Below are 221,054 nucleotides of genomic sequence, written 5' to 3'. Positions count from 1 at the left end.
TGCAAGAACTCGACAAGATGGAGTTCTACGTTTACGAGATCGACGAGACCATCAAGGCCAAGAAGCGCCCGATCATCATCATTACCTCCAACAACGAGAAAGAGCTGCCGGACGCATTCCTGCGCCGCTGCTTCTTCCACTACATCGCGTTCCCGGATCGCACCACGATGCAGCGGATCGTCGACGTGCACTACCCGAACATCAAGAAAGACCTGGTCAGCGAAGCGCTGGACGTGTTCTTCGACGTGCGCAAGGTACCGGGCCTGAAGAAAAAGCCTTCGACCTCCGAGCTGGTGGACTGGCTGAAATTGCTGATGGCCGACAACATCGGCGAAGCGGTGCTGCGCGAACGCGATCCGACCAAGGCCATCCCGCCGCTGGCCGGTGCGCTGGTGAAAAACGAACAGGACGTGCAACTGCTGGAGCGTCTGGCGTTCATGAGCCGTCGCGGCACCCGCTAAGAGGCTGATGCCATGCTGCTCAACCTGTTCAATGAAATGCGCGCAGCCAAGGTACCGGTCTCGGTGCGAGAGCTGCTGGACCTGATCAACGCGCTGAAACAGCGCGTGACCTTCGCCGACATGGACGAGTTCTATTACCTGTCCCGGACGATCCTGGTGAAGGACGAAAAGCATTTCGACAAGTTCGACCGGGCGTTCGGAGCCTACTTCAATGGCCTGGAAAAACTCGACGACCACCTGCAGGCGCTGATTCCCGAAGACTGGTTGCGCAAAGAGTTCGAACGCTCGCTGACCGATGAAGAGCGGGCAGCGATCCAGTCCCTCGGCGGCCTGGACAAGCTGATCGAAGAGTTCAAGAAACGCCTCGAAGAACAGAAGGAGCGCCATGCCGGTGGCAACAAGTGGATCGGCACCGGTGGTACCAGCCCGTTCGGTTCCGGGGGGTTCAACCCGGAAGGCATTCGGGTCGGCGACGCCGGCAAGCGCCAGGGCAAGGCGGCCAAGGTCTGGGACCAGCGCGAATACAAGAACCTCGACGATTCGGTCGAGCTCGGCACCCGCAACATCAAGGTCGCCCTGCGCCGCCTGCGCAAGTTCGCCCGTCAGGGTGCGGCGGAAGAGCTGGACATCGATGGCACCATCGATCACACCGCCAAGGATGCGGGGTTGCTGAACATCCAGATGCGGCCGGAACGGCGTAACACCGTCAAGCTATTGCTGCTGTTCGACATCGGCGGCTCGATGGACGCCCACGTGAAGATTTGCGAGGAGTTGTTCTCGGCCTGCAAGACCGAGTTCAAGCATCTGGAGTACTTCTACTTCCACAACTTCATTTATGAATCGGTGTGGAAGAACAACATGCGCCGCACCTCCGAGCGCACCTCGACCATGGACCTGCTGCACAAGTACGGCGCCGACTACAAAGTGATCTTCATCGGCGACGCCGCCATGGCGCCCTACGAAATCACCCAGCCGGGCGGCAGCGTCGAGCACTGGAACGAAGAAGCCGGTTACGTGTGGATGCAGCGGTTCAAGGAGAAATACAAGAAACTCATCTGGATCAACCCGTATCCGAAAGATACCTGGGGCTATACGTCGTCGACCAATATCGTTCGGGATTTGATCGAGGATCAGATGTATCCGCTGACGTTGCGGGGGCTTGAGGAAGGGATGCGGTTTCTTTCCAAGTAAAGATTTTTGTTGTCTGTAATGCCGCCTTCGCGAGCAGGCTCGCTCCCACAGGGTCTTATGTACGACAAAGAACCTATGTGGGAGCGAGCCTGCTCGCGAAGCTTTTAGCGGTCTGAAAATCGGCGCAAATACTCGATTTGCTCTCGATGAGCGACCTCTTGCACAACTGGTTTTAGTCGAACCTGCGCCCCCGGCAAACATTGCGCCAGCCGCGCCAGCGCCAGCGGCGTCAACGCTCCCAGACGCGGATAACCGCCAATGGTCTGCCGATCATTGAGCAGTACGATCGGCTGCCCGTCCGGCGGCACCTGCACGGCCCCCAACGGGATGCCTTCGGAAATCATCGGCTTGCCCTGGTACTGCAACGCCGGACCCAACAGGCGAATACCCATTCGGTCGGCACGGCTGTCGAGGCTCCACGCGCTGTTGAACGCATCGAACAGGCTCTGCCCGCTGAATTCACCGATCTGTGCACCGAGGACCAGGTCCAACGGAGTATCGAGGTTCAGGTCCGGCCGCTGGTCTGCGGTCATTTCCCGCAGCAACATCACCGAATTGCCCGAATAGCTCAATGACGCACCTTTACCCAGCGCATGACCCATTCCGTCCAGGCCGCCGAGTTCCTCACGAATCACCGTCGCACTGCTGCCCAGCACTTTCGGTGCATCAAACCCACCCGGTGCCGCCAGATAGGCCCGGGCACCGAGCAATGGTTGAGTGAATTGCAAACGCTGTCCTTTATGCAGCCTGAAACTGCGCCACGGTGCCAGCGCCTCGCCGTCCACCTGCGCGCCAAGATCCGCTCCAGCCAAGGCCAGCACACATTCTTCCTCGGCAACGACGGTGAACCCGCCGAGGGTGATTTCGATCACCGGCGCATCCAGTCCGTTGCCCAACAGCCAGTTGGCCCAGGACATCGATCGCCAATCGGCCGCTCCACCCTGGGTCACACCCAGATGCCGCACGCCGAATCGACCGGCATCCTGCAACAGGCACAGCGCTGTGCTCGCTTCAATCGTCAGACGGCTCATGCCAGGGCCTCCAGTGGCGTATCGTCACCGCCCAGGTTAATGAACTCGGCATGGCCGACTGCTTCGAACCGGACGGTATCGCCGGGTTGCATCAGGCTATAGCCGTCGCGGTTGCGATCGAACAACCTGGCCGGCGTGCGGCCAATCAGGTTCCAGCCGCCCGGCGAAACGACCGGATAAGCCGCCGTCTGCCGTTCGGCGATGCCGACACTGCCGGCGGCGACTTTCTTGCGCGGCGTGCTCAGACGCGGCGCGGCGAGCACCTCTTCCACCAGCCCCATGAAGGCGAAACCCGGCGCAAAACCCAGGGCGAACACCTGGTACTCACGCTGGCTGTGACGACGGATCACCTCCTCCACCGCCAATCCGCTGCGCTGCGACAACAGGTTCAGCTCCGGCCCGACGCTCGAGTCGTACCACACCGGCAACACATGACAGGTACCGCGAGTACGCGCATTGGGCGACAGATCGATCAACGCCAGGGCAATCAATTCCCGGGCCTGGGCGGGACTCAGTGCGGTCAAGTCGTAATGCACCATCAATGTGGTGTAGGACGGCACCAGGTCGATCAGATGCGCCCCGAATGCCGCGCGCAGACTTTCACTGGCCGCCAGCATCCATGGCATGTTGGCTTCGGCAATTTCATCGAACAGGCGCACCATCAGGCAATCCAGCGCCACCACTTCCACCCGCAGCTTCATGATGCGCTCTGCCGGTTCAAGGCTTCACGGATGCGTTGCACGGCTGCGACGGAACTGGCGTTGTCGCCGTGCACGCAAAGGGTATTGGCTTGCAAATGCAGGGCGCTGCCATCGCTGGCGGTGAGCTGACCGCCACGGGCAATGGTCAGTGCCTGCTCGATGATCCTTTCCGGATCGTGATGCACCGCTCCCGGCAATTGGCGCGAGACCAGCCTGCCGGCGTTGTCGTAAGCCCGATCGGCGAAGGCCTCGAACCACAGCGTCACGCCGTATTCATCGCCCATTTGTTGGGCGGCGCTGTTGTCTTTGGTCGCCATCAGCATTAATGGCAAATTGCGGTCGTAGGCCGCCACTGCTTGCAAGACGGCGCGCAATTGCACCGGGTTGGCCATCATGTCGTTGTACATCGCGCCATGGGGCTTGACGTAACTGACCCGGCCGCCCTGAGCCCGGCAGATGCCGTCGAGGGCGCCGATCTGGTAATGCAGAATGTCTTGCAGTTCCTGGGTGGCATACGCCATGGAACGGCGGCCAAACCCCACCAGATCCTGATAGGCCGGATGTGCACCAACTTGCACACCGTGGCTGAGGGCCAGGCTGACGGTCTTGCGCATGACGCTCGGGTCGCCGGCGTGAAAACCGCAGGCGATGTTGGCGCAATCGATGAAGGGCATGATTTCTGCGTCCAGACCCATGGTCCAGCTGCCGAAACTCTCGCCGATGTCGCAGTTCAATAGCAGGCGGCTCACGCGGAACACTCCTGTAGGCTTTATTCTTTTTTGCTGCGGGACATATCTGTAAGACACGCCCGCAGGTTATCAGTTACTGGGCGTCGAGTTGCTTGCCGCGGGTTTCCGGCAGGCTCAGGGCCGCGAGGATCACCACGCCATAGGAAACTGCCGCAAAGGCACCGATGCCTACGCTCAGCGGCACGGTCTGGCTGAGCAAGCCGATCAACAGCGGGAACAACGCCGCCAGTGCCCGGCCGATGTTGTAGCAAAAGCCCTGGCCCGAACCGCGAATGCGCGTGGGGAACAACTCAGTCAGGAACGCGCCCATGCCACTGAAGATCCCCGAGGCAAAGAAGCCCAGCGGAAAGCCCAGCCACAGCATCACGCCGTTGCTGACCGGCATTTGCGTGTACAGCAACACAATGGTGAACGAGCCGACGGCGAACAGGATGAAGTTCTTTTTGCGTCCGAGGATGTCGGTCAGATAGGCGCTGATGACATAACCGACGTAGGAACCGACGATCACCATCGCCAGATAACCACTGGTATTGAGGACGCTCAAGCCCCGCTCGTTTTTCAGAAAGGTCGGTAGCCAGGACGTGATCGCGTAGTAACCGCCCAGCGCGCCGGTGGTCAGCAACGAAGCGCGAATCGTGGTGAAGAGCATGCCGGGGGCGAAGATCTCGTAGAACTTCGACGGGTTGCTCGGCTCCTGCCTGGCTTTGGCTTGTCGATAGATTTCCGGATCCTTGACCAGGCGGCGGACGAAGATCACGAAGATTGCCGGCACGATGCCGAGGATGAACAGCGCACGCCAGGCGTCTTCCGGAGGCAATACCGAGAACAGCAACGCATACAGAATCGCGGTCAGCCCCCAACCTAGCGCCCAACCGGACTGCACCATGCCAACCGCCTTGCCGCGATCCTGGGCCCGAATGACTTCACCGATCAGTACCGCGCCGGCCGTCCACTCGCCGCCGAAACCGAAGCCCATCAGGGTCCGTGCGATCAGCAGTTGCTCGTAGCTCTGGGCAAAGCCGCAGAGAAAGGTGAAGAAGGCAAACCACAACACCGTCAGTTGCAAGGTGCGTACACGACCAATGCGGTCGGACAGAATCCCTGCCACCCAACCACCGATGGCCGAAGCGATCAGCGTACTGGTATGAATCAGCCCGGCTTGACCGGTGGTGATGCCCCACATGGCGATCAGGGTCGGCACCACGAAGCTGAGCATCTGGGTGTCCATGCCGTCCAGGCCATAGCCGATCTTGCAGCTCCAGAAGGTGCGGCGCTCCTGCTGATTGATGTTGCGATACCAGTCGAAAGGTCCCGGGCGGGCCGAGGCTTTCGGAATGGCAGTGGTGTCGGGCGCACTCATGGCAAATCTCCGCGCTGATTTTATTGGTATTGTTCTGAGCCCCGACGACGCCTATCGTGGGAACCGGATGCGTCGATTCTTGGATGCGCGCCCCTGTTGCGTCCAACTAATAAAAACCCGCCTTAGACATAAGAAATCTTTATCCCATGAACCTGAAGTTTCTCGAGACCTTTGTCTGGGTTGCCCGACTCAAGAGTTTCCGCCTGACCGCCGACAAGCTCTTCACCACTCAGGCCTCGATCTCCAGCCGCATCGCCGTGCTTGAAGGCGAGCTCGGGGTCAAGCTGTTCCTGCGTGATTCGCGCGGCGTGAGCCTGACGCCCGAAGGCCTCAAAGTGCTCGATTACGCCGAGCAGATGATGGACACCATGCAGGCACTCAAGCAGTCGATCGAGACCCGTTCGAGCAAGGCCGGACGGGTGCGCATCGGCGTGATGGACACGGTGATCCATACCTGGCTCAGCCCGTTGGTGGCGCAGATGACCGATCACTACCCGCTGGTGGAAATCGAACTGGTGGCCGACACCTCGCTCAACCTCTGCGATCAGCTGCAAAAAGGCTTTCTCGATGTAATCCTGCAGACCGACCTGCTGCGTCAGGAAAGCGTGCGCAGCCTGGAACTGGCCAGCCACCCCATGGGCTGGATCGTCGCCAGCAATTCCCTGTACAACCGCGAGTATTCCGGCGTCGCCGATCTGGCGAATGAGCGGATCATCACCTACTCGAAAAACTCCCATCCGCATCAGGAAGTGCTCGCCCTGATGCAGGCCAATGGCGTTTTGGCGCCGCGGCTCAATTGCGTGAATTCGGTGTCGGCGATTACCCGCTTGTTGCGCGATGGCTTCGGTATCGGCGCCTTGCCACCGGTGCTGGTGGCCGAGGAATTGGCGCGCGGCGAACTGACCTTGCTGGACATCGATCAGCGACCACCCGACTTGCAGGTAGTGGTGTCATGGCGGGTGGGCGTTGAGTGGGGCGAGGAGATCGTGACGTTGTGCCAGCGCGTAGTGGAGCACTATGCGCAGAAGGTGGGCGAGCACTACATGATTTTGAGCAACCCCCTGACCAGCCTCTGAAGGGAGATTCCTACAGCACTAATAATAATCACTATCATTTGCATTATTGTTTTTAAAAGGTATTCTCTGCGCGCATTCAGCTAAACCACTGTCCTGAAGGAGTCGGACTTGATGCGCGCTTACACGCAAAAACAGCAGCTATTGCTTTCGCACTGGAGTGAAGCCCTCGGCACTCCTGCCTTCCAGTCCCACCGCATCACCCTCGACCATTTGAGCAATGCCCTGGAACCCGCCGCCCAGCGCTGCTTCCAACGCCTGATCCAGGCGCTGTTTCGCGAAGGTCTGATCAACTCCGACGCCTGCGAATACGACGACAACAGTCGTTGCTGGCTGCCGCTTGGCGACGGTGCGCAGCTTTGCTTCGATCACCTGTCGGGCGGCAGAATGAACAGCTGGGATGTGCGCGGCAGCATCGTCCTGCACACCCCCGACAGCCTGCCCCACAAAATCCAGTTGCCCAGCGAACTGCTCGCGCACCTCAGCACTCGGCTCAATCCGCCCGCCTCCCCGCAGGTACTGGAACGTCTGGCCCGCGAGCTGGACGACAGCTACAGCAACGACACCCTGTGCCTGGCGTTCCACCATGGATGGACCGAGCGCCTGAGAGAGCAGATCGACACCGAGCACGACGACAATCTGCTTGCCTGGCTCAAAGCCAGCCCCGACCACCAGAACCCGACGTCATTGCTCGAACAGTGGGGCACGCTCGGCCACCCCTGGCATCCGAACTACAAGACCAAACTGGGCTTGAGCGCTGCGCAGGTCATCGCTTTCTCGCCGGAATTCGAAGCGAGTTTTCCGATTGTGCTGTGCGCCCTGCACCGTCAGTACGCACATGTCGAATCACTGGCCGGCACCGCCGATTACTGGGACTGGTGGCAGGGCCATTTCCCGCAGGCCGCCGAACAATTGCAGCACCATCTGCGGCAACGGGACCTGGAGGTAACGGACTACCTCCCGCTGCCGTCGCACCCATGGCAAGCCAATGAAGAATTGCCCGATTCGTTCGCCAACGAGATCGCCGACAACCTGCTGATCGTCACCGACATCGTTGCCTTCACTGGCCACCCGACCATGTCCTTCCGCACAGTCGTACCAGAGGCCAGCCGCGTTGCGCCGATGGTCAAGCTGCCAGTGGCCTTGCGCCTGACCAGCGTGCAGCGCACCGTGTCGCCGCGCTCGGCCCGGATGGGACCGCGCATCAGCCAATTGATACTGCAGATTCTCGATCATGAACCGCAGATTCAGCGCCTGCTGAACATCGTGCCGGAGCGCATCGGCGTGCATTACGCGCCACAACCGGCCAATGACGAACGGTCCCGGCATGCCGCCGTGCTGTACCGCGACAACCCGCTGACACTGCTGCAAAAAGGCGAACTGGCCGTGCCGGTCGGCAGCCTGTTCGCCGTCAACGAATTCGAACAGCCGTTGCTGCGTGACTGGGTGCAACTGGCTCAGGGCCGTGACGACAGCGAGGCCATGCTGGCGTTCTTCGATGATTACCTGGCGATTGCCGTCCCGAGCCTGCTGGGCATCTACCTGATGTATGGCGTGGCGTTCGAAGCGCACCAGCAAAACAGCTTCATGGTGATGGGTGCTGACGGACAGTTGAATCGGTTGTTACTGCGTGACTTCGGTGACATTCGCATCGATCGCCAAACCCTGCACGCCAAGGGTCTGGATATCCAGCTGCACGATCCGAAAATGACCCTGTACGACGACGCCGGTTTTGTCCGCGACAAGCTCCTGCACACCACGTTCATGTGCCACCTCGGTGAGTTGACGTTGCTCTGCGCCCGCCACTGGAATGTGCCGGAAAACATCCTTTGGGAGTGCTTGGCCAGGCACGTTGAACAGTGCTTCGAGAGCGTGCGCGAGCACGTCGAACCGGCACGCTGGGCAAGCGAGCGTCAGGCCCTGCTGGAACAGGATTGGCCGGCCAAATCGTTCATGCGCATGCGCTTGCACGACAGCCATGCCGACATCGTCGGTCGCCTGAGCAATCCGCTGCGAACCAACGCCGATGCTCGCTGATGGCCGTGCGTTGCGGCTGCTGATCGTCATCCAGTTTGTCTCCATGGGTGCCATGGAAATGAGCGGCCCGTTCTGGCCATTGCAGATCCAGCATCTGCTTGGTCCAGAGGGTGCCGGCTACACCGCGCTGCTTTCGGCGCTGGTCTATGCCGGCCCGATGCTCGCGGCCATGCTGCTGACGCCCGCGTGGGGGCGGCTGGGTGATCGCACCGGGCACAAGCCGATGATCGTTCGGGCGTTGCTGGCACTTGCACTGTGCCAGGGGCTGGCGGCTATTACCCTCGACCCGTGGCTGCTGGTGGGCATTCGCGTGATGCAAGGCGCATTGGCCGGGTTTCTCGCCGCCGCGCAAGCCTATGCCCTGGCCTGCTGCGACAGTTCCCGGCGCGGTCACACCCTGGCCCGTCTGCAATCGGCGACTGCCGTCGGCTCGTTGATCGGCCCGATACTGGGCGGCTGGTTGATGGACATCTCGGGGTTTGCCCTGCTCTGTCATGGCGCGATGGCGATTTGCCTGCTGTGTGCACTGGGGAGCTTTTTCCTGCCGGCCGACAAGGCACGAGCCTCGACGAAGAAACCGGTGGCGCCGGTGGCCCTGCCGAAAGGCTGGCTCGGGGGAATCCTGCTGGTGATCGTGCTGATTCAAGCCGCGAAGATGATGCCGCAACCCTTCTACGCGCTGTACGTCGCCGACATTCTGCGCGCGCCAGGCTGGCTGATCGGTGCCACTTACGCGGCGAGCGCCGCGACCCTGGCCATTTGCGCACCGCTGTGGGGGCGTCTGTTCGACCGCTGGCAGCCGGCCTACACCTTGCGTGTCATCGAAGGCGTTGCCTGGCTCTGCGCCCTGACACTGGCGGCCACGGCACTGGCCAACGAATGGCTGGGTTTTCTCGTCAGCCGGCTGGTCTGGGGCATCTGGCAAGGCGCATTGCTTCCCGTTGCCTATGCACTGATCGCCAACACCGTGCCCTCAAGCCAGCAGGGTTTTGCCCTCGGCCTGGGCAACAGCGCGGCCAAGGCTGGCGCCCTGCTCGGTACCGTCCTCGGCGGGATCGGCATGGGGCTGGTCGGGCTGGCCCACAGTTTCTGGCTGGTGGCGTTGACCTACGCACTGGCCGCCATCGGGATCCGCTGGGTGCGCTCGTTCACCGCCACACCCGGCCCCGCAATCGTATCTACCCACACTTATCACGACTAAAAAAAAGACCAACTCATGACCCGAACCAAACTTTCCCTGTTGATTCCACTGCTCGGCTCCGTCAGCGTCCAGACCTGGGCCGAGGACACCGAACAGCAACCCGGCACATTGAACATGCAGGCCACCGTCGTTTCCGCGACGCGCAGCGAAGCGACCATTGCCTCGATTCCAGGCTCGGTCCAGGTGATCGACGAACAACAGATCCGCCAACAGAGTGGCGCGGGGCGTCGGGTCTCCGACATTCTGGGGCAACTGGTTCCCGGCCTGGCGCCGTCCAGCGGCGGGATGAGCAACTTCGGCCAGACCCTGCGCGGGCGCAACATGCTGGTGTTGATCGACGGCGTGTCGCAGAACGCCACGCGTGACAACTTCCGCCAGCTCAACAGCATCGCACCGGCCAGTATCGAACGCATCGAGGTGGTTTCCGGCGCCAGCAGCATTTATGGTGCCGGAGCATCGGGCGGCATCATCAACATCATCACCAAGCGCAATCAGGGTCAGGACCTTGCCTACAGCAGCAAACTGGGCCTGACCAGCGGCAACAACCTCAACAGCAAGGGTTTCGCCTACGAGGCCTTTCAGAGTGCGACCGGGCGCAAGGATGCCCTGGACTGGTACGTGTCCGCCGACCTGACCCAGCGCAACGATCAGTTCGATGGCAACGGCAATCGCATCCCTCAGGACACCTCCCAGGGCAGCAACATGGACACCGAAACCTATGACCTGCAAGGTCGTTTCGGTTATGAACTGGATGCCGACAAAAAACTCAGCCTGTCGCTGCAGGACTACAAGGACCAGCAGGACACTGGCTACACAAAAGACCCGAAAAACCTGCAAGAGGCCGTGGCGGTCAAGGGACTGAAACTCGACGACCAGCCCTACACCCATAACCAGGCGGCCAACCTCAACTACTCCGACAACGACTTCTACGGCCAGGGCCTGCAACTGGAAAGCTACTGGCGCCGGGCCGACGCGCTGTTCTTCCCGGACCTGTCGCGGGGCAAGGCCGGGATCGCCGACAACAACAGCGTGCAGGATGTCTACGGCCTGCGTGCGGCCATCGACACGCCGTTGCCGGCCATCGGCAACGCCACAGGCAACCTGGTCTGGGGCGCCGACTATGATCACGAACGCTCCCGCCAACGCGGTGACCAATACACCCTCAATGGGCTGACCTACACCAAGACCGGCACCACTTACGAGATGGGCCCGGATATCGAAACCACCACCAAGGCGCTGTTCGGGCAGATGTCCTGGGACATCGGTGACTGGACCTTGCGCGGCGGTGTGCGCCGCGAATGGATCGAAAGCGAGGTCTCCGACAGCATCGCTTATGGCCAGATCGTGCAGACCGGCGTACGCGCCATCCTGCCCGGGGACACCCTCAAATACGACGCCACGCTCTATAACCTGGGCGCGGTCTATCACCTGAGTGAGCATCAGGACGTCTTCGCCAATTACAGCCAGGGGTTTTCGCTGCCGGACATCCAGCGCTTCTTGCGTGACGTGAGCAGCACCTTCGACATCCAGAGCCTCAACGCCCAGGCCATCAAGGTCGACAGCTACGAGCTGGGCTGGCGCGGTGACTGGGACCAGTGGCAGGCCGACGTCACCGTCTATGAAAACACCTCGGACGTGACCCAGTTCTACGATGCCAATAACCGTGTCTTGCGTCTGATCAATCAGAAGGAGCGGGTTCGCGGCATCGAAAACAGCCTGACCTACCGCGCGACCGATCACTGGTCGGTAGGTGGTACCTATGCCTGGGCCAAGGGCGAGACCCAGCAGAACGGGAAATGGATCGATCTGCCGGCGACACGTATTTCACCAGCCAAAACCACGCTGTTCGTCGGCTACACCGAAGATGACTACAGCCTGCGCCTGCAAGGCATGCACCTGGCCAGTTACGACGCTGCCGCCAAGGACAACAACGGGCGCGACATCGAAGGCTATACGCTGGTGGACCTGCTCGGCTCCGTGTACTTGCCGGTCGGTCGTCTGGAAGGCGGGGTGTACAACCTGACCAACCGCACGTACGTCAACCTGTTCGCCCAGGCCAACGCCAAAGCGCCATTCCCCAACGCCGAAGGCCGTACCTTGAGCCTGACCTATTCGATAGATTGGTAATCAGGCAAGGAGCCGGCTTGCCGGCTCCTTGACGTTCCACGGTGTTACAAGCCGCGCAAATCCCGCTCTTCGATCGGCCGGCTCTGGCGCAGACGCTTGCCGCCCAGCACCACCCAGTCAATCAGCCGGAACAGGCATTCCAGGCCAAACGACAGCAGCATGGCGCCGCTCATGCCCCAGGCCATCGCTTCGGGCGTCAACAGGATCTGGTAGCTGTAGCCATTCCAGGTTTCCTTGCGGATGTCCGGATCAGCGGCCAGCACCACTTGCAGGAAGCGGATGTACCAAGGTCCCTGCATCGCCTGGAACTGCTTGTCCAGCGCCAGTTGGCGGGTCAGCAGGTTGCTCAGGCTGTCGGCGTCGCTGCGAAAGATCGGGTCTTCGCTGGCGCGGTAATGGGCCACCAGGGCCTGCATGTCACCTTTGAAGAACTGGTTGGCGGTGTTCTGAAAGCCGCTCAATCCGGCTTGCGCTTCGATCAGATGGGCTTCGACCCGCTTGGCGTAATCACCGATGAAGCCCGGCACCTGGACACCGATCAACAGGCCCGCCGCAAACAACACCAGCCGTAGATAACTGAGCAACATGCAAGGAGTCCTTATTCGGTCGTGCCCTGACTGACGCATTCGCCGCGTCGCCACAGGCTCCATTGACCCGGTTCGTAACGGGTCCAGGTTTCGTTTTCGGTCAGGGGTTCGGTGGCAATGACAGTGACCACATCGTTGGGCGTGGTTTCGGCCTGAAAGTCGACGATCACGTCGACATCTTTCAAGCGTGCCGGGCCAAAGGGTGCACGACGGGTGATCTGCGCCAGCTTGGTCGAGCAATAGCAGAACAGCCAGTCGCCGTCGCTGAGCAGGCAGTTGAACACGCCTTTGCTGCGGTACTCGGCGCAGGCGGCGACCAGGTCCGGCAACAGTTCTTCGACCTCGACCGGTTCGGGGAACGCCGCACGCACGCGGTTGAGCAAATCGCAGAACGCCGCTTCGCTGTCGGTATCACCCACGGGGCGATAGAAACTGGCCACTGGCTGAAAGTCCGCCAACTGGCCGTTATGGGCGAAACACCAGTTGCGGCCCCACAGCTCACGGACGAACGGATGGGTGTTGGACAGGCAGACCTTGCCGACGTTGGCCTGGCGGATGTGCCCGATCACCACTTCGCTCTTGATCGGATAGCGCTGCACCAGGTTCGCGACTTCCGACTCGCAGCTTGCCGCCGGGTCCTGGAACAGCCGCAGCCCACGGCCTTCATAGAAGGCAATGCCCCAACCATCGCGGTGCGGGCCGGTGCGTCCGCCGCGCTGCATCAGCCCGGTGAAGCTGAACACGATATCGGTCGGGACATTGGCGCTCATGCCCAATAACTCACACATGCTCGGACTCTCGCTCAATCGCAGGGGGCAAGGTTACAAACGGGGTTCGACTCGCATCCGCTGAGGATTGCTCGGCACGGGTGGACGACCGTAACGATCATCGCCGGCACCGCCAAACGGTTGATCGTGCTCAGGCTCGTCGGCACGGACGGCGGCTTTGGTGGCAGCCTCACGCGCCTTGCGGGCGTTGGAGGTGCGTTCGATGGGGAAACGGATCGCCACCAGCACCAGATACAGGCCGAATGCGATCATGCCGTACATGAACAGATCGGAAATCGCCCGCCAGGCGTTGTTGCCGACCTTGAACAGCAGGTCGAGCGCAGTAATGGCGACGGCCGGTGCGACTTTATCCTTGACCGGATCAATGATGGTCGGGCTGAACAGCAGCACGGCCATCGCCAGCCGCAGCGGCTCACGCAGCCAACGCCACATCCAGCGGGTCAAGCGCATCCACACCAACAGGCAGCCCAAAGCGGCAAAGGCGTAGAGGCCCCAAGCGATCAGATAGTCGTTCTCGGTCATGGTGTCCATGGCAAGGCAGGCAAAGAGGCGCTTATGATAACGGCTTTTCGCCCATCAGGCTGCATCAATGGCAGTCAGACAATTGATCGAACCTGTGGGAGCGAGCCTGCTCGCGATAGCGCACTGACAGTCAACACTATTGTTGAATGTACTGGCCTCATCGCGAGCAGGCTCGCTCCCACAGGTTGCCAAGCCCCTATTCCGTACACTGCTCGAGAGTCCTTCATGCCCCTATCCGCCAACACTTGCGACGCTCCGATTGCCCACAGGGCTGATGGCTCCGACCCGTATGCCTGGCTGCAAGAGCGCGACACCGATGCAGTGCTCGACTACCTGAAAGCCGAAAACCGCTATCAGGAAGCGCAGACCGCCGATCAGGCCGGGCTGCGCGAAACCCTGTTCGAGGAGATCAAGGGGCGGATTCTCGAGACCGACTTGTCCCTGCCCTCGCCATGGGGACCGTATCTGTATTACACCCGCACCACGGCGGGCGATGAATACGCCCGGCACTACCGCTGCCCGCGTCCGGCCGATGACAGCCTGACCCTCGACGAAAGCCGCGAACAGCTGCTGCTGGATCCGAACGAACTGGCCAACGGCGGCTTCTTTTCCCTGGGGGCGTTCAGCATCAGCCCGGATCATCAGCGCCTGGCCTACAGCATTGACGCCAGTGGCGACGAGATTTACACCTTGTTCGTGAAGGAACTGTCCGACGGCCGCGTCAGCGAGCTGGAATTCCAGGACTGTGACGGCAGCATGACCTGGGCCAACGACAGCCTGACGCTGTTCTTTGGCGAACTGGACGACACCCACCGCCCGCACAAGCTGTACCGCTATCGACTGGACGGCACGGCGGCCGAAGAAGTGTTCCATGAGCCGGACGGTCGTTTCTTCATGCATTGCTACCGCTCCAGCTCCGAGCAGCAATTGCTGTTGTCCGTGGGCAGCAAGACCACCAGCGAAGTCTGGGTCCTCGATGCCTCCCAGCCCCAACAGGCGTTCACCTGCCTGGCACCACGGGTCGAGGATCATGAATACGATGTCGATCACGGTGCACTCGACGGTCAATGGACCTGGTTCATTCGCAGCAACCGTGACGGTATCAATTTTGCGTTGTACACGGCCGTCGATACCGGCATCGCGCCGATCGAAGCCGACTGGCAGAACCTGATCCCCCACAGCGACACGGTGATGATCGACGGCATCAGCCTGAACACCGGAGCCATGACCCTGAGCCTGCGGGTCGGCGGTTTGCCCATCATCGAGGTTCACCCGCAAGGCCTGGCGCCTTATCGCGTGCAACTGCCGGATGCGGCCTATAGCCTGCATGTGCAAAACAGCCTGGAATTCGAAAGCGCGCGGATTCGCCTGCGCTACGAAGCGTTGAACCGTCCGGCACAAATCCGCCAACTGGACCTGGCCTCCGGCGAGCAGAAAGTCCTCAAGCAAACTCCGGTGCTCGGCCCGTTCGATGCCGACGCCTACATCAGCCAGCGCCTGTGGGCCACTGCGCCGGACGGTACGCAAGTGCCCATCAGCCTGGTGATCAAGCGCACGGACCTGGGCAAACCCGTGCCGCTGTACCTCTACGGCTATGGCGCCTATGGCGAAAGCCTCGACCCATGGTTTTCCCATGCGCGCCTGAGCCTGCTCGATCGCGGCATGGCGTTTGCCATTGCCCACGTGCGTGGCGGTGGCGAACTGGGGGAAGCCTGGTATCGCGCCGGCAAGCAAGAGCACAAGCACAACACCTTCAGTGACTTTATCGCCTGCGCCGAGCACCTGATCGCCCAAGGCTTTACCACTGCACCGCAGTTGGCGATCAGCGGCGGCAGCGCCGGTGGCTTGCTGATCGGCGCGGTGCTCAATCAACGGCCGGAGCTGTTTGGCGCCGCCATCGCCGAAGTGCCGTTCGTCGACGTTCTCAACACTATGCTCGACCCTGATCTGCCATTGACCGTGACGGAGTACGACGAGTGGGGCAACCCTGAAGAACCGGACGTCCATGATCGGATCAAGGCCTACGCCCCGTATGAAAATGTCACCGCGCAAGCTTATCCAGCGACCCTGGTGATCGCCGGTTACAACGACAGCCGCGTGCAATATTGGGAAGCCGCCAAGTGGGTGGCGAAACTGCGCGCGACCAAAACCGACAACCATCCACTACTGCTCAAGACAGAACTGGGTGCCGGGCATGGCGGGATGAGCGGTCGATATCAGGGATTGCGTGACGTAGCGCTCGAATATGCATTTTTGTTCAAGGTTTTGGGCATTGCCTGAGGAACCTGGCGTGGTGTGCCGGTCTTAATTGCGTACAAGGCAGGCCGATACACTACATATTCCCCTGCTCGCGAAAGCGGTGGCGCATTCAATACCTCTATTGGCTGTGATAACCCATTCGCGAGCAGGCTCGCTCCCACAAGAACGGCTCAACCCCGGAACAACAGACACTACAAAAAGACCGTGACGACATGTCTGAATCAACTTTTCTGAACAACGAAATTCGCGACTGGCTGATGGATTGCGGCCTGTTCAATCAACTGCTGCCGGCGGACTTCGCCGCGGCTTCGGGCTACTTCAGTATCAGCACCATTGCCCAAGGCGAGGAGATCTTCCAGGAGGGCGATGCCGGCAGTTTCATGTGCATCATCCATACCGGTCAGGTGGCGGTGCAGAAAACCACGGCTGACGGGCAACGAGTCACCATCGCCACGTTGCGCAGCGGCCGCTCGTTCGGTGAAATGGCCGTGCTCGACGGCGAACGACGCTCGGCCAGTTGCGTGGCCGCCAGCAACTGTCAGTTGCTCAACCTGGGCAAGGACTCGCTGGAAAAAATGCTCAACGACGCACCGAAAATCGCCGCCAAGATCATCCGCGCCCTTGCCGTGTCCCTTTCCAAACGCCTGCGCATGGCCGACGGCCAACTGCTTTCGCAGCAGGTCTAGCCGCCTGGTGACTTGACTTTCGGCGGATTGGGCTCCAGGCCCGGTATCGGCTGGTCCTTGGCCGGCGGGCTCGGCATTTCAATCGGCACCAACGGCGGTCCGCTACTGCCGGGGCCGACTTTGGGCAAAGGCACCGGGCTGATTTGCGGGTATGGCGTGGGCGTCGCAGTGCCAGGCGAACCGGGCGCCGGCACGGGGCTTACGGGAATCGATTGCAGCTGTTGAGCCTGCACTGCAGTTATCGAGAGCGCGGCCAGGGCAATGACCGTTAGAATGGTGCGCTTCATCAATGGCTCCGTTGGCCTTGTCGTCATAAACAGGCTACTCCCAACTGCGTCTGTTTGCCCTCCCCCTGTGCAGCCAATTTTCTTCAAGTGAGCCCCATGAAACGTTTCGTTCTGCTGGACACCACCCCCATTCCTGAAAACGGCGGTGCCCTGTGCCTGTTCGAATACGGCGAGGATTTCGTCATCAAGATCCAGGGTGGCGATGGCGGACAATTGATGAACACGCGCATGCATGGCTCCGAAGATGCCCTGGCCGAGATCCCGTGCCGCAAAGTTGCCGGGCGACCCAACTCTCGAGTGCTCATCGGCGGCCTCGGCATGGGCTTCACCCTCGCTTCGGCGCTCAAGCACCTGGGCAAGACCGCCGAAGTGGTGGTCGCCGAACTGGTGCCCGGTGTCGTTGAGTGGAACCGTGGACCGCTGGGCGAGAAGGCCGGCAATCCGCTGCTCGACCCGCGGACAGTGATTCGCATGGAAGACGTGGCCAAAGTCCTGCAAGCCGAACCCCAGGGCTTCGATGCCATCATGCTGGACGTCGACAACGGCCCCGAAGGCCTGACCCAGAGAGCCAACAGCTGGCTGTACTCCGCCGCGGGGCTGAGCGCCTGTGCCAGGGCCATGCGCCCCAAAGGTGTGCTGGCGGTCTGGTCGGCCAGCGCTGACCGACAGTTTTCCGACAAACTGAAGAAAGCCGGCTTCAAGGCTGAAGAGGTACAGGTGTTCGCCCATGGCAACAAGGGCACCCGCCACACCATCTGGATTGCCGAGAAGCTCAAGGGCTGAGCTAAACTTCGCTTAATACCGTCATTAGTCTTTCTACAAAGGTGAACCCATGAGTTCGTCCACCCCGACCAACACGTCCAAGCTGGATCGCATCCTCGCCGACAACCAGCGCGACAAGGAAATGGGCTACCGCGACAAGGCCCTGAAGATGTACCCGCACGTCTGTGGCCGCTGCGCCCGTGAGTTCTCCGGCAAGCGCCTGAGCGAACTGACGGTGCACCACCGCGACCACAACCACGACAACAACCCGCAGGACGGCTCGAACTGGGAGTTGTTGTGCCTGTACTGCCACGATAACGAACACTCGCGGTATACCGACCAGCAGTATTTCGACGAAGGCTCGCTGAGCACGCCCAAAATCGCCAAGGCCACGCATAATCCGTTTGCGGCGCTGGCCGGGTTGATGAAAAAGGAAGACTGAAACTCTTCAGTGCCTGAACTGGCCTCTTCGCGAGCAGGCTCGCTCCCACATTGATCCGCGTCCGCCTGGACACCTCGGTCAACTGTGGGAGCGAGCCTGCTCGCGAAAGCAATCGCACCGGCACCACCAATCTCCAATCTGACCACTGCCGCCCAATCCCCGTATAATCGCGCTTTTTTCCCGAAAGGCACCCCGCTCGTGGCAGACAAACGGTACAGCTGCATTGGTTTGTATAACCCCAAATCACCGGAAAACGTAGGTTCGGTGATGCGAGCCGCTGGCTGTTATGGCGTGGCATCGGTGTTCTACACCGGCAAGCGCTATGAGCGCGCCGCCGACTTCGTCACCGATACCAAGCGCGTGCACTACGACATCCCGCTGATCGGCATCGACGACCTGAAGAAAATCCTGCCCCTCAATTGTGTGCCCGTCGCCGTGGAACTGGTCGATGGCGCTCGCCCGTTGCCGGAATACACCCACCCGGATCGCGCGCTCTACATCTTCGGCCCGGAAGACGGATCGCTGGACAAAGAGATTCGCGACTGGTGTGAAGACGTGGTCTACATTCCGACCACCGGTTGCATGAACCTGGCCGCCACGGTCAACGTCGTGCTCTACGACCGCATGGCCAAGGGGCTCAATACCCGCTCCGGGCCAAAATTCCGCTGAATCGCCGCACATCCGATTGAACGAGCCGCCTGCCCGGGCAGTCAGCTTATCTATCGATCACTGAAGCCTGGAGACTGACCATGAGCGAACTCAAACCCGTCGAGCGAATCGAATCCACCCCGCTCCAGAGCCCCTCCGGGCAGAACGTGCAGGGCTGGGAACGCATCGGCTCCCTGGCTGGCGGCGTGGTGATGGTGGGCAAGGGCCTGCGTCGTGGCGGGATCTTTGGCCTGATCCAGGTAGCCGTCGGCGGCGTGGCCCTGGCGCGCGGCATTACCGGCCACAGCTCGGCGAAAAGCCTGCTGGAGAAAGGCCGTCAGGACATGAACAACGTGCGGGCGAAAATCCAGCGGGCGGGTGAGGAACTGAAGACGCTGAAGGCCAATGCCGAGGCAGCGACCAACACCGCCAGCGTTACCGGCAATGATTCGTTGAAGTCGCCGAAAGCCGGGGTTTGATCCAGGAATTGCGCAGGGGCAGCAGGCCTCTTCGCGAGCAGGCTCGCTCCCACATGGGATCTACAGTAAACACACAGATCGATTGTGGGAGCGAGCCTGCTCGCGAAAGCGGTATTACTGGATCAACTCGGTACTGAGCACCTTCGAGGAACCATTGATCACGCTCTCGCTGAGCTGAACAAACGCCTTGGTATCGATATCCCTCTGCCGCATCGCCCCGCGCAACACGTCGTCCAGGGAACGCTTGTTATGGGTTTTCAGGCGAATCTCGCGATCCAGTTCCTGCAGCAACACCACCGCCCTGGCCACCTGCGCCGGGTTGATCCGGTCACCGCGCAGCGTGGTGACTTTCTGGCTGGTCCTGACCAGTTTGCCGTGCAGGGTCTCGTAGCGCTCATCGCTCATGCCGCCGGCCCGGCGCACCAGTTCGATAGCGTAATACTCGGCAAAGCCTTCACTGATCCAGGCACTGCGCTGTGTACCGTTGATCCGCCCGAACATCTGGGCCAACTCACGGACCAGGGCACTGCTGCCACTTTCGCTGACCAACGGCAGGTGACTGTTGAGATAGATCGACTCGTGCGCCGACTGGCTGCCGCGCCACATTGGATCATTGGCCCCGACGATCAGCAGTTTGCCCGGGTGACGCGGATACAGCGCCTGCACTTGCGGCCAGACGAAGGTCAGCAGCGTCAGCACATCCATTCGGCGCATCCCTTGCCCCAGTGGCGAGGCGACGGTGACTTGGGTCTCGCCCAGACGCGTACGGCGACTGCCAAGCTGGCCGGCGAGCATCCAGCCTGTGGGCCGGTCGAACAGCCGGGAAGGGTTATCGATACGGAATTTGTTCTGACCGATGCGTGGCCACGCGGTTTCCACGCTTTTCCAGCCACCGGGCAACTCGAATTCAAGGCGTGAAACCAGTTCGATGCCGTCCTGTTGATCGAGCTTGGCCGCCGGTACCAGATCTTCACCGCGCATCAACGCCCAGTTTGGCGTCATGCGCGTGTCGAAGCTGCCGTTCTTGCGCCCGTGGCTGATACTCACGCGGTAGGTCAGGCTGGCCTTGTCAGCCGTCGGGCGCCAGACACCTCGCGCCGCCTTGCCGGGGGTCAGCTGCCATTGGCCATCGGCCTTGAAATCGCTGTAGCGGCTGCCGTCGCCGAGGTCGAAGTCCAGGCTGCGCACCGCAGAACCCTGGGCGAGCGTCAGGCGCACTTCGGCCTGATCGGTCTGCGGCAACAGGTGCACGTGATAATCCAGATTGACCTTGTTCGCTGCCCATAGGGGCGAACTCAGGGCCAGCAATCCAACGCCCCACGCCTGCCGCCATCCCACAGCCATACACACTCCTTCGTGAAACGTTAAACGTCAGTCTGTCAGCCTGCGCGGAAAATCAGGTGATCTTCCCAATCGTCCTCCGGCACGCTGCCTTCGGCGAGCATGCGCCCGGACTGGGAAATCCGCTCGTGATGCACGGCATCGCGATCACCGCACACCAGGTGATGCCACAACGGCAGGTCCTTGCCTTCGCTGACCAGGCGATAGCCGCAGGTCGGCGGCAGCCATTTGAATTCGTCGGCCTTGCCCGGTGTGAGCTGGATACAGTCCGGCACAGAGTCACGACGATTAGGATAGTCCGTGCACTGGCAGGTTTTCAGGTCCAGCAATTTGCAGGCGATGCGCGTGTAATAAACGCTGTTGTCGTCTTCGTCCTCAAGCTTTTGCAGGCAGCACAATCCGCAGCCGTCGCACAGCGACTCCCATTCCTCCTGATCGAGTTGATCGAGGGTTTTGCGTATCCAGAACGGTTCTACTTTGGCGGCCATGGTTCGAGCATCGACATCAGGTGGTGAAAAGGCCGCCAGTCTAGTGCCCGAAGTCCCTCGGGCCAAGCATTGGCGACTGTCGGTAGAACGGGCTTGTCAGTTTTTGCGCTGCCAAGTAGGGTTTTGCGTCGCTCCCACTTTCAAACGTAGCAAGGAATCTATTGATGAGTGCCAACCCACGCGTTGCCGATTACGCCATTCACCCTCAGTTCACCGATCGCTGGTCGCCCCGCGCCTTCACGGGTGAAACGATCCCGGAGGAAACCCTGCTGAGCTTCTTCGAAGCCGCCCGCTGGGCACCTTCAGCCTACAATTCGCAGCCTTGGCGTTTCCTTTACGCACGTCGCGACACGCCGAACTGGGAGCGTTACCTGGGCCTGCTGAACGAATTCAACCGCAGCTGGGCGCAACATGCTTCGGCGCTGGTGATCGTGATTTCGAAAACCACCTTTGTCGCGCCAGGCGCCACCGAAGAAACCCCGGCCCTGTGGCACACCTTCGACACCGGTTCCGCCTGGGGCCACCTGGCTTTGCAGGCGAGCCTGAGCGGCTGGCACACCCACGGCATGGCCGGCTTCGACCAGGAACTGACCCGCAAGGAGCTGAACATTCCTGAAGGCTACGCCCTGCATGCCGCCGTCGCAGTGGGCAAGCTGGGAGACAAGGCAAGCCTGGCGGACTACCTGCAAGCCCGTGAAGAACCCAGCCCGCGTCGCCCATTGAGCGAGTTGGCGGCTGAAGGTGACTTCACCCTGTAAGCCACTGCACATACCAATGTGGGAGCGAGCCTGCTCGCGAAAGTGTTGTGTCATTCAACATATCTTTGACTGACACGGCCTCTTCGCGAGCAGGCTCGCTCCCACAGTTTGAGCGCGGAGCTTTCAATACCCGCGATCGAAATCCACTTCCCCGCGCAACGCCTCTCCCGCCTGATACGCCCGCAGGTTTTCGACAAACAGCTTCACCATCTTCGACGGCGAAGTCGGTGCCGAACTGTGGCCGGTGAGCAGCAGGCCCCAGGCCGTCCAGAAGGGATGACGCTGGGGCAAGGGTTCCTGACGGCAGACGTCGATCACCGCGCCCGCCAGATGCCCTTCCTTCAAGGCCTCCACCAGATCCGCATCGACCACCGCGACACCGCGCCCGGCGTTGATGAACAAGCCGGTCGGCTTGAATTGCTTGAACAGCGCCGCGTCGTAGATATCGTGGGTGTCCGGCGTGTTTGGCAGCAGATTGACCACGTAATCGACCTCACCGACCAGCCGCGGCAGATCCGCCAGTGAACCGACTTCGATAAACGGTGCCTGCTCCCGCGCGCTGCTGGCAATGCCATACAACTCGACGCCAAACGGCACGAGGAACTGCGCGACACTTTGACCGATATCACCCGTGCCGACGATCAGCACCTTGCGCCCCGCCAGGCTCTGGCCATGACGGCTGTCCCATTTGCGCTCGACCTGGCTGACCAGTCGCGCCAGCACTTCACGTTCGTGACCGAGCATATACGTGAGCACATACTCGGCCATGACCTGGCCAAAGATGCCGACTGCACGGGTCAGTCGATAGTGCCGCGGCAAGCCATCGGCCAGCAGCGGCGTGATGCCCGCCCAGGTCGATTGCAGCCATTGCGGTTGATGGCCCTGGCGCAACAGGGTCGCCAGCAGATCAGGCTGGCCGAGCCACACCGGACAATCGGCGGCCTGACTGGCCAGTTCGGCAGAGTCACCACTGGTCAGCACCTCCAGGTCCGGTGCCGCCTCGCGCAACAGTTGGGCGTACACGGGGTGGTCGTGTTCAGCAATCAGGACGCGCATGCTTCAAACCTTTCAAAAACGGTGCAGACGGCCGCCGACAGAGCGGTGCTCTGTCGATGCTGCCATCGCTAAAATCGATCAGTGTTTCATAACCACGCTGAACAGTGCCTGTCTGCCGCTCACATCGGATCGTTGCGGCGCAACAGCTCTTCCGGCAAGTGCTCGATGTACTCGTCTTCGGCAGGCGGCATTTGCAGGTGATAACCCTGTGTTTCAAGGTTTTCCAGCACGACCGCGATGTCCTCGCGAGACAGCTTGCGCTCAGGGGTCAGCACCATGTCGAACGCATGGATGGCCTTGCCGAAGGCGGCCATCAGGGCATCCGGCACACGCTCCAGAGCGTCGCTCTTGAGCACATACAGGTACATTTCGTTTCTCTTCGAGCTGCGGTAGATGGAGCAAATACGTTTCAAGGCTGTTCTCCGGCGGTGGCCAGGCTGTCGAGCAGCGCCTGGCCCATCAATTCGCGGCGCCAGCCACGCAGCGAATCAGGCAATTGGTAGGGACCATCGGGAAAGCCGCTCTTGAGCAGCGCTTCCAGGGTTTTCTTGCGCAGCATCAGTTCCGGCGCAATGTTCAGGCGCTCGGCTTCGGCCTGGCCGATGGCTTTGAGCTGCTTGAGCAGCACGGCAGCTTCAACCGGCAATGGCTCCGGCACGGCTGGCGGCCATTGATCTGGCGACACACTGCCAGAGCGCTTGATCAGATCAAGCAGAAACTGGCCGTCCTGACGCACGGTACGTGGGTGCATGTCTTCGATTTTCGCCAGGGCACCGAGGTTGTCCGGTTGCGTGCGAGCCAATGGCCACAGCGAATGCTCGCGGATAATCCGGTTGCGCGGCAGGTCACGGGCGCGCGCTTCCTTTTCGCGCCAGGCGCAGAGTTCACGTAAAACGGCGAGCTGGGCGCGGGACAGCTTCCAGGCCAGCTTGGCATCGCGATAGACCTCGTTCGGGTCGATCTCGCGGCGCAGGTTGGCCACCAGTTCGGCGCCGTCTTCCAGGACCCAGACGTATTTGTCGTCAGACAGCTTTGGACGCAGCTTTACAAAGACTTCCGCCAAATGCACGGCGTCTTCGGCCGCATAGCTGATCTGGGTTTCGGAAAGCGGACGTTGCAACCAGTCGGAGCGGGTTTCACCCTTGGGCAGGTCGATGCCGAGTACTTCCTGCACCAGTCGCGAATAGCCCATGGAAAAACCGAGGTTCAGGTAAGCGGCAGCCAGCTGCGTATCGAACAGTGGCACCGGCAGGCTGCCGGTCAGGCGCAGCAGGACTTCGAGGTCTTCGCTGCACGCGTGGACAACCTTGACCACGGCCGGGTTTTCCAGCAACGCGGCCAATGGTTGCCAGTTGTCGATGGTCAGTGGATCAATCAGGTAGGCGCGTTCGCCATCGCCGACCTGCAGCAGGCCGGCGATCGGGTAAAAGGTGTCGACCCGCATGAATTCGGTGTCGAGGGCAACGAATGGCAACTGCTGCCACTCGGCACACAACCGTCCGAGGCTATCGTTGTCGCGAATCCAGTGAATATCGATGGCCACACGGCTCTCCCTTGAAGAATGGCGCGCAGTATATATCGCCCCCGGCGATTTCCGCGCATCCACTGAACAAGAGCGTTAGCGAAAATTACTGCGTGACAAAAAGAATAGTCCGACAACGTCAGGCTAGCTGGTCTTACCCAGCACGTAGATCCGCATCCGCGCGCAACCGGGCAAGAAGTCCTGATGGCTGAGCAAACGGAAACCCGCCTGCCTGAACTCGCTTTCCACCTCGGTCTTGCTCGGCAACGGCCCTTCCACGCCTGAACGCCCGCCCTTGAAACGACCGTCGAGGCGCACCGAGACAATCACTGTATCGCGACTGACCCGGTAAAATTCGCCCAGCATCGCAAGACGATGTTCCGGGTTGGCAAGGTACTGGAACAGTTGCATGCAAAAAATGCAGTCAACCGCGTTCTCCGACAAGCCGATCGTGAAGGCGGAACTCTGGAAGGTCTTGATCCGCTTCAACAAGCTCTGCGGGTGATGTGTACGGGCATGATCGAGGATGTCCTGGGACGGGTCCGTCGCGAGAATCACCCGATTGGCATGTTCGGCCAGCACCGCCCAGAAACGCCCCACACCGCAGGCCACGTCAAGGATCAGCCCCGGCTCGCCGGCGACCTTGAGTGCGTTGCGCACCAAGCGTTCCTCACGCCAGAGCGCCAGCCGCCCGGCCAGGCCCGGCGCTTGCGGCTGAAGGCAGACGCGCGCGTGTTCCTGGTCGTAACGCCGGGCAATCTCAAGCTCGATGGCGGATGGGGGCTGAGCGGACATGTGCGATGGCTCTTGATTAAAGTTCTACAGGCCGCTGGTTGGCGGCCGCCGAGTGAAACAAAACCGGAGCACTCAATCTTTGGCCAACACACCGTTGGCCACTGGACCACGACATCCGGCAAACATGTCCAGATCCTGGTTGTACACCTTGCTGTCGACCTCCAGCAGCCCGAGCATGGAATGGAACAGATTGTCCTGGCTCAAGGGCTTTTCACGACTCTGCTGCAGGCAGTGGGTATCTACCGCAAACGACTTTTTATAGCTGTCGGAGAACCACGCAAACATGGCTACATGCTTTTGCTGCTCCGGTGCCAGCATGTAAGGCGTGCCATGGAGGAACAAGTTGTATTCACCCAGGGACTCGCCGTGGTCCGACAGATACAGCATCGCGGTATCCACTTTGTCCTGGTTACTGCGCAACAGATCGATCAGGGTCGACAGCACATGGTCGGTATATACCAGGGTGTTGTCGTAGCCATTGACGATACTTTCGCGACTGCAATTGTTCAGGGCATTACTCTCGCAAACCGGGGTGAAGCGCTCGAACTCTTTCGGATAACGCTTGAAGTACTCCGGACCGTGACTGCCCATCTGGTGCAGCACCAACACCGTATCCTTGTCGAGGGTATCGATGAAATGTTGCAGTCCTTGCAGCAGGATTTCGTCGCGGCATTCACTGTTGGCACACAGCGCCGGATCTTTCAGATTGCTGACATCTTCAACGGTGACGCGATCGCATGTCCCCTTGCAGCCTGACTGGTTGTCACGCCAGATCACGTCGATACCCGCATGCTTGAGCACGTCCAGCAGGCCTTCTTCGTTCTTTGCCTTGCTGGCGTTGTAGTCCTTGCGGCCCATGTTGGAGAACATGCAAGGCACCGAAACGGCGGTTTCAGTACCGCAGGAGTGCACATCGGTGAAGGCGATCAGACCGTCTTCCTTACTCAGTTTCGGCGTGGTGTCACGGTTGTAGCCAAGGATGCCGAAGTTCTCTGCCCGGGCACTTTCACCTACGACAAGCACCGTCAGGGATTTGCGCCCGTGAGTTTGCCAGGCCGGATTGCGCTGGGCATCTTCCCCGATTTTGACAAAGGGCTGCCGTGCAGTGGCTACTTTCTCACGCAAGAAACCAGCCGAGGCACCAATGTAGTTGCTTGGCACCACCATCAGGCGCAATTCATGGTGATTGCGAAACAGCGAAGACAGGCCTTGGTAGTTAACCAGTGCAACACCACCAATGACCGCTGCCGAGGCAAAAACCACCAGAACTTTACTCAGTAGCTCTCGGTGCCAACGACGGTAATCAATCGGCATCTTCCACAACAGCCAAGTCGGTAAAACACCAAGTAGCAGGATATAAACAAACAACTTGAGCGACAGTAAGTCGCGCACTTCCGTAGCATTGGTTTCCGCAAAGTTACGCAACATGCCGGTGTCGATCAGAACACCATACTGGCTCATGAAATACGCCACGCCCGCGCTGATCATGAACAGCAGGGTCAGGACCGGCTTGAGCAGCGGGCGGAAGGCCAGCAGGGTCAGCACAATGTTGAAGGCCGCGAAGATCATCACCCCGAACGCCACACGCATGACGATGCCTTTACCATCGGATGCGGTGATTTCGAACAGGTGTTGCCAGAGTACAAAATTGAAGCCAACTAACAAAAATGCGCTGGCAATCAGTGTCACCCATTCGGGGCGCACGGCTTTAATCTTAAGCATGAGGTTCGGCGGGTCCTGAGAAGAAGTGCCTTCGGCAAATGTGAAAATTTCATTTACCGAGGCAGCTCTAATTTTAGATAGCCAAGCATCAATTTTTTGTGAAAAAGAAGCCAACAATTAGTTGGCTTATAAATCCAGCCTGAAACTTTCAGACTATTTGAGAATGATTCAGCTCCTGTTCAGCTTCGACTCAAGCCTGATGCAAGTACCAGCGCCAGTCCTGCTCACCGACTTCCCCCATGAATTGGCGATATTCGGCGCGTTTCACCGCCAGGTAGACACCGAGGAACTCCCCGCCGAACGCTTCCCTGGCCCAACCGGAGCCTTCCAGCGAGCGCAATGTGGTCAGCCAGTCTGTCGGCAACAGTTTCGCAGCCTGGGCGTAGCCATTGCCCTCTACCGGTGCACCAGGGTCGAGTTGTTCACGAATACCGCGATGAATGCCCGCCAGTATCGCCGCAGCCGCCAGATAGGGGTTGGCGTCTGCGCCACAAATACGATGCTCGATGTGCCGGGAATACGCCGGCCCGCCGGGTACGCGCAGGCTCACGGTGCGATTGTCCACGCCCCAGGTGGCCGCCAGAGGCGCATAGCTGTTGGCCTGGAATCGACGGTAGGAGTTGGCGTTGGGGCAGAACAGCAACAGCGAATCGAGCAAGGTACTGAGCATGCCCGCGACAGCCTGCCTGAGCAGTGGCGTTCCATCCGGGGCTTCGCTGGCAAAGAGGTTGTTGCCGTCCTTGTTCGCCAGGCTCACGTGCATGTGCATCCCGGTACCGGCCAGGTCATCGAACGGCTTGGCCATGAAGCAGGCTGTCATGCCGTGCTTGTGCGCCACCCCCTTGACCAGGCGCTTGTAGCGCACCGCTTCGTCCATCGCCTGCAAGGCATCGGTGCGGTGCTCGAGGGTGATTTCCACTTGCCCCGGCGCGTATTCGGAAATGGCCGTGCGCGCTGGAATCCCCTGGAGCTTGCAGGCGCTATAGAGATCGGCCAGGAACGGTTCGATCTGCTCAAGCTCGCGCAAGCCATAGACCTGTGTGCCGCGCGGACGTCCGCCATCGACATCCCGTGCCGGTTGAGGCCGGCCGTTACTGTCGCGCTGCTGATCCAGCAGGTAGAACTCCAGTTCCGCCGCCATGACCGGGTAATAGCCGTCAGCCTGTAAACCTTCGATGACTTTCGCCAGTAAATGACGGGGATCGGCAATGGTGGCGGGCATTCCTTGCGTTGGGTGCATGCTGACTTGCACGGCCGCAGTCGGTATCAGGCGCCACGGCATACGCGTGAGGCTGCCGCTGATCGGGTACGCCCGGCAGTCGATATCACCGACATCCCAGACCAGCCCCGAGTTTTCCACGTCATCGCCGTTGATGGTCAGCCCGAGGATGGTGCTCGGCAATGGCCGTCCGCTTTCATACACCGCCAACAACTCGTCACGGTGCAGCAGCTTGCCCCGCGGCACCCCGTTGTTGTCGAGGATGAACAGCTCGAACATTTCGATATCCGGGTTCTGTTCCAGAAAGGTCAGGGCTTCAAGCCTGGTGGCAAACGAGGTGGTGGCACTGCTCATGGGAATTCTCTTTTTCCGTGTCAGACGGGTACGCAAAAGCACCCGCGCTTCAATCCCGGCATCAACCGGGACAGGTAGGGACAATCAGCGGAAAAAGCAGGAATCCGGCGGGCGCGCATGGCGGCAATGCCACAGCGCCCAGAAGGCCAGTTCAGAAGGAAGTGCAGAGAGGTTGGGTGCGGTGGCGGGCGTGAATCGACGACCAAGGCTCGACGCTCGAGCGTCGGTGGGTGCCTTGAAGTGGATTGCGACTGGCCAACCGTCCATAGGGAGAACCGAAGAAAACAGGTGACCCGCAGCCTCACACGATGGATCAAGTCGTTAAATCAGGATTTGAAGAACTTTGGATGTGGTTTGGCTAAACATTTGGTTGTTCAGTGAAGTCCCCGTGCGGGGGGCTGCACTGCAGCGACTTGTATTTAATTTCTAGATACCACGCCGGAATTTCTGATTTGCGGCGTCCGGGCCTCGCGGGCCTAATCGAACCACCACGGTTCAAGGTCCGATCATGGAAAACACCCGCACCACCGCCCACCCTGCCCTCTGGCCGATGCTCAGCATTGTCCTGAACCTGCGCCCCTCCATGCCGCAGTCCTTCAATCCAAGGCACTACACCCGCCATATCCATTGACCCGGAGTCCGCTATGAAAACCACCGGTATCGCCACCGCTCACGCCAGCATGCTGCTTTGGGCCTTGTTGATCGCTGCATCGTTTTCCGCCGCGGCGCAAGTCAGCCAGGACATCGACCCGATCCTGCTGACCGGTTTGCGCCTGTTGTTTTGCGCCGTGGTGTTTCTGCCGCTGTTGCTGCTCAAAGGCGATATCGTCATGACCGCCCGCGGCTTGCTTGGTCACGCCGTGCTCGGCCTGCTGCTGGCATTGTACTTCGGCTCACTGTTCGAAGCATTGCGCTACACCTCGGCCGTGAACACCGGGACGATGTTCACGCTGGTGCCGCTGATGACCCTGGTTTTCGAAGCCGTGCTGACACCCGACGATGGCCTGAAGAAACGGATTGCACCGATGCTGCTCGCCGCTGCCGGCGCAGTGTTATTGATCATGAAAGGCAGCGGCCCCGGCGAGTTGCCATCGCCCTATGCATTGACCGTGTACGGCATCGGCTGCCTGGCCATGGCACTCTACGCCCCCCTCAGCCAACGCCTGAAAGCCAAGAGCCTCAAGGGGCGCGGGCCGGTGCCCATGACGTTCTGGAACATGCTGTTCGGTGCACTGTTTCTGCTGGCGTTCTGCGGCTTCAGCGGTGGTTGGCGCTCGGCATCTTTACTGACGCTCAACGATTTCTATTGGCTCATGTACCTGGCAGTCTTCGCCACCCTGGCGACGTTTTGGCTGCTGCACCGGGCCATCGGTGTGATCGCACCGTCCTCGGTGATTTCCTATATCTACCTGAGCACGCTGTTCATCACCGTGTTCCACTGGCTTTGGGGGCGCCAGATGCCGCTGCCGCTGGAGTTGGCCGGTGCGGTACTGGTGGGCGTGGGCATGTTCGCGCTGTTGATGTCCAGCCGCCGCGCCGTGTCGGCGATGGTCCGGGGCTGAAAGGGCCTTGGACGAAACTACCGGCGAGGCATTCTCCCTGTTCCCTCATTCCGCTAGGATCATTCGCTCATCCTTGCACACGGTCAGCGCAAGGAACACAGCGAGACGGAAAGGATGCTGAACAGTAATTCGCTTAGAAAACTCGACATGCAGGACCTCATGGTGTTCGTCGCCGTGTACGAGCAAAACAGCGTTACCGACGTATCCGAGGCGCTTAGCGTCAGCCAGTCCACGGTGAGCTACTGCCTGAAAAAACTGCGTACCTGTTTCAAGGACGAGCTGTTCATCAATACCCGTACCGGCGGCATGCAACCCACCCGCAAGGCCGGCGCGATGTACCCTCACGTGCTGAAAATTCTCGAAGGCATCAACCTCTGTCACGCCGGTTCACCCACGTTCGACCCGGGCCTGCAACCCGTAACCTTCAACATCTGCGCACCGGAATATTTCGAGCAACTGATCCTGCCGCGCCTGTTGAAAACCTTCGCCCTCGCCGATCTACCGGTGATGGTCAATGTGGTCAAGCTCGAAGCCGATATTCCTGCCCAGGCGTTGCGCGAAGGCAGCCTTGACCTGGTGATGTGCTTCGGTCCGAACTTTCATCGCAGTCACGTCGATTTCAGATCGCAGACACTGCTCGAAGATGATCTGGTGTGTGTCTTCGACAAACGCGCCACGCCGGCGGAACCACGCTTGAGCCTGCAAACCTATGTCGAACGTCGACATGTGTTCCCGACACCCTGGACGTCCGCCACCAACATGGTCGACGGCTGGCTCGCGCAGCAGGCTCGTCAGCGCCAGATCGTCGCACGCGCCAATAGCTACAGCGCAGCGCTGAAGCTGATTACCGGCACCGACTATGCCCTGACCCTGCCCCGACGCATCCAGCGACTGTTGGCCAGTGCAGACACCTTCAATCACCGTGAAGCGCCCGAAGGATTGCCGGGTTTCACCCTCGACATGCAGTGGAACCAGGGTGTCGATCAGGACAGCGCCAATACCTGGCTGCGAGAGCAAGTGATCCAGGCCTGCGTCGAGCAGGAAACCACCTGAGACTCAGTGGCTGATGGCGGTCTTGCTGTAGGAATCGCGATCGATGTCGAGAATTTCCACGCACAACTGGACCTCAATGTCGCTCGGCCACTCACACAGATCCTGAACCACCGCCAGCAGGCTTTCAGACAGTTGTTGCTTGATCTGTGCGGAACGACCGCTCAACAGCGCCAGCTTCACATGCACGAACGCCCGCTCAGCCAGTGCCGTGCCAACCTTGAACGTCTCGACCTTGACCGCGCGGCTCTTGATGTCGAATTCGGCAGCAAACTGACCGGAACCCACCAGCGTATTGTTCAACCGCATCAATGCCACATCGGCATTCAGATCAGTCAGGTTGGCGGTGTATTCCATGTGCAGGTGAGGCATGAGTTGCTTCCTTCAAGTGGGGTGCAAAGGTCGTACATATAACACAGCGCCACCCTGTTCATTCGGGCAGCGGCAATACAGCGCGCTCACTCATGAACGCCTCCAGACGCGAACGCAGCCAGCGCTCGGCAGGGTCGCTATCGACATGGCTGAGCCAGACCATGGATAGATCCAGGGTCGGTGCCTTGAAGGGAAAGGGCTCCTTGAACAGCGTTCCCGATGCGGCCATCGCCTCGGCGGTGTAGTCCGGCAGGCTGGCAATCAGGTCGGTGCCGGCAAGCAGGGCCGGCAATGCACTGTACTGCGGCACCGAAAGCACCACCTGGCGCGTGCGACCGATATCCGCCAGCCACTCGTCGGCATAGCCACTGACATTGGCGGTATGGGACACCAGCACGTGTGGTCGCGCGCAATATTCATCGAGGGTCAACGGCGTATCCGAAGCATCGGCGCGCAAAATGCTCGGCAGGATGTGCCGCAGCAACTTGCGCTTGGCATTGGCCGGCAAGCCGCGGGTCTGGCTGATACCCACCGTGATATCGCCGGACGCCAGCAAGTCGGGAATTCGCCAGTAATCGACATGCTGCACCACAAACACCACGTTGGGTGCTTCCTGGCGCAAAGCTCTCAGCAATGGCGGCAACAGCCCGAATTCGACATCGTCGGACAACCCGATGCGGAACGACATCGTGCTGCTGGCCGGGTCAAAATCATGGGTCAGGCTCAGGGCCACGGACAAGGAGTCCAGCGCCGGCGACAGGTGCTTGATGATCTCCTCTGCCCGCGCCGTCGGCTCCATGCGATGGCCAACACGTATGAACAGCGGATCATTGAACATCGCCCGCAAGCGATTGAGCGCGGAGCTGATGGTCGGCTGACCGAGAAACAGCTTCTCCGCCACCCGAGTGACATTACGCTCGAGCATCAGTGTTTCGAATACCACCATCAGGTTGATATCCGCCTTGCGAAGTTCGTTGCGATTCATCCAATGCTCCCCTGACTCCCAGACTCGGAGCAGTGTAGAAAGTCCCCGGGCCTGGCGTCCATCGATACGCGCAGTCGCAGGGGCGATCAGTGAACAGTCAGCGTTTTCAATCCCAGCCCCATGACTCGCGTGTCATCGTTCAACCCCAGGCTTTGCGGACTGATGGCATCAGGTAAATGCAGATGGATGTTCAATATCCCGTCATCCGTCAGCGTTTCCCGGATGGCCGTCGTGAGCGGGATGTTCAATTGATTGCCTTGAGCCTGAGTCAGACGCGTCGACAGGACTTCTATGCCATTGAGACTCACGATAACGCGTTGGCTGAGGCTCGGCGGCAAGACGAACGCCATCGCGTCGATGACGATCGAGCTTGTCCGGGGTGGTATGCGCAGCACGATTTCAGCCTCCTGCCCGTCACTCCATGTCCCCCAGGTTTCCGGGGCGGACCAGCCCTTTCCCAGTTGCAGGGTCTTGTGGTTGAACGCCTTTACGACTCCCGGCTCACTCCTGGGAACGGATGACATCGCTTGCCCTTCATCGCCCATTGCCAAACATTGTGCACAGCGCTTCCAGCCAGGGGCCAGCACGAAAAAATCGTCCACTCTCGTCAGCAGGTCGGTATCGCTGCGAACGTTCTTGATGGCAGCGTCCAGCGCATCGTCATCGAGGATGTACAGCGAATCGGCCTCATACTGGCCGGTGGCGAGCCTGCGCTGCGCGTCGTGTTGCGCGCTATCCAGCGCGGATGAACTCATGCGCCCCATGTACACGGCATCCGTCTTCAACCCGTGGCGCGCGGCGAAATCGGCAATGGCCGGCCACTGGTCGGGCTGGTTCCTCGGCATCATTGCGCGGATATTTTTGTAATGACTGGCCGCACTGTTCCAGAACTGATCCTGCATCGGACTGGCCCAGACCGAAGTCTGCGGCACCATTTTCATCGTTCTCACGCCTGCCCGGCCAACGCGGGTATCGACGATTTGCACCACCAGCGCCAACGCCAGCAACGCCATGGCGATTCGCGGTCGATAGCCGCGCACCACCAGGAACGTGACGAGCACCACAATGGCGTAGAACACCGGCCAGAACATCCGCCCCGAGGCCCGAAAGATACTCGCCAGACTGACCAGGAAGTCGGGCAGCGGATAATGAAAAGCCAGCCTGCCGAAACCAACCTGATTCGATAGCGCGAACAGCGTCAGCCCGATCAACGCCCATGGCAGCAAGGGTCGACTGCGCAACAAGGCTTTCAATGAAATGTCGCTTCTGAACCAGGCAACGCCAGCCAATGGCACCAGCAACAAAACACCGAGGCCCAGGTAGTTGAAACCCTCGTAATCCCCCCCGCGCTGCGCAATGTCCGGCATTACAGCCGACCAGCCATTCGGATCGAACGGAGCCGCCAGATTCATGCGAAACCAGCCAAATCCGGCCCCGGCCGCACCGTCGGCAATGCAGAAATAACCGGCCTGCCAGCAGCACACACTCACCAGCGCGAACAAGCCTGCCAATTCGATCAGTCCCTGACGACGGGACAACTTGCCGATCAACAGCTTGCCGAACAAATCGGCCACCCAGATCAGCGCCACCATGGCCAACAAGTACGCGTGCACCAGAGCCGTTGCAGCTAGTAGTGCGCCCCAGGCCAGGCGTCGCCGTTGAAGCGCTGGATGCAACGCCAGATACAAGGCGGCCAGAATGAGGAAGTGCCCTGCCAGGGACAGGTGCCAACCCATACGAAAAAACATCGGCGGCGAGAACACGAACATGCCCGCCCCCAGCAGGCGCAGCACAGTGTTGCCGGTCATCAGGCCGAGCAGCTTCCAGGCAAACCAGGCCTGTAGAACGAAACAGGCCAGCAGCCATAAGCCGAGATACTGAAAGGTCTCCGGCAGCCAGGCATTGAGGGGTTTGAACAGGAGCGCCAGCAGCGGAATGGAGTCAGAGAAAATGATCGCACTGCCCAGCTCCAATCCATATGAAGGGTTAAGCCCGAGTGGAAATGACCAGGGCGCATGGCGGAAATACACCCACCCCAGGTAATGCGTCGCCGGATCACCGTCCTTGAGCCAGGCTATGTTTTGCGGATCCAGCACCCGCGGTCCGATGACCAGAAAAAACGCCAGCACGCCCAGCAACACCGGTAGCAGCGCGAGGGCCGGATGCGTGTTCGAATCCCTCATCGATACGTCCAGACGTTATGCAGCACAAAGGTGAATGCCGGAATGATCAGCGCGACTGCGCCGATGCCCAGCAAGTAGTGCAGTCCCGCCATTTGCGCAGCCCAGGCAACCAGCATGGCCAACAAGAAACCGCCGAAGGAGACCAGCATGAAACGCGTCAGCGTGCCGCCATGCAATCGGGCAGAAAAGCTCCAGGTCGTGTTGATGACGTAGGACACCACCGTCGCCACGGTAAATGCCACACCGTTGGCAAGCGGCGGTTTGGCGATGACGAAGTTGATGAACAGGATTGCGACCAGCGCATGCAGGGCAGTCACGAACAACCCAGTCACGGCAAAGCGCACACCGCGTTGGATCAACGCTTGTTTTTCAACTGATGTCACGGTTTTCGCGCCAGCACGAACACGCTCAAACCCGCCAGTCGGTTGATGCCCATCAATGGCAACTCGAGCTTGCAGAGGGTCTTGAGCAGCGTGTTGATCAGCCAATGATGGCGCTTGAGCTGCGAGCGAGGCATAGAACCCTGCGGGCCCAGGGGCAGCAAGCGCGATGCAGCGGCAATGGGTAGCACTGCACCAAAATAGTAGGCACCGCGCTGTACCGACAAACCCGCGCTCCGGGCCAGGGTTTCAAGCTGGCTCAGGGTGTAGCGACGCTTGTGCTCGAGAAAATCGTCGTGGCCACTCCAGAGAAACTGGAAGGCCGGCACTGTCATCAGAAACCGGCTGCCCGACGGCACTGTGTCGACGTAGGCCTTGAGCAGACCGACGTCATCGTCGACATGCTCCAGCACGTCCATCAACAGTACCAGATCGGCGTCGACGGTCTCGACGCTGCGACGGTAGTGCACCGGCTTGCCAGCGGTGGTCGCGCTGGAATCGGCGGGGTAGCTGATATCGACGCACCAGGCTTCGTGCGCATCGGTGTGGGTCAGCAGATGGTGGGTAAAGAAACCGGACCCGGCGCCGACGTCGAGAATCCGCTTGATCGGCGTGTCCCCCAGCAGACGGCGGGTCGCTGCCGCTTTCGAACAGTAATACCAATGCTCGCCGATACTATCGCCGAGGATGTCGGTTTCCTTGAGATCCATACGCTAATCCTTTGGGTCGTAGACGCGGCGCACGAGAAAAACCGGCCGGCGTTTGGACTCGATATAAGTGCGGCCCAAATACTCACCGAGTACGCCGATACCGATCAATTGCAGGCCCCCCAGGAACGTTACGGCGACCATCAGCGAGGCGTAACCAGGCATATCGACGCCATGGATCAACGTACGCAACACGATAAATATGGCAAAAGCGAAAGAGACGAGCGACACCAGCGCCCCTATGTATGTCCAGACCCGCAAAGGCTCGGTACTGAAACTGGTGATGCCTTCCAGTGCAAAGTTCCACAATCGCCAGCCGTTGAACTTACTCTGCCCCGCCACCCGCTCGGGTCGCTTGTAATCAACGTGGGTGGTGCGAAAACCGACCCATGCAAACAGGCCTTTCATGAATCGCCGGGATTCGGGCATGGTCAGCAAGGCATCGACCACACAGCGATCCATCAGGCGAAAATCGCCGACGTTTTCCGGGAGCGGCTGCTCGGCGATCTTGTTATGCAGGCGATAGAACCAGTGGGCGGAAGTCTGTTTGGCCCACGTGTCGCTACGACGGTTGATCCGGTAACCGAGTACCACTTCATAGCCCTCTCGCCAGCGCTCGATCATCTGCAAAATGACTTCTGGAGGGTCCTGCAGATCGGCGTCGATCGGCACAACGATCTGCCCGGTGGCGACCTGCAAACCGGCGGACAATGCCGCTTCCTTGCCGAAGTTGCGACTCAGGTCAACGATGCGCAGGCGCGAATCGTGCTGTTGGCGCTCAAGCAGGCGCGCCAGCGTGGCATCAGTGCTGCCGTCATTGATGAACACCAGTTCAAGCGTGATCAACGCCTGTTGCCGAAAGGCTTCATCAATGCGTAGGAGAAAGGCATCGAGGCTGTCCTCCTCGTTAAAAACCGGGACAACCAGCGATAACGTCACCTGGGCGGCCAGTTGCGTTCCGTGCTCAGTCAATGGAGTGCTCTTTTTATAGTGATTTTCGGTCGCCAAAAGATTTTTGACGCCATGAGCGGTTCTGTATTAAGCAGTAGCCCCGACGGGGTTGCAAGGATGAAACGGCGCTGATCCGGACAATCCAGAGGCTGATCCCCCCGCTCTAACCCGCCATTTCAGAACGCTCGACCAACGATTGGGAACAAACGACCGATAGCCAAAAAAACTGCTCCGGTTTGATTCACCCACATAGGTAACGTCGACGGCGCGTTGATACGCACGCTTGAGGCTGGAGGGTGCAAGCCCCCCTGTCCGGTTACGGATGCAGCAGTCACCTCAGTGCCGCCATTTCCCTGCAACTCTTCGCACCACTGAATCCGCTGCGCCGCCGTCATATGCACTCACATTGTAGGGTTCGCCGCGCTCAGGCCCGCCCGTTACTCTTTGCCGCTGATGCATCTCTTCCATAACCCGAGCCGAAATACATGAATAACTTCGCCCTTCGCGCGCTATGCCTGATGTTGATTAGCCTGCCCGTCATTGCGCAGGCCCATGAAACCGAGACACTCACCCTGGTCACCTATGCCGACGGCACCCGCGGCATCAAGACCCCGATTGACATCGGCCCGCCCGGCCCGTCGCAGGGTGACTTGTTTGTGTTCGACCAGCCGCTGATGAACGAGCAACGAAAAGATATCGGCAGCAATAGCGGATACTGCGTCAGTACCCTCCCCGAAAAGCACAGCCAGTGCCAATGGACCCTGCTATTCACCGACGCGACGGGCAAAACGGCCGCCAGTATCGTCGTGGCCGGACAGGAGCATGAATCCGGCCAGTCGATTGTCGCGGTAATTGGCGCTACAGGGGAATACGCCGGGTTCAGCGGTGAAATGAGTACGGAGCCCAATCCCGATGGCACCTTCACCCAAATCCTGCACCTCTCGCGCAGCGCCAGATAAGTGGCTGCGCAGGTCTCCGGATCGTTGAGCAACAGCGCCACCGACGTTGGCGAACCAGATAGTCGCGCTCCGGCGGCTGGCACACCTGACCGGTATGCCGGAAACGAAAAAGCCCCTGTAATCAGTAACGATTACAGGGGCTTAGTCTTGTTCAATAATGGCGGAGAGATAGGGATTCGAACCCTAGGTACCGGTGAAGGTACAACGGATTTCGAATCCGTCCCATTCGGCCACTCTGGCATCTCTCCAACGGCGCGCATCATAACAACACTTTCGCAGGAAGCGAACCCCCCAAGCGAAATATTTCTGTGCTTTCAGATGCTTGCGTCGGTTAAAGCGGTACGCCCAGACGGTTGGCGACTTCTTCGTAGGCTTCGATGACATCACCGAGGCCCTGACGGAAGCGGTCCTTGTCCATTTTCTTGCCGGTCGCCTTGTCCCACAGACGGCAGCCGTCCGGGCTGAATTCGTCGCCCAGCACGATAGAACCATCGTGGAACACACCGAATTCCAGCTTGAAGTCGACCAGCAGCAGGCCAGCGTCGTCGAACAGTTTGCTCAGGACTTCATTGACTTTGAGCGACAGTTCTTTCATGCGAACCAATTGCTCGGCGGTGCCCCAGCCAAATGCCACGACGTGGGATTCGTTGATGAACGGGTCGCCCTTGGCATCGTCCTTCAGGAACAGTTCGAAGGTGTAAGGGTTGAGCTTCATGCCCTCTTCGACACCCAGACGCTTGACCAGGCTGCCAGCGGCGTAGTTACGCACGACGCATTCGACCGGAATCATGTCGAGCTTCTTCACCAGGCATTCGTTGTCGCCCAGCAATTTGTCGAATTGGGTCGGCACGCCAGCGGCTTCGAGCTTCTGCATGATGAAGGCGTTGAACTTGTTGTTCACCATGCCTTTGCGGTCGAGCTGTTCGATACGCTTGCCATCGAACGCCGAAGTGTCGTTACGAAACAGCAGGATCAAACGGTTAGCGTCGTCGGTCTTGTAAACCGACTTGGCTTTGCCGCGGTAGAGTTCTTCACGTTTTTCCATGATGGGCTCCGCTTGCTAAGTAGATGGGCTAGGCGATGTGTCGCCAGTCGAGCCCTGAATCTTGATCGGCCAGTTGCAGCCAGTCCGGGTCGCACCCGAGGGTGTCGACAAAACATTGCCGGGCCAGCTGCGGCAGGTTGTTCTTGCTGCTCAGATGGGCCAGGACCAGGTGTTGCAGGTCTTTCCAGCCCAACTCGGCCACCAGGAATGCCGCCTGATGGTTATTCAAATGTCCCAGCTCACCGCCCACCCGCTGCTTGAGAAAGTACGGGTAATGACCGCGGGCCAGCATGTCACGACAATGATTGGACTCGATCATCAATGCATCGAGATCCCGATAGCCGTCCAGCACCTTGTCACAATACGACCCCAGGTCGGTCAACAGGCCGAAGCGCCGCTCACCGTCGCTGAATACATATTGCGTCGGTTCCTGTGCATCGTGGGCCACGGCAATGACACCGATGCTCAAGTCGCCGATTTGCAGCTGCTCGCCGCCGGCCAGAAAGCCTGCGGGTTCAATCGGTTTGCGCATCCCGCGCAAGGTCCCGCGACTGAGGTAGACAGGCAGATTGTAGCGCCGAGACAGCAAACCCACGCCATGCACGTGGTCGGCATGTTCGTGGGTCACGAGTATCGCGCTCAGCTGCGCAGGGTTCACCCCCAGGCGCAGCAGGCGTTTTTCGGTTTCTCGCAGGGAAAAACCACAATCCACCAAGACGTACGTATCAGCGCTGGCTATCAGCGTGCCGTTCCCTTGACTACCGCTGCCGAGAACGGCAAAACGCATAGGATCAGCCCAGGTTGTCCTGAATCTTGCTCAACACTTTACGCGCCACATCTGCCGGCGCCACGGTGTTGATGTTTTTCTCGACGGTGACCTGGACGTTCTCGCCAACCTTGCTCAGGCGAACCTGATAACGCTCGGCGCGGGCGTCAAGCTCTTCCTTGCTCGGCGCACTGCCGAACAGACTGCTGAAGAAGCCTGGCTTGTCGTCTTTCTTCTCGGCTTTTTCGGCCAGGTTGATGTAGTACAGGCCCAGGCTGCGGTTGATGTCTTCAACGCGCCATTCGCCTTGTTCCAGCGCACGACCGACGCTCGACCAGGCACGATCCAGGTCGGTACCGACGTTCAGCACAGGGTTACCGCTGCCGTCTTCGCTCAGGCTGACACGGCTGGGGGCGTCGAAATCACGCGAAGCCAGCATCGAGACCGAACCGCCCTTCTCCGAGGTACGGCTCATGCTCGCGAGCATGTCGTCGACCAGTGCCGCGTCCAGTCCAGTGTTGACCGAACGGTTGGTGAATGCCACGTCAGCGGTGCTGCCGGCAGGACGCTCGGCGCTGACCACATAGACTTCACTGGTGTTGCGCTGCACGCCCGGCTCGATGCGAACCCGCACGCGGGTTTCGCTGTCCGTACCGACGCCGGCCGCGCTCAGGCGTTTGCCCATGGCCGCGGACAGTTCGTCGGAATGTTGCCAGGTTGTGGTGAATTCGCCGGTTTGCGGACGCTGTTCATCCAGCCGGAAGCCGTTGTCCTGGAAGAACTGAACGGCCACAGGCCAGACTTCGGCCGGCGGATTCTGGGCCAGGATGGAGCTGGAACCGCCGCTCTTCTGCAGGGAGTAGGCGCTGGCGTCGGCAGCTGCCGTCAACGGCTGCGGCCGGGGAACGACGTATTCGCCCTTGGCGGTGTCATCAGCCACGTTGCGCGGGATCGGCAACAGCGGATCCAGACGTTTGGCAGTACGGACATCCGGCGGCATTTGCATCGGTGCAGTCTGTTGCGCTTCCAGGTAATCGCTACCGCGGTCACGGAAATAACCTTCCGGGCCCCAGACCCATCCGCAGCCACTGGTGCTGGAGATAATCAAGGCAAGTGCGGAAAGTCCGGCCATTCGCTTCATGCGTTGTACTTCCTCAATTAAACCAGGACGCTGCACTGGCGCAGGGCCGAGCGCAGCGTTTCGTGACAAGGTGCGCTCAGCCAGGTCAGCGGCAGGCGAATGCCTTCGTGCATCAGGCCCATTTCAACCAAAGCCCACTTCACCGGAATCGGGTTGGCTTCGATGAACAGGTCCTTGTGCAGCGGCATCAGTTTTTCGTTGATGGCCCGCGCAGTCTCGGCGTCACCCTTGAGGGCGGCCTCGCACAGATCGGCCATTTCACGCGGAGCGACGTTGGCGGTAACGGAGATGTTGCCCTTGCCGCCCATCAGGATCAGCTCGACCGCGGTCGGATCATCGCCGGAAAGGACGATGAAGTCCTTGCTGACGCCATCGAGGATGGCTTTGGCGCGCTTGAGGTCGCCGGTCGCTTCCTTGATGCCGATGATGTTCGGCACGGTGGACAGGCGGATCACGGTCTCGGCCTGCATGTCGCATGAAGTGCGGCCGGGAACGTTATAGAGAATCTGCGGGATGTCGACCGCTTCGGCGATGTGCTTGAAGTGCAGGTACAGGCCTTCCTGGGTCGGCTTGTTGTAATACGGCACGACCAGCAGGCAGGCATCGGCGCCGGCTTCCTTGGCGTTGCGGGTCAGCTCGACGGCTTCGCGGGTCGAGTTGGCGCCGGTACCGGCGATCACTGGAATGCGGCCTGCGACCTGCTTGACCACGGCCTTGATGACGGCAATGTGTTCGTCTACGTCAAGCGTTGCCGACTCGCCGGTGGTGCCGACGGCGACAATGGCATGGGTGCCGTTTTCAAGGTGGAAGTCCACGAGTTTGCTGAGGCTGTCCCAGTCAAGACGCCCCTGTGCATCCATGGGTGTGACCAGTGCCACCATACTGCCCGCAATCATGAAACCGCTCCTGCCGGAAAAAGAGAGCCGTAATGGTACTGGCGCCAAGATGCTTGCACAAGCGAAGTACTGTGCTGCCGCCATTCCCCTTGGCGCCGGTTTTCGCTACCCTTCAGACTTTGATCGGTACTGATCAGCTTGTACGCCGGGTTCCAGCCTCCCTTTTCGGCCTCCCAGGCCCCGCTCCAGCGTCGCCGCTGCGCACTCCCGCTATATTATGGAGTGAGTTGCGAGCCGCAGCCCGGGGTTTTCTGAATGGGCACGCGCAGGCGCACCCCGACGGCCAACGCCCGTCAACCTACCGACCGCTCATCGCTTTAGGAATGCTGCATGTCCACCCCCACAGTCCGCGAACAATTCCTTGTCATCAGTGCGCTCGGCGCCAACCCCATGGAGCTGACCAACGTCCTGTGCCGCGCCAGCCATGAAAACCGCTGCGCCGTGGTCACCTCCCGCCTGACCCGTCATGGCGAATGCAGTGCGCTGGTCCTCGAAATCTCCGGTAGCTGGGATGCCCTGGCACGCCTGGAAGGCAGCCTGCCAGTATTGGCCAAGCGGCATGCGTTCACGGTCAACGTGGTGCGCAGCGCCGCCCTGGAAAACCGCCCCCAGGCCCTGCCGTACGTCGCTTATGTCAGCTCGGCCTACCGCTCGGACATCATCAACGAGCTGTGCCAGTTCTTCACTGACCACAACGTCGAGCTGGAAAACCTGACCTGCGACACCTATCAGGCTCCGCAGACCGGCGGCACCATGCTCAATGCCACGTTCACCGTGACCCTGCCGCCCGGCGTGCAGATCAGTTGGCTGCGCGATCAGTTCCTGGATTTTGCCGATGCGCTGAACCTGGACGCCCTGATCGAACCCTGGCGCCCACAGAACCCAATGTAAGGAAGCTTTCATGGCCGTTGCCATCGACCAACCGGTTGCCGATTTCGAAGCCCCCGCCACCAGCGGGCAGACCGTCAGCCTCGCCGGCCTGAAAGGCAAGCAGGTGGTGATCTACTTCTACCCCAAGGACAGCACGCCGGGCTGCACGACCGAGGGGCAAGGCTTTCGCGATCAATACGCGGCGTTCAAGGCCGCCAATACCGAAGTGTTCGGCGTGTCTCGCGACAGCCTGAAATCCCACGAGAACTTCAAGTGCAAGCAGGAATTCCCCTTTGAGCTGATCAGCGACAAGGACGAAGCCATCTGCCAGCTGTTCGACGTGATCAAGCTGAAAAAGCTCTACGGCAAGGAATACATGGGCGTGGATCGCAGCACGTTCCTGATCGACGCCAATGGCGTGTTGCGCCAGGAATGGCGCGGCGTGAAGGTGCCGGGGCATGTCGATGCGGTATTGGCGGCGGCCCAGGCTCTGAATAAGGCCTGATTTCCGGGCGTTCTTTCGGACGCCATCGCGAGCAGGCTCGCTCCCACATTGGTTTTATGTTCAACCTTGTGGGAGCGAGCCTGCTCGCGAAGAGGCCATCAGCCTCACAGAAAAATTAAAACTGAAACCTAAAGCAGCGGCGCCACCACCGGCTCCTTGCGCGGCCAGGCGTCCAGCACAGCCTTGAACAGCGTCGCCAGGGGAATCGCAAAGAACACCCCCCAGAAGCCCCACAACCCGCCGAACAGCAGCACCGCGCAGATGATCGCCACCGGGTGCAGGTTGACCGCCTCCGAGAACAGCAAAGGCACCAGCACGTTGCCATCCAGCGTCTGGATGATCCCGTAAACCGCCATCAGGTAAATGAACTGATCGCTCCAGCCCCACTGGAACAGCGCAATCAGAAACACCGGCACGGTCACCACCACGGCGCCGACGTAAGGCACCACCACCGAAATCCCCACCAGCAATGCCAGCAACGCCGCGTAGTTGAGCTCGAGAACAACGAAGGCGATGTAGGTCACGCCACCGCAAATGACGATTTCGATGACCTTGCCGCGAATGTAGTTGGCAATCTGCCGGTTCATTTCGTGGGCGACCCGGGTGATCAACGCCCGCTCGCGGGGCAGGTAGCCGCGCACCCACTGGCCGATCATGGCCCGATCCTTGAGGAAGAAAAACACCAGGATCGGCACCAGCACCAGGTAGATCATGATGTTCACCAGCAAGGGCAGGCTCGACAGCGAGAACGTGAGCGCCCACTGACCAAACTTGCCGATTTCGCCCCGCGCCACTTCGATGGCCCGCAACACTTGCTCATCGGATACCAGGTGCGGATAGCGTTCGGGCAACAGCAGTAACAGCGACTGCCACTTGGCAAGCATGCCGGGCAACTCATTGAACAACGTAATCAACTGGTGCCACAGCAACGGCACGACCACCACGATGAATACCAGCAACACCCCCATGAATAACGCAAAGACCAGCCCCACCGCGGCCCAACCCGGCACGCGCAGGCGCTCGAGAGCCACCACCAGCCCCTGCATCAGGTACGCCAGCACCATCCCGGCGAGTACCGGCGCCAGCATGCCGCCCAGGGTCAGCACGGCGGTGAACGCCAGAAACAGCAGGACAGCCAGCACCACCGCTTCTTCATCGGAGAAATAGCGCTGAATCCAGTCGCGTAACACTTTGAACATCAATAATCCTTAGGAGCAAACGCAGCCGATTTCAGGCTTTTTTCAACCAGTAGCGGTAAACACCCGCCTCATCTTCTTCACGAAGCAGGGTATGACCGGCCAAACGGGCAAAGGTGCGAAAGTCGCGCTGCGAACCTGCATCGGTGGCAATGACCTTGAGTACCGCACCACTGAGCATCCGGTTAAGTTCCATCTTGGCCTTGAGCAACGGCAACGGGCAATTCAGGCCACTGGCGTCCAGTTCAACGTCATGGGCTACAGCGTCGGTCATTGCATCACTCCGGGTCAGGTGGTTGAGTTGCCTAGAATATCTGGTCGCAACGCCGGTGTCCGGCTACAGTAAGGTCTTTGTCGACTAAGGCTTTGTGCATGACATTTTTGCGCCCTACCCTGCTGACGCTCGCTTGCCTGCTCGCCTCACCGGGCTTCGCCGACGACCTGCCGTCACTCGGCGACGCCAGTTCTGCCATTGTCTCACCGCAACAGGAATATCAGCTCGGCCGTGCCTGGCTGGCAATGTTGCGCAGCCAGGTTTCGCAGCTCAACGATCCGCAACTCAAGGACTACGTGGAATCCAGCGTTTACCGACTGGTGGAGACCAGCCAGGTCACTGACCGGCGCCTGGAGTTCATCCTGATCAACAGCCCGCAGCTCAACGCCTTTGCCGCGCCAGGCGGGATCGTCGGGGTCAACGGTGGCCTGTTCCTCAACGCCCAGACCGAAGGCGAATATGCTTCGGTACTGGCGCACGAACTGGCTCACTTGTCGCAGCGCCACTTCGCCCGGGGCGTCGAAGCGCAGCAACGCATGCAAGTACCGATGATGGCTGCATTGCTGGCCGGTATCGTGATTGCAGCCGCGGGCGGCGGTAACGCCGGGATCGCGACCATTGCCGGCACACAGGCAGCGGCCATCCAGGAACAACGGCGATTCTCCCGCCAGAATGAACAGGAAGCCGATCGCATCGGCATTCTCAATCTGGAAAAGGCCGGTTATGACCCCCGGTCGATGCCCACCATGTTCGAACGCTTGATGCGTCAGTACCGCTACGATGCCAAGCCACCGGAATTCCTGCTGACTCACCCGGTCACCGAATCGCGTATCGCCGACACCCGCAACCGTGCCGAACAGGCGCCACAGGGCGGTATCGAAGACAGCATGCGTTATCAACTGATCCGCGCCCGCGTCCAGCTGATCTATGAAGAAACCCCGGGGCTCGGTGCCAAGCGCTTCCGCGCCCTGCTCGACGAGAACCCGAAAAACGACGTGGCGCGCTACGGCCTGGCAATTGCCCAGATCAAGGGCGGTCAACTGAACGAAGCGCGGGAAAACCTCAAGCAGTTGCTGGCCAAGGCCCCCAATGAAATCATCTACAACCTGGCTCAGGTGGATCTGGACATCACCAACAATCGCCTGCCGGATGCCCAGTCCCGGGTTGACCGATTGATAACCCAATTCCCTGGCAACTACCCGCTGAATCAGGTGCGCGTCGACCTGCTGCTCAAGCAGAACCGTGCTGGCGAAGCGGAGAAAGCCCTCGAAGGCCTGCTCAAGTCGCGTCCCGACGACCCGGACGTGTGGTATCAGGTTGCCGAGACGCGCGGCCTGTCGGGCAATATCATCGGTCTGCATCAGGCTCGCGCCGAGTATTTTGCGCTGGTCGGGGACTACAAACAGGCCATCCAGCAACTGGACTTCGCCAAGCGCAAGGCCGGTAGCAACTTCCCGCTGTCTTCGCGGATCGACGCGCGGCAACGCGAACTGATGGAACAGGAACGCATGATCAAGGACATGATGGGCTGACGCCCCCGGAGACAAAAAGTCCGGACATAAAAAAACCGCCTCTTTCGAGGCGGTTTTTTATTCAACCGACAACCGGGTTATTCAGCCAGTTTGAAGGTGATGAAGCTCGCACGCCCCTGACGCAATACCCGCATCGACACCGAGCGGTTCTTCGGCAGCGCCTTGGCGATGTCCGCGAACTCCTTGGTGGAACCGATGGCCTGGTTGTTCAGGTGGGTGATCACATCACCCGGCTGCAAGCCGATCATGGCGGCAGGACCGTCCTGCACTTCCTTGATCAGCACGCCACCTTTGAGGTCGTAGGTTTTCTTTTGCTCGTCTGTCAGCTCGACCACGGAAACACCAAGGCGATTGCTGCTGCGCTCGATGCTGGATTTTGGCAGTGCATCCAGCTCCTTGCCCTCTTCCGGAATCGCGCCGACCGTCAGTTCGACATTCTTGCGCTTGCCTTCACGAATCACTTCCAGATTGGCCTTGGAGCCAGCCTTCAATGCGCCAACGAGATGCGGCAGGTCGGCCGACATGACGATTGGCTGACCGTTCATGCTCAGGATCACGTCGCCAACCTGCAGGCCACCCTTGGCAGCCGGGCCATCATCCTGAATCTGGGCAACGAGCGCACCCGCCGGCTTCTCCAGGCCGAACGACTCGGCCAGGTCCTTGCTCACTTCCTGAATCACGACACCCAGCCAGCCACGGCTGACCTTGCCACCGGATTTCAGCTGATTGGAAACATCCATGGCCACGTCAATCGGGATTGCAAACGACACCCCCATGAAGCCGCCGGAGCGGGTATAGATCTGCGAGTTGATCCCGACCACCTCACCGTTCAGGTTGAACAGCGGGCCGCCCGAGTTGCCCGGGTTGATCGGCACGTCGGTCTGGATGAACGGCACATAGTTTTCGTTCGGCAGGCTGCGACCGACGGCACTGACGATGCCTTGGGTCACCGTGTGGTCAAAGCCGAATGGCGAACCGATCGCGACAACCCATTGGCCGGCCTTCAGGTCCTGGGATTTGCCGAGCTTCAGCACCGGCAGGTCCTTGCCTTCGATTTTCAGCAGCGCCACGTCGGAACGTGGATCGGTACCGATCAGCTTGGCTTTCATTTCGCTGCGATCAGCCAGGCGAACGAGGATTTCGTCAGCATCGGCGATCACGTGGTTGTTGGTCAGGATATAGCCATCAGTGGAGATGATGAAACCCGAGCCCAGGGACGTTGCTTCACGCTGACGGTCGCGAGGTGAACGCGATTGCGGCGGCATGCCCCGCTCGAAGAATTCGCGCAGCATTGGCGGCAAGCCTTCGAGGTCGGGCATTTGCTGGCTGACTTTGCGATCCGGCAGCTTTTGCGTGGTACTGATGTTCACGACCGCAGGCGAGGCCTGTTCGACCAGTTGCGTAAAATCAGGCAATTCGACCGCTTGGGCGGTGACCGCCTGACCGAGCACCAGCACGGTGGCAATGATGGAAAGGTAAGACTTCAAGCGTGGTATCGACATACGGCTCCCGTTACGACGAGCATGGTTAAGCGATATGGAGCAAGGAACACCGGGAACAATACGCCGGTATTTTTGTTCCGGGAACAACAAACAAGGCCAGAGCCGAGGGGCTCTGACCTATAAGAAATTTAAGGGATATTTGCAAATTGAAATGCTCACGAAACATTTCAATTTCAGCTCACTGCTTGGCCGCAGCAGCATCGGTACGCATCGAAAGCGCTATCCGTTCAGCAGTACCGACCGGTATCTCGCCGACGACGGTCACCATCATCTCACCCTGTGCCGTGGTCAAGCGCCGTGAAACCGCAACGGTTGGCCCCAACTGAGTACGGGTGTCGGTGACTGTTGCGCCATTCAACGGCTCGAGGAATACCGAAAAGCGCGCCAGACCATCGTCATACAACAGGCTATTGACCTGGGTTTTGGTCTCCGGATCCTTGCGAGCGGTGCTGCTGGTCAGTTCGAAGCCCGGCGGCAACCAGTCGGATCGCCAGACCTGGGCGGTCTTGACGGCAGAAGCCTTGTCACTTTCAAGGTTGACCGGCTTGCAATCGTTACTGGCCTGCAGGTCGTTTTCGGAAGGAGCGTCAGCAGTATCCAGTTGCGTGAACTGGAAGCGCTCCAGCAACCGCCCCTTGTCGTCCAATAGCAACGACTTCAGAGGCAGGCCGGTTTCCTTGTCCAGATGCAGTTCAAAACCGTAGCGGTGTTGATCGCGAGGTGTCAGCGTAACGATCACTGCAGGACGCCCGGCGACACGCGACTTGCCGACGACAGCGAGGTCATACCAATTCTTGAGCTTTTGAGGATCGAGTGCACGGGCAGAGGAGTTGGGAGAGTCCCCAAGCCCTGCTATCAGTGTGCCGCTAACGCATTGAGTATGCCCATCAATACGCACGACTTCCTGAGCGGAACCGTCGAGCTGGATCAATCGCTCGCGAACCTTTCCATCCTGGACACGGTGCCAGATGTTATGGGTAGTAAAACTACCGTTACGCTCGTAGACGAAAGTACCCTTGAAGCTTTGCTGTTGCTCTGCCTGGCCCAGGCGGGTCAACCAGTCCTGGGCATCATCGGCTTGGGCTGGAACGATGAACCAGCCGCTGAGCAGAAGCGAAAGTAGAGGTATGGCGCGCATGCTCCTCCTTAACGGTTTTCCAGGCTTGCGGCGCGAGCGTAAGGCAACGCGCTCTCAGTACCTTTCAGTGCAGCCTGTTGTGCATGTTGGCGCAAGTAGCCTGGCAGACGCTGATCGTGCCAGCCTGGCTGACCTTGCAAAACGCCGCTGGCCATTGGGCCGGTGGCTTCCGAACTCTCATTGTAGCCGGCCAGGACAGCAGGGCCTTTAACTTGAGGAACGGCCAGTGCCGGTTGACTGGATTGCTGGGCCAGTTCGACACCGGCGATCTCATCCTGGTTGTACAGACGCACACCGGCCAGCACCGCCAGGGTCACGGAAGCCGCGACCGCCAGACGACCCAGGCTGCGCCATGGACCGCGGGAAGCTTTTGCCGGTACGGCTTCGTCAGCCAGGGCAGCAGAAACAGCCGCAGCGATGTCCAGACGTGGAAGCAGCAGATCCTTGTGCATCACTGCCCGAGCGATCTGATAACGAGCCCAGGTATCACGGGTTTCAACATCGTCGCAGGCATTCAATACCCGACGCAATTCCAATTCGTCCGCTTCGTTATCCATCACTGCGGACAGCGATTCCTGCAGGGCTTCACGACTCATGGCGTTCCTCTCTTGGCTGTCGCCGCTGTCTTTAGTTTTCCTGCAACAACGGCTGCAGGGCTTTGTCGATGGCCTCCCGGGCGCGGAAGATCCGGGAGCGCACGGTGCCTACCGGACACTGCATGACGCTCGCAATGTCCTCGTAACTCAGACCATCAAACTCACGTAAAGTTAACGCCGTACGCAAATCTTCCGGCAGTTGCTGAATGGTTCGATGGACGGTGCCTTCGATCTCATCCCTCAGCAAAGCCCGTTCTGGCGACTCGAGATCCTTGAGGCCATGATCGCCATCGTAGAACTCTGCATCCTCGGAACTGACATCGCTATCCGGCGGCCGACGGCCGCGTGAAACCAGATAGTTTTTCGCCGTGTTGATGGCGATGCGGTAAAGCCACGTATAAAACGCGCTGTCTCCGCGAAAATTTCCAAGTGCACGGTATGCCTTGATAAAGGCTTCTTGTGCCACATCCTGGGCTTCATGGGTGTCGTGCACAAAACGCACGATCAACCCGAGAATTTTGTGCTGGTATTTCAGCACTAGCAGATCGAAAGCACGCTTGTCGCCGCGCTGAACGCGTTCGACCAGTTGCTGATCCTCTTCCTGGGTTAGCATGAACACTCCTCGATGAGCTCGGAGGAGGCTTGCAGAACTAAACGTCCAGACTTGCAAACATAGACTCGGGCTTTTCGCAAAAGTTCTCCCCCTCCAGGCAAGTTTCCTGCGGGCTCTGATTTGGCACGCACGAAAAGCGCAGCGCGAGTTGACCCGGCTGCGCGAATAATCTTGTCATCGGATTCTTCGGCAAGGATCGAAGCGCAATTCCTCACTGAAGCCGACGCTGTCCCTTGTTTCAGGCAACCGTCTATTGATCTTGGCCCTTTGGCAAAAGTTCCAAATATTTATAGCTGCGCCGAATCGACATTGTGCAACCGTGAAGCGAAAATGACTGTTAAATCGGCGATACAGTCATTCTCGCGCCCAACGGGCAGAAAAACATCCGACGAAGCGACCGATGTTTTGCGTCACAGTAGTTTCACAATGCCATGCTGGCTCGGGTATTGTGCCGCTCCCCCCCTCTATATACTAGTGGGCTGTACGGCCGGTTTGACTCGCCAGTCCGGCTGCGCCACCCCCGATCCGGGTCGCTTTGAGCGGAATCCTGAAATGAGCCAACAGTTTCAACACGATGTTCTGGTAATTGGCAGCGGTGCTGCCGGCTTGAGCCTTGCGCTGACCTTGCCCGGTCATTTGCGCATTGCCGTTCTGAGCAAGGGCAACCTCGCCAATGGCTCGACTTTCTGGGCCCAGGGCGGCGTTGCTGCCGTGCTGGATGACACCGATACCGTTGAATCCCATGTCGATGACACGCTCAATGCCGGCGGCGGCCTGTGCCATGAGGACGCCGTGCGCTTTACCGTCGAGCACAGCAAGGAGGCGATTCAATGGCTGATCGATCAGGGCGTGCCCTTTACCCGCGATGAACACTCGAGCAACGAAGATGGCGGGTTCGAGTTCCACCTGACCCGCGAGGGCGGTCACAGCCATCGGCGTATCATCCACGCCGCCGATGCCACGGGCGCGGCCATTTTCACCACCCTGCTCGACCAGGCCAGGAAAAGACCGAACATCGAACTGCTGGAACAGCGGGTTGCGGTTGACCTGATCACGGAGAAACGCCTGGGGCTCGAAGGTGATCGCTGCCTCGGTGCTTACGTGCTCAATCGCGGCACCGGCGAAGTCGATACCTATGGTGCCCGTTTCGTGATCCTCGCCTCGGGTGGAGCGGCCAAGGTTTACCTGTACACCAGCAACCCTGATGGCGCCTGCGGCGATGGCATCGCCATGGCCTGGCGTTCGGGCTGCCGGGTGGCGAACCTGGAATTCAATCAGTTCCACCCCACTTGCCTGTATCACCCGCAAGCCAAGAGTTTCCTGATCACCGAAGCCCTGCGGGGCGAAGGTGCCCACCTGAAGCTGCCCAACGGCGAGCGCTTCATGCAGCGCTTCGATCCACGGGCGGAGCTGGCGCCTCGGGACATCGTCGCCCGGGCCATCGACCATGAAATGAAGCGCCTGGGCGTCGATTGCGTCTATCTGGACATCAGCCACAAGCCCGAAGCCTTCATCAAGACGCACTTCCCGACGGTGTACGAACGCTGCCTGGAATTTTCCATCGACATCACCAGACAAGCGATTCCGGTGGTCCCGGCGGCGCACTATACCTGCGGCGGCGTGATGGTCGATCAACAGGGCCGCACCGATGTGCCGGGACTGTACGCCATTGGCGAAACCAGTTTCACCGGCCTGCACGGCGCCAACCGCATGGCCAGCAACTCGCTGCTGGAATGTTTCGTTTATGCCCGTTCGGCGGCTGCGGACATTATCGAACAGTTGCCCCGGGTTCCGATGCCCGCGCCCCTTCCCGCCTGGGATGCGAGCCAGGTCACCGATTCCGATGAGGACGTGATCATTGCGCACAACTGGGATGAACTGCGGCGGTTCATGTGGGACTACGTCGGCATCGTGCGCACCAACAAGCGTCTGCAACGGGCACAACACCGTGTGCAGCTGTTGCTGGATGAAATCGACGAGTTCTACAGCAACTACAAGGTCAGCCGGGATCTGATCGAGCTGCGCAACCTGGCCCAAGTGGCCGAGCTGATGATTCTGTCAGCCATGGAGCGCAAGGAAAGCCGTGGCCTGCATTACACCCTCGACTACCCGGACATGTTGCCGGTCGCGCTGGACACTATTCTGGTGCCGCCCACCTACGTCGGCTGAATTTGAGCCGCACCCGCAGGCGTCGGTGCACATCCGCCGCCTGCGCATCCCGGGGCACGCAAATGGCCCTGACCCGGTGCTCGCCACGCAGACGAAAACGCAGTACCACCACCAACGGCAGTGCGAGGCTGTCCGGCCTTAGTTGCACGGGCTGCCAGCCCTTGGCCCGACTCCACAATTGCCAGCCATCGGCATCGCGCCGCAAACCGCAAAAAGCCTGCGGGTGCGTCAACAGGATCTGCCGGGGCAACAGCCAGGCTCCGTGAGCCACGCACAGCACGACGCCGAGCGAGCTGGCCCAGAGCGGAATCGACAGTAGACACAACGAGCCCAACGCGAACAGCTGGGCCAGGAGATACGCCGCCAGCAACTGCCGTGAGGCATGCCAGCGGCATTCGAACCCGTTACTTGGGCTGGACACGATCCAGGATCATGCGAACCATGCGCTGCAGTTCGGGATCTTCGGATTCGCTGCGCTCCATGAACCAGCCGAACATGTCCTGATCCTCACACGTCAGCAGTCGGACGTACAACGCGCGATCCACCTCGTTGAGCGTTGCGTAAACCTCTTTCGTGAACGGCACCAGCAACACGTCAAGCTCAAGCATGCCGCGGCGGCTGTGCCAAAAGAGGCGGTTCAGTTCAACATCTTCGACCATGGAGCGCTCCTCAAATAGGCCGCAAGTATACAGGCCCGCGCCCCGTCGAACAGTCGGCTTTGGTCGGCACCGACGATCCTTTGTGAACTACCCATTTCGAAGGCGCCCCCTTATGATGTCCACCAGACTCTTTACCCTGCGATGACCCATGGCCGATTCTGCTTTTTTCTGCACGCTTTCTCATGAAGGTGTTCTCGCGGTCCGCGGCGCGGACGCCAGCAAATTCCTGCAAGGCCAACTGACCTGCAATCTCAACTACCTGAGCGATTCCCGGGCCAGCCTCGGTGCGCGTTGCACGCAAAAAGGCCGGATGCAATCGAGTTTCCGCATCCTGCTCGAAGGTGACGGCGTCGTCCTGGCCATGGCCAGCGAATTGCTCGAACCGCAACTGGCGGACCTGAAAAAATACGCGGTGTTCTCCAAATCGAAACTGACCGACGAAAGTGCCGCCTGGGTCCGCTTCGGCGTTGACCATGGCGATGCTGCACTGATCAGCCTCGGCCTTGACCTGCCGGCAACAACCGACAGCGTCGTGCGCAGCGATGGACTGATCGCCATCCGCGTCTCGCCGGAACGCGCCGAGTTGTGGGTGGCCGCCGGTCAGGCCGATGCAGTCAAAGGCAAGCTGTCGGTTGTACTGAGCGAAGGCGATCTGAACCAGTGGCTGCTGGGCCAGGTCCGTGCAGGGATCGGCCAGGTCATGCCCGGCACCCGCGAGTTGTTCATCCCGCAGATGCTCAACCTGCAAGCGGTCGGCGGCGTGAGTTTCAAGAAAGGTTGCTACACCGGGCAGGAAATCGTTGCGCGGATGCAGTACCTGGGCAAGCTCAAGCGACGCCTGTATCGCCTGCAACTGGCTGCCAGCGAGCAGCCTGAACCGGGTACCCCGCTGTTTTCCCCGACCCACGGCAGTTCCATCGGCGAAGTGGTGCTGGCTGCCCGCGCCGGGCAGAACATCGAACTCCTGGCGGTGTTGCAAGCCGAAGCAGCAGAGAGTGGAGACATCCACCTGGGCGCGCTCGAAGGGCCGTCCTTGCAGCTGCTCGACCTGCCTTATGAACTGGACCGCGATCGCGAAATCCAGCAATAACGGCAGCACTTGGCGCGACACCTAGAGAGACTAAATGAGCGAGCTGGCGGAAAAGGTCCAACAGGATTTGGTTGAGGCCATCAATAACGATGACCTGGTTCTGCCAACGTTACCGGAAGTGGCCCTGCAAATTCGCAAGGCCGCCGAGAACCCGGAAGTCAGCGTCAGTACCCTGAGCAAAGTGATTGGCCGTGATACCGCGCTGTCGGCACGCCTGATCAAAGTGGTCAACAGCCCACTGTTGCGCGCGACCCAGGAAGTGACCGATCTGCATACCGCGATCACCCGCCTGGGCATCAACTACAGCTGCAATCTGGCGATCGGCCTGGTCATGGAGCAGATTTTCCATGCCCGGTCCGAGGTGGTGGAACAGAAGATGCGCGATGTCTGGCGTAAAAGCCTGGAAATCGCCGGTGTCAGCTACGCCTTGTGCCGCCGCTACACCCGCCTCAAACCCGATCAGGCGGCCCTCGGCGGGCTGGTGCATCAGATCGGCGTGCTGCCGATCCTGACTTACGCCGAAGATCACTATGAGCTGCTGTCCGACCCGGTCAGCCTCAACCATGTCATCGACCAGATTCATCCGCTGATCGGCGAAAAGCTGCTCAGGGTCTGGGAATTTCCCGACATGCTGGTGCAAGTGCCGCGTCTATACCTGAACTTCAAACGCCAGTCTTCACAGGTCGACTATGTGGATCTGGTGCAGGTGGCTAGCCTGTACTGCCTCCAGGACACCGATCATCCGCTGGCCCGCACCGATGCGTTGGATGTACCGGCCTTCAGGGTGCTTGGAATCGATTTTGACGATGCGGCTATGTGCGCCGATCTGGAAGAAACACGCACGATGTTTTACTGATCCAAAACCGCGCTGCTCCCTTCGCGAGCAGGCTCGCTCCCACAGTAGCGAACAACTCATTTCAATGTGGGAGATTCTATGTTGCAGGGGAACCCTGTTGCTTTAAATTTGGCTGGTATTCGCTCTGATTTTTCATGAGGGCGAATGCCACCCGACAGAGCTTGCGGGCGAGGATGACCAGAGCCTGAGTTCTGGCCAGGCCTCTTGCCAAGTAAGACTCATAGAGCGGTTTCCAGACGGGAGACCGGCAAGCCGCCATTGCTGCATTGTGCGCAAGACGCCGCAGCTCCCCATCGCCTTTTTTGCTCAAGTGGCGCGGACTGTGCTTCTTTCCTGAGTCCTTCGGCCTCAGGTCCATTCCCAAAAAGGCAATAAACGCATCGGCACTGGCGAATTGACCACGCATAAAAGTGGCTGCCAGACCGGTGGCCGTGAGTTCGCCAATCCCTTCAATCGCTTGACAACGCCTGATGTTTTCGGTGATCCCGGCCTCTTGGCTGGCTTTGCGCAGCAATTTCTGAATAGCCTGATCAGTCTGTTTGAAGTGCTCCAGCTCTTGGGCCAGAAGGTCTTTGAGAAGGGGCTCACTCGACCAACTCAGCATGATGCTAACCCGGGCTTTCATCAGTTCTGCACGTTTGTTGAGGAGGCTTTTCAACACGGTGTAGAGCTTCGGAGGTGGATTCCAGATGCGAAGCCGATCCTGCTCACTGGTCAGGTAACGTGCCAGCAAACGCGCATCACAGGGGTCGGTTTTTGCTCGCTGGCCAATGCTTTCGCGGTAGTGGCTCACCCGATAAGGGTCCACAACATAAACTCGGTGCCCCATGCCATGGGCCAGTTCAGCGGTATCCAGGTGGTAGAGACTGGTGGCTTCCAAGGCAATCGAGCTTTGCGCCGGCAGGGATTTGAGCCAGCGCCCAATAGCTGTGCGATCGTTGTTGATGAACTGAGTGATTTTCAGATCTTCGCGGTAAACGACGATTTCTGCCTTGGCCACATCGACACCAACCACCGTTGGCGAGGTAAGGATTGTCATGACGAATCCTCGGAGCTAGGGTTTAAGTGCTTGTCGGGGTCTACCGTAGCGCTGGCTTGCCTCTATCGTCGGTATTAACCGATGAATTCCTTATCGGCGCTTTAGGTAGAAAGGGCGGAACGAGAAGTCTCCCACGGTCCGTACTGGCTAGAGTCGGAATCGAGCTTTTAGTCCCGCCCACCCCTTCAAGTCTAAACATACAAGCGAGCCTGCTCGCGAAGAGGCCTGAACAGGCGCGGCATCACTCCCCAGCAACAAAACTCACCCGCACCTTCAACCCTGCGTGCTCTCCATCATGCAGGCTGATCTGTGCCAGGTGTGCGCGACAGATCTCGCCAACAATCGCCAAGCCCAAACCGGAACCGGCCACCTGCTGATTGCGTCGGTAAAACCGCTCGAACACCCGATCGCGCTCTTCAAGAGGGATACCCGGCCCGTCATCCTCGACTTCCAGCACAGCGGGCGCCGAGACGCGCAGAATCACGTTGCCACCTGGCGGTGTGTGAGCCAGGGCGTTATCCACCAGATTGCTCAGCAGTTCGTTCAATAGCGTCGGCTCGCCCCGCAACCAGACGGGTTCATCCGCTTCCAGCGCCAGCGCGATGCCACGCTTGTGGGCCAAGGGTGCCATGGCCATGCCCAGCTCCCGAGCCAACTGACTCAGGTCGAGTAACTGCGCGCCGCCCTCGGCAATCGCCCGGGCGCCATTTTCGACCCGTGCCAGGGACAGCAACTGATTGGCCAGATGGGTCAAGCGATCGGTGCCCTGGGCGGCGGTCTCCAGCGTGCTGCGCCAGGTATCGGGCTCGGCCGAGCGCATGCCCAGCTCCAGTCGCGCCTTGAGCGCTGCCAATGGCGTGCGCAGTTCGTGGGCGGCGTCGGCAATGAATTGCGCCTGTTTCTCGAACTGGCCGCGCAAGCGCTCGGTAAAGTGATTGAGTGCCCGCACCAGTGGCCACAATTCGCGCTGCACTTCCACTAACGGCAAAGGACGCAGATCGTCCGGCTGGCGCTCTTCCACCGCCGTGCGCAAGCGCTCCAGCGGGCGCAACGCAGCACTCACCGCGAACCACACCAGCATCAACGCACCCATTGCCAGCATGCCCAGGCGCAGCAACGTATCCGCCGCCAGGCTGCGGGCCATGCTGACACGCGCTTCATCGGTTTCCGCCACGCGAATTTCCGCCATGCCGTTCATGTTCGGCTCGCTCACCGGCTTGAGCAGGCTCACCACGCGCACGTTCTGCCCGCGGTACTGCGCATTGTAGAAGCGTGCCAGCGCCGGATAGTCATCGGTGCGCGGCGTTCCCGGCGGAGGCGCCGGCAGGTTTTCGTAACCGGAAATCAGCTTCTGATTGATGTCGTTGACCAGGTAGAAAATTCGCCCGGCACTGTCGTAGGCAAACGTATCGAGGGCCACGTAGGGCACGTCGGCGCTCAGGCTGCCGTCGCGCTGGGAGACGCCGGCGGCGATGGTCCGCGCCGAGGCCAGCAGGGTCCGGTCGTAGGCGGTGTCGGCGGCTTCACGACCGTTCCAGTAGGCACTCAGCCCACTGGCCAGCATCAACACCACCAGCAACAGCGCCAGGTTCCACAGCAACCGCCAGCGCAGGCTGCTGGGCTTATGCATCGCGGCTTTCCAGCAAGTAACCGAGGCCCCGGAACGTCACGATGGCGACCGGCTGGCCATCGAGTTTCTTGCGCAAGCGGTGCACGTAGATTTCAATCGCATCGGGGCTGGCCTCCTCATCGAGACCGAACACTTGCGACGCCAACTGCTCCTTGCTCATCACCCGACCGGGGCGCGCGATCAGGGCTTCGAGTACGGCTTGCTCGCGGGAGGTCAGGGTCAGCAATTCTTCGCCGAGGGTGAAACGCCGGGTTTCCAGGTCATAGGCCAGCACTCCGCAGCGCTGAACGCGCTCACCGCCCAGCACACTGCGGCGCAACAAGGCTTTGACCCGGGCTTCGAGTTCGGTCAGTTCGAACGGCTTGGCCAGGTAGTCGTCGGCGCCAAGATTGAGGCCGTGGACCCGGTCCTTGACGTCGCTGCGGGCGGTCAGCATCAGCACCGGCAGGTTCTTGCCCCGTGCCCGCAGGCGCGCCAGCACTTCGAAACCATCCATGCGCGGCAAGCCGACGTCGAGGATCGCCATGGCGTATTCCTCGCTGCCCAGCGCCAGGTCGGCCGCCACGCCATCGTGCAGGACGTCCACGGTCAACCCGGTGGCCTTGAGCGCCTGAGCGACACTTTCGGCGAGCTGCAAATGGTCTTCGACGAGCAGGACACGCATGGATCTTTACCTCATTCAGGGATGGTCGACGCCATTCTCTGGCGCGGAGTTTACAGCCGCAACCGCCGCTGTGAAGCCTGAAAACCGTGAAAGTCAGCTGAAAGCCTGGCGAAAGGTTAGCCCGTTACAGTCCAGCCACGGACAGTTTCGACTGCCGTCGCTGCGGCCACACAGCGTTACGAAAAACGCCTCGAAGCGTTTTCGACAAATAAGAACAATAAACGGAGTAAGTCATCCATGCAGTCCTTGCAGACCCAGGCTATCGCGCCTGCCCGCCTCTCCCGTTTCAGCCACACTGCGCTTGCCAGCGCTGCCGCCCTTGCCGGTTTTTCACCTTTGAGCCACGCCGCATTCTTCGAAGACAGCTCGGCCACTTTCGAAACCCGCAACATGTACTTCAATCGCGATTTTCGCGACGGTACCAGTGCCCAACAATCCAAGCGCGACGAGTGGGCCCAGGGTTTCATGCTCAATCTGAAATCAGGCTACACCGACGGCACCGTGGGGTTCGGTGTCGATGCATTGGGCATGATGGGAGTCAAGCTCGATTCGAGCCCGGACCGCACCGGTACCGGGCTGCTGCCAACCCATGACGACGGGCGCGCGGCGGACGAATACTCCAAGCTCGGCCTGACCGGCAAAGTGAAAATCTCCGCCAGCGAGCTGAAAATCGGCAGCCTGATCCCGGAACTGCCGATCCTCAAGCCCAACGACGGGCGCATCCTGCCGCAGACCTTTGAAGGCGGCATGCTGACCTCCAAGGAGATCAAGAACCTGACCTTCACCGGCGGGCGCCTGGACAAGGCCAAGGATCGCGACAGCACCGACTTCGAGGACGTCGCCCTCAACAACAAGAACAGCCGCTTCGCCGGAACGGTGGCCGGCGAGCACTTCGACTTTGGCGGCGTGGACTACAAGTTCACCGACAAAATCACCGGCAGCTACCACTTCGCGCAGCTCGATGAAGTCTACAACCAGCACTATCTCGGGCTGGTTGCCTCGCAGCCGTTCGGCCCCGGCACCTTCGCCAGCGACCTGCGGTTTGCCATCAGTGATGACCAGGGCGAAGCCCGTGGCGGCAAGATCGACAACAAGTCCCTCAACGGTCTGGTGAGTTACGCCCTGAGCGGGCACAAGTTCAGCGCGGGCTACCAGCACATGTCCGGCGACAGCGCGTTCCCGTATGTGGATGGCACCGACCCGTACCTGGTGAACTTCGTGCAGATCAACGACTTTGCCGGTGCCCAAGAGCACTCCTGGCAAGCGCGTTATGACTTCGACTTCGTCACCCTCGGTGTCCCCGGTCTGAGCTTCATGAGCCGTTACGTGAGCGGTGACAACATCAAGCTCAAGAACGGTGACGAAGGCAAGGAATGGGAACGTAACAGCGAGATCAAATATGTAGTACAAAGCGGCGCGCTCAAGGATGTCGCCGTGCGCCTGCGCAATGCCACCTACCGCTCCAACTACTCCGCTCGCGATGCCGATGAAGTGCGTCTGCTGGTGAGCTATAGCGTTGCCCTTTGGTAATTCAGTACGTCCATAACAACAACTCCCAAGGAGACTTGAATGAACCTGTCAATGCGTAAGATTGCCCTCGCCGCCAGCGTCCTGCTGTTCACCGGCCAGGCGCTCGCCGAACCAAAACGCCCTGAATGCATCGCCCCGGCCTCGCCCGGCGGTGGCTTCGACCTGACCTGCAAACTGGCGCAAAGCGCGCTGATCAACGAAAAACTGCTGACCAAACCGATGCGCGTGACCTACATGCCCGGCGGTGTCGGCGCGGTAGCGTACAACGCGGTGGTCGCCCAGCGTCCGGCCGATGCCGGCACCCTGGTGGCCTGGTCCAGCGGCTCGCTGTTGAACCTGGCCCAAGGCAAGTTCGGGCGTTTCGATGAAAGCAACGTGCGCTGGCTGGCCGCCGTCGGCACCAGCTATGGCGCCATCGCGGTGAAAAGCGATTCGCCCTACAAGACCCTCGACGATCTGGTGCAGGCTCTGAAGAAAGATCCGAGCAAAGTGGTGATCGGTTCCGGCGGCACCGTCGGCAGCCAGGACTGGATGCAAACCGCACTGATCGCCAAGGCCGCCGGGATCAACCCTCGCGACCTGCGCTACGTGGCCCTCGAAGGCGGCGGTGAAATTGCCACCGCCCTGCTCGGTGGCCACATCCAGGTCGGCAGCACCGACATCTCCGACTCCATGCCGCACATCCTCAGCGGTGACATGCGCCTGCTGGCGGTGTTCTCCGACAAGCGTCTGGACGAGCCGGAAATGAAAAACATCCCGACGGCCCGCGAACAAGGCTATGACATCGTCTGGCCAGTGGTGCGCGGTTTCTACCTCGGGCCAAAAGTCAGCGATGAAGACTACGCCTGGTGGAAAGCTGCCTTCGACAAACTGCTGGCCTCCGAAGACTTCGCCAAGCTGCGCGATCAGCGCGAGCTCTTCCCGTTCGCCATGACCGGCCCGGAGCTGGATACCTACGTGAAGAAGCAGGTCGCGGACTACAAAGTGCTGGCCAAAGAGTTCGGCCTGATCCAGTGATCGTCTCTGTCTAGCGGCTGCGACTCCGCTCGGCGGGGTCGCAGCACAGGAGTTCCTCATGCTCTTACAACGCATTTTTGCTTCGGTGCTGTTGCTGGCCTGCCTCAGCCTGGTGGCGATGGCCTGGCCCTACCAGGCACCTTTTTCCTACGAACCGATCGGCCCGCGCGCCTTCCCCCTGCTGATGCTGGGGCTGATGGGCCTGGCGCTGGTGTACATGGTGTATCGCCCCTCGCCCATCAAACACACCGAGGAAGATCCACCGATGGATCGCGAAACCCTGAACAAGATCGGTGTTTGCGTGCTGTTGCTGCTGGTCTTCGCCGGGCTGTTCGAACCGCTGGGTTTCATCCTCAGCAGCATGCTGATTGGCATTCCCATGGCGCGCCTGTACGGCGGGCGCTGGCTGCCGGGCGCGGTGATCATCAGCCTGATGAGCGTCGGCCTGTACCTGCTGTTCGACAAAGTCATGGACGTGCCACTGCCTCTGGGCCTGCTCGACGTTCTGGAGAACTGATATGGATACGCTTGGTTATTTGAGTCACGGCTTCGGCGTCGCACTGACCCCTTACAACCTGGTGACCGCACTCAGCGGCACGCTGATCGGTACGGTCGTCGGCCTGCTACCGGGACTGGGCCCGATCAATGGCGTGGCGCTGCTGATTCCGATCGCCTTCGCCCTGGGCCTGCCGCCAGAGTCGGCATTGATCCTGTTGGCGGCGGTGTATCTGGGCTGTGAATACGGCGGCCGGATCAGCTCGATCCTGCTGAACATCCCGGGCGAAGCTTCGACCGTAATGACCACCCTCGACGGCTACCCGATGGCCCGTCAAGGTTTGGCAGGTGTCGCGCTGTCGCTGTCAGCCTGGAGTTCGTTCATCGGCGCCTTCATTGCGACCTGCGGCATGGTGGTGTTCGCACCGATACTGGCGAAATGGGCGATTGCCTTCGGTCCGGCGGAATACTTCGTGCTGATGGTGTTTGCGATTGTCTGCCTCGGCGGCATGGCCGGGGATCGACCGCTGAAGACATTCATCGCGGCGCTGATCGGGCTGTTCCTGTCCACCGTCGGCATCGATGCCAACAGCGGTGTGTACCGTTTCACCGGCGACAACATCCACCTCACCGACGGCATTCAATTCGTGGTGTTGGTGCTGGGCCTGTTCTCCATCAGCGAAATCCTGTTGCTGCTGGAAAAAACCCACCGTGGCCAGGAAGCCTTCCAGGCGACCGGGCGGATGCTGTTCAACTTCAAGGAAGCCGCCTCGGTGTTCTGGGTGAACATGCGTTGCGGTGTGCTCGGCTTCATCATGGGCGTACTGCCGGGGGCCGGTGCGACGTTGGCCAGCGCCGTGGCCTACATGACCGAGAAACGCATTGCCGGCCCAAGCGGAAAATTCGGACAAGGCGACAAACGTGGCCTGGCTGCACCGGAAACCGCCATCGGCGCTGAAGCCTGCGGCGCGCTGGTGCCGATGCTGACCCTCGGCGTTCCAGGTTCAGGCACCACCGCCGTGATGATCGGCGCACTGTCGCTGTACAACATCACGCCGGGCCCGCTGCTGTTCCAGCAGCAACCGGACATCGTCTGGGGCCTGATCGCTTCGTTGTTCATCGCCAACATCATGCTGGTGATCCTCAACATCCCGATGATCCGCATCTTCACCAAGATCCTCGCGGTGCCGAACTGGGCGCTGGTGCCGATGATCGCGATCATCACCGCTATCGGCGTGTACGCGGTGCATGCCACCACGTTCGACCTGTTCCTGATGATCGGCATCGGCATCTTCGGCTACATCCTGCGCAAGCTGGATTTCCCGTTGTCGCCGGTACTGCTGGGCTTCATCCTCGGTGGCTTGATGGAGCAGAACCTGCGCCGGGCGCTGTCGATCTCCAACGGTTCGCTGGACATCCTCTGGTCGAGCGGCATCACCGTCGGTGTCTGGGGCTTGATCATGGTCATGCTTCTGGTGCCGATCGTGCGCATGTGGCGTAAACGTTCGGTTGCACGACGCGTTATCGCCGATGTCTGATCGAACACCCTTCAAAACCTGGTGGGGAACCCCGCTGGTCGGCCTGCTTGGCGGTTACCTCGCCAGCCAGGTCGGCTGGCCTTTGCCGTGGATGGTCGGCTCGTTGCTGGCGATCATCCTCGTGCGCTGCCTGACACCCTGGCAATTGGCCGAAATCCCTGGCGGCCGCAAGTGCGGCCAGTGGATCGTCGGTATCGGCATTGGCCTGCACTTCACCCCGCTGGTGATGGAGCAGGTGCTGAGTCATTTCGGCCTGATCTTCTTCGGTGCGCTGGTCACCAGCCTGTCGGCGGTGGTCGGCGTATGGCTGATGCGCCGCACCGGTGAAGACCGCGCCACGGCGTTCTTTTCCAGCATGCCCGGCGGTTCCGGGGAGATGGTCAATCTCGGCGCCCGCAATGGCGCGGTGCTCAGCCGTGTGGCGGCGGGGCAGAGTTTGCGGGTGCTGGTGGTGGTGCTCTGCGTGCCGGCGGCTTTCAAGTATTTACTGGGCGATGGTGCCCCGGTGTTACATGCCACCGCTGTGGACTGGCGCTGGCTGGCCCTGCTGTTCCCGGTGGGCGCATTGGCGGCCTGGATCTGGGAACGCCTGCGTCAACCCAACCCCTGGCTGTTCGGGCCGTTGCTGGTCAGTGCGGCCGTCAGCATCGGCTGGGACCTGCACATCGGCCTGCCCAATGGCGGTAGCCAGATCGGCCAATGGTTGATCGGCAGCGGTCTGGGTTGTCACTTCAACCGGCAGTTTTTCCGCCGCGCACCCTCGTTCATGGGCCGTACCCTGATCGGCACGGTGTTGACCATGTTGATTGCAACGGCGGCTGCGTTGGGCTTGAGTGCCCTGACCCACCTGGATCTGCGCTCGCTGACCCTGGGCATGATGCCAGGCGGCATTGCCGAGATGAGCCTGACCGCGGAAACCTTGCAACTGTCAGTACCGCTGGTGACGGCGATGCAGGTGATGCGGTTGCTGTTTGTGCTGTTTCTGGCGGAGCCGTTGTTCAAGTACTGGAACCGGGACCCGGATTCAGTCTGATGGACCGAGTCGAGCCCTTCGCGAGCAGGCTCGCTCCCACAGGGTTCGCGTGTTCCTTGTGGGAGCGAGCGTGCTCGCGAAGCTTCTTCAGAGGTTCGGCAACCGCCACTCGATCGGCGTCTCGCCATTCTGTTCCAGAAACTTGTTGGTCCGGCTGAAGTGCCCGCAACCGAGGAAGCCACGATAGGCCGACAGCGGTGACGGGTGCACCGAGGTCAGCACCAGATGCTTGGTCGCATCGATCAGCTTCTGCTTGCTCTGGGCATGGGCGCCCCACAGCATGAATACCAGGTGTGGCTGCTGCTGGCTGACCACTTCAATGATGCGATCGGTGAAAAACTGCCAGCCCTTGTCCTTGTGCGCATTGGCGTTGGCGCGCTCAACGGTCATCGTGGTGTTGAGCATCAGCACACCCTGATCGGCCCAGCTCTGCAGGTAGCCGTGGTTGGGGATGTCGATGTTCAGGTCGCGCTTGAGTTCTTTGTAGATGTTCACCAGCGACGGTGGCGCCGGCACGCCCGGTTGCACCGAGAAGCACAAACCATGGGCCTGACCCGGGCCGTGATAGGGGTCCTGACCGAGGATCACCACTTTGACCTTGTTCAGCGGCGTGGAATTGAGCGCGTTGAAGATCATCGGCCCCGGCGGATAGATCTCCTTACCCGCCGCCTGCTCCTGTTGCAGGAAGTTTCGCAACTCTGCCATGTAGGGCTGGTCGAATTCGGCACGCAGTGCCTCCTTCCAGCTCGGTTCGAGTTTGATACGGTCGTCAGCAGTCATGGTTACATCCGGCAAAAACAATGGGGCGAACCCTAAGAAGGCCCATCGCGCTTGTCAATTGATCTGACGCAGATCCGGCACTTTCCCACACAGCGATCATACTTAACCCTCAATTTCCCGATCGAGGTCACGATGAACCTGCACTTCGAAGAGCTCACCGGCACCGACGGCGCCCGCATCGGCATCGCCAGCCTGGATGCCGAAAAAACCCTGAACGCCCTGTCCCTGCCGATGATCAACGCCCTGCGCGACCGCATGGAGGCCTGGGCCAAGGATCCGCAGATCGTCTGCGTGCTCTTGCGCGGCAATGGCGCCAAGGCTTTTTGCGCCGGTGGCGAAGTGCGCAGCCTGGTGGAAGCCAGTCGCGCCCATCCGGGTGAAGTACCGCCACTGGCCGCGCAATTTTTTGCGGCGGAATATCGCCTGGACTTCAAACTGCACACCTACCCCAAACCGTTGATCTGCTGGGGCCACGGCTATGTGCTCGGCGGTGGCATGGGACTGTTGCAAGGTGCGGGCATCCGCATCGTCACGCCGAGCAGCCGGTTGGCCATGCCGGAGATCAGCATCGGCCTGTACCCGGATGTTGGCGGCAGTTGGTTCCTGTCGCGCCTGCCCGGCAAGCTCGGGTTGTTCCTGGGCCTGACCGGCGCGCACATGAACGGCCGCGATGCCATCGATCTGGACCTGGCCGACCGCTTCCTGCTCGAGGATCAACTGCCGGCACTGCTTGACGGACTGCTGCAATTGAATTGGCAGGAACAGACGCCCATGCAGCTCAACAGCCTGCTCAAGGCCTTGCAGCAGGAAGCCGTGGCACAGATGCCCGAAGCCCAGTGGCTGCCGCGCCGTCAGCAGATCGACGAGTTGCTGGATGTCAGCGACGTGCGTTGCGCCTGGAAGGCCATCAGCGCCTTGCGCGATCACCGCGACCTGTTGCTGAGCCGTGCAGCCAGGACCCTGAGCGAAGGCTCGCCGCTGACCGCGCATCTGGTGTGGGAGCAGATTGTCCGTGCCCGGCACCTGTCGCTGGCCGAAGTCTTTCAGATGGAATACACCATGAGCCTCAACTGCTGTCGTCACCCGGAGTTCAGCGAAGGCGTACGCGCACGCTTGATCGACAAGGATCAGAAGCCGCACTGGCACTGGCCGGACATCAACAATGTGCCGGACGCGGTGGTAGAGGCGCATTTCCACAAGGCCTGGGAAGGTCGGCATCCGCTGGCGGATCTATCCGGGTACTGAACAAAGCAACTGCAGGAGCGAGCCTGCTCGCTCCTGCAGGTTGTGTATTTGACTGAATGACTAGCGGTGATTGCCCCGCCAGTTGTGATCGCCACGTCCGTCGCGATGGTCGCCCCTGTCGTGACCGCGAGAGTCATTGTCCCAGCCCTTGTGGCTCCGACCGTCCCAGCCATGGTTCTGATGCGTCCGGTAATCGCCCCGGTATGGCTGCTGATAGTAACGCGGAGCGGGCTGGTAATAGTGCGGTTGATACATCCGCGGCTGCGAGTAATAGCGCGGTGTCGGCTGGTAATACCGCGCTGGTGGCACGTAATACCGAGGCGGCGGCGTGTAGTAGCCATTGGAATAGTAGCCACTCCCCCCGGCGTAGTGGGCTGGTGCAGGCGAGGTATAGACTTCGGAACTGTAGTAACTGCCTCCTTCATCGTAGTAAGGCTCGCACCCACCAAGGGACAATCCCAACACAGCAAGCAATAGAATTCGGCGATGCATGGCGGCCTCCTGGACCGCGGGTAAGCCACACCAGCGACGCTGGCAGGCGACAGTCAAATGTTCAGTGGCTGTCGATAGATCAGACATCGAATCCGGAATCTGGTGCGTCGTTGAAACAAGTAGAAACATCTGCCCGATGAAAGGTTTTTCATCCATTCACGCCCTGATTAGTGGTGATAGCCGCGATATCCACCTCCGTGATAACCACCACCGTGAAAGCCGTGGCCACGGTAATAACCATGCCCGCCGTAGTAATAGGAGCGATAGCCGCCGTAATACCGTGGGCCGTAGTAACCGTAGTAGTAAGGCGAGTAGTAGCCGGGATAGTAGTAAGGGGCCGCGTAAACATCGGCAGGACCGTCGTAGTAGTAGCAACCAGACAGCCCAATACCGAGCAATGCACCGAACAACAAACGACGTAACATGACGGCCTCCGTAAAGACCCGTGACAGCAGCCAGCACAGTCCGGCTGACATCTGTTTTGACTGGCAAATCCCTGCCAAGTGCAACGTCGCACCCGCCTTCGGATCAGCGGCGGATACGTTCCAATGCGGTGCACTTGCGCACCATCGCAAGGCAGCCCGCCTCTCCAATCAAACCCGTAGTCTCCCCTGCCCCCCACGCTAGAGCGCTCGGACCGACTTGGCACGCCTCTCGCTTTAGCGCACTTGTTCCAAAAAAATGTGCAGGCGTCACTACAGGTTCGCGGCACCACAATTTGCAAATGGCTGACTAGGGTTCCGGCTCGCAATCGCGAGTGACTGGTCCGAGAGTTGGCGACCTCCAGTTGAGGTTACACGGCGGGATAAAAGCCCGGGAGACAAGCCACCGCTAACGGTGCCGCTGCCGTCCTGTCCGTCCTTGATCAACTGGAGAACCACCATGTCCCAGCTTCGTTTACCCGCCCTCTTCGCCGCTGCGTTTGCAGCCCTCGTGAGCGTCTCGTCCCAGGCTGCCCAGAAAGATCACTTCAGCGTGTGCTGGACGATCTATGCCGGCTGGATGCCATGGGAATATGCCGGCAGCCAGGGCATCGTCGACAAATGGGCGAACAAGTACGGCATCAAGATCGACGTGGTGCAGCTCAATGACTATGTCGAATCGATCAACCAGTACACCGCTGGCCAGTTCGATGGCTGCACCATGACCAACATGGACGCGCTGACCATTCCGGCCGCCGGTGGCGTCGACAGCACTGCGCTGATCGTCAGCGACTTCTCCAACGGCAACGACGGCATCGTACTCAAGGGCGAAGGCAAGAAAGTCATCGACCTCAAGGGCATGGACGTCAACCTGGTGGAGCTGTCGGTCTCCCATTACCTGCTGGCCCGGGCGCTGGATTCGGTGGACCTCACCGAGAAAGACCTGAAAGTGGTCAACACCTCCGACGCCGATATCTCGGCGGCCTTCAACACCGATCAGGTCAATGCCGTCACCACCTGGAACCCGATGCTCTCGGACATCAAGGCCAAGCCCGGGGTGAGCGAAGTGTTCAACTCCAGCCAGATCCCCGGCGAAATCATGGACATGATGGTGGTCAATAGCGCCACCCTCAAAGACAACCCGGCCCTGGGCAAAACGCTGACCGGTGCCTGGTTCGAAGTCGTCGAGTTGATGAACAAGAAAAACGCAGCCAGCAAAGCCGCGCTGGAACACATGGCCAAGGCTTCGGGCACTGACCTGGCGGGTTTCCAGGCGCAACTGGACACCACCCGATTGTTCGCCACGCCCAAGGAGGCCCTGGCGTTCAGCACCAGCAAGCAACTGCCGGAGACCATGCGCAAGGTCGCCGAGTTCTCCTTCCAGCACCGCCTGCTGGGTGATGGCGCCAAGGACACCAGCGCGGTCGGCATGGCCTTCGCCAACGGCGTGACCAGCGGCGACAAAGGCAACCTCAAGCTGCGCTTCGACCCGAGCTACGTGCAGATGGCCGCCGACGCCAAGCTGTAATCAGGAGAACTGGCCATGCGCCTGATCAACCGTCACCCGGACCGTCCGAGTCGCCTGCTGTTGGTGATCCTGCCGTTCGCCCTGGTGCTGTTCGCCTACTTCATGGGCTCGGCCGAGCGACTGATGGACAACCCCAACGACAAACTGCTGCCCAGCGCCGTGCAGATGACCGACGCGGTGAAACGCCTGGCGTTCGTGGCCGACACCCGTACCGGCCAATACCTGCTCTGGCAAGACACCGCGTCCAGCCTGCAACGCCTGGCCATCGGCCTGGGCATCAGTGCCCTGGCCGGGCTGTGCCTGGGCATCGCCGCCGGTACCCTGCCGCTGTTCGGTGCGCCGTTGTCCCCCTTGCTGACAGTGCTGTCGATGGTGCCGCCGCTGGCGATCCTGCCGATCCTGTTCATCGTCTTCGGCCTGGGGGAATTGTCGAAAGTGATGCTGATCGTCATCGGCATCACCCCGGCCCTGGCCCGGGACCTGGAACAGCGCGCCCGGGAAATCCCCGTGGAGCTGCTGATCAAGGCCCAGACCCTCGGCGCTTCCACCTGGACCTTGATGCTGCGGGTGGTGCTGCCGCAATTGTTGCCACGGTTGTTGATCTCGCTGCGGCTGATGCTCGGCTCGGCGTGGCTGTTCCTGATCGCCGCCGAGGCCATCGCCTCTACCGACGGCCTTGGCTACCGGATTTTCCTGGTGCGCCGCTACCTGGCAATGGACGTGATCCTGCCGTACGTGGTGTGGATCACCCTGCTTGCCTGGCTGATGGATTGGGGCCTCGAACACCTCACCCTGCGTGCGTTCCCCTGGCACCAAGGGGCCGCCAAATGAGCTTCATCACCGTTAAAAACGTCTGGCAGCAATACGCCGATCAAGTGGTGCTCGAAGGTCTGAACCTGAATGTCGACGAGGGTGAGTTCTGCACGCTCGTGGGGGCATCCGGTTGCGGCAAATCGACCTTCCTGCGCCTGCTGCTCGGCCAGGAGCGCGCCAGTCGCGGCGAGATCCTGCTCGACGGTCAGCCCTTGGCCGGTGAGCCGGATGCCAGCCGTGGCGTGGTGTTCCAGCGCTACTCGGTGTTCCCGCACCTGAGCGTGCTGGACAACGTTGCCCTCGGCCTCGAACTGTCCCGCTCGCCGTTGCTCGGACGCCTGTTCGGCGGTGCTAAAAAAGAGGCCCGTGAGCAGGCATCGCAGTTGCTGCGAAAAGTCGGCCTCGGTCACTCGCTGGACAAGTACCCGGCGCAGCTCTCCGGTGGCATGCAACAACGGCTGGCCATTGCCCAGGCGCTGATCATGAAGCCGCGCGTGTTGCTGCTCGACGAACCGTTCGGCGCCCTTGATCCGGGCATCCGCAAAGACATGCACGCCCTGTTGCTGGAGCTGTGGCGCGAGACCCGACTGACGGTGTTCATGGTCACCCATGACCTGTCCGAAGGTTTCAGCCTTGGCACACGGCTGCTGGTGTTCGACAAGGTCCGCCTCGACCCGCACGCCCCCGGTGCCTATGGCGCTCGCATCACCTACGACATCCCATTGAACAGCGACCGCCGCACCAGCCGTGCCGCCGTCGACGCCTTGCCAGTGCAGCTGGCGGGCTCACTTCGAACCACTTGAGAGGGTTTTGCCCATGACTGATTCGACCCAACTGTTCCCGCCCTTCGCCGAAGAAATGCTGCCTGGCGGCGGCCATCGTTCCTTCGTGCTCAAGCGCGGCCAATTGCTGCGCCTGACCGACTTGCGCGGCGGCGCCAACGTCAGCCTGACGTTGCTCAACGCCAATGAAAAAACCGAACGCCTGAACCTGCCCGACAGCCTCAAGTGCCAACACACCGCCAGGCTCACCGCCGGCCATTGCCTGTATTCGGACATGGGCCGCGTGCTGGCCGCCATCACCGCCGACACCTGCGGCTGGAGCGACAGCCTGGGCGGTGTGCTCTGCGCTGAAGAAGTGGCGCAAAAGTACGGCGTGGGCCGCTACCAGGAACTGCGCAACGGCTTCTTCCGCAACGGTACCGACAACCTGTTGGTGGAACTGGGCAAGTGGGGGCTGGGCCTGTCCGACCTGCTGATGACCCTCAACCTGTTCAGCCGCGTGAACGTCGATGACACCGGCCGTTTTCACTTTGTCGAGGGCAACTCCAGGGCCGGCGACTACATCGAGCTGTACGCGCCGATGGACACCCTGGTGATGCTCACCGCCCTGCAGCACCCGATGGACCCGGCGCCGGAATACGCACCGAAACCGCTGAAGCTCAGCTGGATGAACGCCGACGCCAGCGTCGCCGAACACTGCCGCACCTCACGCCCGGAAAACGAGCGCGGCTTCATCAACACCGACCGCCTGTTCGCCTGAGGATCGCTGCCATGTCACTCGCAATCGCCACCGCTCCACAGTCGCCTGAAACGGCCGTCTATCGCGTCACCATCCCCGCCGGCGAACCCTGGCTGATGGAGGTCAAGGCCGGCCAGACCCTGCGCATCCTCGATCTTGAGGGCAACCAGGCTGTCGACACCTTGTTCTACAGCGTCGCCAATCCCAAGGAACGCTACGACGTGCAACGTACCCTGCGCCGGCAGAACAGCGTGTACCTGAGCACGGGCAGCGTGCTGTATTCCAACCTCGGCAAGCCGATGCTGACCATCGTCGCCGACACTTGCGGGCGCCACGACACCCTCGGCGGCGCCTGTGCGCAAGAGAGCAACACCGTGCGCTATGCGTTGGAGAAACGCTACATGCACAGCTGCCGCGACAACTACCTGCGCGCCTGTGTTCACGATGGCCGCCTGGGCAAGGGCGACATCGGGCCGAACATCAACTTCTTCATGAACGTACCGGTCACCGCCGACGGCGGCCTGACCTTCGAAGACGGCCTCTCGGCACCGGGCAAGTACGTCGACCTGCGGGCCGAGATGGACGTGATCGTGCTGATCTCCAACTGCCCGCAACTGAACAACCCGTGCAACGCCTACAACCCCACCCCTGCGGAGCTGCTGGTATGGAACTGAAATTCCCGGGATTGCGCCGCTGGTTGTTTGCCTTGTGCCAGGCCCGTTCCGGGCAGTGCCTAAAACCTCAGGAACACCACCACCCCCTGTAGGAGCGAGCTCGCTCGCGAAAAACCCGGAGCCACCGCCGGGCATCTGGTTTTACGCGTAATCGTTCACGACCATCGCGAGCAGGCTCGCTCCTACAGGTGTTCGGTGGTGTGTTTTAGAGAATTGTTTTTTCGCCGGGGACGACCCCGGCTCCCATCGAAAAACTGCGGGACGGCCCGCATCCCCTCCAGGGGTTTTGCCATGTTCGAAAAAGTCCTGATTGCCAACCGTGGCGCCATTGCCTGCCGCATCCTGCGGACCTTGCGCGAGCTGCAAGTGCAGGGTGTTGCCGTGTACTCCGAAGCCGATGCCGCCAGCCTGCACATCCTGCAAGCCGACGAAGCCCACAGCCTCGGCGAAGGCGCGGCCGCCGGCACTTACCTGGCGGTCGATAAAATCCTCGCCATCGCCAAAAACAATGGCGCCACCGCGATCCATCCCGGCTACGGTTTTCTCTCGGAAAACGCCGCGTTCGCCGAAGCCTGCGAGGCCGCCAACATCGCCTTCATCGGCCCGACGCCCGAACAATTGCGCGTGTTCGGCCTCAAGCACACAGCGCGCGCCCTGGCCAAACAACACGGCGTGCCAATGCTCGAAGGCACCGAGCTGCTCGACAGCCTCGATGCCGCGCTGCTGGCTGGTGAACAGATCGGCTACCCGGTGATGCTCAAGAGCACCGCCGGCGGTGGTGGCATCGGCATGCGCGTGTGCCGCAGCGCGGCCGAGTTGAGCGAATCCTTCGAAGCAGTCAAACGCTTGGGCCAGAACAATTTCAGCGACGCCGGGGTGTTCATCGAAAAGTACATCCAGCGTGCCCGTCACCTGGAAGTGCAGGTGTTCGGCGACGGTCACGGTGAAGTGATCGCCCTCGGCGTGCGCGACTGCTCGGTGCAGCGCCGCAACCAGAAAGTCCTTGAGGAGACCCCGGCGCCGAACCTGCCCGACGGCATGGCCGATGAACTGTGTGCGGCGGCGATCAAACTGGCCAAGGCGGTGAATTACCGCAGCGCCGGCACCGTGGAGTTCGTCTTCGACAGCGATGCCCGGCGTTTCTACTTTCTGGAAGTGAACACCCGTTTGCAGGTGGAACACGGCGTCACGGAACAGGTATGGGGCGTCGACCTGGTGCGCTGGATGGTGCAATTGGCGGCCGGTGACCTGCCACCGCTGAGCGATCTGGTGCAGGCTCTGAAACCTGTGGGGCATGCGATTCAGGCGCGCTTGTATGCCGAAGATCCCGGTCGCAACTTTCAACCCAGCCCGGGCTTGCTCACCGCTGTGGATTTCCCGGTGACCGATGGCATTCGGCTGCGCATCGACACCTGGGTCGAGGCGGGCTGCGAGATCCCGCCGTACTTCGATCCGATGATCGCCAAGGTCATCAGTTGGGCGCCGACCCGTGAAGAGGCGTCTGCCGATCTGTATCAGGCGCTGGGCGCCAGCCTGCTCTACGGCGTGGAAACCAACCGCGATTACCTGCAGCAGATTCTGCTGGATGCGCCTTTCGCCAGCGGCCAGCCGTGGACCCGTTGCCTGGAAGGCCTGGTCTATCAGGCCAACACCTTCGAGGTGATCAGCGCTGGCACCCAGACCAGCGTTCAGGACTATCCCGGCCGCCTCGGATACTGGGCGGTCGGCGTGCCGCCTTCGGGGCCGATGGACAGTCGCGCACTGCGTCTGGGCAACCGTTTACTGGGCAATGACGAAGGCGCGGCGGCGCTGGAAATCACCATGAGCGGGCCGTTGCTGCGCTTCAATTGCGAGGCGGTGGTGGCGGTGACCGGCGCGCAGATTCCATTGCTGCTCAACGGTGAAAGCGTACCGATGAACACCGCGCTGAGGATTCCGGCAGGTGCCACGTTGACCCTCGGCACCATGGCCGGTGCTGGCGCGCGCAGCTATCTGTGCCTGCGTGGCGGCCTGCAAGTACCGGATTATCTGGGCAGTAAAAGCACCTTCACCCTCGGCCAGTTTGGTGGGCACGGTGGCCGTGCGTTGCGCGCCGGTGATGTGCTGCACCTGCCGGTGCTGAATGACCGCAGTGCCGGTCAACAACTGGCTGAAGAACAGCTCGCCGAGTTGCCCGCGATTCGGCAGATTCACGTGATCTACGGCCCCCACGGCGCCCCGGAATACTTCACGGAACACTACATCGGCACCTTCTTCACCACGCAGTGGGAAGTGCATTTCAACTCCAGCCGCACCGGCGTGCGCCTGATCGGACCGAAACCGGAATGGGTGCGCGCCGACGGCGGCGAGGCGGGTCTGCACCCGTCGAACATCCACGACAATCCCTATGCCATCGGAGCGGTGGACTTTACCGGTGACATGCCGGTCATCCTCGGCCCGGACGGCCCGAGCCTCGGCGGGTTCGTGTGCCCGGTGACGGTGATCGAGGCGGATCTCTGGCAACTGGGGCAGCTCAAGGCCGGGGATAAGGTGCAGTTCTTGCCCGTCGACCTCAAGACCGCCCGATCACTGGCCCAGAAATGGAATACCCACTGTGGGAGCGAGCCTGCTCGCGAAGGGGCCATACCGGTTGACATTGATGTGTCTGACACACCGCTTTCGCGAGCAGGCTCGCTCCCACAAGGGATGGTGTCGCCTGTGGTGCTGGATATCGGTCAGGGTGATACACGATTGGTCGCGCGCCTTTCCGGCGATACCCACCTTCTGCTCGAAATCGGCGCCCCGGAACTCAATCTGGTCCTGCGCTTCCGTGCCCACGCCCTGATGCAAGCCCTGGAAAGCAAACACCTGCACGGTGTGATCGACCTGACGCCGGGCATTCGCTCACTGCAAATCCACTATCAGCCCGAACAACTGTCGCTGTCCGATCTGCTCGGCATAATTGCCGGCGAATGGGACGCCGTGTGCGCCGCCAAAGACCTGCAGGTGCCCTCGCGCATCGTCCATCTGCCGCTGTCCTGGGACGACCCGGCGTGCCAATTGGCCATCGAGAAATACATGACCACCGTGCGCAAGGACGCGCCGTGGTGCCCGAGCAACCTGGAATTCATCCGCCGCATCAACGACCTGCCGAACCTCGATGAAGTGCAACGCACGGTGTTCGACGCCAGCTACCTGGTGATGGGTTTGGGCGACGTCTACCTCGGCGCACCGGTCGCCACCCCGCTCGACCCGCGCCATCGCCTGGTGACCACCAAGTACAACCCGGCGCGCACCTGGACCGCAGAAAATTCGGTGGGCATCGGTGGCGCCTACATGTGCGTCTACGGCATGGAAGGCCCCGGTGGCTATCAGTTTGTCGGGCGTACGTTGCAGATGTGGAACCGCTACCGCGAAGTCGCCGCGTTCGATGGCAAACCGTGGCTGCTGCGGTTTTTCGACCAGATCCGTTTCTACCCGGTCAGCGCCGATGAACTGCTGCGCATCCGCCGGGATTTCCCCCTCGGACGCTTCGACCTGAACATCGAGCACAGCCAGTTGAACCTGGCGGATTACCAGGCGTTTCTGGCACTGGAAGCCGAATCCATCGGCGCTTTTCGTGCGCAGCAACAAGGTGCGTTCAACGCCGAACGCGAACGCTGGATTGCCAGCGGCCAGGCGCATTTCGACAGCGAGGAACCGGCTCCGGAAGCGACCGAAGAGGAGGCGCTGGCAAGCGGTCAACAGAGCGTCGACAGCCACATTGCCGGCAACCTCTGGCAGGTCCGGGTCGAGGCCGGCAGCCGTGTCGAGGCCGGTGACGTGCTGGTGATCCTGGAGTCGATGAAGATGGAAATCCCCCTGCTTGCACCCATGGCCGGCGTGGTGCGCGAGATTCGCGTGCAACCGGGCTCGGCGGTACGCGCCGGACAGCGCGTCGTGGTGCTGGAACTCGACTGAAGCCATTTTGCCAAGGACTCATGCCATGAATATCAACCTGCAACTCGACGCCCTGCGCAGCGCTTACCGCGACGGCAGCCTCACCCCCCGGCAACTGCTGCCGGTCCTGCGGGACAAGGCCGCGGCGCTGAACCCGGACTATCACCTGTTCATCCACTTGCTCAGTGCCCAAGAACTGGAGCCTTACCTCGCCGCCCTCGACGGCCGCGACCTCGACAGCCTGCCGCTGTATGGCGTGCCGTTCGCGATCAAGGACAACATCGACCTGGTGGGCATTCCGACCACGGCGGCGTGCCCGGCATTTGCCTACGTGCCCGAGCGTTCGGCAACCATCGTCGAGCAACTGCTGGCCCTCGGTGCGATTCCGCTGGGCAAGACCAACCTTGACCAGTTCGCCACAGGACTCAACGGCAGCCGCTCACCTTATGGCGCGTGCCCCAACAGCGTGTTGCCGGAATACCCGTCGGGCGGTTCCAGCGCCGGTTCGTCGCTGGCGGTAGCGCTCGGCGTCGCGAGTTTTGCGCTGGGCACCGACACCGCCGGCTCCGGGCGCGTACCGGCGGCGTTGAACAATCTGGTCGGCATGAAAGCCACCAAGGGCCTGATTTCGACGGCCGGCGTGGTACCGGCCTGTCGAACGCTGGATTGCGTCACCACCTTCACCGCCACGGCGCGGGAGGCCAGTCAGTTGCTGGCACTCACCGCACGGCTTGATCCACGGGACGAATACAGCCGCAACAACCCGCTGTGGAACGACGGCTCGGCGTTCGGCACACCGCGACCGTTCCGTTTCGGCGTGCCCCGTGCGCAGGACCTGCAGTTTTTCGGTTGCCCTGAAGGCCCGCTGTTGTTCGGTGATGCCATCGACCGCCTCAAGGCCTTGGGTGGCGAAGCGGTAGAACTGGACCTGTCGCCGTTTCTGGAGGCCGCACGTTTGCTCTATGAGGGGCCGTGGGTGGCCGAGCGCTACAGCGTGGTCGGTGAGTTGATGGCGCAAAATCCCGAGGCCGTGTTGCCGGTAATTCGCGCCGTTCTGGCCAAGGCTCCCGCCGTCGACGGCGTGCAGACCTTCCGCGCCCAATACCGCCTGCAAGCACTCAAAGCCCTGTGCGACACCGCGCTGGAAGGCCTCGATTGTGTGGTCACGCCAACCATCGGCCGCCCGGTGACGCTGGCGCAGCTCAAGGCCGAACCGGTCCTGCGCAATTCGGAACTGGGCTACTACACCAACTTCATGAACCTGCTCGACTACGCCGCCATCGCCGTGCCCAGCGCATTCATGGACAACGGCCTGCCATGGGGCGTGACGTTGTTTGGCCGGGCCTTTACCGATCAGTATCTGTTGAGCGTGGCCGATGCCCTGCAGCGTCAGCAAGGCTTGGCCGCACCTGCACCGGTGACGGTTGCACGCCATGATCGGGCGCGGCTGGTGGTCTGCGGCGCGCATCTGGACGGGTTGGCGTTGAACTGGCAACTCAAGCAGCGCGGTGCCCGGTGGGTGGAAACGACATTCAGCTCGCCGGACTATCAACTCTATGCCCTGGCCGGCGGCCCGCCGTTTCGCCCGGGCATGGTCCGCGTGAAGGATGGCGGCGTGGCGATTGCGGTAGAGGTTTGGGAGTTGCCCAGCCGTGAACTGGGTTCGTTCCTGACCGGGATTCCGGCACCGCTGGGGTTGGGCAAGGTGCAACTGGCGGACGGTCGCTGGGAGAGCGGGTTTATCTGCGAGGCCTATGGACTGGAGGGCGCGGTGAACATCAGTCATTTGGGCGGATGGCGGGCGTACCTCAAAACCCTGGTTTGACTCAGAACCTGTGGGAGCGAGCCGGCTCGCGAAGGCGTCAGTACATTCACCAACAATGTCGCCTGACACACCGCTTTCGCGAGCAGGCTCGCTCCCACAAGGGCCAACCACCATCTACGACCATTCGCGGCGCACATAGAGCAGTTATTTCCCGGCAGTACCCTTAGAATGCATGCCATCGGATTGCTGCCAATGGAACTGCCATGCCGCTTCGCTCGCCGCTGTATTCTCAACGTTCGTTGGTTCTCACGCTGGTCGCGTTGCTGGGCGCAGGCTTCCTCGCCACTTCCTTTCTCAGCTACTACGCCTCCCGGGCATCGATCCGCGACAACATCGTCAACACCGAACTGCCGCTGACGTCGGACACGGTCTATTCGGAAATCCAGAAAGACCTCGTCAGGCCGATCCTGATTTCCTCGATGATGGCCCGCGACACCTTCATGCGCGACTGGGTGGTCAACGGTGAAAAAGACTCCAACCAGATGACCCGCTACCTCAACGAGGTCATGACCCACTACGGTGCCTACACCGCGTTCTTCGTCTCCAACGCCAGCCTGACCTACTACCACGCCAAGGGTGTGCTCAAACAGGTCAGGGCCACCGAACCCCGCGACGCCTGGTACTTCCGCGTGCGGGACATGAAGGACCCGTACGAAATCAATGTCGACCCGGACCTCGCCAACAAGGACAACCTGACCTTTTTCATCAACTACAAGGTCTACGACTACAACGACCGATTCATCGGCGCGGCCGGGGTTGGCCTGACCGTCGACGCGGTGATCAAGCTGATCGACAAGTACCAGCAGCGTTATCAACGCAGCGTATATTTCGTCGACAACTTCGGGCGCCTGGTGCTCACCGGCGCCGAAGGGGGTCCGCAGGGCGCGCACATCGGGCAGAAACTCGGCGAACTCGACAGCATGAAAGACCTGGTCAGTCGGCTGCCCAAACCCCACAGCGGCAGTTATGAATATTCCGTGCAGGGCCAGGGACATTTCCTCAACGTACGCTTTATCCCGGAACTGAACTGGTACCTGTTCGTCGACAAACGCGAAGACAGCGCCCTCAGTGAAATCCGCCAGTCGCTGTATCTCAACCTGCTGATCTGCCTGCTGGTCACGCTGATCGTGCTGGCCCTGCTCAACCGGGTGATCAAACGCTTCCAGGACAGGATCCAGGCCCAGGCCACCCTCGACAGCCTGACCGAACTGCCCAACCGTCGCGGCTTCGACCTGCTGGCCGCACAGGCCATGCAAGAAGCCCGGCGCGAGCCCAAACCGCTGACCGCCCTGCTGCTGGACCTCGACCACTTCAAGGCGCTGAACGACACCTATGGCCACCTGGCCGGCGACCAGGTATTGATCGGCTTCGCCCGGGATCTGGAAAGTTGCCTGCGGCACTCCGACATCGTCTGCCGCTGGGGGGGTGAGGAGTTCATCGTGTTGCTCAAGGACACCGACGGCAAGACAGGCCTGATGATTGCCGAGAAAATTCGCCAGCACGTGGAACAACAGCGCTACGCCTACAACGACAAGGCCTTGCAACTGACCGTGAGCATCGGCCTCACCACCCTGCAACCGGATGACACCTTGCATAGCCTGCTGTCACGGGCGGATCATGCGATGTACCGGGCCAAGCAAAGTGGCCGAAATCGAACCTGCGTGGAAATGTCTCACTCCGTCCATGAACCAGCCTGACCTCTGCCCCGCTTGCGGCGCCCCCAACGACTGCACCCTGGCCGACCCGCGAACCGCCGACCGCGCCTGCTGGTGCTACGGCGTCAGCATCGACCCGGCAGTGCTCCAGGCACTGCCGGCGGAGCTACGCGACGCCTCGTGCCTGTGCCCGCGTTGCGCCGAGGTGGAGGCGCAGTTGCAAGCAACATCCGGGTCGATCAAGTAAGATGCGCGCCCTTTTCTTCACTGATCCCTAGTCATGCGTGTCGACCGATTCCTCAGCAACCTGCCGTGCTTCAACCGTAAGCAGGTGCGCCTGTTGCTGGTGGAAAAACGCGTCAGGGTCGACGGAAAAACCGTCAGTGACCCGCACAGCGAAGTCCGCGAATTCAGCCGTGTCGAAGTGGACGACGACGTACTGCAAGCCGGCAAACCGCTGCGCCATTTCATGCTGCACAAGCCCCCCGGATGCGTCAGCGCCACGCGCGATCCACAGCACCCGACCGTACTCGATCTGATCCATGAACCGGACAAGGACGAACTGCACATCGCCGGCCGCCTGGACTTCAATACCACCGGCCTGATGCTGATCACCAACGACGGCAGCTGGTCGCGACGCCTGACCCAACCGCAAACCAAACTGCCCAAGGTCTATTACGTCGAAACCGAGCAGGACATCGGCCCCGAATACGCGATCAAATTCAGTGAAGGGCTGTACTTCGCCTTCGAAGACCTCACCACGCAACCGGCCGGACTAGAGCGGCTCGGGCCGAAATCGGCACGCCTGAGCATTGTCGAGGGCCGTTATCACCAGGTGAAGCGCATGTTCGGCCACTTCGACAACAAGGTGCTGCGCCTGCACCGCGAGCGCATGGGCCCATTGGTGCTCGACAACGCGTTGAAACCGGGTGACTACCGCCCGCTGACCGACGAAGAGATCGGATCGATCTAAGCGCTAGACCGCTCAGCAGAAAGTTGTCGAACAATTTACCAACGGCACTTGCGCAATGATGTGACCCCTGCTTGAATCAGGACGTCGGCCGAAATGTGACCGATGAGTCACCACATACTTCCAAGAAACTTTTTGCCGGTAGGAACCCATGGGTTCCGGCCTCACCCGGCAGACTGCCCGCCAATAACAATACCCGTCGACCGGACTGCATTGGATCGACATGGGCCAGCAAATTCCAAGGCATATGCCTACCTGTCACAAAGCTCGTGCAATCTCATTTGCGCGCATACCCGCTTGCCAGGAGTCTTATGACATGAGGCCAGAAATCGCTGTGCTGGATATACAGGGTCAGTATCGGGTTTACACGGAGTTCTATCGCGCAGACGCCGCAGAGAAGACCATTATCCTGGTCAACGGCTCGATGGCCACCACTGCGTCGTTTGCACAAACCGTGAAAAACCTCCATCCGCAGTTCAACGTCGTCTGCTACGACCAGCCCTACGCGGGCCGGTCAAAAGCCCACAACGTGCATGAAAAAATGCTCACCAAGGAAATCGAAGGGCAGATCCTGCTGGAGCTGATCGACCACTTCGCCGCCGAGCACGTGCTGTCCTTTTCCTGGGGCGGCGCCGCGACCATGATGGCGTTGTCGCAACGGCCACGGCGCATCGAAAAAGCCGTGATCAGCTCGTTCTCCCCGGTGATCAACGCGCACATGCTCGACTACCTCGAGCGCGGTGTCGAACACCTCGGCAACCTGGACCGCGACCGGGTCGGGCACCTGGTCAACGACACCATAGGCAAACACCTGCCGTCGCTGTTCAAGCGCTTCAACTATCGCCACGTCAGCTCCCTGGCCGAGCATGAGTACGGGCAGATGCACTTCCACATCAGCGACGTGCTGCACAGCGACCGCCAGTGCTACCTGCACGCGGCGAAAAAAATCGATGTGCCGGTGCTGTTCCTCAACGGCGAATGGGACGAATACACCGCCGCCGACGACGCCCGGTTGTTCGCCGGCCACGTGCAACACAGCACGTTCAGTACCATTCAGGCCACTGGCCACTTTCTCGACATGGAGCACAAAGCCGCCTGCCGAGACAGCCGCAACGCACTGATGGGTTTCCTGAAACCGTCGCAACACGAAAGCCGACCGCGTTACCACAACGTCCAGGAACACCATGCATTGGCAAGCTGAAGTAGCGTCATCGCGAGCAAGCCCCGCCCTGCTGCGTTAAACGTATTGCACAGGCGCGAGGCTTGCCCGCGATCGACCGTCACGGGCTCCACGCGTTGTCGATAAATCCGCGTTAAACCCGCCCCACGTAAAGAAAAACTTCAAATCGCCGGCCGTATCTGGTACAAAGTCACCGCTCTGAGCGGGTGTCGTATAATGGCATTACTCCAGCTTCCCAAGCTGATAACGAGGGTTCGATTCCCTTCACCCGCTCCACTATTTTCAAGGCCTGTAGCTGTGTTCATCCGTTACCGCATCCCGCTGGGGGCCGTATTGGGGGACGTTTGATGAAATCAGTCAAACAGCCGCAAAGCCTGACCCCACCCCCCGTATAGGTGCCAATCCTAAAATCTGTGGGGGTTCGAAAAAAAAGTAATATTAGTAATATCCCCTCCGAAAATCAGCTACAGCCCGCGTAGATCAAGGCGTCCAGCCGTTTATGGAAAGGCGATATTTGAGCGATAGGAAGGCGATATTATTACCTTTCTATAAAGCTATATTTCCATTCCTTAAAACCCAATGAATCCGGGGGGTTGGCGGAAATATTACTTTTCATATCGCTTCATATTACTTTGCCATGTAATACCATTACCCCCAGTAAAACCGGGGGTTCCAGCCACATCACCTACCCCGTATTACTCATATCGCTCTTTTTGAAATGCCCTCCCTGTCTTTAAGAATTAATCTCAAGAAAGCCGCTACGTTTAGCCTTTTTTGCTTACTCAATGCCCGCTAAAGACAGCTCTATCAACCAATCGCTAGGTGTTTTTTTCATGAGCCAGACCCAAAATCTTCTAGATGCAATCCGTGCGGAGCCTGAAGGTGCTTTTAAGCTCTATCGGGCGACTGAGGAAGAACCAGAGGTTGAGCAGTCGATTGAAAACCTCGGTGAGCTTGCCCTGCGAGTTCAGCATGCCCGGGCGTCAAATTGTTTGATTGAGGTGGTTTCACTGCGCTTGCAGTACATGGACATCTGGCTGCGCATTTACTATGAAAATACGCCGCACCAAGATGAGCGAAAACAACTGTTTGCCCCTCTCTTAAAGCAATGCTTACACCAGGGGCTTAATAAAGTCCTGTATGACAAAATCCACAAATTCAACAAAGACCGCGTCGATGCAATCCACGGTTACCTGGTGGGAGCTATGAAATACGACGACTTGACCAAGGTCGTTGCTGAATCCGACGGGTTGTCGGAGGCTCTTGCCGAGTTTGTCTTAGTAAACTCTGGTGAACCAGTGACTGTCGATTTTGAGAATCAGCATCATAATCGAGGCGATGCGGTGTATCACTTGCCGAGCATGATTGCTCATCTCCGGTCTTGCGATCCAATCTAGCTTCACAGCTAATCTTCATGGGGCGGGACCAGCTTTTGTTCGTAACGATATCGAGCACAGGACGAGAGGCGCAGCCCCAGCAGAAGTTTAAATGTTACGGCTAGGAGTGAATTGGACGAGATGCAAGGTGAAGCGAGCATAGATGAGGCCCGCCCACCGTCGAAGACATACCGCTGGTGCGATCTATTGATCAGTGTTAGTCAATGCGGCGACTCCCTTGAACTGCTCTCCGCTATCGCACCACCGGCTCAGCAGGAGCTTCTATATTTTTATCGGCCTAAAATATTGTGAAAGTTTAATATCATTTACAATAATCGGGCTTATCGGACTATCAAATCTTGGCTCCCAAATAATGCGAACCTCGGCTTGATCTACAAAATCTAATTCCTTTACAAAAGCTGGGTGTACACCAAAGTCTTCCCCATTCCACTCCTCTTCACGGGACTGATAAGTCACATGGTCAACTTTAAAATGTTTGATCGGAACATGCTCACTCAACACGTTATTAAGCGTCTCGAGAAATGGTAGAAAACTGACCAACTCAAGGCATGAATCCGCACCCTCCAAAGAGTTCATAACCGATTTGGAGCGCTGATGCGATAGACAAAGAACGAAGCAATCTGGGTGATCAAAATTGTTTATGATATTCACCTTTCCAATATGCAGCTTACCGCCCTCCTCCATCCTTACAAGCTTAAACAGCTCATTTGCCCGAGCATGCTCAGCTTTAATGTTATTTTCATTGACATCAAACATTTCATGAGTAACTACCTTCTTGCCTTCTTTAGCATCGCCAACACCTTTTTTATGCTCCGATCGCCTAAAATCGTGCAGCGTGCCAATTCTCAAGCTCCCCATACTCATTAAGCTATCGGTATATCGTTGTGCTGCATATCTATAAAGTTTCAATTTACGTTCCCTGTTATTTAAGAAAAAATATTAGAATAGCTTTACCCACCACTTCACGAAAATGCAGTATAGCCTAATAGCCATTTGCCGCGCCGCGCCTCAAAAATGGCTACCATATCCCTCTCGTCCCCTCTTTCAAGCCCTCGAATAGGTGTTCAAACTGGGTCGAACGTGTGGCCAATCTGTGAAACAAGCCAAAAGGCCTGGAAGCCATACATTGCAAGGTCTCTAGGCTGACTGACCGCAATCCAGATACAGCCCTGTAGCGCATTTGGTGCTACTGCTCCAGAAATGAAAACCCGCCGAAACACGCATTTTCCAACTTTTCGCTCAATGAAACCGGGCACACCAGCGCTACCCCTTCCGTGACCGTACCCTGCGCCGCTGTGCAACCGCGCTGCATTTCCTTTCAAAACTTTGCACTCTGTGAAATTGCCAATTTCCTGCAGAGCCCCACGGCCAGCCTGGGCTGCAGGTTCGTTTGCACTACATCGGGATTTGCACAAAAAACGGACGCAAAGCCCGTCGGCGGGAGGGGGATAAGTGCTTTTTCAGATGTTTTTTTATTATCCGGACGATTTTCGCCTCATGCACCTCTTGCCCGCGTCACGTATTTCATCGGGCAGACGTAGCCAGCCTTTCTCCTTCGATATACTGTTTATCCATACAGTCATAGAAAGAGATAATGGCAATGGAAGAGAGAGCCGCTACAGCATCTACCAAGAAGGCGCAGGCGCTCGCCGGATGGCAGGTACTACTGAGGAACGAGGCCGCATTGCTTGCGGCGCCGGGTGTTCACCACAAAGCCCTATTGAGGCAGGCTCATGCGTTGCACCGGGAACAGGTGATCGATCGCGATGACCTGAGCGATCTCCTTGAGCAAGCCGATGGTGCATTGGCCTACGCAGTGGAAGCATTGTTTGATTATCAAATTGTCGAGTAGGTGGGGCTTATGCATATGCTTGTCACACCTATGCGTCGCCAGGGCATCGCGCTCACCCCACAGGAGCGCCGGCGTTATCCCGCGATCAGAGGGAACGTCATGGTGAACTCAGAGATCAGCCCAGATCTCGGTCGTAGCGCGAACGTTGCTCGTGTGCTTGTGGGTATGCCGCTTGATCCAGACCCGCTTCCGAGTCTGCTGGACGCAACCTTGGCAGGGATGGCAAATACCGGATTTGTTTTAAGTGGAATCGAGTACATCGACGGATGCGCCTACGCGCAATCCTGGTGGTGCCGTCTGGAGTAAATGTGACTCTCCCGACGAAAAAGAAAGCAGAGGCCAATGGCCCCTGCATATATGGTACAGACTGTTGCAGATGAGTTTGTCTCAGGCTATTGCAGACAACTGGTCTAACACTCAATGCAGCCCTGAAACTCTATAAGCGATTTTAGATATTCATACGCTTGAACAAAAGGATTGGCTCCATTCAAATCATATGGAGCAGCCAACAATTCAGAGTTGAACGGTTCATTATCAGCATCTACTCGGTATGAGACAGTAAAGTACATTTCCGACTTTGAAGCCGACAGTGATGGCAAGCTAACTGATGCGTACGCTCCTTCAACCACAAGGCCACGAAACTTAGTATTAATCAAAAGCGCCATATTTATTCCTCACCACCATGTTAGTTATTATTTAAACCGAAGCCCCTAAGGCATCGACCCACACCGTCCCCGTCCACCAAATAGGCTTCCCGTTGGCGCTCAAGCTGACATCAAAGTACATAACACCAACATCATTAGCTGAAAGTGTTGGCCTTCCCGCTGTTGTGCCTTTGTTAACAATCCAGGCCGTTGCGCGCGCGGCACCTGGGCTTCCACCAACGACTACGCGATACTCAACGGGATACCCAATGGAGATATTCTTAATCGCCAGCTTATCGCCACGAACATGCGTTCCCACGGTCGGTACCGCATTAATCACTAACATCCGTGGCTTGGGAAAACTGGCGTTTTCTTGCACCAGATACGGACCCGCCGTAGCGTTTATTTCCTGGCCAGCCGCGATCCGCGCTAACGATTGGGAGAAATTGGACACCCTGATTTCGCCGCTGGTACTGATCAGGGTGGTTTCGCCCAGAAAGGACGGCTTAGTAATGGCAGTAGGCAGTCGGAAATCAAACTTGTCGGCACCGGTCAAAGTTCCGGTTTCATCGATCAACTCCAGTTTGATCCGGCCGATGTTGTAACCCTTGCCATTATCATTTTGCGCCAGCAGCTTGGTCGATCCGGCTACATAATGAATCTTTAAATCAATCTCGCCGATGGTTGTGTCGGTGATTTCTCCAGCGATGGCTTGAAGAATCCCCGCCCCATTTGCCGCTGAAACCAGATAAAGGTTACCGACCAACTGACCAATGCTGACGGTCGAGCTGACGTTACCTGTCCGGGTGCGGATAGGCACATATGCATACTCGGGGCTGGAGGCGCTAACCTCATAGCGTCCCACAGTCAGATTGCCATTACCCAGGCTGCTGTTGCCTTTGCAATCTTTCACCCGCAACACGTTGATGTTGGTTTTACCGCCCCCCACTACCATTTCATCCAGGCCGTGAGTAAAGGTGGCGACGTTCCCGTCTATTTTGCCGGCCAAGTTATAGACGCCGTTGTCGGTCAGACCATCAAGGTCAATGGTGCCGAAGTAGCACTGGGCTTGCGACGAAACCCACCCACAGTTCAAGTTCGTACCGATGAGCGAAGTAATCGTGTTGTTGTTGCCGACGCCGTCCGTGGAAAGCAGCCGAGGGATGGAATCATTCTCGGAGGTGCCCTTTTGATGACCCGAGCCATACACGCCAATGCGGCAATCGAAGCCATCAATGGTGACGCCCGATTGCGGGCCACCGATGGCCGTCGGTTGCCCGGTAATGTTGTTGGCGCCAATGAGACCCTTTGACCGGTGCCCCGATACCCGCACACAACTGATGCCTTTGCCCAGGGCGTCGACTTCAATATTCAGGATTGAATCATTACCACTGAATTCCAGGAGAATGCCACCGGGCACGCTGGGCATCGGCTCGAAACATATCTCGCTCAGATTGATGGTATGGCTAACCACGGTTTTGCTGACTTTGTAGGTCAGTCCATGGCCGACCACTGGCAAATCTAAAGCCGAGGCTGCGATGAGTGGTGCCGACCAATCCCAGGTGCGCCAATCATGCGGGTCAACCTGCGTCGCCAGATTGGCAAACTCCCACAAGCTTATGGCCTGGGTTGAAAGCGCTTGCGCTGCGGTGGTGATAGCGCTGGAAAGCTGGCTCCTGCTCCACCCGAGCATCCACGCTGCGCCGGCACTTGGATTGGTAGGGTCTTTCAGCTTTTGTTCAAGCACTAGGGCCGCGTTTTCAGCCTCATCCAGCGTCGCTTGCACATCACTGCACTGGACGTGGATTCTGAAGTCACGACTCCCCTTAACTACTCGCAGGTCGTACAGACCGTTGGCTGCCGCAAACTCGATTTGTCCGAATTGATCGGCGAAAAAGGGGTTACCTAAGGCAGTTCCGTTGGCCTTATGCAGCTCCGGTACCAAGGCTTCAGTACCACGTTGATACAGATAGCAGGTCGCCTCGCTGAGGATGTTCCCCGCGTCGTCCTGGGCAAAATATGTCTTCAGTTCCACGAGGTCTTCCTTTTAAGCGGTAATTGGCTGCAACTGCTCGACCAGCAGCATCGCGTGCGTGGCCTTGGCGGTGAATTCGGCGGCATCTGTGGGACTTGGCGTAGGTCCCGGCATGTGGGTGTGAGCGGCCAGCTGCACATTCATTTGCTGAACCAGGTCGAGTAAATCGCAAAGAATCTGTAGGACGTTGACCCCTTCTGAGCCGAGCCAAGTTTTTGGGGCGGTACTACGGCGGATTCCTTCGACGCGTTCCTGCAACTGGCCACCCACCGTCAGGTTGAGTTTTTGGCCCACGACTTGGTTGAGGTCGCGGCCGCTGGCCAGGTGAAGGTCATCCAGTGCGACCAGACTCGCGGATCCGCCCGACAGCAGCTTGAGCGCACCGATCGCCTCGATCGTCTTGATGCCTCCGACCGACTCGGTCGAGTGGTCGTCGACTTCCACCGTGCTGCTCTGGTGGCGTTCGGTATTGGTCAGGCTTTCAACATCCCGCTCGATCGATTTGTCACGGATCCGGCCTTCGGTTTGACGTAGCCAGTTTCCATCAGCATCAACGCGTTGCTGTGCGTCTTCGCTGTGCTGCCATACCTGGTCACCCTTCGGTACCTTCGGCAGACTCAATCCGTGCGGCAGGATTGCCTGAATAAACGGCTTGCTCGGTAGGCCATAGGCGAAACACACGACAACCCGGGTGCCTTCTTCGGGGAAAGCGAAAAAGCCCATCTCGTCGCCACCCATCGGCATAGGCAGTGGGACGCCGGCCAGCACTGGCAGTTGCATATCCGGCTCGTCGTCCTCGCCCAGCAGCTCAAGGTCCACCGCAAAACGCGGACGGAAGTCATCGCAAATGCCGGCCCCGGCCGGGGCATCGGCTACACCCACGACCCGGGCAAAGCGTGGCAGGTGATAGCCGCCGGTGAGTTCGGGGAATTGCCGCTCTACACTGCGGCGGATTGCGTCTTCCATCGGATCGCCATTTGATTGCCGGTGAGCGTCACCTGGGTGATCCGCTCGCCTTGGTTGATGGATGCACCTGGCCGCAACCCGGGAAGGGCCGCAATCATCGCGCTCTGATTGTTTTGGTAATCGTTGAACAGATCGACCGGCAACTGCAGCGGCGATCGGGTTCCGAAGAAGCTGTCGGCCCAACTGCCCACAAACACTTCGCCGTCACCCTGCTGCTGCCATATGAAGTCGGTGATACCGAAAACCCGGGACAAGCTGTCCATGGCCTGGTAGCCGGCGGCCAGGTTGTAAAAAAACGGGGCTTTGATCTTGGTGTAAGCCTTGTCTGGTACTCGGAAGCTCAACCCGGTTTTCTGGCTGATCTCTGCCAGTACCGTGCTCAGATCGGCATGGCGCAGGTTGAGCGGCAATGGGTTGGCCAGGATCGCGGCCAGCTCGCGACAGAACAGCACCTGCTCGATTGCGTTGGACGACGTACAGCGTTCGACGTAGCCAATGAAGTGGCGCTGCAGCGGGTTGTCGTTGTAGCCGATATCGAGGGTGACCAGTCCCTTCACCGGCGCCGCGGCCTGAATGGTCAGCGTTGCACGACCAGGCGATCGCAACTCGAGGCGCACGTCATCCGCGATCAGCGGATATACCACTCCACCAATAGTCAGCACCTTGTGCAGTTTCATGCTCACGCCCCACCGCCCAGGTAGTTATCGAGCTTTTTCAAAGTTGCTTCGAAGCCGCTCAGCTCTTGCCCGTTCGCACCGGCTTCGCCTGCACCTGGTGCAGTGACCGATTGCCCCGGGGCGCCTTGCTGCGTCACACCCTTGGCCGCTCGCCGCGTTTCGACCCGCTCGGGGTTGGAGAGCTTTTCCGACAGGGTGAACTGCACAAGCCAAGCCCTGAGCGTGTCATCTTCCCGGGCGCTGACACCGTCGGAGAACTGCACCTGGCGTACACCAAATGCTGATGCGGTGTCGTTCACGAGCCGGTAAGTTTTGAGCTGACCACCGGTGTCGGTCGCCTCTGCCAAGCGCATCAGACTGCGAAGATGCGCCTCGTCGACAAATGGGATTAGCAACGTGACCGCCAATGTCTTGGGCTTGAAGCCCTTGTGCGCCGAGTCGGTGTTGCTGGTTTGTCCGGACAGGTCATCGCTTTCGATCCGCAGATTGGCAGTGACCTTGAGGTTTTTACCGCGTACCTGTTCGCCATCGAGCAATAAGGTCATAGGCCCACCAATTCGCGAACAAAGCCCAGACCTTTCAGGGATCCGACCAGAAGCACTCCGGCGGACAGACCCCACTCGTGACCGGGTGCATCGCCCTGCAGGAGCTGGCGACGCAATTCGGCGGCATTGCCCGGACCGATCAGGCGCGCGCGCATGGTGTCGTCAGCAGTGCCGCCGGCGAATTGAGACTTGAGGTCGGCCAATTTCTGCATCTGTGCCTGTGCCTGACTGGCTTTGCGAACGGCCATCTTGGCCAGGTCGGCCATCGGCGAACTGTCCGCGTAGCTCTCTAAGGCCGACAGCTGACTGTTCAGCGCGTGGGTGGCGGCCTTGGTCACGGTGCAACGCTCCAGGGGCAGAGCCCCCCAGCGCGGCAGTGTGCCGGCGGTGGGCAATTCCCACTTTTCAGCGTCCAGCGCGAACAGGTTTTTCGCTCGACGTTCGGCCCGCTGCAGGTCAGGCATGGGCAGCACGGCGTTGAAGCGGGACAGGGTTGCCGCGAACTTGTCGTAGCGCGTGCCCAGGAACATCACCACCAGGGCGTATTGCGAGCCAGTCGGTCGGCTGTCGTCGCCGGTGTCTTCCAATTTCTCGCCCAGCTGCTGCAGCAAGTTAGGCGCAGACAGGTAACGCTGATAGCCGCGCCCCTGCCCCACTCCACTTTGGAATGGCGTCACAACCAGGCAGGCCGGCACTTCGCCCAGGGCATCGCTCAGCCCTGCGCGACCAGCGGCGACGGCAGCTTCTGCAGCGGCACCGACCGGCCCAGGTGAGGTAGTGGCCAAGTCAGCCAGACCTTCAAGGCGCTGCCCGGTGCAGGCCAACTCGCTACTGGCCAGCACCTTGGCGGCATCGAGGCCGCCGAGCCACTGGGTGGACTGCTCCGGCCAGCGCATGGTGATGGGGGCCCAAGTCATACCGGCGCGGACTCCCATGCCACTGCGTTGAGCGCGTCTGGGTCCGAAGCCGACCGCGCCGCCGCCAGGGTTTGCTTGAGGTCGTTGGCCTTGCGCAGGCATTGCAGCTTGAACTCGGTGAACTCGTCGCCGATCTGGCGCAGTTGATCGCTGGTGTGATCCAGGAAGGCTTTCACCCCAGACTCATCGCGGCAGGCATACGCGCCGCCCAGACCGCGCAGAATCATGCTGGTCAGATTCAGCTGGTCCTCGAGCTCGGTATCGTAGAACTGCCGATCGCCCAGGGCATCCGACCAGAATCCACCGGTGATCTCCTGCAGACAGGCCGCGTTGATCGCCAAAAGCTGTGCGCTGTAGTGCTGCTCGATCATGGCCGGGATGTCATCGGCCCAGTGACCGTTCACCCAGATCTGGCCCGGGCCTGGTACTTCCAGCGTGTAACCGGTCGGAAGCGAGCCCACACGCTCGATCACCAGGGCTTCGCGGGTCTCGATGTTGTATGCCGTCCGCCCCTGGTAGCTGTCCACCAGATGCCAGCCCCGACCATCCCAATGCGCCGCCATTTTTTCCGGTACCGCCGGCGGCGCCTCTTCAATGCAGCCGCCGGGAATCAACCACACATCAGGTTCCAGCGGCGAGCGATCAGCCACGGTGGTCCCGGTAAAGATGCCCAGATGATCGGTTTGATAGACGATTTTCGTGTCCATAGGTTGGCCTCAGTACTTGATGCAAGCGAGAAACGCGATGTTGGTGGGGCGCGTTTCGCTGCCACCGGTGGCGTTGACGGTGATTGCGTGCGAGTGGTCGCCCACGGCATTTATGGTGATGTTGTGCGCGTGTGCACCTGCTGACGTGGTGGCGGTTGCAAAGGCGGGAATGTCGCTCCCGTTCAGTGGGTTTCGTGGTTCTCCCGGAGTGCCAAAGTCCGCACCGTCCGGGGTGAGGTCGCCGTAGTGGACGTTGTGGGTGTGCGCGCCCTGGGTGTCGCTCGAAGCAGCGTGTATATGGCCGCCGGCGCCGGCGGCACTGCCGGTGTGGTTGTGGCTGCGCGTATCGTCAGCTTGGGAGCTACCCAGAACACGGCCGACATCGATCCCCCGGCCATCGTCCAGGATGCGAATAAACTTGCCGCGTGGGTCAGGCAAGTTGAAGGTGCTGACGCCGTCTCCGGCGCCGTAGGTGGTGCCGATCTTGGCGAACAGCCCGGCATACACCGTGCGCGACACCGCCGCACCGTTGGCGCGGAACCAACCCGGAGGTGGCGTGGCCATGGCAAAGGTGCCGATGCGTCCAACTTCCGAGTCATCAATGATCTTGCGCAGCGCGTTCAGCGCCTTGGTGGTGGCCAGAACTTCGCTGCTATCGGTGCTCAGGTCATCGCTCTTGGCGTTGGGCAACTCACCCAGATCGACGTCTTCTTTGGTGGTAGCCCGGGCGCGCAGGTGTTCGTAGTCACCGTTACGCAAGGCGATTTGCTTGACCAGGGCGCCGGTGACGGGCTCACTTTGGCGCAGATCCGTGATCTCCCCCGACACCGCCACGCTGGCCAGCTCCACCAGGTAATGGGAAGTGCCGTTGCTGTCGACGTAGTCCGTCTTTACGGCGCCGAACACAACCTTCCAGGCAGCAACCGTTTCGCTACCTTCACGCGCCAGTGCAACGTCAAGCCACGCTTTAACTGGAAGTGCCGGCAACTGGACTTGGACTGGCTCAACCAGCTCAAGGCGCAGGCCCTCCACATAGACAATGCCCGCTTTGACTTGGAAGATGCCAAAACTGCGCTCCATCTGCAGGCTGTCGGCCAGGTAGCAGACCCGCCCGAACACGTCACGATTGCTCATGCGCTCGCGTTGATCGATGCCGTTCAGGCGCACCGTGAAGTCGTGCTGCCAGGTGCTGGCGTCGACGGTAATACCGGTCAATGCCTGGGCCCCATTGAACTCCACCAGGAAGTTGCGGGTGACGTTGTTGCCGATCTGCAGCGGTGGAATGTTTTTCCGCTTCTGCTGCACCGGTACGGTCGCAACCGCGAGCAATACGCCTTCGGCGGCTTCCAGGCCAATCCAGTTGAAGTCCCAATCCCCCACGTCCGAACCTACCATCAGGCTGTAAACCACCTGATTCGGGCTGACGTAACCTTTGCGGTCGTAGGCCCTGGTAAACACGATCTGATCCGCCGGTGGTTTCCCGGCCGCTCGATCTACAGGAGCATTGGGGTCAAGGCCAGGAACGAGCGCCAGAACGAAGCGAGCAACATCGAGCTTCTCTCCAGCGCCTTGTTTTTGGGCAATGAGACTTTCGCCGGCAAGGGTGATGCTAGCTCCCATGGGGGCTCCTAAAATGAATCAGTCAGAAAAGTGAGGATTGCGAGCTCGTTGATCACGATCAGGCGGCTTGCGCTGTCGTCCAGCGTGGCAATCAGGGTCTGTTGGTCGTCGTTGAAGTCGGCCACGCCGATGTTCAATTTCACGGGAGTGATCGTGACGAAGTCGTATCGCCGGCAGGTGCGGCCGTATTGCTGCATCAGGACGCGCAGCAACACCGGGTTTTCGCTCAACTGCGTGTCGGACAGGTGCAGCAGGACCACGTCCCAATCGAGGCCTGGCAGGCGCTCCTGGATCTCCACGTAACCCACGCCCAAGCGCTCGAAAATGCGCACCATGCCAGCGGTGCTGCCCGCGTCGACGGCGTTGACGAAGGCGTATTTCACCCGCAGGCGGTACAGGTTTTCGGGTTCGCCGTGGAAACGCTGAATGTCGCGCTGCCAAGCCAGCAGGTCGAGCACGCTCAGGTGGCAGGTCTCCGCATCCATCTGCAGCAACGGCCAGTGCAGCCAGCCTTCGACCTTGTTCCACCAGGCTTGCGCGGCAGCTTTGAGCTTGGCCAGCTCCGGTCCGTCAAGCCAGAAAGGTAGGCTCAACTTAAGCATTCAGCCGCACCTCAACCCCGGATAGACGTGGGATGGTCAGCTCGGAAATGATGTCGATGTTGTCGAAGTCGAGGGAATCGATTCCAGGGAACTGCTGGTGCAACTCTTCGCCAAGGCGACTGAACGAAAACCGGGATTGCGGGTGCGTCAGTGTCGGCTGGTAATCGCTGGCGGTGCTTTCTCGGAACGCGGCGCGGATGTACAGCTCGACATCCGATTTCAGTTTCGCGTAACGCTCGGCACCCACTTCAGCCTTGGTCCAAACCGTCAAACTGACGGTGTGCAAGGTGGCTGGCATTTCCAACACCAGAAGATCGTCGCCGTGACCATGGTTGCCACCGTCACGGATGTAGCGATTGATCTCAGCGAGGAAAGTGTCCGCTGGCGAATCGGCTTCGAACAGGACAAAGGCATTGGCACTGCCCGGGCCCCGGGGCGCGTTGTGCTCGAAGTAAACGCCGTCAGGCTGCACGCCCGGGAACGCGGCAATCATGGCGCGATACACCGCGTCGGTGTGCCATTGGTTGACCGCTGAAAACTGATTGCGCACACGCAGGCGCAGCTCGTCGTCAGGCTCGGTGTCCGCACCCGGTTGGCTCAGCCAGCCGTCAGCATTTACCACCTGGACCACCCCGGGCACGGGTTCGGGCAAAATGGAAAAGTAACCTGGTGCGAGGTTGAATCCGCTGCCCGCATGCTTGGCACGGGCCAAAATCCGGATCTGTGATTCGCCATCGGCGAAGCTCGCCGCCGCCACCGTCACCAACTCGTACACATTGCCGTTTATCGCAATCGACTGCACGCGGGTACCGGCGGGAACTTCCAGCAAACCGGCCAGCGCGCTCCTGGTGAACAGCAGTAGCCCCTCGGCCTTGGTCGCAGGCTTGCGAGTGACGTTGACCGCCCAGGCCAACATGTCCAGCCAGGCACCGATGGCGGTTTTCACGAAGAAGTTCGGCAACACTGTTCCGGCGATAAATTCGATCAGCCACATCACAGGCTTGGTTACCAAGGCGGTGATCACCCGCCAGAACGGTGACCATGCGCTGCTGTTGCTCAACTTGCTGCCCTGAGCGACGACTTCCGCTTCCCAGGCCGCACGCAACTTGGCCTCGGTGGTCGGAATGCCGGCGTCACTCAACGCCTGTTTGAAATCTACGTCACTCACAGCACTACCTCGACAGATCCAAATTCAATGGTTTTGGCCGTGACCAGGTACTTACCCTTTTCCTCTTCGAGGATCCGGACGGTGCCCGGCACCAGCCGCACGTCCGCCTCAGCGAGCAGTTCCAATTGCTGAATGCAATCGGCCTGGCGGAAGCGGTCGCGCTCGGCTACCAACGTCACCAGCAGGCCGCTTTCGCGGATCATGTGAGCGATGTCCTGGGCAATGCTGGTTCGATCGTCCACCAGCAGCGGCTGGTTCGAGGGGTCCAGGGTCAAGTCGTTATGGGTGATCAATAGATCGATGTAGAGGCTCATCCACCTACCCCCATCGCCACCATGTTCTCCAGCTCCAACGGGGTCATTGGCTTGGCGGTATGGATTTCCATCTTCTCGATGTGAGTCGTCTTGCTCTGGGTCTGGGTACTGCTGTTCTGAATGCTGCGCAACAGCCCACCCGGTGGAACGGCGGTAGGTCCGTTCGGGGAAATGCTGGTCATGGCGCCGTTCATGCGCTTGCGAGCTTCTTCCGCGATCGGCGCTGACAGGCCACCAATCTCTGATGGGCTTGGCAGATCACCAAAAGCGGCATCGATCTCCACGCCCGGGATCTTGTTCAGCATGTCGATCAGGCCGTTGATCGCACTCTTGAAGATCGCGACGATGCCCTCCCACGCGGCGCGGGCCATGCCGGTCCAGCCGCCGATCGAACCAAACCAGTCAGATAGCCGCTGCAGCTGGTCAGCCACCCACTTGAACGCCGCGGTATTCATCAGCGCGGCGGTCCACTGGTCCCAATACACAACGGCGGCGACCACCAGGGCGATCAGGGCGACGATCCCGGCAATGATCAGCAGCACCGGGTTGGCCAGCATCGCGGCGTTGACCAGCCAGATGGCGCCTTGCCACAGCAGCATCGCGCCACGCACCAGGCCCATCCAGGTGTACATCGCGACCATGCCCACGACGAAGGCGCTGATCATCACCGTGTGGAACAGGAACATCGCGATGCTGCGGAAACCCGTCCAGGTCAGAACCTTCCAGATCGTGACCAAGGACAGCCAAACCATTTTGCTGAGGCCCACCACGAACGTGAGCGCCGCCATTGCGCCAGCCAGGCCAAGGATTACCAGCACGGTGATGCCCACCACGCGGGTGATGTTGGGAAACAGTTGGGTCCAGCGGGTCAGCGTCGAGGCGATGCCCACCAGCCGATCCATCAGCGGCGTGAGCAATGGAATCAGCGACTGACCGAACGCGATGCGCAGCGCCTGCACGGCGGCGCCGAACTGCTGCCATGGGTCGACCATGGCCTGAGCCATCTTCTCGGCGTTTTCCAATCCGCGCACCTTGCCCAACTGGTCCAGCCCGTTCTTGAGCCGGTCGGTGTCCTTGGCCAGCGCGCCGATCACCTGGGCACCTTCGCCGCCAAATGCATCGAGCAGCTTCGCGCTGGCCGACGCACTGTTCAGATCGCCCAACTTGCCCTGCAGCTTGTCCAGGACATCAAGGATCGGCAGCATCTTGCCCTGCTGGTCGGTCAGCTTTACCCCCAGCTTTTCGGAACCGGCAGCGGCGTTTTCAAAGAACGCCTTGTAGCGCCCGCCGGCATCGCCGCCTTCCATGGTGCTACTCAGCGAGCCGATCACGGCAAACTGCTCGGCCATGTCGACGCCAAAACTGGTCGCGATCGCACCGACTTCCTTGAACGCATCCTTGAGCTGTGCGCCGTCGGTACGGAACAGCTGCACCGCTAGCGCCGTTTGGCCGCCCAGTTTTTCAACCCATTGGCTTTTGCCCATGGAATCAGCGGAGGACTTGAACAGGTTGTACATGGTGCCGACATAGACACCCATGGTCTCGGCGTCGGATTTGGTCGCCTTGGCCAGCAGGTTGCTGGTGTTGGTGAACGTGGCCAATTGTTCGCCGGCCAGGCCTTTGATCGCACCTGAAATGCTGTACGCGGAGGCGACGAACGCCTGGGCGTTCTCGCCGTAGGCCACAGAAAACTCCAGTGACTTACGGTTGAGCGCATCCAGGGCATCTTCAGCTACGCCCAGAGAACGAACCTCACCCAATGCCCGATTCATCTCCAGTGCTGGTTCCAGCGACTCGGTGATGGCCACACCGGCGCCCACCATGCCGGCCAGCCCTGCGCCCATCTTCACGATGTTCTGCTGTCCCTGGTTGGCCAGGTCGGAAAAGCTGGTTTTCACCTTGCCCAACGGGGCGCTGACCTTGTCGGTCAGGCTGAGGATGAAAGCCAAGCGGGCAGCGCGGTCAGCCATGGGTGTCCTATCCGTTCAACGCGAAGGCGATGCCGTTTGCTACGGCAATCTCCATCCGGCGCCAGTGTTCGTCTTCCAGCCACTTGGCCGTGCCCATGTTTTCAATGGAAAGCACAGCACCAGGTAGCCAGCGGTTGGTCAGGGCCACCAGTTGGCCAAGACCGTCTTCCGTCAGGCCTTCAGCGTGCCCGAGGACTTTTTTACGGTGACTTCGACGTCAGGGGCGTACTCCTCGAGCAACGCACCCGCGATGGTCATGGTGGTCACCGGATTGGCCAGCAGCGGCTTGAGCACGGCTTTCTGGTCCTGCTGCACGGTGCCCATCAGCAGGTTGCTCGCCGGTGCCACCTTGTTGTTCTGGGTGGTCGCGTTGAAGTACTTGGTGACGTCCTGCGGAGTCAGGCTGAACAGAAACTCGGTACCGGCAATTTCCAGGGTGATGTCGCGGTTTACTTCGCTCATGGGGTGTTTTCCGTTGGTGTATGGGATGAATCGGTGACCGGCGATCGCATGACCACCTGGCGTATGTAGTCCTGCAGCCCGAGGATCATTTGCTTGCTCAGGGCGAGCTGGCTGCGGAGGGTGAAATAATCTTGTCGAGCGTCTGCTGCGAGTTCGGCGCCGCCTGCATCAGCCACGCCGACGGCGTTGGAGGCCGCTGACACAAAGGGTCTACAGATGGCGCGGACTGACAGCCGCTGACGGCCAGCGTCAACATCAAGACGTAGAGCATCGATCTGAGCATTCGCATCGTTCAGTTCCTCGGTGCGTTTAAGGTCAATACGGTCACGAGCGGCCAACATCTCGCCGCTGATCCGGGCCGCTTCACGCAGGCCTTGTGCCTCGGATTGGGCGCTGTCGCGCTCGCGGCGGGCGGTGTCGCGTTGATCGGCCACCCAATCGAACGCGCACCAAGCCAGCAGGCCAGCGAGCACCAGGAACAACACGATTCGTAGCGGGCTGATGGTCATTTGATACAAAGCTCCACTTCAGCCAGGCGCCGGTTGTGCAGCCCCCGAACGAATTCCTTTTTGCCCTGGGCGTTGGTGACGTACGCCCAGACGGGCGTCTTGCCGTCATTTGCCCAAGCCAACGCCCTGCAGCCCTCGGCGATGTGCCCCGCATTGATCAGGCCCACGGCTCGACTGGCGCACGTGTTGGCCGTGCCGACGTTGTGCCCGTGGCTGCTGAGAGCGTCGAAGGTGTTCTGCCCGATCGCCTGATTAGTCAGGCAGTCAGCCAGCTGCAGTTGCCCCTTCCGCACCACTAGGTTCTCCACCTCGGCGCAGCGAGCGTCGGACCAGTAGTCACCGACGATCACTGGCTCGGGGCTGGTGTGCCGGGTGATGCCTTTGCATACCGTTGGCAGGCCACCGGCCAACTTGTCGGCGTAGACAGTGTTCTGCCCGTTGCCTTCCCAGGTGCCCAAAAACGTCATCAGCGTGACGCTGGCCAGCGCGATAGCGCCGGCGGCGATCTTGTTGCGCAGGCTCACAGCTTTCCCCTCCAGTCGCGCAGCATCTGACGGTACTTGGGGACCAACAGCAGAATCTGCAGCACCATGTAGAGCGCGGTCAGCATGTAGGCTACTGCCGACCAGTCGATAGCACCTGTTGCACCGGTAGCGGCCACGCCGATTGCCGGTGACGCCTTTACGAATGCAATGGCGGTGTCCTGAGCGGCCTGATTCGTGCTCATCGGCGAACCTCTTTCTCAAAAATTGACTGGCATGGCACGCAACGTAAGATCCCGCCGAGCGCCTGGCGCTCTTTTGGGATCTCGCCTTCACAGTCCAGGCATTCGCTACGGCTTGCCCCGATCGGGCGCGGCTGGGCCAACTGGGCGGCAATCGCCTGGTCGCGCTGGCGTTGCTCCAGCGCCTGGGCGCGGTCGAACGGGCACACCATCAGGTCAGGCCCTCGATTTCGGCAGCGCCCAGGTACGGCACGCCGTTGATCTTCACGAAGTCAGGACTGGTGACGTCGTACGGGATCTTGTGCTTGTTCTTCTCGGCACCCTTGGGATCGATGCTGAGCAGGCTGGACAGGCGCAACTTGCAGCCGAAGGCCTCAATGCGCAGCTCTTCCTCACCCGCCTTGGCGAAGAACACCACGTCGAATGGTTCCAGTTCCCGGAAGCTGCCGGCGGTCCCGGCCGCTTCGATCACTAGGTTGAAGTTGGTGGTGTCCAGCTCGATCTCGCCGGCGGCGGCCACGTCGCCGTCAACATGCCCGTTGGGCACGCCCCGGGTTTGTGCCACGGCCGTGTTGTCGGTGATGTCCAGGGTGCAGCTCTCGACGTGTACCTGCAGGTCGCCCAGGGTCACGTCAAAGTTTTTGCCGCCAATCTTTGCCGCCATGGGTTACTCCGTATCGTCGGTGGAAAGGTCCAGCGCGATGTTCGCGGTCAGGTCTTTCGGGCAGTTGAGGGGGCGCATCTTGATGTAGGCCTCGACGGCGGTTTTGCTCGTCCAAGCCAGAACAATGTCGCCGTCTTTGGGCTGCTCGATCTCGCCCGGGAACACCTGGCCAGCGAAGGTTGTGGACTTCGCCATAGCGCGCAGGGGCGCCATCAGCGCATTGATGTTCACGGCCATGCTGTTGGGGGTGTTGTTCAGGCGGCGATCAGCTACGCGGCGAATCAGCAGCGGGCGGATCCGGCGTGCGGCCTTGTGCACGATGCGTACGTACTCGACCACCTGGAAATCGCTGGCCGGTGCATCGAGCATGTTGCCGTCGCCCCAGTACACGCCCGGGTAGTCCGGGTAGGTCTGGCTGACGGAAAACCGGGCCTTGTCCAGCTCCGAGCGCAATGCAGACTGCAGGGGTACCCCTTCGGAGTCCGAAGGCACAGGCCCCAAGCCCAGCAGCGCACCGGTGGCCACCCGCATGGGGCTGTCCGCGATGCTGACGGCAGCGTTAGCCAACCGGCCAGCCAGCACACCCAGATCATTGCCATGCAGTTGGGGGACGACCAGGACGAGCGGCGCCAATACGTCTTTGGTGATCGCCTTCTGCGCTGTCAGGTAATCCGCCCAGGTCATCGCTATATCGATCCCTTTGGAAGCGGTCATCACGAACACGTTGCGTTTGAAGGTGTTGGCCAGCTCCACGGCTTCGTCGTGCATCACAGTCAATTCGGCGCTGGCGGTCACTGGTGTGGTGACGACGACGGCCTCAACCGAGTAGCCCTGCTGCTGGGCTTTCTCAAGCGCCAGTTTCCAGTCGCTATTGGCAGCAATTGGTGCAGCCAGGCAGGCCCAGCGATCGCCACCGTTCAGACGTGCAGCGGTGATCTGGGTTTTCAGATCGCTGACAGGAATGCCCAGCTGAACATCCAGATCACTGTCAGTGTTCAAAGGGATCAGCGAACCGACGTTTTTCGCGCCGACGCCGATGAAAAGGAAATAGCGTTCAACCGCCGTCACAGCACCCTGGCTGAGATTGAGGTTGTTAACGCTGACTTGACCGAGTGCCATGCAGTGCCTCGCTAGCGGGGAGAATTGAGGATTTGTTGCAGCACCTGGTTCACCAGCAGGCTGGTATCCCGTTCGGTGCTAACGCCGAGGAACTGGCGTTTTGGCAGGGTGATGTCCCAGCTTTGCGCACCAGTGGATTCGGTTTGTTCGTTGTCCAGGATGCGAATCAGCAGTCCCGCCTTGGCGTAGTTCACATGCTCTTGAATCCACGCCACAGATGGGCGCGTAAGGCTTTTCTTGCCTTCCTGACGGACCTTGAAACCGAGACGGCGCAGGCGTTTGGCCTGTTTTTCCGTCGCGGCCAGGCCTGCAGGGACTTTGTTCCACTTGCGCATCTGGGCAGCCGTGCGACGCTCAGACACGCCGTTGTGCTGCTGCGAGGCAACCCAGCGGGTCAACGCGTTGCGCCATCCCAGCTCGGCCTCATCGGCATTCACGCGGGTGACCATCAGCAATTTGCCGAGGCCCGCTTCCATCTTCTTTTTGCCCTTGGCCGAGCCTTTGCGCGGTGCGAAGGCGCTGCCATCGATGTTGCGTTGTTCGCGGATCCGCTGGCGGCTCATGCTGCGTACGCGCTTGGTGACGTTGTTGAGCAGGCGCCGACGCAGCTGTGGTGGAAGGCTCAGCAGGGCCAGTTGTTCCTGGACGCCCAGATAGCCGCGGACATCCAGCTCGAAGGTGCTACGCGCCATTGCCGGTCACCTCGCCGCGCTCGGCCACCCACAAGTCGAATGGGATGAATGACCAGGTCTTTCCGAACGCAATGATTTCGCCGTCCGGATCCTCGGCCAGGTACTGGGGTTCGCTGAATTCCAGCTTGATATCGACGTCAGCCAGGTCGTCATCGAGCATGGTGATGTCAAACTGCACAGCGGCCAGGTGGTCGCGATCGTCGTCGTTGGTTTCCAGCCAACTGCCGACCAGGGCCATCAACCGCCCCGGGTGGTCGGCAAAACGCTCCAGCACGATGGTCGCGGTGTAATTCATGTCGCCCATGTGCATGCCCTGCAGGTCCGGCTTCCAGACAAGCTCCAGTCCGACCTGGTCGGTCCAGCTGTCCAGCTGCTCCGGAAGCACCAACTGGCGCTGAATCAGGTACGCGGTCAGCGCCTTGAGCTTGGTCATAGCAGCGCCACCGAGATGCGGCCACGGCCCTGCAGCGAGCGCACAGCGGCTTGGCTGAAGGCGAGGAAGGTTTCAGCGCGCTCAGGCAGTTCCTTGCCGGTGTTCTCGGCGCTTTCGCGGCGGGTCACCGTGGCGAACTGGGTCAGCAGGCTGGCTTTGGCACGGGTGTAGACGGCGCGCTTGTACGTCGCTGCTTGAAATGTGCGCTCCGGCAGCACCATAGGGTCAGCAGATTCCACGGAGGACACGCCAGCGACAATCCATTGGGACTTAAGCTTGGCCAGATCGGTGTTGACCTCGATCATCGCCATGGTCAGCTCAGTGACCAGCATGTCTACCAGGTACTCCGCCGGCAGGCGGTAGCCCTTCTGGAACTCGCTTACGGAGAGGTTCGGCCAAAAGCCGTCGTTCTCGATCGCCTGATCCACAAAGGTGGTGGGTTTACCTGAAAAACTCATTGCTGGCCGCTCTAATAGGGCGGGGAAGCTGCGTCGACGGCATCACCAGGTCACGAGTGACTTGGATGACCTCAGCAGTTCCCCGCTGGGGGGGTAGTCAGTTATTGGGTTGCGGCTTCAGCCTGCTGCTTGGCCAAGGCCTTGCGGGCCCCGGTAAGTCGGGTGCCTACGCCGATGCCGTCGTACAACGCTTCGGCGCGTTCAAAGTGAGTGACGGCCAGAGCCCATTCCTTGCGATCCATCGCCAGAATTCCCAACTGCTTGTGGTAGCGAGCGGGGATCCGCTCGAACAGATTCCACTCGCCGTCAACACGGTGCAGAAGGTTCGATACATAGGGTTCAGGGCTGCGACCTGCCTTGAACTCGGCCTCGGCCCACTCGATCACCTCGTCAGCGATGAAAGTCGGAATGTCCCGGTTGAAGCGTTCAGGCAGCACCTGACCTTGAGACATGGCGAAGTCCGCCAGCTCCAGGCCCTTTTCAAATTGGGTGGTGTCGAACAGCCAAATCAGAACGTACACCAGCACCGAGTTCGGGAAACTCAATCCGGAATCGCGGTACCGCTGCACGTATTCTTGGTATTTGGGCAACAGCTCATCACGCTTGAGCTGCTGTCGAAGTTCGCGGCTGTTGATCGCGCTGATGCGCTCCAGATCGACAGCCAGCGCGTCGTCCATCAGCTTCAAATGCTTCTGCGCATTCGCAGGGCTGGAGAGTGCAGCGGCAGGCGAGTAGCCCCCCGCTGCGGCACCGGCGACAGCCATCGCTGGACCTTGTGCAAGTACGCGCCGCTTGTGCGCCAGTGCCAGGCTCATCAGACCAGCTCCACGTTTTCAGTCATCGCGAACTTTTCCAGCTGCTCGATCACATAGCCTTCGTTGCGGCTGTTGTAATCCTCGACGCGGGAGCGTTTCGGGTTGTCGATGGTCTGCTTGCGCCAGCTGGAGTCCTGGAAGTAGATCGACAGGTTGTCGAAGCTGGTGACCACCACGCCGTTGACCGGGAAGAAGGGCACGCTGAAGCTCGGCAGACCGCCATAGGTCGCAATGACCTGCGCGTCTTCGATACGTTCTTTTTCGGTCGGGACATCGCCCTGCTTGGCGTACAGCTTGGCTTTGTCAGCGGCCAGCAGGTCGCTACCGATGATCGCGATCAGGTCGCCACCGTCGCGCAGGCGCTCGTCGACCATCTGCTTGGTGTCGTGCACCAGGGCATCAAGGTTCGCGTAGTCGCCGCCCTCACCCAGCGTGACTTTGCCGGCAGTCAAGCCTTGGGACATGACCTGCTGCGGGATCTGTTCGCGAGCGATCTGCAGCCAGCCCTTGTTGACGTCCTGCAGCATCGGGTGGGCGACGATATCGGTCTGCGCAGCAGCGCTGGTACCGTGGAAGCCGACCATGATGCGGTCCAGGGCAATTTGCTTCTGCACGGCCGCCGAATAGCGCTGATGGAAGTCCGGGAATTTCGCCCAGGCATCGATCTTGGCGTATGGCAGGCTGACGTCGGACTCGGTCGAAAAGAGCTCGTAGGTGCTGTCATCCAGCGCCGACACATCCTTGGCTTCGCGGTCGGTGGTTTTGGTGTTGGTACGACCGCTCACAGGCCCGGAAACGCCCAGGAACACCTTCTGACCCTTGATCTCGCTCACGCCGATGACGTTGATGCGCTGCAGGAAGTCCGACTTGGCAGTGATCGCGTCGTTCAGCTCTTGAGCAATGGTCGGCTCAACGTTGAACATTTTGCTCGACAGCTCAACGCCATAAGACTCAGCGATATCGAGCTGCATCTGGGCGTACATCTTGGCACCCAAAATACTCAGGGATTGAGACATGTCAGAGCACCCGCACTTTCTTTGGATCGGCGGCACCAGTGGTGCGCGGCAGATCACGGCCTTTCGGAGTGTTCACCAGCGTGTTGAACTGCTTTTGCAGCTCAGCCAGGCTTTTGAGAACGGCTTTGTTGGAGTTGCCTTGACGACTGAACTCACGCTCCTGCTCGGCAGTCGTCACGATGTCGTCAACGGCGCTTTGCACTTCATCGATCGGCGCCTGGTCAGGCTCTGGGGCTTCTTCGGCGGCCGGCTCAATCACTGCCTGAATGCCGGCAGCGACAACAAGCAGTTGAGCCAGCAAGGCCTTCAAAGCCGTAGCTGTAGCTTCATCCATTGGGGGTTTGCTCTCGGTGGGGGTGTCGGTGGTGTCGGAGGCTGCCGGCTGCTCAACAGCGAAGCGCTTGAATAGGCTGGTGATCATCGTCGCCAGCTTGGCCAGCTCGCCCTGGGGTTTCTCTTCGTTCAAAGCACCCAACTCGACAGAGGCGGCGTAATAGGTGGCTTTGTTGGTGCGGTGCGAGAAGTACAGTTCTTGCGTGCCCAAGCTTGCTGGTTGATCGGTGACAGCCAGGCCGGTGAGATAGGCTTTGCCGGAGTTGGCGAAGTTCGGCCAGATTTCGATGCTGGAGAACAGCTTCTCGCCCTGATCATTGAGCCAAAGCAGTTTCTGATTCGGCTTGAGCTGGGCCTCCAGCGCAATCTGACCAGGCTCCAGATCGTCAGCTTCTTCGACGAGTCGCACGGCGAAGACGGTGCCGTGGGAACCGCTCCAGCGTTCGTGCTCGCACCAGATCACAGCGGTGTACTTGGACGGTGCATAGGTCTCAGCGATATCGCGCAGTTCCTGGGGAAGGATTTCTCGACCATCAACGGTCGGGCCGCTGGTGGCGACACGTTTCCAATACGAAACTAGGGAACGGGGCATGGGCGTTAACTGCGCTCAATCGGTGATTTGAGGCCCCACGATATGGACCGATTGCCCCTCTAACAAACGGTTGTCTTGCGCGCTTCTCCTAGAATCACGATCTAGGCTATTCGCGGAAATTAACCACGCGTTTCAAGCGTTTTCGCCGCATAGACTGCGGCCCATGTACTACTCAACCGAAGTCAAAGAAGCCGCCAAACGCCTTTTCCTGCGACGCTGCAAAGCGAAGGAAATTCAGGCGCAACTCAACCTGCCCAACATTCGGATCGTCTATTACTGGATCCGTCAGGGCGGTTGGGAGGACATGCTTTCGGACGAGGAACCTCTGACGGCCGTCAGCCGGCGGATCACTCTACTACTGGAAAAACAGGCCACTTTAACCAAGGGCGAACTGGACGAGCTGGACCGCCTGACCACCATCCGCGAGCGCCTTGCCAAGCAATGCACGAAACCGACTCCAGTTGCGCCCAGCGAGCCGCAGGAAGATGGTGGCCAACGTCGTGACGATCAGCGCAGCAATCGCCGTGAGCGTGGCGACCGGGACGGCAAAGGCGGAAAGAAACGGGAGAGGAAGGTCAAAAATGACGTCAGCGACCTGACCGAGACGGACTTCCTCGACAAGTTCATCAGCAAAATGTACGGGTATCAAAAGGAGCTGTTTGCTGCCAAACAGAACCCGCTGACGGCGCGAATCCGCAACATTTTGAAGAGTCGTCAAGTGGGTCTGACGTACTACTTCGCTGGCGAAGCGTTCATGGATGCAGTGCTGACCGGTGACAACCAGGTATTCCTGTCAGCCAGCCGCGCCCAGTCCGAGATCTTCCGCAGCTACATCATCTCGTTTGCCCAGGAATGGTTTGGTCTGGAGCTGACCGGCAACCCGATCGTGCTCAGCAAGGACGGCAAGCCATGGGCTGAGCTGCGCTTCCTCAGCACCAACAGCAGCACCGCGCAGGGTCACCACGGCCACGTCTACGTCGACGAATACTTCTGGATTCAGAATTTCGAGAAGCTGAACACCGTTGCCAGCGCCATGGCGACGCACAAAAAGTGGCGCAAGACCTATTTTTCAACGCCCAGCGCGGTGTCACACCAGGCCTATCCGTTCTGGACCGGCGAAGGATTCCGCAACAGCAAGCGCAAGAAGGCGAAAGAGCCTTGGCCTAGCGACCAGCACATTGCCGCCGGTGCACTCTGCCCCGATGGCCAGTGGCGAAAAATCATCACCATCCTCGATGCCATGGCCGGCGGCTGTGATTTGTTCGACCTCGAGCAGTTGCAGCTGGAGTACGACGAGGACAAGTTTGAACAGCTGTTCATGTGCAAATTCATCGACAGCACGCAGAGCGCGTTTTCGCTGGCGGATCTGGAGCGCTGTTACTCGGATTTGTCGCTGTGGACGGACTACGACCCGGAAGACGATCGGCCATTTGGTAACAGCCCGGTCTGGGTCGGGTACGACCCCAGCCGCACGCGCGACGACGCAACCTGCGTGGTCATCGCCCCGCCGCTGGAGACTGGTGGCAAGTTCCGGATCCTGGAGAAATACAGCTGGCGCGGTCAGTCGTTCAAGTACCAGGCGGAGCAGGTCAAGCGGCTCACCGAGCGCTTCAACGTGCAGCACATCGGCATCGACACCACTGGCATCGGTTACGGCGTGTTCGACCTGGTGCGCGACTTCTACCCGCGCACGACCGCGATCCACTACAGCCTAGAAACCAAGAACACCCTGGTGCTCAAGGCACAGGACACCATCCAGCAAAGCCGCATCGAGTGGGACGCCGGCTGGAGCGATATCGCCCAGGCCTTCCTGACGATCAAGCGCGGCACCACTGGCAGCGGCCAGGTTACTTACAGTGCATCACGCACTGACGCCACCGGTCATGCAGACGTCGCCTGGTCGATCATGCACGCACTGGCCAATGAACCCCTCAACACCAACAAGTCGCGGCGCAGCCGCTACTCACTCACCGGATCCGGAACCCATGGAACGACGCAAAACAGAACAGGCCAAACCACCGGCGCCAGGGCCCACGCGCATGTTTTCGTTCGGTGCACCCGAGCCGGTCCTGTCGGAGAACATCGCGCAGTACCTCGGCGTGTTCGTCAGTCACGACGGACGCATCTACACGCCTCCGGTGTCGCGCCAAGGTCTGGCCAAGCTGCTCAAGGCCAACGCACACCACGGCGCCATCCCGGGGTTCAAACGCAACCTGTTGCTGCGTGAATTCATCCCGTCGCTGGGCCTGTCCACCGCAACTATGAGCCGTGCAGCGCTCGACTTCATGGTGTTCGGGGAAACGTACCTGTACCGCAAGCCCAATGCGTTCGGCCAGATTCTCGAGATGGAGCACCTGCCAGCCATCAACATGCGGGTGAAGATCGGCGGCGGGTTCCTGCAGCTGCTGCCCGACGGCAAGGAGGTGGAGTTCGACCAAGACGAAATCGAACACGTCTTCAACTACGACGTGGAACAAAACATCTACGGCGTTCCTGACTATCTGGGCGGCCTGCAAGCGCTGTTGCTCAACGAAGCCGCCACCCTGTTCCGCCGGCGTTATTACAGCAACGGCGCCCACGCGGGGTACATCTTCTACACCAACGACCCGAACCTGAGTGATGAAGACGAGGCGGAGCTGAAAGCCCAGATCACGGCCAGCAAGGGTGTCGGCAACTTCCGATCGATGTTCGTCAACATTCCCGGCGGCGCCGAGAAAGCAATTCAGATCATCCCAGTGGGCGACTTTCAGGCGAAGGATGAGCTGGAGAAGGTGAAGAACATCACTCGCAACGATGTCATCGCGGCCTGGCGAATGAACCCCGCACTGGCGGGGATCATCCCGGAAAACAGCGCCGGTTTTGGCGACATCGAGAAGATCGATCGGGTGTACACGAGCAACGAAATCAGACCGATCTGTCAACTTTTCGAGCAGGTGAATGACACCCTACGACAAGACAGGCGAATTGCCTGGAGAGAGATACCAGAAACAGTTGATAACACTACATCTGGTGCTTAGATAAGGAATTAACACTACAAAACGTGGCAATATGGTGGCTATTCATCTGACCCTGGGGAGGGACATATGCGCATCTACTGCACCAGCTGTGAACACAAAGGCCGAATCAGTTCTCGGGAGGAAGTGTCCAGCATGTTCGTGAAACTCTACTGCCAATGCCTAGACGCCAAGTGCGGGCACACATGGGTGGCACATCTGACTTTTTCACACACGCTCAGCCCGTCGGCGCAGACATTCGACAGGATGCTGTTCGATCGGTTGAAGGATATGCCCAGGGCGAAACAGCGAGAGTTGTTTGATCAGTTGGGATCGCAAGCAGTGGCGTGATGCCCAAATCGCCGACCCTAAGGTGTCGGCGATCGTTTACGTGAAACGACTATCAGCTTCCGATTGGCTCTTCCGGATTGGTCGTCAGGATCTCTGACATACGACGGAGATGAACTTGTTCCTTTTCATTCAGCATGCGGTACAGCCGAATGAGGCGACGTTCAATTTTGGTCAGATTTATCCATTCAAACTCGGTAGTTCCGACATTGCCAAGGTCGTTTTTCTTGCGATCCAACATGCTTACTGCTCCATAAAGTGCATTGCTGAACCGACGTTGACGGGGCTGGATCTGTCTTTAGTACAGGGGGGCGACGAATGTCGTACACGCTTTGTTACAAGTTAATTCCGTTGTCGTGCAGCATCGTCGGCCATTGCTTTAAGGAATCGACGGATCGCTTCTTGGTCCCCTGGAGCGATGCATCTGTATTGCTTAACCAGCAGGTCTTCAATGTCGCTGAGAGCATCCACCGCCAACGTTGTGCGCAAGCCATTGAGGATGTAAGGGACGTCAAAACCGAACTGGCTCGCGACTTTGCTCAGGTAAGACGCAGTCGCATCACTCGTTCCAGCTTCGTAATTGGCTTGGGTCCGTTTGGCTATTCCAAGCGATTCTGCAATCTCGTTCTGCGTCAAAGCGCAACGCTTACGTTCTTCCTGCAGTCGGGAGCCTATCTCTTCGGAAAGGTGCAAAATTATTCATCTCTTATATTTACAAATGCATCGAAGTGCATCATTCTGCATCTCACACCACATGAAAATGCACGGAACTGCACTATGCCCAACTCACACATCACCGAGCAAGCCCGACAACAAGCACGTGAAACCTTGGATAAGCGTGGTCAATCCGCAAAGGACTTTGCCGTACAGCACAATCTGAATCCCAGCACCGTTTACGCGGTGCTGAGTGGCCAGAGCCGTTGTCGCCGTGGGGAGGCACATCGCGCCGCCGTTCTGCTAGGCATCAAAGACGGCGTGATCGAACAGTAATGGCACTGAGCCACAGGGAGTAGCAGAAGATGAAGAGCACCGTTCTAAAAACTCGGCGACAGGTAGTCAGTGCAATTATTTGCGCCTATCCCGGCGGACGCGAATGCGCCGCAGCTCGCATCGGATTGGCGCTGAAGAAGTTCGATAACCACGCCTATGAAAACAACAACAGCCGCCCGCTGACAGACGACCAGATCCACCAGATCGAGCTTGAGGCCGGAACGACCCATTTGCCTGAGTACATTGCAGCTCTGTACGGCGGCATGTTCGTTCCCGTAGCCGAGCCTGACACGCTGGACAACGTCGAGATGTACGCCCGGTGTGTCCACGCCGCAGCTAAAAAAGGAACTGTTGACCACCTCATTGCCGAGGCATTGAAAGACGGGACCATCAACGAATCTGAGGCTGAAGCGATCCTTCAAGCCGACACCCTACATTTGGCTGCCAGGCACGCCGAAGTCCTCGCGCTCATTCAACTGCATGCCTCGAAGTCGGTGAACTCAAAATGACCAACCTCCCTGCAGTTCAGGAATACCAGGACACACTCAAAGCTTCCGCGTTGTTGTTCCTGGAGCGACACCAATGCGAACACCTGGGCGACGATCAGCAGTTGTTCGACCGTGCAGTGCAGTACCTCATCACCGATTTTGACGTTCTGACGACAACCGCTGAAAAGGTCGTCCACTTGGCCTGCAGCGATATGTCAGCGGTACGCGATCGGCAGCGACTGGACATCGTCAGCAGCACATCGACACACACCGTCATCACTGACCCCGCCACAGGTAAAGCCTGGGCCGTTCCGGTCAGCCTGATCTATGAACGCATTCTCAACGCGCCGGACAACGGTCGTTTCCGCGTAGCCGCACCGTAACACCCACCCACTAAATCGCCTGTCCCACCCCCGTGGGTTTGGGTGAGCTGCGCCCGAAATTGAGGTTTGACGATGGAGAACGCCATGAACATCAACGCAAAACTGACACCAGGTCAGGCCCAAGCGCTCTTGGCCAACCTGCGCGAGCAATACCGTCTCAGCCTCAATGACCTTTGGTACGCGGACCAATATCGATTGATTCCTGACGGCCTACGTCACGGATCCATTCTCGCCAATAGCCCTGTGATGGCCGCTCAAAAACACCTGATCGGCGCCCTCACACAGAGCCTCGGCCTCAGCCTCAAAGCAGTGAAATAACCATGAGAGACGATCTGCGTCATGACGTTCTGCAGCGCCTTGAATCCGACTACGGCCTGAAACACCGTTCCGGTACCGAGTACATGCGCGGTGGCGAATGCCCTCAGTGCCACAAGCGCGAGCTCTACTCTCGCCACGACAAGCCCTGGCTGGTGATCTGCGGACGATCGGAGAAGTGCGGCCACACCATGCACGTCAAAGAGATATACGACGACCTGTTCGAAGATTGGAGCAAGCGTGCGCCGGCAACTGACAGCGCTCCAACGGCTACGGCCCGGGCTTACCTAGAGTTCGGCCGCGGCTTCGACATCGGGTTGATCGCTGGCTGGTTCACACAGGAAACGTTCTACTCAGCCCAGCACAACGCCGGCAGTGCGACTGTCCGTTTCGGCTTAGAGAAAGGCGGCTACTGGGAACGCCTGATCGATAAACCAGCCCGCTTCGGCAAGATGAAAGCGCGCTTCGCACCAGGTGATAGCTATCGCGGTGTGTGGTGGTGCCCACCATGCGTCGACGTGCTCGAGGCGAAAGAAATCTGGATCGTCGAAGGCATCTTTGATGCCATCGCACTGGTGCACCACAACATCGCCGCCGTGTCGGCAATGTCTTCGAATGCCTTCCCGGCTGAATCCCTGCAGGCGCTTGTAGCAGCCCGCCCAGGCAATTTACCAAAGTTGGTCTGGGCGCTGGATAACGAACCTGGTGCACATGCTTACACGAAGCGCTGGGTTCGCATGGCTCGCGAATTGGGCTTCTCATGTGAAGCCGCGCAGATTCCCCAGCGGGACGGCCGCAAGGTCGACTGGAACGATTTACACCAGCGCTGGCAGTTCCTGGACGAAGGCGAGAAGCGGGATGCCCAGCACGACAAGGACATCACTGTCGCTCGCCACCACGGCGCCCTGTTGATCGCTGAGAGCGCCACCGAGAAGGCCCTGGTGATGTTCGATTGGAAACGCCGCAGCGAATTTCACCTGGAGTTCGGCAACCGCCTGTATTGGTTCAAGCTCGATCTGGAGAAGTACAACAAGGCAATCCAGGAGCTCGAGGACAGCGATCACCACGACGACCAACTGCTGAACAACAAGCAGATGCGGGCCAAAGCCATGCAGCAGTGCGGCGCGCTGCAGCGTATTGCCACCTGCAATCCCAAGGCCCTGTACTACCAAGAGAACAAGCTTACGGACGAGTCCTGGTACTACTTCCGGATCACGTTTGCCCACGATGCGGCGCCGATTAAGAACACTTTCACCAGTTCGCAGATCGCCTCGTCTGCAGAGTTTAAGAAGCGCCTGCTCGGTATCGCCCCGGGTGGGATGTTCACCGGTTCCACCCAGCAGCTGGACGCCTTCATTGAGGAACAAACCGACGCATTGAAGACCGTGCAGACCATTGACTTCACAGGCTATACCCGTGAGCACGGGGCGTATGTCTATGGCGACGTGGCGGTGCGCGACGGCAAGGTGTTCAAGTTGAACGAAGAAGACTTCTTCGACATGGACCGGCTGAGCATCAAGACCCTAAGCCAATCGGTCACACTGAACCTGAATACCGACCTGCAGAAGTTCGATACCGAGTGGCTGGACATCATCTGGGAATGCTTCGGCGCAAAAGGCTTGGTCGCGCTCGCCTTCTGGTTCGGCTCACTGTTCGCCGAGCAGATCCGCCAGCACCAGAAAAGCTACCCCTTCATGGAAATCATCGGTGAACCAGGTGCCGGCAAGTCCACGCTGATCGAATTCCTGTGGAAGCTGTGCGGGCGTATCGACTATGAGGGGTTCGACCCAACCAAAGGCACCCCTGTTGCTCGAGCACGTAACTTCGCTCAGGTAGGCAATCTGCCGGTGGTCCTGATCGAATCGGAGCGGGAAAAGACCGATGGCAGCCAGACCAAGCAATACGACTGGGACGAATTGAAAACCGCCTACAACGGCCGAAGCGTCCGCTCGACCGGTGTGAAGAACAACGGCAACGACACCCGCGAACCTCCCTTCCGTGGTGCGGTGGTCATTGGCCAGAACCACGCGGTGAATGCGTCAGAACCCATTCTGCAGCGCCTGGTGCATATCGCCATGACCAAGGATGGACAGACAGCGCAAACCAAATTGCTGGTGGAGAAACTCGAACGTATGCCGGTCGATCGCGTCAGTGGGTTTCTGGTCAAGTCGACCATGATGGAAAGCCAGGTGATGGAGACCATTCGTGAAAAGGGGCCCAAGTACGAACAGCAGCTGCTGGCCCTACCCGAGATCCGCACTGTTCGCATCGCGAAAAATCACGCCCAACTGCACGCCCTGGTCGACGCCCTGGTGCACGTTGTTCCGCTGAAAAAACACCAGGTGGAAGCGGCTCACGCCGAGATTCAGAGCATGGCCAAGGATCGCCAGCTGGCGATCAATGCTGATCATCCGATCGTCGTCGAGTTCTGGGAGCTGTACGAGTACCTGAACAGCGCTGCCGGCGGGCTCAACCATTCCCGCAATGATGGCCTGATCGCGGTAAACCTCAACGACTTCGCCAAAGAAGCCGCAGAGAAACGCCAGAAAGTCCCAGATCTGACCGAGCTCAAGCGCCATCTGAAAACAAGTAAGTGCCCCAAGTTCGTTGAGACCAACAGGAACGTCTGCTCGGCATGGGATACCGATGCTGCCGACAAACCGAAAACCGTGCGGTGCTGGATTTTCCAGGCTGCCTGAGACCACCAAGGGAGAAAGCGCAGATGCAAATTCAAGTGTTCATGGGCAACGCCGGCGACGGCAAAACCAGCAAGTTGCAGGAGATCCAAGACCAGTTGGTCTTGGCAGGGCAAGTGGCGCCGATCATTCAGGCGGGTGCGTATGCCGAAGAGGGCCTGCTACAGATCTTGGAGGTTCGAGCGGCAGGTGGCCAACGCGAGATCCTCGTGGATGACTGCAGCCGTTTGCAGATTTTGAAGGTTTTGGAATGGCAATCAAGCACTGAAGACGACCCGAGCTTTGGTGACTTGGTCATTCACCTAGTTCGCCAGAACTGAGCGGTCGATAGAAGCGATGTCGAGGAGTTGGCCCTCCCCGACACCAACCACCACTGAGGGCAACACCATGCAAGCACAGCACCAAAGCAGCAGCGATCCGAAGGCTATCACATCGACCGTTGAAGGCGCACAAGCAGCGCGGCATCTGATGGCTGTCCGGATCGTCGGAACAGCATTGTTTGATTACCAGGTGCGGAAAACCTCCGACGCGCGGATCCGCCTCGAGTCCATAACCACCATGGCCCAGCTGCTCGGTGATCTCACTTCAACCGAGGCCGCTGTAGTGGCCAAGCTGTTGGCCAAGCCCACTACATTTGGAACATCCCTATGACTAGATACGCCACGACCAGGCGCTTTTGGACCACCCACGAAGTCGCATTGCTTGAACGCCTTTATCCAGATCTCGCCACCATCGACGTCGCGGCTCGCCTTGATCGGCCCCTGAGTGCTGTACATGGAAAAGCAAAGGCTCTTGGAGTGAAAAAAAATGAGGTGTTTTGGGGTAGCCCACTCTCAGGCCGATTTGATGGTGTGCAAGGTCAAGCCACGCGGTTTCAGAAGCGAAAGAGGGGTTAAGGCGTGAGTAAGTTGGATCGTTTCATGCGGGAAAGGGATGTCCTCGAGGTCACATCCCTATCCAGAACTACCCTCTGGCGCGTTATCAAACAGGGGAAGTTTCCAAGGGCAGTGGCCATCTCCCCTGGGCGAGTCGGTTGGCGTGAATCCTCGATCGCAAACTGGCAACAAGACCCGCAGAAATGGACATCGTCTGACCCAATCGAAGCCGCGTAAGCGGCTTCACTCATTTCAGCTCGGCGTTGACCACATGCCTATGTAGCCACACAGACCATCGCAGCAAGCCTTCCTGCTTCTCCTTGAAGTAGTCGTGACGGTCGTAATGCTTAGACGAGACATCGCTGAATGCATGCCCCTGAATTCGATCGCGCACCTCCTTACTCAAGCCAGCAACGCCCATCAGGGTTTTGCAGGTTCGCCGTATATCGCGCAAAGTAAACGGGCCATTGAATTTGTCGGTATGTCGGCCATACAGCTTGGTGACTGCCCGGGATAACGACTGCGTGTGCAGTGCCTTACCTGCCACTTTGCCTTCGAACGGATAGATGCTGGTTTCGCAGATCTCGTCCATGACCTTCAGACTGCGGCGCATCAGCGTGTTGTATGGCACGGCATGCAGTGACCGCTCCCCCTCCCGCCCCTTCTTGTTCCGAATGACCAGGTGGTCTTTGAAGTAGTGCCGACGCTCACTCGCTAGCAACTGCTCCGGCCGCTGTCCCCCTGAGGCAATCAGAAACTTAAGCAACTCAGATGTAACCAGCGTCAGGTGTTCCGGCAGCATTTGCCAGAGCCTGGCTAACTCGTCGGTGGATAGTGCCCGATCACCAGGACGTTCCCAGTCTGCCTGAACAGGCACGCTGGCCACCGGGTTGCTGTTCAGGCCGAACTTCAACGCTGTCTTCTGGTAGCTGCGGGGATTGAACTCTTGCTCAAGTCCAACCTGGAACGCTGCGTGCAGCTGTGATCGGACCCTATTGCAGTACGTGGTGACACCGGCATTGATCATCTTGGCCAGGATGTCGCGGATCTCACCGGGCCCGATCAAGGCAGCAGGACGTGAAATCAGATTTGGGAACGGATCAGCCACGTAATGCTTCAGTGACCACTTCACATCCGGCGCCGAAGCAGCACCTTCAGCCTCGAGCTTGTTCGTGTATGCATCCAGCAAGTTCTGAAACGTGCCGGCGGCAATCACCACTTCCTTTTCCACTCGGCAAAGATCTCGTGCCCCTGCCAGGCTCATAACTGGCCACGTACCGAGTTTGGTTTTGATCTTCTTTCCATCCAGTCGACGCTGGAAATAGAACTCTTTGGTTCCGGTCGGGCGAACCCGCAGCATCAAGACGCCTTCGCCTCTAGCGCTGCGTCCATCAGAAACCGTGTATTCCCGCTCTTCAGGCTTCATTGCCCTGATCTGTTTATCCGTAAGCATTTGGGGGCCGTATCTGGGGGCCGTTTGGCCGAAATATGGGGGGGTGCGGTGGCACAGCATGAAACCGGCCAAATCGCACAAAGCCTTGTTCCTGCTGGCTTGGACGCATGTAAGCATACCTTACGCGCCTCCCTGATACTCCACCCACCATAGATTCCCAAGCTGATAACGAGGGTTCGATTCCCTTCACCCGCTCCAATCGAATTCAGTCTCACGTCAGGATGGTTTTGACGGGGGATATAGACACAGAAAAAACCGGCCTTGATGGCCGGTTTTTTTGTGCCCGGGATTTGGGTTGTTCCCCTCGTTGAATGCTTCAGCAGAATTGAAAAGACACAAAAAATGCTCCCTTCTCCGTTGTCGCAGTTGTGGCTGGGCTGTATTCAACGCGAGTACCCACGCCCACGGAGACCGTGTGATGAACATTAAACCCATACGCAGCCTAGAAGACCTGACCGCTGCATTTACTCGCTTGGAGCAGTTGTGGGGGGCAGCGGACGGTTCACCTGAGGGCGATGAGCTGGAGACTTTGGCGTTGCTCATTGAAAAATATGAAGATGAACATTATCCGATGCAGCCCTCAGAACAGGTTGTTTGATGGGAAATGCCAAGAAAGAAATAACCGGCCAAAGTGGCCGGTTATTTTTTGCGCGCGGGATCTGGTGGTGCGCCTGCCGAAGTCCATGCAAAGGCCCACTTTTAAATGCCCAACGGAGATCAACTCTAGAAAAAGCAACGTCCTACACGACACTGGGAATTGTCCGTACACTCGCGCATTGCTGTGCTTTTGCCACGAGGCCTATAGTCCGAGCGCGCCCAAATGGCGTATCGGGTTTGGCGACTTGATGGCAAAGCATAGAAACCTCCGAGCTGTCTCGGAGCGTTTCTGAGCGCACTTGGCTACCTGTTTATGGTGGCTGTGCGTGGGAGACCTTCGGGTCTGCCGGTTTGCCTTGTCCCGGTTCGCCAACCTGCGTACAGCTGCCACCCTTTGTTTGGCGACACTGAGTGGTAGTTCACTTCAATTCAAGGAATCACTCATGAATGAATATATGGCTTTAACCAGCAACGCCGACGACCTCCCCTCCCTCTTCGTCAACACCACCCAACCCCTGCATTCCCTGCTCAGCACCGCCAGCTACAGAATTCGAGCCGTCACTCAGCTCCTTGAAAACCTCGCGATGCGTGGCGACCTGAACTCCGACACAGTGGTCCTCAGCGATTTCGCATTGCTCTGCTGCATGCCATTGCGCGATGGATGCGATGTGCTGGATGTCATCGCTCGACGCATGGATGCAGAACCATCCTGACAGTCCACCCGGCGCCTTTCGGGGGCGCCCTTTGGGATTCATAACCCCACCCGCTGTGTTCACGGAGGACCATGAACATGTTTTACCCGATTGCGATTTCCATGGGCGACGACGAACAGGCGTGGGGCGTGGAAGTCCCGGATGTGCCAGGTTGTTTTAGCGTCGGTGAAGATCTTGAAGATGCAATAGCCATGGTTCAACAAGCCATCGAGGGGCATTTCGAGATGCTCATCGAGGACGGTGCGCCCTTCCCCTCGGCCAGCAGCGTTACCCTGCATTCAGCCAATCCAAAGTACGCAGGTTGTACGTGGGCATTGGTGGAAGTCGACGTGATCGAGTAACTGATTGGAGCCCCTGATATGACTCAAAACAGTGGGTCGGTGTCCAGCGCTGAATGTGACCCTGCCACCTGGACGCTCATATCTTTTGCGTATAGATCACCGCAAGCGAGTAAAGAAGCCGTAGAGCTGCGTTGAGCCCAGCAACAGTTCCCTTATTCTCCCGGCTCATCCTTCGCCTCGAGATCAACATGCACAATTCAGAGTTGGGAATCATGATCATTTCATTGATCGGGTTGTTCGGCTTTGCCTCCTTTGCCTCTGAGTACTTGAGTGCCCGGCGCTCAAAAAAGAACAAGCCACAGTGATTTTTCCAAACCGTAAAAAGGGGCAGATGACGCTCATCAACTACCCCTGTTTTGCTTCAGCGGGTCGCGACGATAAACAGTCGCGGAAACGGCAACAGCACCGAACCATCGGCCAAGGCCGGATACGCCCGCTCGATAGCCGCCTGGTACTGCTTCAGATACTGCGCCCGCTCCGCCTCGTTCAGCGGATCGAGGAACGGCCGCAAACCGCTGCCCTTGAACCACTCCACCACGCCAGACGCACCACCCGCGAGGGGATGATGGTAGGTGGTGCGCCACACATCGACGCGGGTGCAACAGGCTTTCAGAATCGAGTAGTAACCGCTGGCATCGGCCATCTCGGTCCGTTGCCCGGCAGCGCCTGCCAGTTTGCTGGCCCATGGACCATTAGCGGCGACTTCACGCATCAAACGGTGCGAGTGCTGATTCAGGTTGTCAGGCATCTGGACGGCCAGACTGCCTCCGGGCGCAAGCTTGCTCACCAGCGACGGCAACAACGTTGCGTGATCGGGCAACCACTGCAACACCGCGTTGGCGAAAATCACATCAAACGGGCCTGCGTCGTTCCAGGTATCGATATCGGCAACATCGAACTGCACGTTCGGCAGGCGCTTGCGCGCGGCCTCGATCATGTCGGTCGAACTGTCCAGCCCGCACACCGTGGCGTTGGCAAAACGCTCGACCAGCAACTCTGTGGAGTTACCGGGACCGCAACCGATATCGATGGCCGAGCGCACGTCCCCGACGGGGATGGCCGCCAGCAGGTCACGGGCGGGACGGGTGCGTTCATCTTCAAAAGCGACATACTGCTTGGCGGACCAACTCATTGCGTTCTCCTGTCGGTGTGTCGTTCGGCCGAGGCCAGCAAGCGGATCGCTACGATACATCGACTGGAAGGCATTGCCCTATCCCGACCTTTGGTGGAGTGCATTGAGATTGCCCTTGACCTGCTGACGCTCAACTCCTCGCCTGCAACGCCTTGGCCATTTGCAGATGAATTTGCAGTTTTGGCAGGGTTTCTTCGGCGAACGCCTTGATTTGCGGCACGTCGGTGGTCTGCGCTTCCCGCTGCAACTGATTGATGGCTTCCTGGGTGGTCTTCACCTGACTGGCTGTATAGGCTTCATCGAAGGTCGCCCCATCCATGGCTTGTGGCATCAGGGCTTTGGCCTTTTCGAAAATTTCTTCACGCGGGGCCACCGGCAAATCCAGTTGCTTGGCGATTTTCGCCAGGTGCTGGTTTGCAGTGGTGCGGTCGTTGATGACGACGATGGTGTAATCCTTGATCTCCTTGGACTCGGATATCTGGTGCGCCAGGCGACTCGCTTCAATATCGGCGATCCCTTGTGCCGAAGCCTCGTCGATAAATTCGGCAGGCGACTGGGCAAACACACTGCTGGATAACAGGCCCAGTAACATGGCAAAACTGGCATTGCATGATCGGGTGGCCATGCGGTTCATGGTCGCGCCCTCCTTTTTCCAATTCAAACGGGAGCTTTCGCCCCCGCCTCTCAATCAAAACCACCGGCATCCTTCAGCGGGATTTCTGACCGCCCTTGCGGCCCATGTCGGGTTTCGCCGGGTCTTTATCGACGGTCGTGGTGGTGGTTTTCCCACCCTTGCGACCGGTTTCAGATGCCTTCGTTCGGTCGTTGGCGAAGTTTCCCGAGTTCGAGTTTCTTGAGTTAGGCATGATTCTCTTCCTCTTGGTGATGATCGCGGCGAGCTTGCGCCCGCATAAAATCTGAATTTGCGCATCACAAAAGGTTTAGAAAATTGCGTGGATAGCACGACGAACGGTGCCCGGCGGTCAGACCAGTCGCAGGTGGTGCTCGCGTTTGGCGCAGTACATCGCCTCGTCGGCATGCCGGAACAACTGTTTCTCTTCAGTGCCGTGATCGGGGTATCGGGCGACGCCGATACTTGGCTGGATGCTCAGGTTATGCCCGTCCAGACGCAGGGGCTGGGCCAGGACCTGACGGACTTTTTCGACCACGATATCGGTGTCTTTCGAAGCATGAATGCTGTGCAGCAGCACCACGAACTCATCGCCGCCAATGCGCGCCACGGTGTCGGTTTCCCGCACGCAGCCCTTGAGGCGGTTGGCCACCGCTTGCAGCAGCATGTCGCCGACCGCATGGCCATGGGTGTCATTGACTTGTTTGAAGCGGTCGAGGTCGACGTACAGCAGCGCCATGTACCCGCCGTCCTCACGGGCCAATTGCAGTGACGCCTTGAGCCGGTCGCGCAGCAGCTCACGGTTGGGTAATTGGGTGAGTTGGTCGTACTGGGCCATGTGTTGCAGGCGGGCGTGCAATTGCTTGCGCTCGATGGCGGTCGCGATCTGGGCGCAGACGTATTGCAGCAGTTCCATGTCTTGCTCGGTGTAGCGTTCACCGCCCGGAATGCTTTTGACGATCAAAGCACCGATGGTGCCGTTTTGCGAGTTCAGCGGCACACCCAGCCAACAGGGTGCGCCCTGGTCCGGGGTCAGCAGGATCGGCTGCCCCGTGCGGATCACTTCGGTGCACAGACGCCCGGTCATGGTTCCGGGTTGTTCGGGCTGTGGCTCGTGGTCATCGACGTGATAAGGGAAATTCAGCTGCGCGCAGTGCTCGTCGTATAGCGCCACGGAAAAATTCAGTGCCGGCAGCCATTCGCCGATGATCATGTGGATGCGTTTGAACAACGCCAGCAGATCCTCTGCCGCATGGGCCGCCTCGGAAATCGCATACAGCGCGGCCTGCCGGGATTCGGCCTGCTTGCGCTCGGTGATGTCGCGCGCCACCGCGATGCGCAACTGATCGACCTCGGACCAGCGTGCCGACCAGAGGATGTGCACCACGCGGCCATCCTTGCGCAGGTAGCGGTTTTCGAAGTTGAGCTTGGGCTCGCCGCCCATGATTTCCCGGGCGGCGTCGAGGGTGCGCTGGCGATCGGCCGGATGCACCATATCGATCATCGGCTGACCGATAATTTCGTCGGGGCTGTAGCCGAAAATACGTTCGCATGCCGCACTGACAAAGACGAAGCGGCCCTGTTTATCCACCGCACAGACGGCATCCAGCAACAGATCGATATAGCTCGCCAGTGGCGCGGAATTCCGGTTTTCCATGGTTCAGCGTGGGTGCCCCGATAATGCAGCGCTCATCAATCATCCCTGCCCCGTCGGCCTAGCATCCCTGTGATCACATTCAAGCCTTGTTCGGCATCAGCCCCGGCAACGCATGAACCAGCGCATTGATGGCGAAACCGATGAACATTACCCCGCACAACCGGGTAATTGCCAGTTCATGACGCTGGTACAAGGTGCGCACTCGCCGTGCACCGACGATGCCGATGAGAATAGCGTAGGCGAGCAACCCGCCGACGAAGCTCAGGCCAATCAGTGTCGGCAGCATTGACCAGTGGAGCAGTTCCGCGCGGCTCGACAACAGCGCCGTGAACGTCGCCACTGCTACCGGATAGGCCTTGGGATTGGTCAGGCCAAACAGGATGCCGTGCCAGAACGGCTGCCGCGCCGGGCCCTGCGGTGCATCACCGCTGCTGCGCCGCGCACGCACCGCACGCCAGCCGAGCCAGAACAGATACAGGCCGCTGAGCACACCAAGCACGTCGAACGCCGTACTGCCGATCTCCCGCGCACCGACAATCGCGATCAGCGCTGTGCTGCACCAGACCACATCACCGAGCAAATGCCCGCACAGGAACCCCGCCCCGGCCCGTCGCCCATGGGCCGCGCCAATGCCGAACACCGCCAGCACACCCGGTCCCGGGGTGATGCCGTAGATAAAACCCGAGGCCAGCACGGCCATTAGCAACGATGGGGTCATGGGGAGTCCTTTTGAACCGTCTGGTGAATGGTGGCCAGTCTATATCAGGTCATTGCCTGTCGACTGAAACATCTCGACAGACGAACGGGATGGTCCCGCCCCACCGATGACGGTGTAGTATGTTGTATTACAAACCACTACATCGAGACCACCATGTCAGTCATGTCCCTGCGCGTACCAGACGACATCGCCGATAACCTCGCGAGCCTTGCCAAAGCAACGGGCCGCAGCAAATCATTTCTGGCCGTCGACGCGCTGCGTGAATACCTGGCCCGTGAAGCGTGGCAAATCGAGGAAATCCAGAAAGCCTTGAAGGAAGCCGATGAAGGTGACTTCGCGACGCAAGAAGAAGTGAGCGCAATTGCTGACAAGTGGACGGCGAATGCGCGTTGAGTGGCTGCGTACTGCACTAAAGAACCTGGATGAAGAAGCCGCTTACATTGCGATAGAGAATCCAAAGGCAGCAGCAGATTTCGTACAAGCCATTCTCACCAGTGTCGATCACCTTGCGCGCTTTCCGGCGACAGGCCGAGAAGGTCGATTGCCCGGTACTCGTGAATGGGTTTTACCTGACCGGCCCTATCTGATTCCTTATCGGGTTCGCCAGGGTCGGCTTCAGGTACTGCGAATCTTTCATACGCGTCGCCTGCCACCTTCCAATTGGTAAAGGCCACTTGGAAAAGCCCCTAGCGTTCGATCCCCTCCCCAATTCTCCGACTCAACCAGTTCAACGCCTGATCCCCGCCCCGCCGCTTGTGCCAGACCAGTACGAAGGTGAACGACGGGATGTGAAACGGCGGTGGCACGACAACCAGTGATTGCTCATCGATATCGCGCAAGCCTCGGGAGGCAACGGTGAGGATCAGGTCGGTGCCGCTGATGAGTTCCGGGGCCACGCTCCAATGCGGCAGGCTGATGGCGACGCGGCGGCGTTCACGCAGGGCGGTCAGGGCGCGCTCGATTTCCGGGGTGCCGCTGCCGCGCATCTCCAGCAGAACGTGAGGCCGTGCCAGATAGGTAGACAGGTCGAGCACACCGTCGGCGGGCAAGCTTTTGCGATCCACCAGGCAGGCGTAGTGCTCTTCGAACAGCGGGGTGCTGCGCAAATCATTGGGCATTTCCGGGAACACACCAACGGCGACATCGATGTCGCCGTTGAGCACCCCGTCGAGCATGCCTTCGCGGCTGCCGTGGCTGATTTGCAGGTCGATGCCCGGCGCTTGGTGGCGCAACGTACGAATCAGTCCCGGCAGGACAATGGCGGCGCCATAGTCGGACATCGCCAGGCGGAAAGTACGCTGGGTGGTCGCGGGATCGAAGGCATTGGGCGCCAGCAGCGCCTGCACCTGGGCCAGGGCTTCGGCCAGCGGTGCCACCAGTTCCAGCGCTCGCGGCGTCGCGACAAGGCCGGCCCCGGCGCGTACGAGCAGTGGATCGCCAAGCAGGTCACGCAATCGCGCCAGCGCATGACTGACCGCTGGCTGGCTCAAGTGCAGGCGCTCGGCTGCCCGGGTCACGTGTTGCTCGCCGAGCAAAGCCTCGAGGATCACCAGCAGGTTGAGGTCGATACGTCGAAGATCATTCATTTGCTGCATGTTATGGATAACAAAACGGAATTTAAATCTGCGCGACGAATACTCTAGAGTCCAGCAAAACCTGTTGGAGATCGATCATGAGTACGTTGCATTGGGCCGGTTGGTTGCTGCTGGCCGCCTTCGCCGGGGCGGTGGTGCCGTTTCAGAGCGCAATCAACGTCAACCTCGGACGCGGCCTGGGTCATCCGCTGTGGGCAACGCTCGCCTCGTTGCTGGTGAGCGTTGTGGTGCTGTTGCCGATCATCGTTGCGATGCGTTTACCGTTGCCGTCCCTGGCATTCATCAGCCAGGCGCCGCTCTGGATGTGGGCCGGTGGCGCTTTTGGCGTGTGCTTCATTTCGCTGGCATTGATGCTGCTGCCCAAACTCGGTGCCGCGGGGTTCATGGCATTGGCGCTGGCAGGGCAAGTGGTGGCGTCGTTGTTGCTGGATCACTTCGGCTGGTTCGGGTTGGCGGAGCGGCCGATCAACTTGCCCAAGGTGGTTGGGGTGGTGCTGTTGATGGCCGGGGTGGTGTTGATTCAGTTTTTTGATGCACCGGCCAAAGGATTGGCGACGGCGGGTTGAAAGGACAACCGTCCTTCAGATGTCGACTGAAAGTCAGTCATCGCGAGCAGGCTCGCTCCCACATTGGATCTGTGATCGACACAAATTCTCTTGTAGGAGCGAGCCTGCTCGCGAAAGCGGCCTGTCTGGCAATGAGGACTTCAGGCCTTGTCCAGCGTCCGCAACTTCTGCGGCAACCCCCACAACAAAAGTGCCACGGCAATCAGCGCGCAAACACCAATGACATACAGCGCCGGCGTGGTGCTGCCGGTCAGGTCCTTGATCCGGCCGACCATCACCGGGCTGACGATGCCGCCGAACTGGCCCAGGGTGTTGATCACCGCGATCCCGCCGGCAGCGCCCGCACCAGCACCGGCCAGCAGTTTCGGCGGCAGGGTCCAGAAGCTGGGGATGGAGGCGATGATCCCGGCACCGAGCAGGCCCAATGCGACAATCAGGAAGGTCGTGTGGCTGGCGAAGATCCCCGCACAGAAGAACCCGACCGCGCCGACCGCCACCAGGCCGGCAACATACTTGCGCCGCTCGCCGGAAGCATCGGACAGGCGTCCGATCACCACCATGCTGATGGCGCCACAGATGTACGGGATGGCCGTCAGCAAGCCAATCATCACCGGGCTTTCGGTGCCGGCGCTGCGGATCAGTTGCGGCGCCCAGAAATTCAAGCCGTAGGACGCCACCTGAATCAGGAAGTAGATCAGCCCCAAGGTCAGGAAACCCGGGATGCGCAAGGCGGCGAGCAGCGAACCGCCGCTCTTGTGCGGCTCGTGCTGGGCGATGCGACTGGCCAGCAGGGTCTTCTCCGAAGGCGTCAGCCAATGGGCGTCTTCGATACGGTCCTTGAGCAGGGTCAACACCAGCAAACCGAGGCCGATGCAGGGCACGCCGCCGAGCAGGAACAACCAGTGCCAGCCACGCATTTGCAGCACGCCATCGAGGTGTTGCAGCACCAGGCCCGAGAACGGCGCGCCCACCAGGCCGGCGAACGCCGACGACAGGAACAGCATCGAGGTGATACGCCCGCGATAGTGCTGCGGGAACCACAGGGTCAGGTAATACAGCACGCCCGGGGCGAAACCCGCCTCCATCGCGCCGATCACGAAGCGCAGCGCGTAGAACTGCCATTCGCTATTGACGAACACCATGGCTGCCGTGGCCAGCCCCCAGGACATCATGATCCGGGCGATCCAGCGCCGGGCGCCGACCTTGTACAGCATCATGTTGCTCGGCACTTCGAAGATCACATAGCCAACCACGAACAACCCGGCACCGAGGCCGTAAGCGGTATCGCTCAGGCTCAGGTCGGTCTGCAGCTGGAACTTGGCGAAGCTGATGTTGATGCGGTCGAAAAACGCGAACAGGTAGCAGACCATGATCAGCGGCATCAGGCGCCAGGCGACTTTGCTGACCAGGGCTTTTTCGGTGTCGTGGCTAACGGACGGGCTCACGCCCGCCTCCAGTGCATTGAGGCTCATTGTGGTTCTCCAGGCGGACTTCCCGTGGGTGTCCGATTGTTTTTGTTGTCTGGTCAATGTTCGATTTCACTGTAGGAGCGAGCTCGCTCGCGATGAACCTGAGATCGCCGCGGGGTATCTGGCATCCAGCGTTATCGTTGACGTCCATCGCGAGCATGCTCGCTCCTACAGGGGATTGGTGGTCAGGTAGGGATCGGGTGCAGGTCGCAATTGCGCCCGGCCTTGGCCAGTTGACCGGGCACTTCGTGACCGAGCAGCGCCGGCAACCCGCGGGACAGTTTCAGCAGCAGCGGCAAATCGATACCGGTGTGAATGCCGACTTCATCGCAAAGGTTCACCAGATCCTCGGTGCAGATGTTTCCCGACGCTCCCGGTGCGAACGGGCAGCCGCCGAGGCCGCCGAGGGCCGCGTCAAAGCGCCGGGCACCGGCCTCGTAGGCGGCCAGCACGTTGCACAAGCCAAGGCCGCGAGTGTTGTGAAAATGCAGGGTCAGGTCCGATGGGGAAACCCTTTGAAGCACCCGGCGCACCAGCCGGTCGACCTGCCGCGGGTTGGCCATGCCCGTGGTATCGGCCAGGGTAATGCCCTGGATACCGAGTTCCTGATAGGCCTCGACGATTTGCACCACGCGGTCCTCATCGATCCTGCCTTCGAACGGGCAGCCGAAGGTGGTGGCGATGCTGGCATTGAGTCGTACAGGGCTGTCGCCAACGAAGTGCACAATCTCACCGAACGCCGCCAGTGAATCCTCACAGCGCATGCGCATGTTCGCCAGGTTGTGGGTCTGGCTGGCGGACATCACCAGGTTCAGCTCATCGGCCCTGCATGCCAATGCCCGTTGCGCGCCCTTGAGGTTGGGAATCAGCGCGACGTAGATCACCCCCGGTTGCCGGGTGATGCCCTTGAACACCAGTTCACCATCGCGCAATGCAGGAATGGCCTTGGGCGACACGAACGAACCGGCTTCGATACGACTGAATCCGGCCAACGACAGTTGGTCGATCAAGGCAATCTTGTCGTGGGTTTCAACCCAGGTCGGCTCGATTTGCAAACCGTCGCGCGGGGACACTTCCTGCACAATCAAGTGGTCGGAATAATCGCTGATCATTGCACCACTCCGTCGACTTTCAGGCGTTCGATGTCTGTTGCCGTCAGGCCCAGTTGCGCGAGGATGCCGTCGGTGTGCTGGCCCAGCCCGGGGCCGGACCAGTTCACGCCACCGGGGGTCTCGGAGAGTTTCGGCACGATGCCCGGCATCTTCACCGTGGCACCACCGGGCAGCTCGGCATTGAGCAGCATGTCCCGCGCCTGATAGTGCGGGTCGGCGACGATGTCGGCCACCGAGTAGATGCGCCCGGCCGGGACTTCGGCAGCTTCCAGCGCGGCCAGCACCTCGTCGATGGGCAGGCTGCTGGTCCAGTGGGTGATGGCGGCGTCGAGCAGATTGCTTTTGGCAGCACGCCCGTCGTTGTGGGCGAACTCCGGCGCTTCGGCCAGATCGGCGCGGCCGATGGTTTGCATCAGGCGCCGGTAGATCGGGTCGCTGTTGCCGGCAATCACCACGTAGGCGCCGTCGGCGGTCAGATAGGTGTTGGACGGTGCGATCCCCGGCAAGGCGCCACCGCTGCGTTCACGCACATGGCCCAGCATGTCGTATTCCGGCACCAGGCTTTCCATCACGTTGAACACGCTTTCGGCCAGGGATACATCAACGATTTGCCCGCCGCCCTGCCCGGTCTTGACCCTCAGCAGCGACATCAGCGCACCGATCACCGCATGCAGCGAAGCCAGGGAATCGCCAAGGCTCACGCCCACCCGCGCCGGCGGCGAACCGGGCGTGCCGGTGGTGTAGCGGATCCCGCCCATGGCCTCGCCTATGGCACCGAAACCCGGACGATCGCGGTACGGGCCGGTCTGGCCGTACCCGGAAATCCGCACCAGCGTCAGGTTGGGGTTGAGCGCATGCAACACGTCCCAACCGAGGCCGAGCTTCTCCAGGGCGCCGGGGCGCAGGTTCTCGATCAGCACATCGGCGCTGGTCGCCAGTTGCTTGACCAGTTCGATGCCTTCCGGCGACTTGAGGTTCAGCGCCAGGGACTTCTTGTTGCGTGATTGCAGGTACCACCACAACGAGGTGCCTTCGTGCAGCTTGCGCCATTTGCGCAGGGGATCGCCCTGGCCCATGGCTTCGATCTTGATCACTTCGGCGCCGAACTCGGCCAGCATGCGCGCCGCAAACGGCGCGGCGATCAGCGTGCCGATCTCGATCACTTTGATCGCACTCAAGGGGGCAGTCATCGCGGGGTACCTCTTGTTCTTGGAATATGGGCCAAGGCTAGAGGACAGGGGACTCGGGAATCCAACCTTCAGTTGGCAACGGGCGTTCGCGAAATGCGAACGCTCTGGAAGATTGTCCTGTCCTCAGGGCCGCCTTCGCGAGCAGGCTCGCTCCCACAGGGGATTGATGAGCGACACAGGTCCAGTGTGGGAGCGAGCCTGCTCGCGAAGAGGCCGGCCAACTCAGCCGAGAACGATCAGACCACCCCACGCAAATGCTCAAACAACATCCGGCTCACCGGCGACAGCAGCGCCTCATTGCGCACCACCAGAATCAACGCCCGGTCCGACCATTCGTCCGTCAACGGCACCGCGTGCAAACCCAGCGCCCGGCCAAACAATTCATAGGCCCGCAGCGGAAGGATGCCGATCCCCATGTTGGCCTGGATCATCCGGCACATGGCATCGAATCCAGGCACATGAATGCGCACCCGCAGCACCTTGCCGGCCTCGCGGGCGGCGGCGTGGGTGCGCATGTTGATCGAGCTGGCGGCATGCAACCCGACGTAGTCGCTGTCCAGCGTATCGGCGAAAGCCACGCTCGAGCGGTTCGCCAACGGATGGTGCGGCGGCATCAGCACCACCAGTTTGTCCTGGCGATACAGCACGCTGTGCAGGCCCTTGATGTCGCTGTCGATGGAACAGATGCCGAGGTCGGCCACCCCGTCGAGTACGCCCTGGATCACCCCGGAGCTGGGGCGTTCTTCGAGGTCGGTCTTGACCTGTGGGTGACGCTCGGAAAAATCCCGCAGGTCTTCGGGCAAAAACTGAATGATCGCCGACAGGTTGGCGAGCATCCGCACATAGCCGCGCACACCGTGGCTGTGCTCGCCCAGTTCAAGGCCCATTTTCTCGACGTTGAACAACATCTGCCGGGCATGGTGCAGCAGCGTTTCACCGGCCGGCGTCAGGGACATGCCCTTGGCCTGCCGCACGAACAAGCTGATGCCCAGCGCCTCCTCCAGTTCCATCAGGCGCTTGCTCGCCGCCGAGACGGCAATCGCTTCGCGCGACGCCGCACGGGTCAGCGTGCCCTCTTCATGGACGGCGACGAACAATTGCAGAGTGATCAGGTCGAGACGGCGGATCAGGCTTTTTTGCAGCATCGGGTACTCGGCGAAGTCGGCTCGGGCGAAGTCGCAGCATAACGTTCTTCACCCCAGTCGTGCCGTGGTCCAGGCACCCGCTCGTGATAAAGTCGCCGCCCATAGACCTTTTGCCGTGAGACGAAGACCGCAATGACCGATTTCCAGGATGTCGATGCCCAACTTGAAGACTGGAACGCCTTGCGCAGCACCACTTCGTTCAGTGGTTTGCTGGTGGGCAACGGTGCCAGTCGCGCGGTGTGGGACGATTTCGGCTACGAGTCGCTGTTCGAAAACGCACGCACCGTTGAAGAAAAACCCCTGACCCCGTCCGAACTCAGCGTGTTCGATGCGATGCAGACCCGCAGTTTCGAGCAGGTTCTGAGCGCGTTGAAAACCACCAGCCGGGTCAACAAGGCCCTGGCTGTCAGCTCCGCCGCCCCGCGCAATCGCTACTACGCGATCAAGGAAGCACTGATCAACACCGTGCATGCGGTGCATATCCCGTGGCGGCTTGTAGTGCCTTCGACGCTGGCAACCCTCAATCAGGAACTGGCCAGCTACCGCACGGTGTTCACCACCAATTACGACCTGCTCAACTACTGGGCGGTGCAACACCAGCCTGAGGCGATCACCGATCTGTTCCAGGGTGCCGAACCCGGTTTCGACCTGAGCGACACGGCCACCGACAAAACCCGCTTGCTGTACCTGCACGGCGGCCTGCATCTGGTGCGCAACCAGGACGGTACGGCGCGCAAGCTGATGTCGACCGAGGGCACGTTGCTGGGCAATTTCGCCATCAACAACACGATCAAGACCCTTGACGACGTGCCGCTGTTCATCAATGAGGGCCCGAGTGCGGACAAGCTCAAGACCATTCGCAGTTCAGACTATCTGTCGTTCTGCTACGAGCAGTTACTCGGTCACGGCCAGGCACTGTGCATCTTCGGCCATGCGCTGGGGGAACAGGACAGCCACATCATCCACGCCTTGCGCCTGGCGAAACCGCAGGTGGTGGCGATCTCGATTTACCCGCGCAGCAAGGCCTTCATCCAGCACCAGAAGCGGCACTACGCGAAAGTGTTCGAGGGGACGGGGGTTGAGTTGCGGTTTTTTGATTCGAAGACGCATGCGTTGGGGAGTCCGAAGCTCGCGGTGCCCGTCGAGGTTTAGCGGCAACGCTGCTAATGTCATCGCGAGCAGGCTCGCTCCCACAGGGATTTGTGCTGGATTTGAAAGCTGTACTCAAAGCACCGGCAAGGTCTTGTCCTTGATCACCTTGGTCGGGCCATTAGCCTTCACGCTCGCGATGCCTTTCTCCATGGCGGCGTCGGAAGAATAGGCCTCGCTGCTGCCGATGATCTCGTGGTTACCCGCCTTGAGGTTGAAATACGGATGGCCATCCTTGGTGGTTTTCTTCTCGTAACGCTCATCCAGCGGGCTGTTGGCCTGGACCGAGGCGATGCCTTTGTCGGCGGCGGCGTGGGTGGTGTACAGCTCGCTGGTCAGGATGGTCTCGGCGTTGGCCGCCTTGAGGACAAACCTGAACTGGCCACTGCTGCTTTTGCTCACTTCATACCATCCGGACATGCTTGTTCTCCTTGGCGATTGAGAGGTTGCGCGCTTCAGAGTAAAGACCAGCCCGCGGCATCTGTCGCCTGTTCCGGCCCCTTCGCGAGCAGGCTCGCTCCCACAGCAGATTTGAGTACACCAAACCATTGTGGGAGCGAGCCTGCTCGCGATGGAGTCGACACGATCTGCCCTACTTCACCACTGCGCGCACCACCGACAACTCCGGCGCCTGAGCCCGGCGCTGACTCAGATACCGCGTACAACTCACCCGCAGGAACGAGGCGAAATTGACCACTTCACCGCGATAGTCCATCACTTCTTCATACAGCTTGGCGATCAACTGATTGGTGGTCATGCCGTCGACCTCGGCGATTTCGCTGAGAATGTCCCAGAACTGGTTTTCCAGGCGCAGGGTGGTGACCACCCCGCAGATGCGCAGCGAGCGGGAGCGCGATTCGTAAAGAATCGGGTCGGCTTTGACGTACAGCTCGCACATGGACAGGTCCCTCGTTACAGCGTGATTTTGGTGCCCAGCAACCCCAGGAAACCGGCCAGCCAGTTCGGGTGCGCAGGCCAGGCCGGAGCCGTGGCCAGATTGCCCTGAACATGGCCGTCCGTCACCGGGATATCGATATAGGTGCCGCCCGCCAGGCGCACTTCCGGAGCGCAGGCCGGATAAGCGCTGCATTCGCGACCTTCGAGCACGCCCGCTGCCGCCAGTAACTGCGCACCATGGCACACGGCGGCGATCGGTTTGCCGGCCTTGTCGAATGCGCGCACCAGCTCCAGGACTTTTTCGTTCAGGCGCAGGTACTCCGGTGCACGGCCGCCCGGAATCAGCACGGCGTCATAATCGGCGGCATTGACCTTGGCGAAATCGAAGTTGAGGGTAAACAGGTGACCGGGTTTTTCACTGTAAGTCTGGTCGCCTTCAAAGTCATGGATCGCCGTGCGCACGGTCTGGCCGGCGGTTTTGTCCGGGCAAACGGCGTGCACCGTATGACCGACCATCAGCAGCGCCTGGAACGGCACCATCACCTCATAGTCTTCGACGTAATCACCGACCAGCATCAGAATTTTTTTCGCAGCCATGGGGAGGACTCCTCTGGAAGTGGGCGTGCAGGAGTATTCAAGGTAGTCCGATTCCGCAGGAGTAGGTAATAACCAGCTACTACCGTGTAATCGTTCTTCGCGAGCAGGCTCGCTCCCACAAGAACGACGCAATTCCTGTGGGAGCGAGCCTGCTCGCGAAAGCGTCTGCAAACTGTACGGATAACTCTGCACCTAGCTGTAACAGCGGCTTTCCCAAGGTTTATGGCTAGATAACGACATCTCCCACCCTCCAAGACTCTGGTTGCCATCATGTCCTCGCGCGAAAACACCGGCATGGCCCTGGGCCTGCTCGGCGTTGTGATCTTCAGCCTCACCCTGCCCTTCACGCGGATTGTCGTGCAGGAACTCCACCCGCTGCTCAACGGCCTGGGGCGGGCACTGTTTGCGGCGGTTCCGGCGGCGTTGCTGTTGCTGTGGCGCCGGGAAAAATGGCCGACCTGGAAACAGGTCAAAGGCCTGGCGCTGGTGATGGCCGGGGTGATCCTGGGTTTCCCGGTTTTGTCGGCCTGGGCCATGCAAACCTTGCCGGCGTCCCACGGTGCGCTGGTCAACGGATTGCAGCCGCTGTGCGTGGCGCTGTACGCCGCATGGTTGTCCCATGAACGACCTTCGAAAGCCTTCTGGGGTTGCGCCGCATTGGGCAGTGCGTTGGTGCTCGGTTATGCACTGATCAGCGGTGCCGGCAGTATTCAGGCCGGTGACTTGCTGATGCTTGGCGCCATTGCAGTGGGCGGGCTGGGGTACGCCGAGGGAGGCCGACTGGCCAGGGAAATGGGCGGCTGGCAGGTGATCTGCTGGGCGCTGGTGCTATCGACGCCGCTGCTGATCGGCCCGGTGGTGTACCTGGCGCTGCAACATCAGGGCGAGATTTCCACCAAGACCTTGTGGGCCTTCGGTTACGTCTCGCTGTTTTCGCAGTTCATCGGTTTCTTCGCCTGGTACGCCGGGCTGGCCATGGGCGGCATTGCCCGGGTCAGCCAGATCCAGTTGCTGCAGATCTTCTTCACCATCGCCTTCTCGGCGCTGTTCTTCGGCGAACACATCGAGCCGATCACCTGGCTGTTTGCCGCCGGGGTGATCGTGACGGTGATGCTGGGACGCAAGACTGCGGTGCGCCCGGCGCAACCGGGCACATTACCGACCGGGATTCAGGTCAAACCTTAGCCGCGAGGAAACCATCGGCGCGCAGCAACGTTTCCAGGCAATGCTCACTGATGTGATAGAAATCCTTCAGCTCCTGGATTTTCGCCAGCAACTGGGCCGGGTCTACCGGCTCGGCACGCTTGACCGCCAGGATCATCTTGTTCTTGTTGGTGTGGTCCAGTGAGATGAACTCGAACACCTTGGTCTCGTAGCCGCAGGCTTCAAGGAACAACGCGCGCAAACTGTCGGTGACCATTTCCGCCTGCTGGCCAAGGTGCAAGCCGTATTGCAGCATCGGTTTGAGCAGCGCCGGGCTCTGGATTTGCAGGCGTATCTGTTTGTGGCAGCACGGCGAACACATGATGATCGACGCGCCGGAGCGGATGCCGGTGTGGATCGCATAGTCGGTGGCGATATCACAGGCATGCAGGGCGATCATCACGTCCAGCTCGCTCGGCGCCACGCTGCGCACGTCACCGCACTTGAACACCAGCCCCGGATGCTCAAGCCTTGCCGCCGCCGCGTTGCACAGGGTGACCATGTCTTCACGCAGCTCGACGCCGGTCACTTCGCCTTCGGCCTGCAAGGTGTTGCGCAAGTAATCGTGGATGGCGAAGGTCAGGTACCCCTTGCCCGAACCGAAGTCCGCCACACGCACCGGTTTGTCCAGCGCCAGGGGTGACGAGGTCAGCGCATGGCTGAACACTTCGATGAACTTGTTGATCTGCTTCCACTTGCGCGACATCGCCGGGATCAGTTCATGCTGCTTGTTGGTCACACCCAGATCGGTGAGAAACGGCCGGCTCAGGTCAAGAAAACGGTTTTTCTCACGGTTGTGCTCGGCCGATGGCACTTCGCGCAATTGCTGAGGTTTGCTCTTGAACAGCGATGACTTGCCCTTTTTGCTGTATTCGAGCTGGGCTTCGTCGGTCAACGACAACAGATGCGCATTTTTGAACGACGCCGGCAGCAGCCCGGCAATGCTCGCCACGCCTTCGGCCAGCGGCAGGTTCTTGGTGATATCGCGAGTCTTGTAGCGATAGACAAAAGACAGGCAAGGCTGCGCCTTGACGGTCACCGGTTTGATGATGATCCGCTGCAGGTCCGTTTCATCGCCCGCGTACTTGGCCAGTACCAGTTTGATGAATGCATTGTGCTCGAGGCTGGTTCGCAGCAGGTCGATGAACTGGGCGTGATGATCCGGCACGAGGCTGGCGGGAGTGGCGGTGACGGACATGGAAAAACGGCCTCAGGCGATACAAATCGGAGAATGCCGGTATTTTAAGGGGGACGAGCACTTTGGGCACGGGGTTATTTTGTGGCAGGTCCCAGTCATTCGGCCCAGGACCTCGATACAACCATTGAAACCTCAGGATTCCACCAGGCGAAGCCTGCGATTGTTCGGTGAGTTAATGATGTGTTTGACGATCAACCCCACGGGTACTGCCCAGGTCAGCCCGTTGGCAGGGTCAGTCACTACGGCAACCGTTTCGGAACTTGCATCGATGTCCAGGCGACGACGGTCGTTGCACGATTTGAGTACGCCGTAGGCACGGCTAACCAGCCTTTCCGCCAGGTACATGGGTACATCCATATTCTGCAAATGCTTCACCGCGCGACAGAACAGGACTTGATCGTCGATCCCCCCTTCACTCTCATGACGCCCCAAAAACGCCTGGGCTATAGCCAATAGTTCATCATTCAGGTCTGCATCTTCATCGATGACCTTCATGCTCACCCCTCCTGCGGCACTTCTGTCGGTGCAGGACTGACTGCAACAGGCCCTGCGGCACGGCGCAGATCGGGTCCGGCGCAAGGCAGGCGTACGGCCGGGTTGGGCATGCCACTGGGCGAAAGCTCATGGGTCATTTCAAATTCGGCACGTACCGACCAACCGCACGCTTCCGACGTACATTGCAGATAGGCCACCCGCAGGAAAATATGTCGGCCCTCACTGGTGCGGATGCGCATCCTGTTCAAGCAGTGCGGGCACACCATTTTATAAGTACTCATGCTTGACTCCCGGCGGTCATTGGGTGGCAATCAACCTGATCAAACGCAATACTGCTAGACAGGTTCTTTGTGGTGTTGCGGCCTTGTGAACAGTGTCTGCCAGACATAAGGAAGTGCATCGGGCAGTCCTGTAATGGGTTGGAGCCAAGCTCGTAGGAAATCACCCTGATACCATTAGGAAGTTTCGACATCGTATTCTTCTGACTCATCTTTAGTGATTGATTACTTACAAGAAAAAAAGTACTCATTACGCATAAATTAGGCACTCAAAAAGCATATGTCAAAAGGAAGAGGCTCAAATTGCGTAGCAAAAAATCACAAGCTGTTCTGGCTCGCCTGAAGCAAGTTACTGGCACAAAAACCGATGCTTCTTTATCCTCCGCGCTACAGATCAGCCCGCAAACCCTCAGTAGCTGGCGAGGCCGCGACAGCACGCCATACTCATTATGCGTAGAAATCGCTCAAACGCGAGGGATCTCCCTTGACTGGCTGCTGCTGGGTGAAGGGCCGATTCAGAGACAAGCAGTTACTGATTCCTCGGAAGCCAATCAGGAAAGCACCACACGGGAAAACACCATTCTCGCGCTCTGGCGGTTGCTCGACGAAGATGGTCGCAGCGCCATACAAAACGCACTCGAGGAAAAGCAACGACTGCGCAATATGGAACTCAGACTTGCCGAAATGGCCTCTACTCTGGCAACACTTAAACTTTCGAATGAAACTTGATGACCTGCCGGCAATGAAGTTATTCATCGCACTGATAACACGCCAGCCCGAACGTACGGTTCTAGCGAGCAACGCCCGTCACCCCGCCAAAGCAATCCTTTCACGACCTGTCATTTTCTCCCTCTCAGATGTCGAATGATTTCGCCGATACCGGCGCCATCGATCCATTGCATGAGCTTGATGCTGATGGGAATAACGATCAGCGCACAAAGAAAGGCCGTTACGCCTGCGGTCAGAAAAGGCGCCAGCGGATGCGCGACAGGCGTAAAGAGGTAACCGACACCTGCAGACAACAACCAGGAACCAATGCGCTGCCAGGCTTTGAAGTCCGTGCGAGTGGTCGTGACCAGCCACGCACCAAGCATTGCACCGAACAGTACCTCGCCATCAACAACCGGCAGAGTGGCAATCCCCATTCCCAACATGAGCCCGCTGATGCCGTTGTAGGTCGAATCAGTCAGGCTCATGTGCACCTCGCGCTACGACCGAGTCCACGAGGATCGCCCCCGACTCGATCGCCTTGAGCAATGCACAAGTGCGAGAGCTGACGTCGAACTTCCGACGAATATTGGCGAAGTGAAAGTTGACGGTGGATTCCGCGCAATTCTCGATCCTGGCGATCTCCCAGGAAGTCTTGCCCTTGAAACACCACATCAGGATTTGTGTTTCTTTCGCCGTCAGCTTCGCCGTTGGCGTACCTCCCTCTCTGCCTGGAGCTACCCGTGTCAAAGAGTCATTCGATTGTTGGGTTGGCATAAGAATCCCTCTACGCGGGAACACCCGTCGCTGGGTGTCCACTGTTAGAGAGAAATACTGACGACAAGGCCGAACCCGGACAATTGACGGGAGTTGTAGCGGCGAGCGCTACACAACGCCATGCCCGGACCTAGCCGAGCACCACCAGGCGGTTTGGCAACTCATTGCGCACATGGGTCACTGGCACATGCACCTTGAGCAGCTCGCCGCAGGCTTCGATGCAACTGATAAAACCTTGCAGCGTCTGCCCCTGCTTCACTTGCTGGGTGAACGTGGCGACGATGGCGTCCCAGTTCTTGTTGTCCAGGCGACTGGATATCCCTTCATCCACCAGGATTTCCACATAACGCTCGGCCTCGGAAACGAAAATCAGCACGCCGGTGCTGCCTTCGGTGTGGTGCAGGTTCTGCTCCAGAAACTGCCGGCGCGCCAGGTTCGAGGCGCGCCAGTGGCGCACCGAGCGCGGGATCAGATGGGTGGTGACTTTCGGCAGGCGGAACACCAGGCAGAGGACGATGAAGCTGGCCCATTGCACCATCAGCAGGCTGTGCATGGTCAGCCAGCCAGTGAGGTAATGCACGACGCCCGGCACCAGCAGCGCCAGCAGACTGGCCCACAGCAACGGAATGTACGCATAGTCGTCGGCGCGGGCCGCGAGCACGGTCACCAGTTCGGCATCGGTATCACGCTCGACCCGGGCAATTGCCTCGGCGACTTTGCGTTGCTCGTGTTCAGTCAGTAATGCCATGTCGTGAATTGCCTGCTCGTTTTTATTATCACCAGCCGCCGGACGAACCGCCCCCGCCGAAACTGCCCCCGCCGCCGCTGAAGCCTCCCCTCCACCGCCGCCGCCAAATCCGCCACCGCCAAAGCCGCCCCCGGTTCCACCGGAGCCGCCACGGCCGGCGGGAAGGATACCGAGCATCTGGCATACAAAAACAGTCAGGATGAACAACATCACCAAAAACACCAACAACCCGGGATGCCGCGAGACAAAATCGTCCCCGGGATCGCCTCTGGATTCATATGCCGTGGAGGGTTCATCCAAGGGGTTGCCGCTCAGCACCACCAGCATCGCCGCCACGCCGTCACTGATGCCTTTACTGAAATTGCCGGTCTTGAACGCCGGGGTGATGACCCGGTTGATGATCACCGAACTCTGGGCGTCCGTCAGTCGATCCTCCAGGCCGTAGCCGACTTCGATGCGAAGTTTGCGCTCGTTGCGGGCGACAATCAGCAAGGCGCCGTTGTTCTTGTCCTTCTGCCCGATGCCCCAGTGGCGCCCCAGTTGATAACCGAAGTCAGCGATGTCGGCGCCTTGCAAATCCGCCAACGTCACAACCACAAGCTGTTCGCCGGTGGCTTGCTCATGGGCCTGAAGTTGCCGAGTGAGTTGCTCGCGCACCGATGGCTCGATCATCTGCGCGTTGTCGACCACCCGTCCGGTCAGCGCCGGGAAGCTCAGCTCGGCCCGGGCCGTGAGCGTTACCACCCACAACAACAGCAACAGGCCTGCTTTCAGGACGCGCATTGGCAACCTCTTGCGTGATGACGCCGACTGGCGCTTTTCAGAACTTGACCTCGGGGGCCTTTTCCGCCCCCGGCGTGGCTTCGAAGGTCTCGCGAATCGGCAGGTCGCTGTACATCACGCTGTGCCACAAGCGTCCGGGGAACGTGCGGATCTCGGTGTTGTATTTCTGCACCGCGAGGATGAAATCACGCCGGGCCACGCTGATCCGGTTCTCGGTGCCTTCAAGCTGTGACTGCAAGGCGAGGAAGTTCTGATTGGCCTTCAGGTCAGGATAACGTTCGGAAACCACCATCAACCGGCTCAAGGCGCCACTGAGCTGATCCTGGGCCTGCTGGTACTGCTTGAGTTTTTCCGGGTTGTCGAGGGTCGAGGCGTCCACCTGGATCGACGTGGCCTTGGCCCGGGCCTCAATGACCGCCGTCAGTGTCTCTTCTTCATGCCTGGCGTAGCCCTTGACGGTTTCCACCAGGTTGGGAATCAGGTCGGCGCGGCGCTGATACTGGTTCTGCACCTGACCCCAGGCGGCCTTGGCCTGTTCGTCGAGGGTCGGGATGTTGTTGATGCCACAGGCGGTCAGCAACGTGGCCAGCATCAGCAGCGTGACGACCTGCAAACGCGAACGGTAGGCTGGACTTACATTCATCAGGATGACGCTCCCTTGTACATTTCATGAAAAAGCCGACCGTGAAACCTTCTGAGCCGGGTCTTGGGGCATAATCGCCCGCGCCTCTGGATTGCAACGGGCCGATGGGCTAAAAAGAGGCCCTGCGCAAAAACGCATCCGCCCGCTGGCTGTCGTTTTTGGCTCTGTTTTTTGAGCCGGCACCCGAACAACAATAGACGTTCCCTAATTTTTGGCTGGCCGGCGTGTGCATCGCCGTTTGGGCCCTTGAGAAAACTATTCATGAAGAAGCTGTGTTTGCTGGGCCTGTTCGTCAGCCTGGCCAGTCATAACGTATTGGCCGCCACGACACCCGCACCCCTGGAGAACAAGGAAGCCTTCGTCAGCAACCTGATGAAGCAAATGACCCTCGATGAAAAAATCGGCCAGTTGCGCCTGATCAGCATCGGCCCGGAAATGCCGCGCGAAATGATCCGCAAGGAGATCGCGGCAGGCAACATCGGCGGTACGTTCAACTCGATCACCCGCCCGGAAAACCGGCCAATGCAGGACGCGGCCATGCGCAGCCGCCTGAAGATCCCGATGTTCTTCGCCTACGACGTGATCCACGGCCACCGCACCATTTTCCCGATCCCGCTGGCCCTGGCCTCGAGCTGGGACATGGACGCCATCGGCCTGTCCGGGCGCATCGCCGCCAAGGAAGCCGCGGCTGACAGCCTCGACATCACCTTCGCGCCGATGGTCGACATCTCCCGCGACCCGCGTTGGGGCCGTACTTCCGAAGGTTTCGGCGAAGACACCTACCTGGTGTCGCGTATTGCCGGCGTGATGGTCAAGGCGTTCCAGGGCACCGGCGCGAACGCGGCCGACAGCATCATGGCCAGCGTCAAGCACTTCGCCCTGTACGGCGCGGTCGAGGGTGGTCGCGACTACAACGTGGTCGACATGAGCCCGGTCAAGATGTACCAGGACTACCTGCCGCCGTACCGCGCCGCCATCGATGCCGGCGCTGGCGGGGTCATGGTTGCGCTGAACTCGATCAACGGCGTGCCGGCCACGGCCAACACCTGGCTGATGAACGACCTGCTGCGCAAGGAATGGGGCTTCAAGGGCCTGGCGGTCAGTGACCACGGGGCGATCTTCGAGCTGATCAAGCACGGCGTTGCCGCCGACGGTCGCGAAGCGGCGAAGCTGGCGATCAAGGCCGGCATCCACATGAGCATGAACGACACCCTGTACGGCAAAGAACTGCCAGGGCTGCTGAAGTCCGGCGAGATCCAGCAGAGCGACATCGACAATGCCGTGCGCGCGGTACTGGAAGCCAAGTACGACATGGGCCTGTTCAAGGACCCGTACCTGCGCATTGGCAAGGCCGAGGACGATCCGGTCGATACCTACGCCGACAGCCGCCTGCACCGTGCCGAGGCCCGTGATGTGGCGCGCCGCAGCATGGTGTTGCTGAAGAACCGCAACGAAACCCTGCCGCTGAAAAAGACTGCGAAAATCGCCCTGGTCGGTCCGCTGGCCAAGGCGCCGATCGACATGATGGGCAGCTGGGCCGCCGCCGGTAAGCCGGCGCAATCGGTGACCCTGTTCGACGGCATGAGCAACGCCCTGAGTGACAAGTCGACACTGATCTATGCACGTGGCGCCAACATCACCAGCGACCCGAAAATCCTCGGTTACCTGAACTTCCTCAACTTCGACGCCCCGGAAGTGGTGGATGATCCGCGTCCGGCGAAGGTACTGATCGACGAAGCGGTGAAAGCGGCCAAGGAGGCTGACGTCGTCATTGCCGCCGTCGGCGAGTCCCGTGGCATGTCCCACGAATCGTCGAGCCGTACCGACCTGAACATCCCGGAAAACCAGCGCGAGCTGATCCGTGCCCTGAAAGCCACCGGCAAACCGCTGGTACTGGTGTTGATGAACGGCCGCCCACTGACGATCCTCGAAGAGAAGGAACAGGCCGACGCGATCCTGGAAACCTGGTTCACCGGCACCGAGGGCGGCAACGCCATCGCCGATGTGCTGTTCGGCGACTACAACCCGTCGGGCAAACTGCCGATCACCATCCCGCGTTCGGTAGGCCAGATTCCGACCTACTACAACCACCTGACCATTGGCCGGCCGTTCACCCCGGGCAAACCGGGCAACTACACCTCGCAGTATTTCGATGACACCACAGGCCCCCTGTACCCGTTCGGCTACGGTCTGAGCTACACCGACTTCAGCCTGAGCGACATGGCGCTGTCGGCGACCACGCTGAACAAGACCGGCAAGCTCGACGCCAGTGTCACGGTGAAAAACACCGGCAAGCGCGATGGCGAAACCGTGGTGCAGTTGTACATTCAGGACGTGGCCGGTTCGATGATCCGCCCGATCAAGGAACTGAAGAACTTCCAGAAAGTGATGCTCAAGGCCGGCGAGCAGAAAGTCGTGCACTTCACCATCACCGAGGACGACCTGAAGTTCTACAACACCCAACTCAAGTACGCGGCGGAGCCGGGCAAGTTCAACGTGCAGATCGGCCTGGATTCAGAGGACGTGACGCAGCAGAGCTTTGAGTTGCTGTAATCCCTGAAACACCGCAACAACCCTGTGGGAGCGAGCCTGCTCGCGAAGACGGAGTGTCAGTCAAGATGGTGTCGACTGATCGACCGCATTCGCGAGCAGGCTCGCTCCCACAGTGGTTTAGTGGTGTTGAAAAGATCGGGGTCAACCCCTTCGATCCAGCAGATTCACCACCACCCGATCCACCCATCCCCACACCCGCTGCTTGACCCGCCGCCACAGTGGCCGCCGCTTCCATTCTTCCAGGCTGACTTGCTGGCTCAGGGCGAAGTCGTTCTCGAAACTCGCGGCCACCGCTCGGGTCAATCCGGGGTCCAGCGCTTCCAGGTTGGCTTCCAGGTTGAAGCGCAGATTCCAGTGATCGAAGTTGCACGAACCGATGCTCACCCAGTCATCGATCAGCACCATTTTCAGGTGCAGGAAGCACGGCTGGTATTCGTAGATCTTCACCCCGGCCCTGAGCAGTCGCGGGTAGTAGCGATGGCCGGCATAACGCACGGAGGGGTGATCGGTACGCGGGCCGGTCAGCAGCAAGCGTACATCGACGCCCCGGGCAGCCGCCCGGCGCAGGGAGCGACGGACTTTCCAGGTCGGCAAAAAGTACGGCGTGGCCAGCCAGATCCGTCGATGGCCGCTGTTCAGCGCGCGCACCAGCGATTGCAGAATGTCCCGGTGTTGGCGGGCGTCGGCATACGCCACCCGCCCCATGCCCTCGCCCTGGGACGGCACACGGGGTAACCGCGGCAAGCCGAAATGCGAGGCCGGTCGCCAGGCACGTCGATGGCGGTTGGCAATCCACTGCCGATCGAACAGCAGCTGCCAGTCGAGTACCAGCGGACCGGTGATTTCCACCATCACTTCGTGCCATTCGCTGACGTCTTCGCCCGGCGTCCAGAACTCATCAGTGACGCCTGTGCCACCGACCACGGCCAGGCTCTGGTCCACCAGCAGCAGCTTGCGGTGATCGCGGTAAAAGTTGCCGACCCAACGCCGCCAGCTCAGGCGATTGTAAAAACGCAGCTCCACACCGGCGGACATCAGGCGCTGACGCAAGGCCAGGGTAAAGGCGAGGCTGCCGTAATCATCGAACAGGCAGCGCACCCGCACACCGCGCTCGGCGGCCTGCACCAGGGCCTGGACCATGGCTTCGGCGCAGGCGCCCGCCTCCACCAGATACAACTCCAGCTCGACCTGTTCTTCAGCCCGGGCAATCGCCACCAGCATGCGCGGAAAAAACTGCGGGCCGTCGACCAGCAGTTCGAAGTGGTTGCCTTCACGCCAGGGAAAAATCGCTCCGGCCATTATCAGCGCGCCGTGAAAATCAGTACCGCACTCACTGGCACTGAAAGACTAATCGCCGAAAGACCGGCCATTTTGCGTAACGCCTCCAACCCTGGAGCCAAATCGAAATCCTCAGCATTGATCACCAACGGTTCGAGGGTCACCACCTGAAAGCGCCGGTCATCGAGCCGGGTCGCCAGCAGTTCGGCCTGGTACTGGTGTTGTTTGCCGTGCAAGTCGACCGTCAGCGGCAGGCGCAACTCCAATTGCGCGCCGGGAGCGAGGTCGTTGATCGGGCGCGGATCGATTTTCGTGGAGATCAAGGCGTCGGGAAACCGGTCGATCTGGAACAGTTCCTTGCGCATGCGCTCATCGCGCAAAGGGATGCCGCTGTTGACCGACTCCAGCTCGACTTCCACCTGCGCCAGCCCCTCGGGGTCGACTTTGCCGTGCAGCACCAGGAAACGCTGCACTTCGGAGACATTGGCATTCTTGGTGCTGACAAACGACAGGCGCGAAGACTCGCCATCAAGGTACCAGTCGGCGCGGGCCGACAAAGCGGCACCCGTCAGCAGCAGAAAAATGAGGGATCGGAGGGCGGAACGCTTGAACATAGAGACTCGTCAGGCAGAGAAACCTGTGCTGAACCTTAACCGGCCTGACACAGGTTGCAAGAAATGTGTTGCCTTGAGTCTCTAAACCACCACAAGTTCCACTCAGGCCATTGCCTGCTGCACATTGCCAATGGTGGCGGCCAGGCTGTTGAGGTGCAGGTTGAGTACCCGTTCCACCGGCGCCTGATCCATCGGCCAGTGCAGTGCCATGCTGCCCACGAGTCGGCCATCGGTGCGGATCGGCAAGGCCACCGCGCGAATCAGGAACGGCAGGCGCACCGGGTATTCCCAATAACCTTCGGTGCGCTGCCCGAAGCCTTGATGCAAGGCTTGTTCACTAGTGTTGAACAGGGATTCGTCCGTCATTCGCTCACGGCTGGCCAGACGCTCCACCTCATGGCTGTCCAGTTCACCCAGGCAGGCCCGGCCCATGGCCGAATGGAACAGGCTGGCGTGCTGGCCGACGATCTGGCAGTTGTTTGGATAGCGCTTGCGCAGCACCGTGGGGATCGCGCTTTCCATGACCTCGATCCGCTCACCGTCAAAGCACGACAGGTCCGCCACCAGCCCGGTGCGCTCGCTCAACTCCAGCAACAGTGGCGCGGCGTTTTCCACCAGGCGCCGCTTGAAGCGCTGCTGGCTGTCACCGAACAGGCGCTTGGCGCACAACCGATAGCGCCGGTCGCTCAGGCCGCGATAGATCCAGCCCTGCTCCTGCAGCGTCAGCAACATGCGCGACACCGTGGCCTTGGGCAGGCTCGTCAGGTAGTGCAATTCCTCCAGCCCCAACGCCTGATGCTCCCCCAGCAACTCGACAATCGCCAGGGCGCGCTCGACGGAACGCACGCTGCCGGATTCTGCCTTGTTCTCCATGGATTCAATCTCCCTCAGCCCGGATCGGATAATCACTGCTCTTTTTACAAAGCACAGCAAGATGCGGGCCTGTCCGCCAGGCTCAGGCATTTTGCAGACAACCGGGTGGCCGGCGCTTGACCCATTGAGTCAGCTGCTCATGGGCATGCGCCAGTTGCAACACCGCGCGGTCAGCCTGGGCCGGGCCTATGATTTGCAGGCCCATCGGCAATCCGGCCGGGTTGAATCCCACCGGCACACTCATGGTTGGCAGGCCCGCGAGGGTTGGCCCGATCACCACTTCCATCCAGCGGTGGTAGGTGTCCATGGCCTGCCCGCCAACAACGTGCGGCCAAGGGATTTGTGCATCAAAAGGAAACACCTGGGCAGTGGGCAACAGCAGGAAGTCGTAACGTTCGAACAATTCGTTCAGCGCTCGATACCACTCGCTGCGACTGACCGAGGCCTGATAGACATCCGTCGCCGTCAGACGCAGCCCGCCCTCGACCTCCCATTGGGCTTCGGGTTTGAGTAGTTCACGTTTTTGCGCATCGGCATACAGCCCGCCGAGACTGCCTTGCACCAGCCAGTGGCGATGCACCAGCCAGGTTTGCCACAGGCGCTCCATGGAAAAATCCGGCTGGCAGGCCTCGACGTTGCAACCCAGTGTGGCGAAGTCCTGCAATGCCGACTCACAAAGCTCCATGACACCGGGGTCCATTGGCAGGTACCCGTTGTAGCTCCCCAGCCAACCGAGCCGCACATCCTTGATATCCTGCTGCAACGAATGGTGAAAAATCCCCGGATCCTCAGTCAGAGACAACGGCACGCGCCGGTCGTACCCGGCCTGGGTGCCGAGCAAACGGGCAACATCAGTGACCGTGCGGCCCATCGGTCCTTCGGTGGCCAGTTGCTGGACGAACATCTCAGGCCCGGGTCCGAACGGTACACGCCCCTGGGATGGACGAAATCCAAAGACGTTGTTGAACGCCGCCGGATTGCGCAGCGAGCCCATCATGTCGCTGCCGTCCGCCACCGGCAGCATGCGCAACGCCAGCGCCACTGCCGCTCCGCCGCTGCTGCCGCCGGCAACCAGGGTCGGATCGTAGGCGTTGGTGGTGGTGCCGAACACGCTGTTGTAGGTTTGCGAGCCGAGGCCGAATTCCGGGACGTTGCTCTTGCCGATGATGATTGCCCCGCAGTCGCGCACCCGTGCCACGCTGATGGCATCGTGCTCCGGAACCTGCTCGGCGAATAGCGGCGAACCCAGGGTGGTGCGCAAGCCGGTGGTTGCCGCCAGGTCTTTGACCGCTTGCGGCATGCCGTGCATCCAGCCGCGGGACTGACCCCGGTCGAGTTGACGATCACGCTCGTCGGCCTCGGCCAGCAACGCCTCGGCCGGACGCAGGGACACCAGCGCATTGACCTGCGGATTGAAGCGTTCGATCTGCGCGAGATACGCCTGCATCACTTCGCGACAGGACACCTGACGCCCATGAATGGCCCGGGACAGCGCATCGGCGTCCATTTCAACAATCGGATTGCGGCTCAAGGTTTCACCCCAAGATTGAGTTCAACGGATCTTTTTTCCCGTGGCGCTTCGTGCATGCAGTAGGTGCCGAGCAGTGTCAGCAGGCAGGCGAACAGGACGTAGAAGGACGGTGCGACCGGCGTTGCCAGGACCTTGCTCAGCCAGGTGACGATCAGCGGCGCGAATCCACCGAAAACCATGACCGCGACGTTGTAAGCCACAGACACCCCGGTGGAGCGCACTTCGATCGGGAACTGCTCGGCCAGCGCGGTCGGAGCCGGGCCGAAGAAACCGCCGATCGCACTGCACAGCAACAGTTGCATTACCAGCAAACGCTCCACCGATGGCGCCGCCGCCACCCACACATACAAGGGATAAACCATCAGGAAAAACGCCAGGGTGAAAGCCATCAACACCGGGCGTCGGCCGAGGCGGTCCGACAGTGCGCCAGACAAGGGAATGATCACGGTCATCAGCGCCACCGCGAGCATTTGCACCAGCAGCACCTGATCCAGCGGCAGGCCGAGATTCTTGTGGGCGAACGTCGGCATGTTCACCAGCACCACGTAGAACGACACAGTTGCGCCACAAGCCAGGCCCATGGACACCAGAATACTGCGCCGGTATTCGCGGATCACTTGCATCAGGCTTGGGCTCGCGCCTTTGGCCTGCTTGCGCGCTTCAAGAAATTCTTCCGGTTCCTCCATGTGTTTGCGAATCCACAAGCCTACTGGACCGATCAACAAACCCAGCACAAAGGGAATCCGCCAGCCCCAGCTCTCCAGTGCCTCAGGGGACAGCAGGTGGGTGAACAAGGCGACCATCGCCGCCCCGGAGAACACCGCCAGGCATTGCCCGACCAATTGCCACGAGCCGTACAACCCCTTGCGGTGGGCCGGTGCGCTCTCCACCAGAAACGCCGTGGCGCTGGCGTACTCGCCGCCCGTGGCGAAGCCTTGCAGCATGCGCGCAACCACGATCAACAGCGGCGCCCCCATGCCGATGGCGGCGTAGTTCGGCGCGAACGCGATCAGTGCGATGGACAGGGTCATCAGGCGAATGATCATTTGCATCGCCGCCTTGCGCCCTTTGCGGTCCGAATACATGCCCAGCAAGATACCGCCCACCGGACGCATGAAAAAGCCGACGCCGAAAGTCGCCAGGGCCATCAGCAAGGATGCGTATTCGTCGTCAGACGGGAAAAATTGCCGGGCGATGATGCTGGCCAGAAAGCCGTAAACGATGAAGTCATACCATTCCAACGCGTTGCCGATAACGGCCGCGACCACCTGCCGGGTGCGCGAAACGCCTGTGTTCGAAGTGTGCATGGGGAACTCTCCAGAAACCTGTTGGGTAACGGCGGGCACGACAGCGCGCGCCCGGTCCAGCGGCAGTAGACAGTGGTGGAATTCAGGCCGGCTTGAGCCAGCTCTCGGTCAGCGCGCCCCAGTACGCGGCGCCGGTCAGCAGGATGTCGTCGTTGAAGTCATAAGCGGGGTTGTGGACCATCGGCCGCGATACGCCATTACCGATAAACAGGTACGCGCCAGGGCAGCGTTGCAGCATCCAGGCGAAGTCTTCGCTGCCCATGAGTTTGGGGGTATTGCCATCGACCGCATCAGCACCGACCAGTTCGACGCCGACCTGCCGGGCGAATTCGGTTTCGGCCGCGTGGTTGACCAGCACCGGGTAGGCCGGACGATGTTCGATGCGCGAGCTGCAGCCGAAACTCCGGGCCTGGGATTCGATGATTGCGCGCACGCGGTCGAGAGTCTGCTCGCGCACCTGGGCGTTCAGTGCCCGCAGGCTCAAGCGCAGGATCGCCTGTTGTGGAATGACGTTGGCCGCCTCCCCGGCCTGCAACGCGCCAACCGTGACCACCGCCGCCTGCTGCGCATCGATGTTGCGCGCGACCACGGTCTGCAGGGCCATGACCACACTGGCTGCCGCCACCAGCGGATCGACCGCCAGATGCGGCATCGAACCGTGGCCGCCGACACCTTCGATGGTCACGTTAAGCAAATCCTGTGAGGCCATCATCGGCCCCTGACGAAAGCCTAAATGGCCGGCAGGTAGCCCTGGCATGTTGTGCATGCCGAACAACGCATCGCACGGAAAACGTTCGAGCAAGCCATCAGCGAGCATCGCTTCGGCACCACCCTGGCCTTCTTCGGCAGGCTGGAAAATCAACGTCAGGGTGCCGTCGAACTGACGGGTCGCCGCCAGGTAGCGCGCCGCGCCCAACAGCATCGTGGTGTGTCCGTCATGCCCACAGGCGTGCATGCAGCCCTGATGCTGGCTGCTGTAGGTTGCGCCGGTGTTCTCGATGATCGGCAGCGCATCCATGTCCGCCCGCAACCCGAGTCTGCGCGGGCTGCTGCCATTACGCAGCACGCCGACCACACCGGTCTTGCCGATGCCGGTGTGCACCTCGTAGCCCCAATCCGCCAGGGACTTGGCCACCAGCGCCGAGGTGCGGTTTTCCTCGAAGCCGAGTTCCGGGTGGGCGTGGATGTCCTGGCGGGTGGCATGCAAGTCGCTGGCCACGTCGCTGAGCCAGGCAAGGATGTGCTGATATCGGGTCATGACGATTGTCCTCGGGCCGGGTGTAATCCCGTTCTTGTTGTTCGCGATGATTTCGCGACAGCAGGTCGCGCTCACCGCCAGATAACCGTGAGTCGCGAGCGAGGACAATCAAATGTGGTTCCACAGAGTGGAACCTGAAAGGATATCAGGGCTGCAAGCGACAGCCCTGACGCTCGCCGATCCACACGGCGCTGTTGTGGCGGCCCATGCCACTGACCGTGACTCGCTTGCCGGCCGGGTCATCGGTAAAGCTGTTGGTGGGCAACCATTGTTTCACATAACCGTGGCAGTACTCGGCGTCGTTGTTCATCACGTAGCGGCACGAACAGTACTCCTTGGCGGTGTATGCGCTGATGATGTCGGGGAACGCCCACAACGCCACCCGTTCGTGCCAGATCCAGCCGAACAAGGCGATCAGCAGGATCAGCAACAGGGATGCGATCGGTCGGCGGCGAATGAAACCGCTCATGGCTGCACCTTCCTGGCAAAGGCGTTGAGCGCGAGCTTGAGCAATTCGTTGTGCCGGTAACTGCCGTCGCGATCATCGCCGTAGCGAACGATCACCAGGTGTTCACTGGGGATCACATACATCGCCTGCCCCCAATGACCGAGCGCGGCGAAGGTGTCGGCGGGGGCATCGGGCCAGGGTTTTTCCGCGCCCTCAACGGCTCGATTGAGCCACCATTGCCCGCCCGGAACGGCATCATCCTGATGGGCGTGATAGTGAGCGAACGGCTCGCGGTTGAACGCCACCCAGTCCTTGGGCAGCAGTTGTTTATCTCCCCAGCGACCCTCGCGATCCATCAACAGACCGACCCGGGCCAGATCCCGTGCAGTAAGGTAGGCATAGGACGAAGCCACGAAGGTGCCCGTGGCATCGGCTTCCCAGGTGGCGTGGCGAATGCCCAGCGGTTCGAACAATGCAGCCCATGGATAGTCTGGATAGCGGCTGGGGCCGACGATGGTTTTCAGCGCAGCGGATAACAGATTGCTGTCTCCGCTGGAGTAGCGAAATGCCTGGCCCGGCGCCGCGTACGCCGCATGGGCTGCGGTGAACGCAGCCATGTCGTGGTGACCGCGTGTGTAGAGCATGGCCACCACCGAAGACTTCAGCGGTGCGTATTCATAGTCCTCTTGCCAATCCAGGCCCGAGGCCCAGTGCAGCAGGTCGGCCATGGTCATGTCGGGGTGTTTTTGCAGGGGTGGATAGAACTTCGCCACCGGGTCGCCGAGTTTGAACAAGCCTTCGCCATAGGCCACGCCGAGGACCGTGGCCATCAGGCTCTTGCTGATCGACCAGGTCAGGTGTGGCGTCTCGGCCGTCGTCGGACCGGCGTAGCGCTCGTAGAGCAACTGGCCGTCGCGGATCACCAGCAAGGCATCGGTGCGAATGCCCTGGCGAGTGCTGTCATCGCGGGATGGAAAAGCGTAGGCCTCCAGGGCTTGAAGCGCCGGGCCGCTCGGCGTCGGAGCGGTCGGCCATTGCTCGGCGGGCCAGTATTCGGCCCGGGCCGTGACGCTGAGCAACAGCATGAAAATCAGGGACAAGCCTTTGGGCATGGCGAGGGCTCGGAGATTGAACTGGCTGAGCCTAGTCGAGGTTGATGACAGTTCCTGGATTTGTGTTGCTGTTGAGGTCGTCTTCGCGAGCAGGCTCGCTCCCACATTTGAAATGCATTCCCTTGTGGGAGCGAGCCTGCTCGCGAAGAGGTCGGTCAATCCAGCGAAGATCCGGAAAGTGCCTTGGCCAACCGCTTGCCCCGCGCGCCCGCCGCCAATTCCATCACCGCCCGGTCACGCTGCCACATCGCCGCCCACTGCGCAGGCCCTGCAGCCAGTGCCTCGTCCACTTCAACCTTGAGCCCTTCGAACTGTGCAAACAGCCCGCCAAGCACCACGTGCCCGGCCGGGCTGGTCGGCGGCTGGCGGCTGCTTTCCGCGCACCCGGCCAACAACCCCAACAGGCGCAATTGCAGGGATTGCGGCCAGGCACAGTCCTGACCGATACCGTACAACCACGCCGTCATGGCGCTCAGTACATAGATGTCTTCCAGCGTGCGAAACGGTTTGACGTAGGCATCCCAGCCATCCCCCGCGAGCAACTCGCACTGCGCGTTATCCAGATACAACCGGCCATGGCTGATGTCCGGCATCAACGGGATCGGCGCCAGTTTTTCCACGCGCACACCTGGCTCATCGCGATAGATCACCGCCAGGCTCAAGCGCGGATCGGCACCAGGCGCCTCGCTGCGCGCCGCCACCAGCAACCAGTCGGCGGCATCCCCGGCGGTGACGAAATCCTTGCGGCCGCTCAGGCGCAAACCGCTCAGCCGGGTTTGCATGTCGGCCGGGCGCAGGCTGCGCTGTTCGGTGGCGCACAACGCGCCGAGGCTCAGTGGCGCACTCGGCCAGAGCATGCGCAAGGCCGCTTGATAGCCCACCAGAAACGCCAGGCCCGGCGTCGCCATCAATCGCCCGCCGAGCACGGCCAGTTCAAACGGCGTGACCGTTCCCAACTGCTGCAACAAGGTCGCGAAACCTTCGGCCAGATCCGGGTTGGCGGGCAGGCGATCACGGCGGTTCAACAGGGTTTGCCAGGGCATAAGAGGCTCCTTGAGGGCTGTCATATAAGCATCACCAAAGCTTAATGGCGATGACACCGGGGCTACATAGCCTGACTTTGCACAACACGGCTAGACAAAGAAAGTCGATTCGCTGTAGCCCAAAGACGGGTGAGCAGCCCGCACGGAGATTCGCCATGACTCAGATCGCCCGCATCAGCGACACCGGCAACGAACGCCGCCTGCAAGCCGAACGCCTGGTGGGCGCCGAGGCGTTGCAGGAAGCCCAGGCCTTGCGCTTCAACGTGTTCAGCGGCGAATTCAACGCCAGGCTCAAGGGCGCTGAACTGGGTCTGGACATGGATGACTACGACGTTCACTGCGCCCACATCGGCGTGCGCGACTTGAACACCGGGCGTCTGGTGGCGACCACCCGCTTGCTCGACCACACGGCTGCCAGCAGCCTGGGCAAATTCTACAGCGAAGAAGAATTCAGCCTCCACGGCCTGGTGCATCTGCAAGGCCCGATCCTGGAAATCGGCCGCACCTGCGTCGACCCGGCCTACCGCAACGGCGGCACCATCGCCGTACTCTGGGGCGAACTGGCCGAAGTCCTGAACCAGGGCGGCTACAGCTACCTGATGGGTTGCGCGAGCATTCCGATGCAGGATGGCGGCGTGCAGGCCCACGCGATCATGCAGCGTCTGCGCGAACGCTACCTGTGCACCGAACACCTGCGCGCCGAGCCGAAGAACCCGCTGCCAAGCCTGGACATCCCGTCGAACGTGATTGCCGAAATGCCACCGCTGCTCAAGGCCTACATGCGCCTGGGCGCGAAGATCTGCGGCGAGCCATGCTGGGACGAAGACTTCCAGGTCGCCGACGTGTTCATTCTGCTCAAGCGCGACGAACTCTGCCCGCGCTACGCCAAACACTTCAAGGCGGCTGTGTAATGAGCCGGTTGCGGGTGTACGCGCGAATCGCGCGAGTGCTGATGGTGGTGACGCTGGGCCTGGGCATGGCCAGCGTGTTCGGGCTGTTCGAGCGCCTGGGCATGGCCCATTCGATGGCGCGTCGCCAGCGCTGGTCGCGGTTTTTCATGGCGCGCCTGAGCAACGCCCTGCCCTTTGACGTGACCGTCCACGGCGAGCTGCCGAAGGCGCCGATGCTCTGGGTCAGCAACCACGTGTCCTGGACCGATATCCCGCTGCTGGGCATGCTCACGCCGCTGTCGTTCCTGTCCAAGGCCGAAGTGCGCACCTGGCCAGTGGCCGGCTGGTTGGCGGCCAAGGCCGGCAGCCTGTTCATCCGCCGTGGCGCGGGTGATTCCCAGTTGATCCGCAAGCAGATGACTCGCCACCTGGAACAGGCCTATCCACTGCTGATGTTCCCGGAAGGCACCACCACTGATGGCCGCTCGCTGCGTACTTTCCACGGTCGCCTGCTGTCCGCCGCCATCGATTCCGAAGTGGCGATGCAACCGGTGGCGATTCGTTATGTGCGTGACGGCAAGCCTTGCGCGCTGGCGCCATTCATTGGCGACGATGACCTGCTCTCGCACCTGATGCGCCTGTTCGCCAATGACCGTGGCGGCGTGGAGATTCATCTGCTCAAGCCCATCGAGTGCCAGGGCCGGGAACGCGCGGCGCTGGCGTTCGAAGCGCAGCAGGCGGTGCAGAAGGCGTTGTTCGGGACGATCCCGGAAAAACAGCAAGCCCCGATGCGTCCCGCGATTGCCGCTTGAGCACATGCCATCTGTGGGAGCGAGCCTGCTCGCGAATGCGGTGGATCAGTCGACATCAATGTCGGATGACAGACTGCATTCGCGAGCAGGCTCGCTCCCACAATGGATTTATGTGCCAGTGTGGTTCCGGGCGAAATCCTGCAACTGCGGATAGAACAACCGAAAGTCCTCGCTCAACGGTTCATACAAGCGCCGCAACTCTTGCATCGCCGCCGCCAGCTCCTCCGGCCGGGTCAGGCGTCGCGAGATCCCGCGCAATACCTGCTCCAGCACTTCGAACTCCCGATAAGACCCCAACCAGTCATTGGCCACCATGTGCGGCGCAATCTGCGCCAGCCGCTCCGGCAATTGCCGTTCGCTGGACAGCACCCGGTAGACGTCCGAGGTGAACAACGCCAGGGGTCGATCGGCATACAGCGCCCAGTCCCGGGCCAGGCAATGGTCGAAAAACACGTCGAGCACGATCCCCGCATAGCGACGACGGGTCAGGGAAAAACGCGACAACGCGACATCCACCTGCGGATGGCGATCGGTGAACACGTCGATGCTGCGGTGCAACTGGATAGCCCCTTCGATTTCCGCAGCGAACTGCCCTTGCAGCCGTCCCTTGACGAAATCGCCATACAGGCTGCCAAGCAATTGGCCAGGACGCTGGCCACCGAGGTGAAGATGTGCGAGATAGTTCATGGGCGCAGCTTAGCACTGCCCCATTGCCTTGTTACACTCAACATATCGTTATAACTCGATATACCGAAATGTGAGTTGGTCAGAGCCAAATCATATTTGTATATCGCGAAATACCGATTTAAAGTTCGCCTCATCGCGATATAGCGTTTTAAACATCACGAGCCCACATCATGACCATCAATCTCGACGAAATAATAAAAGCCCTGGCACACCCAGTCCGGCGAGAAATCCTGCACTGGCTCAAGGACCCGACCGTCGAATTTCCCGACCAGTCCCACAGCAACGAGCACGGCGTTTGCGCCGGGCAGATCGATCAGCGTTGCGGCCTGTCGCAGTCCACGGTGTCCGCACACCTGGCGACCCTGCAACGCGCCGGCCTGATCAGCAGCCGCAAAGTCGGCCAGTGGCACTTCTTCAAACGCAACGAGGAAACCATCCAGGAATTCCTCAAAACCTTCAGTAAAGAGCTCTGACCCTTAACGTCAGTTGGCCGATAAGGAATTAAACATGCCCCTCTCGCTACTCATCCTGGCCTTGAGCGCCTTCGCCATCGGCACCACCGAGTTCGTCATCATGGGCTTGCTGCCCAACGTGGCGGCTGACCTCGGTGTGTCGATTCCCGGCGCCGGCTGGCTGGTGACCGGTTACGCCCTGGGCGTGGCCATCGGCGCGCCGTTCATGGCGCTGGCCACCGCCAGACTGCCGCGCAAGGCAGCCCTGGTGGCGTTGATGGGCATTTTCATTATCGGCAACCTGCTCTGTGCAGTGGCCAGTGACTACAACGTGCTGATGTTTGCCCGTGTGGTGACCGCACTTTGTCATGGCGCCTTCTTCGGTATCGGTTCTGTCGTGGCTGCCGGCCTGGTGCCTGCGAACAAACGCGCTTCGGCCGTGGCCCTGATGTTCACCGGCCTGACCCTGGCCAACGTCCTCGGCGTACCGCTGGGCACCGCACTCGGTCAGGAAGCCGGCTGGCGTTCGACCTTCTGGGCCGTGACCGTGATCGGTGTGATCGCGCTGATCGGTCTGATCCGCTTCCTGCCGGCCAAGCGCGATGAAGAAAAACTCGACATGCGCGCCGAACTGGCCGCGCTCAAGGGCGCTGGCATCTGGCTGTCCCTGAGCATGACGGCACTGTTCGCCGCCTCGGTGTTCACCCTGTTCACCTACGTCGCGCCGCTGCTGGGCGAAGTCACCGGCGTCTCGCCCCGTGGCGTGACCTGGACCCTGATGCTCATCGGCCTGGGCCTGACGGTCGGCAACATCATCGGCGGCAAGATGGCGGACAAAGGCCTGGCCGCCACGCTGATCGCCGTGTTCATCACCATGGCCGTGGTGTCCACCGTGCTGACCTGGACCAGCGTCGCGCTGATCCCGACCGAAATCACCCTGTTCCTCTGGGCCACCGCGTGCTTTGCCGCCGTACCGGCCTTGCAAGTGAACGTGGTGACCTTCGGCAAAGACGCCCCGAACCTGGTGTCGACCCTGAACATCGGCGCTTTCAACATCGGCAACGCACTGGGAGCCTGGGTCGGCGGCAGTGTGATCGCCCACGGCTTCGGCCTGACCAGCGTGCCCCTCGCCGCAGCGGCCCTGGCGGTACTCGCCCTGCTGGTCACCCTGATTACTTTCCGTCAGAGCGGCAATCCCGATCTGGCCCCTGCTACCAACTGACCGACCATTACCTCACGAGGGTTGCATTAAATGACGACTATTTTCGATCCGATCAAACTGGGCGACCTCGAGTTGGCCAACCGCATCATCATGGCGCCACTGACCCGCTGCCGCGCCGACGAAGGTCGCGTGCCGAACGCGCTGATGGCCGAGTACTACGTACAGCGCGCCTCCGCCGGCCTGATCCTCAGTGAAGCCACGTCGGTTACCCCGATGGGCGTCGGCTACCCGGACACCCCGGGCATCTGGTCCAACGATCAGGTGCGTGGCTGGTCCAACGTGACCAAGGCGATCCATGGCGCGGGCGGCAAGATCTTCCTGCAGTTGTGGCATGTGGGTCGCATTTCCCACGGTTTGTACCTCAACGGTGAAGCCCCGGTCGCCCCGAGCGCCATCCAGCCAAAGGGCCACGTCAGCCTGGTTCGTCCGCTGGCCGACTTCCCTGTCCCGCGCGCCCTGGAAATCGCTGAGATCGCCGACATCGTCGACGCTTATCGCGTCGGTGCCGAGAACGCCAAGGCCGCCGGCTTCGACGGTGTGGAAATCCATGCCGCCAACGGTTACCTGCTCGACCAGTTCCTGCAAAGCAGCACCAACCAGCGCACCGACAACTACGGCGGCTCCCTGGAAAACCGTGCGCGCCTGCTGCTGGAAGTGACTGACGCCGCCATCGAGATCTGGGGTGCCGGCCGCGTGGGTGTGCACCTGTCACCACGCGCCGACTTGCATGACATGGGCGACGACAACCTGGCCGAAACCTTCACCTACGTCGCAAGCGAACTGGGCAAGCGTGGCATTGCCTTCATCTGCTCGCGTGAAAAAGAAGGTGCCGACAGCCTCGGCGCACAACTCAAGGAAGCCTTCGGCGGCCCCTACATTGCCAACGAGCGTTTCACCAAGGACAGCGCCAACGCATTGCTCGCCAGCGGCAAGGCCGACGCAGTCGCCTTCGGCGTACCCTTCATTGCCAACCCTGACCTGCCGGCACGCTTGCAGGCTGACGCGCCGCTGAACGAGCCGCGCCCGGAACTGTTCTACGCCAAAGGGCCGGTCGGTTACATCGACTACCCGGCGCTGTAACCGGCAACCGTTGAAAACAAAAAGCCCCGACTCCAAAGAGCCGGGGCTTTTTACTGCCTGTGGAATCGATAGATGGACTTCTCACAGGCTCGACACAAAATCCCTACAAATTACTGAGCTTGCTACCTGTCATCCCGCCCGGAGTGCGTATATAAAAGCACCCCATTACGGCACATCGGGTGACAAAAAGGCCCCCGGCTGACACACGGAGCCAATTACGTATTTTGTTTCATTTGCGCAGGCTGGGGCTCAAGCGCAGCATATCCAGTCCGGTATCGACCCAACGCTCGGCTTCGGTGTGCAACTCAAAACCGTCGGGGGCCAGCAACCACTGGTACAAAATGCCGTCTATATAAGCATGCAAGCTGATCGCGGCGCGGGCGGTATCGAGGTTTTCCGGCAACTGGCCGCGATTCACGGCATTACTCAGGGCCAGGCCGATCCGTACATTGCATTCGAGGCTGGCCGACACGCGCTGTTGGCGCAGGTCGCACATTTCATCGGTGAATTCGCACTTATGAAAAAGAATCTCATTGATGCGTCGGGTTTTCGGGTCCAGAGCAACTTGATGAAACAAATGAATCAACAGTTTGCGCATGCAGCCCAGGGGATCGAGTTCGTCTTCGCTTTCGCTGGCCTTGGCCATTTCTTCCAGCGGCTCATGCAAGGTGTCGAGCATGGCCTGCACCAGATCCGCCTTGTTGCTGAAGTGCCAGTAAATGGCCCCGCGAGTGACACCGGCCAGGGTCGCGATGTCCGCCAGGGTCGTGCGCGCCACGCCTCGTTCGAAAAAGGCCTTTTCGGCCGCCACGAGAATTTGCGCGCGGGTTTCCTGAGCTTCCTCTTTGGTACGACGGACCATGGCAGTACAACCTCAATCAGGGTGCTTCAGTGATGTCTGAATATCAGCTGAATAAAAGTGGGGCGAACGTTCTGGGGGTCAGTCCCCGGCCTGCAATTCCAACCTTTCAACGGCTTGTGTAACGGCGCTGATACGCAGCCTGGGTATTTACAAACAGCCATGTACGTAAGTATATTCCTTAGCAAGCTACTTATCCACTCGGCAAATATTTTTCAACCTTCCACCTTTCTAGTGCGCTCCTTGCGCGCCTGACCCGAGGATTTTCATGCAATTCAAGCCAGCTGTTACCGCTCTGGTCGCCGCCGTCGCCCTGGCATCGCTGCTCAGCGGATGCAAAAAGGAAGAGGCAGCACCGGCCGCCCCACCGCCTCAGGTCGGCGTCGTGACTCTGCAACCTCAAGCTTTCACCCTGACATCCGATCTGCCAGGCCGTACCAGTGCGTTCCGCATTGCCGAAGTCCGTCCTCAGGTCAACGGCATCATACTCAAGCGCCTGTTCAAGGAAGGCAGCGACGTCAAGTCCGGCCAGCAGCTCTATCAGATCGATCCATCGGTCTATGAAGCAACGCTCGCCAGCGCGGAAGCGAACCTGCGTTCGACCAAGTCGATTTCCGACCGCTACAAGCAATTGGTCGACGAGCAAGCCGTCAGCCGCCAGGAATACGACACCGCAGTAGCCAACCGCCTGCAATCGGAAGCCGCGCTGCAAACCGCGCAGATCAATGTGCGCTACACCAAGGTCTACGCCCCGCTGACCGGCCGCATCGGCCGTTCCTCGGTGACCGAAGGCGCGCTGGTCAGCAATGCCCAGGTCGATGCGATGGCGGTGATTCAGCAAATCGACCCGATCTACGTCGACGTGACGCAATCGTCGGTCGAACTGTTGCAACTGCGCCGTGAGCTGGAAAGCAGTCGCCTGCAGAAAGCCGGCGACAACGCGGCCTCGGTCAAGCTGACCCTCGAAGACGGCAGCGACTACAAGCTGGACGGCAAGCTGGAGTTCTCCGAAATCTCGGTTGACCAGAGCACCGGTTCCGTCACCCTGCGCGCCATTTTCCCGAACCCTGATCACACCCTTCTGCCGGGCATGTTCGTGCACGCCAAGTTGCTGGCCGGTGTGAACAGCGCAGCGATCCTGGCCCCGCAGCAAGGTGTGACCCGCGACCTCAAAGGTACGCCGACCGCTCTGGTCGTCGGCCCGGACAACAAGGTCGAACTGCGTCAACTCAAGGCCAACCGCACCGTCGGTAACCAATGGCTGATCGAAGACGGCCTGAAGGCCGGCGATCGCCTGATCACCGAAGGTCTGCAATTCGTCAAACCTGGCATCGAAGTCAAGGCCAGTGAAGCGACCAACGTAGCCGTAAAGAACCCGGCCCCCGCCCAGGTAGCTGACAAAGCCTCTGGCGACAAAGGGGAGTAAACCATGTCGAAATTTTTTATCGACCGTCCGATTTTCGCCTGGGTAATTGCCCTGGTGATCATGCTGGTCGGCGCACTATCGATCCTCCGGCTGCCGATCAACCAGTACCCGAGCATTGCGCCTCCAGCGATCGCCATCTCCGTGGCCTACCCGGGTGCTTCGGCACAAACGGTTCAGGACACCGTGGTTCAGGTGATCGAGCAACAGCTCAACGGTATCGACAACCTGCGTTATGTCTCGTCGGAAAGTAACTCCGACGGCACCATGACCATTACCGCGACCTTCGAGCAAGGCACCAACTCCGACACCGCGCAGGTTCAGGTCCAGAACAAGCTGAACCTGGCCACCCCGCTGCTGCCGCAAGAAGTGCAACAGCAAGGTATCCGCGTCACCAAGGCCGTGAAGAACTTCCTGTTGGTGATCGGTGTGGTGTCGCGCGACGGCAGCATGACCAAGGACGACCTGTCCAACTACATCGTGTCGAACATGCAGGACCCGATCTCGCGGACCGCCGGTGTCGGTGACTTCCAGGTGTTCGGTTCCCAGTACGCCATGCGCATCTGGCTCGACCCGGCCAAGCTGAACAACTACAACCTGACCCCGATCGACGTCAAAACCGCCATCGCCGCGCAGAACGTCCAGGTGTCGTCCGGCCAGCTCGGCGGCCTGCCTGCCCTGCCCGGCACCCAGTTGAACGCGACGATCATCGGCAAGACCCGCCTGCAGACCGCGGAAGAGTTCGACAAGATCCTGCTCAAGGTCAACAAGGACGGTTCCCAGGTTCGCTTGAGGGATGTTGCCGAAGTCGGCCTGGGGGGTGAGAACTACAGCATCAACGCCCAGTTCAACGGTGCCCCGGCTTCCGGCCTGGCCGTGAAACTGGCCACCGGCGCCAACGCCCTCGATACCGCCAAGGCTCTGCGCGCGACCGTCGACAGCCTCAAGCCGTTCTTCCCGCAAGGGATGGAAGTGGTGTTCCCGTATGACACCACTCCGGTCGTAACCGAATCGATCAAGGGCGTGGTTCACACCCTGGTCGAAGCGGTCGCCCTGGTGTTCCTGGTGATGTTCCTGTTCCTGCAGAACTTCCGTGCCACCATCATCACCACGATGACCGTGCCGGTGGTATTGCTCGGTACCTTCGGCATCCTCGCGGCTGCCGGCTTCAGCATCAACACCCTGACCATGTTCGGTATGGTGCTGGCCATCGGCTTGCTGGTGGACGATGCCATCGTCGTGGTGGAAAACGTCGAACGGGTGATGAGCGAGGAAGGCCTGTCACCCAAAGAAGCCACCAAGAAGTCCATGGGTCAGATCCAGGGCGCACTGGTCGGTATCGCCCTGGTGCTGTCGGCGGTACTGCTGCCAATGGCGTTCTTCAGCGGTTCCACCGGTGTGATCTACAAACAGTTCTCGATCACCATCGTCTCGGCCATGGCCCTGTCGGTACTGGTCGCACTGATCTTCACCCCGGCGCTCTGCGCAACCATGCTCAAAGCGATTCCGAAAGGCGAGCACGGCGTACCGAAACGCGGTTTCTTTGGCTGGTTCAACCGCAATTTCGACCGCGGCGTTCGCGGCTACGAACGCGGTGTCGGCAATATCCTGCAACGCAAGATCCCGTATCTGCTGGCATATCTGCTGATCGTGGTTGGCATGATCTGGCTGTTCACCCGCATTCCAACGGCGTTCCTGCCCGAGGAGGACCAGGGTGTACTGTTCGCCCAGGTGCAAACCCCGGCCGGCTCCACGGCCCAGCGTACACAAGTGGTCGTCGATGAAATGCGTGAATTCCTGCTGCGTCCGGGCAAGGATGGCGGTGAAGGCGATGCGGTGAACTCGGTGTTTACCGTGACCGGCTTCAACTTCGCCGGCCGTGGCCAGAGTTCGGGTATGGCGTTCATCATGCTCAGGCCCTGGGACGAACGTAACGCCGACAACAACGTGTTCAAGGTGGCGGCCCGTGCCCAACAGCACTTCTTCACCTTCCGCGATGCCATGGTGTTCGCCTTCGCGCCACCGGCGGTACTGGAATTGGGTAACGCCACCGGTTTCGACGTGTTCCTGCAGGACCGCGCCGGCATCGGCCATGAAAAACTGATGGAAGCGCGAAACCAGTTCCTCGGCATGGCGGCACAAAGCAAGATCCTGACTCAGGTGCGTCCGAACGGCCTGAACGACGAACCGCAGTACCAGCTGGAAATCGATGACGAGAAGGCCAGTGCCCTGGGCATTACCATCGCCGACATCAACAACACCCTGTCGATTGCCCTGGGCAGTAGCTACGTCAACGACTTCATCGACCGTGGTCGGGTGAAGAAGGTTTACGTGCAAGGCAAGCCAGGCGCTCGTATGGGCCCTGAAGACCTGCAGAAATGGTACGTACGCAACGCCAACGGCACCATGGTTCCGTTCTCGGCGTTCGCCAAGGGCGAGTGGATCTACGGTTCGCCGAAACTGGCCCGCTACAACGGCGTGGAAGCGATGGAAATCCTCGGCGCCCCGGCACCGGGTTACTCCACCGGTGAAGCCATGCTCGAGGTCGAAGCCATTGCCAAGAAGCTGCCGGCGGGTGTCGGTATTTCCTGGACCGGCCTGTCGTACGAAGAACGTCTGTCCGGTTCGCAAGCGCCGGCGCTGTACGCCCTGTCGCTGCTGATGGTGTTCCTGTGTCTGGCGGCATTGTATGAAAGCTGGTCGATTCCGATCGCGGTGATGTTGGTGGTACCGCTGGGGATCATCGGTGCACTGATGGCCACCAGCTTGCGTGGCTTGTCCAACGACGTGTACTTCCAGGTGGGTCTGTTGACGACTATCGGTCTGGCGGCGAAAAACGCCATTCTGATTGTCGAATTTGCCAAGGAGCTGCACGAACAGGGGCGTAGCCTGCGCGATGCGGCAATCGAAGCCTGCCGCATGCGTCTGCGACCGATCATCATGACCTCGCTCGCCTTCGTGCTGGGTGTGGTACCACTGGCGATATCCACGGGCGCCGGTTCCGGTAGCCAGCATGCAATCGGTACCGGCGTGATCGGCGGTATGATCACGGCCACGGTGCTGGCGATCTTCTGGGTCCCGCTGTTCTTCGTCACCGTGTCGTCCATTGGCCAGCGTAAAATCGCCAAACAGGATGACGCTATTGAAACTTCTAAAGAGGCTGGCTAATGAGCAAGTCGCTACTCTCCCTGGCAGTCGCCGCCTTCGTGCTCGGTGGCTGCTCGCTGATACCTGATTATCAGCAGCCCGAAGCGCCGGTGGCGGGGCAGTACCCGCAGGGTCTGGCGTACTCGCCGGCCCAGGCACCGGCGCAAGCTGCTGCCGAACAGGGCTGGAAGCAGTTTTTCCATGACCCGGCGCTGCAACAGCTGATCCAGGTAGCCCTGGAAAACAACCGGGACCTGCGTGTCGCAGCCCTGAACATCGATGCGTTTGCGGCTCAATACCGCATCTCCCGTGCCGATCTGTTCCCGGCCGTCTCGGCCAACGGTACCGGCAGCCGTCAGCACGTTCCGCAAAACTCCTCGCAAACAGGTCAGTCAGGCGTTGTCAGTTCCTACTCGGCCACGGTCGGGGTCAGCGCCTATGAACTCGACCTGTTCGGTCGGGTTCGCAGCCTGAACGAAGAAGCGTTGCAGAAGTACTTCGCCACTGAAGAAGGCCGTCGCAGCACGCAGATCAGCCTGGTGGCCAGCGTGGCCAATGCCTACCTGACCTGGCAGGCCGACAAGGAACTGTACAAGCTGACCCAGGACACCCTGGCCACCTTCGAGGAGAGCTACAAGCTCACCGCCCGCAGCAACGAAGTCGGCGTCGCCTCGGCCCTGGACCTGGCACAGTCGCGCACCTCGGTGGAAAACGCCCGTGCGCAACTGGCCAAGTACACCCGTCAGGTCGCCCAGGACGAGAACAGCCTGGTGCTGCTGCTCGGCACAGGCGTCCCGGCCAACCTGCAAGCGGCCAAGCCGCTTGACGACGACCTGCTGAGCGACGTTCCGCCCGGCCTGCCGTCGGACCTGCTGCAGCGTCGTCCGGACATCCTTCAAGCCGAGTACAACCTGAAGGCCGCCAACGCCAACATCGGCGCGGCGCGGGCTGCGTTCTTCCCGAGCATCAGCCTCACGGCCAATGCCGGCACCCTGAGCCCGGACCTGTCCGGCCTGTTCAAGGGTGGTTCGGGCACCTGGCTGTTCCAGCCGCAGATCAACCTGCCGATCTTCAACGCCGGTGCCCTGAGCGCCAGCCTGGATTACTCGAAAATCCAGAAAGACATCAGCGTGGCGAACTACGAAAAGTCCATTCAAACGGCCTTCCAGGAAGTCGCCGACGGCCTGGCCGCCCGCCAGACCTACGTCCAGCAGTTGCAGGCACAGAAAGATTTCGTCAGTGCCAACCAGGCGTACTACGGCCTGGCTGAGCGGCGTTACCGCATCGGTGTCGACAGCAACCTGACCTTCCTCGATGCCCAGCGTCAGCTGTTCAGTGCGCAACAGGTGTTGATCACCGACCGCCTGGCGCAGCTGGTCAGCCAGGTCAATCTGTACAAGGCACTGGGTGGTGGCTGGAACGAACAGACGGCGCAGATCGAGCCGTTGAAAGAAGAAGCGCCGAAGATGAAGTATTTCTGACTCTTTAGTGTAAAAAGCCGCGTCACGGTCTGGATACCTGTGACGCGGCTTTTTTATTAAATCCAACCTCTTCCAACAAATTATCTCCTACAATCACGCATGCATTCATCAATACAGCTTAAAACAATACCTAATCAGTTTTAGCTCTAAAGCTCACTGTAAAACCCGTGCAATTAAAAACAATTTTCCTCTTATCCTCCCGACCATAATTTGAAAATTCAAACACGAAACTCCCCTCAACTGATTGAGAGTCGAGAAACCTGATTGAAAGTGTTCCTTCCGGAACCGTTCGCGGATAGATTGTGACCCCGGCTTTATCAAACCGCGCATTCACATCCCTGAGGCCATGCGATATCGTGTATTGCGCCCCAGCCTTCAATTCATCGCCTCTGATATCCACCTCCATCCCGGCAAACTCACTGCCATCTTCACCATTGGCTCGCAGCCAAAAATATGGCGTTTCCTTATTAAAATAAAATTGTACCGTCCTTAGTTGAATGTTGGCATCAGGCTCACCTTCAATCTGGACGATCGCATTTACTCTCCCGCTTATAACTTCAACCTCCGTTGTCTCTCTCTTTCCCTGTTCGCTATCCCATTCGGATTCCGCGTTGATTATATTTCTTACCTCTAATGAACTCATCGCCGCTACTCCTTGTTTAAATAAGATAAAAAACAAAAAAGCTCCAACTCAGCATCAAACAGGCTAAGCCCTAAATATAATGAGAACAACTGTCAGATATGTCAGATTGACAACAACGCAATATAGGTTTAGAGAGCTAACTTGCCCCCTGAATCGAACAATTTTTGGCCTACCCCAACCCAAAAACCCTAAGGCGTCTTCTGTTCGATAATCGCCCAAAATTCGCCTCAACCAATTGAACTACCTAGTACATTCAATTCACCATCCGAACCACAAAACCAATAACAACAGGTTCGACACCATGCCCCCGCGCCCCGCCCTCTCCGGCTGATCCGTTTCGTTTGTGCTGATTTGCAATGTTCGTCTGCAACCCCGGGTTGCGGCATCACCCTGCTTCATCCCCAAGAATTAGAGAGACCCGAGCCCATGACGCCTTCCACCGCGCAATATTTCGTTCCCGGCCTGATAGCCGCCGCCCTGGCCAGTGCCGCCCTGCCCGCTTGCGCCGAAGAGCCGGGTTTTGTCGACGGCGCCAAGGTCAACCTGAACCTGCGTAACTTCTACATCAACCGCAACTTCACCAACCCGACCAAGGCCCAGGGCAAGGCTGAAGAGTGGACGCAAAGTTTCATCCTCGACACCAAGTCCGGGTTCACCCAGGGCACCGTCGGGTTCGGTATGGATGTGCTCGGTCTGTATTCGGTGAAGCTCGACGGCGGCAAAGGCACCGGCGGTACGCAACTGCTGCCGCTGGACCACGACGGCCGCCCGGCGGACAACTTCGGACGCACCAATGTGGCGCTCAAGGCGAAGCTGTCGCAGACCGAAGTCAAGGTTGGCGAGTGGATGCCCGTGTTGCCGATCCTGCGCTCGGACGACGGTCGCTCGTTGCCGCAAACGTTCCGTGGTGGCCAGATCACCTCAAAGGAAATCAATGGCCTGACGCTCTACGGTGGCCAGTTCCGCCAGAACAGCCCACGCGACGACAGCAGCATGAGCGACATGTCGATGACCGGCAAAGCCGCGTTCACCTCCGACCGTTTCAACTTCCAGGGCGGTGAATACCTGTTCAACGACAAACGCACCCAGATCGGTCTGTGGAACGCCGAGCTCAAGGACATCTACAGCCAGCAATTCATCAATCTGATCCACAGCCAACCGCTTGGCGACTGGACTCTGGGTGCCAACCTCGGCTTTTTCTACGGCAAGGATGACGGCAGCGCCCGGGCCGGCGAGCTGGACAACAAAACCATGTATGGTTTGTTCTCGGCCAAGTACGGCGGCAACACGTTCTATGTCGGCCTGCAAAAACTCACCGGCGACAGCGCCTGGATGCGGGTCAATGGCACCAGCGGCGGGACGCTGGCCAACGACAGCTACAACTCCAGCTACGACAATGCCCAGGAACGCTCCTGGCAGGTACGCCACGACTACAACTTCGTCGCCCTCGGCGTACCGGGCCTGACCTTGATGAACCGCTATATCAGTGGCGATAACGTGCACACCGGCAGCATCACCGATGGCAAGGAATGGGGGCGTGAATCGGAACTGGGCTACACCGTGCAGAGCGGTGCGCTGAAAGACCTGAACCTGAAATGGCGCAACTCGACCATGCGCCGCGACTACAGCAATAACGAGTTCGATGAGAACCGCCTGATCATCAGCTACCCGATCAGCCTGTTGTAAACCTCACCACCGCCATCGCGGGCAAGCCCGCTCCCACAAAGATCACCGTAATCCTTGTGGGAGCGAGCCTGCTCGCGATGGTGTCGGCTCAAGCAACAAAAATCGCCGGATCTACTCCCGCGACTCAACCCCCAACTCATCCCACACCGACTCGGCCAGGTGGAACGTCGCATTGGCTGCCGGAATCCCGCAATAGATCGCGCTCTGCATGATCACTTCCTTGATCTCGCCACGGCTGACACCGTTGTTGGCGGCAGCGCGCAGGTGCAGTTTGAGCTCACCCTCGCGGTTCATGCCGATCAGCATGGCGATGGTGATCAGGCTGCGGGTGTGGCGCGGCAGCCCCTCGCGGGTCCAGATGTCGCCCCAGGCGTGGCGGGTGATCATCTCCTGGAACTCCGCGTTGAACTCGGTCAGGGTGGTCAGGCTGCGGTCGACGTGAGCATCACCCAGTACCGCGCGACGGACCTTCATGCCTTCGTCGTAACGTTGTTTCTCGTCCACGGATTTTCCCTCAACGAGCCAGCAGGAACGCCAGTACGCGCTCGCTGAAATCAGCGCCGGCCTGAACGTTGGACAAGTGCGCAGCATGGAACTCGGCGTACTCGGCGCCCGGCACATGCTCCTGAATGAAGTGCCCGCCCGATGGCGGCGTGACCGCATCCTGAGTGCCGGCGATCACCAGCAGCGGCGCCTTGATCGATGACAACTGATCGCGGAAATCGGCATCGCGCACGGCTGCACAGTTGGCCGCATAACCTTCAGGCGAAGTCGCCGCCAACATGTCGGTAATCTGCTTGGCTGCCGCCGGGTTGGCCTCGGAGAAATCCGGGGTGAACCAGCGGGCAATCGACGCATCGCGCAGGGCAACCATGGCCGCCTGACGATCACGCAGCACCATTTCGATACGCGGGTTCCATACCGATGGATCGCCGATTTTTGCCGCGGTGTTGCACACGATCAATTTGTTCAGGCGCTCGCCGGCATTGATACCCAGCCATTGGCCGATCAGCCCGCCCATGGACAGACCACAGAAATGCGCGCGCTCGATGTGCAACGCATCCAGCAACGCCAGTACGTCGCGGCCCAGTTGCTCGATGCTGTACGGCCCCGGTGTCACCAAGGACTTGCCGTGACCACGGGTGTCGAAACGCAGCACGCGAAAATGCTCGGTGAACGCTGCAATTTGCGCATCCCACATGTGCAGGTCGGTGCCCAGGGAGTTGGACAGCACCAGCACCGGCGCATCGACCGGTCCTTCGATTTGATAATGCAGTTCGCCCTCGGCGAGTTGTACAAAAGCCACAGCAGTCTCCTTCAGGCAGTCAATGCAGAATGTTCAGCCACCGCCCGCTCGACCCAGGTTTTGGCCTGGCCGAGGTAATGGGCGGGGTCCAGCAGATGATCGAGTTCTATCGCCGATAGTTCGGCCGTTACTTGCGGGTCGTCGCCGAGTACCGCGCGCAGATGACGCTGTTCGGCCACTGCACGTTTGCAGCACTGTTCGAGCAGATGGTGTGCGGTATCGCGGCCGACCCGTTGGGCGAGGACGATGCTCACCGCTTCGGCGAGCACCAGGCCCTGGGTCAAATCGAGGTTGCGAGCCATGCGCCCGGCATCCACTTCCAGGCCTTGGGCGATCAACAACGCCTGCTGCAGGCTGCCCGACACCAGGCAGCAAATCTCCGGCAGGGTTTCCCACTCGGCATGCCACAGGCCGAGGCTGCGCTCGTGTTCCTGGGGCATGGCGCTGAATAGCGTCGAAAGCAGACCGGGCACGCGGGTCGCCGCGCCGATCAGCACCGCCGCGCCCACCGGGTTGCGCTTGTGCGGCATGGTCGAGGAACCGCCCTTGCCCGGTGCCGAGGGTTCGAACACTTCGGCGGCTTCGGTTTGCATCAGCAGGCTGATGTCGCGACCGAGCTTGCCGAGACTGCCGGCGATCAGGCCGAGTACCGCAGCGAACTCCACAACGCGGTCGCGCTGGGTATGCCATGGCTGATCGGGCAAGGTCAGTTGCAGTTCTTCGGCCAGCGCCTGGGCAATCGGCATGGCCTGTTCACCAAGGGCCGCCAGGGTCCCGGATGCACCGCCGAATTGCAGCACCAGCAGCCGTGGCTTGAGTTCGGCCAGGCGTTGGCGACTACGCGTCACCGCCCCCAGCCAACCGGCGATTTTCATGCCGAGAGTGACGGGCGTTGCGTGTTGCAACCAGGTGCGCCCGGCCAGCGGCGTGGCCGCATGACGTTGGGCCTGCGTCGCCAGGGTCTGGCCCAGTTGCGCCAGATCGCTTTCGATCAGTGCCAGTGCGCGGCGCAGTTGCAACACCAGGCCGCTGTCCATCACATCCTGGCTGGTCGCGCCCAGATGCACATAGCGTTCGGCTTCGGCATCGGTCGCCGCGATCTGTTTACCCAGTGCCTTGACCAGCGGAATCGCCGAATTACCCGCCGTGGCAATTGCCTCGGCCAACGCCGCAAAGTCGTAGAGGCCGGCGCTGCAAGCCGCTGCAATCGGCGCGACAGCACTCGACGGAATCACCCCGACCCGCGCTTCGGCCCGGGCCAATGCTGCTTCAAAATCGAGCATGGCCTGGACCCGGCCCTGATCGCAGAACACGTCGCGCATATCGCGGGCAGTGAAGTAGGCATCGAACAATTGATTGCCCGGTCGCTGGTTCATAAACATTTCCTGGAGGCGCGGGCCGCCAAGGCCCGCGCAAGAAGATCAAAGGTCGTGATGCAGGTACGCGGCCTGTTTCGGCAGACGCAGGCTGAACAGGAACGCCACCGCCATCATCACCGTGACGTACCAGTAGAAGGAGTTTTCCATGCCCGCGGCCTTGAGGCTCAAGGCCACGTATTCCGCCGAACCGCCGAAGATCGCATTCGCCACCGCATACGCCAGGCCGACACCCAGTGCACGCACCTCTGGCGGGAACATCTCGGCTTTCACCAGGCCACTGATGGATGTGTAGAAACTGACGATCGCCAACGCCAGGGTAATCAGCACGAAGGCCAGGAACGGACTGCCGACACTTTTCAGGCTCAACAGGATCGGCACGGTGCACAGCGTGCCGAGGGCGCCGAACCAGAGCATCGAGTTACGCCGGCCGATCCTGTCGGCGAGCATGCCGAAAACCGGTTGCATGCACATATAGAGGAACAGCGCGCCGGTCATGATGTAGCTGGCGGTCTTGGCCGGCATGCCGGCGGTGTTCACCAGGTACTTCTGCATGTAGGTGGTGAAGGTATAGAAAATCAGCGAACCACCGGCGGTGTAGCCCAGTACGGTGATGAACGCGGCTTTATGGTCGCGGAACAGTGCGCTGATGCTGCCGGCGTCCTTGTTCGCGCGCATTTCCTTGCTGGTGGTTTCTTTCAGCGAACGACGCAGGTAAAGCGAAACCAGCGCCGCCATGGCCCCCACCACGAAAGGGATCCGCCAACCGTAGGCACGCAACTCGTCTTCACTGAGGAACTGTTGCAGGATCACCACGACCAATACCGCCAGCAGTTGCCCGCCAATCAGCGTCACGTACTGGAACGAAGCGAAGAAACCGCGCTGCCCCTTGAGGGCGACCTCACTCATGTAGGTGGCGGTGGTGCCGTACTCGCCCCCTACCGACAGGCCCTGGAGCAAGCGCGCAAACAGCAACAGGATTGGCGCCCAGATCCCGATGCTGCTGTAGGTCGGCAGGCAAGCGATCAGCAACGAGCCGAAGCACATCATCAGAATCGAGATCAACATCGAATTCTTGCGCCCGTGCTTGTCCGCCAACCGACCGAAAATCCAGCCGCCAATCGGTCGCATCAGGAACCCGGCGGCAAACACGCCCGCGGTATTGACCAACTGCACCGTGGGGTTGTCGGAGGGGAAAAAGGCCGGCGCGAAATAGAGCGCACTGAAGGCGTAGACATAGAAGTCGAACCATTCGACCAGGTTGCCGGACGAGGCGCCGACAATGGCAAAGATCCGTTTGCTGCGCTCTTCGCCGGTATACAGCGCGGGTGTAGCGGTTGGCGTTGTCATTGTTTTTCACTCAGTGGGGACAGTGAGAGTCTAGACATACTTTGCAATAGTCCCGTTCCACAGATGTTTCAGCAACACAGATCCCTTGTAGGAGCGAGCCTGCTCGCGAAGGACGCGAGAGCGACACGGTCAATCCATTGATACGCGTAATCGTTGACGACCATCGCGAGCAAGCTCGCTCCTACAGGGATTTGCGGTGTTCAATCAATAGTCGAAGAACACCGTCTCGGCATCGGTACCCTGCAGAATCACATTCCACTGGTACACACCGCTTGCATCCTGCTTCGCCAGCAAAGTACCCCGACGCTCGGCCGGCACGCACTCCAGCAGCGGATCGTTCACATTCGCCGCCTCGCCATCGAAGTAAATCCGTGTCAGCAGGTGCTTTACCAGGCCACGGGCAAACACCAGCACCACCAGGTGCGGGGCCTGGGTCGTGCCTTTGAGCCCCTCGACCGTACCCGGCTTGATGGTGGTGAAACGAAAACGTCCTTCGGCATCCACCGGCACTCGACCAAAGCCTTCGAAGTTCGGGTCCAGGGGTTTGTCCTGGTCATCTTCGGGGTGGTCATACTTGCCGGCGGCGTTGGCCTGCCAGACTTCCAGCATCGCGTCGTTGACGACGTCGCCATTGCCGTCGACCACTTGCCCGGTGATCGCCACGCGCTCGCCCAGGGTTTGCTCGACGGTCAGGTTCTCGCGGTTCAGCCAGGTCAGGCCGATGTGGTAGTACGGCCCGACGGTGTGGGACGTGGTCGCAGTCAGCGTCATCTTATTTCTCCATCGGCGTGGCGTCGCGGCCGCGCAATACGATGTCCCAGCGATAGCCGAGGGCATAGGACGGGATGGTTTTTTCCAGATCGAACGTGGCGATCAACCGCTCTTTGGCGCGAGTATCGGGCACGCAGTTGTAGATCGGGTCGTACGCCAGCAGCGGGTCCCCCGGGAAATACATCTGCGTCACCAGGCGCGTCAGGATGCTCGGCCCGAACAGCGAGAAGTGGATGTGCGCCGGGCGCCACGCGTTGTGGTGGTTACCCCATGGGTAAGCGCCGGGCTTGATGGTCTGGAACTGATACCAGCCATCGGCGTCGGTCACGGTGCGGCCGGTGCCGGTGAAGTTCGGGTCCAGCGGTGCGTCATGCAGGTCGCGGGCATGGGCGTAGCGACCGGCAGCGTTGGCCTGCCAGATCTCTACCAGAATCCCCGGCACCGGCAGACCGTTTTCATCCAGTACACGGCCATGAACGATGATGCGCTCACCCTGTGGCGGCCCTTCATGCTGGGCGGTCAGGTCGTTATCCTTCTCGTTGACGCGCTCGGCACCGATGGTCGGCCCGGTGATTTCCGACAACGAATGCGGCAGGAACACCAACGGTTTGGACGGCGAGCGCAAGTTGGTGGATTGATAGGTCGGGTGCAGGTAAGGCGGCTGAGTGCCCGCCTGCGGACGACGGTATCCAGGCTTGTCAGTCATTAAACTTTCCTCAGTTCCTGTTAGCCGGCGGGGTGAGTCAGACCCGTTCGATCGCCAAGGCCAGCCCCTGGCCGACGCCGACGCACATGGTCGCCAGACCTTTCTTGCCACCGGTTTTTTCCAGCTGATGCAATGCGGTCAACACCAGTCGCGCACCGCTCATGCCCAACGGGTGACCCAAGGCAATCGCGCCACCGTTCGGGTTGACCTGGGCCGCGTCGTCCGCGATCCCCAGCTCACGCAGTACCGCCAGGCCCTGGCTGGCGAATGCTTCGTTGAGCTCGATCACGTCGAAATCGCTGACCGCCACACCGAGGCGTTCGGTCAGTTTGCGCACCGCCGGCACCGGGCCGATGCCCATCACCCGCGGCGCAACACCGGCACTGGCCATACCCAGCACTTTGGCGCGGGCGGTCAGGCCGTGTCTCTTCACAGCTTCGGCCGAGGCCAGGATCAGCGCCGCTGCGCCATCGTTCACTCCGGAGGCATTGCCGGCGGTGACGGTTTTGTCGGGGCCATTGACCGGTTTGAGTCTGGTCAGGGCCTCCAGGGTGGTGTCGGCGCGAGGATGCTCGTCCTGGCTGACCACTGTTTCACCTTTCTTGTGGGCAATGCGTACTTCGACAATTTCTTCGGCGAAGAACCCGGCGGCTTGCGCGGCGGCGGTACGTTGCTGACTGCGCAGGGCAAAGGCGTCCTGGTCCTCGCGGGAGACTTTGTAGTCGTCAGCGACGTTGTCAGCGGTCTGCGGCATCGCATCCACGCCGTACTGCGCTTTCATCAACGGGTTGATGAAGCGCCAGCCGATGGTGGTGTCTTCGAGCTTCATGTTGCGCGAAAACGCTGCGTCGGCCTTGCCCATCACGAACGGTGCGCGGGACATCGACTCGACGCCGCCGGCAATCGCCAGCTCCATCTCGCCGCTGGCAATAGCGCGGAACGCGGTGCCGATGGCATCCATGCCCGAGGCGCAGAGACGATTGAGAGTCACGCCGGGAATGGTTTCCGGCAACCCCGCCAGCAATAGCGCCATGCGCGCCACGTTGCGGTTGTCTTCGCCGGCCTGGTTGGCGCAGCCGAGGAACACTTCGTCCACCGCGTTCCAGTCCACCGACGGGTTGCGCTCGATCAAGGCCTTGATCGGCACGGCAGCCAGATCGTCGGCACGCACCGTCGACAGACCACCGCCGAAACGGCCGATGGGGGTACGAATCGCATCGCAGATATAAACGTCACGCATCACGCTTCTCCGGGGGCTTGGCCGTGGGCGGCGGCGGTACGGGCTTCGAGATCACGCAGCGCGGTCAGTTCGACGTTGGTCGGCTCGGCGGTTTGCGCAACGTTGTCGGCAAAACGGATTGCCCAACCGGTGGCGGCGACCACTTGCTCGCGGGTCACACCCGGGTGCAGCGCGGTGACCACGAACTCGTGGGTACCCTCCTCCGGCTCCATGATGCACAGGTCGGTGATGATCCCGACCGGGCCGGCGCCCGGCAGGCCGAGACGCTTGCGTGAATCGCCGCCCTCGCCGTGGCCGACCGAGGTAATGAAGTCGAGTTTATCGACGAACGAGCGCGCCGACTGCTTGAGGATGATCAGCACGCTCTTGGCGGAGCCGGCAATCTCTGGCGCGCCACCGGCACCTGGCAGGCGCACTTTCGGCGCGTGATAATCGCCGACCACGGTGGTGTTGATGTTGCCGAAACGGTCGACCTGCGCCGCACCGAGGAAGCCGACGTCGATGCGCCCGCCCTGCAGCCAGTAACGGAAAATCTCGCCGGTCGGGACCACGGTGTCGGCGGTTTCCGCCAACTCACCGTCACCGATCGACAATGGCAGTACGCTCGGCTTGGCACCGATCGGACCCGATTCATAGATCAGCACCACATCCGGAGAGGACGTCAGGCGCGCCAGGTTGGCCGCTTTCGACGGCAGGCCGATACCGACAAAGCACACCGAACCGTTCTTCAAACGGCGAGCGGCGGCGACAGTCATCATTTCATTGGTGGTGTAAGTCATTACTTCGCCTCCGAAGCGGCGGCCAGTTTGGCCTGGAACTCGCTGAAGTCAGCGCTGCCATGGATATATTCGTTGATCCACGCGGTGAAGGTTTCACGGTCGCGGGCAATCGGGTCCCAGGCCTGGTAGAAACGGTTGTCGCGTTCGGTGTAACCATGGGCGTAGGACGGATGAGCACCGCCAGGTACGTGGCAAACCGCACTCAGGGCCCAGGTCGGCAGCACGCAAGCGTTCATTGGCGCATTGAGGTCGTCGACGATCTCTTCAACGGTGACAATGCAGCGCTTGGCAGCCAATGCGGCCTCTTTCTGTACGCCGAGGATGCCCCAGAGCAACACGTTGCCCTTGCGGTCGGCTTTCTGCGCGTGAATCACGGTAATGTCCGGACGCACCGAAGGCACGGCGGCCAGTACTTCACCCGTGAACGGGCAGGTCACCGATTTGATCAGCGGGTTGACCTTCGGCAAGTCGGAACCGGCGTAGGCACGCAGGACCGCGAACGGCAGGCCGGAAGCCCCGGCGACGTAGGCGTTGGCCAGGTCGGCATGGCTGTGTTCTTCGATCTCCAGCGCATGCGGCCACTGTTTCTCCACCGCGTCACGCAGGCGATGCAGGGAGCCGACACCCGGGTTGCCACCCCAGGAGAAAATCAGCTTGCGGGCACAACCGGCACCGATCAACTGGTCGTAGATCAAGTCAGGGGTCATCCGCACCAGAGTCAGGTCTTTCTTGCCCTGGCGAATGATTTCGTGACCCGCCGCCGTCGGGATCAGGTGGGTAAAGCCTTCGAGCGCGACCGTATCGCCGTCGTTTACGAATTGCTTCACCGCGTCGTGCAGCGAAAGGATTTCAGCCATTGGGGCAGGCTCCCGTTTATTGTTAACCGACAGTGGAAGAAGGCGCCGATGCGCAGCGCCGGAATGACTGAAGGTTAAGCTTCTGAAAAAGACCAAACAATCCGATAATCGACTGAGCGTTCGATTATCGAACACATTGTTGTCTGGCTACCTATCCCCAAACGCATCGCGAGCAGGGCTCGCTCCCACAAGGATTAACTGAACCCTGTGGGAGCGAGCCTGCTCGCGAAGAGGTCCTCAAACCACTAAAGAATCTGAGTGATGACCTCAGGTCGCATCCGCATGACTGACCATGCCCTTGATCACCACCGCCGTGGTCGCCAGCGCCGCCGGTATCACCAGCGCCGTCAGCACTTGCTCGAAGTTCCAGCCCAGCCCCAGCAGCGTCGCGCCCATCCACGCCCCGAGGATGGCGCCGAAGCGACCGATCCCGAGCATCCACGACACGCCGGTGGCCCGCCCCTGAGTCGGATAAAACCGCGCAGCCAGCGACGGCATTGCCGATTGCGCACCGTTGACACACATCCCGGCCACCAGCACCAGCGTTGCCAGCAGTGCGATGTTGCCCAGGCTCTGCCCTACCGCGTAGGCAAACACCCCGGCCAACAGATAGAAAGTTCCAATGACCTTGTGCGGATTGAACCGGTCCATCGCCCAACCCACGCCCACCGCACTCAACACGCCACCGAACTGGAACAGCGCACCGATGAAGGCGGCCTGCTCCATGCTCGCGCCACTGTCACGCATCAGCGTCGGCAGCCAACTGGTCAGCAGGTAAACGATCACCAGGCCCATGAAGTAGGTCAGCCACAGCAGCAGGGTACCGACGCTGTAGGTGCCGGAGAAAATCACCGCGAACACATTGCGCGCCTTCACGGTTTTCTGTTCCGGCACGCTGAAACTCGATGCCTGGGCCACCACCGTCGGGTCAATCGGCGCCAGTGCCTTGCGCACTTTTTCCGTACCGCGGTTACGCACCACCAGGTAACGCGCCGACTCCGGCAGCCAGAGCAGCAATACGACGGCGAGGATCAGCGGCAGAATTCCGCCGATCAGCAACAGGCTGTGCCAGCCAAAGGCCGGAATGAGCTTGGCCGAGATAAATCCGCCGCCGGCCATGCCGAGGTTGAAACCGCAGAACATGCTGGTCACCAGCAGGGACTTCTTGCGCTCCGGGGTGTACTCCGACAGCAGGGTCGTGGCATTCGGCATGCCGGCGCCCAACCCCAGGCCGGTCAGGAAGCGCAACACCAGCAACTGATCGACATTGCTGCTGTAGGCCGAGGCCAGGCTGAAGGCACCGAACAAAAACACCGCCCCGACCAGTACGACTTTTCGCCCGAAGCGGTCAGCCAAAGGACCGGAGCCCAGTGCACCGAAGACCATGCCGATCAAGGCTGCGCTCATTACCGGGCCAAGACTGGCACGATCGATCCCCCAATCCTGAGACAGCGCCGGCGCGATGAAGCCCATGGCCGCGGTATCGAGGCCGTCGAGAAAGACAATCAGGAAACACAGGATCACCACCCGCCACTGGTAGCGCGAAATGGGTTGAGCATTGATGAAGGACTGCACGTCGAGACAGTTACCTACAGCAGACTGAGGCTGGTTCATTATTTTTATTCCGTGGATCACAGTCGAAAAGGAGCCAGCCGGGGCTGACGCAGTCGCGACAGTAATGATCCACAGGAAACAGCGTCAATTCGCTGAGCGCGACTCTGTGCGTTTATCGAACGGCTTAGGAGAACAATTGGGTACTCAGGTCGCGGCTGGCACTCAACAGGCCGGGCAGAAAACGCTGTTCCAGTTCATTGCGGCTGACTCGTCCGGCGTGAGTGCTGACATTGAGGGCCGCGACCACCTGGCCGGACGCGTCATACACCGGGACGGCAATCGAACGCAGCCCTTGCTCGAGTTCCTGGTCGACGATGCACCAGCCTTGCTGTCGCACCTCTTGCAGGCATTCGAGCAGTGCCTGGGGGGTGTGAATCGTACGGCTGGTCTTGGCCTGCAATTCGGCGTGATCGAGATATTCACCCAGCGAAGTGTCATCGAGCGCGGCGAGCAGAATCCGCCCCATCGACGTGCAATAGGCCGGCAGGCGCCCGCCCACCGACAGGTCCACCGAAATCAGGCGCTGGGTGGTCGCGGAGCGGGCGATGTACAGAATGTCATCACCTTCGAGCGTGGCCATGTTGCAGGCCTCGTGCAGTTGCTCGCTCATGCGGTCCAGGTAAGGCTGGGCGGAGACTGCCAGCGGTGTCGATGACACATAGGCATGGCCGAGGGTCAGCACTTTGGGCAGCAGCGAATAGGTGCGGCCGTCGGTGGTGGCGTAGCCGAGCTTGATCAGGGTGTGCAGGCAACGTCGCACGGCGGCGCGGGGGATTTCCGTGCGGTGACTGATCTGGGCGATGGTCAGGTGCCGTTTGCGCTCCTGAAACGCTTGCACCACGGCCAGGCCACGGGCCAGGGACGTCATGAAATCCGGGTCGCCGGTCAGTGCCTGGATCCGTTTGGCCGGCGAGGCAACGATGGGTGGAGCCACTGAAGCGAAGGAATTGCGCATTTGATCGTTCATACAAGGTCCTTTTACCCACTCGGATCAGCGACTATTACAAAGGGCTGCTGCCTGACGCTCAAGCCCGGCTCGTCATCTTCGGGCGATTATCGAACGCTCGCCCGATAATCGCAATTCACCGCATCAAACACCAATCCGCTGATGCCCGGTTTTCGCTGACTCACGAACCACTGTTTACATCGACTCGACACAGGACTTAATGGGGCGTTCAAATACTGAAACTTGTTCGACTTAATGACGTCAGAAAGGCATCGCTGCAATGTGGTATCAGTAGACGCGCTGGTTAATCGTATAGTTTCAAGCAACAAAACGGTCACACGCCAAGATTCACTTTTAACACTTTGGAGATAGTGTTCTTCAAATCGGCCGCTATAATACAACTCAGTAGCGCTTCGGTTTTTTACTTTCCGAATCCGCTGCCCGGCAATGCGATGTTCCATCGCCGTTGCCCGTAGCAAGCGCCAGATCCGCATTGCCCAGCCTTGCCATCGCGTTTGCTGAAACAGGAAACTGAAGCTACGTCAGCTATTTATCTCTGGTGCCGTAGCCGCCTGTGACATGGAAGTATTGATCACGCCGTTGCCAAAACGATGCTTTGACGGGCATTGCCCATTCGACGAACGTGATCAGTCGATTTGATACAGCGCGTTTTCACCAGAATTTATCCAAACTCAATCAGGTAGCACTGTGACGAAAGACGAACTGCGCGCGGAACTAGAGCGCCAGGAACAACGTTACAAGGAAGTTTACGGCGGAGAAGTCACCACTTACGCCGCTCAACCCGAACCGGAACGCAAACCCTGGCGTAAACGCGCCACCGTGCAGGATCAGGTTTTCCAGCAAGAACTTCAAAAAATGGAAAAGGAACTCAAAGCCGAAGAGCCGTGACTGCGTCGGCCTGATCCTTACAAGGCCTGCCTCTGCACCCGTTAAAAACGGGATGTATTGATGTTGCCTTTCGCGCCCGCTACAAGCGGGCAGCGGCCATCACCATCGTGGAATCAGGCGGATTTCTGATATCTGACCTATTTCTCAGATTTTTCGTACAGCCATTCACCCCCCTCTTACCGGGTCGTGAAGGTTTTGTTACAGCTATTTTTTTCAATAAAATCAAACACTTACAAAACACAGCAAAACCCTGGGTTTTTAGGTGCTGCGGCAAAATATTTCGTTGAAGAATGTTACCGATGAGCAGCTAGTGCATTGATTAGCAGTCTTTTCTGGCATAATCGCGCCCCCTTATGACCGGGTCAGAAAACCTTCATGATCGATTTATTCAGCGGACTGGATGCTTGGGTGCTTGTGAGCCTCTTGCTCGCCCTGGCCTTTGTCCTCGCCTTCGAGTTCATCAACGGCTTTCATGACACCGCTAACGCGGTGGCCACCGTTATCTACACCAAAGCCATGCCGCCTCATCTGGCGGTGTTCTTCTCCGGTGTGTTCAACTTCCTCGGCGTGCTGCTGGGCGGGGTCGGCGTGGCGTATGCCATCGTCCACCTGCTGCCGGTGGAACTGCTGATCAATGTGAACACCGGCCATGGCCTGGCGATGGTGTTCTCGTTGCTTGCCGCAGCCATCACCTGGAACCTGGGCACCTGGTATTTCGGTATCCCCGCCTCCAGTTCCCACACACTGATCGGTTCGATCCTGGGTGTGGGCCTGGCCAACGCCCTGATCAACGAAATTCCGTTGGCCGACGGGGTGAACTGGCAAAAGGCGATCGATATCGGCATGTCGCTGGTGTTCTCGCCAATGGCAGGCTTCCTGATCGCCGCGCTGATCCTGATCGGTCTTAAATGGTGGCGTCCGCTGTCGAAGATGCACAAGACGCCGGAACAGCGCCGCAAGATCGACGACAAGAAACACCCGCCGTTCTGGAATCGCCTGGTACTGGTGATCTCGGCCATGGCCGTGAGTTTCGTGCACGGTTCCAACGATGGCCAGAAAGGCATCGGCCTTATCATGCTGGTGCTGATCGGTATCGTGCCGGCCCAGTTCGTCCTCGACCTGAACAGCACGACCTATCAGATCGAGCGGACTCGCGACGCAACCCTGCACCTGAGCCAGTTCTACCAGCGCAACTCCGAAACCCTGGGCGAGTTCCTGGCCCTGGGCAAGAGTTTGAACGGCGACTTGCCGGAGAAGTTCCGTTGCAACCCGCAACAGACCGAACCGACCATTACCGCCCTGCTCGGCACCCTCAAGGGTGTAGCCGACTACCATTCGCTGTCGGCGGAAAGTCGTATCGAAGTACGTCGTTACCTGCTCTGCCTGGACGACACCGCGAAGAAAGTCAGCAAGTTGCCAACTCTCGGGGCGCGTGAAAAGGCCGACCTGGACAAGCTGCGCAAGGACCTGACCACGACCACTGAATACGCCCCGTTCTGGGTGATTCTGGCGGTAGCACTGGCCTTGGGCCTGGGCACCATGGTCGGTTGGAAACGCGTGGTACTGACCATTGGCGAGAAGATCGGCAAGCAAGGCATGACTTACTCCCAAGGCATGTCGGCGCAGATCACCACCGCAAGCCTGATCGGCCTGGCGAACATCTTCAGCCTGCCGGTTTCCACCACCCACGTGCTGTCCTCCGGCGTGGCGGGCACCATGGTCGCCAACAAAAGCGGCCTGCAAGGCGGCACCGTCAAAACCATCCTGCTGGCCTGGGTGTTGACCCTGCCAGCCACCGTGGCCCTGTCGGCCGGGTTGTTCTGGCTGGCTTCGAAGGCACTGGGCAGCTGATACACCGCCAAACAAAAAAGGCGCGCTCCGCAAGGACCGCGCCTTTTTTATTGCCTCTTCCAAACACCACAATTCACTGTAGGAGCGAGCTTGCTCGCGATGACCGCAAGGACAACGCGTACATTCAGACACCCCGCGTCATCGTTGGCGTCCATCGCGAGCAGAGCTCGCTCCTACAGGGTTACGTGTTTACCGATAGTTTTTTACAGGCAAAAAAAAAGGCAACCGAAGTTGCCCAAAATGCCTTGCGTGCTCATTACATCCAGAAAGACCTGCAGTTACTTGCGCTTGTGCGAATCCTTCCAGATAAAAAATCCGAATCCTGCAAAAAACACCAACATGAGGCTGACAGTCAGCACCCCGGCGATCACCACGTTGTCGAAAAACATGACGCGTCTCCTGCACTTGCCCTGCTGCGATAGGGCTAAGTTAACCAAACGGGCAGGACAGAATATTGACCAGGATCAATGTCGCCCGAGACCGGGCAAGAGGAAGGGAAACGTTTGACCCGCATCAATGAATGCGGGGTGGGGGGGAGTCAGCGTTTTTTCGGTTTGTTTTTCGGCTTTTTTTTCGCCTTGCCCAATGGCATGGCTTGCTCGAACGCCTGGCGAACTTCATTGAGCCGCTTGTCATTGAGGTCATGAACACGCTTGGCGCGTTCAGCATTGAGGTCAATCAGTTTGTCGTCTTGGCTCATGGCGGTCAGTGCATCGCTTGAAATGAGTGTCAGCCGCCGTAGCGTTCGGCAACCCTGCACCGATAATGCGGCCTGGCGACCGCGCTGACCAGTCTGCGCTCAAATCTCGATATCGACCCACAGTCCCTGCCGCGGCTGATCTTCCATCAGCGGTGCCACCGGCACGGTGTTGTCGGCATTGAGCTCATCGCCGGGAATCGCCAGGTGAGCCTCGGGGTCATGATCGGCTTCACGACGGCGCCTTTCCTGCTCCTGCCTGTGGCGTTGCTCCTCGCGCAGCACTGCCCCGTCCTCTTCAGGATTGCGCTTTTGCAAGTCAATGGTGCTTTCACTCGAGCTTTCCTGAACCGGCACCACCGGTGGAATATCCGGCCGCTGGCGGATCGGGTCGTTTTGTGAAGTGATCGGCACGGCACTCAGAGGGAGCATCGGTGGCAGCATGGTTTTCGGTCTCCTGTCAGCAGGCTGTCGGCCGCGGGGGTGGCGACTTGAGCCATCGGTCGCAAACTATGAGCCAATTGGCACTCATTAGTGCACTTGGCGGCGCGTCATGCATACGTGGGCTAACGTAAGACTGTGAGTTTTTCTGAGAGTCCTTTGGCCCTGAAGCGCTCATTCCGTTAAGATAGCCCGCTTTTTCAAGGTGGGAGTCAGGCAGCATGGCGCAGCAGTATCAACCGGGGCAACGCTGGATCAGTGACAGCGAAGCCGAGCTGGGTTTAGGCACCGTTCTGGCACAGGACGGCCGCTTGTTGACCGTGCTCTACCCGGCCACTGGCGACACTCGCCAGTACGCGCTACGGAATGCGCCTCTTACCCGCGTGCGGTTTTCGCCGGGTGATACCATCACGCACTTCGAAGGCTGGAAACTGATCGTCCGCGAAGTCGACGACATTGATGGCCTGCTGGTTTACCACGGCCTCAACGGGCAGAACGACGTGGTCACCCTGCCGGAAACCCAGCTGTCGAACTTCATCCAGTTCCGCCTGGCCAGCGACCGTCTGTTCGCCGGCCAGATCGACCCGCTGGCCTGGTTCTCCCTGCGTTACCACACCCTGGAGCATACCAGCCGCCAGTTGCAGTCCTCCCTTTGGGGCCTGGGCGGCGTGCGTGCGCAACCGATCGCGCACCAGTTGCACATTGCCCGCGAAGTCGCCGACCGTATCGCGCCACGGGTTCTGCTGGCCGACGAAGTGGGCCTGGGCAAGACCATCGAAGCCGGCCTGGTGATCCATCGCCAATTGCTCTCGGGCCGCGCCAGCCGTGTGCTGATCCTGGTTCCGGAGAACCTGCAGCACCAGTGGCTGGTAGAGATGCGCCGTCGCTTCAACCTGCAGGTGGCGCTGTTCGACGAAGAGCGCTTCATCGAAAGCGATGCCAGCAACCCGTTCGAAGACACCCAGCTCGCACTGGTCGCCCTCGAGTGGCTGGTAGACGACGAGAAAGCCCAGGACGCGCTGTTCGCGGCAGGCTGGGATTTGCTGGTGGTCGACGAGGCTCACCACCTGGTGTGGCACGAAGATCAGGTCAGCCCTGAATACTCGCTGGTCGAGCAACTCGCCGAAACCATTCCCGGCGTGCTGCTGTTGACCGCCACCCCGGAACAACTGGGCCAGGACAGCCACTTCGCGCGTCTGCGCCTGCTCGATCCGAACCGCTTCCACGACCTGCAGGCCTTCCGCGCCGAGAGCGAAAACTATCGCCCGGTGGCTGAAGCCGTTCAGGAGTTGCTGGACAAGGGACGCCTTTCGCCGCAAGCCCACAAGACCATCCACGGTTTCCTCGGTAACGAAGGCGAAGCCTTGCTGGCCGCGGTCAACGATGGCGACACCGAAGCCAGCGCCCGCCTCGTGCGCGAATTGCTCGACCGTCACGGCACCGGCCGCGTGCTGTTCCGTAACACCCGCGCCGCCGTGCAGGGTTTCCCGGAGCGCAAGCTGCATCCGTACCCGCTGCCATGCCCGGACGAATACCTCGAACTGCCGCTGGGCGATCACGCCGAGCTGTACCCGGAAGTCAGCTTCCAGGCCCAACCGGATGCCAGCGAAGAAGAACGCTGGTGGAAATTCGACCCGCGCGTCGAATGGCTGATCGATCAGTTGAAGATGCTCAAGCGCACCAAAGTATTGGTGATCTGCGCCCACGCCGAAACCGCCATGGACCTGGAAGACGCCCTGCGCGTGCGCTCCGGCATTCCGGCCACGGTGTTCCACGAAGGCATGAACATCCTCGAGCGTGACCGCGCCGCCGCCTACTTCGCCGACGAAGAGTTTGGCGCGCAAGTGCTGATCTGCTCGGAAATCGGCAGTGAAGGTCGCAACTTCCAGTTCTCCCATCACCTGGTGCTGTTCGACCTGCCGTCCCACCCGGACCTGCTGGAACAGCGTATCGGTCGACTGGACCGGATCGGCCAGAAACACGTCATCGAACTGCATGTGCCGTACCTGGAAACCAGCCCGCAGGAGCGCCTGTTCCAGTGGTACCACGAAGCACTGAACGCCTTCCTCAACACTTGCCCGACCGGCAACGCCTTGCAGCATCAGTTCGGCCCGCGCCTGCTGCCGCTGCTCGAAGAAGCCGACGATAGCGAGTGGCAAGCGCTGATCGACGAAGCCCGCACCGAGCGTGAGCGCCTGGAAGCCGAATTGCACACCGGCCGTGACCGTTTGCTGGAGCTGAACTCCGGTGGCGCGGGCGAAGGCGACGCACTGGTGGAAGATATCCTTGAGCAGGACGATCAGTTCGCGCTGCCGATCTACATGGAAACCCTGTTTGACGCCTTTGGCATCGACAGCGAAGACCACTCGGAAAACGCGCTGATCCTCAAGCCGAGCGAAAAAATGCTCGACGCCAGCTTCCCGCTGGGCGACGACGAAGGCGTGACCATCACTTACGACCGTAACCAGGCGCTGTCTCGCGAAGACATGCAGTTCATCACCTGGGAGCACCCGATGGTTCAGGGCGGTATGGATCTGGTGCTGTCCGGCTCCATGGGCAACACCGCCGTGGCGTTGATCAAGAACAAGGCACTCAAGCCGGGCACCGTATTGCTGGAACTGTTGTATGTCAGCGAAGTGGTCGCCCCACGCTCACTGCAACTGGGCCGCTACCTGCCGCCGGCCGCCCTGCGCTGCCTGCTCGATACCAATGGCAACGACCTGTCGGCCCGCGTCTCGTTCGAAACCCTGAACGATCAGCTCGAGAGCGTGCCGCGTGCCAGCGCCAACAAGTTCATCCAGGCCCAGCGTGACCAACTGACGCCACGGATCAATGCCGGCGAAGCGAAGATCCTGCCTCGTCACACCGAGCGTGTCGCCGAGGCGCAGCGTCGCCTGGCCGCCGATACCGAAGAAGAACTGGCGCGCCTGACCGCGTTGCAAGCAGTCAACCCGACCGTGCGCGACAGCGAACTGGTTGCCCTGCGCAAACAACGCGAACAAGGCCTGGCCATGCTCGACAAGGCTGCGCTGCGACTGGAAGCGATTCGGGTGCTGGTGGCGGGTTAATCCCCTCCCCGATCCGCAAATAAAAAGGCCCGCAGCGATGCGGGCCTTTTTATCTATCTGATTTTTGCAGTGATGCGGCTGGACTCTTCGCGAGCAGGCTCGCTCCCACAGGGATCTCATCTGCACCGAAGATCCAATGTGGGAGCGAGCCCGCTCGCGAAAGCGCTCATGCAGTCGCTATAGCCTCCACTGGCTCAACCACCGCCACCAACCCCTCTTTCATTCGCTTGGCATCGCGCACAAAACACCGCGAAGCCAGGAACAGAAACACCACGGTGAAAAACAGCGCCACCGGAATCAGGTACATCGCATCGTGCAGGCCGACCGCCTTGAAGGCTTCGGTCATCTGCCCGGCACCGGCGGCCAGCATCGCCGAATGGGCAAAGTGATCCGACAAGGCCCCGACCACCACCGGTCCCAGGCCGCCGCCCAACAGGTACAAACCGGCAAAGAACAATGCCATGGCCGTCGCCCGCAGGCGCGGTTCCACCACGTCCTGCATCGCCGTGTACACGCAGGTGTAGAAGTTGTAGGCGAACAGCCAGCCGAGGCTGAATACGGCGACAAACACCCCGATCTCGATGCGCCCGGAATGCAGCGCCCACGCGGTGCAGACCGTCGAAATCATCAGGCTGAACGCCGCAAACAACAGCCGTCCGTTGGCAATCCGCTGGTGAATCTTGTCGGCGATCCAGCCACCGAGGGTCAGGCCGATCAACCCGGTCACGCCGACAATGACTCCGGTGGCGACCGCGGCATCCTGCAACGGCATGAGGAAATAGCGTTGCAGCATCGGCACCAGAAACGAGTTGCAGGCATAGGTGGCGAAGTTGAAACACAGACCGGCCATCACCAGCCACAAAAAGGTCGGCACAGCCAATACCCGACGGATCGGCCGATCGATCTTTTCCTGCGACACCTGAACGCTCTCGGCGGCGCCGCGTTTCGGTTCCTTGATGAAAAACATGAATATCGCGAGGAACAGCCCGGGCACCGCCGCGATAAAGAACGGCGCACGCCAGCTATCGAAAGCCTTGACCATCGCGCCGATGGTGAAGAACGCCAGCAACAGTCCCAATGGCAGCCCGAGCATGAAGATGCCCATGGCCCGCGCCCGGCGGTGCGCCGGAAACAGGTCGCCGATCAGCGAGTTGGCGGCTGGCGCGTAACTGGCCTCGCCGATGCCGATACCCATGCGCACGATCAGGAAGCTCCAGAAGCTGCCCACCATACCGTTGACGGCCGTCAACCCGCTCCACACCGCCAGCCCCCAACCCATCAGCTTGCTGCGCGAACCGGTATCGGCCATGCGCCCCAACGGCAGGCCGGCAATGGCGTAGACGATGGTGAACGCCGTACCGATGATCCCCAACTGGAAATCACTGAGGTGCCATTCCATGCGAATGGGTTCGATGATGATGGCCGGGATGGTGCGGTCGAAAAAGTTGAACAGGTTGGCCAGGAACAACAGGAACAGGATGCGCCAGGCATTGGCCGCTTGGGTCGAGTTCTGCATGGGTCCGTCTCTTTTATTGTTTTTGGGGCGTCACTGCCCCCGGACTTTGCAATCTAGACAGGCCGGCCACACCTGTCTTTCATTATTCGCCAGGCTGATACCAACCCATGGAACGCAACCTGTAGGAGCTTTCGCAGGGTGGGTATTTCGCAGTCCGTCCGGTCGTTGAAAAATACCTTTCCACCCCCCTTCCCAAGCCGTTGGCGAAGCCTAGAATAGCGGCCTTGCTCTCCCCTGTGTCTCCACTCCTCCTTACGATAATCGCCCATGTCCGAAGCCAGTCCGTGTCTGAATTGCGGTGCCTGCTGTTCTCATTTTCGCGTGTCATTTTTCTGGGGCGAATGCGCTTCTGCCGGGGGGACGGTACCCGATGAGCTTGTCGAGCAGATCAGCCCCAGTCGGGTCGCGATGATCGGCACCGGCTGCAAACCCGTGCGCTGCACCAGCCTGGTGGGAGACGTGGGCAGTACGGTGCAGTGCTCGATCTACGAAAAGCGCTCCAGCACCTGCCGGGAATTCGATGCTTCATGGGTCGATGGCCTGGCCAATCCCGATTGCGACGCGGCCCGTGCCGCATTCGGCTTGCCGGCCCTGCAACCCGCGTTCGAGATGCCTCAGAAGCAAATCGCCTGATCAATAGCACCAATCGCTATCAGGTTAATATCAAAATCATTAGTGCCAATGTGCCACCATCGCTTGCACTCCATCCATGCCCTCTATACTCCAGGGCATTCGCCAGCGCTCCTTGCGCCGGCCTGAGGGATAACGATGGGGCATGCTATGGCGTGGCTTGGTTTGCATTTCATTACCGAGCTACCAGAGAGTGGGCAGGTCATACTCAATTGCACACATGACCCTTTTCTGGTGCTGCTGGCTTATCTGGTCGCCTGTGTCGGCTGTTTCGCGACGCTGGACATGGCCGAACGTGTGGCTCACGCTGAAAAATCCGCATCCAAAACGCGCTGGCGCTGGGTGGGCAGCGGATGCCTGGCCGGCGGTATCTGGGCCATGCATTTTGTCGGGATGCTGGCATTCCAGGCGCCTATCGGCCTTTACTACCAACTGCCTGTCACGGTGTTTTCGCTAACCATCGCGATGCTCGCCGCTTGGCTGGCAATGCATACCCTCAGCCGCCCTGATTTGAATCTGCAACAGTGCCTAAAGGCATCGATCGGGATTGGCCTGGGTATCGCGACCATGCATTACGTGGGCATGACCGCCATGCACGCCACTGCCTCGATCTATTACCAACCGGGTCTGTTTGCCCTTTCCATCGCGCTCGCGATCGGTGCCGCGCTGGCAGCCTTGTTGCTGGCATGGTATCTGCGCAATGGCGCCGGCATGCTGCATCAGCTCTTCAAATACTGTGCCAGCCTGCTGCTCGGGGCGGGCATCCTCAGTATGCACCTCACTGCCATGGCTGCCTTCAACCTGGTACTGCCCAACGACAGCCTGCCAACGCAAACCGGCGAACAAAGCCATCTGCAACTGGCGCTGACCGTGACGGTCATGACCCTGCTGATCATCGGCAGCAGCATCAGCGCGGCACTGGCGGACAAGAAACTGCAACACAAGGACCGTGACCTGCAGCGGGTCAACTCCCTGCTCAGCCAACTCGACCAGGCACGCATGTCGTTGCAACAAGTGGCGCACTACGATCCGCTGACCAACTTGATCAATCGCCGCGGGTTCAACCAGGTCTTCGCCGAAAAGCTCATCGAGAAATCCAACAAGGGCGGGATGCTGGCGGTCCTGTTCCTGGACATCGATCATTTCAAGCGGATCAACGACAGCCTTGGCCACGATGCCGGTGACGAACTGCTCAAAGTGCTTGCCGGGCACATCAAGAGCTCGGTTCGCAGTCACGAGGATGTGGTCGCACGCTTCGGTGGCGACGAGTTCTGCCTGCTCATTGACCTGCATGACCGTGACGAAGCGCGACAGCTGGCCCAACGTATCATGCTGAAAATGAAGGAACCCATCGAGCTGGCCGGCCGGCGCATGGTCATGACCACCAGCATCGGCATCAGCCTGTTTCCGGACGACGGCAAGACGTGTGAGGAACTGTTGAAGAACGCCGACCTGGCGCTGTATCAGTCCAAGGGCAGCGGCCGCAACGGCCTGAATTTTTTCAGCGCCAACCTGAAAACCCGCGCCACGCTGGAGCTGCAACTGGAAGAAGAGTTGCGCCACGCCCTGCGCGAAGACACCGGCCTGATGCTCTACTACCAGCCGATCTATGACTTCAAGACCGGCCAGGTCAGCAAGCTCGAAGCCTTGATCCGCTGGCAACACCCGGTCCACGGTTTACTCGTACCGGATCGTTTTATCGCCATCGCCGAGGCCAACGGCCTGATCGCCGAGCTGGACAACTGGGTGCTGCGCAAGGCCTGCGAAGATCTGGGCGAATTGTCGCGCCAGGGCTGCGAAGACCTCAAGATCGCCGTGAATTGCTCGCCCCTGAACCTGGCGCGCGAAGAACTGGCCGATGAAATCGAGCATGCGTTGCGGGCCGCCGGCGTGGAGCCCCACCGGCTGGAACTGGAAGTCACGGAAAACGCCTTGATGGGCAATATTGCCGACACCCTGGTGTTGCTGCGGCAGATACGCGCCCTCGGCGTGTCGCTGTCGATCGATGACTTCGGCACCGGCTATTCATCCCTGGCCTACCTCAAGCGCCTGCCCCTGAACACACTGAAAATCGACCGCTCGTTCATCCAGGACATCCCCAAGGCCACCCAGGACATGGAAATTGTCCAGGCGATTATCGTCATGGCCCATACCCTGCACCTGCAAGTGGTCACCGAAGGGGTCGAAACCTTCGAGCAATACCAGTTCCTGGAAAACCATGGCTGTGACTTCGTTCAGGGCTATTTGCTCAGTCGGCCGGTGCCACTGGCCGAGCTGCGTCCGGTACTGAACGAAATCAACCAGCGCAAACACGCCTGCACCTTCAGGACGCTGAGTCTGGCTCACGGTACATCTGCACTAATGTAGACGGGTCTTTTTCAAGGAACCCCTGACTCCCATGCAGGCGCATCAACTGTGCGGCCAGACCGCTTATCGGTGTCGCCGAGCCTTGCTCACGGGAAAACTTCACCGCCGTATCCAGATCCTTGAGCAACGTGCGCACATGCCACTTGACCGGCTCGAAACGGTTTCCAGCCATCTGCGGGGCCAGGATCTGCAACGGTTTCGAATCGGCAAAGCCGCCGGCCAGCGCTTCGGCGATCAGGCTTGCATCAACCCCGGAACGTTCGGCCAGCGCGACCACCTCGGCAATGACCAAGGCATTGCAGGCGACGATCATCTGATTGCATGCCTTGGTCACCTGCCCTGCCCCCACGCCGCCCATGTGCGTCACGCGCTGCCCCAGGTTCAGCAGAACGGGGCGTACCCGATCCAGATCCTGTGACTCGCCACCCACCATGATCGCCAGGCTTCCAGCCTCGGCACCGACCACGCCACCGGACACCGGTGTGTCGAGCCAGCCCATGCCGGTTCTGCTGGCGAGTTCTGCGGCCATTTCCCGCGTGGCGTTGGGTTCCAGGCTGGAAAAGTCCACCAGTAACTGGCCTTTTTTTGCCCCCTGGACAATGCCCGTCGGACCAAACACTACCTCGCGCACAACCGACGTATCCGCCAGGCACAACATCACCACGTCGGCGTGCTGGCACAGTTCGGCCGGGCTGGCGACCTGGCGTGCGCCTGCTTCCACCAGCGGCCCGCACTTGTCCGGATTGCGATTCCATACCGCCAGCGGATAACCCGCGGCCAGCAGGCGCCGGCACATCGGCAGTCCCATCAGGCCGATGCCGGCAAACCCCAGCGAAGGTAGCATTGACATCATTTAGCCTCCTTTTGATTAAAGATCGTCAGATATTGGCCGATCCATCATGACTTAGGAAAGGATTCACTCCGAGCAATGCTCAGGCTAAAGACCAAGGCATGGTCCAAGTACGCGCTGAAAAAAGACGCGACTCTATTCCGTGACGGTTCGACGACAGTGAGTCGGACAACCAATCAGCCCAGGTAGATGGCGAACAATGACTTCTAAAAACAACCCGGCCACTGCGGTAACCGATCTGACGTTGAGCCCCGCGGCCAACAGCCCGTCATCACCGAAGCCATTGATTCAATCCCGCCCGTTGGCGACCCAGCAGTATCTGTACTTCACCGAAACCAATACCGACCGCATCCTCGATAACCTCGATGGCCTGCGCGACATGGTGTTCCCGCGCCCACCGCGCCTGGAAGGCGACAGCGAACAGCACAACGACCAGGAATTCCCGTCGGTGTGCCTGATCGGCCTGGGCCGTTGCGGCTCGAACATCGCCCTGGACGTGGCGGAGCTGGTGTACAACGCCCGCAAGTTCTACCTCAACGAATTCAACAACGAAGATCGCCTGTCGCCGGACAAGCGTCTTGCCGAAAAGGGCTACAGCCCGGCCCAGTGGATCCGCAACAACCTGCGCCTGGGCCAGAACAAAAACACCAAGCCAGTGTTTCTGGTCGAGCCGCTGGTGATGCTCGGCGACCTGGACAAGGACATCGCCGGACGCATCCGTTTCTCGCGCAAGGGCGAAAAAAGCGGTTTCCTGCGTGACTACAGCAAGATGAAGATCATGGACTTGTCGGAAGTCCACGCCGGTGGCGCCGGTAACGCGCCGATCCTCGGCCAGTACCTGGCCAAGATCATCCTGAACAAGGACACCCAGCGTTTCTCCAGCCCTGACTGGAAAATGATTCACTCGTACCTGATCGACAGCTGCGGCATCAAGGCCAACCAGTCGCGCCTGTATTTCTCGATCTTCAGTGCCGGTGGCGGTACCGGTTCGGGCATGGCCTCGGAGTTCGGCCTGGCCCAGCAGCACTCGTACATGAACAAGACGTTCGACACCAAACCGATGGACGAGCACGACAGCAAGAGCGGCCACTCCTTCGTCTTCGAACCGATCTTCACCAGTGGCATCTGTGTGCTGCCGAATATCTCCGATCACCGCAGTGAAATGTCCGAGGCATTGCACATCAACGCCGGTCGCCTGCTGTGCAAGTACCTGTCGGAAGAGTGGGACTTCTCCTACAACTTCGCCAACGAAGACAGCAGCGAAGCCAGCGTCATGGGCCGCATCCGCCCGTGGAACGCGATGATGCTGATTTCCAACGACATCATGCGTTACGCCGAAGAGAATGATGACGGCAATATCCAGAACATTGATGTCAATGCCATGGAAAAGCATGCCAACCAATACATCTCGCAGCAGATCTTCAACATTCTGACGGCTCAGGCGGTGACCACCGACTACGACCAGAACTATTTCCGTCGTGCCGGCATCGACATCGGCGAAACAATCCGCCTGGACGCCAACGACCTGTTCATGAGCCTGGCCGGCCCGGTGGCGATTGCCTATGCCGAGTCCGTGGTGCCGGAAACCCCGCCGCCGAGCAGCGACAAATTCAAGGTGTTCGAGAAAGAGCCGCAGCGCCTGAACATCGATGACCTGTTCTTCCGTTCGATCGACCTGCCGCACTTCAACAAGGTCACCCAGGCCATCGAAGGCATCAGCCTGTTGCCGATCGAGTCCAAGCGCTATCGCGCGTCGCTGGAGCAGTACAAGAATTCGGGATACGACGCGGCGGCCCTGCATGACCTGCACTTCTTCAAGAATTGCTCGTCGGTGGTGTCGATCGTTTCCCTGCCGAAGGACTACAAGCTGTCCTACATGGACTTGAACCGGTTGAAGACGCACCTCAACAGCCTGTTCCCCAACACCACGCTCAAGCGCTACGCGCTGGTGATAGGTGCTTCGGCCAACCTGTCGCTGACCACCCTGATCGCCAAGAGCCCGTGCCTGTCGGACGACTTCCTGACGCTGATCGTGGCCTTCATCAAGCGCTGCTTTGCGAAGTCTGCCTACCGTTTCGACGAAACCCTGGACAACTCGATCCTGGACTTCATCGTCCAGGAAGAATTCGACGAAGGCCGCATCGACGACTTGCTCAACGAATTCGAGAACCCGGCAAAGATCCTCGATACCAACTGGTACGCGATCAAGCCGATGTACGAGAAGAAATACCGCGAGCTGATCAACGACAAGGAAAAGTTCGTCTCGATCAACGACATCCGCCTGTCACGCGACTGTGTGAAGAAAGCGATCAAGTACCTGCGCGAAATCTACCGTCACCGCATCGGCAAGACCAAGGTCATTTCGTTGAATAACCATACGGGCAAGACGGCTTACTAAGGCCAGGTACGAAACCGCGTTGACCCTTTCGCGAGCAGGCTCGCTCCCACAGTGATCGCATTCATCCAGAAAGAACGCGGTCAACTGTGGGAGCGAGCCTGCTCGCGAAGGCGCTTCAGGATTCAACACAAATCAACATCCAGAAACAATTGAGCAACCGTTCAGTTGCCCTCCCAACTGTTCCCGTTACGTTTACGTCACCGTGAGGCTGTGGCCTTTCTCTACGGCAACGTGCCATCACGCTACTCGGCTACACACTTTTCCCTCTGAAGGGTGCGCACCAATCGAGTGCAACCTTTTAAGCCTGCGCCCTTTCCTGGATCAGAATCCACGGCGAAACAACCACCGCCCACAACTGCGGATCACGTTCAAAAAGATCCAGCGCCCGCGTTTCAGACAGTTTGGCGAGTTTGTCAGCAGCCAGCCAGGCAGCCACTTTCTCCCCTTCATCCTGGGCTACGGCTTCGGCGGCGGCGATCAAATCCAGGCCAGGATCGACCCACAATAGGGCACCCTTGGCAAAGAACGGCTCCAGCTCTTTCCAGGAAATAGATGCGGTTTCACCAAGCAGCTTGGCATAGAGGGTGCTAGGTTCTTTATTCATGGGACTGTCCGGAAAAGAAATCGACGCGAATGATAACGTCGGTGGTCTGGCAGAAAAACCCGGATGCAATCGAGTGACCGAAATGAAAAGCGCAGGAAAGCCAGGGAATGCACTGAATCGGGCTATAAGCCTCTCAACACCCCGCCGCAATTCTGTATCTTTCTTTCAATAAAGCGACACCTGCAGGTTTTGTCCCCCGACGCCGCCTTCCCAGGCCGACAATCGGCGCTCTACACTGTACCGGTACAGTTGCCGAGGGACTTTTCCGGGGAATGTCGCAGATATCTGACCCGGTTCTGCTGCTTTCGGCGCCAGGACTATAAAAACTACAACAGTAAGAGTGGAGCACTATGACTAAGGCTACTAAGCAGATTTCCAAACTGTTTGCCGCTATGGTTCTGGCCGGGGTTGCCAGCCATTCGTTCGCAGCTGACACCATCAAGATCGGCATCGCCGGCCCTAAAACCGGCCCTGTAGCCCAATACGGCGACATGCAGTTCAGTGGCGCCAAAATGGCCATCGAACAGATCAACGCCAAGGGCGGCGTAGACGGCAAGAAACTCGAAGCCGTTGAATACGATGACGCCTGCGATCCAAAACAAGCTGTTGCGGTCGCGAACAAAGTCGTCAACGACGGCGTCAAGTTCGTGGTCGGCCACCTGTGCTCCAGCTCCACTCAACCGGCTTCGGACATCTACGAAGACGAAGGCGTGATCATGATCACCCCGGCTGCCACCAGCCCGGACATCACCAACCGTGGTTACAAAATGGTGTTCCGCACCATCGGCCTGGACAGCGCCCAGGGCCCTGCCGCCGGTAACTACATTGCCGATCACGTAAAACCGAAAATCGTTGCTGTTCTGCACGACAAACAGCAATACGGCGAAGGCATCGCCACTGCCGTGAAGAAAACCCTCGAAGGCAAAGGCGTGAAGGTTGCCGTGTTCGAAGGCATCAACGCCGGCGACAAAGACTTCTCTTCGATGATCTCCAAGCTCAAGCAAGCCAACGTCGACTTCGTCTACTACGGCGGCTACCACCCGGAGCTGGGCCTGATCCTGCGTCAATCCCAGGAAAAAGGCCTGAAAGCCCGCTTCATGGGTCCGGAAGGCGTGGGTAACGACTCCATTTCGCAGATCGCCAAGGACGCTTCCGAAGGCCTGCTGGTGACCCTGCCGAAGTCCTTCGACCAGGATCCGGCCAACATTGCCCTGGCTGACGCATTCAAGGCCAAGAAAGAAGACCCGAGCGGTCCGTTCGTGTTCCCGGCCTACTCGGCTGTGGAAGTGATCGCCGAAGGCATCAAGGCGGCCAAGTCCGAAGACGCAGGCAAAGTGGCTGAAGCCATCCACGCCGGCACCTTCAAGACCCCGACTGGCGACCTGAGCTTCGACGCCAAGGGCGACCTGAAAGACTTCAAATTTGTGGTTTACGAGTGGCACTTCGGCAAACCAAAAACTGAAGCTTCGCCTCAGTAAGGCGCTGCCTGACTGACTGCCAATAAAGCCCACGGCGTGCCGTGGGCTTTATTTTACGAACGTTTTGGGCCGCGCTGGCGTGATCCGCCAGCCTCCCCACCTGAAAATCTCAAAACCGTCATCAGCGGTTCGCTGGCAAACCCCGGATTCGAAGTGGATGCAGATCCACGGGGCCCGGGCGGGAAAATGACTCCACCAGTGAAATGCGTATCAGGTTTTTAGGAGCGCTGTAATGCCTGACATCTATCACTTTTTCCAACAGCTGGTTAATGGCATGACCATTGGCAGCACGTATGCCCTGATCGCCATCGGCTATACGATGGTTTACGGCATCATTGGAATGATCAACTTCGCCCACGGCGAGGTGTACATGATCGGCTCCTACGTGGCGTTCATCGCCATCGCCGGGCTGGCCATGCTGGGACTCGACAGCGTTCCGCTGTTGATGGCCGCTGCTTTCCTTGCAACCATCGTTGTCACCAGTGCCTACGGCTACAGCATCGAACGGATCGCCTACCGCCCCTTGCGCGGCAGCAACCGTCTGATCCCGCTGATTTCCGCCATCGGCATGTCGATCTTCCTGCAGAACACGGTTCTGCTGGCGCAAGACTCCAAGGACAAATCCATCTCCAACCTGATCCCCGGCAACTTCGCCATCGGGCCAGGTGGCGCACATGAAGTGCTGATTTCCTACATGCAAATCGTGGTGTTCGTGGTGACTTTGATCGCCATGCTCGGCCTGACCCTGTTCATCTCCCGCTCTCGCCTGGGCCGCGCCTGCCGCGCCTGCGCCGAAGACATCAAGATGGCCAACCTGCTGGGTATCAACACCAACAACATCATCGCCCTGACCTTCGTCATCGGTGCGGCACTGGCGGCCATCGCGGCCGTGCTGCTGAGCATGCAATACGGTGTGATCAACCCGAACGCCGGTTTCCTCGTTGGCCTCAAGGCCTTCACCGCCGCGGTACTGGGCGGTATCGGCAGCATCCCCGGCGCCATGCTCGGCGGGATCGTGCTCGGGGTAGCGGAAGCCTTTGGTGCCGATATCTTCGGCGACCAGTACAAGGACGTCGTGGCTTTCGGTCTATTGGTTCTGGTGCTGTTGTTCCGGCCAACCGGCCTGTTGGGCCGTCCGGAGGTTGAGAAGGTATGACTAGGAATCTTAAACAGGCGCTGTTCAGCGCTTTGCTGGTGTGGGCCGTGGCCTACCCGGTACTCGGTCTGAAGCTGACCATCGTCGGCATCAACCTCGAAGTTCATGGCACCAGCGACGCCACCCTGATCACCATCGCCGTGTGCTCGGTGCTGATGTTCCTGCGGGTCCTGTTCGACCAGCAGATCAGCGCGGCCTGGAAATCCTCGCCCAACATGCCAGTGATGCCGGCCAAGGCCAGTAACTTTCTGACCCTGCCGACCACCCAGCGCTGGATCATCATTGCGTTGATCATCGGCGCACTGGTCTGGCCGTTCTTCGGCTCTCGCGGCGCGGTGGATATCGCCACCCTGGTGCTGATCTACGTGATGCTGGGCCTGGGCCTGAACATCGTGGTTGGCCTGGCCGGCCTGCTCGACCTCGGTTACGTCGGCTTCTATGCCGTAGGCGCCTACAGCTACGCGCTGCTGTCGCACTACTACGGCCTGAGCTTCTGGATCTGCCTGCCGATTGCCGGCCTGATGGCGGCCACCTTCGGCTTCCTGCTCGGCTTCCCGGTGCTGCGCTTGCGCGGTGACTACCTGGCGATCGTGACCCTGGGCTTCGGTGAAATCATCCGTCTGTTCCTGCGTAACCTGACCGGGCTGACTGGCGGTCCGAACGGCATCAGCAACATCGAGAAACCGACGTTCTTCGGCCTGACCTTCGAGCGCAAGGCGGCTGAAGGCCTGCAGACGTTCCACGAGTACTTCGGCCTGGAATACAACTCGATCAACAAGGTGATCTTCCTCTACCTGGTTGCGTTATTCCTCGCACTGTTCGCCCTGTTCGTCATCAACCGCTTGCTGCGCATGCCTCTGGGTCGTGCCTGGGAAGCACTGCGTGAAGACGAGATCGCCTGCCGTGCTTTGGGTCTGAACCCGACGATCATCAAGCTGTCGGCCTTCACCCTGGGTGCCTGCTTCGCCGGTTTCGCCGGCAGCTTCTTCGCCGCGCGTCAGGGCCTGGTGACACCAGAGTCCTTCACCTTCATCGAGTCGGCGACCATCCTCGCCATCGTGGTGCTGGGCGGCATGGGCTCGCAACTGGGTGTCGTACTCGCGGCCACGGTGATGATCCTGTTGCCGGAAATGATGCGTGAGTTCAGTGAATACCGCATGTTGATGTTCGGCGCCTTGATGGTGCTGATGATGATCTGGCGCCCTCAAGGCCTGCTGCCCATGCAACGTCCTCACATGGAGCTGCGCAAATGAGCCGCGAGATCCTGAAAGTAGATAACCTGAGCATGCGCTTCGGCGGCTTGCTGGCGGTCAACGGCGTGGCCTTGAGCGTGAAGGAGAAACAAGTGGTGGCGCTGATCGGCCCTAACGGCGCCGGCAAGACCACCGTGTTCAACTGCCTGACCGGCTTCTACAAGCCGAGCGGCGGCAGCATCCTGCTGGACGGCGAGCCGATCGAAGGCCTGCCGGGCCACAAGATCGCCCTCAAGGGCGTGGTGCGCACCTTCCAGAACGTGCGGTTGTTCAAGGACATGACGGCGGTCGAGAACCTGCTGATCGCTCAGCATCGTCACCTGAACACCAACTTCCTGTCCGGCCTGTTCAAGACCCCGTCGTTCCGCAAAAGCGAGCGCGAGGCCATGGAGTACGCCGAGTACTGGCTGGACAAGGTTCACCTCAAGGAGTTCGCCAACCGCCCGGCAGGCACCCTGGCCTATGGTCAGCAACGTCGCCTGGAAATCGCCCGCTGCATGATGACCCGCCCGCGGATCCTCATGCTCGACGAACCGGCCGCCGGCCTGAACCCGAAGGAAACCGAAGACCTCAAGGCGCTGATCAGCGTGCTGCGTGAAGAGCACAACGTCACCGTGCTGCTGATCGAACACGACATGAAACTGGTCATGAGCATTTCCGACCACATCGTCGTGATCAACCAGGGCACCCCCCTGGCCAACGGCACACCGGAACAGATCCGCGACAATCCTGAAGTGATCAAAGCCTACCTGGGGGAAGCGTAAATGCTGCAGTTCGAAAACGTTTCCACCTTCTACGGCAAGATCCAGGCCCTGCACAGCGTCAACGTCGAAGTCCGCCAGGGCGAGATCGTGACCCTGATCGGTGCCAACGGTGCCGGCAAGTCCACGTTGCTGATGACGCTTTGCGGTTCGCCGCGCGCCCACAGCGGCAGCATCCGCTACATGGGTGAGGAACTGGTCGGCCAGGAATCCTCGCAGATCATGCGCAAGAGCATTGCCGTGGTGCCGGAAGGTCGTCGGGTGTTTTCCCGACTGACCGTGGAAGAAAACCTGTCCATGGGCGGTTTCTTCACCGCCAAGGGCGACTATCAGGAGCAGATGGACAAGGTCCTCGGACTTTTCCCACGCCTGAAAGAACGCTTCGCCCAGCGTGGTGGCACCATGTCCGGCGGCGAACAGCAAATGCTCGCCATCGGCCGTGCACTGATGAGCAAGCCCAAGCTGTTGCTGCTCGACGAGCCGTCCCTGGGCCTGGCACCGATCATCATCCAGCAGATCTTCGACATCATCGAACAGCTGCGCAAGGACGGTGTGACCGTGTTCCTGGTCGAGCAGAACGCCAACCAGGCGCTGAAAATCGCTGACCGTGCCTACGTTCTGGAGAACGGCCGGGTGGTGATGCAAGGCACCGGTGAAGCACTGCTGACCGACCCGAAAGTGCGCGAAGCGTACCTCGGCGGCTAAGCCATTGCGGTAAACAAAAAACGGCCTTCGCGGGCCGTTTTTTTATGCCTGCCAACCTCCCTGGCTTCGTAAACCCTCTTCTGTAGGAGCGAGCTTGCTCGCGAGAAACTCGAGGGCGCTGCGTTCATTCAGACAACCCTCGTCATCGTTAACGCCCATCGCGAGCCAGCTCGCTCCTACAGGACGACGTGCGTGTGAAGATTTACAGCCGATCCAACGCCTCCCCACTGCGCTTGAACCACCCGATCAAATAATCCGCCAGCACCTGTGTGCGCTTGGGCAATCCGCCCTGATACGGATGCACCAGGTACATCGGCATGCTGCGGGTCTGATAGTCGCGCAGGAGCCATCGCAAACGCCCATCGGCCAGTTCTGTTGGCAAACAGTAGGATGGCAGCCGCGCAATACCGGCGCCGACCAGTGCGGCTTTCTTCAAGAGGTTGTAGTGGTTGCTGGCGAACGGCCCCGACACCCGCACCCGCAACAACTCGTGCTGCTGGTGATACAGCCATTCTTCGCGGCCGCTGTAATGGCTGTTGAGCAGGCAACGATGCTCGGCCAGCGCCTGGGGTGTTTGCGGTTCACCGTATTGTTCCAGATAAGCCGGGCTGGCACAGGTCAGCTCTTGCCACGCCAGCAGCGGGCGCGCCACCAGTCGCTGGTCAATGGCCACGTCAGAGCGAATCGCCAGGTCGAAGCCGTCGCGGGACAGATCGCGATAGCTGTTGTTGAGCTCCAGTTCGATCTGCACCTGAGGGTATTTGGCGGAAAACTCCAGCAATAGGCCATCGAAGAAGGTTTCCCCGAGTGATACCGGCACCGTCATCCGCACCGGGCCGGCCATGTCGTCCTTCAGCCGCGCCAGGGCCTGGCGCGCCCGCTCGACTTGCACCACCAGCGCCTGTGCCTGGGGCAACAACGCAGCACCGGCCGCGGTCAGGCTCAGGCGGCGGGTGGTGCGTTGCAACAGCACCACGGAAAACTGCGCTTCCAACTGGCTGATGCGCTTGGACAACTGGCCTTTGCTGCAACCGAGCTGCTGCGCCGCCAGGGTGAAACTTCCCGCTTCGATCAATACGGCGAATGCGGCCAGGTCATCCATCTCGCTCATGGATTGTTTCCATTTGAAAACCAAAGGTTGCCTATTAGCGCGCTTATCTACGAAAAAAACCACTCTAAACTGATACCTCGTTCAACCCACAACGAGGATCGACATCCATGAAAATTCTTTTGATTGGCGCAGGCGGCACCATCGGTTCGGCCATCGACAAAGAACTCTCGCCACGCCACGAAATCATCCGCATCGGTCGCTCCAGCGGCGACTTCCAGGTGGATATCAGCGACAGCACCTCGATTCGCAAACTGTTCGCGCAGACCGGCAAATTCGACGCATTGGTGTGCGCCGCCGGCAACGTGACCTTTGCCCCGCTCAATGAGATGACCGAAGAGAGCTTCGCCCTGGGCCTGAAAGACAAACTCATGGGCCAGGTCAACCTGTTGCTGATCGGTCGCGAGTTCGCCAACGATGGCGCTTCGTTCACCTTCACCACTGGCGTACTCAGCCACGATCCGATTTACAGCGGCGCCTCGGCGGCGCTGGTCAACGGTGCACTGGACAGTTTCGTCCGGGCCGCCGCCATCGAACTGCCGCGCGGCCTGCGTGTGAATTCGATCAGCCCGAACGTCCTGGTCGAAGCCATGGGCAAATACGCGCCGTACTTCCGCGGCTTCAAGCCGGTTCCTGCGGCAGATGTGGCTTTGGCCTACGCCAAAAGCGTGGAAGGCCTGCAAACAGGTCAGACCTTTCACATCTGAAGATGAAAAATCGCAACCTGCGTCAGCCCCAATACAAAGTGGAGACGATAACGGGTTGTGATGAACGATCAGCCTGAGTAACGTGGCGGCACCTGTCAGGAGACCCCAAGATGCGTGTTGCCCGTTCCCTAGTCCTCGTTGCCCTGCTTCCGCTGTTCGCCGCTTGCCAGTTGTTCGAGGGTGAGCGGGCGAGCGCCTCCCATGTCGGCCAGACACGCATGCAAGGCCAGTTGACCGCAGCGGACGGCAAACTGCTGTTCCAGCCGTGCAACCAGGCAAACCGCTATGTGGTCAACGACACGGGCGGTACCAGTGTCCTGCAGCAGGCCGCCAACCTGGCGGACAAACAGGGCAAGCTGTTTGCCGACGTGCGCGGACGGGTTGTGACCGGCAGCAGTGGTGACGGCCAGCTCGATCTGCAGCAGTTGTACCGCGTCGAGCGTTCGGGCACCGCGTGCGATGATCCGAACTTCAAACTGCTGATTCTGCGCGCTGCCGGCCACACACCGGAGTGGAACGTGAAAGTCAGCGGCAAAGGCATGGTCATCGACCGCGCCGGCCAGCCGCCGCTGGCCGTGCCCTACGTCGAGGAGCAACTGGGTGATGGCCGCTTCAACCTCAGTACCGAAGCCAACAACCAGCACATTGAACTGTGGGTTGCACCGCAACGTTGCGTCGACAGCAGCACCGGCAGCATCCAGCACATGAGTGCCGAGCTGCGAATTGACGGCCAGGTGCAGCGCGGATGCGGTTATTTTGGCGGAGCGCGCGACGACTGATTCGACGAGAGGCGGTTTTTGCCTCACTGGACGCTGCCTTTGGGGCTTATAATCGCGGGCTTCAAACGCCCTGGCGCAGTTGTGCGCCCCGCGAACCGGATCCCGCCATGTTACGAATCACCGAACTCAAGTTGCCGATCGACCATCCCGATGAAGACCTGCGCCCTGCCATCGTGCAGCGCTTGGGGCTTGCCAGCGATGACCTGCTCGACTTCACCTTGTTCAAGCGCAGCTACGACGCGCGCAAAAAGTCCTCCGAACTGTGTTTCATCTACACCATCGACCTTGAAGTTCGCGACGAGGCGGCGGTGCTGCACAAGTTCGCCGACGACCGTAACGTCAACGTGGCGCCGGATGTCAGTTACAAAGCGGTAGGCCAGGCACCGGCCGACCTGAATGCGCGTCCGATCGTCGTCGGCTTCGGTCCGTGCGGGATTTTCGCCGGGCTGCTGCTGGCGCAAATGGGCTTCAAGCCGATCATTCTCGAACGCGGCACCGAAGTACGCCAGCGCACCAAGGACACCTGGGGCCTGTGGCGCAAAAGCGTGCTCAACCCGGAATCCAACGTGCAATTTGGTGAAGGCGGCGCGGGGACATTCTCCGACGGCAAGCTGTACAGCCAGATCAAGGACCCGAAGTTCCTCGGTCGCAAGGTCCTGCACGAATTCGTCAAGGCCGGCGCGCCGGAAGAAATCCTCTACGTCAGCAAACCGCACATCGGTACGTTCCGACTGACCGGCGTGGTGGAAAACATGCGTGAGCAGATTCGCGCCCTTGGCGGCGAAGTGCGCTTCCAGCAGCGTGTCACCGACGTGTTGATCGATGACGGCCAACTGGTCGGCGTCGAACTCAATGGCGGCGAACAGATCCATTCGAAACATGTGATCCTGGCCCTCGGCCACAGCGCCCGCGATACATTCCGCATGCTCCACGGCCGTGGCGTGTACATGGAAGCCAAGCCATTCTCGGTGGGTTTCCGCATCGAGCACCCGCAGTCGCTGATCGACCGCGCGCGCCTGGGCAAGTACGCCGGCCACCCGAAACTGGGCGCCGCCGACTACAAACTGGTGCACCACGCCAAGAACGGCCGTTCGGTCTACAGCTTCTGCATGTGCCCGGGCGGTACGGTCGTGGCAGCGACGTCCGAACCGAACCGCGTCGTGACCAATGGCATGAGCCAGTATTCGCGCAACGAGCGCAATGCCAACTCCGGCATCGTCGTCGGCATTACCCCGGAAGTCGATTATCCGGGCGGCCCGCTGGCCGGTATCGAGTTGCAGGAACGCCTGGAATCCCACGCCTTTGTGCTGGGCGGCAGCAACTACGAAGCCCCGGCGCAACTGGTCGGCGATTTTATCGCGGGCAAAGCGTCCACCGAACTGGGTAGCGTCGAGCCGTCCTACAAGCCGGGCGTTGCCCTGGGTGATCTGGCGCTGGCGTTGCCGGCGTTCGCCATCGAAGCGATTCGCGAAGCCTTGCCGGCGTTCGAGAAGCAGATTCGCGGTTACTCGCTGCACGATGCGGTGTTGACCGGGATCGAGACGCGTACGTCTTCGCCACTGCGCATTACCCGCAACGAGTCGATGCAGAGCCTGAACGTGAAAGGCTTGTTCCCGGCCGGTGAAGGTGCCGGGTATGCGGGCGGGATTCTGTCGGCGGGTGTCGACGGGATTCGCATTGCTGAAGCGGTGGCCCGGGACATTCTCGGTCTAGAGGCCTGATACCCGATCATTGCAGTGACACAAATCCCTGTGGGAGCGAGCCTGCTCGCGAAGGCGGTAGATCAGTCAACATACGTGTTGAATTAGATACCGCTTTCGCGAGCAGGCTCGCTCCCACAGTGGTATTCGGCGTCTGATGATTTTCAGATATTGGCGCGCAGCACCGAGGCCGGCAATGGCTCACCTCGCTCCACCGTCGCTGCCACCACCGCCATCAAGCCACTCAACTCATACCCCTGGGCCTTGAGCCACGCCGGATCGTAGTAGGTCGTGGCGTAGCGCTCGCCGCCGTCACACAGAATCGCCACCATCGACCCCGTCTCCCCCGCCGCCTTCATGTGCTGAGCGGCCATCAGTGCGCCGATCAGGTTGGTCCCGCTCGACCCGCCCACATGGCGCCCCAGACGTTCTGCCAGGTAGTGCATGGCCGCCAGTGACAAGGCGTCCGGTACCTTGACCATCGCGTCGATCACCTTGGGCAGAAACGACGCTTCCACACGCGGCCGGCCGATGCCTTCGATACGCGAGCCGTGGTCCAGACGCAGGCTGGCATCGCCAGTCTGGTAGTAATCAAAGAACACCGAACGCTCGGCATCGGCACACAGCACGCGGGTGCAATGCTGGCGATAACGCACGTATCGGCCCAGGGTGGCCGTGGTGCCCCCGGTACCTGGGCTGGAAATCAGCCAGCTCGGCTCGGGATGCTGTTCGAAACGCATCTGATGAAAGATCGACTCGGCAATGTTGTTGTTCGCCCGCCAGTCGGTGGCGCGCTCGGCGTAGGTGAACTGGTCGATGAAGTGCCCGTCGTGTTCGCGAGCCAGACGCTCGGACTCGGCGTAGATCTGGGTCGGGTCGTCCACCAGGTGGCTTTGGCCACCGTAGAAGGCAATTTGCGCGATCTTTTCCCTGGACGTGGTCGCCGGCATCACCGCAATGAACGGCAAGCCCAGCATGCGCGCGAAGTACGCTTCGGAAATCGCCGTCGAACCGCTGGACGCTTCAATGACCGGCGCACCGGGTTTGAGCCAGCCGTTACACAGCGCATACAGGAACAGCGAGCGGGCCAGGCGGTGCTTGAGGCTGCCCGTGGGGTGGCTGGATTCATCCTTGAAGTACAACTCGATGCCTGGAAAACCCGGTAGCGGCAAGGGAATCAGGTGTGTGTCGGCGCTGCGCTGGAAGTCGGCTTCGATGATCCGGATCGCTTCGCGGGACCACTGTCGGTTGTCGCTCATGATGGTTTTCTCATTGAATCAGGCAAGAGTGGGCCTGTCACAGGGCTCAACTATCAAGCTTAGGAAAAAACCTACATACAGCACAGGTACAGCTGAGATCCAATACGCCCGGCAACTGCTAGGCTCAGGTCCCTGATGGGGGATCACGTTGTAACGACATATAACAAAAAAGAATATAACTTTTGTTTTAACAACTAACAGTACTTGTTAGGGTGTAACACCTTTTGAATTCACGGATGGAGAGCGACCTTGCCTCTGCGTAGCACTTTCACGCGTTTCTTTCAGTTGGAAGCTGCCAGCGGTCTGCTACTGATTGCCGCTGCCGTTCTGGCTCTGATTATCAACAACTCGCCGCTGTCGTGGCTGTACAACGGCCTGCTGGACACCCCTGTGGTGGCCCAGATCGGCGCGCTGAAAATCGCCAAACCCTTGCTGCTGTGGATCAACGACGGCCTGATGGCGCTGTTCTTCCTGCTGATCGGCCTGGAAGTGAAGCGCGAAGTCCTCGACGGCCAGTTGTCCAGACCGTCGCAAATCGTCCTGCCTGGCGCGGCGGCGATTGGCGGCATGGTGGTGCCGGCGTTGATCTACTGGTACCTCAATCGCGATACGCCACCGGCCCTCAACGGCTGGGCAATCCCGACCGCTACCGACATCGCCTTCGCCCTTGGCGTGCTGGCGTTGCTGGGAAAACGCGTTCCGGTCTCGCTGAAACTGTTCCTGATGACCCTGGCGATCATCGACGACCTCGGCGCGATCATCATCATTGCGATCTTCTATTCCGGCGCGCTGTCGACCTTGTCCCTGGCACTGGCCGCGGCCTGTATTGCCGCGCTGATCGGGATGAACCGGCTTGGGGTGGTCAAGCTCGGGCCGTACATGATCATTGGCTTGATCCTCTGGGTCTGCGTGCTCAAGAGCGGTGTCCACGCTACGCTGGCCGGCGTGACCCTGGCTTTCTGCATTCCGCTGCGCACGAAAAATGCCGAGCCTTCACCGCTGCTGACCCTGGAACACGCCCTGCACCCGTGGGTCGCCTACGGCATCCTGCCGCTGTTCGCCTTCGCCAACGCCGGCCTGTCTCTGAGCGGCGTCACCGTCGAAAGCTTCACTCACCATGTTCCCATGGGCATCGCCATCGGGCTGCTGCTGGGCAAGACCGTCGGTGTCTTCGGCCTGACCTGGTTCGCCGTGAAAACCGGTATCGCCGCCCTGCCCCAAGGCGCCAATTGGGGCCAGGTGCTGGGCGTGGCGATTCTCTGCGGCATTGGTTTCACGATGAGTCTGTTTGTCGGCTCGCTGGCCTTTGAGCCGGGCGTGAGTGATTTCGCCGGGATGGACCGCATGGGGATCCTGACCGGTTCGATTCTGGCGGCGCTGATCGGCTATGGGGTGACGGCGATGGCGAGCCGCAAGAACAGCGCGCTGGCCTCCTGATAAACAGCGATAACGCCTGGCGCCAATCAAGACGCCCCCTGAGTTGAAAAACAAAAAACCCGATCAGTCACCTGATCGGGTTTTTTGTTTATCCGGTGTTTGCGCTTAGTGCGAAACGCGGCTGGTGCCATTCACACTGGCGATGCGCACACGCTCGCCAACACGGAACACTTCGTTCGGTTGAACTTCCTGAACGTAGGCGCGCATGCTGCCATCGTCTTCGCGCACGGTGATTTCCACGCCCTGGGTGCGGGTCAGGCCTTCTTCAGCGGCCGAACCGAGCAAGCCACCAGCGACTGCGCCGATGACCGCTGCAACAACACTGCCTTTGCCGCCACCGACGGAACTGCCGCCAACGCCGCCGACCACTGCGCCTGCAGCGCCGCCGATCGGGGTTTTGGTGCCTTCGATTTTCACCGGACGCAGCGCTTCGATGGTACCCATGCGAACGGTCTGCACACGACGCGCCTCGTCACGGGAGTAGGAGTCACCGGTCAGGCTCGATTGGCAACCAGTGAGCAACATCGCCATCGTGGAAAAGGAAGCAACCAGCAGAACAGACTTACGCATAGCATCAACTCCAAAGAAACAGGTGTTCATTAGACCCCGCAGCTTGACGCCTGTCACGGCACCACCCGGGTAAAATTGGTTTGATTCAGGCACCGTTAAGGCGCTCCCACGAACCCACACAGTAGCGGCAAAATCGGAAAACCGCCCCGCTGACCAAGGATTTTCATGGACTACTTTATCATCGTCGTCACGACTGTTGCCGGTTTGTACTTCCATTGGTGGCTGTACGTGCGGATCAGACGCTGGATGGACCGCGACCTGGCACTGGCGCTGGCCGGCAAGGACGAGCAGAAAAAAGCCTTCATGCTCGAACGGTTGGCGAGTGCCCGGGCGCAGAAGATCAAGCGTCGAGACCTGCCGAAGTGGCTGGAAGCCGCTGCGGCAGACTATCCCGGTCGCTAGACTGATCAGGGTGCCAGACGTTCAAGAATCCAGTCGGCGCCCTGCTGGCGGTAGTTGAGGCGGTCGTGCAGACGGCTTGGGCGACCCTGCCAGAATTCGATGCGCTCCGGCAGCAGGCGATAACCGCCCCAGTGTTCCGGGCAATGTGGCTGGGTGTCGCTGAAACGTTGCTCGGTGTCCTTGAGCAGCGTTTCGAGCTCGCCACGATCGGCGATCACGCGGCTCTGAGGCGATGCCCATGCCCCCAGGCGACTGCCCAGTGGACGGACCTGATAATAGGCGTCGGACTCCTCGGGCGTCACCTTCACCACCCGCCCTTCGATGCGCACCTGGCGCTCCAGCGCAGGCCAGAAAAACGTCATGGCTGCGAACGGATTCGCGGCCAGTTGCTGGCCCTTGGCGCTATCGTAGTTGGTGAAAAAGGTGAAGCCCTGCTCGTCCAGGCCCTTGAGCAACAGAATGCGACAGTGCGGTCGACCGTCCTGGTCAACGGTGGCCAGGGTCATGGCGTTGGCTTCCACCGGCGCCTGCTCGGTTTTCACCGCGTCGGCAAACCACTGGTGGAACAGCGTAAACGGCTTGGCCGGGGCTTGCGCCTCGGTCAGGCCATCACGGGTGTAGTCACGACGCATATCAGCCAGGCCCTTGGTCATGGCGCATTCCTTTTGGTTAACGAATCACTGCTTTGCAGTATCGGTGGCGGCGCCTTTCTTGTCAGCTGCGGAGGCTTTGGCTGGCGTGGTCTTTTTCGCCGGCGTTGCGGTTTTCGCAGGAGTTTTCTTGGCCGGTGCCTTTTTCGCGGGGGCTTTTTTCGTCGCTGGAACAGCAGCCTTTTTAGTTGCCGGAGCCGGAGTCACAGGCTTGGCGACCGGCTTGATGTCAGTGGCAGCGACCTTGCTCACAGGGGCAGGCGCCGGCATGTTGTACTTGCTCAGCAGTGCGGCCATGGTGTTTTGCGGGGTCACCAGCAGCTCCACGCGGCGGTTCAACGCACGCCCTTGCTCGCTGTCGTTGGCGGCACGTGGCGCATCACCACCCAGGCCACGCAGCATCAGGCGATCACGCTGCAAACCACTGAGACGGAAAATCGCCGCGACGGCCTGGGCACGCTCCTGGCTCAGCTTGACGTTGGCAGGCGCAGAGCCGGTCGTATCGCTGTGGCCGAGGATCAGGACAGCAGTCTTTGGATCGGCTTCAAGGATCTTGGCAACGCGGGTAAACGGACCAAGTGTGACCGGCAGCAGCATGGCCGGACGGTCAGGGTTGAACGAGCCGTCGACCGGCGCAGTCACCACCAGCACGTTTTCGCGGCGTTCGAGCTGCAGGTTACTACCCTTGACCGCCTCGCGCAGGCGCGGTTCGTAGTCGTCAAGCCAGGCCTGGGTGACCTTCGGATCTGGCATCGGCACAGCCTTGGCAGTGCTCTGCTGGTTACCGCCGAACGGCCACCACCACTTGCTGCCGGAATCGCTTTCGGCCTTGGTCACCGCAACGGGTTTGACTTCAGGTTTCGCCTCTGGCTTGGCCGCAGGCTTGCCGACGCTGTCGTCGGAACCGAACGGCCAGTACCAGTGGCTGCCGCTTTCAGTCTTGGCGACCGGTGCCGTTGCGTCTTTCTGTGGGGTCTGTGCGCAACCGGTAATAGCGAAGCACAGAGCCAAGGCGAGGGTTTTATTGGATGACATTGGATATCCACAAAAATGAAGTCAGAAAATCAGGCCGCATCGGCCCGTATAAGCAGACGCTTTGAAACTGAAAAGACAATCGGGTTCCAGTCCCGGAATCCGATAGCCGCTTTTACAGACAAGTGGCCAGAACCCGCACCAGCTTTTGCGCGCGCGGGTCCATCAAGACGTACGGCCCCAGGGTATTTGTCACAAATCCGAAGGCTACATCGTACTCCGGGTCGGCAAAACCGATGGAGCCGCCAGCGCCCGGATGACCAAACGCGCGCGGGCCAAGGCCGAAGGTGGCGTTGGCAACGTCCGGTTGATCGAGCATGCAACCCAGGCCGAAACGGGTCCGGGTCAGTAAAGTCTTGTCCTCACCGAGGCTGTGCTCACGAGTCAATTCATCGAGCATTTCGCTTTCCAGCAGGCTGCCGTCAAGCAGGCCGGCGTAGAACCCGGCCAGGCTGCGGGCATTGCCATGGCCATTGGCGGCTGGCTGTTGCATGCGTCGCCACTCGGGTTTGTTGGTGCTGGTCATGATCGACGGCGGGTTGGTGAACGCCCGGGTCGTCATCGCCGTTGGCTCACGCATGGTCACTTGCAACAGGCGCTGGGCAGCGGCATCACCGACATTGCCCTTGCCCCGCGCAATGTGGGCCACGCGATAGAACTCTTCATCGGCCAGGCCCACATGGAAGTCCAGGCCCAACGGCCTGGCGACCCGCGCAACGATGGATTCTCCCGGCCCACGACCGTCGGCACGGCGCAGCAACTCGCCGACCAGCCAGCCATAGGTGATCGCTGCGTAACCGTGACCTTCGCCCGGCGTCCACCACGGCGCTTCGGCGGCCAGGGCGGCGACCATGGTTTGCCAGTCGTAAAGGGCTTCGGGGGTCAGTAATTCGCGCAAAGCCGGAAGGCCGGCCTGATGGCAGAGCAGCTGACGAAGGGTGACAGACTCTTTGCCGGCAGCGGCAAATTCGGGCCAGTAGCGCGCAACCGGGGCATCCAGTTGCAGCTTGCCTTCGGCCACCAATTGCAGCGCGGTGACGGCAGTAAAGGTCTTGGTGCAGGAGAACAGGTTGGCGATGGTGTCGCTGTGCCAGGCCTCGGACCCGTCCTTGTCGGCAGTGCCGGCCCACAGATCGAGGACGGTTTCGCCACCAATCTGAATGCACAACGCTGCGCCACGCTCCTGGGGATCGTCGAACAACGCCGCGAAAGCCTCGCGCACCGCCTCGAACTTAAGCTCGTAATGACCCTGAATCTGCACCCGCAACTCCCCGGATTAACGCTCTACAAAGTGGCGGGCATTGTTCCAGCCCTTGAGGGTTTTGGGAACAGGGTTGGGCCGGGCGGTTGCTACGTTTTATGCAGACTGAAACGACGCCTTCGCTGGCAAGCCAACTCCTACAAGAGCGGGGATGATCTGTAGGAGCTGGCTTGCCAGCGAAGAACGATGACGCGGTTTCAACGATTAATGACCATTCCCGGAATGCCCACCAGCGCCCTTCCCCGGCCCCTTGCCGGCCTCGGCCTTGCGGCCGCCCTCGGCGTCGTGGCTGGCTTTGTCGGCAGCGGCCGCCGCCTTCTCGGCCTCTTTGCCCAATTGCTCGACTGTCGCCAGATTGCTCTTGCGCACGCTGTCAACAAAGCCCTGGAACGGCAGATCAGTGATGCCCACCAACCCGAAGTGACCGTTTTCACCATCAAGCAGGCGACCGGTGACCGGTTGATCGAGGTACTGGAACCAATGCACGCCGACAATCGACGGCTCGCTCAAGGCCTGCTTGAGGAAGTTGGCATACGCTGCACCACGGTCCTCCTCCTTCGCCAACGGCGTGACACCGCCCCAGAACGGGCCGCGATCAGTCGAGCCGAAATTGAACTCGGTGATCAACACCGGCTTGTCGAGGCTGCGCAGCCTGGCGAGGTCGTAGCCATCCTGAGGTTGCAGGGTGTACATGTTGAAGCTCAACACGTCGCAATATTGGGCGCAGGAATCCACCGCTTCCGGCGTGCTGATGGCGAAACGGCCGCCGAGCAGCAGCTGGTTAGGTGCGTGCCACTGGAGTGAGTCGGAGATGGTCTTGAAGTAAGTGTCAGCAAAGACCTTCTGGAAGTATTTGAAGTCGGCTTCGATTTCCGGGTGTTCGGCGCTCGGGACCGGCGGTACGAACCCCGGATCTTCCATCAGTTCCCAGGCCGGCAGATCAATGCCCCAGGCTTTCGACAGGCCATCCTGATTGCGGTACTTGTCGCGCAGTTGCTTGAGGAACGCGCGCTTGGCCGGGACGTCGGTGGTCATTTTCAAGGTGCCGTAGGCCAGTGCATAACGGGCTTTCGGGTCATCGCCGGGACCGGCCCAGGCCAGCTCATTGTCGGCGTAGTAACCGATCAGCCATGGATCGTCACGATGGTCGCGAGCGGCAATCGCCACGGCGCGTTCGGTGGCCATGGCAAAACGCGGGTCGAACGGGTCGGGCATGCCGCCCCACCAATCGGTGCCGGTGCTGATGCTGGCGTAGTCGCCGACGATCGACAGCGGCAAGGTGTACGGCACGCGATCAGCGTTACCCAATACCGGAGCGCTCCAGTTGCCGATGGTATTGAAACCCCAGGCCTGCAAGCGATCAAGGGTGTGACCAGCCCAGCGCTGCTCGTCGAACTTCGCTTTACACGGTTCGACAGCTTTTGCCTCTGCCGCTTGCGCTACCGTTGCTTCGGACTTGGCCGCCTCGGCGACGCCAGCTTTGGTTTCGCTGCCCAGGCCGCAAGGATCGCCATACAAGCGCTGCAGGTTGGCAGCGTAGAAGTCGTACCAGCGACCGGCATTGTAGCCGCGCCCTTGATCGGCTCCATTGCCGCCACGGTTGTCGCCTTCACCATAGTGGCTGGCCAGCGCCTCGTCAGCCTTGGGCAGGGATTCGAACATCCATTCGCGGCCGGCAACATAGGTCTGGTTGACATCCGCGGCCACGGTATTGACCCCGAGGGAATAGAACGGGTGGCCTTCAGGCGTCACCAGATACCAGCGACCGTCACGTTTCTCTGTGCGGAAAAAGCCACTGGCCTTGAAGGATGGGCCTTTGGTCAAACCACCGAATTTGTCCAGGGAGGACTTTTCGCGCTCGGCCAACCAGGTTTTCAGTTGTTGTTGCTCCTTGCTCGCGGCGCCTTTGAGTTGTTCGTCGCTGCCGATCTTTTCCGGCCATTTGCCCCGGGTCGACTGGCCGTAGGCGTCCACCAACCCGCCATACACGGCTTGGGTGACCGACTCACCGTCCTGCACGCCAAAGCGCTCCAGCAGGATGCTCTGCGCGACTTTCGGCTGGTCCATCGACAAACTCACCGACACCACTTCTTTGCGATCCAGCTCACCGGCGCTACTGGCCAGCAACACTCGTTGGCCATCGACGGTCATCGGCATCGGCGGGCCAGCCTTCATGCCCTGGCTCAAGGGGGATGTCGCTTGCAGCGGCACCAACAGGGTTTGCGCAGGCCCTGCCGGCAGATCGATGCGGCTGACCAGGGTCTTGCCATCATTGCTCTGGATGGTCACGTACAGGGTCAAGGCCCAGTTCATCGCGCTCTGGATCCGCAGGCTCATGACGCCCGACTGCGACCAGTCCCAGGCGCCGGTTTGCGGGGTCAGGCGCAAAGTCGGTCGGGCGACCGGGTTGAACGTCACCCGGCGCAGCACTTCGCCCTCGGGGGTTTGCTCGGCGTTGGACTGCGGCAGACTGGCATCCTGAGTCGCCACCTGGACCACGTCGGCGGGGCGCACAAAGTTGAACAGCGTCTGCTGGCCGGCGGGAGCCGCCAACAAAGGTGTTGCGAACAGCAGGGCAAAAACGGCAGGCAACGAACGGCAAATCATGAGAACGAAATTCTCCCTAACGACCTTCAATGGGCCAGTGGAAAAGCGATGGCAGAGAGATAGACAACGCGGCGGGCAAAACTGCCCACCGGTGCGTCAGGAAATTTCTCGACGGAACGGCGGCAACGCATTGAGGATGGCTTTGCCATAGCGCTGGGTCACCAGGCGCCGGTCGAGCAAGGTGATGGTGCCGCGGTCTTCTTCGGTACGCAGCAAGCGACCGCAGGCCTGGACCAGCTTCAGCGAGGCGTCCGGTACGGAGATTTCCATGAACGGATTGCCGCCCCGGGCCTCGATCCATTCGGACAAGGCTGCTTCGACGGGATCATCGGGCACCGAGAAAGGAATCTTGGCAATGACCACGTGCTCGCAATAGGCACCGGGCAAGTCGACCCCTTCGGCGAAACTCGCCAGGCCGAACAACACGCTGGAATCCCCGCCATCGACTCGCGCCTTGTGCTTGTTCAGGGTTTCCTGTTTCGAAAGGTTGCCCTGAATGAACACTTGCTTGCGCCAGTCGCGGTCCAGGCCATCGAACACGTCCTGCATCTGTTTACGCGAGGAAAACAGCACCAGGGTGCCCCGCGAGCCTTCGACCAACTCAGGCAGATCACGAATGATCGCGGCGGTATGCGCCGCTGCATCACGGGGGTCGGCGTTCAGGTTCGGCACCCGCAACACACCGGCGTCGGCATGATGGAACGGGCTTGGCACCACCGCCGTCACGGCTTTTTTCGGCAGGCCGGCGCGCATGCGAAAGCGATCGAAGGTGCCCAGAGCTGTCAGGGTCGCCGAGGTCACCAGACAGCCATACGCCACGTTCCACAAATTGCGCCGGAGCATTTCCGCCGCCAGGATGGGACTTGCGTTGACCTCGATGTCGAACAGCGAACCACTTTCAGCCAAAGTCAGCCAGCGGGCCATGGGCGGGTTGTCTTCCGGGTCTTCGACGGTGAAGGCGGTCCACAACTCCCAGTTGCCGGAAGAGCGGGACAACAGGCTGCCGAACAGCGGATACCACTCTTCGGCCTGGTTGCTGGCGATGCCGATGTTGACCTCGCCGTCCATGCCTTCCTTGAGCAGGTCGGTCAGGCGGGTGAACAAATCGGTCAGCCGTGCGAAGCCTTTCTTCAGTTCGATGCCCATTTCGCGCATGTGCTCGGGAATCACCCCGCCGACGAATCGATGACGCGGGCGCTCGCGGCCTTCAACGTCTTCGCCGGGTTTGAAATCGGCAATCTGCTCGCATGCAGTGAACATGAACTGCTGCTGGGTCTTGATCTCACGGGCCAGCTCCGGCACCTGCTCGATCAGCTTGCCCAGGTCGCCTGGCAGCGGATGCTGGGCCAGCAGTTTGGTGAGGTTCTTGGCGGTGGTTTCGAGCCAGTCGGCGGTGGAGCGCAGGCGCGTGTAATGGGCGAAATGACCGATGGCCTTGTCCGGCAGGTGATGGCCTTCGTCGAACACGTAGATGGTGTCGCGCGGGTCCGGCAGCACGGCGCCGCCGCCCAGGGCCAGGTCGGCCAGGACCATGTCGTGGTTGGTGACGATCACGTCGACCTTGCCCATGCCTTCGCGGGCCTTGTAGAAGGCGCACTGGCCGAAGTTCGGGCAATGACGGTTGGTGCACTGGCTGTGATCGGTGGTCAGGCGCGCCCAGTCGGCGTCTTCAAGGGCGGTTGACCAACTGTCGCGGTCGCCGTCCCACTTATTGCCGGCGAGTTTTTCGATCATGCTGGTGAACAGCTTCTGGCTGGCCTCGTCGACCTCGATCTTGAAACCTTCTTCTTCGAACAGCTGTGCCGTGGCGGTCTGCGCGTGGCCTTCCTGGAGCAACATGTCGAGCTTGGACAGGCACATGTAGCGCCCGCGCCCCTTGGCCAGGGCGAAGCTGAAGTTCAGCCCGCTGTTGCGCATCAGGTCGGGCAAGTCCTTGTAGACGATCTGCTCTTGCAGGGCCACGGTGGCCGTGGCGATCACCAGGCGCTTGCCGGCGGCCTTCGCCGTGGGAATCGCCGCCAGGCTGTAGGCTACGGTCTTGCCGGTACCGGTGCCGGCTTCCACCGCGACTATCGCGGGGTCGCCACTGCGCCGGCCTTCGTCGTCGGTGTCGATGTCACCCAGGACCTTCGCGACTTCGGCGATCATCAGGCGTTGGCCGTAGCGCGGCTTGAGGCTCTTGGCTTCGAGAAAACGCGAGTAGGCGCCCTGGATCGTGGTTTTGAGTTCGGTGCTGATCATGGATTGTCGGGCGCAAAAAACGCTGGATAAATTTTCAGTGGTTCGGATCGCCGCTATCATACCCCGCTAATGAATCCCGCGCAGAACGGAGTAACCCAATGACACCTTTTAGCCTCATTTACAGCCTGCATGTACTGGCCGCCCTGGTCTGGGTCGGCGGCATGTTTTTCGCCTGGATGGTCCTGCGCCCCGCAGCGATCAAGGCACTTGAAGGCCCTGCCCGGCTGAAATTATGGGTAGAAGTGTTTCAAGGTTTTTTCCGCTGGGTCTGGGTGGCGGTCGTGCTGTTGCCGGTCAGCGGCGTGGTCATGCTGAATCTGCACTTCACCGGCTTTGAAAACGCGCCGCGCTATGTGCAGGTGATGATGGGCTTGTATGTGGTGATGACCGCGCTGTTTATCCGCATTCAGGCGCTGATGCTGCCGGAGTTGCGCACCGCCGTGGATGCACAGGATTGGCCGGCTGGGGCTGCGGTGTTGGGACGGATTCGCCGGTTGGTGGGAATCAATCTGTTGGTGGGCTTGGCGGTGGTGTTGATTGCGGCGATTCGGCCGACATTCTAAAAGCATCATCGGAACGCCGCCCGGACCAAACCCACTTCCACAGGGACTGCGCAAATCCTGTGGGAGCGAGCCTGCTCGCGATAGCGGTCTGACAGACCGCTCACTTTTGCGCGACTGCTTACAACCGCTGAACCGTCACCGAACCGGCCGCACCCTCAGGTCCCGGCCGCCCGTCGGTGCCAGGTTTACCGCTCTTGCCACCATCAGCCTTGTAGATCAGGCAGCCCTTGGCCTTGCCACCCGCGCCCGGTTTGCCGCCCGGGCCGGCCAGGCCGCCGGCACCGCCAGCCACCTGAACCTTGATCCGGTCTGCCGGGAAGTCGTGCGGCACCGCCAGTTTAACCAGCGCTCCCGGCGCCCCCGGCTGACCATTGCTGCCATCACTGCCATCGGCGCCGCGACCGGCCTGCCCCCAGGTGCACCCCGGTTCCTGGCCGTTAGCCCCATCGAGGCCGACAAACCCCGGTGCGCCCGCGCCACCACGAGCATCAACGATCAACTGCGGTGCGTTCAGTGCCTTGATCTGCAAATCAAGATTGCGTCCGGACCGAGCGGCCTTCTGATAGGTCCCGGGTGCGCCACGGGCGGTGATCTGGCTGCCTTCGGACAAATCGGCGCGATGGACCTTCAGCGCCAGCGCCTGTTCCGCCGGCACGATGGCGATGCGCGCTTCACGCCCCAGATGCAATTCACCCACGGTGACTTCGGTGACATTCGAGGGAATCAGCAAGGTGCCGTAATCGGCCACTTCCAGGCGTTCCAGTTGCAGGGTGCTGGCGGTGTTGGGCAAGCGCATCAACGAGTTGGGTTCGACACTCACCACCTGTGCGCAGGCCAATGGGCTGATGAGTGCGGCGAGCAGGCAGAATTTACGCATGGGAAGCCTTCGAAGCGGTAGGGGCTGGAATGGTTTGCAGGTGGAATACGCCGAAAATGACGATCTTCAGCCGGTCAAGCCAGGGATGGGCGCGACCCCGCAGGCTGCGATAGCACAGCAACGCTTCCAGTAGATGGATGAATCCCAACAGGCCGCCGGCCAGATTGACCAACGGGTGTAGCGGAAAGACGAACGGCGTGAGCAGATTGACCAGCACCACCGACCAGAACACCAGGGTCAATAACCGCCCCAGCCCCCATAAGACTTTCATACGCTCCCCCGATGAGAATTATTGTTTGCGCGCACAGTAACGGCTTCCACGCGGGTTAAGCCAGAGGGCAACGGAAAATTCTTCATGCAGGCCGCCGAACGGCCGTCGCAGCGCTCACAACTGTCGCTCGACGGCTCTATCTCTTGGCTCAACGGTTTATATGCAGATCCACGCGACGGTTTTTCGCACGCCCTTCTTCCGTGTCGTTATCGGCAATCGGCTGACTCTTGCCCTTGCCTTCGCTGGTGACTTTGTTCGGCGCCACACCCTGGCTCAGCAAGTATTCCGCCACGCTGCTGGCACGTCGCTCCGACAGGGCCTGGTTATAGGCATCCGAACCGACGCCGTCGGTATGGCCGACCACCTTGATGCTGACCACATCGGCATCTTCGAACTTGCTCATCAATGCATCCAGTCGACTCTTGGCCGTGGGAGTCAGGTCAGATTGATTGAAGGCAAACAGCACGTCATCGCTCAGGGTGATGACTTCCGATTGCGCGGGCTCGGGTTTGACGCTGGCGGCCGGATACTGCGGCATCGGGCAACCATGATGATCGACCGGGGTATTGGCGGGCGTGTCAGGACAACGGTCACGCCGGTCGAAAACGCCGTCGCCGTCTTCGTCGCCATCCTGGGCATAGCAGATCAAACCGCCGGACAAGATACCCAGCGCCGCCCCACCTGCGGCCCAACCGCCACTCTCGATGGCGCCCAGGCCGCCACCGACCAGGCCGCCGATGAGGCTGCAAATTGGCCAGGTTCGCTGATTGAGAGGGGCAGTGCCATCGCTGTGGGTCGCGCAGCCGGTCAAGAGACTGCCAAGTAGCAGAACCGGCAAGACGGTCCTTGTGAGAACGATCATGTTGAAAGCTCCTGTGTCCCCGGCCAATACCGGTTACACAGGAGTAAAGACCCGCATCCGCGACTGCACAAGGCGCGGATGCGAGGGGGCTTAACGCTCGATTTTGATTTCCGTACGACGGTTCTGTGCACGACCGTCAGCAGTTTTGTTGTCAGCAACCGGCTGGCTTTCACCGGCACCGACAACCGACACGAAGTTACTGCGAGGTACGCCTTGCGAGATGAGGTATTCAACTACCGAGTGGGCGCGTTTATCCGACAGTTTCTGGTTGTAGGTGTCGCTGCCCACGCTATCGGTATGACCGGTGACCGTCAGTTTGGCAGTCGGGGCTTCGGCTTTCAGGCGAGTGGCAATCTTGTCGAGTACCAGTTTGTCGGACGAGGTAAGCGTGGCTTTATCAAACTGGAAGTGAACATCGCGGATGACGATGGTTTCTTCCTTGACCACAACCGCTTCTTCGACCACGGGCGCCGGTGCTGGTGGGCAACCGTTGGCATCGACCTGAACGCCTCTTGGCGTGCCAGGGCACTTGTCACGGCTGTCCGGCACGCCATCGCCGTCTTCGTCGCCATCACCATGAACCCAGCAATAAGCCGCTGCCGTACCGCCGACGAGCAGAGCACCATACCCTGCCCATGCCGAGCTTTCGGTCGCACCGAGGCCCGCGCCCACGACACCACCAACCGCCGCGCAGGTTGGCCAATCGGTTTTCTGCAAACCTGCGCAACCAGTCAAGACACTGGTTAGCAGAACCAAGGGTAATGCTGTCCGAACTATGCTCATCTAGTTTTCTCCTGAAGGATCGGCTTAGAACCGATTCAGGTAGTAAAGACCCGAGTTTTAAACTCCGCCAGCAATAGGCCATGCTGTTTATTCACGCATTGGCGACAAGTTCGCGCTTTTGTCGCCAAGCCGCTCTAGGCCCGAACGTTCGGGCAGGCTAGTCTTGGCAGATCTGATTGAGGATCTTCGATGACTGCAGATATTTCTTCACGCACGCCGCAACAGGCACTGGCCGCTTTACTTGACCGATATGCCCCCGCGCGCCTGTTGTTGATCGGCGCCAGCGAGTTCCCGGCACTGGAAGCGTTCAAACTTGCTCACCCTGAAAGCAGTGTCGCCTGCGCTGCCCCCGGGCCGTTGCCCGCCGATTTGGCAGCCCGCCGATTCGACCTGGCCCTGGCGGTCGATTGCCTGGAGCACTTGCCCAAGCGCGACGGCCTGAACCTGCTGGGCGGCATCCGCAATCTCAACGCCAGCCGCATCGCCGTACTGGCGGATCTGCCGGCCTGCGGCTGGCAGGAAACCGATTTTTTCTCCCTGGCCCTGCAAGCCAGCGAACGCTTTCAACGGGACGAACAGGTCCTGACCCTGTTTACCTACGATCTGCTTGAATACAAACAAGTCCCCGACTGGCTCAATTCGCGCTTCTGGGCCAATCCGGAAAACTTCGGGAAATACTGGTGGTAATGCAATGAGTACATCCATTTGCCCTTGCGGCAGCGGCACCCCGCTCGACGCCTGCTGCGGTCACTACCATGCCGGGCATCCGGCGCCGTGCGCGGAAGCCTTGATGCGCTCGCGCTACAGCGCCTATGTGTTGGGGCTGGTCGATTATCTGGTGGCCACCACCCTGCCGGCCCAACAGGCCGGCCTGGATCGTCAATCCATCAGCGACTGGAGCGCGCAAAGCACGTGGCTGGGCCTAGAGGTGGAAAGTTCCGAAGTACTGGGCGGCCAGCCTGAACACGCATTCGTGACCTTCACCGCGCGGTGGCACGACAGCGGTGGCGAGCACAGCCACCGCGAGCGTTCGTCATTTGTGCAAAACACCGGGCGCTGGTATTTCATCGACCCCACCGTACCGCTCAAGGCCGGACGCAATGACGCCTGCCCGTGCGCGAGCGGGCAGAAGTTCAAGAAGTGTTGCGCGGGGTATTTCAGCAGTTAGGACACGCAATGCCTGTCCACCTCCCAGGAACTGCCGAAGGCTGCGATCTTTTGGGTCTAGACTGGGGCTCAAGGGAGAAACACCACGATGATCATCCGCCGCGGCGCACGCTATCTGCTCACGTTGTTCCTGACACTGGGACTCGGCGGCTGCGCATCGTGGTTCGGCGACGACTTGCCGGACCCCGAAGTCCATCTGGTGAAGATAGAGGTGGTCCGCGCCAAATTGCTGGAACAGAAACTCCTCCTGCATTTTCGCATCGACAACCCCAACGACAGCGACCTGACGGTGCGCAGTCTGGAGTACCGCATTCACTTGGGTGACATTCTGCTGGCCGAAGGCGAGCACGATCACTGGTTCACCGTCGGCCCCAAACACAGTGCTTACTTCAAGGTGCCTATTCGCACCAACCTGTGGTCAAAGGTGCGTGACCTGGCCAAACTGCTGAAAAAATCCGATGAACCCATTCCCTATCGTCTGGAAGGTGAACTGGAAACCGGTATATTCATCGCCCACTACGTGCACCTGGCGCGCAATGGCGTGATAATCCCCGCCGATTTAATTCCGGAGCAACACCGATGACCCAGCAACCCCACGTCCACGGCCCTGACTGCAACCACGATCATGACCATCACCAGCATGATCACGACCACGGCCATGTCCACGGTCCGAACTGCGGCCACGCTCACCAGGAACCGGTGCGCAACGCCCTGAAAGACGTCGGCCGCAACGATCCGTGCCCGTGCGGCAACGGCAAGAAATTCAAGAAGTGCCACGGCGCTTGATGCTTCGGGCGAAGACTTGCTTCGCCTGTTGAATCGCGTTCGCGAGCAGGCCTGTTGTGTGAATGCAGTTCCCTTGTAGGAGCGAGCTTGCTCGCGATGGACTTTCAGTCGACATCTGTGTAGCTGACATACCATCGCGAGCAAGCTCGCTCCTACAGGTTTTTTCAGTCAGCCTTTAATACACATGCGGCACTGACCACCGTCGCATACTCACCGTGCAAATTCCCCAGCGACATCGCATGCACCTCCTCGGCGCTATGGGCATGGCCGAAAAAATCAGCCTTGTCGAAGGTAAAGCACGCATCCTCGACCACCCACGTATCAAACCCCAGGTTGCCCGCGGTGCGCGCCGTGGACTCCACCGAGTTGTGGGTCGCGACACCCACGATGATCAACTGCCCGATCCCCGCCTCGCGCAACTGCGTCTCCAGCCCCGTCGAACAAAACGCATCCGGCACCTGTTTCTGAATCAGGCGTTCACCGGCCCCTGGGGCAAAACGCTCCTGAAATTCCACCCCCGACTGCTGCGGCCAGAATACTGAGTCCTCTGAGCGGGACAAGTGCTGCACATGGATCACTGGCCGAGCGGTGCGCCGCCAATGGTCGAGCATTTCCAGCATGCGCGCTTCGGCCTGCGGGTTGTTCCTGCGGCCGAGTCTGGGGTGAAGGATGCCTTTTTGTTGATCGATGATGATCAGTGCCGCGTTTGCCTTGAGCTCCATGCCAACTGTTCTCCTGGATTGTTGAGCGTTTCGCACTTCAACATCAGCCATTGCGACTGGCAAGGATGCGATCTTTCAGGTTTATCAGACAAATCCTGAAATAACCTTGCACCCCGCTTGCGCGGCCTCCTCCCGCTCACTAACGTAGCGCCTTTATTTCGCGCCGCCTCTACCCCCGCAGGAGCTTTGCCATGGCCTCGCCAGCCCTTACTCATTTTCTACCCCGGTTCGGCGTTGCCGCAGCAGTGGCCGGTGTCTTGAGCCTGACCGGTTGTCAGAACTTCAACGCCCAGGACACCCTCCCGCCAACCTCCGGCGTACAACCGCTCAAAGGCCTGGCACAGAACGTTTCGGTGCGCCGCAATGCCATGGGCATGCCGCTGATCGAAAGCAACAGCTTCCACGACGCGCTGTTCACCCTCGGCTACGTGCATGCCAGCGACCGCATCACTCAAATGGTTACCTTGCGCCTGCTGGCCCAGGGCCGTTTGGCCGAGATGCAGGGTGCGGACCTGCTGGATGCCGACCGCTACATGCGGGCGGTCAACCTGAAGAAAAGTGCTGGCGAGTTGTACAAGGCCTCTTCGCCGCGCCTCAAGCGTTTCTTCGAAGTCTATGCGCGGGGCGTCAATGCCTATCTGTTCCGCTACCGCGACAAACTGCCGGCGGACCTGGCGGCCACCGGCTACAAGCCTGAATACTGGCAACCGGAAGATTCGGCGCTGATTTTCTGCCTGCTGAACTTCAGCCAGTCGACCAACCTGCCGGAAGAAATTTCCTCGCTGGTACTGGCCCAGACTGTCACCACCGACAAACTCGCGTGGCTGACGCCGTCGGCACCTGATGAAAAACTGCCGGTCGCCGAAAGCGAAAAACTGCAAGGACTCAAGCTCAACGGGCAAGTCCCGGGGCTGGCCGAACTCAGTAAAGCCACCGGGCAACTGTCGGACCTCAATCTGCTGGGTGCCACCTCGTCGAACAACTGGGCCATCGCGCCGCAACGCAGCCGCAGCGGCAAGAGCCTGTTGGCCAGTGACAGTCACGGCCCGCTGGGCGTGCCTTCGCTGTTCAGTTACGTGCAGATTCGCGCGCCGAAGTATCAGGCGACCGGCGTGACCATCGCCGGCCTGCCGATGGTGCTCGGTGGTTTCAACGGCAAAGTGGCATGGAGCATGACGTCCGTGATGGGCGACAACCAGGACCTGTTCCTGGAGAAGATCAAGCGCCAGGGCAACGGGCTCACCTACGAAAATGCCGGAAAATGGCAGCCGGCGATCGTGCGCAACGAAACCTATTTCGTCAAAGGCCAGCGGCCGATTCGCGAAGCCGTGTACGAAACCCGCCACGGCCCGCTGCTCAACAGCGCCCAGGGCACCACGCTGGCCAATGGTTTCGGCCTGGCCTTGCAGATGCCGAACTTCACCGACGACAAGAGCCTGGACGCGTTTTTCGACCTGTCCCGCGCCCAGAGCGTCGAGAAAGCCTCGGACGCCAGCCGCGAAATCCGCGCCATCGCGCTGAACCTGGTATTTGCCGATGCCAGCCACATCGGCTGGCAAGTCACCGGTCGTTACCCGAACCGCCGCGAAGGCGAAGGCTTGCTGCCCTCACCGGGCTGGGAAGGCCGCTACGATTGGGACGGTTATGCCGACCCGATGCTGCACCCGTACGACCAGGACCCGGCCCAAGGCTGGCTCGGCACTGCCAACCAGCGGGTCATTCCCCATGGCTACGGCATGCAGTTGTCCAACTCCTGGGCCGCCCCGGAGCGCGGCGAGCGCCTGGCCGAACTGGCCGGCGCCGGCAAACATGACAGCCGCAGCCTGATCGCCATGCAATACGACCAGACCACGACCTTCGCTGCCAAGCTGAAGAAAATGCTTGAAGCGCCGGGTATGGCCCAGCCACTCAAGCAAGCCATCGACGCCTTGCCGGCGGCCGATCGCGCCAAGGCACACGAGGCCTACAGCCGCTTGATGGCGTTCGACGGCAAGCTCGGCCCGACCTCCACCGATGCGGCAATCTACGAACTGTTCCTGCAGGAAAGCATCCGGCAGATCTTCCTCGATGAACTGGGCCCTGAAAGCAGCCCGGCATGGAAGGCCTTTGTCGCCGACGGCAAGTTGTCCTACTCGGCCCAGGCCGATCATTTGCTCGGGCGTGAGGACAGCCCGTTCTGGGATGATGTGCGCACCGCGCAGAAAGAAGACAAACCGACCATCCTCGCTCGCAGCCTCGCCGCAGCGATCAGCGCAGGCGACAGCCAGTTGGGCAGCGATCACAAAGCCTGGCAGTGGGGCAAACTGCATCGCTATGAATGGAAGAACAGCAGCGGCCAGACTGTACGCGGGCCGCTGCCGGCCGGCGGCGATCACACCACGCTCAACACCGCCGCCTTCGCCTGGGGCCAGGACTTCAATACCACGCTGGCGCCAGCCATGCGCTTTATCGTCGACTTCGGCCAGTCCGAACCGCTGATGGCGCAGAACGGTACCGGCCAGTCCGGCAACCCGGCCAGCCCCAATTACCTCAACAGCATCGAACCGTGGCTGAAGGGTCAATACATGAGCCTGCCGATGCAGCCGCAGAACTTCGACAACGCCTATGGCAAGGCCCGGTTGACGCTGACCCCCGGCAAGTAATCTCCCGTGCGGGAGCAAGCCTGCTCGCGATTGCGCGCTGTCAGTCAACATTGTGGGTGACTGACACACCGCTATTGCGAGCAGCTCGCTCTCACGCTGGATTTTTATCCAAACGCAAAATCCCCATAGAACTTCACGCCCCGCGCCAGGCTCTTAGCTAACAAGTTCCTCCACTCTGGCAATGCCATGGACCTTGTCGTCTCGCGTCCCGAAGGTTTGTACTGCCCCGCTGGTGGCTTTTATATCGACCCGTGGCGGCCCGTCGAACGCGCCGTGATCACCCATGCCCACGGCGACCATGCCCGCGCCGGCAATCGGCATTACCTGGCGGCAGCACCTGGCGAGGCCATTCTGCGCATGCGACTGGGCCAGGCCATCAACCTGCAAACCCTGCGCTATGGCGAACGCCTGCTGCATCATGGCGTGTTCCTCAGTTTTCATCCCGCCGGCCACGTGCTCGGCTCGGCGCAAGTACGACTGGAATACGCTGGAGAAGTCTGGGTGGCTTCCGGGGACTACAAGATCGAACCCGACGGCACTTGCGCGCCGTTTGAACCGGTACGCTGCGACACCTTCATCAGCGAATCGACCTTTGCCCTGCCGATCTACCGCTGGCAACCCCAGGCCCAAGTGTTTGCCGAGATCGATCAATGGTGGCAAGCCAATGCGGCTGTCGAAAAAACCAGCGTGCTGTTCTGTTATTCCCTCGGCAAAGCCCAGCGCATTCTCCATGGCATCGACGCACGACTCGGCCCCGTTCTGGTGCATGGCGCGGTGGAACCGATCAACCGGATCTACCGCGAAGCGGGGGTTTATCTGCCGCCCACGATTCATGCCGCCGAAATTGGAAAGAGCGGCCCGATGATGCGCAAGGCATTGGTGCTCGCACCACCTTCGATGGCGAACAGCAGCTGGATGCGCGACTTCGGCGATTACAGCGATGGCTTTGCCAGTGGCGGGATGCGTTTGCGCGGCACACGCCGACGGCACGGTGTGGACCGGGGCTTCGTGCTGTCCGACCACGCCGACTGGCCCGGTCTGCTGTGGGCCATCGAACAGACCGGTGCCGAACGGGTCATGGTGAGCCATGGATCGGCCGGTGCGCTGGTACGCCATCTGCGCGAGCAGGGGCTTGATGCCACGAGGTTCGACACCGAATACGGTGATGACGAAGAGGACGCGGTCATTACCGAAGCCGGACCTGCCGAGGTGCTGCCATGAAGGCGTTCGCCGAGCTGTTTGCCGAACTGGACGCCGCCGACTCGAACAACGCCAAACTGACAGCAATGCAAAACTACTTCACCCGGGCCGCGCCGGAAGATGCCGCATGGGCGGTGTACTTTCTGGCGGGGGGACGCCCCGGTCAATTGGTGCCGGTACGGGTACTGCGCGAACTGGCCGTGACGTTTTCCGGTTTGCCGGAATGGTTGTTCGAAGAGAGTTACCAGGCCGTCGGTGATCTCGCGGAAACCATTTCTCTGGTTTTGCCACCAGCGTCGCACCATTCAACCGACGGGCTGGCCCCGTGGGTCGAGGACAAACTGCTGCCACTGCGTGGCGAAACGGCGCAATCGCTCGCGCATCGGTTACCGATGCTGTGGGCGCAACTGGACAGCCTGAGCCTGATGGTCTGCATCAAACTGATCACTGGCAGCTTGCGCGTCGGGGTGTCCCGATTGATGGTCACCCGCGCCCTGGCGGCCATGGCCCACCTTGACAGCAAATGCGTGGCGCAGCGGCTGGTGGGTTACACCGACCAGTCCCATCGCCCCAGCGCCACCAGCTACCTGAAACTGATCGCCGCCGAATCCCTCGATGAACACGCCCAGCGTGGCGGCCAACCCTACCCGTTTTTTCTCGCCCATGCCTTGTCG

Annotated in this window: 226 protein-coding genes, 2 tRNA genes, 3 pseudogenes and 1 riboswitch (2 of these 232 running past the window's edge); of the genes and pseudogenes, 98 read left to right on the top strand and 133 right to left on the bottom strand. The window is 60.1% G+C overall.

The window, feature by feature from the left end; translation table 11 throughout:
• Positions 1-461 carry the 3' portion of an AAA family ATPase gene (locus ACEN8E_RS06755; RefSeq protein WP_495591940.1) on the top strand. 385 nt of this gene lie to the left of the window's left edge, so only the last 461 of its 846 coding nucleotides appear in the window; its start codon lies beyond the left edge, outside the window; it ends in the stop codon at positions 459-461.
• Positions 462-473: 12 nt separating this feature from the next.
• Entirely contained in the window at positions 474-1,652 is a 1,179-nt protein-coding gene (locus ACEN8E_RS06750) for a vWA domain-containing protein (protein ID WP_150673544.1), read from the top strand.
• Between the two features lie 104 nt (positions 1,653-1,756).
• On the opposite strand, the gene ACEN8E_RS06745 is transcribed toward ACEN8E_RS06750, so the two are convergent.
• The 4 genes from ACEN8E_RS06745 to ACEN8E_RS06730 all read right to left on the bottom strand — a co-directional run bounded on the left by ACEN8E_RS06745 (position 1,757) and on the right by ACEN8E_RS06730 (position 5,493).
• Entirely contained in the window at positions 1,757-2,683 is a 927-nt protein-coding gene (locus tag ACEN8E_RS06745; protein ID WP_495591939.1) for a 5-oxoprolinase subunit C family protein, read from the bottom strand.
• Positions 2,680-3,384, bottom strand: coding sequence for a 5-oxoprolinase subunit PxpB (gene pxpB / locus ACEN8E_RS06740; RefSeq protein ID WP_495591938.1), 705 nt, complete (start codon positions 3,382-3,384; stop codon positions 2,680-2,682). The genes ACEN8E_RS06745 and pxpB overlap by 4 nt, the downstream gene beginning before the upstream one ends.
• Entirely contained in the window at positions 3,381-4,133 is a 753-nt protein-coding gene (locus tag ACEN8E_RS06735; protein WP_495591937.1) for a 5-oxoprolinase subunit PxpA, read from the bottom strand. Before ACEN8E_RS06735 ends, pxpB begins: the two co-directional genes overlap by 4 nt.
• A gap of 73 nt (positions 4,134-4,206) precedes the next feature.
• Complete coding sequence (locus ACEN8E_RS06730; RefSeq protein WP_495591936.1) at positions 4,207-5,493, bottom strand: MFS transporter; 1,287 nt, start codon at positions 5,491-5,493, stop codon at positions 4,207-4,209.
• Between the two features lie 146 nt (positions 5,494-5,639).
• Between ACEN8E_RS06730 and ACEN8E_RS06725 the strand changes: the two genes are divergently transcribed.
• From ACEN8E_RS06725 to ACEN8E_RS06710, 4 genes are all read left to right on the top strand, one after another.
• On the top strand, positions 5,640-6,569 hold the full coding sequence (locus tag ACEN8E_RS06725; RefSeq protein WP_495591935.1) for a LysR family transcriptional regulator: 930 nt from the start codon (positions 5,640-5,642) through the stop codon (positions 6,567-6,569).
• A 111-nt stretch (positions 6,570-6,680) separates the two neighbouring features.
• Positions 6,681-8,603: an IucA/IucC family protein gene (locus ACEN8E_RS06720; protein WP_495591934.1), complete on the top strand. Its 1,923-nt coding sequence runs from the start codon at positions 6,681-6,683 to the stop codon at positions 8,601-8,603.
• Positions 8,593-9,804, top strand: coding sequence for an MFS transporter (locus ACEN8E_RS06715; RefSeq protein WP_495591933.1), 1,212 nt, complete (start codon positions 8,593-8,595; stop codon positions 9,802-9,804). The genes ACEN8E_RS06720 and ACEN8E_RS06715 overlap by 11 nt, the downstream gene beginning before the upstream one ends.
• A 15-nt stretch (positions 9,805-9,819) precedes the next feature.
• The gene (locus ACEN8E_RS06710; RefSeq protein ID WP_495591932.1) at positions 9,820-11,931 is read left to right on the top strand and encodes a TonB-dependent receptor; all 2,112 of its coding nucleotides are present in this window, start codon (positions 9,820-9,822) and stop codon (positions 11,929-11,931) included.
• A gap of 44 nt (positions 11,932-11,975) precedes the next feature.
• Here the strand turns inward: ACEN8E_RS06710 and ACEN8E_RS06705 are convergent, their stop codons facing one another.
• Genes ACEN8E_RS06705 through ACEN8E_RS06695 form a run of 3 tightly spaced genes read right to left on the bottom strand, consistent with a single transcriptional unit; the run spans position 11,976 to position 13,837 of the window.
• Entirely contained in the window at positions 11,976-12,518 is a 543-nt protein-coding gene (locus ACEN8E_RS06705; RefSeq protein ID WP_495591931.1) for a DUF2937 family protein, read from the bottom strand.
• Between the two features lie 11 nt (positions 12,519-12,529).
• Complete coding sequence (locus tag ACEN8E_RS06700) at positions 12,530-13,306, bottom strand: class II glutamine amidotransferase (RefSeq protein WP_495591930.1); 777 nt, start codon at positions 13,304-13,306, stop codon at positions 12,530-12,532.
• A gap of 33 nt (positions 13,307-13,339) precedes the next feature.
• Positions 13,340-13,837, bottom strand: coding sequence for an MFS transporter (locus tag ACEN8E_RS06695; protein ID WP_495591929.1), 498 nt, complete (start codon positions 13,835-13,837; stop codon positions 13,340-13,342).
• Between the two features lie 216 nt (positions 13,838-14,053).
• Between ACEN8E_RS06695 and ACEN8E_RS06690 the strand changes: the two genes are divergently transcribed.
• Entirely contained in the window at positions 14,054-16,108 is a 2,055-nt protein-coding gene (locus tag ACEN8E_RS06690; RefSeq protein ID WP_495591928.1) for a S9 family peptidase, read from the top strand.
• A 191-nt stretch (positions 16,109-16,299) separates the two neighbouring features.
• A complete protein-coding gene (locus ACEN8E_RS06685) occupies positions 16,300-16,773 on the top strand; it encodes a cyclic nucleotide-binding domain-containing protein (RefSeq protein WP_008015977.1) in 474 nt (157 codons plus the stop codon).
• Here ACEN8E_RS06685 and ACEN8E_RS06680 read toward each other — a convergent pair.
• A complete protein-coding gene (locus tag ACEN8E_RS06680; RefSeq protein ID WP_495591927.1) occupies positions 16,770-17,060 on the bottom strand; it encodes a hypothetical protein in 291 nt (96 codons plus the stop codon). The two genes, ACEN8E_RS06685 and ACEN8E_RS06680, sit on opposite strands and share 4 nt — an antisense overlap.
• Positions 17,061-17,156: 96 nt before the next feature.
• On the opposite strand from ACEN8E_RS06680, the gene ACEN8E_RS06675 reads away from it, so the two are divergent.
• The 4 genes from ACEN8E_RS06675 to ACEN8E_RS06660 all read left to right on the top strand — a co-directional run bounded on the left by ACEN8E_RS06675 (position 17,157) and on the right by ACEN8E_RS06660 (position 19,391).
• Positions 17,157-17,843, top strand: coding sequence for a spermidine synthase (locus ACEN8E_RS06675; RefSeq protein ID WP_495591926.1), 687 nt, complete (start codon positions 17,157-17,159; stop codon positions 17,841-17,843).
• A gap of 49 nt (positions 17,844-17,892) precedes the next feature.
• Positions 17,893-18,264 carry a YajD family HNH nuclease gene (locus ACEN8E_RS06670; RefSeq protein ID WP_007898702.1) on the top strand — a complete coding sequence of 124 codons (372 nt, stop codon included), beginning with the start codon at positions 17,893-17,895 and terminating at the stop codon, positions 18,262-18,264.
• A gap of 198 nt (positions 18,265-18,462) precedes the next feature.
• Positions 18,463-18,933 (top strand): RNA methyltransferase, encoded by a 471-nt coding sequence (locus ACEN8E_RS06665; protein WP_046816778.1) that lies wholly within the window; start codon positions 18,463-18,465, stop codon positions 18,931-18,933.
• 80 nt (positions 18,934-19,013) lie between these two features.
• Positions 19,014-19,391 carry a YgaP family membrane protein gene (locus tag ACEN8E_RS06660; protein ID WP_495591925.1) on the top strand — a complete coding sequence of 126 codons (378 nt, stop codon included), beginning with the start codon at positions 19,014-19,016 and terminating at the stop codon, positions 19,389-19,391.
• 114 nt (positions 19,392-19,505) lie between these two features.
• Here the strand turns inward: ACEN8E_RS06660 and ACEN8E_RS06655 are convergent, their stop codons facing one another.
• Complete coding sequence (locus tag ACEN8E_RS06655) at positions 19,506-20,735, bottom strand: hypothetical protein (protein ID WP_495591924.1); 1,230 nt, start codon at positions 20,733-20,735, stop codon at positions 19,506-19,508.
• A gap of 35 nt (positions 20,736-20,770) precedes the next feature.
• Entirely contained in the window at positions 20,771-21,220 is a 450-nt protein-coding gene (locus tag ACEN8E_RS06650; protein ID WP_008015986.1) for a YcgN family cysteine cluster protein, read from the bottom strand.
• A gap of 164 nt (positions 21,221-21,384) precedes the next feature.
• Here ACEN8E_RS06650 and ACEN8E_RS06645 point away from each other — a divergent pair, with 164 nt between their 5' ends.
• On the top strand, positions 21,385-21,978 hold the full coding sequence (locus ACEN8E_RS06645) for a nitroreductase family protein (RefSeq protein ID WP_429367448.1): 594 nt from the start codon (positions 21,385-21,387) through the stop codon (positions 21,976-21,978).
• Between the two features lie 123 nt (positions 21,979-22,101).
• Here the strand turns inward: ACEN8E_RS06645 and ACEN8E_RS06640 are convergent, their stop codons facing one another.
• The 6 genes from ACEN8E_RS06640 to ACEN8E_RS06615 form a co-directional block, all read right to left on the bottom strand.
• Positions 22,102-23,034, bottom strand: a complete 933-nt coding sequence (locus tag ACEN8E_RS06640) for a D-2-hydroxyacid dehydrogenase (RefSeq protein WP_495591923.1) — start codon at positions 23,032-23,034, stop codon at positions 22,102-22,104.
• A gap of 119 nt (positions 23,035-23,153) precedes the next feature.
• On the bottom strand, positions 23,154-23,447 hold the full coding sequence (locus ACEN8E_RS06635; protein WP_429367444.1) for a YcgL domain-containing protein: 294 nt from the start codon (positions 23,445-23,447) through the stop codon (positions 23,154-23,156).
• Positions 23,444-24,577: a ribonuclease D gene (gene rnd, locus ACEN8E_RS06630; protein WP_495591922.1), complete on the bottom strand. Its 1,134-nt coding sequence runs from the start codon at positions 24,575-24,577 to the stop codon at positions 23,444-23,446. The genes ACEN8E_RS06635 and rnd overlap by 4 nt, the downstream gene beginning before the upstream one ends.
• A gap of 123 nt (positions 24,578-24,700) precedes the next feature.
• Positions 24,701-25,351, bottom strand: coding sequence for a class I SAM-dependent methyltransferase (locus tag ACEN8E_RS06625; protein ID WP_495591921.1), 651 nt, complete (start codon positions 25,349-25,351; stop codon positions 24,701-24,703).
• Positions 25,352-25,423: 72 nt separating this feature from the next.
• Positions 25,424-27,073, bottom strand: a complete 1,650-nt coding sequence (locus ACEN8E_RS06620) for a phosphoethanolamine transferase (protein WP_495593282.1) — start codon at positions 27,071-27,073, stop codon at positions 25,424-25,426.
• 190 nt (positions 27,074-27,263) lie between these two features.
• Complete coding sequence (locus tag ACEN8E_RS06615) at positions 27,264-28,646, bottom strand: glutamine synthetase family protein (RefSeq protein ID WP_495591920.1); 1,383 nt, start codon at positions 28,644-28,646, stop codon at positions 27,264-27,266.
• A gap of 508 nt (positions 28,647-29,154) precedes the next feature.
• On the opposite strand from ACEN8E_RS06615, the gene ACEN8E_RS06610 reads away from it, so the two are divergent.
• From ACEN8E_RS06610 to ACEN8E_RS06600, 3 genes are all read left to right on the top strand, one after another.
• Positions 29,155-29,277 carry a hypothetical protein gene (locus tag ACEN8E_RS06610; RefSeq protein WP_495591919.1) on the top strand — a complete coding sequence of 41 codons (123 nt, stop codon included), beginning with the start codon at positions 29,155-29,157 and terminating at the stop codon, positions 29,275-29,277.
• A 13-nt stretch (positions 29,278-29,290) separates the two neighbouring features.
• Positions 29,291-30,208 carry a DMT family transporter gene (locus tag ACEN8E_RS06605; protein WP_495591918.1) on the top strand — a complete coding sequence of 306 codons (918 nt, stop codon included), beginning with the start codon at positions 29,291-29,293 and terminating at the stop codon, positions 30,206-30,208.
• Between the two features lie 114 nt (positions 30,209-30,322).
• Positions 30,323-31,261: a LysR family transcriptional regulator gene (locus ACEN8E_RS06600; RefSeq protein WP_495591917.1), complete on the top strand. Its 939-nt coding sequence runs from the start codon at positions 30,323-30,325 to the stop codon at positions 31,259-31,261.
• 3 nt (positions 31,262-31,264) lie between these two features.
• Here ACEN8E_RS06600 and ACEN8E_RS06595 read toward each other — a convergent pair whose 3' ends face one another.
• The 6 genes from ACEN8E_RS06595 to ACEN8E_RS06570 form a co-directional block, all read right to left on the bottom strand.
• A complete protein-coding gene (locus tag ACEN8E_RS06595) occupies positions 31,265-31,630 on the bottom strand; it encodes a 5-carboxymethyl-2-hydroxymuconate Delta-isomerase (protein WP_413423892.1) in 366 nt (121 codons plus the stop codon).
• Positions 31,631-31,688: 58 nt separating this feature from the next.
• On the bottom strand, positions 31,689-32,615 hold the full coding sequence (locus tag ACEN8E_RS06590) for a LysR substrate-binding domain-containing protein (protein WP_495591916.1): 927 nt from the start codon (positions 32,613-32,615) through the stop codon (positions 31,689-31,691).
• Between the two features lie 86 nt (positions 32,616-32,701).
• Positions 32,702-34,798: a DUF6311 domain-containing protein gene (locus tag ACEN8E_RS06585; RefSeq protein ID WP_495591915.1), complete on the bottom strand. Its 2,097-nt coding sequence runs from the start codon at positions 34,796-34,798 to the stop codon at positions 32,702-32,704.
• The gene (locus ACEN8E_RS06580) at positions 34,795-35,181 is read right to left on the bottom strand and encodes a GtrA family protein (RefSeq protein ID WP_495591914.1); all 387 of its coding nucleotides are present in this window, start codon (positions 35,179-35,181) and stop codon (positions 34,795-34,797) included. Before ACEN8E_RS06580 ends, ACEN8E_RS06585 begins: the two co-directional genes overlap by 4 nt.
• A complete protein-coding gene (locus tag ACEN8E_RS06575) occupies positions 35,178-35,888 on the bottom strand; it encodes a class I SAM-dependent methyltransferase (RefSeq protein WP_495591913.1) in 711 nt (236 codons plus the stop codon). The genes ACEN8E_RS06580 and ACEN8E_RS06575 overlap by 4 nt, the downstream gene beginning before the upstream one ends.
• A gap of 3 nt (positions 35,889-35,891) precedes the next feature.
• A complete protein-coding gene (locus tag ACEN8E_RS06570; protein ID WP_495591912.1) occupies positions 35,892-36,857 on the bottom strand; it encodes a glycosyltransferase family 2 protein in 966 nt (321 codons plus the stop codon).
• A gap of 464 nt (positions 36,858-37,321) precedes the next feature.
• Between ACEN8E_RS06570 and ACEN8E_RS06565 the strand changes: the two genes are divergently transcribed.
• Positions 37,322-37,795, top strand: coding sequence for a hypothetical protein (locus tag ACEN8E_RS06565; RefSeq protein ID WP_495591911.1), 474 nt, complete (start codon positions 37,322-37,324; stop codon positions 37,793-37,795).
• A gap of 158 nt (positions 37,796-37,953) precedes the next feature.
• On the opposite strand, the gene ACEN8E_RS06560 is transcribed toward ACEN8E_RS06565, so the two are convergent.
• From ACEN8E_RS06560 to dapA, 5 genes are all read right to left on the bottom strand, one after another.
• Positions 37,954-38,043: transfer RNA gene (locus ACEN8E_RS06560), tRNA-Ser, on the bottom strand.
• Between the two features lie 83 nt (positions 38,044-38,126).
• On the bottom strand, positions 38,127-38,840 hold the full coding sequence (purC, locus tag ACEN8E_RS06555; RefSeq protein ID WP_007944067.1) for a phosphoribosylaminoimidazolesuccinocarboxamide synthase: 714 nt from the start codon (positions 38,838-38,840) through the stop codon (positions 38,127-38,129).
• Positions 38,841-38,868: 28 nt separating this feature from the next.
• On the bottom strand, positions 38,869-39,627 hold the full coding sequence (locus ACEN8E_RS06550) for an MBL fold metallo-hydrolase (RefSeq protein WP_007984759.1): 759 nt from the start codon (positions 39,625-39,627) through the stop codon (positions 38,869-38,871).
• Between the two features lie 4 nt (positions 39,628-39,631).
• The gene (gene bamC / locus ACEN8E_RS06545; protein WP_495591910.1) at positions 39,632-40,747 is read right to left on the bottom strand and encodes an NlpB/DapX family lipoprotein; all 1,116 of its coding nucleotides are present in this window, start codon (positions 40,745-40,747) and stop codon (positions 39,632-39,634) included.
• A gap of 17 nt (positions 40,748-40,764) precedes the next feature.
• Positions 40,765-41,643, bottom strand: coding sequence for a 4-hydroxy-tetrahydrodipicolinate synthase (gene dapA / locus ACEN8E_RS06540; RefSeq protein WP_495591909.1), 879 nt, complete (start codon positions 41,641-41,643; stop codon positions 40,765-40,767).
• 330 nt (positions 41,644-41,973) lie between these two features.
• On the opposite strand from dapA, the gene ACEN8E_RS06535 reads away from it, so the two are divergent.
• Both ACEN8E_RS06535 and ACEN8E_RS06530 read left to right on the top strand, forming a co-directional pair.
• On the top strand, positions 41,974-42,534 hold the full coding sequence (locus ACEN8E_RS06535; protein WP_413423901.1) for a glycine cleavage system transcriptional repressor: 561 nt from the start codon (positions 41,974-41,976) through the stop codon (positions 42,532-42,534).
• Between the two features lie 10 nt (positions 42,535-42,544).
• Entirely contained in the window at positions 42,545-43,018 is a 474-nt protein-coding gene (locus ACEN8E_RS06530) for a peroxiredoxin (protein WP_056720658.1), read from the top strand.
• A 128-nt stretch (positions 43,019-43,146) separates the two neighbouring features.
• Here ACEN8E_RS06530 and ACEN8E_RS06525 read toward each other — a convergent pair whose 3' ends face one another.
• Together ACEN8E_RS06525 and ACEN8E_RS06520 are read right to left on the bottom strand one after the other, a co-directional pair.
• Positions 43,147-44,217 (bottom strand): AI-2E family transporter, encoded by a 1,071-nt coding sequence (locus ACEN8E_RS06525; RefSeq protein ID WP_495591908.1) that lies wholly within the window; start codon positions 44,215-44,217, stop codon positions 43,147-43,149.
• Positions 44,218-44,248: 31 nt separating this feature from the next.
• A complete protein-coding gene (locus ACEN8E_RS06520) occupies positions 44,249-44,488 on the bottom strand; it encodes a sulfurtransferase TusA family protein (protein WP_495591907.1) in 240 nt (79 codons plus the stop codon).
• Positions 44,489-44,586: 98 nt separating this feature from the next.
• Here ACEN8E_RS06520 and ACEN8E_RS06515 point away from each other — a divergent pair, with 98 nt between their 5' ends.
• A complete protein-coding gene (locus ACEN8E_RS06515; RefSeq protein WP_495591906.1) occupies positions 44,587-46,020 on the top strand; it encodes a M48 family metalloprotease in 1,434 nt (477 codons plus the stop codon).
• A gap of 77 nt (positions 46,021-46,097) precedes the next feature.
• Here the strand turns inward: ACEN8E_RS06515 and ACEN8E_RS06510 are convergent, their stop codons facing one another.
• The 4 genes from ACEN8E_RS06510 to rpoE all read right to left on the bottom strand — a co-directional run bounded on the left by ACEN8E_RS06510 (position 46,098) and on the right by rpoE (position 49,869).
• Positions 46,098-47,522, bottom strand: coding sequence for a DegQ family serine endoprotease (locus ACEN8E_RS06510; RefSeq protein ID WP_429367405.1), 1,425 nt, complete (start codon positions 47,520-47,522; stop codon positions 46,098-46,100).
• A gap of 178 nt (positions 47,523-47,700) precedes the next feature.
• Positions 47,701-48,660 carry a MucB/RseB C-terminal domain-containing protein gene (locus ACEN8E_RS06505; RefSeq protein WP_495591905.1) on the bottom strand — a complete coding sequence of 320 codons (960 nt, stop codon included), beginning with the start codon at positions 48,658-48,660 and terminating at the stop codon, positions 47,701-47,703.
• An 8-nt stretch (positions 48,661-48,668) separates the two neighbouring features.
• Positions 48,669-49,256, bottom strand: a complete 588-nt coding sequence (locus tag ACEN8E_RS06500; RefSeq protein ID WP_111280216.1) for a sigma-E factor negative regulatory protein — start codon at positions 49,254-49,256, stop codon at positions 48,669-48,671.
• Between the two features lie 31 nt (positions 49,257-49,287).
• On the bottom strand, positions 49,288-49,869 hold the full coding sequence (gene rpoE / locus ACEN8E_RS06495; protein WP_003172477.1) for an RNA polymerase sigma factor RpoE/AlgU: 582 nt from the start codon (positions 49,867-49,869) through the stop codon (positions 49,288-49,290).
• A gap of 552 nt (positions 49,870-50,421) precedes the next feature.
• Here rpoE and nadB point away from each other — a divergent pair.
• Positions 50,422-52,038 carry an L-aspartate oxidase gene (gene nadB / locus ACEN8E_RS06490; protein ID WP_495591904.1) on the top strand — a complete coding sequence of 539 codons (1,617 nt, stop codon included), beginning with the start codon at positions 50,422-50,424 and terminating at the stop codon, positions 52,036-52,038.
• Here the strand turns inward: nadB and ACEN8E_RS06485 are convergent.
• Together ACEN8E_RS06485 and ACEN8E_RS06480 are read right to left on the bottom strand one after the other, a co-directional pair.
• Entirely contained in the window at positions 52,007-52,459 is a 453-nt protein-coding gene (locus ACEN8E_RS06485) for a protein YgfX (RefSeq protein ID WP_495591903.1), read from the bottom strand. The genes nadB and ACEN8E_RS06485 overlap by 32 nt on opposite strands.
• The gene (locus tag ACEN8E_RS06480; RefSeq protein WP_007979797.1) at positions 52,443-52,697 is read right to left on the bottom strand and encodes an FAD assembly factor SdhE; all 255 of its coding nucleotides are present in this window, start codon (positions 52,695-52,697) and stop codon (positions 52,443-52,445) included. Before ACEN8E_RS06480 ends, ACEN8E_RS06485 begins: the two co-directional genes overlap by 17 nt.
• Positions 52,698-52,845: 148 nt before the next feature.
• On the opposite strand from ACEN8E_RS06480, the gene ygfZ reads away from it, so the two are divergent.
• The gene (gene ygfZ, locus ACEN8E_RS06475; protein WP_495591902.1) at positions 52,846-53,787 is read left to right on the top strand and encodes a CAF17-like 4Fe-4S cluster assembly/insertion protein YgfZ; all 942 of its coding nucleotides are present in this window, start codon (positions 52,846-52,848) and stop codon (positions 53,785-53,787) included.
• Positions 53,788-53,821: 34 nt separating this feature from the next.
• Complete coding sequence (locus tag ACEN8E_RS06470) at positions 53,822-54,643, top strand: HDOD domain-containing protein (RefSeq protein WP_495591901.1); 822 nt, start codon at positions 53,822-53,824, stop codon at positions 54,641-54,643.
• 76 nt (positions 54,644-54,719) lie between these two features.
• Here ACEN8E_RS06470 and ACEN8E_RS06465 read toward each other — a convergent pair whose 3' ends face one another.
• The 3 genes from ACEN8E_RS06465 to ACEN8E_RS06455 form a co-directional block, all read right to left on the bottom strand.
• A complete protein-coding gene (locus ACEN8E_RS06465) occupies positions 54,720-55,682 on the bottom strand; it encodes an IS110 family transposase (protein WP_495589339.1) in 963 nt (320 codons plus the stop codon).
• A 241-nt stretch (positions 55,683-55,923) separates the two neighbouring features.
• Complete coding sequence (locus ACEN8E_RS06460; RefSeq protein WP_495591900.1) at positions 55,924-57,312, bottom strand: sensor histidine kinase N-terminal domain-containing protein; 1,389 nt, start codon at positions 57,310-57,312, stop codon at positions 55,924-55,926.
• Positions 57,305-57,976 (bottom strand): response regulator, encoded by a 672-nt coding sequence (locus tag ACEN8E_RS06455; protein WP_495591899.1) that lies wholly within the window; start codon positions 57,974-57,976, stop codon positions 57,305-57,307. The genes ACEN8E_RS06460 and ACEN8E_RS06455 overlap by 8 nt, the downstream gene beginning before the upstream one ends.
• A 237-nt stretch (positions 57,977-58,213) precedes the next feature.
• On the opposite strand from ACEN8E_RS06455, the gene ACEN8E_RS06450 reads away from it, so the two are divergent.
• From ACEN8E_RS06450 to ACEN8E_RS06430, 5 genes are read left to right on the top strand one after another with little or no spacing between them, the layout of a single operon-like run.
• Positions 58,214-59,506, top strand: coding sequence for an OprD family porin (locus ACEN8E_RS06450; RefSeq protein ID WP_495591898.1), 1,293 nt, complete (start codon positions 58,214-58,216; stop codon positions 59,504-59,506).
• Positions 59,507-59,545: 39 nt separating this feature from the next.
• A complete protein-coding gene (locus tag ACEN8E_RS06445) occupies positions 59,546-60,523 on the top strand; it encodes a Bug family tripartite tricarboxylate transporter substrate binding protein (protein WP_096513008.1) in 978 nt (325 codons plus the stop codon).
• A 58-nt stretch (positions 60,524-60,581) separates the two neighbouring features.
• Complete coding sequence (locus ACEN8E_RS06440; RefSeq protein ID WP_096513009.1) at positions 60,582-61,040, top strand: tripartite tricarboxylate transporter TctB family protein; 459 nt, start codon at positions 60,582-60,584, stop codon at positions 61,038-61,040.
• Position 61,041: 1 nt separating this feature from the next.
• The gene (locus ACEN8E_RS06435; protein ID WP_495591897.1) at positions 61,042-62,556 is read left to right on the top strand and encodes a tripartite tricarboxylate transporter permease; all 1,515 of its coding nucleotides are present in this window, start codon (positions 61,042-61,044) and stop codon (positions 62,554-62,556) included.
• Positions 62,549-63,589 (top strand): AbrB family transcriptional regulator, encoded by a 1,041-nt coding sequence (locus ACEN8E_RS06430; protein ID WP_495591896.1) that lies wholly within the window; start codon positions 62,549-62,551, stop codon positions 63,587-63,589. Before ACEN8E_RS06435 ends, ACEN8E_RS06430 begins: the two co-directional genes overlap by 8 nt.
• An 87-nt stretch (positions 63,590-63,676) precedes the next feature.
• On the opposite strand, the gene ung is transcribed toward ACEN8E_RS06430, so the two are convergent.
• A complete protein-coding gene (ung, locus tag ACEN8E_RS06425; RefSeq protein ID WP_495591895.1) occupies positions 63,677-64,369 on the bottom strand; it encodes a uracil-DNA glycosylase in 693 nt (230 codons plus the stop codon).
• A 132-nt stretch (positions 64,370-64,501) separates the two neighbouring features.
• Here ung and dspII point away from each other — a divergent pair, with 132 nt between their 5' ends.
• The gene (gene dspII, locus ACEN8E_RS06420) at positions 64,502-65,614 is read left to right on the top strand and encodes an enoyl-CoA hydratase/isomerase DspII (protein ID WP_495591894.1); all 1,113 of its coding nucleotides are present in this window, start codon (positions 64,502-64,504) and stop codon (positions 65,612-65,614) included.
• Positions 65,615-65,674: 60 nt separating this feature from the next.
• Here dspII and ACEN8E_RS06415 read toward each other — a convergent pair whose 3' ends face one another.
• Positions 65,675-66,106 carry a hypothetical protein gene (locus ACEN8E_RS06415; RefSeq protein WP_495591893.1) on the bottom strand — a complete coding sequence of 144 codons (432 nt, stop codon included), beginning with the start codon at positions 66,104-66,106 and terminating at the stop codon, positions 65,675-65,677.
• A 167-nt stretch (positions 66,107-66,273) separates the two neighbouring features.
• Positions 66,274-66,531: a hypothetical protein gene (locus ACEN8E_RS06410; RefSeq protein ID WP_495591892.1), complete on the bottom strand. Its 258-nt coding sequence runs from the start codon at positions 66,529-66,531 to the stop codon at positions 66,274-66,276.
• A gap of 296 nt (positions 66,532-66,827) precedes the next feature.
• A riboswitch (guanidine-I (ykkC/yxkD leader) is annotated at positions 66,828-66,928 on the top strand.
• Positions 66,929-66,988: 60 nt separating this feature from the next.
• Here ACEN8E_RS06410 and ACEN8E_RS06405 point away from each other — a divergent pair.
• The 13 genes from ACEN8E_RS06405 (at position 66,989) to ACEN8E_RS06345 (ending at position 82,009) form a co-directional block, all read left to right on the top strand.
• The gene (locus ACEN8E_RS06405; protein ID WP_495591891.1) at positions 66,989-68,056 is read left to right on the top strand and encodes a putative urea ABC transporter substrate-binding protein; all 1,068 of its coding nucleotides are present in this window, start codon (positions 66,989-66,991) and stop codon (positions 68,054-68,056) included.
• 15 nt (positions 68,057-68,071) lie between these two features.
• On the top strand, positions 68,072-68,887 hold the full coding sequence (locus tag ACEN8E_RS06400) for an ABC transporter permease (protein ID WP_495591890.1): 816 nt from the start codon (positions 68,072-68,074) through the stop codon (positions 68,885-68,887).
• Positions 68,884-69,672: an ABC transporter ATP-binding protein gene (locus ACEN8E_RS06395; RefSeq protein WP_495591889.1), complete on the top strand. Its 789-nt coding sequence runs from the start codon at positions 68,884-68,886 to the stop codon at positions 69,670-69,672. The genes ACEN8E_RS06400 and ACEN8E_RS06395 overlap by 4 nt, the downstream gene beginning before the upstream one ends.
• A 13-nt stretch (positions 69,673-69,685) precedes the next feature.
• Positions 69,686-70,411, top strand: a complete 726-nt coding sequence (locus ACEN8E_RS06390; RefSeq protein WP_495591888.1) for an urea amidolyase associated protein UAAP1 — start codon at positions 69,686-69,688, stop codon at positions 70,409-70,411.
• An 11-nt stretch (positions 70,412-70,422) separates the two neighbouring features.
• Positions 70,423-71,064, top strand: a complete 642-nt coding sequence (locus ACEN8E_RS06385; protein ID WP_495591887.1) for an urea amidolyase associated protein UAAP2 — start codon at positions 70,423-70,425, stop codon at positions 71,062-71,064.
• Positions 71,065-71,355: 291 nt separating this feature from the next.
• Entirely contained in the window at positions 71,356-75,003 is a 3,648-nt protein-coding gene (gene uca, locus ACEN8E_RS06380; RefSeq protein ID WP_495591886.1) for an urea carboxylase, read from the top strand.
• A 25-nt stretch (positions 75,004-75,028) separates the two neighbouring features.
• Positions 75,029-76,807 carry an allophanate hydrolase gene (gene atzF, locus ACEN8E_RS06375; RefSeq protein WP_495591885.1) on the top strand — a complete coding sequence of 593 codons (1,779 nt, stop codon included), beginning with the start codon at positions 75,029-75,031 and terminating at the stop codon, positions 76,805-76,807.
• A 203-nt stretch (positions 76,808-77,010) separates the two neighbouring features.
• A complete protein-coding gene (locus ACEN8E_RS06370; protein ID WP_495591884.1) occupies positions 77,011-78,504 on the top strand; it encodes a sensor domain-containing diguanylate cyclase in 1,494 nt (497 codons plus the stop codon).
• The gene (locus ACEN8E_RS06365; protein WP_495591883.1) at positions 78,491-78,709 is read left to right on the top strand and encodes a cysteine-rich CWC family protein; all 219 of its coding nucleotides are present in this window, start codon (positions 78,491-78,493) and stop codon (positions 78,707-78,709) included. The genes ACEN8E_RS06370 and ACEN8E_RS06365 overlap by 14 nt, the downstream gene beginning before the upstream one ends.
• Positions 78,710-78,742: 33 nt before the next feature.
• Positions 78,743-79,435 carry a pseudouridine synthase gene (locus ACEN8E_RS06360; protein ID WP_495591882.1) on the top strand — a complete coding sequence of 231 codons (693 nt, stop codon included), beginning with the start codon at positions 78,743-78,745 and terminating at the stop codon, positions 79,433-79,435.
• Positions 79,436-79,748: 313 nt separating this feature from the next.
• Positions 79,749-80,633, top strand: a complete 885-nt coding sequence (locus ACEN8E_RS06355) for an alpha/beta fold hydrolase (RefSeq protein ID WP_495591881.1) — start codon at positions 79,749-79,751, stop codon at positions 80,631-80,633.
• Between the two features lie 181 nt (positions 80,634-80,814).
• A tRNA-Gly gene (locus ACEN8E_RS06350) sits at positions 80,815-80,888 on the top strand.
• A 557-nt stretch (positions 80,889-81,445) separates the two neighbouring features.
• Positions 81,446-82,009, top strand: a complete 564-nt coding sequence (locus tag ACEN8E_RS06345; protein WP_495591880.1) for a hypothetical protein — start codon at positions 81,446-81,448, stop codon at positions 82,007-82,009.
• A 261-nt stretch (positions 82,010-82,270) separates the two neighbouring features.
• On the opposite strand, the gene ACEN8E_RS06340 is transcribed toward ACEN8E_RS06345, so the two are convergent.
• The gene (locus ACEN8E_RS06340) at positions 82,271-82,918 is read right to left on the bottom strand and encodes a hypothetical protein (protein ID WP_495591879.1); all 648 of its coding nucleotides are present in this window, start codon (positions 82,916-82,918) and stop codon (positions 82,271-82,273) included.
• Between the two features lie 691 nt (positions 82,919-83,609).
• Here ACEN8E_RS06340 and ACEN8E_RS06335 point away from each other — a divergent pair.
• Both ACEN8E_RS06335 and ACEN8E_RS06330 read left to right on the top strand, forming a co-directional pair.
• Positions 83,610-83,861 (top strand): hypothetical protein, encoded by a 252-nt coding sequence (locus tag ACEN8E_RS06335; RefSeq protein WP_495591878.1) that lies wholly within the window; start codon positions 83,610-83,612, stop codon positions 83,859-83,861.
• A 9-nt stretch (positions 83,862-83,870) separates the two neighbouring features.
• Positions 83,871-84,167 (top strand): hypothetical protein, encoded by a 297-nt coding sequence (locus ACEN8E_RS06330; protein ID WP_495591877.1) that lies wholly within the window; start codon positions 83,871-83,873, stop codon positions 84,165-84,167.
• A 104-nt stretch (positions 84,168-84,271) separates the two neighbouring features.
• Here the strand turns inward: ACEN8E_RS06330 and ACEN8E_RS06325 are convergent, their stop codons facing one another.
• The 26 genes from ACEN8E_RS06325 to ACEN8E_RS06200 all read right to left on the bottom strand — a co-directional run bounded on the left by ACEN8E_RS06325 (position 84,272) and on the right by ACEN8E_RS06200 (position 103,843).
• Positions 84,272-84,526 (bottom strand): hypothetical protein, encoded by a 255-nt coding sequence (locus ACEN8E_RS06325; RefSeq protein ID WP_495591876.1) that lies wholly within the window; start codon positions 84,524-84,526, stop codon positions 84,272-84,274.
• 31 nt (positions 84,527-84,557) lie between these two features.
• Complete coding sequence (locus tag ACEN8E_RS06320; RefSeq protein WP_495591875.1) at positions 84,558-86,540, bottom strand: hypothetical protein; 1,983 nt, start codon at positions 86,538-86,540, stop codon at positions 84,558-84,560.
• Positions 86,541-86,552: 12 nt separating this feature from the next.
• On the bottom strand, positions 86,553-87,506 hold the full coding sequence (locus ACEN8E_RS06315; protein WP_495591874.1) for a hypothetical protein: 954 nt from the start codon (positions 87,504-87,506) through the stop codon (positions 86,553-86,555).
• Positions 87,479-88,189 carry a hypothetical protein gene (locus tag ACEN8E_RS06310; protein ID WP_495591873.1) on the bottom strand — a complete coding sequence of 237 codons (711 nt, stop codon included), beginning with the start codon at positions 88,187-88,189 and terminating at the stop codon, positions 87,479-87,481. The genes ACEN8E_RS06315 and ACEN8E_RS06310 overlap by 28 nt, the downstream gene beginning before the upstream one ends.
• Complete coding sequence (locus ACEN8E_RS06305) at positions 88,186-88,728, bottom strand: baseplate complex protein (protein WP_495591872.1); 543 nt, start codon at positions 88,726-88,728, stop codon at positions 88,186-88,188. The genes ACEN8E_RS06310 and ACEN8E_RS06305 overlap by 4 nt, the downstream gene beginning before the upstream one ends.
• On the bottom strand, positions 88,725-89,645 hold the full coding sequence (locus ACEN8E_RS06300; protein ID WP_495591871.1) for a hypothetical protein: 921 nt from the start codon (positions 89,643-89,645) through the stop codon (positions 88,725-88,727). The genes ACEN8E_RS06305 and ACEN8E_RS06300 overlap by 4 nt, the downstream gene beginning before the upstream one ends.
• Positions 89,642-90,352: a DUF4376 domain-containing protein gene (locus ACEN8E_RS06295; protein WP_495591870.1), complete on the bottom strand. Its 711-nt coding sequence runs from the start codon at positions 90,350-90,352 to the stop codon at positions 89,642-89,644. The genes ACEN8E_RS06300 and ACEN8E_RS06295 overlap by 4 nt, the downstream gene beginning before the upstream one ends.
• A gap of 9 nt (positions 90,353-90,361) precedes the next feature.
• Positions 90,362-91,972 carry a phage tail-collar fiber domain-containing protein gene (locus tag ACEN8E_RS06290; protein WP_495591869.1) on the bottom strand — a complete coding sequence of 537 codons (1,611 nt, stop codon included), beginning with the start codon at positions 91,970-91,972 and terminating at the stop codon, positions 90,362-90,364.
• A gap of 8 nt (positions 91,973-91,980) precedes the next feature.
• Positions 91,981-92,574, bottom strand: a complete 594-nt coding sequence (locus tag ACEN8E_RS06285; protein ID WP_495591868.1) for a phage tail protein — start codon at positions 92,572-92,574, stop codon at positions 91,981-91,983.
• Positions 92,567-93,742, bottom strand: a complete 1,176-nt coding sequence (locus ACEN8E_RS06280) for a baseplate J/gp47 family protein (RefSeq protein WP_495591867.1) — start codon at positions 93,740-93,742, stop codon at positions 92,567-92,569. The genes ACEN8E_RS06285 and ACEN8E_RS06280 overlap by 8 nt, the downstream gene beginning before the upstream one ends.
• Positions 93,739-94,056, bottom strand: coding sequence for a DUF2590 family protein (locus ACEN8E_RS06275; protein ID WP_495591866.1), 318 nt, complete (start codon positions 94,054-94,056; stop codon positions 93,739-93,741). The genes ACEN8E_RS06280 and ACEN8E_RS06275 overlap by 4 nt, the downstream gene beginning before the upstream one ends.
• Entirely contained in the window at positions 94,053-96,026 is a 1,974-nt protein-coding gene (locus ACEN8E_RS06270; RefSeq protein ID WP_495591865.1) for a phage tail tape measure protein, read from the bottom strand. The genes ACEN8E_RS06275 and ACEN8E_RS06270 overlap by 4 nt, the downstream gene beginning before the upstream one ends.
• Before the next feature lie 7 nt (positions 96,027-96,033).
• Positions 96,034-96,177 carry a DUF6890 family protein gene (locus ACEN8E_RS06265; RefSeq protein ID WP_495593281.1) on the bottom strand — a complete coding sequence of 48 codons (144 nt, stop codon included), beginning with the start codon at positions 96,175-96,177 and terminating at the stop codon, positions 96,034-96,036.
• A gap of 20 nt (positions 96,178-96,197) precedes the next feature.
• Positions 96,198-96,488, bottom strand: coding sequence for a putative phage tail assembly chaperone (locus ACEN8E_RS06260; RefSeq protein ID WP_495591864.1), 291 nt, complete (start codon positions 96,486-96,488; stop codon positions 96,198-96,200).
• A complete protein-coding gene (locus ACEN8E_RS06255) occupies positions 96,485-96,997 on the bottom strand; it encodes a lysis protein (protein WP_495591863.1) in 513 nt (170 codons plus the stop codon). Before ACEN8E_RS06255 ends, ACEN8E_RS06260 begins: the two co-directional genes overlap by 4 nt.
• On the bottom strand, positions 96,994-97,521 hold the full coding sequence (locus tag ACEN8E_RS06250) for a lysozyme (RefSeq protein WP_495591862.1): 528 nt from the start codon (positions 97,519-97,521) through the stop codon (positions 96,994-96,996). The genes ACEN8E_RS06255 and ACEN8E_RS06250 overlap by 4 nt, the downstream gene beginning before the upstream one ends.
• On the bottom strand, positions 97,518-97,724 hold the full coding sequence (locus ACEN8E_RS06245) for a hypothetical protein (protein ID WP_495591861.1): 207 nt from the start codon (positions 97,722-97,724) through the stop codon (positions 97,518-97,520). Before ACEN8E_RS06245 ends, ACEN8E_RS06250 begins: the two co-directional genes overlap by 4 nt.
• Complete coding sequence (locus ACEN8E_RS06240; protein WP_495591860.1) at positions 97,721-97,933, bottom strand: TraR/DksA C4-type zinc finger protein; 213 nt, start codon at positions 97,931-97,933, stop codon at positions 97,721-97,723. The genes ACEN8E_RS06245 and ACEN8E_RS06240 overlap by 4 nt, the downstream gene beginning before the upstream one ends.
• Complete coding sequence (locus ACEN8E_RS06235; protein ID WP_495591859.1) at positions 97,933-98,385, bottom strand: DUF2597 family protein; 453 nt, start codon at positions 98,383-98,385, stop codon at positions 97,933-97,935. The genes ACEN8E_RS06240 and ACEN8E_RS06235 overlap by 1 nt, the downstream gene beginning before the upstream one ends.
• A gap of 3 nt (positions 98,386-98,388) precedes the next feature.
• Positions 98,389-99,504: a DUF2586 domain-containing protein gene (locus tag ACEN8E_RS06230; RefSeq protein WP_495591858.1), complete on the bottom strand. Its 1,116-nt coding sequence runs from the start codon at positions 99,502-99,504 to the stop codon at positions 98,389-98,391.
• An 11-nt stretch (positions 99,505-99,515) separates the two neighbouring features.
• Positions 99,516-100,196, bottom strand: coding sequence for a phage virion morphogenesis family protein (locus ACEN8E_RS06225; protein WP_495591857.1), 681 nt, complete (start codon positions 100,194-100,196; stop codon positions 99,516-99,518).
• Positions 100,186-100,629, bottom strand: coding sequence for a phage tail protein (locus ACEN8E_RS06220; RefSeq protein ID WP_495591856.1), 444 nt, complete (start codon positions 100,627-100,629; stop codon positions 100,186-100,188). Before ACEN8E_RS06220 ends, ACEN8E_RS06225 begins: the two co-directional genes overlap by 11 nt.
• Complete coding sequence (locus ACEN8E_RS06215; protein WP_495591855.1) at positions 100,626-101,087, bottom strand: head completion/stabilization protein; 462 nt, start codon at positions 101,085-101,087, stop codon at positions 100,626-100,628. Before ACEN8E_RS06215 ends, ACEN8E_RS06220 begins: the two co-directional genes overlap by 4 nt.
• Before the next feature lie 101 nt (positions 101,088-101,188).
• Positions 101,189-101,902: a phage terminase small subunit gene (gene gpM, locus ACEN8E_RS06210; RefSeq protein WP_495591854.1), complete on the bottom strand. Its 714-nt coding sequence runs from the start codon at positions 101,900-101,902 to the stop codon at positions 101,189-101,191.
• Positions 101,902-102,918 carry a phage major capsid protein, P2 family gene (locus tag ACEN8E_RS06205; RefSeq protein WP_495591853.1) on the bottom strand — a complete coding sequence of 339 codons (1,017 nt, stop codon included), beginning with the start codon at positions 102,916-102,918 and terminating at the stop codon, positions 101,902-101,904. Before ACEN8E_RS06205 ends, gpM begins: the two co-directional genes overlap by 1 nt.
• Before the next feature lies 1 nt (position 102,919).
• The gene (locus tag ACEN8E_RS06200) at positions 102,920-103,843 is read right to left on the bottom strand and encodes a GPO family capsid scaffolding protein (protein WP_495591852.1); all 924 of its coding nucleotides are present in this window, start codon (positions 103,841-103,843) and stop codon (positions 102,920-102,922) included.
• Between the two features lie 163 nt (positions 103,844-104,006).
• On the opposite strand from ACEN8E_RS06200, the gene ACEN8E_RS06195 reads away from it, so the two are divergent.
• From ACEN8E_RS06195 to ACEN8E_RS06185, 3 genes are all read left to right on the top strand, one after another.
• On the top strand, positions 104,007-106,070 hold the full coding sequence (locus ACEN8E_RS06195; protein WP_495591851.1) for a terminase large subunit domain-containing protein: 2,064 nt from the start codon (positions 104,007-104,009) through the stop codon (positions 106,068-106,070).
• Positions 105,982-106,860: a phage portal protein gene (locus tag ACEN8E_RS06190; protein ID WP_495593280.1), complete on the top strand. Its 879-nt coding sequence runs from the start codon at positions 105,982-105,984 to the stop codon at positions 106,858-106,860. The genes ACEN8E_RS06195 and ACEN8E_RS06190 overlap by 89 nt, the downstream gene beginning before the upstream one ends.
• 66 nt (positions 106,861-106,926) lie before the next feature.
• Entirely contained in the window at positions 106,927-107,187 is a 261-nt protein-coding gene (locus tag ACEN8E_RS06185) for an ogr/Delta-like zinc finger family protein (protein WP_477776612.1), read from the top strand.
• 52 nt (positions 107,188-107,239) lie between these two features.
• On the opposite strand, the gene ACEN8E_RS06180 is transcribed toward ACEN8E_RS06185, so the two are convergent.
• Positions 107,240-107,425, bottom strand: coding sequence for a hypothetical protein (locus ACEN8E_RS06180; protein ID WP_477776613.1), 186 nt, complete (start codon positions 107,423-107,425; stop codon positions 107,240-107,242).
• Positions 107,426-107,961: 536 nt separating this feature from the next.
• Here ACEN8E_RS06180 and ACEN8E_RS06175 point away from each other — a divergent pair.
• From ACEN8E_RS06175 to ACEN8E_RS06140, 8 genes are all read left to right on the top strand, one after another.
• Positions 107,962-108,174 carry a DNA-binding protein gene (locus ACEN8E_RS06175; protein ID WP_495593279.1) on the top strand — a complete coding sequence of 71 codons (213 nt, stop codon included), beginning with the start codon at positions 107,962-107,964 and terminating at the stop codon, positions 108,172-108,174.
• A 29-nt stretch (positions 108,175-108,203) separates the two neighbouring features.
• Complete coding sequence (locus tag ACEN8E_RS06170; protein WP_495591850.1) at positions 108,204-108,683, top strand: YmfL family putative regulatory protein; 480 nt, start codon at positions 108,204-108,206, stop codon at positions 108,681-108,683.
• Positions 108,680-109,045: a hypothetical protein gene (locus tag ACEN8E_RS06165; RefSeq protein WP_477776615.1), complete on the top strand. Its 366-nt coding sequence runs from the start codon at positions 108,680-108,682 to the stop codon at positions 109,043-109,045. The genes ACEN8E_RS06170 and ACEN8E_RS06165 overlap by 4 nt, the downstream gene beginning before the upstream one ends.
• Before the next feature lie 72 nt (positions 109,046-109,117).
• Positions 109,118-109,363, top strand: a complete 246-nt coding sequence (locus tag ACEN8E_RS06160) for a hypothetical protein (protein ID WP_150642028.1) — start codon at positions 109,118-109,120, stop codon at positions 109,361-109,363.
• A gap of 2 nt (positions 109,364-109,365) precedes the next feature.
• Positions 109,366-112,059 carry a toprim domain-containing protein gene (locus ACEN8E_RS06155; RefSeq protein ID WP_495591849.1) on the top strand — a complete coding sequence of 898 codons (2,694 nt, stop codon included), beginning with the start codon at positions 109,366-109,368 and terminating at the stop codon, positions 112,057-112,059.
• A gap of 23 nt (positions 112,060-112,082) precedes the next feature.
• A complete protein-coding gene (locus ACEN8E_RS06150) occupies positions 112,083-112,376 on the top strand; it encodes a hypothetical protein (RefSeq protein ID WP_495591848.1) in 294 nt (97 codons plus the stop codon).
• A gap of 67 nt (positions 112,377-112,443) precedes the next feature.
• Positions 112,444-112,707 (top strand): hypothetical protein, encoded by a 264-nt coding sequence (locus tag ACEN8E_RS06145; protein ID WP_495591847.1) that lies wholly within the window; start codon positions 112,444-112,446, stop codon positions 112,705-112,707.
• A gap of 269 nt (positions 112,708-112,976) precedes the next feature.
• Entirely contained in the window at positions 112,977-113,168 is a 192-nt protein-coding gene (locus ACEN8E_RS06140) for a helix-turn-helix transcriptional regulator (protein ID WP_477776693.1), read from the top strand.
• Positions 113,169-113,178: 10 nt separating this feature from the next.
• Here the strand turns inward: ACEN8E_RS06140 and ACEN8E_RS06135 are convergent, their stop codons facing one another.
• On the bottom strand, positions 113,179-114,384 hold the full coding sequence (locus ACEN8E_RS06135) for a tyrosine-type recombinase/integrase (protein WP_495591846.1): 1,206 nt from the start codon (positions 114,382-114,384) through the stop codon (positions 113,179-113,181).
• A gap of 418 nt (positions 114,385-114,802) precedes the next feature.
• On the opposite strand from ACEN8E_RS06135, the pseudogene ACEN8E_RS06130 reads away from it, so the two are divergent.
• The 3 genes and pseudogenes from ACEN8E_RS06130 to ACEN8E_RS06120 all read left to right on the top strand — a co-directional run.
• Positions 114,803-114,976, top strand: a pseudogene (locus ACEN8E_RS06130) (transcriptional regulator); the annotation flags it as partial.
• A 448-nt stretch (positions 114,977-115,424) separates the two neighbouring features.
• Positions 115,425-115,694 (top strand): short-chain dehydrogenase, encoded by a 270-nt coding sequence (locus ACEN8E_RS06125; RefSeq protein WP_495591845.1) that lies wholly within the window; start codon positions 115,425-115,427, stop codon positions 115,692-115,694.
• 77 nt (positions 115,695-115,771) lie between these two features.
• A pseudogene (locus ACEN8E_RS06120) lies at positions 115,772-116,026 on the top strand (type II toxin-antitoxin system HicB family antitoxin); the annotation flags it as partial.
• Positions 116,027-116,396: 370 nt separating this feature from the next.
• Here the strand turns inward: ACEN8E_RS06120 and tam are convergent.
• From tam to ACEN8E_RS06095, 5 genes are all read right to left on the bottom strand, one after another.
• Positions 116,397-117,167, bottom strand: coding sequence for a trans-aconitate 2-methyltransferase (gene tam, locus ACEN8E_RS06115; RefSeq protein WP_495591844.1), 771 nt, complete (start codon positions 117,165-117,167; stop codon positions 116,397-116,399).
• A 130-nt stretch (positions 117,168-117,297) separates the two neighbouring features.
• Complete coding sequence (locus ACEN8E_RS06110; RefSeq protein WP_495591843.1) at positions 117,298-117,801, bottom strand: DUF4142 domain-containing protein; 504 nt, start codon at positions 117,799-117,801, stop codon at positions 117,298-117,300.
• A gap of 73 nt (positions 117,802-117,874) precedes the next feature.
• Positions 117,875-118,033, bottom strand: a complete 159-nt coding sequence (locus ACEN8E_RS06105; protein WP_495591842.1) for a KGG domain-containing protein — start codon at positions 118,031-118,033, stop codon at positions 117,875-117,877.
• A 117-nt stretch (positions 118,034-118,150) separates the two neighbouring features.
• Positions 118,151-119,455, bottom strand: a complete 1,305-nt coding sequence (locus tag ACEN8E_RS06100) for a diguanylate cyclase domain-containing protein (RefSeq protein WP_495591841.1) — start codon at positions 119,453-119,455, stop codon at positions 118,151-118,153.
• Between the two features lie 79 nt (positions 119,456-119,534).
• Complete coding sequence (locus ACEN8E_RS06095; protein WP_495591840.1) at positions 119,535-120,173, bottom strand: LysE family translocator; 639 nt, start codon at positions 120,171-120,173, stop codon at positions 119,535-119,537.
• Positions 120,174-120,326: 153 nt separating this feature from the next.
• On the opposite strand from ACEN8E_RS06095, the gene ACEN8E_RS06090 reads away from it, so the two are divergent.
• Together ACEN8E_RS06090 and ACEN8E_RS06085 are read left to right on the top strand one after the other, a co-directional pair.
• Complete coding sequence (locus ACEN8E_RS06090; protein WP_495591839.1) at positions 120,327-120,566, top strand: CopG family ribbon-helix-helix protein; 240 nt, start codon at positions 120,327-120,329, stop codon at positions 120,564-120,566.
• Positions 120,556-120,840 (top strand): type II toxin-antitoxin system RelE/ParE family toxin, encoded by a 285-nt coding sequence (locus ACEN8E_RS06085; protein WP_495591838.1) that lies wholly within the window; start codon positions 120,556-120,558, stop codon positions 120,838-120,840. The genes ACEN8E_RS06090 and ACEN8E_RS06085 overlap by 11 nt, the downstream gene beginning before the upstream one ends.
• A 19-nt stretch (positions 120,841-120,859) precedes the next feature.
• Here the strand turns inward: ACEN8E_RS06085 and ACEN8E_RS06080 are convergent, their stop codons facing one another.
• Positions 120,860-121,768 carry a LysR family transcriptional regulator gene (locus tag ACEN8E_RS06080; RefSeq protein WP_495591837.1) on the bottom strand — a complete coding sequence of 303 codons (909 nt, stop codon included), beginning with the start codon at positions 121,766-121,768 and terminating at the stop codon, positions 120,860-120,862.
• 77 nt (positions 121,769-121,845) lie between these two features.
• On the opposite strand from ACEN8E_RS06080, the gene ACEN8E_RS06075 reads away from it, so the two are divergent.
• The gene (locus tag ACEN8E_RS06075; protein WP_495591836.1) at positions 121,846-122,334 is read left to right on the top strand and encodes a DMT family transporter; all 489 of its coding nucleotides are present in this window, start codon (positions 121,846-121,848) and stop codon (positions 122,332-122,334) included.
• Positions 122,335-122,474: 140 nt separating this feature from the next.
• On the opposite strand, the gene ACEN8E_RS06070 is transcribed toward ACEN8E_RS06075, so the two are convergent.
• From ACEN8E_RS06070 to ACEN8E_RS06055, 4 genes are all read right to left on the bottom strand, one after another.
• Positions 122,475-123,806: an MFS transporter gene (locus ACEN8E_RS06070; protein WP_495591835.1), complete on the bottom strand. Its 1,332-nt coding sequence runs from the start codon at positions 123,804-123,806 to the stop codon at positions 122,475-122,477.
• A gap of 182 nt (positions 123,807-123,988) precedes the next feature.
• On the bottom strand, positions 123,989-124,915 hold the full coding sequence (locus ACEN8E_RS06065; RefSeq protein WP_495591834.1) for a hydroxymethylglutaryl-CoA lyase: 927 nt from the start codon (positions 124,913-124,915) through the stop codon (positions 123,989-123,991).
• Positions 124,912-126,105 carry a CaiB/BaiF CoA transferase family protein gene (locus ACEN8E_RS06060; protein ID WP_495591833.1) on the bottom strand — a complete coding sequence of 398 codons (1,194 nt, stop codon included), beginning with the start codon at positions 126,103-126,105 and terminating at the stop codon, positions 124,912-124,914. The genes ACEN8E_RS06065 and ACEN8E_RS06060 overlap by 4 nt, the downstream gene beginning before the upstream one ends.
• A gap of 236 nt (positions 126,106-126,341) precedes the next feature.
• Positions 126,342-127,250 carry a LysR family transcriptional regulator gene (locus ACEN8E_RS06055; RefSeq protein ID WP_495591832.1) on the bottom strand — a complete coding sequence of 303 codons (909 nt, stop codon included), beginning with the start codon at positions 127,248-127,250 and terminating at the stop codon, positions 126,342-126,344.
• Between the two features lie 132 nt (positions 127,251-127,382).
• On the opposite strand from ACEN8E_RS06055, the gene ACEN8E_RS06050 reads away from it, so the two are divergent.
• Positions 127,383-128,402, top strand: coding sequence for a DUF4917 family protein (locus ACEN8E_RS06050; protein WP_495591831.1), 1,020 nt, complete (start codon positions 127,383-127,385; stop codon positions 128,400-128,402).
• Positions 128,403-128,474: 72 nt separating this feature from the next.
• Here ACEN8E_RS06050 and ACEN8E_RS06045 read toward each other — a convergent pair whose 3' ends face one another.
• The 3 genes from ACEN8E_RS06045 to ACEN8E_RS06035 all read right to left on the bottom strand — a co-directional run bounded on the left by ACEN8E_RS06045 (position 128,475) and on the right by ACEN8E_RS06035 (position 129,893).
• The gene (locus ACEN8E_RS06045; RefSeq protein WP_495591830.1) at positions 128,475-128,819 is read right to left on the bottom strand and encodes a YegP family protein; all 345 of its coding nucleotides are present in this window, start codon (positions 128,817-128,819) and stop codon (positions 128,475-128,477) included.
• A 172-nt stretch (positions 128,820-128,991) separates the two neighbouring features.
• On the bottom strand, positions 128,992-129,297 hold the full coding sequence (locus ACEN8E_RS06040) for a ribbon-helix-helix domain-containing protein (protein ID WP_429367323.1): 306 nt from the start codon (positions 129,295-129,297) through the stop codon (positions 128,992-128,994).
• A 14-nt stretch (positions 129,298-129,311) separates the two neighbouring features.
• Positions 129,312-129,893 carry a DJ-1/PfpI family protein gene (locus tag ACEN8E_RS06035; RefSeq protein WP_495591829.1) on the bottom strand — a complete coding sequence of 194 codons (582 nt, stop codon included), beginning with the start codon at positions 129,891-129,893 and terminating at the stop codon, positions 129,312-129,314.
• A gap of 270 nt (positions 129,894-130,163) precedes the next feature.
• Between ACEN8E_RS06035 and ACEN8E_RS06030 the strand changes: the two genes are divergently transcribed.
• A complete protein-coding gene (locus ACEN8E_RS06030; RefSeq protein WP_495591828.1) occupies positions 130,164-131,078 on the top strand; it encodes a DMT family transporter in 915 nt (304 codons plus the stop codon).
• Here ACEN8E_RS06030 and ACEN8E_RS06025 read toward each other — a convergent pair.
• From ACEN8E_RS06025 to ACEN8E_RS06015, 3 genes are all read right to left on the bottom strand, one after another.
• Complete coding sequence (locus tag ACEN8E_RS06025; protein WP_495591827.1) at positions 131,068-132,294, bottom strand: class I SAM-dependent methyltransferase; 1,227 nt, start codon at positions 132,292-132,294, stop codon at positions 131,068-131,070. The two genes, ACEN8E_RS06030 and ACEN8E_RS06025, sit on opposite strands and share 11 nt — an antisense overlap.
• A 132-nt stretch (positions 132,295-132,426) precedes the next feature.
• Positions 132,427-132,789: a hypothetical protein gene (locus ACEN8E_RS06020; RefSeq protein WP_495591826.1), complete on the bottom strand. Its 363-nt coding sequence runs from the start codon at positions 132,787-132,789 to the stop codon at positions 132,427-132,429.
• A 2-nt stretch (positions 132,790-132,791) separates the two neighbouring features.
• Positions 132,792-133,070, bottom strand: coding sequence for an Ogr/Delta-like zinc finger protein (locus tag ACEN8E_RS06015; protein WP_495591825.1), 279 nt, complete (start codon positions 133,068-133,070; stop codon positions 132,792-132,794).
• A 300-nt stretch (positions 133,071-133,370) separates the two neighbouring features.
• Here ACEN8E_RS06015 and ACEN8E_RS06010 point away from each other — a divergent pair, with 300 nt between their 5' ends.
• Entirely contained in the window at positions 133,371-133,796 is a 426-nt protein-coding gene (locus tag ACEN8E_RS06010; protein ID WP_495591824.1) for a helix-turn-helix domain-containing protein, read from the top strand.
• A 110-nt stretch (positions 133,797-133,906) separates the two neighbouring features.
• On the opposite strand, the gene ACEN8E_RS06005 is transcribed toward ACEN8E_RS06010, so the two are convergent.
• From ACEN8E_RS06005 to ACEN8E_RS05985, 5 genes and pseudogenes are all read right to left on the bottom strand, one after another.
• Complete coding sequence (locus ACEN8E_RS06005) at positions 133,907-134,263, bottom strand: putative holin (protein WP_495591823.1); 357 nt, start codon at positions 134,261-134,263, stop codon at positions 133,907-133,909.
• The gene (locus tag ACEN8E_RS06000; protein ID WP_495591822.1) at positions 134,250-134,552 is read right to left on the bottom strand and encodes a helix-turn-helix domain-containing protein; all 303 of its coding nucleotides are present in this window, start codon (positions 134,550-134,552) and stop codon (positions 134,250-134,252) included. The genes ACEN8E_RS06005 and ACEN8E_RS06000 overlap by 14 nt, the downstream gene beginning before the upstream one ends.
• Before the next feature lie 130 nt (positions 134,553-134,682).
• Positions 134,683-135,300 (bottom strand): TPM domain-containing protein, encoded by a 618-nt coding sequence (locus tag ACEN8E_RS05995; RefSeq protein ID WP_495591821.1) that lies wholly within the window; start codon positions 135,298-135,300, stop codon positions 134,683-134,685.
• A gap of 28 nt (positions 135,301-135,328) precedes the next feature.
• Positions 135,329-136,083: pseudogene (locus ACEN8E_RS05990) on the bottom strand (TPM domain-containing protein).
• 37 nt (positions 136,084-136,120) lie between these two features.
• Positions 136,121-136,726, bottom strand: a complete 606-nt coding sequence (locus ACEN8E_RS05985; protein WP_495591820.1) for a LemA family protein — start codon at positions 136,724-136,726, stop codon at positions 136,121-136,123.
• Positions 136,727-136,987: 261 nt separating this feature from the next.
• On the opposite strand from ACEN8E_RS05985, the gene bglX reads away from it, so the two are divergent.
• Positions 136,988-139,279 (top strand): beta-glucosidase BglX, encoded by a 2,292-nt coding sequence (gene bglX, locus ACEN8E_RS05980; RefSeq protein ID WP_495591819.1) that lies wholly within the window; start codon positions 136,988-136,990, stop codon positions 139,277-139,279.
• Between the two features lie 141 nt (positions 139,280-139,420).
• On the opposite strand, the gene ACEN8E_RS05975 is transcribed toward bglX, so the two are convergent.
• The 9 genes from ACEN8E_RS05975 to ACEN8E_RS05935 form a co-directional block, all read right to left on the bottom strand.
• Positions 139,421-140,578: a phospholipase D-like domain-containing protein gene (locus ACEN8E_RS05975; RefSeq protein ID WP_495591818.1), complete on the bottom strand. Its 1,158-nt coding sequence runs from the start codon at positions 140,576-140,578 to the stop codon at positions 139,421-139,423.
• Between the two features lie 2 nt (positions 140,579-140,580).
• Entirely contained in the window at positions 140,581-141,171 is a 591-nt protein-coding gene (locus tag ACEN8E_RS05970) for a YceI family protein (protein ID WP_495591817.1), read from the bottom strand.
• A 102-nt stretch (positions 141,172-141,273) separates the two neighbouring features.
• Complete coding sequence (locus tag ACEN8E_RS05965; RefSeq protein WP_495591816.1) at positions 141,274-142,044, bottom strand: IclR family transcriptional regulator; 771 nt, start codon at positions 142,042-142,044, stop codon at positions 141,274-141,276.
• Positions 142,045-142,126: 82 nt separating this feature from the next.
• Positions 142,127-143,575: an amidase gene (locus ACEN8E_RS05960; protein ID WP_495591815.1), complete on the bottom strand. Its 1,449-nt coding sequence runs from the start codon at positions 143,573-143,575 to the stop codon at positions 142,127-142,129.
• A complete protein-coding gene (locus ACEN8E_RS05955) occupies positions 143,572-144,882 on the bottom strand; it encodes a citrate-proton symporter (RefSeq protein WP_495591814.1) in 1,311 nt (436 codons plus the stop codon). Before ACEN8E_RS05955 ends, ACEN8E_RS05960 begins: the two co-directional genes overlap by 4 nt.
• 82 nt (positions 144,883-144,964) lie before the next feature.
• The gene (locus ACEN8E_RS05950; RefSeq protein ID WP_495591813.1) at positions 144,965-146,140 is read right to left on the bottom strand and encodes a M20 aminoacylase family protein; all 1,176 of its coding nucleotides are present in this window, start codon (positions 146,138-146,140) and stop codon (positions 144,965-144,967) included.
• A 145-nt stretch (positions 146,141-146,285) separates the two neighbouring features.
• A complete protein-coding gene (locus ACEN8E_RS05945; protein WP_495591812.1) occupies positions 146,286-146,609 on the bottom strand; it encodes an amidase in 324 nt (107 codons plus the stop codon).
• A complete protein-coding gene (locus ACEN8E_RS05940) occupies positions 146,606-147,700 on the bottom strand; it encodes a serine hydrolase domain-containing protein (protein ID WP_495591811.1) in 1,095 nt (364 codons plus the stop codon). The genes ACEN8E_RS05945 and ACEN8E_RS05940 overlap by 4 nt, the downstream gene beginning before the upstream one ends.
• A 155-nt stretch (positions 147,701-147,855) precedes the next feature.
• Positions 147,856-148,743: an acyl-CoA dehydrogenase family protein gene (locus ACEN8E_RS05935; RefSeq protein ID WP_495591810.1), complete on the bottom strand. Its 888-nt coding sequence runs from the start codon at positions 148,741-148,743 to the stop codon at positions 147,856-147,858.
• Between the two features lie 155 nt (positions 148,744-148,898).
• On the opposite strand from ACEN8E_RS05935, the gene olsB reads away from it, so the two are divergent.
• Positions 148,899-149,654: an L-ornithine N(alpha)-acyltransferase gene (olsB, locus tag ACEN8E_RS05930; RefSeq protein WP_057400777.1), complete on the top strand. Its 756-nt coding sequence runs from the start codon at positions 148,899-148,901 to the stop codon at positions 149,652-149,654.
• A complete protein-coding gene (locus ACEN8E_RS05925; protein WP_495591809.1) occupies positions 149,654-150,445 on the top strand; it encodes a lysophospholipid acyltransferase family protein in 792 nt (263 codons plus the stop codon). Before olsB ends, ACEN8E_RS05925 begins: the two co-directional genes overlap by 1 nt.
• Before the next feature lie 108 nt (positions 150,446-150,553).
• Here ACEN8E_RS05925 and ACEN8E_RS05920 read toward each other — a convergent pair whose 3' ends face one another.
• Positions 150,554-151,132, bottom strand: a complete 579-nt coding sequence (locus tag ACEN8E_RS05920) for an acyl carrier protein phosphodiesterase (protein ID WP_495591808.1) — start codon at positions 151,130-151,132, stop codon at positions 150,554-150,556.
• A gap of 170 nt (positions 151,133-151,302) precedes the next feature.
• Between ACEN8E_RS05920 and ACEN8E_RS05915 the strand changes: the two genes are divergently transcribed.
• From ACEN8E_RS05915 to ACEN8E_RS05905, 3 genes are read left to right on the top strand one after another with little or no spacing between them, the layout of a single operon-like run.
• Entirely contained in the window at positions 151,303-151,605 is a 303-nt protein-coding gene (locus tag ACEN8E_RS05915) for an ArsR/SmtB family transcription factor (RefSeq protein WP_007983055.1), read from the top strand.
• 34 nt (positions 151,606-151,639) lie between these two features.
• Positions 151,640-152,806: an MFS transporter gene (locus tag ACEN8E_RS05910; protein WP_495591807.1), complete on the top strand. Its 1,167-nt coding sequence runs from the start codon at positions 151,640-151,642 to the stop codon at positions 152,804-152,806.
• A gap of 30 nt (positions 152,807-152,836) precedes the next feature.
• Positions 152,837-153,886, top strand: a complete 1,050-nt coding sequence (locus tag ACEN8E_RS05905) for an alkene reductase (protein WP_495591806.1) — start codon at positions 152,837-152,839, stop codon at positions 153,884-153,886.
• Positions 153,887-154,115: 229 nt separating this feature from the next.
• Here the strand turns inward: ACEN8E_RS05905 and emhR are convergent, their stop codons facing one another.
• Positions 154,116-154,748, bottom strand: a complete 633-nt coding sequence (gene emhR / locus ACEN8E_RS05900) for an efflux system transcriptional repressor EmhR (protein ID WP_495591805.1) — start codon at positions 154,746-154,748, stop codon at positions 154,116-154,118.
• 265 nt (positions 154,749-155,013) lie between these two features.
• Between emhR and ACEN8E_RS05895 the strand changes: the two genes are divergently transcribed.
• From ACEN8E_RS05895 to emhC, 3 genes are read left to right on the top strand one after another with little or no spacing between them, the layout of a single operon-like run.
• The gene (locus ACEN8E_RS05895) at positions 155,014-156,171 is read left to right on the top strand and encodes an efflux RND transporter periplasmic adaptor subunit (RefSeq protein ID WP_495591804.1); all 1,158 of its coding nucleotides are present in this window, start codon (positions 155,014-155,016) and stop codon (positions 156,169-156,171) included.
• A 3-nt stretch (positions 156,172-156,174) separates the two neighbouring features.
• The gene (emhB, locus tag ACEN8E_RS05890; RefSeq protein WP_495591803.1) at positions 156,175-159,336 is read left to right on the top strand and encodes an efflux RND transporter permease subunit EmhB; all 3,162 of its coding nucleotides are present in this window, start codon (positions 156,175-156,177) and stop codon (positions 159,334-159,336) included.
• Positions 159,336-160,796, top strand: a complete 1,461-nt coding sequence (gene emhC, locus ACEN8E_RS05885; protein ID WP_495591802.1) for an efflux RND transporter outer membrane subunit EmhC — start codon at positions 159,336-159,338, stop codon at positions 160,794-160,796. The genes emhB and emhC overlap by 1 nt, the downstream gene beginning before the upstream one ends.
• A 130-nt stretch (positions 160,797-160,926) precedes the next feature.
• Here the strand turns inward: emhC and ACEN8E_RS05880 are convergent, their stop codons facing one another.
• The gene (locus ACEN8E_RS05880) at positions 160,927-161,439 is read right to left on the bottom strand and encodes a hypothetical protein (protein WP_495591801.1); all 513 of its coding nucleotides are present in this window, start codon (positions 161,437-161,439) and stop codon (positions 160,927-160,929) included.
• Positions 161,440-161,865: 426 nt separating this feature from the next.
• On the opposite strand from ACEN8E_RS05880, the gene ACEN8E_RS05875 reads away from it, so the two are divergent.
• On the top strand, positions 161,866-163,125 hold the full coding sequence (locus ACEN8E_RS05875; protein ID WP_495591800.1) for an OprD family porin: 1,260 nt from the start codon (positions 161,866-161,868) through the stop codon (positions 163,123-163,125).
• Between the two features lie 111 nt (positions 163,126-163,236).
• Here ACEN8E_RS05875 and pcaC read toward each other — a convergent pair whose 3' ends face one another.
• From pcaC to pcaR, 11 genes are all read right to left on the bottom strand, one after another.
• Complete coding sequence (gene pcaC, locus ACEN8E_RS05870; protein WP_429367263.1) at positions 163,237-163,629, bottom strand: 4-carboxymuconolactone decarboxylase; 393 nt, start codon at positions 163,627-163,629, stop codon at positions 163,237-163,239.
• Positions 163,630-163,639: 10 nt separating this feature from the next.
• The gene (gene pcaD / locus ACEN8E_RS05865; protein WP_495591799.1) at positions 163,640-164,431 is read right to left on the bottom strand and encodes a 3-oxoadipate enol-lactonase; all 792 of its coding nucleotides are present in this window, start codon (positions 164,429-164,431) and stop codon (positions 163,640-163,642) included.
• An 11-nt stretch (positions 164,432-164,442) separates the two neighbouring features.
• Entirely contained in the window at positions 164,443-165,807 is a 1,365-nt protein-coding gene (locus ACEN8E_RS05860; protein WP_495591798.1) for a 3-carboxy-cis,cis-muconate cycloisomerase, read from the bottom strand.
• A 45-nt stretch (positions 165,808-165,852) separates the two neighbouring features.
• On the bottom strand, positions 165,853-167,157 hold the full coding sequence (locus tag ACEN8E_RS05855; protein ID WP_495591797.1) for an MFS family transporter: 1,305 nt from the start codon (positions 167,155-167,157) through the stop codon (positions 165,853-165,855).
• 204 nt (positions 167,158-167,361) lie between these two features.
• Positions 167,362-167,928, bottom strand: coding sequence for a protocatechuate 3,4-dioxygenase subunit alpha (gene pcaG / locus ACEN8E_RS05850; RefSeq protein WP_495591796.1), 567 nt, complete (start codon positions 167,926-167,928; stop codon positions 167,362-167,364).
• Between the two features lies 1 nt (position 167,929).
• Complete coding sequence (pcaH, locus tag ACEN8E_RS05845; protein WP_495591795.1) at positions 167,930-168,634, bottom strand: protocatechuate 3,4-dioxygenase subunit beta; 705 nt, start codon at positions 168,632-168,634, stop codon at positions 167,930-167,932.
• Between the two features lie 37 nt (positions 168,635-168,671).
• Positions 168,672-169,877, bottom strand: coding sequence for a 3-oxoadipyl-CoA thiolase (gene pcaF / locus ACEN8E_RS05840; protein ID WP_495591794.1), 1,206 nt, complete (start codon positions 169,875-169,877; stop codon positions 168,672-168,674).
• Positions 169,874-170,653 (bottom strand): CoA-transferase subunit beta, encoded by a 780-nt coding sequence (locus ACEN8E_RS05835; RefSeq protein ID WP_495591793.1) that lies wholly within the window; start codon positions 170,651-170,653, stop codon positions 169,874-169,876. The genes pcaF and ACEN8E_RS05835 overlap by 4 nt, the downstream gene beginning before the upstream one ends.
• The gene (locus tag ACEN8E_RS05830) at positions 170,653-171,510 is read right to left on the bottom strand and encodes a CoA transferase subunit A (RefSeq protein WP_008016482.1); all 858 of its coding nucleotides are present in this window, start codon (positions 171,508-171,510) and stop codon (positions 170,653-170,655) included. Before ACEN8E_RS05830 ends, ACEN8E_RS05835 begins: the two co-directional genes overlap by 1 nt.
• Positions 171,511-171,777: 267 nt before the next feature.
• On the bottom strand, positions 171,778-173,124 hold the full coding sequence (gene pcaK, locus ACEN8E_RS05825; RefSeq protein WP_495591792.1) for a 4-hydroxybenzoate transporter PcaK: 1,347 nt from the start codon (positions 173,122-173,124) through the stop codon (positions 171,778-171,780).
• A 124-nt stretch (positions 173,125-173,248) separates the two neighbouring features.
• Complete coding sequence (gene pcaR, locus ACEN8E_RS05820) at positions 173,249-174,091, bottom strand: pca regulon transcriptional regulator PcaR (protein ID WP_495591791.1); 843 nt, start codon at positions 174,089-174,091, stop codon at positions 173,249-173,251.
• A 687-nt stretch (positions 174,092-174,778) separates the two neighbouring features.
• On the opposite strand from pcaR, the gene ACEN8E_RS05815 reads away from it, so the two are divergent.
• Positions 174,779-174,979 (top strand): hypothetical protein, encoded by a 201-nt coding sequence (locus ACEN8E_RS05815; protein WP_007986337.1) that lies wholly within the window; start codon positions 174,779-174,781, stop codon positions 174,977-174,979.
• 375 nt (positions 174,980-175,354) lie between these two features.
• The gene (locus ACEN8E_RS05810) at positions 175,355-176,830 is read left to right on the top strand and encodes an inorganic phosphate transporter (RefSeq protein WP_495591790.1); all 1,476 of its coding nucleotides are present in this window, start codon (positions 175,355-175,357) and stop codon (positions 176,828-176,830) included.
• A gap of 278 nt (positions 176,831-177,108) precedes the next feature.
• On the opposite strand, the gene ccoM is transcribed toward ACEN8E_RS05810, so the two are convergent.
• The 3 genes from ccoM to ACEN8E_RS05795 all read right to left on the bottom strand — a co-directional run bounded on the left by ccoM (position 177,109) and on the right by ACEN8E_RS05795 (position 177,971).
• Positions 177,109-177,219 (bottom strand): cytochrome c oxidase subunit CcoM, encoded by a 111-nt coding sequence (gene ccoM / locus ACEN8E_RS05805; RefSeq protein ID WP_008016477.1) that lies wholly within the window; start codon positions 177,217-177,219, stop codon positions 177,109-177,111.
• A gap of 149 nt (positions 177,220-177,368) precedes the next feature.
• Positions 177,369-177,530 (bottom strand): hypothetical protein, encoded by a 162-nt coding sequence (locus tag ACEN8E_RS05800; RefSeq protein WP_008016476.1) that lies wholly within the window; start codon positions 177,528-177,530, stop codon positions 177,369-177,371.
• 99 nt (positions 177,531-177,629) lie between these two features.
• Positions 177,630-177,971 carry an aspartate-semialdehyde dehydrogenase gene (locus tag ACEN8E_RS05795; protein WP_495591789.1) on the bottom strand — a complete coding sequence of 114 codons (342 nt, stop codon included), beginning with the start codon at positions 177,969-177,971 and terminating at the stop codon, positions 177,630-177,632.
• A 218-nt stretch (positions 177,972-178,189) separates the two neighbouring features.
• Between ACEN8E_RS05795 and rapA the strand changes: the two genes are divergently transcribed.
• Positions 178,190-181,036: an RNA polymerase-associated protein RapA gene (gene rapA, locus ACEN8E_RS05790; protein WP_495591788.1), complete on the top strand. Its 2,847-nt coding sequence runs from the start codon at positions 178,190-178,192 to the stop codon at positions 181,034-181,036.
• A gap of 166 nt (positions 181,037-181,202) precedes the next feature.
• Here the strand turns inward: rapA and ACEN8E_RS05785 are convergent, their stop codons facing one another.
• Positions 181,203-182,552 carry a spinster family MFS transporter gene (locus ACEN8E_RS05785; RefSeq protein ID WP_495591787.1) on the bottom strand — a complete coding sequence of 450 codons (1,350 nt, stop codon included), beginning with the start codon at positions 182,550-182,552 and terminating at the stop codon, positions 181,203-181,205.
• Positions 182,553-182,819: 267 nt separating this feature from the next.
• Here ACEN8E_RS05785 and ACEN8E_RS05780 point away from each other — a divergent pair, with 267 nt between their 5' ends.
• Positions 182,820-183,185 (top strand): YkgJ family cysteine cluster protein, encoded by a 366-nt coding sequence (locus tag ACEN8E_RS05780; RefSeq protein WP_495591786.1) that lies wholly within the window; start codon positions 182,820-182,822, stop codon positions 183,183-183,185.
• Between the two features lie 147 nt (positions 183,186-183,332).
• Positions 183,333-185,549 (top strand): putative bifunctional diguanylate cyclase/phosphodiesterase, encoded by a 2,217-nt coding sequence (locus ACEN8E_RS05775; protein WP_495591785.1) that lies wholly within the window; start codon positions 183,333-183,335, stop codon positions 185,547-185,549.
• Here ACEN8E_RS05775 and ACEN8E_RS05770 read toward each other — a convergent pair.
• Positions 185,506-186,402 (bottom strand): NAD(P)-dependent oxidoreductase, encoded by an 897-nt coding sequence (locus ACEN8E_RS05770; protein WP_495591784.1) that lies wholly within the window; start codon positions 186,400-186,402, stop codon positions 185,506-185,508. The genes ACEN8E_RS05775 and ACEN8E_RS05770 overlap by 44 nt on opposite strands.
• Before the next feature lie 196 nt (positions 186,403-186,598).
• Here ACEN8E_RS05770 and ACEN8E_RS05765 point away from each other — a divergent pair, with 196 nt between their 5' ends.
• The gene (locus ACEN8E_RS05765) at positions 186,599-188,797 is read left to right on the top strand and encodes a hypothetical protein (protein WP_495591783.1); all 2,199 of its coding nucleotides are present in this window, start codon (positions 186,599-186,601) and stop codon (positions 188,795-188,797) included.
• Positions 188,798-189,095: 298 nt separating this feature from the next.
• Here the strand turns inward: ACEN8E_RS05765 and ACEN8E_RS05760 are convergent, their stop codons facing one another.
• Positions 189,096-189,401 carry a DUF2288 domain-containing protein gene (locus ACEN8E_RS05760; protein WP_495591782.1) on the bottom strand — a complete coding sequence of 102 codons (306 nt, stop codon included), beginning with the start codon at positions 189,399-189,401 and terminating at the stop codon, positions 189,096-189,098.
• Positions 189,402-189,751: 350 nt separating this feature from the next.
• On the opposite strand from ACEN8E_RS05760, the gene ACEN8E_RS05755 reads away from it, so the two are divergent.
• The 5 genes from ACEN8E_RS05755 to ACEN8E_RS05735 all read left to right on the top strand — a co-directional run bounded on the left by ACEN8E_RS05755 (position 189,752) and on the right by ACEN8E_RS05735 (position 194,754).
• Positions 189,752-190,879, top strand: a complete 1,128-nt coding sequence (locus ACEN8E_RS05755; RefSeq protein WP_495591781.1) for a branched-chain amino acid ABC transporter substrate-binding protein — start codon at positions 189,752-189,754, stop codon at positions 190,877-190,879.
• Between the two features lie 232 nt (positions 190,880-191,111).
• The gene (livH, locus tag ACEN8E_RS05750; RefSeq protein WP_495591780.1) at positions 191,112-192,035 is read left to right on the top strand and encodes a high-affinity branched-chain amino acid ABC transporter permease LivH; all 924 of its coding nucleotides are present in this window, start codon (positions 191,112-191,114) and stop codon (positions 192,033-192,035) included.
• Positions 192,032-193,288, top strand: a complete 1,257-nt coding sequence (locus ACEN8E_RS05745) for a high-affinity branched-chain amino acid ABC transporter permease LivM (RefSeq protein WP_495591779.1) — start codon at positions 192,032-192,034, stop codon at positions 193,286-193,288. The genes livH and ACEN8E_RS05745 overlap by 4 nt, the downstream gene beginning before the upstream one ends.
• A complete protein-coding gene (gene livG, locus ACEN8E_RS05740) occupies positions 193,285-194,052 on the top strand; it encodes a high-affinity branched-chain amino acid ABC transporter ATP-binding protein LivG (RefSeq protein WP_495591778.1) in 768 nt (255 codons plus the stop codon). The genes ACEN8E_RS05745 and livG overlap by 4 nt, the downstream gene beginning before the upstream one ends.
• A complete protein-coding gene (locus ACEN8E_RS05735) occupies positions 194,053-194,754 on the top strand; it encodes an ABC transporter ATP-binding protein (RefSeq protein ID WP_095945384.1) in 702 nt (233 codons plus the stop codon).
• A gap of 202 nt (positions 194,755-194,956) precedes the next feature.
• On the opposite strand, the gene ACEN8E_RS05730 is transcribed toward ACEN8E_RS05735, so the two are convergent.
• A complete protein-coding gene (locus tag ACEN8E_RS05730; RefSeq protein ID WP_008052920.1) occupies positions 194,957-195,865 on the bottom strand; it encodes a LysR family transcriptional regulator in 909 nt (302 codons plus the stop codon).
• Positions 195,866-195,972: 107 nt separating this feature from the next.
• On the opposite strand from ACEN8E_RS05730, the gene ACEN8E_RS05725 reads away from it, so the two are divergent.
• The 3 genes from ACEN8E_RS05725 (at position 195,973) to ACEN8E_RS05715 (ending at position 199,069) form a co-directional block, all read left to right on the top strand.
• Positions 195,973-196,569: a short chain dehydrogenase gene (locus ACEN8E_RS05725; protein WP_495591777.1), complete on the top strand. Its 597-nt coding sequence runs from the start codon at positions 195,973-195,975 to the stop codon at positions 196,567-196,569.
• A gap of 110 nt (positions 196,570-196,679) precedes the next feature.
• Positions 196,680-197,348, top strand: coding sequence for a COG3650 family protein (locus tag ACEN8E_RS05720; RefSeq protein WP_495591776.1), 669 nt, complete (start codon positions 196,680-196,682; stop codon positions 197,346-197,348).
• A 107-nt stretch (positions 197,349-197,455) separates the two neighbouring features.
• The gene (locus ACEN8E_RS05715; RefSeq protein WP_495591775.1) at positions 197,456-199,069 is read left to right on the top strand and encodes an NAD(P)/FAD-dependent oxidoreductase; all 1,614 of its coding nucleotides are present in this window, start codon (positions 197,456-197,458) and stop codon (positions 199,067-199,069) included.
• Positions 199,070-199,212: 143 nt separating this feature from the next.
• On the opposite strand, the gene ACEN8E_RS05710 is transcribed toward ACEN8E_RS05715, so the two are convergent.
• On the bottom strand, positions 199,213-200,310 hold the full coding sequence (locus ACEN8E_RS05710; RefSeq protein ID WP_495593278.1) for a PLP-dependent cysteine synthase family protein: 1,098 nt from the start codon (positions 200,308-200,310) through the stop codon (positions 199,213-199,215).
• Positions 200,311-200,556: 246 nt separating this feature from the next.
• Between ACEN8E_RS05710 and nhaA the strand changes: the two genes are divergently transcribed.
• Positions 200,557-201,744, top strand: a complete 1,188-nt coding sequence (nhaA, locus tag ACEN8E_RS05705) for a Na+/H+ antiporter NhaA (protein WP_495591774.1) — start codon at positions 200,557-200,559, stop codon at positions 201,742-201,744.
• A gap of 105 nt (positions 201,745-201,849) precedes the next feature.
• On the opposite strand, the gene ACEN8E_RS05700 is transcribed toward nhaA, so the two are convergent.
• Complete coding sequence (locus ACEN8E_RS05700; protein ID WP_008016451.1) at positions 201,850-202,314, bottom strand: outer membrane lipoprotein; 465 nt, start codon at positions 202,312-202,314, stop codon at positions 201,850-201,852.
• 165 nt (positions 202,315-202,479) lie between these two features.
• Here ACEN8E_RS05700 and ACEN8E_RS05695 point away from each other — a divergent pair, with 165 nt between their 5' ends.
• On the top strand, positions 202,480-202,716 hold the full coding sequence (locus ACEN8E_RS05695; RefSeq protein ID WP_495591773.1) for a hypothetical protein: 237 nt from the start codon (positions 202,480-202,482) through the stop codon (positions 202,714-202,716).
• A gap of 5 nt (positions 202,717-202,721) precedes the next feature.
• Here the strand turns inward: ACEN8E_RS05695 and pdxH are convergent, their stop codons facing one another.
• The 5 genes from pdxH to dinG all read right to left on the bottom strand — a co-directional run bounded on the left by pdxH (position 202,722) and on the right by dinG (position 210,507).
• Positions 202,722-203,369, bottom strand: a complete 648-nt coding sequence (pdxH, locus tag ACEN8E_RS05690) for a pyridoxamine 5'-phosphate oxidase (RefSeq protein ID WP_495591772.1) — start codon at positions 203,367-203,369, stop codon at positions 202,722-202,724.
• A gap of 24 nt (positions 203,370-203,393) precedes the next feature.
• On the bottom strand, positions 203,394-204,401 hold the full coding sequence (locus tag ACEN8E_RS05685) for an OmpA family protein (protein ID WP_495591771.1): 1,008 nt from the start codon (positions 204,399-204,401) through the stop codon (positions 203,394-203,396).
• Between the two features lie 112 nt (positions 204,402-204,513).
• Entirely contained in the window at positions 204,514-205,659 is a 1,146-nt protein-coding gene (locus tag ACEN8E_RS05680; RefSeq protein WP_495591770.1) for a serine hydrolase domain-containing protein, read from the bottom strand.
• 204 nt (positions 205,660-205,863) lie between these two features.
• Positions 205,864-208,266 (bottom strand): beta-galactosidase, encoded by a 2,403-nt coding sequence (locus ACEN8E_RS05675; protein ID WP_495591769.1) that lies wholly within the window; start codon positions 208,264-208,266, stop codon positions 205,864-205,866.
• 96 nt (positions 208,267-208,362) lie between these two features.
• Entirely contained in the window at positions 208,363-210,507 is a 2,145-nt protein-coding gene (dinG, locus tag ACEN8E_RS05670) for an ATP-dependent DNA helicase DinG (protein WP_008016067.1), read from the bottom strand.
• 98 nt (positions 210,508-210,605) lie between these two features.
• Between dinG and ACEN8E_RS05665 the strand changes: the two genes are divergently transcribed.
• The gene (locus tag ACEN8E_RS05665) at positions 210,606-211,070 is read left to right on the top strand and encodes a CopD family protein (RefSeq protein WP_495591768.1); all 465 of its coding nucleotides are present in this window, start codon (positions 210,606-210,608) and stop codon (positions 211,068-211,070) included.
• Between the two features lie 118 nt (positions 211,071-211,188).
• Here ACEN8E_RS05665 and ACEN8E_RS05660 read toward each other — a convergent pair whose 3' ends face one another.
• The 4 genes from ACEN8E_RS05660 to ACEN8E_RS05645 form a co-directional block, all read right to left on the bottom strand.
• Entirely contained in the window at positions 211,189-211,947 is a 759-nt protein-coding gene (locus ACEN8E_RS05660; protein ID WP_495591767.1) for a collagen-like triple helix repeat-containing protein, read from the bottom strand.
• Positions 211,940-212,218, bottom strand: a complete 279-nt coding sequence (locus tag ACEN8E_RS05655; protein WP_495591766.1) for a DUF1145 domain-containing protein — start codon at positions 212,216-212,218, stop codon at positions 211,940-211,942. Before ACEN8E_RS05655 ends, ACEN8E_RS05660 begins: the two co-directional genes overlap by 8 nt.
• A gap of 148 nt (positions 212,219-212,366) precedes the next feature.
• The gene (locus ACEN8E_RS05650) at positions 212,367-213,080 is read right to left on the bottom strand and encodes a PA1041 family peptidoglycan-binding anchor lipoprotein (protein ID WP_495591765.1); all 714 of its coding nucleotides are present in this window, start codon (positions 213,078-213,080) and stop codon (positions 212,367-212,369) included.
• Between the two features lie 90 nt (positions 213,081-213,170).
• Entirely contained in the window at positions 213,171-213,863 is a 693-nt protein-coding gene (locus tag ACEN8E_RS05645; protein WP_495591764.1) for a PA1041 family peptidoglycan-binding anchor lipoprotein, read from the bottom strand.
• Positions 213,864-214,052: 189 nt separating this feature from the next.
• On the opposite strand from ACEN8E_RS05645, the gene ACEN8E_RS05640 reads away from it, so the two are divergent.
• The 4 genes from ACEN8E_RS05640 to ACEN8E_RS05625 all read left to right on the top strand — a co-directional run bounded on the left by ACEN8E_RS05640 (position 214,053) and on the right by ACEN8E_RS05625 (position 215,816).
• Positions 214,053-214,550 carry a DUF6231 family protein gene (locus tag ACEN8E_RS05640; protein WP_495591763.1) on the top strand — a complete coding sequence of 166 codons (498 nt, stop codon included), beginning with the start codon at positions 214,053-214,055 and terminating at the stop codon, positions 214,548-214,550.
• A gap of 4 nt (positions 214,551-214,554) precedes the next feature.
• The gene (locus ACEN8E_RS05635) at positions 214,555-215,031 is read left to right on the top strand and encodes a YchJ family protein (RefSeq protein WP_008016059.1); all 477 of its coding nucleotides are present in this window, start codon (positions 214,555-214,557) and stop codon (positions 215,029-215,031) included.
• A gap of 87 nt (positions 215,032-215,118) precedes the next feature.
• Positions 215,119-215,613, top strand: a complete 495-nt coding sequence (locus tag ACEN8E_RS05630; protein ID WP_495591762.1) for an LEA/WHy family protein — start codon at positions 215,119-215,121, stop codon at positions 215,611-215,613.
• Positions 215,610-215,816: an SEC-C metal-binding domain-containing protein gene (locus tag ACEN8E_RS05625; protein WP_008056806.1), complete on the top strand. Its 207-nt coding sequence runs from the start codon at positions 215,610-215,612 to the stop codon at positions 215,814-215,816. The genes ACEN8E_RS05630 and ACEN8E_RS05625 overlap by 4 nt, the downstream gene beginning before the upstream one ends.
• A gap of 164 nt (positions 215,817-215,980) precedes the next feature.
• Here the strand turns inward: ACEN8E_RS05625 and ACEN8E_RS05620 are convergent, their stop codons facing one another.
• The gene (locus tag ACEN8E_RS05620; protein WP_495591761.1) at positions 215,981-216,538 is read right to left on the bottom strand and encodes a cysteine hydrolase family protein; all 558 of its coding nucleotides are present in this window, start codon (positions 216,536-216,538) and stop codon (positions 215,981-215,983) included.
• Between the two features lie 191 nt (positions 216,539-216,729).
• Here ACEN8E_RS05620 and ACEN8E_RS05615 point away from each other — a divergent pair, with 191 nt between their 5' ends.
• The 3 genes from ACEN8E_RS05615 to ACEN8E_RS05605 all read left to right on the top strand — a co-directional run.
• Positions 216,730-219,180, top strand: a complete 2,451-nt coding sequence (locus ACEN8E_RS05615) for a penicillin acylase family protein (RefSeq protein WP_495591760.1) — start codon at positions 216,730-216,732, stop codon at positions 219,178-219,180.
• 186 nt (positions 219,181-219,366) lie between these two features.
• Entirely contained in the window at positions 219,367-220,401 is a 1,035-nt protein-coding gene (locus ACEN8E_RS05610) for a ligase-associated DNA damage response exonuclease (RefSeq protein ID WP_495591759.1), read from the top strand.
• On the top strand, positions 220,398-221,054 hold the start of the coding sequence (locus ACEN8E_RS05605) for an ATP-dependent DNA ligase (RefSeq protein WP_495591758.1). The gene runs 1,014 nt beyond the window's last position; the window shows 657 of its 1,671 coding nt (coding positions 1-657); its start codon is at positions 220,398-220,400; the stop codon falls past the right edge of the window. Before ACEN8E_RS05610 ends, ACEN8E_RS05605 begins: the two co-directional genes overlap by 4 nt.

It is taken from the genome of Pseudomonas sp. Pseusp9 (assembly GCF_059491265.1).
This window is presented reverse-complemented; position numbering and strand designations above follow the sequence as displayed.

What these genes read in the sequence shown, in the direction of transcription:
- ACEN8E_RS06520 (WP_495591907.1), bottom strand. Translation starts at nt 44,488, where the DNA reads ATGACCGACGCTGTAGCCCATGACGTTGAACTGGACGCCAGTGGCCTG.
- nadB (WP_495591904.1), top strand. Translation starts at nt 50,422, where the DNA reads ATGAGCCAACAGTTTCAACACGATGTTCTGGTAATTGGCAGCGGTGCT.
- ACEN8E_RS06285 (WP_495591868.1), bottom strand. Translation starts at nt 92,574, where the DNA reads ATGCTTAAGTTGAGCCTACCTTTCTGGCTTGACGGACCGGAGCTGGCC.
- ACEN8E_RS06410 (WP_495591892.1), bottom strand. Translation starts at nt 66,531, where the DNA reads ATGTTACGTCGTTTGTTGTTCGGTGCATTGCTCGGTATTGGGCTGTCT.
- ACEN8E_RS05995 (WP_495591821.1), bottom strand. Translation starts at nt 135,300, where the DNA reads ATGGCATTACTGACTGAACACGAGCAACGCAAAGTCGCCGAGGCAATT.
- ACEN8E_RS06510 (WP_429367405.1), bottom strand. Translation starts at nt 47,522, where the DNA reads ATGTCGATACCACGCTTGAAGTCTTACCTTTCCATCATTGCCACCGTG.
- ACEN8E_RS06610 (WP_495591919.1), top strand. Translation starts at nt 29,155, where the DNA reads ATGGAAAACACCCGCACCACCGCCCACCCTGCCCTCTGGCCGATGCTC.
- ACEN8E_RS06430 (WP_495591896.1), top strand. Translation starts at nt 62,549, where the DNA reads ATGTCTGATCGAACACCCTTCAAAACCTGGTGGGGAACCCCGCTGGTC.
- ACEN8E_RS06390 (WP_495591888.1), top strand. Translation starts at nt 69,686, where the DNA reads ATGACTGATTCGACCCAACTGTTCCCGCCCTTCGCCGAAGAAATGCTG.
- tam (WP_495591844.1), bottom strand. Translation starts at nt 117,167, where the DNA reads ATGAGTTGGTCCGCCAAGCAGTATGTCGCTTTTGAAGATGAACGCACC.
- ACEN8E_RS05665 (WP_495591768.1), top strand. Translation starts at nt 210,606, where the DNA reads ATGACACCTTTTAGCCTCATTTACAGCCTGCATGTACTGGCCGCCCTG.
- ACEN8E_RS06315 (WP_495591874.1), bottom strand. Translation starts at nt 87,506, where the DNA reads ATGGAAGACGCAATCCGCCGCAGTGTAGAGCGGCAATTCCCCGAACTC.
- ACEN8E_RS06440 (WP_096513009.1), top strand. Translation starts at nt 60,582, where the DNA reads ATGCTCTTACAACGCATTTTTGCTTCGGTGCTGTTGCTGGCCTGCCTC.
- ACEN8E_RS06200 (WP_495591852.1), bottom strand. Translation starts at nt 103,843, where the DNA reads ATGCCCCGTTCCCTAGTTTCGTATTGGAAACGTGTCGCCACCAGCGGC.
- ACEN8E_RS05925 (WP_495591809.1), top strand. Translation starts at nt 149,654, where the DNA reads ATGAGCCGGTTGCGGGTGTACGCGCGAATCGCGCGAGTGCTGATGGTG.
- ACEN8E_RS05975 (WP_495591818.1), bottom strand. Translation starts at nt 140,578, where the DNA reads ATGGCCGGAGCGATTTTTCCCTGGCGTGAAGGCAACCACTTCGAACTG.
- ACEN8E_RS06290 (WP_495591869.1), bottom strand. Translation starts at nt 91,972, where the DNA reads ATGGGAGCTAGCATCACCCTTGCCGGCGAAAGTCTCATTGCCCAAAAA.
- ACEN8E_RS06370 (WP_495591884.1), top strand. Translation starts at nt 77,011, where the DNA reads ATGCCGCTTCGCTCGCCGCTGTATTCTCAACGTTCGTTGGTTCTCACG.
- ACEN8E_RS05795 (WP_495591789.1), bottom strand. Translation starts at nt 177,971, where the DNA reads ATGCTGCCACCGATGCTCCCTCTGAGTGCCGTGCCGATCACTTCACAA.
- ACEN8E_RS06125 (WP_495591845.1), top strand. Translation starts at nt 115,425, where the DNA reads ATGAATGAATATATGGCTTTAACCAGCAACGCCGACGACCTCCCCTCC.
- ACEN8E_RS05910 (WP_495591807.1), top strand. Translation starts at nt 151,640, where the DNA reads ATGCCCCTCTCGCTACTCATCCTGGCCTTGAGCGCCTTCGCCATCGGC.
- ACEN8E_RS06530 (WP_056720658.1), top strand. Translation starts at nt 42,545, where the DNA reads ATGGCCGTTGCCATCGACCAACCGGTTGCCGATTTCGAAGCCCCCGCC.
- ACEN8E_RS06180 (WP_477776613.1), bottom strand. Translation starts at nt 107,425, where the DNA reads ATGTTGGATCGCAAGAAAAACGACCTTGGCAATGTCGGAACTACCGAG.
- ACEN8E_RS05965 (WP_495591816.1), bottom strand. Translation starts at nt 142,044, where the DNA reads ATGGAGAACAAGGCAGAATCCGGCAGCGTGCGTTCCGTCGAGCGCGCC.
- ACEN8E_RS06225 (WP_495591857.1), bottom strand. Translation starts at nt 100,196, where the DNA reads ATGGCGCGTAGCACCTTCGAGCTGGATGTCCGCGGCTATCTGGGCGTC.
- uca (WP_495591886.1), top strand. Translation starts at nt 71,356, where the DNA reads ATGTTCGAAAAAGTCCTGATTGCCAACCGTGGCGCCATTGCCTGCCGC.
- ACEN8E_RS06670 (WP_007898702.1), top strand. Translation starts at nt 17,893, where the DNA reads ATGAGTTCGTCCACCCCGACCAACACGTCCAAGCTGGATCGCATCCTC.
- ACEN8E_RS06525 (WP_495591908.1), bottom strand. Translation starts at nt 44,217, where the DNA reads ATGTTCAAAGTGTTACGCGACTGGATTCAGCGCTATTTCTCCGATGAA.
- ACEN8E_RS05945 (WP_495591812.1), bottom strand. Translation starts at nt 146,609, where the DNA reads ATGAGCGGTTTCATTCGCCGCCGACCGATCGCATCCCTGTTGCTGATC.
- ACEN8E_RS05635 (WP_008016059.1), top strand. Translation starts at nt 214,555, where the DNA reads ATGAGTACATCCATTTGCCCTTGCGGCAGCGGCACCCCGCTCGACGCC.
- ACEN8E_RS06105 (WP_495591842.1), bottom strand. Translation starts at nt 118,033, where the DNA reads ATGCCTAACTCAAGAAACTCGAACTCGGGAAACTTCGCCAACGACCGA.
- ACEN8E_RS06335 (WP_495591878.1), top strand. Translation starts at nt 83,610, where the DNA reads ATGGAAGAGAGAGCCGCTACAGCATCTACCAAGAAGGCGCAGGCGCTC.
- ACEN8E_RS05645 (WP_495591764.1), bottom strand. Translation starts at nt 213,863, where the DNA reads ATGAGCATAGTTCGGACAGCATTACCCTTGGTTCTGCTAACCAGTGTC.
- ACEN8E_RS06640 (WP_495591923.1), bottom strand. Translation starts at nt 23,034, where the DNA reads ATGCGCGTCCTGATTGCTGAACACGACCACCCCGTGTACGCCCAACTG.
- dinG (WP_008016067.1), bottom strand. Translation starts at nt 210,507, where the DNA reads ATGATCAGCACCGAACTCAAAACCACGATCCAGGGCGCCTACTCGCGT.
- ACEN8E_RS06095 (WP_495591840.1), bottom strand. Translation starts at nt 120,173, where the DNA reads ATGACCCCATCGTTGCTAATGGCCGTGCTGGCCTCGGGTTTTATCTAC.
- ACEN8E_RS06680 (WP_495591927.1), bottom strand. Translation starts at nt 17,060, where the DNA reads ATGAAGCGCACCATTCTAACGGTCATTGCCCTGGCCGCGCTCTCGATA.
- ACEN8E_RS06300 (WP_495591871.1), bottom strand. Translation starts at nt 89,645, where the DNA reads ATGACTTGGGCCCCCATCACCATGCGCTGGCCGGAGCAGTCCACCCAG.
- ACEN8E_RS06005 (WP_495591823.1), bottom strand. Translation starts at nt 134,263, where the DNA reads ATGAGCCTGACTGATTCGACCTACAACGGCATCAGCGGGCTCATGTTG.
- ACEN8E_RS06045 (WP_495591830.1), bottom strand. Translation starts at nt 128,819, where the DNA reads ATGTCCGGATGGTATGAAGTGAGCAAAAGCAGCAGTGGCCAGTTCAGG.
- ACEN8E_RS06145 (WP_495591847.1), top strand. Translation starts at nt 112,444, where the DNA reads ATGCAAGCACAGCACCAAAGCAGCAGCGATCCGAAGGCTATCACATCG.
- ACEN8E_RS05755 (WP_495591781.1), top strand. Translation starts at nt 189,752, where the DNA reads ATGACTAAGGCTACTAAGCAGATTTCCAAACTGTTTGCCGCTATGGTT.
- ACEN8E_RS05650 (WP_495591765.1), bottom strand. Translation starts at nt 213,080, where the DNA reads ATGATCGTTCTCACAAGGACCGTCTTGCCGGTTCTGCTACTTGGCAGT.
- ACEN8E_RS06205 (WP_495591853.1), bottom strand. Translation starts at nt 102,918, where the DNA reads ATGTCTCAATCCCTGAGTATTTTGGGTGCCAAGATGTACGCCCAGATG.
- ACEN8E_RS06015 (WP_495591825.1), bottom strand. Translation starts at nt 133,070, where the DNA reads ATGAGTACTTATAAAATGGTGTGCCCGCACTGCTTGAACAGGATGCGC.
- ACEN8E_RS06750 (WP_150673544.1), top strand. Translation starts at nt 474, where the DNA reads ATGCTGCTCAACCTGTTCAATGAAATGCGCGCAGCCAAGGTACCGGTC.
- ACEN8E_RS05970 (WP_495591817.1), bottom strand. Translation starts at nt 141,171, where the DNA reads ATGTTCAAGCGTTCCGCCCTCCGATCCCTCATTTTTCTGCTGCTGACG.
- ACEN8E_RS06360 (WP_495591882.1), top strand. Translation starts at nt 78,743, where the DNA reads ATGCGTGTCGACCGATTCCTCAGCAACCTGCCGTGCTTCAACCGTAAG.
- ACEN8E_RS05695 (WP_495591773.1), top strand. Translation starts at nt 202,480, where the DNA reads ATGGACTACTTTATCATCGTCGTCACGACTGTTGCCGGTTTGTACTTC.
- ACEN8E_RS05715 (WP_495591775.1), top strand. Translation starts at nt 197,456, where the DNA reads ATGTTACGAATCACCGAACTCAAGTTGCCGATCGACCATCCCGATGAA.
- ACEN8E_RS06715 (WP_495591933.1), top strand. Translation starts at nt 8,593, where the DNA reads ATGCTCGCTGATGGCCGTGCGTTGCGGCTGCTGATCGTCATCCAGTTT.
- ACEN8E_RS06480 (WP_007979797.1), bottom strand. Translation starts at nt 52,697, where the DNA reads ATGGTCGAAGATGTTGAACTGAACCGCCTCTTTTGGCACAGCCGCCGC.
- pcaR (WP_495591791.1), bottom strand. Translation starts at nt 174,091, where the DNA reads ATGAACGATCAAATGCGCAATTCCTTCGCTTCAGTGGCTCCACCCATC.
- ACEN8E_RS06175 (WP_495593279.1), top strand. Translation starts at nt 107,962, where the DNA reads ATGCCCAACTCACACATCACCGAGCAAGCCCGACAACAAGCACGTGAA.
- ACEN8E_RS06365 (WP_495591883.1), top strand. Translation starts at nt 78,491, where the DNA reads ATGAACCAGCCTGACCTCTGCCCCGCTTGCGGCGCCCCCAACGACTGC.
- ACEN8E_RS05940 (WP_495591811.1), bottom strand. Translation starts at nt 147,700, where the DNA reads ATGCCCAAAGGCTTGTCCCTGATTTTCATGCTGTTGCTCAGCGTCACG.
- ACEN8E_RS06710 (WP_495591932.1), top strand. Translation starts at nt 9,820, where the DNA reads ATGACCCGAACCAAACTTTCCCTGTTGATTCCACTGCTCGGCTCCGTC.
- ACEN8E_RS06620 (WP_495593282.1), bottom strand. Translation starts at nt 27,073, where the DNA reads ATGCTTAAGATTAAAGCCGTGCGCCCCGAATGGGTGACACTGATTGCC.
- ACEN8E_RS06080 (WP_495591837.1), bottom strand. Translation starts at nt 121,768, where the DNA reads ATGCAGCAAATGAATGATCTTCGACGTATCGACCTCAACCTGCTGGTG.
- ACEN8E_RS06355 (WP_495591881.1), top strand. Translation starts at nt 79,749, where the DNA reads ATGAGGCCAGAAATCGCTGTGCTGGATATACAGGGTCAGTATCGGGTT.
- ACEN8E_RS06150 (WP_495591848.1), top strand. Translation starts at nt 112,083, where the DNA reads ATGCAAATTCAAGTGTTCATGGGCAACGCCGGCGACGGCAAAACCAGC.
- ACEN8E_RS05830 (WP_008016482.1), bottom strand. Translation starts at nt 171,510, where the DNA reads ATGGCTGAAATCCTTTCGCTGCACGACGCGGTGAAGCAATTCGTAAAC.
- ACEN8E_RS06160 (WP_150642028.1), top strand. Translation starts at nt 109,118, where the DNA reads ATGGAGAACGCCATGAACATCAACGCAAAACTGACACCAGGTCAGGCC.
- rpoE (WP_003172477.1), bottom strand. Translation starts at nt 49,869, where the DNA reads ATGCTAACCCAGGAAGAGGATCAGCAACTGGTCGAACGCGTTCAGCGC.
- ACEN8E_RS05915 (WP_007983055.1), top strand. Translation starts at nt 151,303, where the DNA reads ATGACCATCAATCTCGACGAAATAATAAAAGCCCTGGCACACCCAGTC.
- ACEN8E_RS05725 (WP_495591777.1), top strand. Translation starts at nt 195,973, where the DNA reads ATGAAAATTCTTTTGATTGGCGCAGGCGGCACCATCGGTTCGGCCATC.
- ACEN8E_RS05780 (WP_495591786.1), top strand. Translation starts at nt 182,820, where the DNA reads ATGTCCGAAGCCAGTCCGTGTCTGAATTGCGGTGCCTGCTGTTCTCAT.
- pxpB (WP_495591938.1), bottom strand. Translation starts at nt 3,384, where the DNA reads ATGAAGCTGCGGGTGGAAGTGGTGGCGCTGGATTGCCTGATGGTGCGC.
- olsB (WP_057400777.1), top strand. Translation starts at nt 148,899, where the DNA reads ATGACTCAGATCGCCCGCATCAGCGACACCGGCAACGAACGCCGCCTG.
- dspII (WP_495591894.1), top strand. Translation starts at nt 64,502, where the DNA reads ATGAACCTGCACTTCGAAGAGCTCACCGGCACCGACGGCGCCCGCATC.
- ACEN8E_RS06705 (WP_495591931.1), bottom strand. Translation starts at nt 12,518, where the DNA reads ATGTTGCTCAGTTATCTACGGCTGGTGTTGTTTGCGGCGGGCCTGTTG.
- ACEN8E_RS06500 (WP_111280216.1), bottom strand. Translation starts at nt 49,256, where the DNA reads ATGAGTCGTGAAGCCCTGCAGGAATCGCTGTCCGCAGTGATGGATAAC.
- livH (WP_495591780.1), top strand. Translation starts at nt 191,112, where the DNA reads ATGCCTGACATCTATCACTTTTTCCAACAGCTGGTTAATGGCATGACC.
- ACEN8E_RS06245 (WP_495591861.1), bottom strand. Translation starts at nt 97,724, where the DNA reads ATGAGCACGAATCAGGCCGCTCAGGACACCGCCATTGCATTCGTAAAG.
- ACEN8E_RS06055 (WP_495591832.1), bottom strand. Translation starts at nt 127,250, where the DNA reads ATGCTGCAAAAAAGCCTGATCCGCCGTCTCGACCTGATCACTCTGCAA.
- dapA (WP_495591909.1), bottom strand. Translation starts at nt 41,643, where the DNA reads ATGATTGCGGGCAGTATGGTGGCACTGGTCACACCCATGGATGCACAG.
- ACEN8E_RS06110 (WP_495591843.1), bottom strand. Translation starts at nt 117,801, where the DNA reads ATGAACCGCATGGCCACCCGATCATGCAATGCCAGTTTTGCCATGTTA.
- ACEN8E_RS06030 (WP_495591828.1), top strand. Translation starts at nt 130,164, where the DNA reads ATGTCCTCGCGCGAAAACACCGGCATGGCCCTGGGCCTGCTCGGCGTT.
- ACEN8E_RS05660 (WP_495591767.1), bottom strand. Translation starts at nt 211,947, where the DNA reads ATGCGTAAATTCTGCCTGCTCGCCGCACTCATCAGCCCATTGGCCTGC.
- ACEN8E_RS06050 (WP_495591831.1), top strand. Translation starts at nt 127,383, where the DNA reads ATGACCGATTTCCAGGATGTCGATGCCCAACTTGAAGACTGGAACGCC.
- ACEN8E_RS06135 (WP_495591846.1), bottom strand. Translation starts at nt 114,384, where the DNA reads ATGCTTACGGATAAACAGATCAGGGCAATGAAGCCTGAAGAGCGGGAA.
- ACEN8E_RS05895 (WP_495591804.1), top strand. Translation starts at nt 155,014, where the DNA reads ATGCAATTCAAGCCAGCTGTTACCGCTCTGGTCGCCGCCGTCGCCCTG.
- ACEN8E_RS05730 (WP_008052920.1), bottom strand. Translation starts at nt 195,865, where the DNA reads ATGAGCGAGATGGATGACCTGGCCGCATTCGCCGTATTGATCGAAGCG.
- ACEN8E_RS06100 (WP_495591841.1), bottom strand. Translation starts at nt 119,455, where the DNA reads ATGGAAAACCGGAATTCCGCGCCACTGGCGAGCTATATCGATCTGTTG.
- ung (WP_495591895.1), bottom strand. Translation starts at nt 64,369, where the DNA reads ATGACTGCTGACGACCGTATCAAACTCGAACCGAGCTGGAAGGAGGCA.
- ACEN8E_RS05775 (WP_495591785.1), top strand. Translation starts at nt 183,333, where the DNA reads ATGGCGTGGCTTGGTTTGCATTTCATTACCGAGCTACCAGAGAGTGGG.
- ACEN8E_RS06435 (WP_495591897.1), top strand. Translation starts at nt 61,042, where the DNA reads ATGGATACGCTTGGTTATTTGAGTCACGGCTTCGGCGTCGCACTGACC.
- ACEN8E_RS06255 (WP_495591863.1), bottom strand. Translation starts at nt 96,997, where the DNA reads ATGACCATCAGCCCGCTACGAATCGTGTTGTTCCTGGTGCTCGCTGGC.
- ACEN8E_RS06090 (WP_495591839.1), top strand. Translation starts at nt 120,327, where the DNA reads ATGTCAGTCATGTCCCTGCGCGTACCAGACGACATCGCCGATAACCTC.
- ACEN8E_RS06685 (WP_008015977.1), top strand. Translation starts at nt 16,300, where the DNA reads ATGTCTGAATCAACTTTTCTGAACAACGAAATTCGCGACTGGCTGATG.
- ACEN8E_RS06645 (WP_429367448.1), top strand. Translation starts at nt 21,385, where the DNA reads ATGAGTGCCAACCCACGCGTTGCCGATTACGCCATTCACCCTCAGTTC.
- ACEN8E_RS06725 (WP_495591935.1), top strand. Translation starts at nt 5,640, where the DNA reads ATGAACCTGAAGTTTCTCGAGACCTTTGTCTGGGTTGCCCGACTCAAG.
- ACEN8E_RS06000 (WP_495591822.1), bottom strand. Translation starts at nt 134,552, where the DNA reads ATGCCAACCCAACAATCGAATGACTCTTTGACACGGGTAGCTCCAGGC.
- ACEN8E_RS06185 (WP_477776612.1), top strand. Translation starts at nt 106,927, where the DNA reads ATGCGCATCTACTGCACCAGCTGTGAACACAAAGGCCGAATCAGTTCT.
- ACEN8E_RS06605 (WP_495591918.1), top strand. Translation starts at nt 29,291, where the DNA reads ATGAAAACCACCGGTATCGCCACCGCTCACGCCAGCATGCTGCTTTGG.
- ACEN8E_RS05955 (WP_495591814.1), bottom strand. Translation starts at nt 144,882, where the DNA reads ATGCACACTTCGAACACAGGCGTTTCGCGCACCCGGCAGGTGGTCGCG.
- ACEN8E_RS06305 (WP_495591872.1), bottom strand. Translation starts at nt 88,728, where the DNA reads ATGACCTTATTGCTCGATGGCGAACAGGTACGCGGTAAAAACCTCAAG.
- ACEN8E_RS06595 (WP_413423892.1), bottom strand. Translation starts at nt 31,630, where the DNA reads ATGCCTCACCTGCACATGGAATACACCGCCAACCTGACTGATCTGAAT.
- ACEN8E_RS06260 (WP_495591864.1), bottom strand. Translation starts at nt 96,488, where the DNA reads ATGAGCGAAGTAAACCGCGACATCACCCTGGAAATTGCCGGTACCGAG.
- ygfZ (WP_495591902.1), top strand. Translation starts at nt 52,846, where the DNA reads ATGGCCGATTCTGCTTTTTTCTGCACGCTTTCTCATGAAGGTGTTCTC.
- ACEN8E_RS06535 (WP_413423901.1), top strand. Translation starts at nt 41,974, where the DNA reads ATGTCCACCCCCACAGTCCGCGAACAATTCCTTGTCATCAGTGCGCTC.
- ACEN8E_RS06140 (WP_477776693.1), top strand. Translation starts at nt 112,977, where the DNA reads ATGCGGGAAAGGGATGTCCTCGAGGTCACATCCCTATCCAGAACTACC.
- ACEN8E_RS06565 (WP_495591911.1), top strand. Translation starts at nt 37,322, where the DNA reads ATGAATAACTTCGCCCTTCGCGCGCTATGCCTGATGTTGATTAGCCTG.
- rapA (WP_495591788.1), top strand. Translation starts at nt 178,190, where the DNA reads ATGGCGCAGCAGTATCAACCGGGGCAACGCTGGATCAGTGACAGCGAA.
- pcaH (WP_495591795.1), bottom strand. Translation starts at nt 168,634, where the DNA reads ATGACTGACAAGCCTGGATACCGTCGTCCGCAGGCGGGCACTCAGCCG.
- ACEN8E_RS06325 (WP_495591876.1), bottom strand. Translation starts at nt 84,526, where the DNA reads ATGGCGCTTTTGATTAATACTAAGTTTCGTGGCCTTGTGGTTGAAGGA.
- ACEN8E_RS06700 (WP_495591930.1), bottom strand. Translation starts at nt 13,306, where the DNA reads ATGTGTGAGTTATTGGGCATGAGCGCCAATGTCCCGACCGATATCGTG.
- ACEN8E_RS06575 (WP_495591913.1), bottom strand. Translation starts at nt 35,888, where the DNA reads ATGGATCTCAAGGAAACCGACATCCTCGGCGATAGTATCGGCGAGCAT.
- atzF (WP_495591885.1), top strand. Translation starts at nt 75,029, where the DNA reads ATGAATATCAACCTGCAACTCGACGCCCTGCGCAGCGCTTACCGCGAC.
- ACEN8E_RS06075 (WP_495591836.1), top strand. Translation starts at nt 121,846, where the DNA reads ATGAGTACGTTGCATTGGGCCGGTTGGTTGCTGCTGGCCGCCTTCGCC.
- ACEN8E_RS05735 (WP_095945384.1), top strand. Translation starts at nt 194,053, where the DNA reads ATGCTGCAGTTCGAAAACGTTTCCACCTTCTACGGCAAGATCCAGGCC.
- ACEN8E_RS06460 (WP_495591900.1), bottom strand. Translation starts at nt 57,312, where the DNA reads ATGCATAAGCCCAGCAGCCTGCGCTGGCGGTTGCTGTGGAACCTGGCG.
- ACEN8E_RS05810 (WP_495591790.1), top strand. Translation starts at nt 175,355, where the DNA reads ATGATCGATTTATTCAGCGGACTGGATGCTTGGGTGCTTGTGAGCCTC.
- ACEN8E_RS06235 (WP_495591859.1), bottom strand. Translation starts at nt 98,385, where the DNA reads ATGGCGGCAAAGATTGGCGGCAAAAACTTTGACGTGACCCTGGGCGAC.
- ACEN8E_RS06615 (WP_495591920.1), bottom strand. Translation starts at nt 28,646, where the DNA reads ATGAGCAGTGCCACCACCTCGTTTGCCACCAGGCTTGAAGCCCTGACC.
- ACEN8E_RS06195 (WP_495591851.1), top strand. Translation starts at nt 104,007, where the DNA reads ATGTACTACTCAACCGAAGTCAAAGAAGCCGCCAAACGCCTTTTCCTG.
- pdxH (WP_495591772.1), bottom strand. Translation starts at nt 203,369, where the DNA reads ATGACCAAGGGCCTGGCTGATATGCGTCGTGACTACACCCGTGATGGC.
- ACEN8E_RS06035 (WP_495591829.1), bottom strand. Translation starts at nt 129,893, where the DNA reads ATGGCTGCGAAAAAAATTCTGATGCTGGTCGGTGATTACGTCGAAGAC.
- ACEN8E_RS05630 (WP_495591762.1), top strand. Translation starts at nt 215,119, where the DNA reads ATGATCATCCGCCGCGGCGCACGCTATCTGCTCACGTTGTTCCTGACA.
- ACEN8E_RS05875 (WP_495591800.1), top strand. Translation starts at nt 161,866, where the DNA reads ATGACGCCTTCCACCGCGCAATATTTCGTTCCCGGCCTGATAGCCGCC.
- ACEN8E_RS06405 (WP_495591891.1), top strand. Translation starts at nt 66,989, where the DNA reads ATGTCCCAGCTTCGTTTACCCGCCCTCTTCGCCGCTGCGTTTGCAGCC.
- ACEN8E_RS06330 (WP_495591877.1), top strand. Translation starts at nt 83,871, where the DNA reads ATGCATATGCTTGTCACACCTATGCGTCGCCAGGGCATCGCGCTCACC.
- ACEN8E_RS05765 (WP_495591783.1), top strand. Translation starts at nt 186,599, where the DNA reads ATGACTTCTAAAAACAACCCGGCCACTGCGGTAACCGATCTGACGTTG.
- ACEN8E_RS06455 (WP_495591899.1), bottom strand. Translation starts at nt 57,976, where the DNA reads ATGCGTGTCCTGCTCGTCGAAGACCATTTGCAGCTCGCCGAAAGTGTC.
- ACEN8E_RS06690 (WP_495591928.1), top strand. Translation starts at nt 14,054, where the DNA reads ATGCCCCTATCCGCCAACACTTGCGACGCTCCGATTGCCCACAGGGCT.
- ACEN8E_RS06270 (WP_495591865.1), bottom strand. Translation starts at nt 96,026, where the DNA reads ATGGCTGACCGCGCTGCCCGCTTGGCTTTCATCCTCAGCCTGACCGAC.
- livG (WP_495591778.1), top strand. Translation starts at nt 193,285, where the DNA reads ATGAGCCGCGAGATCCTGAAAGTAGATAACCTGAGCATGCGCTTCGGC.
- gpM (WP_495591854.1), bottom strand. Translation starts at nt 101,902, where the DNA reads ATGAGCCTGGCACTGGCGCACAAGCGGCGCGTACTTGCACAAGGTCCA.
- ACEN8E_RS06230 (WP_495591858.1), bottom strand. Translation starts at nt 99,504, where the DNA reads ATGGCACTCGGTCAAGTCAGCGTTAACAACCTCAATCTCAGCCAGGGT.
- ACEN8E_RS05860 (WP_495591798.1), bottom strand. Translation starts at nt 165,807, where the DNA reads ATGAACCAGCGACCGGGCAATCAATTGTTCGATGCCTACTTCACTGCC.
- ACEN8E_RS06400 (WP_495591890.1), top strand. Translation starts at nt 68,072, where the DNA reads ATGCGCCTGATCAACCGTCACCCGGACCGTCCGAGTCGCCTGCTGTTG.
- ACEN8E_RS05835 (WP_495591793.1), bottom strand. Translation starts at nt 170,653, where the DNA reads ATGACTTACACCACCAATGAAATGATGACTGTCGCCGCCGCTCGCCGT.
- ACEN8E_RS05720 (WP_495591776.1), top strand. Translation starts at nt 196,680, where the DNA reads ATGCGTGTTGCCCGTTCCCTAGTCCTCGTTGCCCTGCTTCCGCTGTTC.
- ACEN8E_RS06550 (WP_007984759.1), bottom strand. Translation starts at nt 39,627, where the DNA reads ATGCGTTTTGCCGTTCTCGGCAGCGGTAGTCAAGGGAACGGCACGCTG.
- ACEN8E_RS05950 (WP_495591813.1), bottom strand. Translation starts at nt 146,140, where the DNA reads ATGACCCGATATCAGCACATCCTTGCCTGGCTCAGCGACGTGGCCAGC.
- ACEN8E_RS05675 (WP_495591769.1), bottom strand. Translation starts at nt 208,266, where the DNA reads ATGATTTGCCGTTCGTTGCCTGCCGTTTTTGCCCTGCTGTTCGCAACA.
- ACEN8E_RS06065 (WP_495591834.1), bottom strand. Translation starts at nt 124,915, where the DNA reads ATGATCAGCGATTATTCCGACCACTTGATTGTGCAGGAAGTGTCCCCG.
- ACEN8E_RS06025 (WP_495591827.1), bottom strand. Translation starts at nt 132,294, where the DNA reads ATGTCCGTCACCGCCACTCCCGCCAGCCTCGTGCCGGATCATCACGCC.
- ACEN8E_RS05745 (WP_495591779.1), top strand. Translation starts at nt 192,032, where the DNA reads ATGACTAGGAATCTTAAACAGGCGCTGTTCAGCGCTTTGCTGGTGTGG.
- ACEN8E_RS05770 (WP_495591784.1), bottom strand. Translation starts at nt 186,402, where the DNA reads ATGATGTCAATGCTACCTTCGCTGGGGTTTGCCGGCATCGGCCTGATG.
- ACEN8E_RS06465 (WP_495589339.1), bottom strand. Translation starts at nt 55,682, where the DNA reads ATGACAATCCTTACCTCGCCAACGGTGGTTGGTGTCGATGTGGCCAAG.
- ACEN8E_RS06625 (WP_495591921.1), bottom strand. Translation starts at nt 25,351, where the DNA reads ATGTCCGCTCAGCCCCCATCCGCCATCGAGCTTGAGATTGCCCGGCGT.
- ACEN8E_RS06385 (WP_495591887.1), top strand. Translation starts at nt 70,423, where the DNA reads ATGTCACTCGCAATCGCCACCGCTCCACAGTCGCCTGAAACGGCCGTC.
- bamC (WP_495591910.1), bottom strand. Translation starts at nt 40,747, where the DNA reads ATGAAGCGAATGGCCGGACTTTCCGCACTTGCCTTGATTATCTCCAGC.
- pcaK (WP_495591792.1), bottom strand. Translation starts at nt 173,124, where the DNA reads ATGAACCAGCCTCAGTCTGCTGTAGGTAACTGTCTCGACGTGCAGTCC.
- ACEN8E_RS05640 (WP_495591763.1), top strand. Translation starts at nt 214,053, where the DNA reads ATGACTGCAGATATTTCTTCACGCACGCCGCAACAGGCACTGGCCGCT.
- ACEN8E_RS06275 (WP_495591866.1), bottom strand. Translation starts at nt 94,056, where the DNA reads ATGAGCCTCTACATCGATCTATTGATCACCCATAACGACTTGACCCTG.
- ACEN8E_RS05880 (WP_495591801.1), bottom strand. Translation starts at nt 161,439, where the DNA reads ATGAGTTCATTAGAGGTAAGAAATATAATCAACGCGGAATCCGAATGG.
- ACEN8E_RS05610 (WP_495591759.1), top strand. Translation starts at nt 219,367, where the DNA reads ATGGACCTTGTCGTCTCGCGTCCCGAAGGTTTGTACTGCCCCGCTGGT.
- ACEN8E_RS06215 (WP_495591855.1), bottom strand. Translation starts at nt 101,087, where the DNA reads ATGAGTTTTTCAGGTAAACCCACCACCTTTGTGGATCAGGCGATCGAG.
- ACEN8E_RS06650 (WP_008015986.1), bottom strand. Translation starts at nt 21,220, where the DNA reads ATGGCCGCCAAAGTAGAACCGTTCTGGATACGCAAAACCCTCGATCAA.
- ACEN8E_RS06040 (WP_429367323.1), bottom strand. Translation starts at nt 129,297, where the DNA reads ATGTGCGAGCTGTACGTCAAAGCCGACCCGATTCTTTACGAATCGCGC.
- ACEN8E_RS06020 (WP_495591826.1), bottom strand. Translation starts at nt 132,789, where the DNA reads ATGAAGGTCATCGATGAAGATGCAGACCTGAATGATGAACTATTGGCT.
- ACEN8E_RS06165 (WP_477776615.1), top strand. Translation starts at nt 108,680, where the DNA reads ATGACCAACCTCCCTGCAGTTCAGGAATACCAGGACACACTCAAAGCT.
- ACEN8E_RS06070 (WP_495591835.1), bottom strand. Translation starts at nt 123,806, where the DNA reads ATGAGCCTCAATGCACTGGAGGCGGGCGTGAGCCCGTCCGTTAGCCAC.
- ACEN8E_RS05760 (WP_495591782.1), bottom strand. Translation starts at nt 189,401, where the DNA reads ATGAATAAAGAACCTAGCACCCTCTATGCCAAGCTGCTTGGTGAAACC.
- emhB (WP_495591803.1), top strand. Translation starts at nt 156,175, where the DNA reads ATGTCGAAATTTTTTATCGACCGTCCGATTTTCGCCTGGGTAATTGCC.
- ACEN8E_RS06515 (WP_495591906.1), top strand. Translation starts at nt 44,587, where the DNA reads ATGACATTTTTGCGCCCTACCCTGCTGACGCTCGCTTGCCTGCTCGCC.
- ACEN8E_RS06660 (WP_495591925.1), top strand. Translation starts at nt 19,014, where the DNA reads ATGAGCGAACTCAAACCCGTCGAGCGAATCGAATCCACCCCGCTCCAG.
- ACEN8E_RS06675 (WP_495591926.1), top strand. Translation starts at nt 17,157, where the DNA reads ATGAAACGTTTCGTTCTGCTGGACACCACCCCCATTCCTGAAAACGGC.
- ACEN8E_RS06720 (WP_495591934.1), top strand. Translation starts at nt 6,681, where the DNA reads ATGCGCGCTTACACGCAAAAACAGCAGCTATTGCTTTCGCACTGGAGT.
- ACEN8E_RS06085 (WP_495591838.1), top strand. Translation starts at nt 120,556, where the DNA reads ATGCGCGTTGAGTGGCTGCGTACTGCACTAAAGAACCTGGATGAAGAA.
- ACEN8E_RS06695 (WP_495591929.1), bottom strand. Translation starts at nt 13,837, where the DNA reads ATGGACACCATGACCGAGAACGACTATCTGATCGCTTGGGGCCTCTAC.
- ACEN8E_RS05905 (WP_495591806.1), top strand. Translation starts at nt 152,837, where the DNA reads ATGACGACTATTTTCGATCCGATCAAACTGGGCGACCTCGAGTTGGCC.
- ACEN8E_RS06730 (WP_495591936.1), bottom strand. Translation starts at nt 5,493, where the DNA reads ATGAGTGCGCCCGACACCACTGCCATTCCGAAAGCCTCGGCCCGCCCG.
- ccoM (WP_008016477.1), bottom strand. Translation starts at nt 177,219, where the DNA reads ATGTTTTTCGACAACGTGGTGATCGCCGGGGTGCTGACTGTCAGCCTC.
- emhC (WP_495591802.1), top strand. Translation starts at nt 159,336, where the DNA reads ATGAGCAAGTCGCTACTCTCCCTGGCAGTCGCCGCCTTCGTGCTCGGT.
- ACEN8E_RS06745 (WP_495591939.1), bottom strand. Translation starts at nt 2,683, where the DNA reads ATGAGCCGTCTGACGATTGAAGCGAGCACAGCGCTGTGCCTGTTGCAG.
- ACEN8E_RS05800 (WP_008016476.1), bottom strand. Translation starts at nt 177,530, where the DNA reads ATGAGCCAAGACGACAAACTGATTGACCTCAATGCTGAACGCGCCAAG.
- ACEN8E_RS06590 (WP_495591916.1), bottom strand. Translation starts at nt 32,615, where the DNA reads ATGAATCGCAACGAACTTCGCAAGGCGGATATCAACCTGATGGTGGTA.
- ACEN8E_RS05785 (WP_495591787.1), bottom strand. Translation starts at nt 182,552, where the DNA reads ATGCAGAACTCGACCCAAGCGGCCAATGCCTGGCGCATCCTGTTCCTG.
- ACEN8E_RS05625 (WP_008056806.1), top strand. Translation starts at nt 215,610, where the DNA reads ATGACCCAGCAACCCCACGTCCACGGCCCTGACTGCAACCACGATCAT.
- ACEN8E_RS06155 (WP_495591849.1), top strand. Translation starts at nt 109,366, where the DNA reads ATGAGAGACGATCTGCGTCATGACGTTCTGCAGCGCCTTGAATCCGAC.
- ACEN8E_RS05985 (WP_495591820.1), bottom strand. Translation starts at nt 136,726, where the DNA reads ATGAATGTAAGTCCAGCCTACCGTTCGCGTTTGCAGGTCGTCACGCTG.
- ACEN8E_RS06415 (WP_495591893.1), bottom strand. Translation starts at nt 66,106, where the DNA reads ATGCATCGCCGAATTCTATTGCTTGCTGTGTTGGGATTGTCCCTTGGT.
- ACEN8E_RS05620 (WP_495591761.1), bottom strand. Translation starts at nt 216,538, where the DNA reads ATGGAGCTCAAGGCAAACGCGGCACTGATCATCATCGATCAACAAAAA.
- purC (WP_007944067.1), bottom strand. Translation starts at nt 38,840, where the DNA reads ATGGAAAAACGTGAAGAACTCTACCGCGGCAAAGCCAAGTCGGTTTAC.
- ACEN8E_RS05935 (WP_495591810.1), bottom strand. Translation starts at nt 148,743, where the DNA reads ATGCCCTGGCAAACCCTGTTGAACCGCCGTGATCGCCTGCCCGCCAAC.
- ACEN8E_RS05655 (WP_495591766.1), bottom strand. Translation starts at nt 212,218, where the DNA reads ATGAAAGTCTTATGGGGGCTGGGGCGGTTATTGACCCTGGTGTTCTGG.
- ACEN8E_RS06240 (WP_495591860.1), bottom strand. Translation starts at nt 97,933, where the DNA reads ATGGTGTGCCCGTTCGACCGCGCCCAGGCGCTGGAGCAACGCCAGCGC.
- ACEN8E_RS06220 (WP_495591856.1), bottom strand. Translation starts at nt 100,629, where the DNA reads ATGACCAAGCTCAAGGCGCTGACCGCGTACCTGATTCAGCGCCAGTTG.
- ACEN8E_RS06585 (WP_495591915.1), bottom strand. Translation starts at nt 34,798, where the DNA reads ATGAGGGATTCGAACACGCATCCGGCCCTCGCGCTGCTACCGGTGTTG.
- ACEN8E_RS06170 (WP_495591850.1), top strand. Translation starts at nt 108,204, where the DNA reads ATGAAGAGCACCGTTCTAAAAACTCGGCGACAGGTAGTCAGTGCAATT.
- ACEN8E_RS05920 (WP_495591808.1), bottom strand. Translation starts at nt 151,132, where the DNA reads ATGAACTATCTCGCACATCTTCACCTCGGTGGCCAGCGTCCTGGCCAA.
- ACEN8E_RS06450 (WP_495591898.1), top strand. Translation starts at nt 58,214, where the DNA reads ATGCAGTCCTTGCAGACCCAGGCTATCGCGCCTGCCCGCCTCTCCCGT.
- ACEN8E_RS06600 (WP_495591917.1), top strand. Translation starts at nt 30,323, where the DNA reads ATGCTGAACAGTAATTCGCTTAGAAAACTCGACATGCAGGACCTCATG.
- ACEN8E_RS06445 (WP_096513008.1), top strand. Translation starts at nt 59,546, where the DNA reads ATGAACCTGTCAATGCGTAAGATTGCCCTCGCCGCCAGCGTCCTGCTG.
- ACEN8E_RS06395 (WP_495591889.1), top strand. Translation starts at nt 68,884, where the DNA reads ATGAGCTTCATCACCGTTAAAAACGTCTGGCAGCAATACGCCGATCAA.
- ACEN8E_RS06655 (WP_495591924.1), bottom strand. Translation starts at nt 20,735, where the DNA reads ATGGCTGTGGGATGGCGGCAGGCGTGGGGCGTTGGATTGCTGGCCCTG.
- ACEN8E_RS05615 (WP_495591760.1), top strand. Translation starts at nt 216,730, where the DNA reads ATGGCCTCGCCAGCCCTTACTCATTTTCTACCCCGGTTCGGCGTTGCC.
- ACEN8E_RS06470 (WP_495591901.1), top strand. Translation starts at nt 53,822, where the DNA reads ATGAGCGAGCTGGCGGAAAAGGTCCAACAGGATTTGGTTGAGGCCATC.
- ACEN8E_RS06060 (WP_495591833.1), bottom strand. Translation starts at nt 126,105, where the DNA reads ATGACTGCCCCCTTGAGTGCGATCAAAGTGATCGAGATCGGCACGCTG.
- ACEN8E_RS06295 (WP_495591870.1), bottom strand. Translation starts at nt 90,352, where the DNA reads ATGGACACGAAAATCGTCTATCAAACCGATCATCTGGGCATCTTTACC.
- bglX (WP_495591819.1), top strand. Translation starts at nt 136,988, where the DNA reads ATGAAGAAGCTGTGTTTGCTGGGCCTGTTCGTCAGCCTGGCCAGTCAT.
- ACEN8E_RS05700 (WP_008016451.1), bottom strand. Translation starts at nt 202,314, where the DNA reads ATGCGTAAGTCTGTTCTGCTGGTTGCTTCCTTTTCCACGATGGCGATG.
- ACEN8E_RS05685 (WP_495591771.1), bottom strand. Translation starts at nt 204,401, where the DNA reads ATGTCATCCAATAAAACCCTCGCCTTGGCTCTGTGCTTCGCTATTACC.
- ACEN8E_RS06505 (WP_495591905.1), bottom strand. Translation starts at nt 48,660, where the DNA reads ATGCGCGCCATACCTCTACTTTCGCTTCTGCTCAGCGGCTGGTTCATC.
- ACEN8E_RS06345 (WP_495591880.1), top strand. Translation starts at nt 81,446, where the DNA reads ATGAGCCAGACCCAAAATCTTCTAGATGCAATCCGTGCGGAGCCTGAA.
- emhR (WP_495591805.1), bottom strand. Translation starts at nt 154,748, where the DNA reads ATGGTCCGTCGTACCAAAGAGGAAGCTCAGGAAACCCGCGCGCAAATT.
- pcaG (WP_495591796.1), bottom strand. Translation starts at nt 167,928, where the DNA reads ATGACGCTGACTGCGACCACGTCCCACACCGTCGGGCCGTACTACCAC.
- ACEN8E_RS05855 (WP_495591797.1), bottom strand. Translation starts at nt 167,157, where the DNA reads ATGACAACGCCAACCGCTACACCCGCGCTGTATACCGGCGAAGAGCGC.